204 protein-coding genes, 3 tRNA genes and 4 pseudogenes (1 of these 211 cut by a window edge) are annotated in these 216,930 nt (G+C 64.8%); 119 read left to right on the top strand and 92 right to left on the bottom strand.

Annotated features, from left to right (window positions below; genetic code table 11):
• Positions 1–530: 530 nt before the first annotated feature.
• The 4 genes from AC3FOF_RS09720 to AC3FOF_RS09705 form a co-directional block, all read right to left on the bottom strand.
• Positions 531–1,601 (bottom strand): NAD(P)H-dependent flavin oxidoreductase, encoded by a 1,071-nt coding sequence (locus AC3FOF_RS09720; RefSeq protein WP_488726468.1) that lies wholly within the window; start codon positions 1,599–1,601, stop codon positions 531–533.
• Positions 1,602–1,661: 60 nt separating this feature from the next.
• Positions 1,662–2,936, bottom strand: a complete 1,275-nt coding sequence (locus tag AC3FOF_RS09715; protein ID WP_488726467.1) for an MFS transporter — start codon at positions 2,934–2,936, stop codon at positions 1,662–1,664.
• Positions 2,937–2,977: 41 nt separating this feature from the next.
• Complete coding sequence (locus tag AC3FOF_RS09710; protein ID WP_017230973.1) at positions 2,978–3,541, bottom strand: isochorismatase family protein; 564 nt, start codon at positions 3,539–3,541, stop codon at positions 2,978–2,980.
• 123 nt (positions 3,542–3,664) lie between these two features.
• Positions 3,665–4,117: a MarR family winged helix-turn-helix transcriptional regulator gene (locus AC3FOF_RS09705; protein ID WP_488726466.1), complete on the bottom strand. Its 453-nt coding sequence runs from the start codon at positions 4,115–4,117 to the stop codon at positions 3,665–3,667.
• Between the two features lie 306 nt (positions 4,118–4,423).
• Between AC3FOF_RS09705 and AC3FOF_RS09700 the strand changes: the two genes are divergently transcribed.
• Genes AC3FOF_RS09700 through AC3FOF_RS09690 form a run of 3 tightly spaced genes read left to right on the top strand, consistent with a single transcriptional unit; the run spans position 4,424 to position 10,159 of the window.
• Positions 4,424–5,938 carry an efflux transporter outer membrane subunit gene (locus AC3FOF_RS09700; RefSeq protein WP_488726478.1) on the top strand — a complete coding sequence of 505 codons (1,515 nt, stop codon included), beginning with the start codon at positions 4,424–4,426 and terminating at the stop codon, positions 5,936–5,938.
• Complete coding sequence (locus AC3FOF_RS09695) at positions 5,935–7,074, top strand: efflux RND transporter periplasmic adaptor subunit (protein ID WP_488726465.1); 1,140 nt, start codon at positions 5,935–5,937, stop codon at positions 7,072–7,074. Before AC3FOF_RS09700 ends, AC3FOF_RS09695 begins: the two co-directional genes overlap by 4 nt.
• 10 nt (positions 7,075–7,084) lie before the next feature.
• Positions 7,085–10,159, top strand: a complete 3,075-nt coding sequence (locus AC3FOF_RS09690; protein WP_488726464.1) for an efflux RND transporter permease subunit — start codon at positions 7,085–7,087, stop codon at positions 10,157–10,159.
• A gap of 30 nt (positions 10,160–10,189) precedes the next feature.
• On the opposite strand, the gene AC3FOF_RS09685 is transcribed toward AC3FOF_RS09690, so the two are convergent.
• Positions 10,190–10,624, bottom strand: a complete 435-nt coding sequence (locus AC3FOF_RS09685; protein ID WP_017230977.1) for a universal stress protein — start codon at positions 10,622–10,624, stop codon at positions 10,190–10,192.
• A 65-nt stretch (positions 10,625–10,689) separates the two neighbouring features.
• Positions 10,690–11,085, bottom strand: a complete 396-nt coding sequence (locus AC3FOF_RS09680) for a hypothetical protein (protein WP_488726463.1) — start codon at positions 11,083–11,085, stop codon at positions 10,690–10,692.
• Positions 11,086–11,580: 495 nt separating this feature from the next.
• Here AC3FOF_RS09680 and AC3FOF_RS09675 point away from each other — a divergent pair, with 495 nt between their 5' ends.
• The 7 genes from AC3FOF_RS09675 (at position 11,581) to AC3FOF_RS09645 (ending at position 20,097) form a co-directional block, all read left to right on the top strand.
• The gene (locus AC3FOF_RS09675; RefSeq protein WP_488726462.1) at positions 11,581–13,356 is read left to right on the top strand and encodes an ATP-binding response regulator; all 1,776 of its coding nucleotides are present in this window, start codon (positions 11,581–11,583) and stop codon (positions 13,354–13,356) included.
• 3 nt (positions 13,357–13,359) lie between these two features.
• Positions 13,360–13,758 carry a response regulator gene (locus AC3FOF_RS09670; protein ID WP_276269604.1) on the top strand — a complete coding sequence of 133 codons (399 nt, stop codon included), beginning with the start codon at positions 13,360–13,362 and terminating at the stop codon, positions 13,756–13,758.
• The gene (locus tag AC3FOF_RS09665) at positions 13,733–14,176 is read left to right on the top strand and encodes a hypothetical protein (protein WP_488726461.1); all 444 of its coding nucleotides are present in this window, start codon (positions 13,733–13,735) and stop codon (positions 14,174–14,176) included. Before AC3FOF_RS09670 ends, AC3FOF_RS09665 begins: the two co-directional genes overlap by 26 nt.
• Before the next feature lie 123 nt (positions 14,177–14,299).
• Positions 14,300–14,638 carry an STAS domain-containing protein gene (locus tag AC3FOF_RS09660; RefSeq protein WP_017225112.1) on the top strand — a complete coding sequence of 113 codons (339 nt, stop codon included), beginning with the start codon at positions 14,300–14,302 and terminating at the stop codon, positions 14,636–14,638.
• 502 nt (positions 14,639–15,140) lie between these two features.
• Entirely contained in the window at positions 15,141–15,905 is a 765-nt protein-coding gene (locus tag AC3FOF_RS09655; protein WP_035807641.1) for an amino acid ABC transporter substrate-binding protein, read from the top strand.
• Complete coding sequence (locus AC3FOF_RS09650) at positions 15,902–18,949, top strand: SpoIIE family protein phosphatase (RefSeq protein ID WP_488726460.1); 3,048 nt, start codon at positions 15,902–15,904, stop codon at positions 18,947–18,949. Before AC3FOF_RS09655 ends, AC3FOF_RS09650 begins: the two co-directional genes overlap by 4 nt.
• Before the next feature lie 104 nt (positions 18,950–19,053).
• On the top strand, positions 19,054–20,097 hold the full coding sequence (locus AC3FOF_RS09645) for a glycosyltransferase (RefSeq protein WP_017225115.1): 1,044 nt from the start codon (positions 19,054–19,056) through the stop codon (positions 20,095–20,097).
• A gap of 392 nt (positions 20,098–20,489) precedes the next feature.
• Here the strand turns inward: AC3FOF_RS09645 and AC3FOF_RS09640 are convergent, their stop codons facing one another.
• Positions 20,490–21,179, bottom strand: a complete 690-nt coding sequence (locus AC3FOF_RS09640; protein ID WP_017225117.1) for a response regulator transcription factor — start codon at positions 21,177–21,179, stop codon at positions 20,490–20,492.
• A gap of 337 nt (positions 21,180–21,516) precedes the next feature.
• Here AC3FOF_RS09640 and AC3FOF_RS09635 point away from each other — a divergent pair, with 337 nt between their 5' ends.
• From AC3FOF_RS09635 to AC3FOF_RS09625, 3 genes are all read left to right on the top strand, one after another.
• Positions 21,517–22,893, top strand: coding sequence for an MATE family efflux transporter (locus tag AC3FOF_RS09635; protein WP_488726459.1), 1,377 nt, complete (start codon positions 21,517–21,519; stop codon positions 22,891–22,893).
• A gap of 68 nt (positions 22,894–22,961) precedes the next feature.
• Positions 22,962–23,300 (top strand): thioredoxin family protein, encoded by a 339-nt coding sequence (locus AC3FOF_RS09630; protein WP_488726458.1) that lies wholly within the window; start codon positions 22,962–22,964, stop codon positions 23,298–23,300.
• 181 nt (positions 23,301–23,481) lie between these two features.
• Positions 23,482–23,883 (top strand): hypothetical protein, encoded by a 402-nt coding sequence (locus AC3FOF_RS09625; RefSeq protein WP_488726457.1) that lies wholly within the window; start codon positions 23,482–23,484, stop codon positions 23,881–23,883.
• Here AC3FOF_RS09625 and AC3FOF_RS09620 read toward each other — a convergent pair.
• Positions 23,880–24,836, bottom strand: a complete 957-nt coding sequence (locus tag AC3FOF_RS09620) for a LysR family transcriptional regulator (RefSeq protein WP_488726456.1) — start codon at positions 24,834–24,836, stop codon at positions 23,880–23,882. The genes AC3FOF_RS09625 and AC3FOF_RS09620 overlap by 4 nt on opposite strands.
• Before the next feature lie 213 nt (positions 24,837–25,049).
• Between AC3FOF_RS09620 and AC3FOF_RS09615 the strand changes: the two genes are divergently transcribed.
• The 4 genes from AC3FOF_RS09615 to AC3FOF_RS09600 all read left to right on the top strand — a co-directional run bounded on the left by AC3FOF_RS09615 (position 25,050) and on the right by AC3FOF_RS09600 (position 27,774).
• Complete coding sequence (locus AC3FOF_RS09615) at positions 25,050–25,877, top strand: dioxygenase family protein (protein WP_488726455.1); 828 nt, start codon at positions 25,050–25,052, stop codon at positions 25,875–25,877.
• On the top strand, positions 25,874–26,572 hold the full coding sequence (locus tag AC3FOF_RS09610) for an alpha/beta hydrolase family protein (RefSeq protein WP_017226997.1): 699 nt from the start codon (positions 25,874–25,876) through the stop codon (positions 26,570–26,572). The genes AC3FOF_RS09615 and AC3FOF_RS09610 overlap by 4 nt, the downstream gene beginning before the upstream one ends.
• A gap of 90 nt (positions 26,573–26,662) precedes the next feature.
• Entirely contained in the window at positions 26,663–27,097 is a 435-nt protein-coding gene (locus AC3FOF_RS09605; RefSeq protein ID WP_276266970.1) for a rubredoxin, read from the top strand.
• A gap of 212 nt (positions 27,098–27,309) precedes the next feature.
• A complete protein-coding gene (locus tag AC3FOF_RS09600; RefSeq protein WP_276266971.1) occupies positions 27,310–27,774 on the top strand; it encodes a DUF4126 domain-containing protein in 465 nt (154 codons plus the stop codon).
• A 58-nt stretch (positions 27,775–27,832) separates the two neighbouring features.
• Here the strand turns inward: AC3FOF_RS09600 and AC3FOF_RS09595 are convergent, their stop codons facing one another.
• Positions 27,833–28,096, bottom strand: coding sequence for a hypothetical protein (locus AC3FOF_RS09595; RefSeq protein ID WP_276266972.1), 264 nt, complete (start codon positions 28,094–28,096; stop codon positions 27,833–27,835).
• Positions 28,097–28,641: 545 nt separating this feature from the next.
• Here AC3FOF_RS09595 and fliD point away from each other — a divergent pair.
• Positions 28,642–30,069, top strand: a complete 1,428-nt coding sequence (fliD, locus tag AC3FOF_RS09590; protein ID WP_488726454.1) for a flagellar filament capping protein FliD — start codon at positions 28,642–28,644, stop codon at positions 30,067–30,069.
• A gap of 130 nt (positions 30,070–30,199) precedes the next feature.
• Positions 30,200–31,924 (top strand): MBL fold metallo-hydrolase, encoded by a 1,725-nt coding sequence (locus AC3FOF_RS09585; protein WP_276266974.1) that lies wholly within the window; start codon positions 30,200–30,202, stop codon positions 31,922–31,924.
• A gap of 117 nt (positions 31,925–32,041) precedes the next feature.
• Here AC3FOF_RS09585 and AC3FOF_RS09580 read toward each other — a convergent pair whose 3' ends face one another.
• Both AC3FOF_RS09580 and AC3FOF_RS09575 read right to left on the bottom strand, forming a co-directional pair.
• Positions 32,042–32,608, bottom strand: coding sequence for a TetR/AcrR family transcriptional regulator (locus AC3FOF_RS09580; RefSeq protein ID WP_017228320.1), 567 nt, complete (start codon positions 32,606–32,608; stop codon positions 32,042–32,044).
• 321 nt (positions 32,609–32,929) lie between these two features.
• Complete coding sequence (locus AC3FOF_RS09575) at positions 32,930–33,376, bottom strand: copper resistance protein CopQ (RefSeq protein ID WP_488726453.1); 447 nt, start codon at positions 33,374–33,376, stop codon at positions 32,930–32,932.
• Between the two features lie 574 nt (positions 33,377–33,950).
• Here AC3FOF_RS09575 and AC3FOF_RS09570 point away from each other — a divergent pair.
• Positions 33,951–34,256 (top strand): hypothetical protein, encoded by a 306-nt coding sequence (locus tag AC3FOF_RS09570; RefSeq protein WP_017228317.1) that lies wholly within the window; start codon positions 33,951–33,953, stop codon positions 34,254–34,256.
• 112 nt (positions 34,257–34,368) lie between these two features.
• Here the strand turns inward: AC3FOF_RS09570 and AC3FOF_RS09565 are convergent, their stop codons facing one another.
• Both AC3FOF_RS09565 and AC3FOF_RS09560 read right to left on the bottom strand, forming a co-directional pair.
• Complete coding sequence (locus AC3FOF_RS09565; RefSeq protein ID WP_063637417.1) at positions 34,369–35,619, bottom strand: FAD-dependent oxidoreductase; 1,251 nt, start codon at positions 35,617–35,619, stop codon at positions 34,369–34,371.
• Between the two features lie 37 nt (positions 35,620–35,656).
• Entirely contained in the window at positions 35,657–36,133 is a 477-nt protein-coding gene (locus AC3FOF_RS09560) for a hypothetical protein (RefSeq protein ID WP_017228315.1), read from the bottom strand.
• Positions 36,134–36,238: 105 nt separating this feature from the next.
• Here AC3FOF_RS09560 and AC3FOF_RS09555 point away from each other — a divergent pair, with 105 nt between their 5' ends.
• The 8 genes from AC3FOF_RS09555 (at position 36,239) to AC3FOF_RS09520 (ending at position 45,834) form a co-directional block, all read left to right on the top strand.
• Positions 36,239–37,108, top strand: coding sequence for an AraC family transcriptional regulator (locus AC3FOF_RS09555; RefSeq protein ID WP_276266976.1), 870 nt, complete (start codon positions 36,239–36,241; stop codon positions 37,106–37,108).
• 134 nt (positions 37,109–37,242) lie between these two features.
• Positions 37,243–37,680, top strand: coding sequence for a MarR family winged helix-turn-helix transcriptional regulator (locus AC3FOF_RS09550; RefSeq protein ID WP_017228313.1), 438 nt, complete (start codon positions 37,243–37,245; stop codon positions 37,678–37,680).
• A gap of 41 nt (positions 37,681–37,721) precedes the next feature.
• Positions 37,722–39,299 (top strand): efflux transporter outer membrane subunit, encoded by a 1,578-nt coding sequence (locus tag AC3FOF_RS09545; protein WP_488726452.1) that lies wholly within the window; start codon positions 37,722–37,724, stop codon positions 39,297–39,299.
• Positions 39,296–40,540 carry an EmrA/EmrK family multidrug efflux transporter periplasmic adaptor subunit gene (locus tag AC3FOF_RS09540; protein WP_488726451.1) on the top strand — a complete coding sequence of 415 codons (1,245 nt, stop codon included), beginning with the start codon at positions 39,296–39,298 and terminating at the stop codon, positions 40,538–40,540. Before AC3FOF_RS09545 ends, AC3FOF_RS09540 begins: the two co-directional genes overlap by 4 nt.
• A gap of 84 nt (positions 40,541–40,624) precedes the next feature.
• Positions 40,625–42,184, top strand: a complete 1,560-nt coding sequence (locus AC3FOF_RS09535; protein WP_488726450.1) for a DHA2 family efflux MFS transporter permease subunit — start codon at positions 40,625–40,627, stop codon at positions 42,182–42,184.
• Positions 42,185–42,506: 322 nt separating this feature from the next.
• The gene (locus AC3FOF_RS09530; protein WP_488726449.1) at positions 42,507–43,718 is read left to right on the top strand and encodes an NnrS family protein; all 1,212 of its coding nucleotides are present in this window, start codon (positions 42,507–42,509) and stop codon (positions 43,716–43,718) included.
• A gap of 111 nt (positions 43,719–43,829) precedes the next feature.
• Entirely contained in the window at positions 43,830–45,257 is a 1,428-nt protein-coding gene (gene pdxR / locus AC3FOF_RS09525; protein ID WP_488726448.1) for a MocR-like pyridoxine biosynthesis transcription factor PdxR, read from the top strand.
• 139 nt (positions 45,258–45,396) lie between these two features.
• Positions 45,397–45,834: a carboxymuconolactone decarboxylase family protein gene (locus AC3FOF_RS09520; RefSeq protein ID WP_017229532.1), complete on the top strand. Its 438-nt coding sequence runs from the start codon at positions 45,397–45,399 to the stop codon at positions 45,832–45,834.
• Between the two features lie 177 nt (positions 45,835–46,011).
• Here AC3FOF_RS09520 and AC3FOF_RS09515 read toward each other — a convergent pair whose 3' ends face one another.
• On the bottom strand, positions 46,012–46,536 hold the full coding sequence (locus AC3FOF_RS09515; RefSeq protein WP_017229531.1) for an RrF2 family transcriptional regulator: 525 nt from the start codon (positions 46,534–46,536) through the stop codon (positions 46,012–46,014).
• 276 nt (positions 46,537–46,812) lie between these two features.
• Here AC3FOF_RS09515 and AC3FOF_RS09510 point away from each other — a divergent pair, with 276 nt between their 5' ends.
• On the top strand, positions 46,813–48,024 hold the full coding sequence (locus AC3FOF_RS09510; protein WP_488726447.1) for a globin domain-containing protein: 1,212 nt from the start codon (positions 46,813–46,815) through the stop codon (positions 48,022–48,024).
• Positions 48,025–48,205: 181 nt separating this feature from the next.
• On the opposite strand, the gene AC3FOF_RS09505 is transcribed toward AC3FOF_RS09510, so the two are convergent.
• Together AC3FOF_RS09505 and AC3FOF_RS09500 are read right to left on the bottom strand one after the other, a co-directional pair.
• Positions 48,206–49,630: a heavy metal sensor histidine kinase gene (locus tag AC3FOF_RS09505; RefSeq protein ID WP_488726446.1), complete on the bottom strand. Its 1,425-nt coding sequence runs from the start codon at positions 49,628–49,630 to the stop codon at positions 48,206–48,208.
• Positions 49,627–50,298, bottom strand: coding sequence for a heavy metal response regulator transcription factor (locus AC3FOF_RS09500; RefSeq protein ID WP_488726445.1), 672 nt, complete (start codon positions 50,296–50,298; stop codon positions 49,627–49,629). Before AC3FOF_RS09500 ends, AC3FOF_RS09505 begins: the two co-directional genes overlap by 4 nt.
• Before the next feature lie 148 nt (positions 50,299–50,446).
• On the opposite strand from AC3FOF_RS09500, the gene AC3FOF_RS09495 reads away from it, so the two are divergent.
• The 4 genes from AC3FOF_RS09495 to AC3FOF_RS09480 all read left to right on the top strand — a co-directional run bounded on the left by AC3FOF_RS09495 (position 50,447) and on the right by AC3FOF_RS09480 (position 53,150).
• Positions 50,447–51,076 (top strand): hypothetical protein, encoded by a 630-nt coding sequence (locus tag AC3FOF_RS09495; protein WP_488726444.1) that lies wholly within the window; start codon positions 50,447–50,449, stop codon positions 51,074–51,076.
• A 77-nt stretch (positions 51,077–51,153) separates the two neighbouring features.
• A complete protein-coding gene (locus tag AC3FOF_RS09490) occupies positions 51,154–51,792 on the top strand; it encodes a cytochrome b/b6 domain-containing protein (protein WP_035815446.1) in 639 nt (212 codons plus the stop codon).
• Entirely contained in the window at positions 51,789–52,622 is an 834-nt protein-coding gene (locus AC3FOF_RS09485) for a molybdopterin-dependent oxidoreductase (protein WP_488726443.1), read from the top strand. The genes AC3FOF_RS09490 and AC3FOF_RS09485 overlap by 4 nt, the downstream gene beginning before the upstream one ends.
• Before the next feature lie 246 nt (positions 52,623–52,868).
• Positions 52,869–53,150: a hypothetical protein gene (locus AC3FOF_RS09480; RefSeq protein WP_017229524.1), complete on the top strand. Its 282-nt coding sequence runs from the start codon at positions 52,869–52,871 to the stop codon at positions 53,148–53,150.
• Between the two features lie 121 nt (positions 53,151–53,271).
• On the opposite strand, the gene purL is transcribed toward AC3FOF_RS09480, so the two are convergent.
• Both purL and AC3FOF_RS09470 read right to left on the bottom strand, forming a co-directional pair.
• Positions 53,272–57,318 carry a phosphoribosylformylglycinamidine synthase gene (gene purL, locus AC3FOF_RS09475; RefSeq protein WP_488726442.1) on the bottom strand — a complete coding sequence of 1,349 codons (4,047 nt, stop codon included), beginning with the start codon at positions 57,316–57,318 and terminating at the stop codon, positions 53,272–53,274.
• 174 nt (positions 57,319–57,492) lie between these two features.
• Entirely contained in the window at positions 57,493–58,092 is a 600-nt protein-coding gene (locus AC3FOF_RS09470; RefSeq protein ID WP_017229522.1) for a winged helix DNA-binding protein, read from the bottom strand.
• A 309-nt stretch (positions 58,093–58,401) separates the two neighbouring features.
• Here AC3FOF_RS09470 and AC3FOF_RS09465 point away from each other — a divergent pair, with 309 nt between their 5' ends.
• The 3 genes from AC3FOF_RS09465 (at position 58,402) to pgi (ending at position 63,597) form a co-directional block, all read left to right on the top strand.
• Positions 58,402–59,745, top strand: coding sequence for an amidase (locus AC3FOF_RS09465; RefSeq protein WP_276266988.1), 1,344 nt, complete (start codon positions 58,402–58,404; stop codon positions 59,743–59,745).
• A gap of 121 nt (positions 59,746–59,866) precedes the next feature.
• Complete coding sequence (locus AC3FOF_RS09460; RefSeq protein ID WP_488726441.1) at positions 59,867–61,483, top strand: NAD(P)H-hydrate dehydratase; 1,617 nt, start codon at positions 59,867–59,869, stop codon at positions 61,481–61,483.
• A gap of 479 nt (positions 61,484–61,962) precedes the next feature.
• Positions 61,963–63,597: a glucose-6-phosphate isomerase gene (gene pgi / locus AC3FOF_RS09455; protein ID WP_276266989.1), complete on the top strand. Its 1,635-nt coding sequence runs from the start codon at positions 61,963–61,965 to the stop codon at positions 63,595–63,597.
• An 18-nt stretch (positions 63,598–63,615) separates the two neighbouring features.
• Here the strand turns inward: pgi and AC3FOF_RS09450 are convergent, their stop codons facing one another.
• Complete coding sequence (locus tag AC3FOF_RS09450) at positions 63,616–64,314, bottom strand: ABC transporter ATP-binding protein (RefSeq protein WP_035807342.1); 699 nt, start codon at positions 64,312–64,314, stop codon at positions 63,616–63,618.
• Between AC3FOF_RS09450 and AC3FOF_RS09445 the strand changes: the two genes are divergently transcribed.
• The gene (locus AC3FOF_RS09445) at positions 64,313–64,996 is read left to right on the top strand and encodes an arylesterase (protein WP_017224978.1); all 684 of its coding nucleotides are present in this window, start codon (positions 64,313–64,315) and stop codon (positions 64,994–64,996) included. The two genes, AC3FOF_RS09450 and AC3FOF_RS09445, sit on opposite strands and share 2 nt — an antisense overlap.
• Before the next feature lie 128 nt (positions 64,997–65,124).
• On the opposite strand, the gene AC3FOF_RS09440 is transcribed toward AC3FOF_RS09445, so the two are convergent.
• The 8 genes from AC3FOF_RS09440 to mnmC all read right to left on the bottom strand — a co-directional run bounded on the left by AC3FOF_RS09440 (position 65,125) and on the right by mnmC (position 76,312).
• A complete protein-coding gene (locus AC3FOF_RS09440) occupies positions 65,125–67,071 on the bottom strand; it encodes a SurA N-terminal domain-containing protein (RefSeq protein WP_488726440.1) in 1,947 nt (648 codons plus the stop codon).
• A 235-nt stretch (positions 67,072–67,306) separates the two neighbouring features.
• Positions 67,307–67,383, bottom strand: a tRNA-Asp gene (locus tag AC3FOF_RS09435).
• 53 nt (positions 67,384–67,436) lie between these two features.
• Positions 67,437–67,512: transfer RNA gene (locus tag AC3FOF_RS09430), tRNA-Val, on the bottom strand.
• Between the two features lie 279 nt (positions 67,513–67,791).
• Positions 67,792–70,203: an endopeptidase La gene (gene lon / locus AC3FOF_RS09425; protein ID WP_035807336.1), complete on the bottom strand. Its 2,412-nt coding sequence runs from the start codon at positions 70,201–70,203 to the stop codon at positions 67,792–67,794.
• Between the two features lie 247 nt (positions 70,204–70,450).
• On the bottom strand, positions 70,451–71,725 hold the full coding sequence (gene clpX, locus AC3FOF_RS09420) for an ATP-dependent Clp protease ATP-binding subunit ClpX (protein ID WP_017224975.1): 1,275 nt from the start codon (positions 71,723–71,725) through the stop codon (positions 70,451–70,453).
• Between the two features lie 247 nt (positions 71,726–71,972).
• Positions 71,973–72,623 carry an ATP-dependent Clp endopeptidase proteolytic subunit ClpP gene (gene clpP, locus AC3FOF_RS09415; protein WP_017224974.1) on the bottom strand — a complete coding sequence of 217 codons (651 nt, stop codon included), beginning with the start codon at positions 72,621–72,623 and terminating at the stop codon, positions 71,973–71,975.
• A gap of 74 nt (positions 72,624–72,697) precedes the next feature.
• On the bottom strand, positions 72,698–74,059 hold the full coding sequence (tig, locus tag AC3FOF_RS09410) for a trigger factor (protein ID WP_017224973.1): 1,362 nt from the start codon (positions 74,057–74,059) through the stop codon (positions 72,698–72,700).
• Between the two features lie 228 nt (positions 74,060–74,287).
• Positions 74,288–76,312, bottom strand: coding sequence for a bifunctional tRNA (5-methylaminomethyl-2-thiouridine)(34)-methyltransferase MnmC2/FAD-dependent 5-carboxymethylaminomethyl-2-thiouridine(34) oxidoreductase MnmC1 (gene mnmC, locus AC3FOF_RS09405; protein ID WP_488726439.1), 2,025 nt, complete (start codon positions 76,310–76,312; stop codon positions 74,288–74,290).
• Between the two features lie 181 nt (positions 76,313–76,493).
• Between mnmC and AC3FOF_RS09400 the strand changes: the two genes are divergently transcribed.
• Positions 76,494–77,351, top strand: coding sequence for a 23S rRNA (adenine(2030)-N(6))-methyltransferase RlmJ (locus AC3FOF_RS09400; RefSeq protein WP_017225650.1), 858 nt, complete (start codon positions 76,494–76,496; stop codon positions 77,349–77,351).
• Between the two features lie 40 nt (positions 77,352–77,391).
• Here the strand turns inward: AC3FOF_RS09400 and AC3FOF_RS09395 are convergent, their stop codons facing one another.
• Complete coding sequence (locus AC3FOF_RS09395; RefSeq protein ID WP_488726438.1) at positions 77,392–77,940, bottom strand: AAA family ATPase; 549 nt, start codon at positions 77,938–77,940, stop codon at positions 77,392–77,394.
• A gap of 160 nt (positions 77,941–78,100) precedes the next feature.
• Between AC3FOF_RS09395 and AC3FOF_RS09390 the strand changes: the two genes are divergently transcribed.
• Positions 78,101–78,757, top strand: coding sequence for an SOS response-associated peptidase (locus AC3FOF_RS09390; RefSeq protein ID WP_488726477.1), 657 nt, complete (start codon positions 78,101–78,103; stop codon positions 78,755–78,757).
• A gap of 52 nt (positions 78,758–78,809) precedes the next feature.
• Here the strand turns inward: AC3FOF_RS09390 and AC3FOF_RS09385 are convergent, their stop codons facing one another.
• Positions 78,810–79,061, bottom strand: a complete 252-nt coding sequence (locus AC3FOF_RS09385) for a DUF1488 family protein (RefSeq protein ID WP_017225653.1) — start codon at positions 79,059–79,061, stop codon at positions 78,810–78,812.
• Between the two features lie 383 nt (positions 79,062–79,444).
• Here AC3FOF_RS09385 and AC3FOF_RS09380 point away from each other — a divergent pair, with 383 nt between their 5' ends.
• From AC3FOF_RS09380 to AC3FOF_RS09365, 4 genes are all read left to right on the top strand, one after another.
• A complete protein-coding gene (locus AC3FOF_RS09380; RefSeq protein WP_276266732.1) occupies positions 79,445–79,936 on the top strand; it encodes a hypothetical protein in 492 nt (163 codons plus the stop codon).
• A gap of 404 nt (positions 79,937–80,340) precedes the next feature.
• Positions 80,341–80,958: a sigma-70 family RNA polymerase sigma factor gene (locus AC3FOF_RS09375; RefSeq protein WP_488726437.1), complete on the top strand. Its 618-nt coding sequence runs from the start codon at positions 80,341–80,343 to the stop codon at positions 80,956–80,958.
• 85 nt (positions 80,959–81,043) lie between these two features.
• Positions 81,044–82,057 (top strand): FecR family protein, encoded by a 1,014-nt coding sequence (locus AC3FOF_RS09370; protein ID WP_488726436.1) that lies wholly within the window; start codon positions 81,044–81,046, stop codon positions 82,055–82,057.
• 180 nt (positions 82,058–82,237) lie between these two features.
• Complete coding sequence (locus AC3FOF_RS09365; RefSeq protein WP_488726476.1) at positions 82,238–84,685, top strand: TonB-dependent receptor; 2,448 nt, start codon at positions 82,238–82,240, stop codon at positions 84,683–84,685.
• Between the two features lie 100 nt (positions 84,686–84,785).
• On the opposite strand, the pseudogene AC3FOF_RS09360 reads toward AC3FOF_RS09365, so the two are convergent.
• Positions 84,786–86,097, bottom strand: a pseudogene (locus AC3FOF_RS09360) (MFS transporter).
• 382 nt (positions 86,098–86,479) lie between these two features.
• On the opposite strand from AC3FOF_RS09360, the gene dinB reads away from it, so the two are divergent.
• Entirely contained in the window at positions 86,480–87,643 is a 1,164-nt protein-coding gene (dinB, locus tag AC3FOF_RS09355) for a DNA polymerase IV (RefSeq protein WP_276263769.1), read from the top strand.
• Between the two features lie 72 nt (positions 87,644–87,715).
• Here dinB and AC3FOF_RS09350 read toward each other — a convergent pair whose 3' ends face one another.
• Complete coding sequence (locus AC3FOF_RS09350) at positions 87,716–88,000, bottom strand: hypothetical protein (RefSeq protein WP_276263764.1); 285 nt, start codon at positions 87,998–88,000, stop codon at positions 87,716–87,718.
• Positions 88,001–88,111: 111 nt separating this feature from the next.
• The gene (locus tag AC3FOF_RS09345; RefSeq protein ID WP_488726435.1) at positions 88,112–88,378 is read right to left on the bottom strand and encodes a hypothetical protein; all 267 of its coding nucleotides are present in this window, start codon (positions 88,376–88,378) and stop codon (positions 88,112–88,114) included.
• 284 nt (positions 88,379–88,662) lie between these two features.
• On the opposite strand from AC3FOF_RS09345, the gene AC3FOF_RS09340 reads away from it, so the two are divergent.
• Entirely contained in the window at positions 88,663–89,199 is a 537-nt protein-coding gene (locus AC3FOF_RS09340; protein WP_276263762.1) for a GNAT family N-acetyltransferase, read from the top strand.
• 432 nt (positions 89,200–89,631) lie between these two features.
• Positions 89,632–90,039: a helix-turn-helix domain-containing protein gene (locus AC3FOF_RS09335; protein WP_017226415.1), complete on the top strand. Its 408-nt coding sequence runs from the start codon at positions 89,632–89,634 to the stop codon at positions 90,037–90,039.
• A gap of 101 nt (positions 90,040–90,140) precedes the next feature.
• Here AC3FOF_RS09335 and dapB read toward each other — a convergent pair whose 3' ends face one another.
• Together dapB and AC3FOF_RS09325 are read right to left on the bottom strand one after the other, a co-directional pair.
• Positions 90,141–90,962: a 4-hydroxy-tetrahydrodipicolinate reductase gene (dapB, locus tag AC3FOF_RS09330; protein WP_488726434.1), complete on the bottom strand. Its 822-nt coding sequence runs from the start codon at positions 90,960–90,962 to the stop codon at positions 90,141–90,143.
• A gap of 752 nt (positions 90,963–91,714) precedes the next feature.
• Positions 91,715–92,086: a hypothetical protein gene (locus tag AC3FOF_RS09325; protein WP_488726433.1), complete on the bottom strand. Its 372-nt coding sequence runs from the start codon at positions 92,084–92,086 to the stop codon at positions 91,715–91,717.
• A gap of 702 nt (positions 92,087–92,788) precedes the next feature.
• Here AC3FOF_RS09325 and AC3FOF_RS09320 point away from each other — a divergent pair.
• The 10 genes and pseudogenes from AC3FOF_RS09320 to AC3FOF_RS09275 all read left to right on the top strand — a co-directional run bounded on the left by AC3FOF_RS09320 (position 92,789) and on the right by AC3FOF_RS09275 (position 98,882).
• Positions 92,789–93,115 carry a phage protein NinX family protein gene (locus AC3FOF_RS09320; protein WP_488726432.1) on the top strand — a complete coding sequence of 109 codons (327 nt, stop codon included), beginning with the start codon at positions 92,789–92,791 and terminating at the stop codon, positions 93,113–93,115.
• Positions 93,116–93,544: 429 nt separating this feature from the next.
• Positions 93,545–95,611 carry an acyltransferase family protein gene (locus AC3FOF_RS09315; protein WP_488726431.1) on the top strand — a complete coding sequence of 689 codons (2,067 nt, stop codon included), beginning with the start codon at positions 93,545–93,547 and terminating at the stop codon, positions 95,609–95,611.
• Between the two features lie 80 nt (positions 95,612–95,691).
• Positions 95,692–95,865, top strand: coding sequence for a hypothetical protein (locus tag AC3FOF_RS09310; RefSeq protein WP_488726430.1), 174 nt, complete (start codon positions 95,692–95,694; stop codon positions 95,863–95,865).
• Between the two features lie 154 nt (positions 95,866–96,019).
• A pseudogene (locus AC3FOF_RS09305) lies at positions 96,020–96,247 on the top strand (site-specific integrase); the annotation flags it as partial.
• Positions 96,248–96,615: 368 nt separating this feature from the next.
• On the top strand, positions 96,616–96,861 hold the full coding sequence (locus tag AC3FOF_RS09300) for a hypothetical protein (RefSeq protein ID WP_488726429.1): 246 nt from the start codon (positions 96,616–96,618) through the stop codon (positions 96,859–96,861).
• A gap of 10 nt (positions 96,862–96,871) precedes the next feature.
• Positions 96,872–97,114, top strand: coding sequence for a hypothetical protein (locus AC3FOF_RS09295; protein ID WP_488726428.1), 243 nt, complete (start codon positions 96,872–96,874; stop codon positions 97,112–97,114).
• 9 nt (positions 97,115–97,123) lie between these two features.
• Complete coding sequence (locus AC3FOF_RS09290) at positions 97,124–97,588, top strand: hypothetical protein (protein ID WP_488726427.1); 465 nt, start codon at positions 97,124–97,126, stop codon at positions 97,586–97,588.
• Positions 97,569–97,805 (top strand): hypothetical protein, encoded by a 237-nt coding sequence (locus AC3FOF_RS09285; RefSeq protein WP_488726426.1) that lies wholly within the window; start codon positions 97,569–97,571, stop codon positions 97,803–97,805. Before AC3FOF_RS09290 ends, AC3FOF_RS09285 begins: the two co-directional genes overlap by 20 nt.
• Positions 97,806–98,218: 413 nt before the next feature.
• Positions 98,219–98,476 carry a type II toxin-antitoxin system RelE family toxin gene (locus AC3FOF_RS09280; protein ID WP_488726425.1) on the top strand — a complete coding sequence of 86 codons (258 nt, stop codon included), beginning with the start codon at positions 98,219–98,221 and terminating at the stop codon, positions 98,474–98,476.
• A 70-nt stretch (positions 98,477–98,546) separates the two neighbouring features.
• Positions 98,547–98,882: a helix-turn-helix domain-containing protein gene (locus AC3FOF_RS09275; RefSeq protein WP_488726424.1), complete on the top strand. Its 336-nt coding sequence runs from the start codon at positions 98,547–98,549 to the stop codon at positions 98,880–98,882.
• A gap of 199 nt (positions 98,883–99,081) precedes the next feature.
• Here AC3FOF_RS09275 and AC3FOF_RS09270 read toward each other — a convergent pair whose 3' ends face one another.
• From AC3FOF_RS09270 to AC3FOF_RS09110, 33 genes and pseudogenes are all read right to left on the bottom strand, one after another.
• Positions 99,082–99,417: a hypothetical protein gene (locus AC3FOF_RS09270; RefSeq protein ID WP_488726423.1), complete on the bottom strand. Its 336-nt coding sequence runs from the start codon at positions 99,415–99,417 to the stop codon at positions 99,082–99,084.
• A gap of 41 nt (positions 99,418–99,458) precedes the next feature.
• The gene (locus tag AC3FOF_RS09265) at positions 99,459–99,938 is read right to left on the bottom strand and encodes a glycoside hydrolase family 24 protein (protein WP_488726422.1); all 480 of its coding nucleotides are present in this window, start codon (positions 99,936–99,938) and stop codon (positions 99,459–99,461) included.
• On the bottom strand, positions 99,931–100,242 hold the full coding sequence (locus AC3FOF_RS09260) for a hypothetical protein (protein ID WP_488726421.1): 312 nt from the start codon (positions 100,240–100,242) through the stop codon (positions 99,931–99,933). Before AC3FOF_RS09260 ends, AC3FOF_RS09265 begins: the two co-directional genes overlap by 8 nt.
• 159 nt (positions 100,243–100,401) lie before the next feature.
• Positions 100,402–100,572 (bottom strand): hypothetical protein, encoded by a 171-nt coding sequence (locus AC3FOF_RS09255; RefSeq protein ID WP_488726420.1) that lies wholly within the window; start codon positions 100,570–100,572, stop codon positions 100,402–100,404.
• Positions 100,569–100,955: a hypothetical protein gene (locus tag AC3FOF_RS09250; protein WP_488726419.1), complete on the bottom strand. Its 387-nt coding sequence runs from the start codon at positions 100,953–100,955 to the stop codon at positions 100,569–100,571. The genes AC3FOF_RS09255 and AC3FOF_RS09250 overlap by 4 nt, the downstream gene beginning before the upstream one ends.
• A 3-nt stretch (positions 100,956–100,958) precedes the next feature.
• Positions 100,959–101,813: pseudogene (locus AC3FOF_RS09245) on the bottom strand (DUF1983 domain-containing protein); the annotation flags it as partial.
• A 1,707-nt stretch (positions 101,814–103,520) separates the two neighbouring features.
• Positions 103,521–106,058 (bottom strand): annotated as a pseudogene (locus AC3FOF_RS09240) (TipJ family phage tail tip protein); the annotation flags it as partial.
• Positions 106,059–106,121: 63 nt separating this feature from the next.
• A complete protein-coding gene (locus tag AC3FOF_RS09235; RefSeq protein ID WP_488726418.1) occupies positions 106,122–106,727 on the bottom strand; it encodes a tail assembly protein in 606 nt (201 codons plus the stop codon).
• The gene (locus AC3FOF_RS09230) at positions 106,724–107,428 is read right to left on the bottom strand and encodes a C40 family peptidase (RefSeq protein ID WP_488726417.1); all 705 of its coding nucleotides are present in this window, start codon (positions 107,426–107,428) and stop codon (positions 106,724–106,726) included. The genes AC3FOF_RS09235 and AC3FOF_RS09230 overlap by 4 nt, the downstream gene beginning before the upstream one ends.
• Positions 107,425–107,757: a hypothetical protein gene (locus AC3FOF_RS09225; protein ID WP_488726416.1), complete on the bottom strand. Its 333-nt coding sequence runs from the start codon at positions 107,755–107,757 to the stop codon at positions 107,425–107,427. The genes AC3FOF_RS09230 and AC3FOF_RS09225 overlap by 4 nt, the downstream gene beginning before the upstream one ends.
• Complete coding sequence (locus AC3FOF_RS09220; RefSeq protein ID WP_488726415.1) at positions 107,754–108,938, bottom strand: phage head spike fiber domain-containing protein; 1,185 nt, start codon at positions 108,936–108,938, stop codon at positions 107,754–107,756. Before AC3FOF_RS09220 ends, AC3FOF_RS09225 begins: the two co-directional genes overlap by 4 nt.
• Positions 108,938–109,150, bottom strand: coding sequence for a hypothetical protein (locus tag AC3FOF_RS09215; RefSeq protein ID WP_488726414.1), 213 nt, complete (start codon positions 109,148–109,150; stop codon positions 108,938–108,940). Before AC3FOF_RS09215 ends, AC3FOF_RS09220 begins: the two co-directional genes overlap by 1 nt.
• A complete protein-coding gene (locus AC3FOF_RS09210; protein WP_488726413.1) occupies positions 109,147–109,413 on the bottom strand; it encodes a spike base protein, RCAP_Rcc01079 family in 267 nt (88 codons plus the stop codon). Before AC3FOF_RS09210 ends, AC3FOF_RS09215 begins: the two co-directional genes overlap by 4 nt.
• 62 nt (positions 109,414–109,475) lie before the next feature.
• Positions 109,476–110,240, bottom strand: a complete 765-nt coding sequence (locus AC3FOF_RS09205) for a phage minor tail protein L (RefSeq protein WP_488726412.1) — start codon at positions 110,238–110,240, stop codon at positions 109,476–109,478.
• 11 nt (positions 110,241–110,251) lie between these two features.
• Positions 110,252–110,590: a phage tail protein gene (locus AC3FOF_RS09200; protein WP_488726411.1), complete on the bottom strand. Its 339-nt coding sequence runs from the start codon at positions 110,588–110,590 to the stop codon at positions 110,252–110,254.
• On the bottom strand, positions 110,591–113,524 hold the full coding sequence (locus AC3FOF_RS09195) for a phage tail tape measure protein (RefSeq protein ID WP_488726410.1): 2,934 nt from the start codon (positions 113,522–113,524) through the stop codon (positions 110,591–110,593). It lies immediately after the preceding gene.
• Entirely contained in the window at positions 113,514–113,954 is a 441-nt protein-coding gene (locus AC3FOF_RS09190) for an HK97-gp10 family putative phage morphogenesis protein (RefSeq protein WP_488726409.1), read from the bottom strand. Before AC3FOF_RS09190 ends, AC3FOF_RS09195 begins: the two co-directional genes overlap by 11 nt.
• 2 nt (positions 113,955–113,956) lie before the next feature.
• Positions 113,957–114,229, bottom strand: coding sequence for a phage tail assembly protein T (locus AC3FOF_RS09185; protein ID WP_488726475.1), 273 nt, complete (start codon positions 114,227–114,229; stop codon positions 113,957–113,959).
• A gap of 17 nt (positions 114,230–114,246) precedes the next feature.
• Positions 114,247–114,651: a hypothetical protein gene (locus AC3FOF_RS09180; protein WP_488726408.1), complete on the bottom strand. Its 405-nt coding sequence runs from the start codon at positions 114,649–114,651 to the stop codon at positions 114,247–114,249.
• Position 114,652: 1 nt separating this feature from the next.
• The gene (locus AC3FOF_RS09175) at positions 114,653–115,294 is read right to left on the bottom strand and encodes a phage tail tube protein (RefSeq protein WP_488726407.1); all 642 of its coding nucleotides are present in this window, start codon (positions 115,292–115,294) and stop codon (positions 114,653–114,655) included.
• A gap of 69 nt (positions 115,295–115,363) precedes the next feature.
• Positions 115,364–115,765, bottom strand: a complete 402-nt coding sequence (locus AC3FOF_RS09170; protein WP_488726406.1) for a DUF3168 domain-containing protein — start codon at positions 115,763–115,765, stop codon at positions 115,364–115,366.
• Positions 115,758–116,081 (bottom strand): phage head closure protein, encoded by a 324-nt coding sequence (locus AC3FOF_RS09165; protein ID WP_488726405.1) that lies wholly within the window; start codon positions 116,079–116,081, stop codon positions 115,758–115,760. Before AC3FOF_RS09165 ends, AC3FOF_RS09170 begins: the two co-directional genes overlap by 8 nt.
• 1 nt (position 116,082) lies before the next feature.
• Positions 116,083–116,646: a head-tail connector protein gene (locus AC3FOF_RS09160; protein ID WP_488726404.1), complete on the bottom strand. Its 564-nt coding sequence runs from the start codon at positions 116,644–116,646 to the stop codon at positions 116,083–116,085.
• Positions 116,647–116,649: 3 nt separating this feature from the next.
• On the bottom strand, positions 116,650–117,150 hold the full coding sequence (locus AC3FOF_RS09155) for a hypothetical protein (RefSeq protein WP_488726403.1): 501 nt from the start codon (positions 117,148–117,150) through the stop codon (positions 116,650–116,652).
• A gap of 65 nt (positions 117,151–117,215) precedes the next feature.
• Positions 117,216–118,475 carry a phage major capsid protein gene (locus AC3FOF_RS09150; RefSeq protein WP_488726402.1) on the bottom strand — a complete coding sequence of 420 codons (1,260 nt, stop codon included), beginning with the start codon at positions 118,473–118,475 and terminating at the stop codon, positions 117,216–117,218.
• A gap of 68 nt (positions 118,476–118,543) precedes the next feature.
• Entirely contained in the window at positions 118,544–119,320 is a 777-nt protein-coding gene (locus AC3FOF_RS09145) for a head maturation protease, ClpP-related (protein WP_488726401.1), read from the bottom strand.
• Entirely contained in the window at positions 119,286–120,593 is a 1,308-nt protein-coding gene (locus AC3FOF_RS09140) for a phage portal protein (protein ID WP_488726400.1), read from the bottom strand. Before AC3FOF_RS09140 ends, AC3FOF_RS09145 begins: the two co-directional genes overlap by 35 nt.
• Entirely contained in the window at positions 120,590–122,227 is a 1,638-nt protein-coding gene (locus AC3FOF_RS09135; protein ID WP_488726399.1) for a terminase large subunit, read from the bottom strand. The genes AC3FOF_RS09140 and AC3FOF_RS09135 overlap by 4 nt, the downstream gene beginning before the upstream one ends.
• Before the next feature lie 71 nt (positions 122,228–122,298).
• Positions 122,299–122,835, bottom strand: a complete 537-nt coding sequence (locus AC3FOF_RS09130; protein WP_488726398.1) for a hypothetical protein — start codon at positions 122,833–122,835, stop codon at positions 122,299–122,301.
• Positions 122,836–123,039: 204 nt separating this feature from the next.
• Entirely contained in the window at positions 123,040–123,474 is a 435-nt protein-coding gene (locus tag AC3FOF_RS09125) for an HNH endonuclease (RefSeq protein ID WP_488726397.1), read from the bottom strand.
• Between the two features lie 421 nt (positions 123,475–123,895).
• Complete coding sequence (locus AC3FOF_RS09120; RefSeq protein WP_488726396.1) at positions 123,896–124,549, bottom strand: hypothetical protein; 654 nt, start codon at positions 124,547–124,549, stop codon at positions 123,896–123,898.
• Positions 124,550–124,621: 72 nt separating this feature from the next.
• Entirely contained in the window at positions 124,622–125,677 is a 1,056-nt protein-coding gene (locus tag AC3FOF_RS09115; RefSeq protein WP_488726395.1) for a hypothetical protein, read from the bottom strand.
• A 369-nt stretch (positions 125,678–126,046) separates the two neighbouring features.
• A complete protein-coding gene (locus tag AC3FOF_RS09110) occupies positions 126,047–126,361 on the bottom strand; it encodes a DNA-binding protein (protein ID WP_488726394.1) in 315 nt (104 codons plus the stop codon).
• A 210-nt stretch (positions 126,362–126,571) separates the two neighbouring features.
• Here AC3FOF_RS09110 and AC3FOF_RS09105 point away from each other — a divergent pair, with 210 nt between their 5' ends.
• The gene (locus tag AC3FOF_RS09105; protein ID WP_488726393.1) at positions 126,572–126,808 is read left to right on the top strand and encodes a hypothetical protein; all 237 of its coding nucleotides are present in this window, start codon (positions 126,572–126,574) and stop codon (positions 126,806–126,808) included.
• Here the strand turns inward: AC3FOF_RS09105 and AC3FOF_RS09100 are convergent.
• The gene (locus tag AC3FOF_RS09100) at positions 126,774–127,025 is read right to left on the bottom strand and encodes a hypothetical protein (protein ID WP_488726392.1); all 252 of its coding nucleotides are present in this window, start codon (positions 127,023–127,025) and stop codon (positions 126,774–126,776) included. The two genes, AC3FOF_RS09105 and AC3FOF_RS09100, sit on opposite strands and share 35 nt — an antisense overlap.
• Positions 127,026–127,032: 7 nt before the next feature.
• Positions 127,033–127,281 (bottom strand): hypothetical protein, encoded by a 249-nt coding sequence (locus AC3FOF_RS09095; protein WP_488726391.1) that lies wholly within the window; start codon positions 127,279–127,281, stop codon positions 127,033–127,035.
• 70 nt (positions 127,282–127,351) lie between these two features.
• Between AC3FOF_RS09095 and AC3FOF_RS09090 the strand changes: the two genes are divergently transcribed.
• The 11 genes from AC3FOF_RS09090 (at position 127,352) to AC3FOF_RS09040 (ending at position 133,432) form a co-directional block, all read left to right on the top strand.
• A complete protein-coding gene (locus tag AC3FOF_RS09090; protein ID WP_488726390.1) occupies positions 127,352–128,017 on the top strand; it encodes a S24 family peptidase in 666 nt (221 codons plus the stop codon).
• Positions 128,018–128,150: 133 nt separating this feature from the next.
• Positions 128,151–128,282 carry a hypothetical protein gene (locus AC3FOF_RS09085; RefSeq protein ID WP_488726389.1) on the top strand — a complete coding sequence of 44 codons (132 nt, stop codon included), beginning with the start codon at positions 128,151–128,153 and terminating at the stop codon, positions 128,280–128,282.
• Between the two features lie 8 nt (positions 128,283–128,290).
• Positions 128,291–128,797, top strand: coding sequence for a hypothetical protein (locus AC3FOF_RS09080; protein WP_488726388.1), 507 nt, complete (start codon positions 128,291–128,293; stop codon positions 128,795–128,797).
• 113 nt (positions 128,798–128,910) lie between these two features.
• On the top strand, positions 128,911–129,162 hold the full coding sequence (locus tag AC3FOF_RS09075; RefSeq protein WP_488726387.1) for a hypothetical protein: 252 nt from the start codon (positions 128,911–128,913) through the stop codon (positions 129,160–129,162).
• A gap of 9 nt (positions 129,163–129,171) precedes the next feature.
• Positions 129,172–129,561 carry a hypothetical protein gene (locus tag AC3FOF_RS09070; RefSeq protein WP_488726386.1) on the top strand — a complete coding sequence of 130 codons (390 nt, stop codon included), beginning with the start codon at positions 129,172–129,174 and terminating at the stop codon, positions 129,559–129,561.
• Positions 129,558–129,962 (top strand): hypothetical protein, encoded by a 405-nt coding sequence (locus AC3FOF_RS09065; RefSeq protein ID WP_488726385.1) that lies wholly within the window; start codon positions 129,558–129,560, stop codon positions 129,960–129,962. Before AC3FOF_RS09070 ends, AC3FOF_RS09065 begins: the two co-directional genes overlap by 4 nt.
• 15 nt (positions 129,963–129,977) lie before the next feature.
• Positions 129,978–132,134 (top strand): H-NS family nucleoid-associated regulatory protein, encoded by a 2,157-nt coding sequence (locus AC3FOF_RS09060; protein ID WP_488726384.1) that lies wholly within the window; start codon positions 129,978–129,980, stop codon positions 132,132–132,134.
• A 1-nt stretch (position 132,135) separates the two neighbouring features.
• The gene (locus AC3FOF_RS09055; RefSeq protein WP_488726383.1) at positions 132,136–132,603 is read left to right on the top strand and encodes a hypothetical protein; all 468 of its coding nucleotides are present in this window, start codon (positions 132,136–132,138) and stop codon (positions 132,601–132,603) included.
• A 34-nt stretch (positions 132,604–132,637) separates the two neighbouring features.
• A complete protein-coding gene (locus tag AC3FOF_RS09050) occupies positions 132,638–132,934 on the top strand; it encodes a hypothetical protein (RefSeq protein WP_488726382.1) in 297 nt (98 codons plus the stop codon).
• A complete protein-coding gene (locus AC3FOF_RS09045) occupies positions 132,931–133,122 on the top strand; it encodes a hypothetical protein (RefSeq protein ID WP_488726381.1) in 192 nt (63 codons plus the stop codon). The genes AC3FOF_RS09050 and AC3FOF_RS09045 overlap by 4 nt, the downstream gene beginning before the upstream one ends.
• Positions 133,115–133,432 carry a hypothetical protein gene (locus tag AC3FOF_RS09040; RefSeq protein WP_488726380.1) on the top strand — a complete coding sequence of 106 codons (318 nt, stop codon included), beginning with the start codon at positions 133,115–133,117 and terminating at the stop codon, positions 133,430–133,432. Before AC3FOF_RS09045 ends, AC3FOF_RS09040 begins: the two co-directional genes overlap by 8 nt.
• 23 nt (positions 133,433–133,455) lie before the next feature.
• Here AC3FOF_RS09040 and AC3FOF_RS09035 read toward each other — a convergent pair whose 3' ends face one another.
• Positions 133,456–133,707: a hypothetical protein gene (locus AC3FOF_RS09035; protein WP_488726379.1), complete on the bottom strand. Its 252-nt coding sequence runs from the start codon at positions 133,705–133,707 to the stop codon at positions 133,456–133,458.
• Between the two features lie 35 nt (positions 133,708–133,742).
• Between AC3FOF_RS09035 and AC3FOF_RS09030 the strand changes: the two genes are divergently transcribed.
• Both AC3FOF_RS09030 and AC3FOF_RS09025 read left to right on the top strand, forming a co-directional pair.
• Positions 133,743–134,288: a DUF1643 domain-containing protein gene (locus AC3FOF_RS09030; protein ID WP_488726378.1), complete on the top strand. Its 546-nt coding sequence runs from the start codon at positions 133,743–133,745 to the stop codon at positions 134,286–134,288.
• Between the two features lie 118 nt (positions 134,289–134,406).
• Complete coding sequence (locus tag AC3FOF_RS09025; RefSeq protein ID WP_488726377.1) at positions 134,407–134,733, top strand: hypothetical protein; 327 nt, start codon at positions 134,407–134,409, stop codon at positions 134,731–134,733.
• A gap of 53 nt (positions 134,734–134,786) precedes the next feature.
• Here the strand turns inward: AC3FOF_RS09025 and AC3FOF_RS09020 are convergent, their stop codons facing one another.
• The 7 genes from AC3FOF_RS09020 to AC3FOF_RS08990 form a co-directional block, all read right to left on the bottom strand.
• On the bottom strand, positions 134,787–135,599 hold the full coding sequence (locus AC3FOF_RS09020) for a hypothetical protein (protein WP_488726376.1): 813 nt from the start codon (positions 135,597–135,599) through the stop codon (positions 134,787–134,789).
• 106 nt (positions 135,600–135,705) lie between these two features.
• Positions 135,706–136,638, bottom strand: a complete 933-nt coding sequence (locus AC3FOF_RS09015; RefSeq protein WP_488726375.1) for a site-specific integrase — start codon at positions 136,636–136,638, stop codon at positions 135,706–135,708.
• A gap of 263 nt (positions 136,639–136,901) precedes the next feature.
• Positions 136,902–136,988: transfer RNA gene (locus AC3FOF_RS09010), tRNA-Leu, on the bottom strand.
• A gap of 256 nt (positions 136,989–137,244) precedes the next feature.
• The gene (locus tag AC3FOF_RS09005) at positions 137,245–138,552 is read right to left on the bottom strand and encodes an MFS transporter (RefSeq protein ID WP_488726474.1); all 1,308 of its coding nucleotides are present in this window, start codon (positions 138,550–138,552) and stop codon (positions 137,245–137,247) included.
• Positions 138,553–138,635: 83 nt separating this feature from the next.
• Positions 138,636–139,970 carry an amidase gene (locus AC3FOF_RS09000; RefSeq protein ID WP_488726374.1) on the bottom strand — a complete coding sequence of 445 codons (1,335 nt, stop codon included), beginning with the start codon at positions 139,968–139,970 and terminating at the stop codon, positions 138,636–138,638.
• Positions 139,967–140,644 carry a DUF2848 domain-containing protein gene (locus AC3FOF_RS08995; protein ID WP_276263754.1) on the bottom strand — a complete coding sequence of 226 codons (678 nt, stop codon included), beginning with the start codon at positions 140,642–140,644 and terminating at the stop codon, positions 139,967–139,969. Before AC3FOF_RS08995 ends, AC3FOF_RS09000 begins: the two co-directional genes overlap by 4 nt.
• Positions 140,645–140,704: 60 nt before the next feature.
• Positions 140,705–141,403: a GntR family transcriptional regulator gene (locus AC3FOF_RS08990; RefSeq protein ID WP_488726373.1), complete on the bottom strand. Its 699-nt coding sequence runs from the start codon at positions 141,401–141,403 to the stop codon at positions 140,705–140,707.
• A gap of 400 nt (positions 141,404–141,803) precedes the next feature.
• Here AC3FOF_RS08990 and AC3FOF_RS08985 point away from each other — a divergent pair, with 400 nt between their 5' ends.
• Positions 141,804–142,643, top strand: coding sequence for an IclR family transcriptional regulator (locus tag AC3FOF_RS08985; protein ID WP_488726372.1), 840 nt, complete (start codon positions 141,804–141,806; stop codon positions 142,641–142,643).
• Positions 142,644–142,676: 33 nt separating this feature from the next.
• On the opposite strand, the gene AC3FOF_RS08980 is transcribed toward AC3FOF_RS08985, so the two are convergent.
• Positions 142,677–143,924 (bottom strand): Zn-dependent hydrolase, encoded by a 1,248-nt coding sequence (locus AC3FOF_RS08980; protein ID WP_488726371.1) that lies wholly within the window; start codon positions 143,922–143,924, stop codon positions 142,677–142,679.
• Between the two features lie 305 nt (positions 143,925–144,229).
• On the opposite strand from AC3FOF_RS08980, the gene AC3FOF_RS08975 reads away from it, so the two are divergent.
• The 7 genes from AC3FOF_RS08975 (at position 144,230) to AC3FOF_RS08945 (ending at position 151,728) form a co-directional block, all read left to right on the top strand.
• Complete coding sequence (locus AC3FOF_RS08975; protein WP_488726473.1) at positions 144,230–145,831, top strand: ABC transporter substrate-binding protein; 1,602 nt, start codon at positions 144,230–144,232, stop codon at positions 145,829–145,831.
• Positions 145,832–145,984: 153 nt separating this feature from the next.
• Positions 145,985–146,935 carry an ABC transporter permease gene (locus AC3FOF_RS08970; RefSeq protein ID WP_488726370.1) on the top strand — a complete coding sequence of 317 codons (951 nt, stop codon included), beginning with the start codon at positions 145,985–145,987 and terminating at the stop codon, positions 146,933–146,935.
• 44 nt (positions 146,936–146,979) lie between these two features.
• The gene (locus AC3FOF_RS08965; protein WP_488726369.1) at positions 146,980–147,867 is read left to right on the top strand and encodes an ABC transporter permease; all 888 of its coding nucleotides are present in this window, start codon (positions 146,980–146,982) and stop codon (positions 147,865–147,867) included.
• 4 nt (positions 147,868–147,871) lie between these two features.
• Complete coding sequence (locus AC3FOF_RS08960; protein WP_276264807.1) at positions 147,872–148,939, top strand: ABC transporter ATP-binding protein; 1,068 nt, start codon at positions 147,872–147,874, stop codon at positions 148,937–148,939.
• Positions 148,940–148,994: 55 nt separating this feature from the next.
• The gene (locus AC3FOF_RS08955; RefSeq protein WP_488726472.1) at positions 148,995–149,978 is read left to right on the top strand and encodes an ABC transporter ATP-binding protein; all 984 of its coding nucleotides are present in this window, start codon (positions 148,995–148,997) and stop codon (positions 149,976–149,978) included.
• 106 nt (positions 149,979–150,084) lie between these two features.
• Entirely contained in the window at positions 150,085–151,275 is a 1,191-nt protein-coding gene (locus tag AC3FOF_RS08950; RefSeq protein ID WP_488726368.1) for an amidase, read from the top strand.
• 42 nt (positions 151,276–151,317) lie between these two features.
• On the top strand, positions 151,318–151,728 hold the full coding sequence (locus AC3FOF_RS08945; protein WP_488726367.1) for a DUF3830 family protein: 411 nt from the start codon (positions 151,318–151,320) through the stop codon (positions 151,726–151,728).
• A gap of 55 nt (positions 151,729–151,783) precedes the next feature.
• Here the strand turns inward: AC3FOF_RS08945 and AC3FOF_RS08940 are convergent, their stop codons facing one another.
• Positions 151,784–154,897 carry an efflux RND transporter permease subunit gene (locus AC3FOF_RS08940; protein WP_017225847.1) on the bottom strand — a complete coding sequence of 1,038 codons (3,114 nt, stop codon included), beginning with the start codon at positions 154,895–154,897 and terminating at the stop codon, positions 151,784–151,786.
• Between the two features lie 10 nt (positions 154,898–154,907).
• The gene (locus tag AC3FOF_RS08935) at positions 154,908–156,128 is read right to left on the bottom strand and encodes an efflux RND transporter periplasmic adaptor subunit (RefSeq protein WP_488726366.1); all 1,221 of its coding nucleotides are present in this window, start codon (positions 156,126–156,128) and stop codon (positions 154,908–154,910) included.
• A 392-nt stretch (positions 156,129–156,520) separates the two neighbouring features.
• On the opposite strand from AC3FOF_RS08935, the gene hpnD reads away from it, so the two are divergent.
• From hpnD to AC3FOF_RS08920, 3 genes are all read left to right on the top strand, one after another.
• Complete coding sequence (hpnD, locus tag AC3FOF_RS08930; protein WP_017225849.1) at positions 156,521–157,357, top strand: presqualene diphosphate synthase HpnD; 837 nt, start codon at positions 156,521–156,523, stop codon at positions 157,355–157,357.
• Positions 157,358–157,440: 83 nt separating this feature from the next.
• The gene (locus AC3FOF_RS08925) at positions 157,441–158,712 is read left to right on the top strand and encodes a Zn-dependent hydrolase (RefSeq protein ID WP_488726365.1); all 1,272 of its coding nucleotides are present in this window, start codon (positions 157,441–157,443) and stop codon (positions 158,710–158,712) included.
• A gap of 96 nt (positions 158,713–158,808) precedes the next feature.
• Complete coding sequence (locus AC3FOF_RS08920) at positions 158,809–159,705, top strand: SMP-30/gluconolactonase/LRE family protein (protein ID WP_488726364.1); 897 nt, start codon at positions 158,809–158,811, stop codon at positions 159,703–159,705.
• 111 nt (positions 159,706–159,816) lie between these two features.
• On the opposite strand, the gene AC3FOF_RS08915 is transcribed toward AC3FOF_RS08920, so the two are convergent.
• The gene (locus AC3FOF_RS08915) at positions 159,817–160,155 is read right to left on the bottom strand and encodes a hypothetical protein (RefSeq protein WP_017227787.1); all 339 of its coding nucleotides are present in this window, start codon (positions 160,153–160,155) and stop codon (positions 159,817–159,819) included.
• Positions 160,156–160,412: 257 nt separating this feature from the next.
• Between AC3FOF_RS08915 and ompR the strand changes: the two genes are divergently transcribed.
• From ompR to AC3FOF_RS08890, 5 genes are all read left to right on the top strand, one after another.
• A complete protein-coding gene (gene ompR / locus AC3FOF_RS08910; RefSeq protein ID WP_006576352.1) occupies positions 160,413–161,135 on the top strand; it encodes an osmolarity response regulator transcription factor OmpR in 723 nt (240 codons plus the stop codon).
• A 13-nt stretch (positions 161,136–161,148) separates the two neighbouring features.
• Positions 161,149–162,498: an ATP-binding protein gene (locus tag AC3FOF_RS08905; protein ID WP_035812878.1), complete on the top strand. Its 1,350-nt coding sequence runs from the start codon at positions 161,149–161,151 to the stop codon at positions 162,496–162,498.
• Between the two features lie 1,107 nt (positions 162,499–163,605).
• Entirely contained in the window at positions 163,606–164,907 is a 1,302-nt protein-coding gene (locus AC3FOF_RS08900) for an MFS transporter (RefSeq protein ID WP_017227785.1), read from the top strand.
• Positions 164,908–165,268: 361 nt separating this feature from the next.
• Entirely contained in the window at positions 165,269–165,817 is a 549-nt protein-coding gene (locus tag AC3FOF_RS08895) for a peroxiredoxin (protein WP_017227784.1), read from the top strand.
• 140 nt (positions 165,818–165,957) lie between these two features.
• Positions 165,958–166,479: a carboxymuconolactone decarboxylase family protein gene (locus AC3FOF_RS08890; protein WP_488726363.1), complete on the top strand. Its 522-nt coding sequence runs from the start codon at positions 165,958–165,960 to the stop codon at positions 166,477–166,479.
• A gap of 114 nt (positions 166,480–166,593) precedes the next feature.
• Here the strand turns inward: AC3FOF_RS08890 and AC3FOF_RS08885 are convergent, their stop codons facing one another.
• Positions 166,594–167,067, bottom strand: a complete 474-nt coding sequence (locus AC3FOF_RS08885; RefSeq protein ID WP_035812885.1) for an aminoacyl-tRNA deacylase — start codon at positions 167,065–167,067, stop codon at positions 166,594–166,596.
• Between the two features lie 339 nt (positions 167,068–167,406).
• Between AC3FOF_RS08885 and katG the strand changes: the two genes are divergently transcribed.
• Positions 167,407–169,587, top strand: coding sequence for a catalase/peroxidase HPI (gene katG, locus AC3FOF_RS08880; protein WP_488726362.1), 2,181 nt, complete (start codon positions 167,407–167,409; stop codon positions 169,585–169,587).
• A gap of 334 nt (positions 169,588–169,921) precedes the next feature.
• Positions 169,922–170,503, top strand: a complete 582-nt coding sequence (locus AC3FOF_RS08875) for a GNAT family N-acetyltransferase (protein WP_276263288.1) — start codon at positions 169,922–169,924, stop codon at positions 170,501–170,503.
• Positions 170,504–170,523: 20 nt separating this feature from the next.
• Here AC3FOF_RS08875 and ispF read toward each other — a convergent pair whose 3' ends face one another.
• Both ispF and ispD read right to left on the bottom strand, forming a co-directional pair.
• Positions 170,524–171,033, bottom strand: a complete 510-nt coding sequence (gene ispF / locus AC3FOF_RS08870) for a 2-C-methyl-D-erythritol 2,4-cyclodiphosphate synthase (RefSeq protein ID WP_017227779.1) — start codon at positions 171,031–171,033, stop codon at positions 170,524–170,526.
• 59 nt (positions 171,034–171,092) lie between these two features.
• Entirely contained in the window at positions 171,093–171,926 is an 834-nt protein-coding gene (gene ispD / locus AC3FOF_RS08865) for a 2-C-methyl-D-erythritol 4-phosphate cytidylyltransferase (protein ID WP_488726361.1), read from the bottom strand.
• Positions 171,927–172,255: 329 nt separating this feature from the next.
• On the opposite strand from ispD, the gene mfd reads away from it, so the two are divergent.
• From mfd to AC3FOF_RS08840, 5 genes are all read left to right on the top strand, one after another.
• Complete coding sequence (mfd, locus tag AC3FOF_RS08860; protein WP_276263289.1) at positions 172,256–175,717, top strand: transcription-repair coupling factor; 3,462 nt, start codon at positions 172,256–172,258, stop codon at positions 175,715–175,717.
• 195 nt (positions 175,718–175,912) lie between these two features.
• Positions 175,913–177,118, top strand: coding sequence for an acetylornithine deacetylase (argE, locus tag AC3FOF_RS08855; RefSeq protein ID WP_488726360.1), 1,206 nt, complete (start codon positions 175,913–175,915; stop codon positions 177,116–177,118).
• An 80-nt stretch (positions 177,119–177,198) separates the two neighbouring features.
• On the top strand, positions 177,199–178,500 hold the full coding sequence (locus AC3FOF_RS08850) for an MFS transporter (protein WP_017227774.1): 1,302 nt from the start codon (positions 177,199–177,201) through the stop codon (positions 178,498–178,500).
• A 253-nt stretch (positions 178,501–178,753) separates the two neighbouring features.
• Positions 178,754–179,167 carry a GNAT family N-acetyltransferase gene (locus tag AC3FOF_RS08845; RefSeq protein ID WP_035812884.1) on the top strand — a complete coding sequence of 138 codons (414 nt, stop codon included), beginning with the start codon at positions 178,754–178,756 and terminating at the stop codon, positions 179,165–179,167.
• A gap of 172 nt (positions 179,168–179,339) precedes the next feature.
• Positions 179,340–179,855: a GNAT family N-acetyltransferase gene (locus AC3FOF_RS08840; protein WP_488726359.1), complete on the top strand. Its 516-nt coding sequence runs from the start codon at positions 179,340–179,342 to the stop codon at positions 179,853–179,855.
• 813 nt (positions 179,856–180,668) lie between these two features.
• Here AC3FOF_RS08840 and AC3FOF_RS08835 read toward each other — a convergent pair.
• Positions 180,669–181,844 carry a YncE family protein gene (locus AC3FOF_RS08835; protein WP_488726358.1) on the bottom strand — a complete coding sequence of 392 codons (1,176 nt, stop codon included), beginning with the start codon at positions 181,842–181,844 and terminating at the stop codon, positions 180,669–180,671.
• 568 nt (positions 181,845–182,412) lie between these two features.
• On the opposite strand from AC3FOF_RS08835, the gene AC3FOF_RS08830 reads away from it, so the two are divergent.
• From AC3FOF_RS08830 to AC3FOF_RS08775, 12 genes are all read left to right on the top strand, one after another.
• A complete protein-coding gene (locus tag AC3FOF_RS08830) occupies positions 182,413–183,999 on the top strand; it encodes an ABC transporter substrate-binding protein (RefSeq protein WP_488726357.1) in 1,587 nt (528 codons plus the stop codon).
• Between the two features lie 441 nt (positions 184,000–184,440).
• A complete protein-coding gene (locus tag AC3FOF_RS08825) occupies positions 184,441–184,737 on the top strand; it encodes a hypothetical protein (RefSeq protein ID WP_488726356.1) in 297 nt (98 codons plus the stop codon).
• 406 nt (positions 184,738–185,143) lie between these two features.
• Complete coding sequence (locus tag AC3FOF_RS08820; protein ID WP_276266810.1) at positions 185,144–186,157, top strand: amino acid ABC transporter substrate-binding protein; 1,014 nt, start codon at positions 185,144–185,146, stop codon at positions 186,155–186,157.
• 74 nt (positions 186,158–186,231) lie between these two features.
• Positions 186,232–187,428, top strand: a complete 1,197-nt coding sequence (locus AC3FOF_RS08815; RefSeq protein ID WP_488726355.1) for an amino acid ABC transporter permease — start codon at positions 186,232–186,234, stop codon at positions 187,426–187,428.
• A 3-nt stretch (positions 187,429–187,431) separates the two neighbouring features.
• Positions 187,432–188,535 carry an amino acid ABC transporter permease gene (locus tag AC3FOF_RS08810; protein ID WP_488726354.1) on the top strand — a complete coding sequence of 368 codons (1,104 nt, stop codon included), beginning with the start codon at positions 187,432–187,434 and terminating at the stop codon, positions 188,533–188,535.
• Between the two features lie 77 nt (positions 188,536–188,612).
• Positions 188,613–189,341, top strand: coding sequence for an amino acid ABC transporter ATP-binding protein (locus AC3FOF_RS08805; protein ID WP_430869617.1), 729 nt, complete (start codon positions 188,613–188,615; stop codon positions 189,339–189,341).
• A gap of 176 nt (positions 189,342–189,517) precedes the next feature.
• Positions 189,518–190,573, top strand: coding sequence for a sigma-54 interaction domain-containing protein (locus AC3FOF_RS08800; RefSeq protein ID WP_488726353.1), 1,056 nt, complete (start codon positions 189,518–189,520; stop codon positions 190,571–190,573).
• A gap of 173 nt (positions 190,574–190,746) precedes the next feature.
• Positions 190,747–192,108 carry an acyclic terpene utilization AtuA family protein gene (locus tag AC3FOF_RS08795; RefSeq protein ID WP_488726352.1) on the top strand — a complete coding sequence of 454 codons (1,362 nt, stop codon included), beginning with the start codon at positions 190,747–190,749 and terminating at the stop codon, positions 192,106–192,108.
• A gap of 14 nt (positions 192,109–192,122) precedes the next feature.
• Positions 192,123–192,443: a DUF4387 domain-containing protein gene (locus AC3FOF_RS08790; RefSeq protein ID WP_017227150.1), complete on the top strand. Its 321-nt coding sequence runs from the start codon at positions 192,123–192,125 to the stop codon at positions 192,441–192,443.
• Positions 192,444–192,547: 104 nt separating this feature from the next.
• Complete coding sequence (locus tag AC3FOF_RS08785; RefSeq protein ID WP_276266805.1) at positions 192,548–193,519, top strand: tripartite tricarboxylate transporter substrate binding protein; 972 nt, start codon at positions 192,548–192,550, stop codon at positions 193,517–193,519.
• A 280-nt stretch (positions 193,520–193,799) separates the two neighbouring features.
• Entirely contained in the window at positions 193,800–195,146 is a 1,347-nt protein-coding gene (locus AC3FOF_RS08780) for a leucine-rich repeat-containing protein kinase family protein (RefSeq protein WP_276266804.1), read from the top strand.
• Between the two features lie 123 nt (positions 195,147–195,269).
• Positions 195,270–196,124: a carbonic anhydrase gene (locus AC3FOF_RS08775; protein ID WP_488726351.1), complete on the top strand. Its 855-nt coding sequence runs from the start codon at positions 195,270–195,272 to the stop codon at positions 196,122–196,124.
• A 206-nt stretch (positions 196,125–196,330) separates the two neighbouring features.
• Here AC3FOF_RS08775 and AC3FOF_RS08770 read toward each other — a convergent pair whose 3' ends face one another.
• Positions 196,331–197,254 (bottom strand): LysR family transcriptional regulator, encoded by a 924-nt coding sequence (locus AC3FOF_RS08770; RefSeq protein ID WP_017227146.1) that lies wholly within the window; start codon positions 197,252–197,254, stop codon positions 196,331–196,333.
• 116 nt (positions 197,255–197,370) lie between these two features.
• On the opposite strand from AC3FOF_RS08770, the gene AC3FOF_RS08765 reads away from it, so the two are divergent.
• The 5 genes from AC3FOF_RS08765 (at position 197,371) to AC3FOF_RS08745 (ending at position 203,298) form a co-directional block, all read left to right on the top strand.
• Positions 197,371–198,459 carry a tartrate dehydrogenase gene (locus AC3FOF_RS08765; RefSeq protein ID WP_488726350.1) on the top strand — a complete coding sequence of 363 codons (1,089 nt, stop codon included), beginning with the start codon at positions 197,371–197,373 and terminating at the stop codon, positions 198,457–198,459.
• Positions 198,460–198,606: 147 nt separating this feature from the next.
• On the top strand, positions 198,607–199,962 hold the full coding sequence (locus tag AC3FOF_RS08760) for a dicarboxylate/amino acid:cation symporter (protein ID WP_488726349.1): 1,356 nt from the start codon (positions 198,607–198,609) through the stop codon (positions 199,960–199,962).
• A gap of 18 nt (positions 199,963–199,980) precedes the next feature.
• Positions 199,981–201,249 (top strand): glycerate kinase type-2 family protein, encoded by a 1,269-nt coding sequence (locus AC3FOF_RS08755; protein WP_488726471.1) that lies wholly within the window; start codon positions 199,981–199,983, stop codon positions 201,247–201,249.
• Between the two features lie 15 nt (positions 201,250–201,264).
• Positions 201,265–202,683, top strand: coding sequence for a pyruvate kinase (pyk, locus tag AC3FOF_RS08750; protein WP_488726348.1), 1,419 nt, complete (start codon positions 201,265–201,267; stop codon positions 202,681–202,683).
• A gap of 261 nt (positions 202,684–202,944) precedes the next feature.
• Positions 202,945–203,298, top strand: a complete 354-nt coding sequence (locus AC3FOF_RS08745) for a hypothetical protein (RefSeq protein WP_488726347.1) — start codon at positions 202,945–202,947, stop codon at positions 203,296–203,298.
• A gap of 101 nt (positions 203,299–203,399) precedes the next feature.
• On the opposite strand, the gene AC3FOF_RS08740 is transcribed toward AC3FOF_RS08745, so the two are convergent.
• Positions 203,400–204,053, bottom strand: a complete 654-nt coding sequence (locus tag AC3FOF_RS08740) for an SOS response-associated peptidase (protein ID WP_017227142.1) — start codon at positions 204,051–204,053, stop codon at positions 203,400–203,402.
• Positions 204,054–204,377: 324 nt separating this feature from the next.
• Between AC3FOF_RS08740 and AC3FOF_RS08735 the strand changes: the two genes are divergently transcribed.
• The 6 genes from AC3FOF_RS08735 (at position 204,378) to AC3FOF_RS08710 (ending at position 209,467) form a co-directional block, all read left to right on the top strand.
• Positions 204,378–206,477: a Na/Pi cotransporter family protein gene (locus tag AC3FOF_RS08735; RefSeq protein WP_488726346.1), complete on the top strand. Its 2,100-nt coding sequence runs from the start codon at positions 204,378–204,380 to the stop codon at positions 206,475–206,477.
• A 295-nt stretch (positions 206,478–206,772) separates the two neighbouring features.
• Positions 206,773–207,378 (top strand): J domain-containing protein, encoded by a 606-nt coding sequence (locus tag AC3FOF_RS08730; RefSeq protein WP_488726345.1) that lies wholly within the window; start codon positions 206,773–206,775, stop codon positions 207,376–207,378.
• Positions 207,379–207,681: 303 nt separating this feature from the next.
• On the top strand, positions 207,682–208,215 hold the full coding sequence (locus AC3FOF_RS08725; RefSeq protein WP_488726344.1) for a DUF4410 domain-containing protein: 534 nt from the start codon (positions 207,682–207,684) through the stop codon (positions 208,213–208,215).
• Positions 208,216–208,237: 22 nt separating this feature from the next.
• Positions 208,238–208,657 (top strand): hypothetical protein, encoded by a 420-nt coding sequence (locus AC3FOF_RS08720; RefSeq protein ID WP_488726343.1) that lies wholly within the window; start codon positions 208,238–208,240, stop codon positions 208,655–208,657.
• Positions 208,658–208,760: 103 nt separating this feature from the next.
• Complete coding sequence (locus AC3FOF_RS08715) at positions 208,761–209,024, top strand: hypothetical protein (RefSeq protein WP_488726342.1); 264 nt, start codon at positions 208,761–208,763, stop codon at positions 209,022–209,024.
• Positions 209,021–209,467, top strand: a complete 447-nt coding sequence (locus tag AC3FOF_RS08710) for a hypothetical protein (RefSeq protein WP_488726341.1) — start codon at positions 209,021–209,023, stop codon at positions 209,465–209,467. The genes AC3FOF_RS08715 and AC3FOF_RS08710 overlap by 4 nt, the downstream gene beginning before the upstream one ends.
• Positions 209,468–209,579: 112 nt before the next feature.
• On the opposite strand, the gene AC3FOF_RS08705 is transcribed toward AC3FOF_RS08710, so the two are convergent.
• Positions 209,580–210,644, bottom strand: coding sequence for an MBL fold metallo-hydrolase (locus AC3FOF_RS08705; protein ID WP_488726340.1), 1,065 nt, complete (start codon positions 210,642–210,644; stop codon positions 209,580–209,582).
• Between the two features lie 102 nt (positions 210,645–210,746).
• Positions 210,747–212,171, bottom strand: a complete 1,425-nt coding sequence (locus AC3FOF_RS08700) for a pyridoxal phosphate-dependent decarboxylase family protein (RefSeq protein ID WP_488726339.1) — start codon at positions 212,169–212,171, stop codon at positions 210,747–210,749.
• Between the two features lie 446 nt (positions 212,172–212,617).
• Here AC3FOF_RS08700 and AC3FOF_RS08695 point away from each other — a divergent pair, with 446 nt between their 5' ends.
• On the top strand, positions 212,618–212,923 hold the full coding sequence (locus AC3FOF_RS08695; RefSeq protein WP_488726338.1) for a panthothenate synthetase: 306 nt from the start codon (positions 212,618–212,620) through the stop codon (positions 212,921–212,923).
• Positions 212,924–213,071: 148 nt separating this feature from the next.
• On the opposite strand, the gene AC3FOF_RS08690 is transcribed toward AC3FOF_RS08695, so the two are convergent.
• The 3 genes from AC3FOF_RS08690 to AC3FOF_RS08680 form a co-directional block, all read right to left on the bottom strand.
• Positions 213,072–213,632: a BON domain-containing protein gene (locus tag AC3FOF_RS08690; protein WP_488726337.1), complete on the bottom strand. Its 561-nt coding sequence runs from the start codon at positions 213,630–213,632 to the stop codon at positions 213,072–213,074.
• 237 nt (positions 213,633–213,869) lie between these two features.
• Positions 213,870–214,943 (bottom strand): MBL fold metallo-hydrolase, encoded by a 1,074-nt coding sequence (locus AC3FOF_RS08685; RefSeq protein WP_017226238.1) that lies wholly within the window; start codon positions 214,941–214,943, stop codon positions 213,870–213,872.
• Between the two features lie 25 nt (positions 214,944–214,968).
• Entirely contained in the window at positions 214,969–215,475 is a 507-nt protein-coding gene (locus AC3FOF_RS08680; RefSeq protein WP_488726336.1) for an ester cyclase, read from the bottom strand.
• A 284-nt stretch (positions 215,476–215,759) separates the two neighbouring features.
• Between AC3FOF_RS08680 and AC3FOF_RS08675 the strand changes: the two genes are divergently transcribed.
• Together AC3FOF_RS08675 and AC3FOF_RS08670 are read left to right on the top strand one after the other, a co-directional pair.
• Positions 215,760–216,401, top strand: a complete 642-nt coding sequence (locus AC3FOF_RS08675) for a Crp/Fnr family transcriptional regulator (RefSeq protein ID WP_017226240.1) — start codon at positions 215,760–215,762, stop codon at positions 216,399–216,401.
• A 120-nt stretch (positions 216,402–216,521) separates the two neighbouring features.
• Positions 216,522–216,930 carry the 5' portion of an NAD(P)H-dependent oxidoreductase gene (locus AC3FOF_RS08670; RefSeq protein ID WP_017226241.1) on the top strand. 83 nt of this gene lie beyond the right edge of the window, so 409 of the gene's 492 nt are visible here — the first part of the coding sequence; it begins with the start codon at positions 216,522–216,524; the stop codon falls past the right edge of the window.

Here is a 216,930-nt window from a genome sequence, read left to right as displayed (position 1 = left end):
CTGAGCCAGGATCAAACTCTTCAGTTTAATACCTGTGTGATTCCGAAGAATCTCGCTCTTTCGAGCGGTCGCTCACTCTCAGAAAACTGACTGGCTACGTCCGAAGACATAACCAACATGTTTTACTGTGCGAGCACTTTATAACTTGTAAGCTAAAAGACCGAAGTCTTCCGCATCCGCTATCAAGCGCCCACACTTATCGGTTGTTTGTTTGTTAAAGAACTGGCCGCGGTTCGCTTTGCTTACCGCATCGCTGCGTTGTCTGCAGCAGAGAAACGAGATTATGAAGCTTAATCTTGTTTTAATCAACAGTTTTTCGCAAGTTTCATTTTGCTTCGGTTCGCTTTGCTTTTTGCTCCGCTTACCTATTCTGCTAACCCCGCAACCCTTGCCCCGTCTGCTTTGCAGCGGTGTCGTGTTGCGAGGGGGCGAATGCTAAAGGACCTGCGCTGCCGTGGCAAGCCCTTCTTGAAGATTCTTTGTACCGACGCCTCGAAGCCGGCGCGGGCCCGGGCGCAGGCAGTCTCTGGCTAAACGCAGCTAGCCATGGACGATGGAAGACTGGACGCGCATTTCAGCGCATCCTCCCAGAGCTGGCGAGTCAGGGCCCCTGCGTCTTCTTCGCGCGCCAGCGCTGCCGCCTCCCCTGACCAGAGAACCGAGAAATCGCCGTTCCCCTCATTTTCGAATGCAGCACGAAGCAGATCCACCGCGCCGGTCGCCATCGGGAATGCGGGTGCGGTCTCATTCATCGGTCCTTGCTCGCGCATGAAGCGGGTCATCAGGCCGCGCGCCGGCCGGCCAGTGTAGAGATTCGTCAGGCGCGTCATGTCGTCACGGGCCGCGCGCAGGGCAGCGCGGTGAATGCCGGACCTGCCGGCCTGGGGTGTCAGCATATAGGCCGTGCCTATCTGCACCGCGCTCGCGCCGAGCGCGAAGGCCGCCGCGATTCCCCTGCCGTCGGCAATGGCCCCGGCCGCGATCACGGGCAGGCTCACCGCGTCCACGATCTGCGGCAAGAGCGCAAACAGGCCAGGCTGTGCATGGATATCCTTGGTGAGGAACATGCCGCGGTGACCGCCGGCCTCCACGCCTTGCGCGATGATGGCATCGACACCGCGCTCCTCCAGCCAGCGCGCCTCTTCCACCGTGGTGGCGGAAGACACGATCATGGCACCGGTATGCCTCACCCGCGCGAGCAGCGTTTCGTCCGGCAGGCCGAAATGGAAGCTGACCACGGCTGGCCTGGTTTCCTCGATCACGCCGCACATGGCCTCGTCGAAAGGCGCCCTGCCCGGCCCATTCCGGGCGGCGGACAGGTCGAGCCCGGCTTCCTTGTAGTAGGGAGCCAGCAATGCCTGCCATTTCGCTTGCGCCTCGTCATCCGGAGCCGGCGGCGTGTGGCAGAAGAAATTGACGTTGAACGGGGCTGAAGTCTGCGCGCGAATGGCGCCGATCTGTTCGCGCACCTGCGCGGGACTCAGCGCGGCGCATGCCAGTGAGCCGAGCCCTCCCGCTTCGCTGACAGCAATCGCGAGCGGGCTCAGGGAGCCGACCATCGGGGCTTGAACAAGAGGAAGGCGGGAGGGAAGCGTTCTCATTGGATTGATGTGATCGAGGCGTCTTGGCCAGGCGTTTCCGGCTGCTGCAGCAATGCTACCTCAATGTGATCCAGCCGTGGCCTCGGGACTGTCCAAGCTGATGCGCACGCGCCCGGCATCGATGCGCACACGCAATTGCCGGTATTGGCGGAGATAGACGATGCCAACCATCGCGGCGGCAAAGCCTGCGGCGACAGCCACGCCAAGTGCCCAGCGCGGGCCGAAATGGTCCGCAACCCAGCCGACAATGGGTGCGCCTATGGGCGTGCCGCCCAGAGCGATGGCAAGCAGGATCGCCACCACCCGCCCTCGCATCGCAGGCTCGGTCGATAGCTGCACCAGGCTGTTCGTCGAGGTGGTGACGGTCTGCGCGGATACGCCGACGATGACAAGGGCGGCACCAAAGAGCCCGTAGCTCGGCATGATCGCCGCCAGGGCGCAGCCGGTTCCGAACATGGCCGCGCCCGCGATCAGGAGCGCGATATCGGGATTCGCCCGCCTGGCGGCCAGCAGCGCGCCGGCGACCGAGCCGATCGCCATGGTGGACGTCAGGAGCCCGAACTGGCCCGCGCCGGCGTGAAAGGCCGTGACCGACATGGTGGAGATGAAGATCGGGAAATTGAGCCCGAAAGTGCCGATCAGGAACAGCATTAGCAGCACCGCCTTCAGATCGGGGCGCCGCCAGACATAGCGAAAACCGTCGGCCAGGCTCCCGCGGGTCCGGACAGGCCTGTCCTTCCGATGAAGATCGCCCACGCGCAGGCAACTCAGCGAGCCGATCACCGCAACGAAAGACGCCGCGTTGATCAGGAACACCAGCCCCGAGCCCACCGAGGCGATCAGGACGCCGGCAATGGCTGGACCGATCATGCGCCCGGCGTTGAACGATGTGGAGTTCAGCGCCACGGCATTCGACAGGTCCGCTTCGCCAACCAGTTCCGAGACGAAAGTCTGGCGCGCCGGCGAATCGAACGCGGTGACGCATCCGAGCAGGAACGCGAACAGGTACACGTGCCATAGCTGGACCAGTCCGGCGATGGTGAGGATGCCGAGCCCCAGGGCCAGCGCCCCCATGGTCGCCTGCGTGGCGAACAGGAGCTTGCGGCGATCCAGATGGTCGGCCGCATAGCCGGTCAGCGGCAGCAAGAGCACCTGGGGGCCGAACTGGAGCGCCATGACCACACCGACAGCGGTCGCATTGTGACGCGTCAGTTGGGTGAGGACGATCCAGTCCTGGGCAGTACGCTGCATCCACGTTCCGACGTTGGACACGATCGCACCACCGGCCCAGACCCGGTAGTTGAAGTTGCTCAGCGAACGGAAGGTGCCTTTCACCGGGGCGGCTTACGCGTTTGCAGTCCGCATGGCGGCCGCGCTCACACGCGGGTACGGTCCAGCAGATCGATGATCTCCGCTGTGGTGCCGGTCTCGCCCAGCCGCGGGAAGATCCGCGCGATGCTGTTGGCGTGGGCGTCAGGATTCATGTCGGTCATGGCATCGACGGCAAGGGTGACGTTGAATCCGAGTTCATGCGCCTGGCGTGCGGTCGACTCGACACCGATGCTGGTAGCCACGCCCGCAATCACGACTTGCGTGACACCCAGGCTTTTCAGATGTCCGTCCAGGCCGGTGTTGGTGAACGCGCCCCACGTCCGCTTCGTCACCAGGTGGTCCACCGGTTGCTGGTTCAGCCCGGGAACGAGATCGGCCCATCCGGCGGGAAGCTGTCCAAGGTTGCGGGATTGTTCCGCCCTGCCGGGCGCGCCGCCGGCAACGTTGACGAGCACGACCGGCAAGCCGCGGCTGCGGAATGCGCCAGCCAGTGCGCCGGCCTGCCTCACGACCTCGCCGACGGGGTGAGCCGTGGGAAGGGAGACGATACCCTGCTGCAGGTCGATGATGACGAGCGCGGTCTTCGGGTCGAGCGTGGTGATTGACATGGTGTTCTCCTTCAGGTGTTTCGGACTGCGGCGAGCCCGGATCGGCGGGTCAGGGCCCCGGAAGCGGGCAATGTCCTGGCCAGCCGGCGCCCCGCACGCGGCATGCCTGGCAAACACGGCAAGTCAGGGCTCGACCAGGCGCTTGAGTAATTCGACGGCTGCAGAAAGGTCCCTCTGCTCCGCGGCCGCCAGCTTGCTGCGAATGGCGTGGAACAGCCAGTCCTCCCGCGCCGCCCGGCCGGCCTTGACCGCGTCGATGCAGGCAGCGGTGAGAGACAAGACGGTCTGGCGCCCGTCCGTCGGATCCGGCGAACCATTCACGAGGCCGGCCGCCTTCAGGGCGGCAATGGTCTCCCCCATCGATTGCGGGCGCATGCCTTCAGCCCGTGCCAGGGCCGACACCGTCGCCGGTCCCTCGCGCTCCAGCCGCGAGACGACGCGCAACTGAGTCCAGGTGAGATCGCCCAGAGACGCCTGTTCGCGCAACCGTCTTATGAGCTTGCCGCTCACAACCCGCAACTCCCCGGCCAAAGCCAGCGCGCTTGCCGCGTCGGGATCATTCCGATGGTCGTCCATCTGCAATACCTCTGGCATCTATGAAGGCTACCTGCAAAGGTTACCTTCATAGATGGGGAAGCGTCAAGCCGGCGAATCGTCTGATGATGACAATGCGCCTCTCGCCCGAGAAACGCGCTCCCCCATGCATCCATGCACCGCGTCGAGGGGGTCAGACAGCAGCAAGGGATTTGGGATAGTCTTACGGCACGCAGGCTTTCACAGTCAGACGTCACCCTGGCTGTGCCAGGGAGTATGCGCATGATGATCGAGGCACTGGTGCGTACCCTCCGTCGACACGCCGGGCAGCGCGTGCCGAGCGCAGCGATGGTGTGCATCGTCGGCACCACGCTGGCTGCGTGCGCCGTGGGCCCGGACTATCATGCGCCCGAGCCGCCAGCCGGTGACCGCTTCACGGCAGAGCCATTGCCAGGCCAGACGGCATCCACGCCCGGCATGCCGGGCAGTTCCGGGGCGGCGCAGCATTTCGTCACGGTACAGGACATCCCCGGCGAATGGTGGTCGCTGTTCCACTGTGCGCCACTCGATGCATTGATGCGCGAGGCGCTGGCCAACAGCCCCGATCTGACCGCCGCGCGGGCAGCCCTGCGGCAGGCCCGCGAAAACTACAATGCCGAGGTAGGTGGCGCCCTGCTTCCCGCCGTGGATGCGCAGCTCGGCGCGTCGCGCGAGCGCGTTTCCGGGCTGGCCATCGGCCAGCCCGGACTGAGCCCGGAGTTCAGTCTCTACAATGCCTCGGTCAATGTGTCCTATACGCTCGATGTATTCGGCGGCGCGCGGCGCCAACTGGAGGCATTGCGGGCGCAGATCGGGTACCAGCAGTACCAGTGGCAGGCGGCCTATCTGGCGCTGACGGCCAATCTGGTCACGGCGAGCGTCAGGGAGGCCTCGCTGCGCGCGCAGATCGAGGCGACCGGGCGCATCGCGGCGGACCAGGAGCAGCAACTCGATCTGCTTACCCGCCAGTTCGGCCTGGGCGGCGTGAACCAGGCCGCGGTGCTCGCGCAGCGCACTACGCTGGCGCAGACCCGCGCGACCCTGCCGCCCCTGCAGCAGGCGCTCGAACAGACCCGGCACCTGATCGCGGTACTCGCGGGCAGGCCCCCCAGCGATAGCGCCCTGCCACAGTTCCGGCTCGCCGATTTCTCCTTGCCCCAAACGCTGCCGGTCAGCCTCCCATCGGCACTGGTGCGGCAACGCCCCGATATCCTGGCGGCCGAGGCCCTGCTGCATCAGGCCAGCGCCCGGCTCGGGGTGGCGAGCGCCGCGATGTTCCCGAAACTCACCCTGACCGGCAGTTATGGCACGCAGGCATTGACGCCCGGCGGCGCGTTCAATGCAGCCAATGCGGTGTGGAGCCTCGGCGCCGGCCTGCTGCAACCGGTCTTTCATGGCGGCCAGTTGAACGCGCAGCGGCGCGCCGCCGTGGCGGCCTACGACCAGGCGGGTGCGCAATACCGGCAGACCGTGCTGCAAGCCTTCCAGAACGTGGCCGACACGCTGCGCGCGCTGGACAACGATGCGCGCGCGCTCGCGGCGCAAGCCGACGCCGCCACCGCCGCGCGCGACGCCTTGCTGCTGAGCCAGCAGCAATACCGCCTGGGCGCGGTGAGCTATCTCTCGCTGCTCGACGCCCAGCGCCAGTACCAGCAGACCGTGCTCAGCCTGGTACAAGCGCAGGCAGCACGCTACGCCGACACCGCCGCGCTGTACCAGGCGACCGGCGGGGGCTGGTGGAACGCACCGCAACCGCCCGGGGTCAAGCCGCCGCCGGTGGAGCCCCGGGCCGCAGCCGTGGTACCCGTGGAGAACAAGCAATGAAGAAGCGCATGGTGATCATGCTGGTCTGCGTGGGCCTGCTGCTGGCCGCGCTGTTTGGCTTCAACCTGTTCAAAGGGATGATGTTCAGGAAATTCATGGCGAGCAATGCCGCGCCACCGGCCACCGTGAGTGCCGTGCACGCTACCTACCAGGTGTGGCAGCCCCAACTGGCCGCGGTGGGCAGCCTGCGCGCCGTGCGCGGCGTGGACGTCACCACCGAGATCGCCGGGCTGGTGCGCGAGGTCCGCTTCACCTCGGGCAGCGAGGCACGCGCCCACCAGGTGCTGGTGCAGCTCAACGCCGACGCCGACATCGCGCAACTCCAGGCCCTGCAGGCGGCGGCCGAACTGGCGCAGACGGTCTACACGCGAGACCAGGCGCAATACGACATCAAGGTCATTGCCAAGGCGACGCTCGATGCCGATGCCGCTGACCTCAAGAGCAAGAAAGCCCAAGTGGCGCAGCAGGCCGCCATCGTTGAAAAGAAGACCATCCGCGCGCCGTTTGCCGGCCGGCTAGGCATTACCACGCTCAACCCCGGCCAGTACGTGAACCCCGGCGACGCCATCGTGACCCTGCAGGCCATCGATCCGATCTATGCCGATTTCACCCTGCCCCAGCAGGACGTCGGGCAGCTCGCGGTTGGCCTGCCGGTGGCGGCCGAGAGCAACGCCTATGGCGGCAGGGCATTCAAGGGCAGGATCACGTCGATCAACCCGAAGGTGGATACCGCGACGCGCAACGTGCAGGTGGAAGCCCGCATCGACAACCAGGAAGGCAAGCTGCTGCCGGGCATGTATGCGAACGTGAAGATCGACGTCGGCACGCCCCAGCGCCGCCTGACGCTGCCGCAGACCGCCATCACCTACAACCCCTACGGCGCAACGGTCTTCGTGGTCGAGCCGGCCCCCGCAGCCAGGCCCGGCGAGACAGGCAAACCACTGCCGGTGGCGCGGCAGGTGTTCGTCACCACCGGCCCGACCCGCGGCGACCAGGTGGCGATCGAGAAGGGGCTGGAGGAAGGGAGCCAGGTGGTGTCCAGCGGACAGCTCAAGCTCAAGAACGGCACCCGGCTGGTGATCGACAACAAGGTCCAGCCGGCGGATCTGCCCAATCCGTCGCCGCAGGAACAGTGAGCGGCCCGCCATGAACTTCACTGACCTCTTTATCAAGCGCCCGGTGCTGGCCACGGTGGTCAGCCTGCTGATCCTCGTGCTCGGCCTGCGCTCGCTGAACAGCCTGCCCGTCAGCCAGTATCCGCTCACCGAGAATGCCGTGGTGACCATCACCACCGCCTATTTCGGCGCCAATGCGGACACCGTGGCCGGCTTCATCACGCAGCCGCTGGAAGCCGCGATCGCCCAGGCGCAGGGCATCGACTACATGTCGTCGGCCAGCACCAGCGGCGTGTCGATCATCACCGCCACGCTGCGCCTGAACTACGATGCCAACCGCGCCCTGACCCAGATCAACACGCAGATCAGTTCGGTGCGCAACCAGCTGCCGCCGCAGGCGCAGCAGCCCGTCATCACGGTGCAGGTCGGGCAGACCACCGACACCATGTACATGGGCTTCTACAGCGACGTGCTACCCGGCAACAACGTCACCGATTACCTCCTGCGCGTGGTCAAGCCCAAGCTGGATTCGGTGCAAGGCGTGCAGACCGCCGAAATTCTCGGCGGCCGCCAGTTCGCCCTGCGCGCGTGGCTCGACCCGCAGCGGCTCGCCGCGTACGGGGTCACGGCCGCCGATGTCTATACCGCGCTCGGCAACAACAACTACCTCGCTGCGCTGGGCAACACCAAGGGACAGATGGTGAGCGTCGCCATCACCTCCAACACTGATCTGCACAGCCTCGACGAGTTCAGGCAACTGGTGGTCAAGTCGCAGAACGGCGCGCTGGTGCGGCTGCAGGACGTGGCCAATGTGGTGCTGGGGGCGGACAACTACGACTTCAGCGTAGCCTTCAGCGGCAAGCGCTCGGTCTTCATCGGCATCAAGACCGCGCCGGACGCCAACGTGCTCGACGTGGCCAGGCGCGTGCGCGAGGTGTTCCCGGCGATGCAGGCGCAGTTGCCGACCGGGCTGACGGGCAAGATCGTCTACGACGCCACGGAGTTCGTCAACACCTCGATCCGGGAGGTGGTCAAGACGCTGGCCGAGGCGCTGCTGATCGTCACCGTGGTGATCTTCCTCTTCCTCGGCAGCCTGCGCGCAGTGATCATTCCGGTGATCGCCATGCCGCTGTCGCTGATCGGCACCTTCTTCGTGATGCTGGCGCTCGGCTATTCGATCAACCTGCTGACCCTGCTGGCGCTGGTGCTGGCGATCGGGCTGGTGGTCGACGACGCCATCATCGTGGTGGAGAACGTCGACCGGCACATGAAGGAAGAAGGCAAGCCGCCACTGGAAGCCGCGATGATGGCCGCGCGCGAACTCGGTGGCCCGATCCTGGCGATGACCGTGGTACTGGTGGCGGTCTATGTGCCGATCGGTTTCCAGGGCGGCCTGACCGGCGCCCTGTTCACCGAGTTCGCGTTCACCCTGGCAGGTGCGGTGGCCGTGTCCGGTGTGGTCGCACTCACCTTGTCGCCGATGATGTGCGCGCGCTTCTTCCGCGCGGACCAGGAATCGGGACGCTTCGTGCGCTTCATCGACAGGCAGTTCGACCGGGTGCACCACGGCTACCAGCGCCGCCTCCACAGCCTGCTGGAAACGTGGGTGGTACTGGTCATGATGGGGGCGCTGCTGCTGGCCGGCGCCGTGTACCTGTTCATGACCTCGAAATCCGAACTGGCGCCGCCGGAAGACCAGGGCATCGTGCTGGTACACCTGCAAGGCCCGCCGAACGCGACCATCCAGCAGATGCAGACCTATGCCGACCAGTTGTTCGACCTGTCCAGAAATATCCCCGAGTACGCGCAGATGTTCCAGCTGACCGGCACGCCCACGCTCAACCAGGGCATCGGCGGCGTGCTGCTCAAGCCGTGGGACCAGCGCGGCAGGAGCGCGCTGCAATTGCAGCAGGAACTGCAGCAGAAGTGGAACGGCATCGCCGGGGCGCAGGTGGCGGCCTTCCAGTTTCCGCCCCTGCCCGGCGCGCAAGGGCTGCCGGTGCAATTCGTCATCAACACCACCGAGCCATTCCAGAACCTGAACGAGGTGTCGCAGGCGGTGCTGGACAAGGCGCGCGCCAGCGGCATGTTCTTCTTCGTGGACAGCGATCTCAAGCTCGACAAACCGCAGAGCACGCTGATCGTCGACCGCGACAAGGTGGCCTCGCTCGGCCTCAACCAGTCGAACGTGGGCGCCACGCTCGGCGCAGCACTGGGCGGCAACTACGTTAATTACTTCTCGATCGCGGGCCGCTCCTACAAGGTGATTCCACAGGTGCTGCAGGTGGACCGGCTCAATCCCTCGCAGATCCTGGGCTACTACCTGAGCACGCCCAACGGCAGCGTGGTCCCGGCCTCCACCGTGGCCCGCCTCGAGGCGAGCGTGGTGCCCGAGTCGATCAACCACTTCCAGCAGCTCAACTCGGCCACCATCTCCGGCGTGCCGGTACCCGGTGCAGCCGAAGGCGACGTGCTCAATGCCCTGCGCGAGATGGCCAGCCAGGTCGCGCCAAGCGGCTACTCGGTCGATTACGCCGGACCTTCACGCCAGTACGCGCAGGAGTCCGGTGGCTTCGTGATCACGCTGATGTTCGCCACTATCATCGTGTTCCTGGTCCTGGCCGCGCAGTTCGAAAGCTTTCGCGATCCGGTGGTGATTCTCGTCTCGGTGCCGATGGCACTGTTCGGCGCGCTGATCTTCATCAACGTCGGACTCTCGACGCTGAATATCTACACCCAGGTGGGACTGGTGACGCTGATGGGGCTGATCAGCAAGCATGGCATCCTGATCGTGCAATTCGCCAACGAACTGCAGCGTGCCGGCCACGCCAAGCGCGAGGCGCTGGAGCAGGCCGCCGCCGTGCGGCTGCGGCCCATCCTGATGACCACCGCCGCCATGGTGCTCGGCGTGGTCCCGCTGGTGTTCGCTTCCGGCGCCGGCGCGGCGGGGCGATACGCCATGGGGCTGGTGATCTTTACCGGCCTGTCGATCGGCACCTTGTTCACGCTGTTCGTGGTGCCGGCAATGTATATGTTCCTGGCTACGGATCACCAGCGGTCGAGAGCGGTGCCTGTGTCCCAGGCCTCAGTGCCGCCGCCGGCATGACGGATGCACGCAGCATGGCCGTGCAGGCCTTTACCGATAAACCAGAACCGGGACGTGACAATGCGTCAGCACCTTTTGCGTCTCGCTGCCGACCAGCAGCCCTTCGAGACCCCGGCGCCCGTGCGACGCCATGAAGACCACATCGCAGCCGTGCCTGGTGGCGGCATCCACGATACCCCGGTAGGGCACGCTCGAGACCGTCATATCGGTCTCGCAGACAACGCCCGCGGCGCTGGCCGCGGCAGCAACGGCATCCAGGCGGCGGCGCCCTTCGGCCGCGGCATGTTCCTCGAACGCCTTGCGCGTCTGATGTCCGGCATCGCTCGACTGCAGGAAAGGATACTCTTCCAGGCAGGTGTAGGCCGTCAGCTTGGCGCCCATGGTCTTGGCAAAGACGATCGCTGCGTCGACCGCTATCTTTGAAAGCTCGGAACCGTCCGTGGGTGCCAGAATATGCTTGAACATCGTTCCCCTCCAGGTTGGTAAAAACAGAGAAATTGCGCGCTATTATCCGGTTTCGCCGCCGCCATCTATGCGGACCGGTCGTCGTCGTCGCCGATCTGCTCCGAAAACGAACGTGCCCCCAGGCCATGTGCGGCCAGGAAGCATGCAAAGGCGGCAGCAGTGCACAGCACAAGCACGACATAGGCGAACGACCTGCTGTGCCATACGCCTTCCAGCCAGCGGGTGAGCTCCGCCGCCAGGAAGGTCGCCCTGCCCCCCACGCCCTCGAGCTGAAGCGCATATTGCTTGGACCCCGACGCCGCGTATTCGAGGTATTTGCCGGTGCTGCTGGTCGCGCTCATATACAGGAATGCGCTGGCAGCAATGCCTGCGGCCAGGATCGCGGCGCCCGCCAGGTACAGAAGAATGCGAAGCGGCGAAGGCCTTCCGTCCTCATCCTGCTTCCCGACGCTGTTCATCATGTCCTCGCATGTCCCCGTACGCGCAGCCGCCACCGGTCTTCTGCGCAAGCGAAGCCTTGCGAGCCGCAATCTTCAATGCATCGATGGCGTAATTCGATCCATCGTCATCTTGTTCTAGATAATTTTCGCCAGCTTTGCCAACCTGGCCTGGATGCGCGCGCGATGGCGCGATGCCCGCAGGCAGATCCAGGCTCGGGCCAGGCTGGATCGGGCCGGCAACGTTTGCCCTGCTCCGCCCCCTGAATGCCCGATGTTCCGCGGCAACGGCTTCGGGCCGCTGCTTGTGTGGTTTCGTCCACTTTAGTGGTGCAGAGCAGGGATTTCCAACCCCTGCTTAGGAAGGGGGATCGTTATGCAGCCACCTGCGGGACCGTGTGTGATAATCGACACATCAGTGCCAGGCTCGCCATCCATGTGCAGATGCCGACAGCGAACCGCATGATGCCAGACCCGAACCCACCTCCCCGCAGCGGCAACCAGCTACATGTCCTGGTTGTGGATGATATCGAAGCGAGCCGCAGCGAACTGGCGGCGCTGGTGCGCCAGGCGGGACACCACGCCATTGAAGCGAATAGCGGCGCGCGCGCCCTGCAGCTTGTGGGCGAACAGGCAGTGGATGTCGTGCTGCTCGACTTGCTGATGCCGGACATGAACGGCTATGAAGCCACTCGCAGCCTGCGTGCGGCGGAGCATGGCGGCTGGCTGCCCGTGGTGGTGATGTCGTCGATGCAGGGCGCCCCCCATTTTGTCCGTGCCATCGAGGAAGGCGCCGATGACTACCTGGTCAAGCCGGTCGACCCGCAGTTGCTCGGTGCCAAGCTGCGCAATATCGGCCGCGTACTGGAGCTTCAGTCGCGCCTGTCGGCCCTGGCGGTGCATAATCGCGAGCTGTTCGACCACGTTGGCGATGCCGTACTGACTGTGGAAGGCAGCCACCGCATACGCGATGCCAACGCCGCCGGCATGGCGCTGCTGGGTGTCGAGGCCTTGCCCGAGGCCGGGCTGGCGCTTGAGGCGCTGATCCCGGACGGGCTCTCCGGCAACGCCGCCGCCTCGCCCCCGGCATCCCGCGAGTTGCTGGCGCGACGTCCGGACGGCAGCGAGTTTCCCGCCGAAGTCAGCGTCAGCAAATGGCAGGGGGACACCGCCGAACGTATCTCCCTGGTGGTTCGAGACCTTACCGAGCGGCGCCGACTGGAGCGGCTCAAGGACGAATTCCTCAGTGCGGTCAGTCATGAACTGCGTACGCCGCTGACCTCGGTGATGGGTGCGCTCGGCCTGCTGGCCGGCGGCGCCGCAGGCCCGCTGCCCGAGCCCGCGCAACAACTGGCCGAAGTGGCGCAGCGCAACGGCGAACGGCTGGGCCGCCTGATCGACGATGTGCTGGACCTGACCAAGCTCGAAGCCGATCGCATGACGCTCTACCCTCGCGTCCATGCCCTGGATCACCTGCTGGAAGAAGCCGTCGCCGGCAACCTGGACTATGCACGCCGGCTGGATCGCTCCCTGCGGGTGGACGGGCCTGCGACCGGCCTGGAGGTGTGTGTCGACGGCGACCGTTTCCTGCAGATCATGGCGAACCTGCTCTCCAATGCGTTGAAGCATTCGCCGCCCGGGCAACCGGTCGAGATCCGGTGCTGGCACCACGGCGGCCAGGTCCGCATTGCCGTGCGCGACCGCGGCCCCGGCATCCCCGAATCGTTCCGCACCCGGCTGTTCGAGAAATTCTCGCAGGCCGACGGTTCCGATCGGCGCACTGGCGCGGGCACCGGCCTGGGCCTGCATATCACCCGCATCCTGGTGGAACGCATGGGCGGCAGCATCGGCGTGATCTCGACGCCTGGCCACGGCGCGGAATTCTATATCGATCTGCCGGACTGGCGGGGCGAGGCCCCTGGCGCCAACGTATCCAGCGCGCCGCGCATCGTGGTGATCGACCGCGACCGGGCAATGCTCTCCCATCTCCAGGCCCTCCTGCAAGGCCAATTCCAGGTGCTGCCGGCACGGACGCTGGAAGCGCTTGCCGACACCGGGCTGCCGGTGGCGCCCGCCTTGCTGATCGCCGACCCCCAGGGCGCCGGCGAGACGCTCGATGCCGTCGCAGTCCATCTGCGGCGTCTTGCCGGCCCCGCCCCCGTGCTGCTCTACTCGGATGCGGTCGACCCGCCTCAGGCCCGGGCAATGGGCTTTGACTTCCTGCCCAAACGCAACACCAGCAACGACACCTTCCTGCGCATGGTGAGGCAGGCGAGCAACCTTAGCGAGCCCTGATCCATGGAACAGCTGCGCAAGATCCTGTGTGCCGAGGACGATCCGGATATTCGCACCATCCTGGAGTTCAGCCTCGGCGCCGTGGGCGGCTACGCGCTGTGCATGTGCGCCGACGGCGCCGAGGCGCTGGCCCAGGCCCCTGCGTTCCTGCCCGACCTCATCCTGCTGGATGTGATGATGCCGCGCATGACCGGGCCGGAGGCCATGCATGCCATGCGCCGGATGCCGGAGCTGGCCGGCACGGCGGTGGTCCTGATGTCGGCGCGCGCCTTGCCGCACGAGATCGAGGCACTGCTGGAGCACGGCGCCACCGGCGTGATCGTCAAGCCGTTCGATCCGATGACGCTGGCCGAGAATCTCAAGATCTACTGGAACTATGCCCACGCCAAGCGCCCCGGCTGACGCCGAAATCGCCCGGCGCCTGCGCCTGCTGCAGTTGCGCTTCGCGGCCGGGCTGGCCCAACGCCGTGCCGATCTGGCGGCGGCCTGGACCGACCTCGCCGCAATCGCTGCCGGCCGCAGCGATACGGCTGCCACCGGCGCCCTTTGCAGCCTGCTGCACCGCCTGGCCGGCGCGGCAGGCGCGTACGGCTTCGAGTCCATCTGCTGCCAGGCCCGTGACCTGGAGCGGCGATTGCTCGCCCTGCCCAGGCGAGCGGTGGCGCCGGCGGCAACCGAACTGGCGGCCCCCCTGGCCGCACTGCTGGCGGATATGGACCTGGCCATCGCGGACGCCGCAGCGGCTGAGCGCCCGTGCGCGGCGTGTGCCGGCATCGGTCCCGCCGGATGCAGCGCGCTGGATGGCACGCCCGACGCCTGAGGCGACGCCAGCCTGCCCCAGCCATTTCACACTCCCGTGACAATGTTGCCCGCCATCGGGCATTAAATCCCCATACGGCAAGCCCCGTTGCCTGCCGGATACGACGGCACGAAGGAGCCATTCATGGAGCTGGTCGCGACACAGGAAGCCTCGGGCATCCTCACGATTCGCCTGGACGAAGAGCATCTCGATGCCGGCAACGTCAAGGATTTCAAGGAGGCCATGGCCCCTTTGCTGGAGAAGGCCGACCGCATTGTCTTCGACATGTCCCGGCTCACGTTCGTCGACAGCTCGGGCCTGGGCGCGCTGCTCGCCTGCCTGCGCCAGACCCACAGGGGCAAGGGCGATTTCAAGCTGTGCGAGATGCCGCGGCCGGTTTGCGCGCTGTTCGAGCTGATGCGCATGCACCGCGTCTTCAATATCCACGAGACCCGCGAAGACGCCTTGCGCGCCTTCGCCTGAGCCGTGCGCAGGCCATCGCGCAATCGTATGCACGCTAATGCACTCGGCCTTCATCCTGCGCCATGACTGTAGCCCTGCCCCGCCCCGGTCTCGACGCGCGCGCCATCGCTACCCCGGCCGCCAGCAACAGCGTGAGGGGACAAGGCACGGGGCAAACGGAGCGGACCGGGGGCACAAGTTCACAATCTGGCAACATTCGGGGCTGCGACAGGCGCTTAAATCCAGCCATGGGTCTCGGAGATGCCATGCCTGCCGCCGGCCGCCTGTTTCGCGCCGCCGGCGGCCACGGCCCGGCTGGGACCGTGCGCCGACCTCGATCATGGCCTGGGTGGCGGTTGACCGTTGGCGCCGTTCTGCCGAAGCAAAGGGAACGAAGATCATGACCGGAATGCCCGCTTCCCTGATCTCCAGGCCACTGGCTTGCGCCACGCGCCGGCCGAGCCGCAGGAATGCGCCGCGTGGGATCTCCATCCCCGCGCGTTGCGCCACGCTGGCACTGGCCATGGCGGCATGGCTGGTCCCCGGCGCGCCCGCGCATGCCGGAGCCGTGCTGGACCACGTCAAGAGCAGCCGAACCGTGCGGGTGTGCATCTGGCCCGACTACTATGGCATCACGTTCCGCGATCCGCGCAGCCAGCGCCTGCGCGGCATCGACATCGATCTCTCCGCGGCGCTGGCGGCCGACCTGGGCGTACGGGTCGTGTATGTGGACTCCTCCTTCCCCTCGCTGATCGAGGATGTGGCTGGCAACCGCTGCGACGTCGCCATGTTCGCCGTGGGGGTGCTGCCGCAGCGCCAGCAGGCGCTGCGTTTTACCCGGCCCTACCTGCAGAGCGGCATCTACGGCATCGTGACGCGCAACAGCCGCATTGTGCGCGACTGGGTGGACATCGACAGGCCGGGCGTCAATGTCGCCGTGCAGGCTGGCACCTTCATGGAGCCGGCAATGCGTGCCACGCTGAAACAAGCCAATCTGGTCATCGTTGCGCCGCCGCAGACACGCGAGCAGGAACTGCAGGCGGGCCGGGTGGATGTGTTCATGACGGACTATCCATACAGCCGCCGTTTGCTCGATAATGCCGACTGGGCACGCCTGATCTCGCCTCCGGAACCCTTTCACCCATTGCCCTATGCTTATGCGGTGCGCCCCGGCGACAACGAATGGTTCAAAACCGTCGACGACTTCGTGACCCGCATCAAGCGCGACGGCCGTCTGGCCGGGGCCGCGCAGCGCAACGGACTGAGCGAGGTGCTGATACGCAAGTGATCCCCCCCCAGGCATTGCCCCCAGGCAGCAGCACGCATCTTCCGGCCTGGCTCAATGGCACCACGGTGCTGTGGGGCTGCATGGCGCTGGCCGTGCTGTTGATTGCCGGGGCGACCGGCTTCGTCTGGTGGGAACGCAAGAGCATCATCGAGAACACGCTTGCCAGCGTGGAAATGCTGGCTCGCGCGCTGGACGACCAGAGCAGCCGCGCCGTCGGGACCGCGAACTTCCTGATGGATACCTTTGACGAAGACCTGTCCGGCTACAGCGACGCGCGGAGCGCCGCGGCGCTCAATCGGCTACTGACCGAGGCCATTGCGGGTGCCCCCTTTGTCCGCAGCTTCTCGCTGATAGACGGCGATGGCCAGATCGTCGCCAGCTCCAGTCCGGCCAATCGCGACAAACGCATCGATCCCGCCCGGCTTCCCGATGCGGCAGGCAAGCAGCCCGGCGAGCTCATGGCGATCGGCCGTCCGGTGCCGGGCCGCGACCTGTTCGACTCCGCGATCTCGGCAGCGAAGGATCCGCGCACGCGCGAACTGCCGCTGAGCTTCGTGCCGCTGGCGCGCACCATCAAGCTCAAATCCGGCGGCAACGCCCACCTCGTGATTGCGCTCAATACCGATTACCTGGCCAACGCCTATGAACTGATGCTGGCCGAGGCGCCCCGTTCGGCCGCGCTGCTCGACTACGATGGCACGGCGCTGGCCACGACAGCCGGCATGCCCTTGCCCGGCGGTGCCGGCATGGGGTCGCATCCGGTTTTCAAGACCTTGCTTTCGCAACATGAGCGCGGCAGTTTCGTCGGCCAGGGCCTTGACGGCAGCGCGGCGATCGGCGCCTATCGCGCATCGCGCCGATGGCCGCTGGTGACCGTGGTGGAGCACTCGTACACGGAGGCCCTGGCCCCTTGGCACAGGATTCTGGACTGGGTCGCCGGCGCAACCCTTGCCGGCCTGCTATTCCTTTCCGCGCTCGGTACCGCGGCGTGGCGCAGCTTGCGCAGCAACGAACAGGTGCGTGGCGCGCTGGACAGCCTGCACCGCGATATCGCCAGCAACGAGGCCCGCAAGACGGCCATCCTGACTTCCGCCATGGATGGCATGGTCACGCTTGACCAGCACGGCTGCATCCTGGAATTCAACCAGGAAGCCGAGCGGATCTTCGGACATGGCGCGGCGCGGGCGATCGGCCAGCCGCTGGAGCCCCTGCTGTTTCCGCCGGAGTCGCGCGGCCTGATCGCCGCCAGCCAGGCCGAGGGCGGCGGGTCCGGGCCCGGCCAGCTGACGCGCCGGCGCTTCGAGCTGACGGCGTTGCGGGCCAGCGGCGAGCGATTCCCGGTGGAGATATCGGTGGTGCCGGTGCGGGCCAACGACCAGGACTATCTGTCCTGCACCCTGCGCGATATCTCCGACGCCAGGCTCGCCGCCGAGGAGCGGGAGCAACTGCTGATACGGTACCGGGATTCCTCGGCCAGCCTGCGCCTGCTCAAGCGCGCCCTCGATCAGCACGCCATCGTCAGCATCTTCTCGCCAGACGGCACCATCGTCTACGCCAACCGCAAACTGGCTTCCACCAGCGGCTACGGCCGCGAGGAGCTGGTCGGCCATCGCAACCGGTTCCTGCGCCCGACCGGCGGCACCGAGCCCATCGAGCACGACCTGCTGGCGCTGATCCAGGCAGGCCGTCCCTGGGAAGGCCAGCTGGTGCACCAGAAAAAGGACGGCGCCTTGTACTGGGCGGCTTCCACCATCGTGCCGATCCTGGACAGCAACGGCCGGCTGCGCCAGGCCTTCCTGATCCAGACCGATATCAGCCGGCAGATTGCCGGCGAACGCGCCACCGAAGCCGCGCGCCGCACCGAACTGGAGCTGGGCGCGGGCATCCAGCGCGGCCTGCTGATGCGCGACCTGCCCGGTTCGGTGCTCGATTGCTCCCTGGCTGGCTTCAATGTGGCCTCGCAGGGTATCAACGGCGATTTTGTCGACCTGTTCCAGTTCAGCGACGACTGCTTCGATATCCTCGTCGGCGACGCCATGGGCAAGGGCGTACCGGCGGCCTTGCTGGGCGCGGGGCTGAAGATGCAGTTTGCCCGCTCCCTGGCCGAGCTGCACACGCAGGACCGCTCCACCCTCAAAGGACACGCCGAACTGCCGTCGCCGGCGCAGATCGTGGCCCATGTCCAGCACGCCATGCACCCGCACCTGCAGCAGCTGGAGAGCTTCGTGACCGTGTGCTACCTGCGCGTGGACCGCGCACGCGGCACGCTGACCTGGGTTGGCTGCGGGCATGAGGAAACCCTGCTGCTGCGCGGCGATGCCGACTACAGCTTCCTGCCCAACCAGCACCCTCCGCTTGGCGTTATCGAGGAAGCCACGATCGAGGAAAAGACTGTGCCATTCCTGCCCGGCGATACCCTGGTGCTCTACTCGGACGGCCTGGCCGACGCCGTCGCGCCCGACGGCGAGCGGTTCGGCATGCAGCGGCTGACCGACACGGTGCGGGCACTGCTGCGCACCCACTGCCGCCCGGGCACGATCGCGCGCGGCATGCAACGCACCATGGAGGCCTTTGTCCAGGGCGGCCGTATCGCCGACGACATGACGATGCTGGTATTGCAGACCCCAGGCGCAGGCACCGGCTTGCGCGAATGGCGCTTCGAAATGCCGCGCGCGCTCGATCGCTTGAGCGCCTTGCGGATCTTCGTCATGGCACGCGCGCAGGCCTGCGGCCTGGCCGAAGAGCGCGCATCCGCGCTGGCCCTGGCCGCGGTGGAGCTGGCGAGCAACGCGATCCGGCATGGCGGCGACAGGGATGCGGGGCCGCTGGAGGCCATATTCGGCTCCACCATGGACGAGTGCCGCCTTGAACTGCTCTACCTCGGCCAGCCCTTCGCCCCGCCGGCAAGACTGGAACCGGACTTCAGCGGAAGCTCGGAAGGCGGCTTCGGCCTCTACATCATTCGCCAGAGCTGCGACGCGGTCCGGTACTCCCATGCCGATGGCGTCAATCGCATGGTCCTGACCAAGCGGCGCGCGGGCTAGGCCTGCCTGGCAGTGACGGCATTGCGGGTTTTGCAGTCATGTAACGATCTTGGGAGCGCGATGCGGTGCAATAGCATCCAGGCCAACCCTCCTGGATCGGTGCCATGACCACTCCCCTGCTCTACATTCTCCACAGCGGCCAGCTGTTCGGCACGGAGCGCATGGCGGTGCGCACGCTGTGCGGCCTCTCCGGCAATTTCGACGGTATCCTCGTCGCCCCGCCCGGGCCCGTGCATGCCTATGCGGCGCGCTGCGGCCTGCGCAGCGAGTGCTTCGGCTCCGCCGCCGCGCTCGCGCGCTATCTGTGGCGCGCGTTGCGCACCTCGCCCGATCTGGCGGTAGCCGCCACGGGGCTGTCGCAGTCCCTGATGGTGATCGCCATGCAGGCGCTGCAAGGCGCGAGGGTCCGCCACCTGCACATCGTGAATGGCGGCACCGGCGAGACACCCGGCTACGGCCGCAAGCGCCTGCTCAATCCCTTCCCGGTTGGCTTCGTTGCGGTATCGGAGTTCGTCCGCGACCGCCTGGTAGCCCATGGGGTGGATAGCACACGCATTGCCGTGGTGGAGAACTTCATCGAGCCGGCGGGGGTCGCCTGGCGTCCGGTCTTCCGCGAGCCCGGCATCCGGCGCGTGATCATGCTGAGCCGGCTCGACCGGGTCAAGCGCACCAGCCTGCTGCTGCAGGCGGTACGGCGCCACCCGGAACTCGGCGCCGTCCGCTTCGACCTTTACGGCAGCGGCAAGGAACAGAATGCGCTGGCGGCCGCAGCCACGGACCTGCCCAACGTGCGCTTCCATGGTTTCCAGCCCGATGCGGCGAGCCATCTGCGCCAGGCCGACCTGCTCGTCCACACCTGCCCCGAAGAACCGTTCGGGCTGGTGGTGCTGGAAGCCTTCGCCGCCGGCGTACCGGTACTGGTGCCAAATGCAGGCGGTGCGGGCTCGCTGGTGCGCCCCGGGGATACCGGCTTTCATTTTGCCGCCAACGACCCCACTGCCCTGGGCCGGGCGCTGTGCGAACTGCGCCATGCCTCGCCGGACCTGCTCAACGGCGTAGCGGAACGCGCACGCCGCGAACTGTCCGAACGCTTCGAACCGGCACGGCAGGCCGGCCGTTACGCCCAGGCCTTTGGAGCCGTGGCATGAACCCGCTCAACCACGCCGTCCGGCCGTGTCCCGTGCAGGGCCATCCACGCGTATCCGCCATGGTCACCGCACGCCATGAAGGCGTGCGCCTGCGCTGCGCCTGGCGCAATACCACGGGCGGCTGCGCGAAGACTACCAAACCTATGCACGCGATAGCGGGCGCCGGGGCATGTGGGCGATGGCCGTCCACCGGTCCGGCCGCTGGCGCTGCCGGGTATGGCCGGCCCTGTCGTGCCGTCCACCTTCGCTGCGCCAGAAACTGGAGAAAACCAGCGGCCAGATCCTGACCGGCACCGGCTTGCCCCGTGAAACCGTTGTGCGCAGGCAGCTGCCGAAGTAACAGCCGGCGCGACTGGCAAACTTTGCGCCGAGCATGCAATGCCGGACCTGATTCAGCCCTCCGCCCCGATGCGCTCGAAGCGGTAGCCATAGCCATAGACCGGGAACACCTTCCAGCCGTTGCTGCCGTCGAGCCTGAGCTTCTTGCGCAGCCGGCTGACGTGGGTGTCGACGGTACGGGTATCGACGTCCGCATTCAGGCCCCAGATGCGGTTGAGCAGATGATCGCGCGAAAGCAGCTTGCCCGGGCTCTGGAACAGGTACACGGCCAGGTCGAATTCCTTCTGCGTCAGTTCGATGGACATGCCATCCAGCGCGATGCGCACGCGCTGGATATCGATCTCGTAAGGACCGAGATGCAGCACGGGGGCACCGCCAATACCGTAGCGGCGAGATAGCGCCTCGATCCGGGCCAGCATTTCCGCCGGCCGCGCCGGCTTCACCAGATAATCGTCCGCGCCCGACTTCAGCGCCGTCAGCACGGTCTGCTCGTCGTCCCTTGCGGTCAGTACGACGATTGGCACCTCCCAGCCAAGGTGCTCGCGAGCCCACCGGATCACGGCGTCGCCCGAGGTATCGGGCAGCATCCAGTCGATGATCAGCAAGTCGAAGCGCTCGCGCGAGATGCCCGCGATGAATTCACTGCCCGTCGAGAAGCCCTTGGCCTGATGGCCGCCCTGCCCCAGCCACAGGCGAATCAGATCCAGCTGGTCGGTATCGTCTTCTAGTACGGCCGTGTACATGCATTCAACTCCCAGGAAGGTGCGCAGGGTAGGCCGCGCTGCTAGCGCGGGAGGATGTTATGTTAGCTCGACATGGCAAGAATATAATTCCTTGAAATAGGCGCTTGGCCCCCCGGCACCCTACTGTTCTAATGCATTTGCGGCGCAGATTTGCACTGCCACGGTATTTCCCCGAGAAACTCACCCTTTGTGGGGGTATAAGAATCGTTGGTGGCGGCCGAAGCAAAGCAAACGGGCACGCAAGCCGCCGCACATCCGGCAAGGCCCAGCCGGGCTGGCAAGCCACTTTCGACCATAATGGCAGCCGTATTCAAGAACACCGTTTTCACCCCGCCCCGTGACCGACGCCAATCGCCCCGCCACGCATCCCGACAGCCCCCCTCCAAGCGCGTCCCCACGCATCTCGCTGCTGGGCTGGCATCGCCGCGTCCTGTCGCTGGCTTTCCCGATCATCCTCGCCAACCTGACCCAGCCGATCCTCGGCGCGGTCGATACCGCGGTTGCCGGCCATCTGCCCGACCCCGCCTACCTTGGCGGCGTGGCTGCCGGCGGGCTGTTCTTCAGCTTTGTGTTCTGGGGCTTCGGCTTCCTGCGCATGGGTACCACGGGCCTTGTCGCGCAAGCGTTCGGCGCCCGGGACGGTGCCGCGTTGCGCGCAACGCTCATGCGCGGGCTGCTGCTGGCGGCCGTGATCGGTCTCGGCGTGCTGGCGGTGCGGATGCCGCTGATCTCCAATGCGCTGGGGCTGATCGGCGGCAGCGATACGCTCCAGCACCACGCGCGCGTCTACAGCCAGGCGCGGATCTGGGCGGCGCCATTTGCATTGTGCAACTATGTCGTGCTTGGCTACCTGCTTGGCTGTCAGCAAGTGCGGCTCGCGCTGCTGATCCAGCTAGCCATCAATGCGGTGAACATTGCCGCGGTGCTGGTCTACGTCTATGTGTTCGACTGGGGCATCGCGGGCATCGGCGCTGCCACCGCGACTGCCGACGGCTGCGGTTTCGCGCTGGGCGCCACGCTGCTCTGGCGGCTGCGTCCGCGCGGCCTGCCGGCGCTGCGCTGGGCGGCGCTGGCGGATACGCAGGCGCTGAAGCGGCTGGTCTGCCTCAATCGCGATATCTTTGTCCGGACCCTGTGCCTGATCGCCAGCTTTGGCTGGTTCGCGCGTGCCGGCGCAAAGCAGGGCGACGTGATCCTCGCGGCCAATGCACTGCTGTTGAATTTCCAGACCTTCATGGCCTACGCGCTAGATGGCTTCGCGCATGCGGCCGAGGCACTCGTCGGGGCCGCGATCGGCACGCGGGATCGCGACGCATTCCGGCGCGCGGTCCGGGTCACGATGACCTGGGCCGCGGCCGGAGCACTGTGTTTTTCCCTGGTCTACGCCTGTGCCGGCGAATGGATCATCGCGTGCCTGACCGACCAGCGACCGGTGCACGACGCGGCCAGGCGCTTCCTGCCATGGGCCATCGCCTTGCCGCTGGTCTCCGTGTGGGGCTTCCTGCTTGACGGCGTGTTCATCGGCGCCACCTGCACCCGCGACCTGATGCACTCGATGGCGATCTCGTTCGCCGCATTCATGCTGGCGGCCGTCACCCTGTCAGGCCCCTTCGGCAACGACGGGCTGTGGGCCGCGCTGCTGCTGTTCATGGCCGCGCGCGGACTCACCCTGGCGCGGGCGCTGCCGCGCATCGAGGCCAGCCGGTTGGCCTGAGGCCGGCAGAACCGGCATCCATGCCCGCCACCGCCCCCAAGGCATGAAAACAAACGAAAGGACTCCAGATGGCGATGACCGAAGTCTATGCCGCACGCGAACCGGCGCGGGCCGAAATCGAAGCAATGCAAGGGGCAGCCGTGATCGAATTCGGCGCGCCCTGGTGCGGCCACTGCATGCGGGCCCAGCCGCATCTGGCCAGTGCGATGGCTGGCCATCCGGATATCCGCCATCTCAAGATCGAGGACGGCAGCGGCAAACCGCTGGGCCGCTCGTTCAGGGTCAGGCTGTGGCCCACGCTGGTCTTTCTGCGCGACGGCGTCGAGGTCGCACGGCTGGTGCGCCCGGACGACGCGCGCGCCATCGAAGCCGCGCTGGCGCTGATCGGCGGACCCGCCGCGCAATAAGAGGCCGCGCTCGGCTCAGGCCGCCGCGGCCGCCGGGACGGCGCCGTCCGGCCGCTATACTGGCGGCACCGCTGCGTCGCCGCCCAGCCCGACCCCACCCCACCCAGGAAAAAACGTGCCATTCATCATCGCCGGACTCGCACTGATCGGGGCGCTCATCTATGGCGCGATCTAGCTCTACATGACGGTGTCCGCGGCGCTCGGCGCGTTCGCGGGCGCTGCGGCGGTCCTGTTCTGCGCAGCGGTACTCGGCGGGCTGATGGCCGGCATGGTTCGTCGCTATCGCGCGATCCACGGCGTCACGGTCAAGGGGGAGCGGATACTTTCGCTAGCGCGCCCCTGGGGCTCGATCCGCATCGATGCCGAGCAAAAGCGCGGTGCGCTGGACGTCGGCGGCGCGCAGGCGCGGTTTATCTTCGCGGATATCGAAAGCGCAGAGCCACTGGCCAAGGACGGGAAATGGGCGCTGGGCCTGCATCTGGCGCACCATGCGCAAGGCGACTGGCATTTCCCGATGAAAGATCGCAAGGAAGCCCAACGCTGGGCAAAGATATTCAGCCTGGCGGCCACGCAGAAACTCTAGGTCCAGGGGGGGCGCTCCGCAGCCGGCGGGTTGCTACCCATGCCTGCCGTGTCCGCCGCGCCCCAGGATACCTCCCGAAACGCCTCTACCAGGAAATCCACCAGCCGGCGCACCTTGAGCGGGAGCTGCTTGCGCGTGGGGTACACGGCATGGACACCGATTTCGCTCGCGCGGAATTCAGGCATCAGCTCCACCAGTGCCCCGCGGCGCAGGTCGTCCTGGAGCATGAAGCACGGCTGCAGCATGATGCCGCCGTGCGCCAGGGCAATGGCGCGGCAGGTATCGCCGTTGTTGGTATGAACGCGGGCGCGCGTGCCCACGCTCACCCTGCCGTCCGGACCGTCGAAATGCCATTCGTCGCGGCCTGACCAGTTCGTATAGGCAAGCACGCGGTGCTGCGCCAGATCATGCGGGTGGGCCGGCGCGCCGTGCCGCGCCAGATAGGTGGGCGACGCGCACAGCACCATGCGCGTGGTGGCCAGCTTGCGGCTGATCAGCGCCGAGCTGGACAGGTCGCCGATGCGCACCGCCAGGTCGTAGCCTTCATCGACCAGGTCCACCACGCGGTCGTTGAGGGTGATATCCAGCTCGACCTGCGGATGCGCGGCCATAAAAGCGCTCCACAGGGGCGCGAGATGCAGGATGCCGAACGTCAGCGGCACATTGATGCGAACCAGGCCGCTCGGCTCCAGCGTGCGCGAGGTGATCTCGGATTCGGCGTCGTCGAGCGCGGCCAGCACCTCCCTGGCGCGCTGGTAGAAGATCCGCCCCTCCTCGGTGAGGGAGAGGCGGCGGGTGGTGCGCTGCAGCAGGCGCACACCCAGGCGCTGCTCCAGCGCATCCACATGCCGCGACACCGCGGCCTTGGACATGCGCAGGCCGTCTACCGCGCCCACGAAGCTGCCGGCGTCGACCACGGCAGTAAATACCGTCATTTCCAGGGCTCGGTCCATGAATTGGCCTCGGTTTGCGTCCTATTGTCTCGATTATCGGGACTATATATCACATCGCCCCCTGTTTATCTTCGGTTAGCGAGCCAATAGACTTTGGGCCATGGAAATGTCGAAATGGGCACGACCCGCTGGTGCGCAACGGCGCCGGCAGGCGGGGCCCGTTGCTTTGTTGCTGCAAGCCACGGCCAGGACCGGGGCATCCGGAGGACCCTCATGTTAACCGCACTGCCCGTGCTGTTTGTTTCCCACGGCGCCCCCACCTTCGCCGTCGAGCCAGGCCTGGCGGGCCCGCAGCTAACCCGGCTGGGCCGCGCCCTGCCGCCTGTCGATGCGGTGTTGGTGATTTCACCGCACTGGATGACGCAGGGCGAGGTGCGTGTCGCGGCCAGCGCGCAGCCCGATACCATCCACGATTTCGGCGGCTTCCCGCCGGCCTTGTACGCGTTGCGCTACCCCGCGCCCGGACACCCGGCGCTGGCCGCGCGCGCAGCCGCCCTGCTCGGCGCGGCCGGGTACCACGCCCGCCTCGATGAACGGCGCGGGCTCGATCACGGCGCATGGGTGCCGATGATGCACCTGTATCCCGAGGCCAGGGTGCCGGTATTCCAGGTTTCCCTGCCCCAGCCACTGGATCCTGCCGGCGCCCTGGCGCTCGGCCGCGCCCTGGCACCGCTGCGCGAGCAAGGCGTGCTGATCATGGGCTCGGGCAGCATGACGCACAACCTCTACGAGTTTCGCGGCCATGGCAGCGATGCCCCCTATGTGGCCGAGTTCACGGGCTGGGTGCGCGAGGCGGTGCACGCCGTCATGCGGAACGGCGACGTCCAGCAGTTGATCGATTACCGCCGGCTCGCACCGCACGCCGCGCGCGCGCACCCCAGCGACGAGCACTTCCTGCCGCTGCTGGCGGCCATCGGCGCGGCCAAGGCGGGAGAACCTCTGCAAGTCATCGACGGCGGCATTACCTATGGCGTACTGTCGATGGAGTCCTACGCGATCGGCCAGTCCCGGCCGGCGCAACGCACCCCGGAGATCCTATGACCCCCACCAGCATCGGCATCGGCCCGCTGATCGAAGACCCCACGACGGGCCTGCGCTATCGGCTGCGCGACGCGGCCCACGGCTCGCCCCCGGCAGCACGGCTGCTGCTATTGCACGGCGTGGGCAGCAACGAGAACAGCCTGGCGATGGTAGCCGCGCTGATCGATCCGCGTGTGCAAGTGGTACTGGTGCAAGGCCCGCTCGTCTTCGGGCCCGGCCAGCATGGGTTTTTCGAGGTGCGCTTCCAGGGTGGTGCGCCTGCCATCGACGCTGCCCAGGCGGAGCGCAGCCGTCAGCAACTGATTGCCCTGGTACGCGCGCTGCACGCCCAGGATGGCCCCCGGCCAGCGCGCACGGTGATTGCCGGCTTCAGCCAGGGCGGCATCCTCAGCGCCAGCGTCGGCCTGAGCGCGCCCGCCGACGTTGCGGGCTTCGCGGTGCTGAGCGGGCGGATCCTGCCGGAAATCGAGCCCCATATCGCGCCACGTCCAGCGCTCGGGAACCTGTCGGCCTTTATCGCGCACGGCAATCTCGACAACAAGCTGCCGGTTGCGTGGGCCGAGCGCGCCGACCAGTGGCTGGACGCGCTGGGCGTCGCGCACCTGACCCGGCGTTACCCGATCGGCCATGAACTGAACGCCGATGTCGTGGCCGATTTCAGGCAATGGCTCGCCGGCGTGCTGCGTCTGGCGTGACGGCAAGCCTGGCGGATTTGCTTTAGCATTCAGCCTCCCCCGCCAGCGGAACCGCACGGAAACCGCTGGCAAAACCCCATTTCCAACCGCATGTACAAAAAAGGCACCGCAGTAGAGATCCAGTTTTCCCCTGAGCGGCTGAACGACGGCGCGGGCGATCCATACTGGATCGACCTGACCACCGAAGAGGCGCGGCAGCTGCTTTCCCTGCTGCAGGCGCGGCTGGCCGTGGGCGAGCAAGGCACGCCCGCGCCGCTCGTGTTCAGCCTGGATGAGCCGGCGCAGGCAGCGACAGGCGAACGCGGCAATGCGCCCGCGCCGGCAAAAGCCGATGTGCCCGCTTCCTGCGCCAGCGACGAATTCAAGCAGTGGGTGTGCATCATCTGCGGCTGGGTCTACGACGAGGCCGCGGGCCTTCCGGAAGACGGCATCCCGCCCGGCACGCGTTGGGAAGACGTTCCCGCCGACTGGCGCTGCCCGCTGTGCGATGTGGGCAAGGAAGACTTTGCGATGGTGGAATTCTGAGCGGCTCACGGGTCTTCCGGGAGCGAGCCCATATGCATGTGGCTGCCATGCCGCCGGCCGGCCGGCCGGCAACCTTGCCTCGCCAGGAAGGGCAATGGCGCCGGCCGATAGCATGCCCGTTGCGTGGGGTAGCGTACATGGCCGGGCCGCGCCGGGGTTTAAGCTGATGCGGGCAATGCGTCCCCTGCGCGCCAGCCTCAAGGAGAGCCTCCATGATGCTTTACCTGCTCTCGCTTCTGATCGGCATCGTGGCTGGCCTGCGCGCGATGACAGCGCCTGCCGCTGTCAGCTGGGCGATCGACGCTGGTTTGCTGGATATTTCCGGCAGTTGGCTGGCTTTCATGGGCTACCGGTTCACACCATGGCTCTTCAGCCTGCTCGCCGTGGCCGAACTGGTCACCGACAAGCTGCCCGGCACACCGAGCCGCAAGACACCGCCGCAGTTCGGCGCGCGGCTCCTGTCGGGCGGGCTCTCCGGCGCCACCATCGGCGCGGCGGGCGGCATGCTGGTTGGCGGGGCGATCCTTGGCGTCGCCGGCGCTGTCATCGGGACGCTGGGCGGCGCGGGGGGCCGGGCGCGCCTTGTCGCGTCGTTTGGCAAGGACCGTCCGGCAGCATTGGTCGAGGATATCGTCGCCGTCTTCGGCGCCGCGCTGATCGTGCTCTCGCTGGCATAAGCACCGCCATCGGTAAGCAGCCCCGAGGTCCGGCACCGCGGCGGGCAGCAGCCCGGATCTACAGCGAATCGACCAGGCTGCGGACCACTTCCGCCAGGCGCGCGGCGCGTGCGCGCCCCCTCTCGTCCAGGCCCAGCGCGTCGCCCCCGGCTAGCGCATGCAGGCCGAACGCCGCATCGGTCATATCGCGCCACGACGGGTGATCCGCGTGCATGGCCTCCAGCGCAAGCGCGCCTGCGGCCAGCCGGTCGCGATCCGGCTGGCGGCCCGCCGCCAGGTCCTCCAATACCGCAGCCGCATCGAGCAAACCCTTTCGGTTCATTTCCGCTCCCGTATGTAGTTGGCCAGGCCCGGGTCCGTGACTGCGTAACGAGCCAGGGACACACTTTGCCGCGCCGGGCCTTGCCAGTGCGGGGATGCCATTACTTGAGCGCGATAAGCGCCGCTTTCCACCCGCTATTCCGCCAATTGGCGCGGAAGACGCACCGCTACGATCTTGACTGTAAAAAGTGATGCAAACGGCTCGGATCACACTTGGCATGCAGTTCGCCGCACCCGGGTCGGAACGATATCAGCATCTCAAGGGGCAGTGCCGTCCAACGGCTGCCCTCGCTTACCCGGATCGAACCTCGTCTCGACAGGATCACGGGCGATGCGGCAGCCAGGCGAACGGCACCGGAGTTTCTGCCCGAAGCCAGCGGCTCGTTGCAATACAGCGGACGCCCGCGGCGACGCCATCGATCAGTACTTCGCCCGAGGAAATCCGGCATGGCAGCCGTATCACCTGCCAGCTTTCGGACTTCCTGATTAGCCGGACCGCCCTGGCGGGCCGATCTCCCTCCAACACATCATTCAGAGGCTGCAATCATGGCTATTTCTTCAATCGGTGTCGGATCCAACTTAGAGCTGGCTACCCTGCTGGACAATTTGCAGAAAGCGGAAGAGAAGAAGCTTACCGACATCGCCGCAAAGCAAACCACACATACCAACAAGCTGTCCGCCTATGGCCTGCTGCAAGCGTCGCTGGCGACTTTCCAGAACGCCGCCTCGGCATTGGGCATGGCAAGCCTGTACAACAGCACCACCACCACGTCCAGCAATACCGGCGCGTTGACCGTATCGGCCGACAAGACCGCCGTCGCGGGCAGCTATGCGATCGACGTAACACAACTGGCACAATCGCAGACGCTGGTATCCAAGGGCGTCGTCGACGGCACCGGCATGGCGCTGGGCAGCGCCAAGATCACGATTGAATTCGGTACGACCGACGGCACCACGTTCACGCCCGGCACCGCGAAGGCCGCTTCGATCAACATCAACGGCACCAACAACACGCTGAGCGGCATCCGCGACGCCATCAACGCGTCCAACTCGGGCGTGACCGCCAGCATCGTCAATGACGGCGGCAGCACGCCCTATCACCTGGTGCTGACCTCCAACACCACCGGTGCGGCGTCCAGCATGCGCGTCTCGGTCGACAGCAACGGCAGCGGCGACGCCAGCACGATCAGCGGCCTGCTGGCCTACGACCCCGCCGGCACCAAGGCGATGAAGGAAAACATCGCGGCCGCCGATGCCAAGCTGACCATCAACGGCATTGCCGTGACCAGCCCGACCAACACCGTGCAGGGCGCCGCCCAGGGCATCACCCTCAACCTGATCAGCAAGAGCACCAGCACCGTCACCGTGACCACGGACACCGGCGCGATGGCCACCGCGGTCCAGAACTTCGTCACCGCCTACAACGGGCTGCAGACCACGGCCGCCAAGCTCACCTCCGTCGACCAGACCAGCAAGAGCGCCAGCATCCTGACGGGCGACGGCACCCTGCGCGCGATCCAGAACCAGCTGCGCTCCATCTTCAACACGCCGCAGACCGCCAGCAACGACAAGAGCCTGGTCAACCTGACCCAGGTTGGCATCAAGTTCAATAAAGACGGCACCATGGCGCTCGATACGAGCAAGCTGAACAAGGCGCTCACCGAGAACCGCACCGGCGTAGCCCAGCTCTTCAGCGGCGTCGACGGCAAATCCGGCTATGGCAACCAGCTGTCCAATATGGCCAAATCGTTCTCCGACACGAAGGGCTTGCTGACCACCGCCACCGAAGGGGTCAACACCAACATCAAGAACCTCAAGACCACCTACACGAAAACGTCGGCCAGCATCGACGCTACGATGGCGCGCTACCGCGCGCAGTTCCAGCAGCTCGACTCGATCATGACCAAGATGAACGCCACCAAGACCTACCTCACGCAGCAGTTCAATTCGCTGAACAACTCGTCGAACAAGTAGTCAGCACCCGCGCCGCCCTGCCTGCCCGGGCGGCGCCATCGCCTGTCTCGCTTTGCCCCGGTGGCATAACCGGGCGATACCGCTACACTATCGCCTGAATCCAGCTTGGCCCACCAGGAATCCGCCGGACATGAGCGAACAAGAACAGAGCGGCAACGCCACCCCCCCATTGCGGTCAACTTCGCGGTCAACCTCGCTGCGGCACGCCGCCAGCATCCTGGTAGTACGCGATGGCGCGGCCGGCATGGAAGTCCTGCTGGTCCGGCGCGCCGAGCGCAACGACGACCGCAGCAGCGGCGCCTTCGTCTTTCCAGGCGGCACGCTCGATCCGCAAGACAAGACCCTGCACGCTCTCTGTACCGGCCTGGACGATGCCTTGGCAAGCCAGCGCCTGGGGCTGCCGGACGGCGGGCTGGATTTCTACCTCGCTGCCGTGCGCGAGTGCTTCGAGGAGGCCGGCCTGCTTTTTGCCAGCGATGCCGGCAGCCGGCTGATCGCCCTGGACCAGCTCGACGCGCAGCAGCACGACTGGTACCGGCAATCCGCCCGGCGCGGCGGCCCGGGCATGGCGCAGCTCTGCGAACGCCTGCATGTGCGGCTGGCCGTGGATCGCCTGGCGTACCACAGCCACTGGCTGACGCCCCCCGGCTTGCCCAAGCGCTTCGACACGCGCTTCTTCGTGGCCGTGGCGCCTGCCGGCCAGACCGCCGCGCACGATGGCGACGAAGCCGTGGAGCATCTCTGGGTGCGCCCGGCCGATGCCATCGATGCGGCGCGCGGGCTCAAGCTGGTGCCTGTCACACGGCGCACGCTCGCGTCGATTGCCCGCTTCGACAGCGCGCAAGCCTGTTTCGACCACGCCGCGCAGCTTCGCGATATCGTCCGCATCATGCCCCGCCTGGCCCTGGGCAGTGGCGGCCCGCGTCCCGTGCTGCCGAGCGAGCCTGCCTATCCTGAAATCGAGCGCATCGACCCGCATGGCGAGGGCCATGCGCGCTACGAGCTGGCAGCCGGTGTCCCGGTGCGCCTGTCCGATCGCATCTGGCGCGTGACCGCGAACAACGGCAGCGTGATGACCGGGCCGGGCACGAATACGTATTTCGTCGGAGATCCGGCGCGCAACGAATGGGCAGTGATCGACCCGGGCCCCGATGACGAAACCCATGTGGCCGCGGTACTGGCAGCCGCGCCGGGACCGATCCGCTGGATCCTTGCCACCCATACCCATCTCGACCACTCGCCGGCCACGCCGCGGCTCAAGGCGGCTACCGGCGCGCCGGTGCTGGGCCGGGCGGCGCCGCCTGCGTCGCGGCAAGACCAGACGTTCCAACCCGACCGCATCCTGGCGCATGGCGAGCGCCTGGTGCTAGGCAGCGGCAGCACGCTGCGCGTCGTCCATACCCCCGGGCATGCGTCCAATCATCTGTGCTTCCTGCTCGAGGAAGAAAAGACCCTGTTCACCGGCGACCACGTAATGCAGGGCTCCACCGTCGTCATCAATCCGCCGGATGGCGACATGCAGGCTTACCTGGCCTCGCTGGCCGCCCTCCAGCAGGAAGACCTCGAATGGCTCGCACCCGGCCACGGCTTCCTGATGGCCAGGCCCGGGGACGCCATCCGCACCCTGATCCGCCATCGCATGCAACGCGAAGCCAAGGTGCTCAATGCACTGCGCGAGCTGGGCGAATCCTGCCTCGACGCCCTGCTCCTGCGCGTCTACGACGATGTTCCCGAACGGATGCATCCGGTGGCGCAGCGATCCCTGCTGGCGCACCTGCACAAGCTCGCGCTGGACGGACGCGCGGTGGAGTCCGGTCAGAAGTGGCAGCTGGCGGCAGAGAACCCGGCAGGCTAGCCCGAGGGTCCGGGCAGCCGCTTCGCCGCAATAAAGAGCCGGCCCGCGAAGGGCCGGCTCTTTCACAATTCACAACTCTGCCGTACCGGGATGTGGATCCGCGCCACGCGTCCCCGCTTACTCGGAGACGGAAGCCAGCAGCAGATCGGCTGCTGCCTCGAGCCGCTCGGGAGCCCCGAACAGCCGCGCGACGATCAGGCCATTCTGCAAGGCACCGTAAATCACCTGCGCCATCGCCTTGGCCGTCACTGGAAAGACTTTGCCATAGTCCTTTTGCGCCCGCTCGATCAGCCCCATCAGCCAGGCCTCGTTCATGCGGTAGAACGCCTTGAGTTCGGCATGCACCGATTCCGGCAGGCACAGGGTTTCGGTGGAGAGCATCCCGGCCAGGCATATCTGGTCGCTACAGGCCGCTGTGCGCAGGGATTCGAGGTACCCCTCCGCCTGCGCGCGTGGCGAAAGCGAGGTATCCACGCTGCGCAGCCGCGCCGAGATGCGGGCGCTGTATTCCTTCACGGCCTCCAGCACCAGATCGTCCTTGGCGGGGAAGTAATAGTGGATGCTCGAGGTCTTGACCCCGACCAGCTCGGCCAGATCGCGATAGCTGAAACCATTGAAGCCGCGGCGGCGGATCAGCACCAGCGTGTGTTCGAGCAGTTGTTCGCGTACGGATTGCGTTTTCATAGCGCGATCTTATCTATCTATCGATAGATCCTCAAGCCAATTTCAAGTGTAACCGCAGTGTGTGGCCGCAAAAAGCCCGACAATGCACATGCACGCCGGGTCAAGCCGGCAGCACTTGCGCGACCACCGTGGCCAGAGAGCCACTGGCAACGCAGAGCACCACCCAGCCGGCCAGGATCAGGAAGCTGTCGCGTAGATTCATGATGGACTCCAACTCGATTTCGATGCGATGTCTTTATGTCTTTGCCGACCCGTCTTTCAGCGACGGAACCGGTCTGGCCCGGCCCCGCCAATCACGACCATCCCGATGGGCACCAGCGCTCAGACGTTGGCGCCTTCAGTGAACACGTCGAACTTGCCGGTACGCGCGCCATCCGTGTAGGGGTCGGCGTTGCGAGCCGGGGAAGCCGAAACACCCGTGCGGTCCAGACCTGCCACGATGCGCGCGCCATCCGTGTACGGATCGAACTTGCCGGCACGCGCGCCATCGGTGAACTGGTCGACACTGCGCGCCGGCGCGGCCGATACGCCGATGCGGTCCAGACCTGCCACGATGCGCGCACCGTCCGTGTACGGATCGAACTTGCCGGTACGGGCACCGTCGGTGAAAGCACTGCGGGTATTGGTATTGGTACGGAATTCATAACCGTAGCGGTCGCCGGCGAAGCTGCTGTCCTTCGGGCCCGAAGCCTGCGCCTGGCCAGCGGCAAAAGCAGCGGCGAGGGTAACGGCGGTGATCAGGCTCTTGGCCAAAACGTTCGTGCTCATGATGTTCTCCATTCACATTGAGGATCCGCGCTGGGGCGGAATCGAATCTGTACGCGCCGGCATCTTCTGTTCATTTGACCGTTATCTACTAGTAGATAGATGCGAAAGCCAAAAAAAACGGGAATTTCCCGGGGCACTGCGTTGGATCCTCTTTCCTGCTTCAGCTTTTCTTGCCTGGGCGGAGCAGTGGCTTCCATGCGCTGAATATTATCTACTGATAGATAGATAGTCAAGGTGTTTTTATTGACCCGGTTACCGGCCCCTGCGCCCGCTGGAAAAAGTACGCCAGAGCCGGCAGCAGGCGGCCCTGTGCAGGAAGTGCAGATGCAACAAGGATTTACAAGCTTTTGCTTCGGCCTCCTGAAATTCACTCCTAGGATGAACTGTGCGGGGCGCAGCATTGGCACACCGTATGGAGGCATTTGCGCGCCCCGTTGGCCCTTCCGAGGTGTCTGTCCCGGCCGCCTTGCGTGCCACGGCTGGCAACCGCCCGCCCCGGCCCGATCGTTCCTTCCTGAGTCGGCAACGGCACACCTCTTCATTACCGGAGCAAACGATGCGCAGAGTACTCACAATGACGTTACTTGTTGCCGCGGCGACGGCGGCGGGCTTGAGCTACGGCCAGCAGAAGCAGGCAGACCCATACACTGACGGCGCCAAGGTGGGCAAGACCGATCCCTATACGGACGGGGCCAAGTCCGGCAAGTTCGACCCCTACACCGATGGAGCCAAGCAGTCCACGCAGATGAACCTGAACGCCACGCAGACCAAGGCCGATCCCTACACCGACGGGGCCGACAAGAGCAAGCGAGACGTCTACACGGATGGCGCCAAGACCGGCAAGCCTGATCCGTACACCGACGGCGCGAAGTCGAAATAATGACCCGAGCCGCATTCCATTGCCGTGCCGCGGTGGAGGCCATCGCGGCACGGCAATGCCGGTTCAGTCCCCATTCCTGCTTTCTGGTTTCTCGTTCCCCTCCCTGCCCTTTTCATCGCAACGCGCGCGGCGCCTGGCCGGCCAGGACCGGCTCGGGCCGTCCATGACGGCTGTCCCGCGAACCCAGCAGGACCTCGGTCGCACGCTGCGACGCCAGGATCGCGCGGGCGCCGTGTCCGCGCATGGCGGCTTCATAGCTGCCAATCGCCGCCCGCAGCGGCAAGCGGCCCGCGGCGGCCTCGCCCAGTTGCCGCGCCAGCAGGTGCGCATCGTGCAGCGCCGTGTTTGCCCCCAGGCCACCCGCCGGACTCATGCTGTGGATGGCATCGCCCAGCATGGTGATAGCATTGCCTGGCCAGGCGGAAGGCACGTCGGCGGTCCTGACGGGCTGCATCGCCAGCGCGGAACGATCCCCCTCCCGGAAGAGCGCGTGCAGCCCGGCGTGCCATTCCTTCGTCGTGCGTTCCAGGCGGGCAGCGAGCTCGTCCTGGCTCAAGGCATCCCCACCTTCCCAGCCGATGCCAAGCTTTTCACGCGCGCCGACAACGGCCCAGTAAATATAGTCCTCGGGCTTGCTCAGCCGATAGCCGGCCGGCTGCGGCCGGAACCGCATCGGATCGATGATGACCGCAAGGCCGTCGCCGAAGACGATGGATGTCCGGGACGGCAGCAGATCCGAGATCCGCTCCAGCACGGTGGGGGCCGGGTAGGTCTTGCCGTAAACGCAGACAAAGCCCGTGTCGGCCGGCATGGCGGCCGGAAGGCGGCGCCTGCGCACCATCGAATTCACGCCGTCCGCCGCCACGAGCAGGTCCGATACCGAGGATGAAGCATCCGAGAAGCTGGTAAGGACACGGCCATCGTCGCCTTCGCGATAGCGCACATAGGCCTTGCCGAAATGCACGCGGTCCCCAATGCCCTCCAGCAGGATTTCGCGCAGGGTCTGGCGGTTCACGCTCAGGTCGTCCGCTTCGCACGATCCCGCCTCGCCGCTGGCCCGCCGCCATGCATCCACCCACTTTCCTCTCACGGCTTCAAGCTGGGTATCCACCAGGTTGACGCCCTGCACGGGTAGCGCACTGGTTGCCTTGAACAAGGAGAACAGCTCGGCTGGCAGGCAAGCCTCCAGTGCCTGCTGCCCCATATGGTCGATGCGGATGCGATAGCCCTGGGTACGGCTCGCCGGCGCCGCGTCCCGCTCATAGACATCGAAGGCAATGCCGCGCCGGTTCAGGGCTTGCGCCAGGCACAGCCCGCCCAGGCCAGCGCCGACGATGGAGATATGCAGAGGTGCTGCCGGCATCGCGGACGGTGCCGGCAGGACAGCGCCATTCCGGTATTCAGCGCGCGGCGTCATCTTGCGCCCCCGCATCGTCATGCGCGCGCACCGCGCTCAGGGCTGCATTACCCAGCACCAGCGCTTCGGCCATGGTGGCCGCCATCGCCACGGGCACGCCGAACGCCTTGACCGCCATCGCGGCCTGCGCCTGCATCGCCGCCCGTCTGTCCGGATCGGGCTCGATATGGATCAGTGTTCTGCACAGCTGCCCAAGCAGCGTCTTGTGCTGCTTGAGCCATATAGCCCGCCGCTTGCGGTCCTCGTGCGTTTCTTCGGCGGCATGCGGGCCGTGGATCAGGACAAAGGGCCGGTCCTGCCCGACCAGGCTCGTCATCTCGTCGCACCACCGGCTTGCATAACCGGGCGGCATGGCTTCGCTACGGCTGGTCACGAGGGGAAATGCCGATACGTCATAGAGATGGAAGCTGGAAACATGGAAAGTGGAAATTTGTGAAATCCGGGAAGTCTGTCCTTGCATATCGCTCTCCTTGCGGCGCGGGATGCCTGCGCCTCGCCAGCAGTATCCCGGCGAAGCGGGTAGACTCGATAACGTTATCCTGCCTAAAAACAATGAATCTGAGCCATGCGATCCTCCTCTCCCGATGCCGCGCGCCAGGACACATCGCCGGAATCCGAGACCGCGGCCTTGCTGGCTGTCTTTGCCGACACCAGCGAGCAGCCGGACGGGCCCGCCCTGATCGCCATGCGCGGCGCAGACAAGGCCGGCAACGAGTTCCGGCTCGGCACCCGTGAACTGGGCTGGCACCGCCACCTGCGCGGCCAGTTGTTCTGCATCGACAACGGGCTGGTCCACGTCCGCACCCGCCATGGCTCCTGGCTGCTGCCGGCCCAGCGCGCGGGCTGGATTCCGCCGGGCGAAATGCACCGCGTCACCATCAGCGGCGTGCTCAGTGGCTGGAACGTATGGATTGCGCCTTCGGCGGCGCAAGATCTGCCAAGCCTGCCCTGCGTGGTGGGAATCAGCGAAGTCATGCGCGCCCTGGTCGGCCGTGCCGCTTCCTGGCCCGCGCCGTTCGAACTGGACGCGGCCCAGCAGCGCATTGCCGCGGTACTGCTGGACGAGATCCGGCAGGCGCCGCTAGAGCCCCTGCACCTGCCATTGCCGTCCGATCGGCGGGCCCGCCGGATCAGCAGCGCCATCCTGAAGCACCCCGAAGATCACCGCAGCCTGGTGGCGTGGGCAACGTGGGCAGGCCTGTCGCCGCGCACGCTTTCGCGCCTGTTCCTGAGCGAGACCGGCCTCAGCTTCGCGCACTGGCGGCAACAGGCCCGGCTCACCCACGCGCTCGAGCGGCTGGCGCGCGGCGAAGCCGTAGCCGAGGTGGCGGAGGCGCTGGGCTACGCCACGCCGAGCAACTTCATTGCCATGTTCCGCCGTGCCTTCGGCGACTCCCCGGCCCACTATTTCGCCAGCCGGGGATTGGGGGCGTAGCCGCGCCAGAAGCGGCCCCCGCGGCACCTTCCAAACCCATCCCTGGCGTGTTCGTAAAATTGTAGATTCTGACCTTGAATCTATCTGACTTATCAAATAATATCCCGTCAGCAGTCGGCAAACAGGAGAGGGCCTTGAAGCACTACACCAAAGAGAACTTCCACCTCACGCAGAGCGTCGGGTTCTTCCTCAACAAGGCCCGCAATCTCGTGCTGATGGAAATGGACGCTGCCCTGGAGGAACTGGACATCACCTCCCAGCAAATGGGCATCATCCTGTCGCTGGCACGCGGCGCGGCCAACACCCCGTTCGAACTGAGCAAGCTGCTGGTCATCGATACCGGCCTGATGACCCGCATGCTGGACAAGCTGGAGCACAAGGGCCTGCTGACCCGCTCGCGCAGCGTGGACGACCGCCGCGTGGTGAACCTGGAACTGACCGCCAAGGGCAACGGCGTCGCCGAGCGGATTCCCGAGATCGCGCCGGAGGTGCTGAACGCGCGCCTCAAGGATTTCAGCAAGCGTGAGTTCGACGAACTGCTCCGCCTGCTCGACAAATTCTCGGCCGCCTGAGCGCGCCTCTTTTTTTAACCATTTATCTGACAAATCAGAAAATGCAAACGCAGAAATTATCCACGGCCGGACGCACCGGACGTACCTTGCGTGCCGGCAAGGCGCTGCCCCTGCTGCTGAGCGTCTGGCTGGCCGGTTGCGCCAGCTACGCCGGCATCTCCAGCGACAGGCAGGTCACCGACCCCACGGCCCTGCAGACCGCTGCCAGCCTGCCCGCCGAGCAAGGCCGCTGGCCCGCCCCCGATTGGGCGGCGCAATTCGGCGACGCGCAGTTGCGCGCGCTGATCGCCGAAGCGATCGACGGCAGCCCGTCGATCGACATGGCCAAGGCGCGCCTTGCCGCCGCTGCCGCTTTCAGCGAAGGCGCCAACGCCAACACCTTGCCGCGCGTCGATGCCAGCTACGCCTGGACCCGCCAGCAATATTCCGGCAGCGCCCTGGTGCCGCCACCCTACGCCAGCTCCTGGCAGACCGAAAACCGTGGCCTTATCAGCGCCACCTACGAACTCGACCTGTGGGGCAAGAACCGCGAGGCCCTGGCCTCGTCGGTCTCGGCACGCCGGGCGGCCGAAGCGGAATCGGAACAGGTCAGGCTGAGCGTCAGCTCGGCGGTGGCCCGCGCCTATAACGAGCTGGCCCGCCTGTACACCCTGCGCGACATTGCCCAGGACGAAGTCGCGCAGCGCACCGCGCTGGCCCGACTCACCCATGCGCGCGCCGCCTCCGGCCTCGACACCGAAGTGGAGCAGCGCACCGCCGAGGGTGACCTCGATGCCAGCCAGGCTGCGCTGAAAGCGCTCGACGGCGCCCTCCTCGCCACCCGCTACCAGCTGGGCGCCCTGCTTGGCCGCGGCCCCGACCGCGGCCTGGCCATCCCACGTCCCGCCATGGGCCCTGGCGATGAAGTCCGCCTGCCCGGCAACCTGCCGGCCGACCTGGTCTCGCGCCGCCCCGACATCGTCGCCGCGCGGTGGCGCGTGGACGCGAGCACGCACGACATCAAGGTGGCGAAAGCCGGCTTCTATCCCGACATCAACCTGAGCGCGGCCATCGGCCTCGATGCCTTCGGCTTTGGCCGTTTTCTCACTGCCGCCAGCCGCATCGCCAACGCGGGCCCGGCCATCCACCTGCCGATCTTCGACGCCGGCGCCCTGCGTGCGCAGCTCAAGGGCCGCTATGCGGAGTTCGATATGGCGGTGGCCAACTACAACCAGACGCTGATCAGCGCCCTGACCGAGGTCGCCACGCAGCTTGCCCAGATCCGCGCCATCGATGCACAGCTGGTCGACGCGGTTCACGCCGAGCAGAACAGCCGCCGTGCCCGCGACCTCGCCCTCGCCCAATATCGCCAGGGCCTGACGACCCAGCTCACGGTGCTCAACGCCGAGACCAGCACGCTGGCCCGCGCTCAGGCCGTGGCCCAGTTGCGCATGACGCGGCGCGACCGCCAGATCGCGCTGGCTGCCTCGCTCGGCGGCGGCTACACCGATACCGCCCGCGTAGCGCCCGCCGACGTGGCCATGCGGGCCCCGGTGCCGCCGCCGCCGGACAACCGCAGTGACCGGCAACCCAGTTCCCAGATCTTGCCGACCCCTACCGATACCGAGGTGTTGAAATGACCGAAGCTACCCAAACCGAATCCGTCGACAACCACGCCCGTGCCGGCAAGATGGCCACCCGCAAGCGCATGCTCGCCGCGCTGGGCCTGGCCTCGCTGCTGGCCGCCGGCGGCTACGCAGCCTACTACTTCAGCTACGCCGCGTATCACGAAGATACCGACGACGCCTACGTCAACGGCAACCTGGTCCAGCTCACCCCGCAGGTCAGCGGCACCGTGATCAGCGTGAACGCCGACGACACGCAGATCGTCAAGGCCGGCGAAACCGTGGTCGACCTCGACCCCGCCGATGCCCGGGTTGCGCTTGGCAACGCCCAGGCCCAGCTGGCGCAGACGGTACGCCAGGTCAGCGCCCTGTACGTCAACAACAACGTCTACCAGGCCGCGATCCAGCAACGCCAGGCCGACCTGGCAAAAGCCCGCGACGACCTGCAACGCCGCAGCCAGGTCACCGAGAGCGGCGCCGTGTCTGCCGAAGACGTGGCGCATGCCCGCGATGCGGTCAAGACCGCCGAAGCCGTGCTCGAAGCCGCCCGCCAGCAACTCGCCGCCAACCGCACCATGACCGACCAGACCACGGTTGCCGATCACCCCGCCGTACAGGCCGCCGCGGCAAAGCTGCGCGATGCGCATCTCGCCTTCGCGCGCAACACGCTGCCGGCGCCGGTGACGGGCTACGTCGCGCGCCGCTCCGTACAGGTCGGCCAGCGCGTGGCGCCTGGCGCTCCGCTGATGGCCATCGTGCCGCTCGATGGCGTGTGGGTGGATGCGAACTTCAAGGAAGTGCAGCTCCAGCATATGCGCATCGGCCAGCCGGTCGAGCTGCGCGCCGACGTGTATGGCAGCAGCGTGCGCTACCACGGCCGGGTCGTGGGCTTCTCGGCCGGCACCGGCAGTGCGTTCTCGGCGCTACCCGCGCAGAACGCCACCGGCAACTGGATCAAGGTGGTGCAGCGCCTGCCCGCCCGCATCGAGCTGGACCCGGCGGAACTGCGCGCGCACCCGCTGCAGATCGGCCTGTCCATGCAGGTCGACGTGGATACCAGGAATCGCAGCGGCGCGCAGCTCGGCGCGGTGAAGAAGACGACTTACAGCACCAGCGTCTACAGCGGCTACGGCGAACAGGCCGATGCGGAAATCGCTCGCATCGTCGCGCTGAACAGCACCGCCGGCCCGGGCACGCAATCCACGGCCATTGCCGCGAAGCAGGCGGAACCCGCTGAAAAGCGCGCCGCCCTGTAGTGCCTCGACGCGATTTTTCTGCGCCATTTATCTGTCACATCAGAAATTCATACCGCAACCAAACCGAGACCCGTCGAGTCCGCCATGGAAAACGCCAACACAACCGAACAGTCCCAGCCGCTCACTGGCGGCAAGCTGGTGCTCGCCACCTTCGCGGTGGCGCTCGCCACCTTCATGAACGTGCTCGACTCGTCGATCGCCAACGTGGCCATTCCCACCATCTCAGGCAACCTCGGCGTCTCGGTTGACGAAGGCACCTGGGTCATCACGCTGTTCGCCGCGGCCAACGCGGTATCGATCCCGCTTACGGGCTGGTTGACCCAGCGCATCGGCCAGATCCGCCTGTTCGTCGGTGCCATCCTGCTGTTCGTGCTGTCCTCGTGGCTGTGCGGCGTCGCCCCCACCCTGCCGGTCCTGCTGGCCGCGCGCGTGCTGCAGGGCGCCGTCGCCGGGCCCCTGATTCCGCTGTCGCAGGCTATCCTGCTCGGCTCCTATCCCAAGCAACGCAGCGCCACCGCGCTGGCGCTGTGGGCCATGACGGCAACGGTGGGCCCGATCGCCGGCCCGGCGCTGGGCGGCTGGATGACCGACCGCTATTCCTGGTCCTGGATCTTCTACATCAACATCCCGGTGGGCCTGTTTGCCGCCGCCGTGACCTGGATCATCTACCGCTCGCGTGAGACGCCCACCCGCGCGCTGCCGATCGACACCATCGGACTGGCCGCGCTGATCACCTGGGTGGCTTCGCTGCAGATCATGCTCGACAAGGGCAAGGACCTCGACTGGTTCCACTCGTCGCTGATCGTCGGCCTCGGCGTGGTGGCGCTGATCAGCTTTGCCTTCTTCGTGATCTGGGAATTGACCGAGGCGCATCCGATCATCGATCTGCGGCTCTTTGCCGGCCGCAACTTCCTCGGCGGCACGGTGGCGATCTCGGTGGCCTATGGCGTGTTCTTCGCCAACCTTGTCCTGTTGCCGCAATGGATGCAGCAGTATCTCGGCTACCCCGCCGTGAATGCCGGGCTGGTGACGGCGCCGCTGGGCATCTTCGCCGTGATCCTGGCGCCGGTGCTGGGCAAGATCATGCCGCGCTCCGATGCGCGGGTGCTGGCCACCCTGGCCTTCGCCGGCTTCGCGGTGGTGTTCTTCATGCGCTCGGGCTACACCACCACCGTGGATACCTGGACCCTGGTACTGCCCACGCTGCTGCAGGGGATCCCCACCGCGCTGTTCTTCGTACCGCTGACCGCCATCATCCTGTCCGGGCTATCGCCGGACAAGATCCCCGCCGCGGCCGGCTTGTCGAATTTCGCGCGCGTGTTCACCGGAGCGGTAGGCACGTCGCTCGCCAGCACCGCCTGGAACGACCGCAATATCCTGCATCACTCGCAACTCGCCGAACAGGCCAGCCCGCACAACCCGATCTTCGTGCGCTCGGTGGAAGCCCTGCAATCGACGGCCGGCTTCAGCCACGATCAGGCGATGGCCTTCTTCGAGCGCAGCACCACCGCGCAGGCCGCGATGCTCGGGCTCAATGACATCTTCTGGATCTCGGGCGTGATCTTTATCGTCATCATCCCGCTGATCTGGCTCACCAGGCCGGCCAGGGGCGGCAATGCCGCCGCCGCTGCCGCCGCGCACTAGAGAAAGGACCAGGCCGCCTTGCCGGCGGCTCACGCCATCGCCCAGGCTGCAGGCCGTTTCGCGCAACCATCACGCCGGCATGCCCGGGACCACCCGTATCACGGGCCGTATTTTATGTTGCATTAAAAATGCTTGTTTAATAGAATCATTGCAGGTTGTTGCCACGCAACGCGTCGAAACCGGATATCGCGTTGGCAACCGCACCGAGGAACGACAAACGGGAACCAAGCGGTACCCGACCACCACGGGCGCCAGGGAGACGGGTGGCTGGCCGCAGGCGAATGTCTCCTCACCAGTCCCAACCCACCATTTGCGAGGCGCCATGCTGCCGCTGCTCCAGACCCCGCCACCGACCGGCCATGCCCCTGCGGGCTATCGCGGCCACCCCGCCCTTGCGCTCGCATTCCGGCCTTTCTACCTGCTTGCGGCGGCCTTCGCCGTCGTGGCCATCGGCGTCTGGGCGGCCATCTATCTCGGCTGGTGGCCCCAAGCCGGCACCCAGCCGGCCATGGGCGGCATGCTGTGGCATGCCCATGAGATGGTGTTCGGCTTCGCCGCGGCGGTCGTGGTTGGCTTCTTGTTCACCGCCGGCAAGAACTGGACCGGCCTGCAGACACCGCAAGGCGCGCCGCTGGCCGGCCTCGCCGCCGTGTGGCTCGCCGCGCGCGTGCTGATGTGGACCGGACCGGTGTTGGCGGCTACCGTGCTGGATCTTGCTTTCCTCCTGCTCTGCGCGGCGAGCTTCCTGCGCGTGCTGGTTCGCGCCGGCAGCAAGCGCAATTACGGGCTTGCCGCTGCCCTGTTCCTGCTGTGGGCGCTGAATGCACTGTTCCATGCTGCGCTGGCCAATGGCGCTGCGCCGCTGGCCTTGCAAAGCGCCGATGCCGGGATCGGGCTGATCGTGGTCTTCATCACCGTGATCGGGGGCCGCGTGATCCCGATGTTCACCGCCAATGCCGTCGCCGGGGTACGCATCCGGCGCTCGAAGCCCATCGAGAGCAGCGTCGTCGTGCTGACGCTGGCCGCGATGACCGCCAGTATCGTGGCGCCGCTGGGCGTGGCAACCGCCGCGCTCGCGCTGCTTGCAGCCCTGGCGCACGCGTTCCGCCTGGCCGGATGGGGCTCGCGTCATGCCTTGCGCAAGCCGCTTGTCGCCATCCTGCACCTGGCCTATGGCTGCCTGCCGCTGGGCCTGCTGTTGCTGGCGGCTGCCGCGCTTGGCCAGGGTGACCGTTCGACCGCTTTGCACGCGCTCACCGTGGGCGCGATCGGCTGCGCCATCATGGGCATGATCACCCGCACCGCACTGGGCCATACCGGCCGCAAGCTGGAGGCCGGCACGATGGAGAAGGCGGCATACCTATGCATCACCCTGGCCACCCTCTTCCGCGTCCTGGGGCCGCTCGCCATGCCGCAGGACAAGCCGTTCTGGATTGCCGGAGCCGCGGTGCTGTGGATGGCCGCCTTCCTGCTGTATCTGGTGAAGTACACGCCCTACCTGGCCAGGCCGCGCGCCGACGCACGGGAGGGCTAGTCGGCCACGGCGCACGGGCAACGGCGCGCGATGGCGCGATGACGCGACTGGAAACAGTCCAGACTGGCACGTAGAATCGCCCTAATTCCTACCGTTCCAGGTAACCAGCAAATGGACGTCCATCTGAGTATCCACGGCCGGCAGGGCCTGGCCGGCCAGCTTTACCGCCAGTTGCGGGCGGGTATCGTCGACGGACGGCTGGCGCCGGGCGAGCGGCTTCCCTCGACCCGGGACCTTGCAACCAAGCTGGGCGTATCGCGCAAGACCACGCTGGAAGCGTTCGAGCGGCTGATCGCAGAGGGCTACCTGCGCGCGCGCGCCGGGGACGGCACCTTTGTCTCGCACGAACTGGCCCGTCTGGCGCCGCAGCCGATGCCGCCGGGTCCCGGTTCCGGCCCGATCTGGGAAACGTTGCCCGATGTCTTGCCCAGGACGGCGCCGGATGCCAGGCCGGCATTCGACTTCGTGAGTGGCGTCACCGACAAGACCTTGTTCCCCTTCGACAAATGGCGCAGCTGCGTCGGCCACGCCTTGCGCCTGCAAGCGCGCGGGCAAGGCGCCTACCGGGACCCTGCCGGGGAGCCGGATCTGCGGCTCGCGGTGTCGCGCTATCTGGCGTTCAGCCGCGCCGTGGTCAGCAACTGGCAAGACGTTATCGTCACGCAGGGTGCGCAGCAGGCGATCGACCTGATGGCGCGCGTGGTGATTCGTCCGGGCGACGTGGTGGCGGTGGAAGATCCCGGCTATCCGCCCGCGCGCATCGCCTTCTCGGCGCTCGGCGCGCAACTCGCCTGTGTCCCGGTGGATGCACAGGGGCTGGTGGTGGACGCGCTGCCGGACAACGCGCGCCTTGTCTACGTCACGCCTTCCCACCAGTTTCCGCTGGGCATGGCCATGAGCCTGGAGCGCCGCGTCGCACTGCTCGAATGGGCGCAACGCCGTGGCGCGCTGGTGCTGGAAGACGACTACGACGGCGAGTTCCGTTTCGCGGGCCGCCCGATGGATTCGCTCAAGAGCCTGGACAACGCTGGCGTGGTGGCGTACGTCGGCACCTTTTCCAAGACGATCTTTCCGGAACTGCGCATCGGCTACATCATCCCGCCGCCACCCCTCGGCAATGCCATGCGCCGCGGCAAGCAGGTCGGTGACTGGCACAGCTGCACCCTGACGCAGACGGCGCTGGCCAAGTTCATGCTCGACGGCTATTTCGCCAAGCACCTGCGACGCATGCACAAGGAGTACGCCGCGCGCCGGGCGGCCTTGCTCGATCACCTGGACGGCCCGCTGGCGCCGTGGTTCGCGCCCAACGCGCCGGCTGCGGGCATCCACCTCGTTGCCCACCTGAACAGAGCGCAGGACGAAGGGGCGGTGATCGCGCGCGCCGCCGCCGCATCGATCGGCCTCTATGGCATCGCGGGCATGTACGGTGGGCAAGCGCCGGTGCCCGGGATACTGTTCGGCTACGGCGGCATCGGCGTGGCCGATATCCATGCCGGCATGGCAAAGCTGGCCAATGCGATGGCAGCAGCACGCCCATAGCCGCCCCGTCCGGACTTCGCCACGCGTGGCCACTGGTTACCTGAAATTACTGGAAAATGGCTCTTTTATATAACCAGTTGCCGTCCTAACCTTGCTCCTGTCACGTCGCCACCCCGGCGGCACAAAACCGGAGCAATTCATGGAACCACGCCTCGATTACTACAAAGCCAGTCCCGCCGCCATCAAGGCCCTGATTGGCCTGGAAGAGCGGATCGCCAAGAGCGGCCTGGAGCAGCCGCTGGTGGAACTGGTCCGTCTGCGCGCCTCGCAGATCAATGGCTGCGCCTATTGCATCGACCTGCATTCCACCGACGCGCGCAAGGGCGGCGAGGACGACCGCCGCCTGGCAACCCTGGCGGTCTGGCGCGAAACGCCTTTCTTCTCGGCGCGCGAGCAAGCCGCGCTGGCCTGGACGGAAGCCGTCACGCTGGTGGCCCGGGACCATGTGCCCGACGCTGCCTGGGAGGCCGTTCGCCCGCACTTCAGCGACGCCGAGCTGGTCGACCTGACGCTGCTGATCTCGGCGATCAATAGCTGGAACCGCTTCGCTATCTCGTTCCGCAAGACGCCGGCCTGACCCCGGGGAGACATCGGTCATGAGCCGATCGATACTGCCCATCCCCTTTCGGGCGGGCTAGCCCGGAGGGCGGCGGAACGCGATACCGAAGCGGTCAAGGCTATCGGGCTATCGATCGCAGCGACCGGCGCCTGTCGAGGCGAACCAGCGATCCGGTGCCGGGCCGGTTGGCCGTCGTTACTGTGAGCCGGTCTCGCCGGCTGTCTTCCGGGAAGGATGCGCCTTGCGAACCATGCCCTTGACGGGGATGCCTGCCAGGGAGGCCGCTTCACCCTGCCCAAGCGCACGGTTCAGCGCCGCGGGCTTCTCCACCAGGTCTTGCAGGGTATAGGCATCCAGCACCTCGAAGTAGGCCCGCAGCGCAGCCGACAACACCCCGCGCAAGCCGCACACCCGGGTGATGATGCAGTGGTTGTCATCGCCCTGGAAGCATTCCACCAGGTGGAAATCCGACTCCATGGTCCGGATCACCTCCCCCACATTGATCCCGGCCGCAGGCCTGCCAAGCTCGATGCCGCCCGCGCGGCCGCGCACGGTGTGCAGGAAGCCGGCCTGGCCAAGCTTCTGCACGATCTTGATCAGGTGGTTCTTGGGAATGCCGAATGCATCCGCGACACGCTGTATCGTGACCAGCTCGCCCGGATGGACCGCAACGTAGATCAGGGTCCGCAGACTGTAGTCGGTGTAGTCGGTCAGTCTCATGGATAGGGGTCCGGCTGGCGGACATGATGTGCGTGGCAGCCGGGATGAACTTCCGGCACGGATTGCGCCTTATCCTTATCGTGAAGGCCATCGCAGTCTAACATGGCCCCCGGATACATCTTTCTGCACTGCCGCGAATTTTATGTTGCATAGCAAATGCATGTTTAATAAAATGGCCTCCAGGGCGTCGCAGCCAGATCGCACGCCACCACCGCACAACACTGCGGACGCTTTGGTCCATTATGTTGCATTTTCTGTATATCTTTGGAGATTGTCGTGCTGTCTGAAAAATCGAGACCCCTGATCGACGCGAGCGTGCCGGTACTGCGTGAACATGGCCTGACCATTACCCAGACCTTCTATCGCAATATGTTCGCCGACCGGCCCGAGCTGACCAATCTGTTCAACATGGGCAATCAGGCCAACGGTTCGCAGCAGCAATCGCTCGCCTCCGCCGTGTTCGCCTATGCCGCCAACTATGGCGACAACAGCGCACTGGCCCCGGTCGTCAGCCGCATCGTCCACAAGCACGTCTCGGTCGGTATCAAGCCCAGCCACTACGCCATCGTGGCACGACACCTGCTGGGCGCCATCGGCGAAGTCCTGGGCGATGCCGCCACGCCGGAACTGGTGGCCGCTTGGGACGAGGCATACTGGCTGCTGGCCGCCGAGCTGATCGCCGCGGAGAGCCGTCTCTACGAACGCGCGCAGACCGGCCCCGACCACCGCCAGCCGGTGCGCATCGTGGCCCGCGAAGAACAGAGCGCCGACATTACCGCCTTCACGCTCGAAGCTGTCGGCGGCACCACGTTGGCGGATTTCCTGCCTGGCCAGTACATCTCGGTCGTCGTGGAACTGGCGCCCGGCGCCTTCCAGCAACGGCAATACAGCCTCTCGGACGCGCCGAATGGCCACACCTGGCGCATCTCGGTCAAGCGCGACCGCGGCGACGGCGCCACCCTGCCCGCCGGCGCCGTGTCGAACTGGCTGCACGACAACGCCCGCGAAGGCGACGTACTGATGGTCAGCCAGCCCTTTGGGGATTTCACACCTGGCATCGAGCCCGCCACACCCATCGTGCTGCTCTCCGCCGGCGTGGGCGTCACCCCGATGATCTCCGCCCTGAATGCCGTCGCACACCGCAATCCGTCGCGCCAGGTCGTGTTCGGCCATGCCGCACGCATGGTGTCCCATGTGCCGCACCTGAAAGACATCAAGCGCGCCGCCCGCCAGCTATCCGGGCTGCGCACCCACTTCTTCCTGGAGTCCGGCGAACCGGCGGAATTCCTGGCCCAGCCGGCCCTCCCCGGCCGCATGGACATCGACGTCATCCTGGCCGACGGCGATCTCGCCGACGCCGACTTCTACCTGTGCGGCCCGCTGCCGTTCATGCAGGCACAACGCGCTGCGCTGCAGGCACGCGGCGTGAAGGCCGAGCGGGTGCATCGCGAGGTGTTTGGGCCGGATTTGCTGGACACGCTGCTTTGAGGATCTGAAGCTTCAACCAGGCCTGCCTGCGCTACGTCGCAGAGGCCTGGCGCAAGGCTGCCGGTACCGCTGCGTGCCGCTTTGCCGCTCAGGTGTCCGAAAGCCCCCGGCCAGGTCCCGGGTGCTGCATGACAGGTTCAGCCACAGGAATGCAGCCGAAGCGCCGGCTCGTGCGAGCCGATCAGGACGCCGTGCCGCCGGGCGGCGGAAAATGCAGCACGAACCGCACCCGCCCGGGTGCCGGGCAACTGGCCTGCACGCCACCGCCGTGCAGTACCATGATGGCCTTCACGATGGCGAGCCCCAGCCCGCTGGATTCGGTGAGCCGGCTACGCGCGGCGTCGCCCCGATAGAAACGGTCGAAGAGCCGGTCGAGCTGGGCTGCCGGAATCGGCTCGCCGTGGTTCTCGACCGAGATGGCGACACCGTCGGCCCGCTCGATCCCGCAGAGACGCACCACGCTCCCCGGAGCACCGTAGCGCACGGCATTGACAACGAGATTGTTGACCGCGCGGCGGCAGAGCAGCGGGTTGGCCGTCAGCACCCCTTCCGCCTCCACTTCGAACTTCATCTCCCTCTCGTCCGCCAGCCCTTCGAAATACTCCGCAATCTTGCCGAGTTCGCCGGGCAGCGACACCCGCGCGCGTTCGATGACCAGGCCCGCGTGGTCCGCCTGCGCCAGGAACAGGATATTCTCGGCGATATGGCCCAGCCGGTTGAGTTCCTCCAGATTCGATTCGAGCACCTCCTGGTATTCCTCGGGCTGGCGCAGCTGGCTGAGCGTCACCTGGGTCTGGCCGATCAGGGCGCCCACGGGCGTGCGGATCTCATGGGCCAGGTCCGCGGAGAACTGGGTAAGGCGCTCGTAGCCATCGGCCAGGCGATCCAGCATGGCATTGAACGCGACGACCAGGCTGCGCAACTCCGCGGGTGCGCCCTGCTCGTCAAGGCGGACTGCGAGGCTGGCCGGGCTGATCTCGGCGGCACGCGCCGCAATGCCGCCGACCGGCCGCAGCCCTCGCCGGATGGCGAAGAACGCCAGCGCGGTAGCCGCTAGCATGCCGACCAGCGTGGCCAGCACCACCCGGTTGCGGTAGGCCGCGAGCATTCGCAATTCATTGTCCATCGGATGCGCGGCGATGACCTCGACCACGCTGCCGTCCTCGCTGGAGCGCGCCACCGCCGCGGCCCAATACACCGGCACGCCGTTGTCGCGCCGGGTGCGCAGTATGCCTGCCGTCACCGATGCTGCGCCATTCGGCGGCACGGAAAGCGCGAGCTCCGCCGGCACAGGCAAATGATCGGGATTCACGTGAATAAACGGCGTCTCGCCAGGTTTGCGGAAGATCAGAACATCGCGCTCGGCGCCCAGCATGGATTCGAACAGCAAGGGCCGGTCCTTGAGCTCGCCCACGGTGTACACGTCGCTCGCCAGCCGGCGGAAATGCACTACCCGCCCGATCAGTTGCAGATCGGCACGCGCTGCCATCGACGTCTTCACGGACTGGTAGAAATAGGCGCCCAGGGTGCCGATCACCACGCAGGCGATCAGGGCGAACAGCAGCGTGGTGCGTGCCGTGAGGGAGCGTGAGGCCCAGGGTTTCACACGCCCACGCCGAAGGTATAGCCGATGCTGCGCACGGTATGGATCAACTTCCTGTCGAAGGGCTGGTCGACCTTGGCCCGCAGGCGCTTGATGGCGACATCGACGACGTTGGTGTCGCTGTCGAAGTTCATATCCCACACCTCGGCGGCGATCAGCGTGCGCGACAGCGCCTCGCCCTGGCGCCTGACCAGCAGGTGCAGCAGCAGGAATTCCTTGTTGGTCAGCGGGATGTCCACGCCCTGGCGCGTCACCTTGCGGCGCAGGACATCGAGCTTGAGATCGGCGAACTCGAACAGCTCTGCCTCGCGCACCACGCCCCGCCGCAACAGCGTGCGGATGCGCAGCACCAGTTCGACAAAGGAGAACGGCTTGACCAGATAGTCGTCGGCGCCCAGCTGGAGGCCATGGATGCGATCGTTCACGTGGTCGCGCGCGGTCAGGAAGATCACCGGCAGGTCGCGCCGCGCGCGCAGCGTACGCATGATCTCCCAGCCGTCGATGCCCGGCAGCATGACATCGAGCACGACGAGGTCGTAGGGATGCTCCAGCGCCATGTGCAGGCCGTCGGTGCCGGTGCGGGCGAGATCGACGGCATAGCCGCTTTCGCGCAGGCCTTTCCTGAGATAGTCACCGGTCTTGGGATCGTCTTCGATGACGAGGATGCTCATGATGCGCAAAGCGGTTCGACGAGTGTGCTGCCATTCTAGCGGCGGGCCGGCGCCGGAGTTATGACATTTTTGTCATTAAAAAGTCACCCGGACGACCTTGCCCGCGCCCTATGCTGCGAATCACTTTCCCCTCCCGAGGAGTTCCACGATGAAGATCGTTTCGAGCCGATTGACTCGCACCCTGGTGGCGCCCGCCATGCTTGCCGCCGCCTTGCTTGCCGCCGCCCCGGCCGCGATGGCGCAGCCCGCGCCCATCGGCGTGCGCGGCACCGTGACTGCAGTCGCCGGCGACAGCCTGAAGGTCCGCACGCGTACGGGACAGGAGATTGACGTGAGCCTGACCAAGGATACGGCGGTGCGCGCCGTGACGCTGGCCAAGGTCGACGAGATCAAGGCCGGCAGCTATATCGGCTCGGCTGCCGTGCCGCAGGCGGACGGCTCGCTGAAGGCGCTCGAGGTGCATGTGTTCCCGCCCAGCATGCGTGGCAGCGGCGAAGGCCACCGCGCATGGGATCTCGGCAAGAACAGCAGCATGACCAACGGCACGGTGGGCAATGTGGTGGTCAGCAATGGCCGCACCATCACCGTGAAGTATCCGGACGGCGAGAAGCGCATCGTGATTCCCGACGACGTGCCCATCGTCAACCTGGAGCCGGGCGACCGCTCCCTGCTGGCGCCGGGCGTGCACGTCGTGCTGTTTGCCAGCAAGGCCGCCGACGGAGCGTTGAGCGCGCGCTTTATCTCGGCAGGCAAGCACGGCGTAGTGCCGCCGATGTAAGCGCGCATCCCGGCCGGGCCTGCGCGGCCGGGATGGCTTTCCCGCTCCACCTCGCCCGCCCGATGCCTTTTCCCGCCATGCAGAAGCCAACCCTATCCGAACCCGTGCGGCGCGCCATCGTGCATCCGCTGGCCATACGCGCGACGCACTGGGTCAATGCCTTCGCCATGGCCTGCATGGCGATGAGCGGCTGGGCGATCTACAACGCGTCGCCACTGTTCCCTTTCAGGTTTCCGGCATGGGCCACCGTGGGTGGCTGGCTCGGCGGCTCGATCGCCTGGCATCTTGCGGCCATGTGGCTGCTATGCGCGAACGGCCTGCTTTATCTCGGCTATGGCATGGCCACCCGGCACTTTCAGCGCCGTTTCCTGCCGCTGAGCGCCCGCGGCGTGCTGCGCGACGCGTCGCTGGCGGTCCGGTTCCGGCTGCCGCACCGGCCAGGCGCCTACAACGCCGTGCAACGGCTGATGTACGTGATGGTCCTGTCGCTTGGCGTGCTGGTGGTGGCGTCGGGCCTCGCTATCTGGAAGCCCGTGCAACTTGGCTGGCTGGCATCGCTGCTCGGCGGCTTCGATACCGCGCGCCACGTGCATTTCTTCGCCATGGCTGGCATCGTCGGCTTCGTATTGGTCCATCTTGCGCTGGTCATCCTGGTACCGTCGACCTTGCTGCCGATGCTCACCGGACGCGCCGCTCATGGAGACGCCAAAGCATGAGAACGCCCGACGATGCAACGCGGATCGTCCGCATCGAGGACGAGGTGCGCGGCGAAAGCCCTCTCGTCACCCCAGCCACGCCTGCCCCGCAACGCATCAGCGCGGCAGACATCGGACCGCAGCTCGCCCAGCTCCAGCGGCGCCTGTTCCTGCGCTCCTCGCTGTCACTCGGCGCCCTGTCCATGCTGGCGGGCTGCACCTTGCAGGATGGCGATACCGTCGACAAGGTGCTGTGGTCGATGTCGCGCTGGAACGATCGCGTGCAGGGCTGGCTGTTCAACCGCAACCGGCTGGCGCCCACCTATGCGCGCAGCCAGATCACGCAGCCCTTTCCCTTCAACGCCTTCTACCCGGAATACGATGTGCCCGAGGTCGATGGCACCGACTACCGCCTCGAGGTCTCCGGGCTCGTCGCCGACAAGCGCACATGGAACCTGGCGCAATTGCGCGCGCTGCCGCAGGCAGGGCAGATCACGCGCCACATCTGCATCGAGGGCTGGAGCGCGATCGGGGAGTGGCGCGGCGTACCGCTGCGGATCTTCCTGGAACGCATCGGCGCCGACACCACCGCACGCTATGTCGGCTTCAAATGCGCGGACCGCTACTATTCGAGCCTCGACATGGCTACCGCGCTGCACCCGCAGACCATGCTGGCGCTGGATTTCGGCAGCGAGCCGCTGCCCGCCCGATACGGCTACCCGCTCAAGCTGCGCGTACCGACCAAGCTTGGCTTCAAGAATCCCAAGCACATCGCGGCGCTCTTCGTCACCAACCAGAATCCTGGCGGCTACTGGGAAGACCAGGGGTACAACTGGTTCAGCGGGCTCTAGGCCCGATGTGGGCGCCGTCAGCCACATCAAGCACAGGCGCACGCGATATATGCATGCCAGCGCACCGGGAGAAGGCAGAGGATACCGAGCCAGGAACGTGCAAAGCACTCGCAAGGTCCCGCAAGTGCTGCTGACACCTGCTGCGGGCGACGGGGCATTCCCTCCACGGCCACACGTGAGTAAGATCGTGGGCATCCGCGCAGCCCCCCCCACCGTAGCGCGCAGCCAGCAGGAAGGAGCGAGGCCATGGCAACAGGCGGTGCCTACCGGCAACTCTGGCACCTCACCTCCGAGGGCTGGGGCTACTGCGCGCTAGGCACCTTCAGCCACGATGGCCTGCCGCCGGAGTGGCGCGAGTTGCTGCCGATGCTGCCGTTGCGCGACCGCTACTCGCCGGTCAAGGCGGCACGCATGATCCTGGTCACCATGCAACTGCGCGGCGCGGCGCCGGAATCCGCGAAGCAATCGGATCCGCAGCGGCCGTTGTACTACGTGTACCAGCCCTGGAGCACGCAGTTGATGGCTTGAGGCGGGTGGATGGCGTGCGGAAAGCCTGCGCCTTTCCGTGCCCGCCACGCTTGCCCGCCTCGGAACAGAAAAAGCCCACGATCGCGGGCTTTTTCTTGATGGCAACAGCAAGCGGGCTAAATCACCCCACCCACTTGCGCGCATTGCGGAACATGCGCATCCACGGACTGCCGCCGTCGGCCACCTGCTTCCAGGCATCCGGCGCCCAGCTCATGGTAGCGGTGCGGAACACGCGCTCCGGGTGCGGCATCAGCACGGTGAAGCGGCCATCGACCGTCGTCACCGAGGTGATGCCATCGGGCGAACCGTTCGGGTTCAGCGGATAGGTCTGCGTCGCTGCGCCGCGGTTGTCCACGAAGCGCAGCGCCACCTGGGCCTGGCTCTTGTCGCCTTGCTGCGAGAAGTCGGCAAAGCCTTCGCCGTGCGCCACCACGATGGGGATGCGGCTGCCTTCCATGCCGGCGAAGAAGATCGACGGCGAGGATTGCACTTCCACGGTGACGTAGCGTGCTTCGTACTGCTCCGACTGGTTGCGCGTGAACTTGGGCCATGCGCCCGCGCCCGGGATGATCGGGGCAAGGTTGCTCATCATCTGGCAGCCGTTGCACACGCCCAGCGCGAAAGTGTCCTTGCGGTTGAAGAAGGCGGCAAACTGCTCGGCCATCTGCGCGTTGAACAGGATGGTCTTGGCCCAGCCTTCGCCAGCGCCCAGCACGTCGCCGTAGCTGAAGCCGCCGCAGGCGACAAAGCCGGCGAAGTCGGCCAGGCTGGCGCGGCCGGCGATCAGGTCGCTCATATGGACATCGTGCGTGTCGAAGCCCGCGCGGTCCATGCTGTAGGCCATCTCGATCTGCGAGTTGACGCCCTGCTCGCGCAGGATCGCCACGCGCGGACGCGCACCGGTGGCAATGAACGGCGCGGCGATATCCTCGGCCGGGTCGAAGCTCAGCACCGGCGAGATGCCAGGGTCGGCCGCGTCGAGCAGGCTGTCGTATTCGCTGTCGGCGCAGGCCGGGTTGTCGCGCAGGCGCGCAATGCGCCAGCTGACTTCGCTCCAGGTGCGCTGCAGTTCGCTGCGCGCCGCGCCGAACACCTTCTTGGCGTCGCGGTAGATCTCGATCTGGTCAGTGGTGTTGGGCTTGCCCACCACATGGCTGCAGGCCGACAGGCCGACTTCGCGCAGCACGCCGAACACGGCATCGCGCTCTTCCAGGCGGACCTGGATGACCGCGCCGAGTTCTTCGGAGAACAGCGCGCGCAGGGTCTGGTCGTTGCGGCGCTCGGAGATCTGCTGGGCCCAGTTCTTGGCGTCGCCGAAGTCCTGCTCCTGCTGCGGGTCCAGCGCCAGCATGTCGACGTTGAGCGACAGGCCGCAATGGCCGGCAAAGGCCATTTCCGCCAGGGCAGCCATGAAGCCGCCGTCGGAACGGTCGTGGTAAGCCAGCAGCTTGCCTTCGCGGTTCAGGCGCTGGATCACGTTGAAGAGGTTCTTCAGGTCTTCGGCGCTGTCCACGTCCGGCGCGGCGTCGCCCACCTGCTGCGTCACCTGGGCCAGGATGCTGCCGCCCATCCGGTTCTTGCCGCGGCCGAGGTCGATGGCGATCAGCACGCTGTCGCCCGCATCGGTGCGCAGTTGCGGGGTCAGGGTACGGTTGACGTCGTCCACGGCGGCAAATGCCGAGATGATCAGCGAGACCGGTGCGACCACTTCCTTGTCGACGCCGTTGTCCTGCCACTTGGTGCGCATGGACAGCGAATCCTTGCCCACCGGGATGCTGATGCCGAGCGCCGGGCACAGTTCCATGCCGACCGCATGCACGGTGTCGTACAGTTTGGCGTCTTCGCCGTCCACGCCACAAGCCGCCATCCAGTTGGCCGACAGCTTGACCTTGCCCAGGTCCTTGACCGGCGCGGCGGCCAGGTTGGTCAGCGCTTCGCCGATGGCCATGCGGCCCGATGCCGGCGCGTTGATCACGGCCAGCGGCGTGCGCTCGCCCATGGTCATGGCTTCACCGGTACGGCCCTTGTAGTCGAGCGTGGTCACGGCAACATCGGCTACCGGCACCTGCCAGGGACCCACCATCTGGTCGCGTGCGTTCATGCCGCCCACGGTGCGGTCGCCGATGGTGATCAGGAAGGACTTGCTGGCCACGGTCGGATGGCGCAGCACGTCGCGCACGGCTTGCTCCAGCACGATGCCGGTCACGTCCACCGGCGGCAGGCTTTGCTCCACGTGCCGGACGTCGCGGTGCATGCGCGGCGGCTTGCCGAGCAGCACTTCCATCGGCATGTTCACCGCATAGTGTTCCTTCAGCGAGGCATCGACATGCGCGTCGACCAGCTGCAGCTGCTTCTCCTCGGTGGCGATGCCGACCACCGCGAACGGCGAACGCTCGCGCTGGCACATGGCCTGGAACAGCGGGAAGGACGCCGGCGCCACGGCCATCACATAGCGTTCCTGCGACTCGTTGCACCAGATCTCGGCCGGGCTCATGCCGGACTCTTCCAGGTGCACCTGGCGCAGGTCGAAGCGCGCGCCGCGGCCGGCGCCGTCGACCAGTTCGGGGAAGGCATTGGAAATGCCGCCAGCGCCCACGTCGTGGATCGACAGGATGGGGTTATCGTCGCCGAGCTGCCAGCAGGCGTTGATCACTTCCTGCGCGCGCCGCTCCATTTCCGGGTTGCCGCGCTGGACCGAATCGAAGTCCAGGTCGGCCGTGTTGGTGCCGGTGGCCATCGAGCTGGCAGCGCTGCCGCCCATGCCGATGCGCATGCCCGGGCCGCCCAGCTGGATCAGCAGCGAGCCGGCAGGCAGCGGGTTCTTGTGCGTATGGCCGGCGTCGATGTTGCCAATGCCGCCGGCAATCATGATCGGCTTGTGATAGCCGCGCACGGTGCCGCCCACGTTCTGCTCGTAGACGCGGAAGTAGCCACCCAGGATGGCACGGCCGAATTCGTTGTTGAACGCGGCACCGCCGAGCGGGCCATCGATCATGATCTGCAGCGGCGAGGCGATGCGGTCCGGCTTGCCGGTTACGCTCACCTTGTCGGCCGGGTTGCGGTGCGCCACCGGCTGGGCGGCGTCGCGCGCGTTTTCCCAGCCTTCCACGGCATCGGGCAGCATCAGGTTGGAGACCGTGAAGCCAGTCAGGCCAGCCTTGGGCTTGCCGCCACGGCCAGTGGCGCCCTCGTCGCGGATTTCGCCGCCGGCGCCGGTGGAAGCACCGGGGAACGGCGAGATGGCGGTCGGGTGGTTGTGCGTTTCCACCTTCATCAGCGTGTGGGTCAGCGCCTCGTGGCGGCCGTACTTCTGCCCGGTGCCGCGCGGGAACCAGCGCTCGGCCACGTCGCCTTCCATCACGGCGGAGTTGTCCGAGTACGCCACCACCGAGCCTTGCGGATTGAGCTGGTGGGTATTGCGGATCATGGCGAACAGGGACTTGTCCTGCTGCACGCCGTCGATGGTCCAGGTGGCGTTGAAGATCTTGTGGCGGCAGTGTTCGCTGTTGGCCTGCGCGAACATCATCAGCTCGACGTCGGTCGGGTTGCGCTCCAGCTTGGCGTAGGCGTCGACCAGGTAGTCGATCTCGTCTTCCGACAGCGCCAGGCCCATCTCGGTATTGGCCTGCGCCAGCGCGGCGCGGCCACCGGAGATGTCGATAAAGCGCAGCGGCTTGGCCGGCAGTTCCTGGAACAGGCCGGCGGCGTCTTCGCGGGATGCCACCACGCTTTCGGTCATGCGGTCGAACAGGTGAGCCGCCACCGCTGCACGCGTATCCGCGTCCAGCGACTTGCGGCCACGGAGCAGGCCCTTCTTGCAGACCACGGTGATTTCAACGCCACGCTCGACGCGGTGCACATGCTCGAAACCGCAGTTATGGGCGATATCGGTCGCCTTGCTGGCCCACGGGGAAATGGTGCCGAAGCGCGGGATCACCACGAAGCGGTCACCCTCAGCCTGTGACTCGAAAGGCGCACCATAGGTCAGCAGCGCGCCAATGCGGGCGCTGTCGTCTTGCGACAGCGGCACATCGGTGTCGACGAAATGCAGGAACTGGCCATGCACCGACTCGATGTCGGCGTCGATCTGCTTGAGGGCGGTGAGCAGGCGTTGCTGGCGAAAGGCGGAAAGCGCCAATGCACCGGGGAAGCACGAGAAATGCGCCATGGTCTGAGCGGTCGGGAAGGCAGGAGGTAGGGGCTGCTACCGGCCGGCGCCGCTGGTTGGGGCGCCGTGCTGGCGGGAAACCGGCATTATACCTTGTTGCAGGGGGATTCCTGCGTTGCAGCAGAGCGCATCCCGTGGAAGCGCGCCGCACCGCCTCCCCCGCCGCCGCAGCGATTACAGCGAGGTCGCCGAGCGCGCGGCCTGCTCGTACAAGCCGGTAAGCACGCGCAGCAGCCGTGCCAGTTCGCCGATCTCGACGTTCTCGGTGCTGCCCGCCGAGAAATTGCTGGTCAGGCATTGCTCGCGGATCTCGCGGTAGCGGGCGCAGGCTTCGCTACCGGCAGGCGTCGTGATGTAGGTGGCTTCCTTGCCGACCCGCTCGCCCTCCACCAACGCCAGGCCCTGCAGCTTCTTGAGCGCATAGGTCACCAGGTGGGTGTCCTCGACGTTGAGCACGAAGCAGATATCGGCCAGCCGCTTGGGGCGCGCGCGGTGGTTGACGTGGTGCAGCACCAGCACGTCGAGGAAGGTCAGGTCGCGCACGCCGGAGGCGCCCATGCAGCGCACCACCCAGCGGCTGTACGCGTTATAGGCCGTGTTCAGGCCGAACTCGAACTCGGACAGCTCGGGGCTGCGTTCGGACACCAGGTGCGAAGACGACACGATATTGGGTCCGGGCGGGCGCGCGAGCGCGCTGGCCGCCCTGGCCGATGCGTCGGGCGCGCCATGGTCGTCCTCGGCCAGGACCTGGCCGGATGCTGGCTTGCGAGCCATGTCTTCACTCCTATCTTGATGGATTGCGGCGCGCGCCTGCGCCCACGCGGATCAGGTATATCCCCGAGGCTGTGGCCGCCAGATTTGGCTTGATAGTTTATTTGCAAATCATGCGGATAACCAGCAAATAAATCCAAGCAAAACATCGGGAATATCGCCGTGAATCCTGCACGAAAAAGAGGCGGACAAGCGGGCCGGCGCACCGCCGCGAGGACGGGGCGATACCCGCCAGGAAGCCGGTTGCGCAGCGCAGGCGCACTGGATAGACTCGATCCGATCCCTCCCTGAGCGCGACCGATCGCGAGCCCAATGCCCACCGATATCCATACATTGCAGACAAGACTGCGCGAAGGCGCGGCCTCGCGCGCCGACGCGATTGCCCAGGCGGCGCATCTGGCGCAGCAGCCGGCGGCGCAGGCCGTGTTCCTGCATACCACCTTCGACTCGGCCGCGCAGGTAGCCAGGGCCGCCGACGCGGCCAGCCAGGCCGGCAAGATGCTGCATCCCCTGGCGGGCCTGCCGGTATCGGTCAAGGACCTGTTCGACGTGGCCGGCGAAACCACGCGCGCCGGCTCGCCGGTACGCAGCGACGCCGTGGCGGCCACCGCCGATGCAACCGTGGTGCGCCGCCTGCGCGACTGCGGCGCGGCGCTGGTCGGGCGCACCAATATGACCGAGTTCGCCTTCTCCGGCGTCGGCATCAACCCGCATTTCGGCACGCCGGCGAACCCTGCCGATGCCCAGGTGGCACGCATTCCCGGCGGCTCGTCCTCCGGTGCCGCGGTTTCGGTGGCGCTTGGCCTGGCGGTGGCCGGACTGGGCAGCGATACCGGCGGTTCCATCCGCATTCCGGCAGCCTTGTGCGGGCTGACCGGGTTCAAGCCGACCAGCCGCCGAGTGCCGCTGGATGGTGCCTTCCCGCTGTCCTACACGCTCGACACCGCGTGCGCCATGGCGCGCACAGTGCAGGACTGCGTGCTGGTGGACGGCGTGATCGCCGACCAGGCGGTGCTGCCGGCCATCAAGGCCGCGGCCGGCATCCGCCTGGCCATCCCGCGCCAGTACCTGCTGGACGACCTCGACGCCACCGTGGCGCATGCCTTCGACCGCGCCCTGGGCCGGCTGTCCGCCGCCGGCGTGCAGATCGAGCATATTGACCTGCCGGAACTGGCCGAGCTGCCCGCCATCAATGCGGCCGGCGGCTTCAGCGCCGCCGAAGCCTATGCCATCCACCGCCACGTCCTGGCCACCCGGCGCGAACAATACGACCCGCGCGTGGCGTCCCGCATCGAGCGCGGCGCCAGCATGGGCGCGGCCGACTACGTGGACCTGATGCGCGCCCGCGCCGACTGGATCGCCCGCGTAACGGCACGTATCGAAGGCTTCGACGCCGTGGCCTGCCCCACCGTGCCGATGGTGGCGCCGGCGATTGCGCCGCTGGTGTCCGACGACACCCTTTTCTTCCGCACCAACGCCCTGCTGCTGCGCAATACCTCGGCCTTCAACTTCCTCGACGGCTGCTCGATCTCGCTACCCTGCCACCAGCCGGACGAACTGCCGGTGGGCCTGATGCTCTCGCACGGTGCGATGCGCGACGCGCAACTGCTGGGCACGGCAATTGCGCTGGAATCCATCGTCAAGCCAGCCGCGTGAAGCGCCGGGCAAGAACATGCGGCTCCGGCCGCATTGCCGCCGAGCCGATCGCCGGCAATCGCCCCGGCATCGCGCTGGATGGCCTGACCCCTGCCCGCTACGGCCTGGGCCCCCGCTGATCATGCAAACTTCTACCCCGATCACATCCTCGCTGCCCGTCGACGGGTGGTTGCCCCTGGACGCGGCAAGCGCCAGCCCGATCCCGCTCTACGACGTCGCCGCCATCCGCGCCATCGAGGCAACCGCCATGGCCAGCCTGCCCGCTTTCGCACTGATGACACGGGCGGGCGCCGCCGCGGCCGCCTGGCTTGCGCACCATGCCCCGGCGGGCCCGCTGCTGCTGCTGGCCGGGCCCGGCAACAACGGCGGCGATGCGCTGGTGGCCGCCACCCGGCTGCACCAGGCCGGGCGCCCGGTCCAGGTATGGCTGACGGCCGAGCCCGATCGCCTGCCCGCCGACGCCGCCCGGGCCTGGCACGAAGCGCGCACGGCAGGCGTGCCGCTGCACGCCGTGCCGGAATCCGCCTGCCATGACGGCCTGCCACCGTTTCCCGCAGACACCTGCGCCGTGGTCGATGGCCTGCTCGGCATCGGCCTGAACCGTGCCGCCGATGGCTTCGTGGCGCAATGGATCGCGCAGCTTGCCGATGCAGGACTGCCTGTGTTCGCGCTCGACATTCCGAGCGGGCTGTTCGCCGATACAGGCGCCGGCACACCGGCGGTGCGCGCCTGCCGCACGCTGACCTTCATTGGCGCCAAGCCCGGCCTGCTGACGCTGGATGGACGCGACTGCGCCGGCGAGGTCGACATCGCCCCGCTCGGCCTGATCTATCCGCCCGCCCAGCAGGCCTGCGCCACGGTCAATGTGCCGGCGGCCTTCTCCGCGGCGCTGCCCAGGCGCCGCCACGCCACCAACAAAGGCACGTTCGGCTCGCTCGCGGTGATCGGCGGCAGCATCGGCATGACCGGGGCGCCGCTGCTGGGCGCGCGCGCGGCCCAGCATCTTGGCGCGGGACGCGTGCATATCGGCTTCCTCGCGCAACCCGCACCGCTGCTCGATCCGGTTCACCCGGAGCTGATGCTGCACCCGATCGGGGAGGTCGAGCTGTCCGCCATGTCGGCACTGGTGATCGGCCCGGGCATGGGCACCGGCACCGCGGCGCGCATGCAGCTCGCCCAGCTGCTGCAGAGTGGCGCCGCCGCCAGCGCGCCGCCTGCCCTGGTCCTGGATGCCGATGCGCTGAACCTGCTCGCCGCGGACACCGCGCTCGCCGCCATGCTGACCGACAGTCCGCTGGTGCGCGTGATGACGCCGCACCCGCTCGAGGCCGCGCGCCTGACTGGCATCGGCGTGGCCGGGATCCAGCGCGACCGGCTGGCGGCGGCACGGGCGCTGGCGGCGCAATGGCGGGCGGTCATCGTGCTCAAGGGTTCCGGCACGGTGATTGCCGCGCCATCGGATGGCGCCGCCGCCATTTCCCTCTCGGTCAACCCCACCGGCAATGCCGCGCTGGCCACCGCCGGCACGGGAGACGTACTGGCCGGCATGATCGGCGCGCTGCTCGCCCAGGGCATGCCGCCGCTGCAGGCGGCGCTGGCGGCGGTCTGGCTGCACGGGCGAGCCGCCGACCAGCTGGTGGCGCAAGGCATCGGGCCCGCCGGCCTCACCGCGAGCGAGCTCTATCCACCCGTGCGCAGCCTGTTCAATGCCCTGCTGCGGGATCCGCGCGGCGCATGAGCAACGCCACCGGCGGCGGCAGCCACGCCTCAGCCCCTTCCACTACCTGCAGATCCTGTCGGCCACCCCCATCGGCTATCTGGCGTTCGGCCAGTTGCCGGACTGGATCACCGGGCTTGAGGTGGCGGTGATCTGCGCCGGCGGCGTCTGCGTGGCGAGGGGAGAACCGGCGTGCGCGCAGCTGCCCGCCGGTTCAGACAGACGGCGCAATGTCAGAGAGCCACCGACAGCCGGGCCAGATGCGCCCTGCTATTGTTTCTGCAAATGGCGCCAATGCACAGCATTGCAGCCAATTCCTAAAATAGGCCGCTGCGGGGGCGTTATACTTGAAGCGCTTCCGATCGCCGGCTCCGGCGCACGATCGAAGCGGCGCGTTCGGCTGGCAATGACAGCGGGCCACATGCGGCCGGTGCCGGCCGCAACCCAGAAATTTCGCTTGAAACGGTATTTCCGCACTATCCCCAGAGAATTCCACACGCATGCCCACCGATCTCCACGCCTGGCACTCTCTCCTGCAACACCATGAGGCCATTCGCGAAACGCCTATGCGCGAATGGTTCGCTGCCGGCGACGCGGCTCAGCGCGTCGAGCAGTTTTCCCTGGAAGCGGCGGGCCTGTATCTCGATTTCTCGAAAAACCGCATCACGCCCCGGACGTTCGCCCTGCTGATGCAACTGGCCGATGAGGCCGGCGTGCCGAAGCGCCGCGATGCCATGTTTGCCGGCGACCACATCAATGCCACCGAGGATCGCGCTGTGCTGCATATTGCGCTGCGCGCCGCGCCGGGCGCATCGTTCAAGGTGGACGGCAAGCCGGTGATGCCGGCCATCCACGATGTGCTTGCGCGTATGCGGGTCTTCTCGGAACGCGTGCGCGGCGGCGGCTGGACCGGCGCCACCGGCAAGCGCATCACCGACGTCATCAATATCGGCATAGGTGGCTCGGACCTGGGCCCGCGCATGGTTTGCCGCGCCCTTTCCCACCTGGCCGGCGGCGGGCCGCGCATGCATTTCGTCTCCAACGTGGACGGGACCGAACTGGCCGAAACGCTGGAGCGGCTCGACCCCGAACAGACCCTGGTGATCGTCTGCTCGAAGACCTTCACCACGCTCGAGACCATGGCCAACGCCAATAGCGCGCGCCAGTGGTTCCTCGCCGGGGGCGTGGCGGAGCACCAGCTGGCCAGGCATTTCGCTGCGGTGTCGACCAACCTTGAAGCGGTGCGCGCCTTCGGCATCGACCCGGCCAATATGTTCGAGTTCTGGGACTGGATCGGCGGGCGCTTCTCGCTATGGTCCTCGGTCGGGTTGTCCATTGCCCTCGCGGTCGGCTTCGATGCGTTCGACGACCTGCTGGCCGGCGGCCGCGCCATGGACGAGCATTTCGGCAGCGCGCCGCTGGCGCGGAATATGCCGGTGATACTGGGGATGCTCGGCATCTGGTATCGCAATTTCTTCGGCATGCCGACCAGCTGCATGGCGCCTTATTCGACCTCGCTCGAACTGTTCCCCGCCTTCCTGCAGCAACTGGAAATGGAGAGCAACGGCAAGTCGGTCCAGCTCGACGGCCGCCACGTGCGCGCCCATACCGCGCCGGTGGTCTGGGGCTCGGCCGGCACCAACGGCCAGCATGCCTATTTCCAGCTGATCCACCAGGGCTCGCAGATCGTGCCGGTGGATTTCGTGGCGCCGCTGCGGCCGCCCCGCGAACTGCCCGGGCATCACGCCAAGCTGCTGGCCAATTGCTTTGCCCAGGCCGAGGCGCTGATGCGCGGCCGCAGCGCCGAGGAGCTGCGCGCCACCGGCCTGAGCGACGAGATCCGTATCGCCCATATGGTGTTCGAAGGCAACCGTCCGAGCAATACGCTGCTGATGGATGACGTCACGCCGCATACGCTGGGCGCGCTTATCGCCCTGTATGAACACCGCACCTTCGTGCAAGGCGTGGTCTGGAATATCAATTCCTTCGATCAATGGGGCGTGGAGCTGGGCAAGATCCTGGCCAAACCGATCGAAGGCGAACTCACCGGCGGACAGGCCGCTTCGGCAAGCGGGCACGATGCCTCCACCGGCGCGCTGATCGCGCGGGCGCGCGCAGCGCTGGGCGGCGCCTGAAGCGCTGGCCCCATACCGCTATACCGGGACTGTCATCCATTCATCGCTGGCTACGCGGCCGGCTTCGATGGTGAGGATGCGCCCGCAGCGTGCCGCCACCGAGCGATCATGGGTGACCAGCACAAGCGTCGAACCCGCATCGCGATTCAACTCGAACATCAGCGCAATCACGGCTTCGCCGGTGGCGGTATCCAGGCTGCCGGTAGGCTCGTCCGCGAACAGGATATCGGGGCGGGCCACAAAGGCCCGCGCCAGCGCCACGCGCTGCTGCTCGCCGCCCGAGAGCGTGCGCGGATAGTGCGAGAGACGCCCCCCCAGCCCTACCCGCTCCAGCATATCGGCGGCACGCTCGCGCACGCCTGCGGTTTCGCCGCGCAGTTCGAGCGGCAGCATGACGTTCTCCAGCGCGCTGAGGTGCCCGACCAGCTGGAACGACTGGAAGACGAAGCCCACATGGCGCCCGCGCTGCGCCGCGCGCTGGTCCTCATCGAGCTGGAACAGGTCTTGCCCGTTGAGCCTCACCGTGCCCGTGGTGGGCAGGTCCAGGCCGGCCAGCAAGCCAAGCAGCGTCGACTTGCCCGAGCCGGATGCGCCGACGATGGCCAGCGTTTCACCACGCGTGACGGAAAACGTGACGTCGTGCAAAATCGTCAGCGAACCCGTCGTGTCGGCTACGGTCTTTCCTAATGACTCGACTGCAAGAATGGATGAAGACATGAGCAAGAAGTTCTGGTGCGGTTGGCGAAAGCTGGCGCTGGCGGTATGCGTGACCACGCTGCTGCCCGCGATGGTGCCGGCCACGGCGTCGATGGCGCGGGCGGCAACGCCCGCCATCCTGGTGCTGGGCGACAGCCTGTCGGCGGAGTATGGCATTGCGCGCGATGCCGGCTGGGTCAAGCTGCTGGAAGCACGGCTGCGCGAGGAGCGCTTCGATTATAACGTCGTGAATGCCAGCATCAGCGGCGAGACCACGGTGGGCGGCAAGACCCGCCTGCCCGATCTGCTGGCACGGCATCACCCGGCGGTGGTCGTGGTGGAACTGGGAGCCAACGACGCCTTGCGCGGCCTTGCGCTGCAAACCACCGAGGCCAATCTGCGCAGCATCGTCACCGGCGCCCAGCAGGCCAAGGCCAGCGTGCTGCTGGTTGGCATGCGCATCCCGCCCAACTACGGGCCGGACTACACCGAGCGCTTCTTCTCGCTCTACCCCAAGCTGGCCGGCGAGTACAAGACGCGGCTGGTGCCCTTCCTGCTGGAGCAGGTGGTCGGCAAGCCGCAGTGGTTCCAGGCGGATCGCATGCATCCCACCGCACAAGCGCAGGCGACATTGCTCGACACGGTGTGGCCCCAGCTCAAGCCTCTGCTGAAGGCGCCGGCCGCACGGACGGCGGGCCGCTAGGAGCGCTCGGGTCCCGTGCGCTGGCGTGTTGCCAGCAGAAAGAAAAAAGGCGCCCATGGCGCCTTTTTCCTTTGTGGCGCGGCTCGGGAGCTTGTTCCATGCTCCCTGCCCGCTTGCTCCTCATCGTATTACTGTGCCGCGGCCCCGCTGGCAGCACCGGCATCCGCCGCAACCGCGGGCCTGAGCACCTTCACCTTGGCGCGGTCCTTCAGGCTTTCGTAGAAGGCTTCCAGTTCGCTCTGGCCGGCCATTTGCGCCAGTTGCTGCGCCTCGCCCTGACGTTGCGCGGCATCGGCCTGCGCCGGCTGGCTGACCTTGCCGATGCGATAGATGGCATAACCGTCGGCGCCGAGATCCACGCCAACCAGCGAAGGCAGCTTCGTCGTATCGGCGCGCATCACGGCTTCAAGCGCCTTCGGCGCCAGGCCATCCGCCTTGGCGCGCGAGACCGTCACCGGCGCGCCAAAACCATCGGTGCCGCCGCTCTTCTTCAGCGCCTCGAGACGCGCCGCACCTTCCTTCTTCGCCAGCTCGGCGGCCTGCTGCGCGATATAGCCTTCACGCACCTTGGCCTGCACCTCTTCGAACTTGCGCACGGCCGCCGGACGGTAGTCGACGATGCGCGCCGCCACCAGCGTATTGGGCGCCACCTGCACTGCCTCGGTATTGCGCTTGTTCTTGACCGAATCGTCGCTGAACAGGGCCTTGAGCAGCTTCTCGTTGTTGAGCGGGCTTTGACCCAGCGCCGGGTTGGGCAGGCGCGTCACGCTGTCGGCGCTCTGGATGGTCAGCTTGAACTTGTCGGCCGCGGGCTTGAGGCTGTCGGACTGCTCATAGACCGTATTGCCGAAAGCGTCGGCCAGTTCGGTGTACTTCTTGGCCGCGAGCTGCTGGCGCAGTTCCGCTTCCAGGTCGGTACGGACCTGGTCGAGCGACTTGGTTTCCGCCGGCTTGATGCCGGTGAGCTTGATGATGTGATAGCCGTAGTCGGTTTCCACCACGTCGCTGATCTGGCCGTCCTTCAGCGCGTACATGGCGTCCTCGAACGGCTTGACCAGCGCGCCGCGGCCCATGAAGCCGAGGTCGCCGCCCTTTTCCGCCGAGCCCGGGTCCTGCGACTGCTTGCGCGCCACGTCGGCGAAGGTCTCGGGATGCTTGCGCAGATCCTCGAGCAGCCTGGTGGCCTTTTCCTTGGCCGCCTTGCGGTCCGCTGCCGGCGCGTCCTTGGGCGAGGCGATCAGGATATGGCTGGCGCGGCGCTGCTCATCGGTACGGAAGCGCGCGATATTGCTGTCGTAGTAGGACTTGAGTTCTTCGGGCGAGACCGTGGTCGACGCGGCCAGCGCAGCTGCCGACAGAACAAGGTACTCGACCTTGGCCTGCTCGGGCACCGAAAAGTCGGCCTTGTGGCTTTCGTAGTAAGCCTTGAGTGCGGCTTCGTCGGGATTGACCTTGGCGGCGAACCCGGCCGGCTTGATCAGCAGCGCCTGCACCTCGCGCTGTTGGTCGCGGATGGCGATCAGGCGGTCGAGCAGCGACTTCGGCATGAACGCGGTAGCGCCGATGGAGGTGCCGAGCTGCTGGGTGGCCAGATCGAAACGCATGCGCGCGTCGAACTGCTCGGGCGTCATGCCTTGCTGCGCCAGCAAGGCGATATAGGCCTTGTCGTCGATGGTGCCGTCCTTCTTCTTCGGCAACTGGGCGATGGCGGGAATGCTGCTGATGGCCTCGAACAGGCGCTCGTTGGAGACGGTCAGGTGCTTGTTGGCCACTTCATTGGCCACCACGCGCTGCTGGATCAGCTGGTCCAGCACTTGCTGGCGCGCCTGCGCGCCTTCGAACTGACGCGGGTCGTAGTTCGTGCCCAGCATCTGGCGCATGCGCTCGCTCTGGTCGCGCACCACATTGTCGACTTCCTGGGTGGTGATGGCACGGCCATCCACCTTGGCAGCGTCGTGCGAACTGTCCATGAAACGCGAGTAGCTCTCCACGCCGAAGAACACGAACGACGGGAAGACAAGCACCAGCAGCAGCAAAAGCATCAAGCGCCGGTTGTTGCGTACGAAATCAAGCATGCTGACTCAGGAAAAGGGTTGGTACCGAACGGCAAACTCCGGGATTCTATCAGGAGCGGCAAGCTTCACGTCATTTGCGGCGCCTCGGGCGCCGCCTGTGAAGCCGGCTGGCCCCCTGCGCAGCGCGTAACCCGGGACAGGCAGAGCGGGGAGCAAGGACAGAATCGGGGAAAGAACCGCAGGAAGCGCAAAAAGCAAAACGGGCCACAAGGGCCCGTTTTGCTGACTGCATGTTTGGCGGAGTGGACGGGACTCGAACCCGCGACCCCCGGCGTGACAGGCCGGTATTCTAACCAACTGAACTACCACTCCTGAATCTGTGCAGCAACACGCGCGCTGTGCGGATCGTCTTGCGGCAGGAGCGATGGTGGGTGCTGAGGGGCTCGAACCCCCGACCTACGCCTTGTAAGGGCGCCGCTCTACCAACTGAGCTAAGCACCCGCTCGTACCGCAGCCGCACTGCATGCTGCAAGCATCGCCGCGCACATTTCAGAGAAATTACTGCTGTTTGCGTTGCGAGGCCGCAAGTGTAATACAGCCGTTGGCATTTTGCCAAGCTTTCTTGACAGTCATTTTCAACGGCACGAAAGCGCTCCGCAAGCCGCGCGAAAAACGCCCACTACGCACGCATCACGCGATGCGCGGTGACCATCTGCCACCCGACAAAAAAACGCCGCGGGGGGCACCCGCGGCGTTTCTCACAAGCTGACTACGGCAAGGTCAGTGATGAATCATCTCGACCTTGGCCGCGGCCTTGTCCGCCACGTCGGCAGGCTTGGCCACTTCTTCCGGCAACGGCTCGGGCTTGCGCTCGAGCGCCAGTTCCAGGACCTTGTCGATCCAGCGCACCGGGATGATCTCGATGGCGTTCTTGACGTTGTCCGGAATCTCGGCGAGATCCTTCACGTTCTCTTCGGGGATCAGCACCAGCTTGATACCGCCGCGATGCGCCGCGAGCAGTTTCTCCTTGAGGCCACCGATCGGCAGGACTTCGCCGCGCAGCGTGATCTCGCCGGTCATGGCCACGTCAGCGCGCACCGGGATACCCGTGAGCACCGACACCAGCGCCGTGGTCATGGCGCCGCCGGCCGAAGGACCATCCTTGGGGGTGGCGCCTTCGGGCACGTGGATGTGGATGTCGCGCTTCTCGAACATCTCGTCCGTGATGCCCAGACGACGTGCCCGCGAGCGCACCACCGAACGCGCCGCCTCGACCGATTCCTTCATCACGTCGCCCAGCGAACCGGTACGGGTGATGTTGCCCTTGCCCGGCATGATCGCGGCTTCGATGGTCAGCAGATCGCCGCCCACTTCCGTCCACGCCAGACCGGTCACCTGGCCTACCTGGTTTTCCTTGCCGGCCAGGCCGAAGTCGTACTTGCGCACGCCGAGGAACTTGTCCAGGTTGGACGACGCCACCTTGACCGTGCCCGTTTCCTTCTTGAGCAGCAGCAGCTTGACGACCTTGCGGGCGATCTTCGACACTTCGCGCTCGAGCGAACGAACGCCCGCTTCACGCGTGTAGTAGCGAATGATGTCGCGCAGGGCGTCTTCGCTCACTTCCATCTCGCCTGCCTTCAGACCATTGTTCTTGATCTGCTTGGGCAGCAGGTAGCGCTGGGCGATATTGACCTTCTCTTCCTCGGTGTACCCCGACAGGCGAATCACTTCCATCCGGTCCAGCAGCGGCGGCGGAATGTTCAGCGAGTTGGAGGTCGCCACGAACATCACGTCGGACAGGTCGAAGTCGACCTCGATGTAATGGTCCTGGAAGGTGTGGTTCTGTTCCGGGTCCAGCACCTCGAGCAACGCCGACGAAGGATCGCCGCGGAAATCCATGCCCATCTTGTCGATCTCGTCGAGCAGGAAGAGCGGATTGCGCACGCCGACCTTGGCCAGGCTTTGCAGGATCTTGCCGGGCATCGAGCCGATATACGTGCGGCGGTGGCCGCGGATCTCGGCTTCGTCACGCACGCCGCCCAGTGCCATGCGCACGAACTTGCGGTTCGTGGCGCGCGCCACCGACTGGCCAAGCGAGGTCTTGCCCACGCCGGGGGGGCCGACCAGGCACAGGATCGGCGCCTTCACCTTGTCCACGCGCTGTTGCACCGCGAGGTACTCGAGAATGCGTTCCTTGACCTTCTCCAGGCCGTAGTGGTCTTCGTCCAGCACGCGCTCGGCGTTGGCGAGGTCGTTGTTGACCTTGCTCTTCTTGCGCCACGGCAGGTTGACCAGCGTGTCGATGTAGTTGCGCACGACGGTGGCTTCGGCCGACATCGGCGACATCAGCTTGAGCTTCTTGAATTCGGCGTCGGCCTTCTTCTTGGCTTCCTTCGGCATGCGCGCAGCCTTGATGCGCTTGTCGAGTTCTTCCAGGTCGGCGCCCTCTTCGCCTTCGCCCAGTTCCTTCTGGATGGCCTTGACCTGCTCGTTGAGGTAGTACTCGCGCTGGCTCTTCTCCATCTGGCGCTTGACGCGGCCACGGATGCGCTTTTCCACCTGCAGGATGTCGATCTCGCCCTCGAGCTGCGACAGCAGGCTCTCCAGGCGTTCGGTGACATTCACCATCTCCAGGATCTTCTGCTTCTGCTCGAGCTTGATCGGCAGATGCGCGGCGATGGTGTCGGCCAGGCGGCCAGGCTCGTCGATACCCGACAGCGAGGTCAGGATCTCGGGCGGGATCTTCTTGTTCAGCTTCACGTACTGGTCGAACTGCGACACGATGGCGCGGCGCAGCGCCTCCGTCTCGGCGGTCTCGACCGGGCCCGGCGGCACCGGCACGGCTTCGCACATGAAGTGCGATTCGTCTTCGCTCACTTCGCGGATATTCGCGCGCTGCGTGCCTTCCACCAGCACCTTGACGGTGCCGTCGGGCAGCTTGAGCATTTGCAGGATGTTGGCGATGCAGCCTACCTCGTAGAGGTCGTCGGCGGTCGGTTCATCCTTGGCCGCCGTTTTCTGGGCTACAAGCATGATGCTTTTGCCCGACTCCATCGCAGTTTCTAGCGCCTTGATGGACTTCGGACGTCCCACGAACAGTGGGATCACCATGTGCGGAAACACCACCACGTCGCGCAGGGGCAACAGTGGGAGGCGAATCGGCTCAGCCGGGAGGAGTTGTGTTCCGGACATCATTTTCCCCAGTCAGTCATTTAGGCGTAAATTGGGCCGCATGAATCGATTGCAAGATAGGCTTTGCCAGCGATTCCATACCTGGTGCAAATGCTGCTCCCTGCACTTGCAAGACCCGTCCAAACAGCATACCCCCGTTTCCTCCCCTTCGTTTTACGAAAATGAAGAAAAAAAGCCGCTCGCTTTTCGCGAACGGCCTTTCGGACTCGCTGCCGGCCTGAAATCGTCATAAGCGCCGGCGTTCGCGTCAGTTCGAACCAGCCACTTTCGGCTGTTCCTCGTACATCAGCAATGGCGGAGCATCCCCGGTAATGGTGTTCTCGTCGATCACCACCTTTTGCACGCCCTTGTAGTTGGGCAAGTCGTACATCACATCCATCAGCGATTGTTCGAGTATCGAACGCAGGCCACGCGCACCGGTCTTGCGGCGGATCGCCTTGCGGGCGATGGCCGACAATGCCGCCGGGCGGATTTCCAGCTCCACGCCTTCCATGGCCAGCAGCTTCTGGTACTGCTTGATCAGCGCGTTCTTCGGCTCGACCAGGATCTGCATCAGCGCGGCCTCGTCCAGCTTGGCCAGCGTGGCGACCACCGGCAGGCGGCCGATCAGTTCCGGGATCAGGCCGAACTTGATCAGGTCTTCCGGCTCGACCTGGGGCAGCACTTCGCTGGCCTCGCGCTCTTCCTTGCTCTGCACCTGCGCGGCAAAACCGATGCCGGTCTTGTCCGAACGCTGCATGATGACCTTTTCCAGGCCGTCGAACGCGCCGCCGCAGATGAACAGGATGTTGGTGGTATCCACCTGCAGGAAGTCCTGGTTCGGGTGCTTGCGGCCGCCCTGCGGTGGCACCGAAGCCATCGTGCCTTCAACCAGCTTGAGCAGGGCCTGCTGCACGCCTTCGCCCGACACATCGCGGGTGATGGAGGGGTTGTCCGACTTGCGCGAGATCTTGTCGATCTCATCGATATAGACAATGCCGCGCTGCGCCTTTTCCACCTCGTAGTTGCAGTTCTGCAGCAACTTCTGGATGATGTTTTCCACGTCCTCGCCGACATAGCCGGCTTCGGTCAGCGTGGTGGCATCGGCGATCACGAACGGCACGTTCAGCAGGCGGGCCAGCGTCTGCGCCAGCAGCGTCTTGCCCGAGCCGGTGGGCCCGATCAGCAGGATGTTGCTCTTGGACAACTCGACGTCGTCCTTCTTGCCGAGGTGCTTCAGGCGCTTGTAGTGGTTGTACACCGCTACGGCCAGGATCTTCTTGGCCTGCTCCTGCCCGATCACATACTGATCCAGGCTTTCGCGGATCTCATGAGGGGTCGGGAGATCGGACTTGGCCGTGGCGCCGGTATCCTTGTCGGATGCGGCTGCCTCGTCGCGGATGATCTCGTTGCACAGGTCGATGCATTCGTCGCAAATGAACACCGACGGGCCGGCGATGAGCTTCTTTACCTCGTGCTGGCTTTTGCCGCAGAACGAGCAGTAAAGGAGCTTCTCGCTGGATGAACCTTTTTTATCCGCCATAGGAATCAGTCACATTAGCAGTGTGCGTGCCGCAGTGCCGGGGCGCTGCGGGGATACGCTTCAAACGCATCATACGCCAAAAATTTGGCGCGGCGGGTAGGACCCCCACGCTGTGGGGCAAAAGCAAAAACGAGGCTCAAGGCCTCGTTTCTGTGTAGCCTTCTTCGTTCCGGGCAGGTCCACGACGCCCGAGGGATCCTGGACCTGCACCTGCCCGGCCTGCCGTTCCGGCGACCGGGCCAGCCTGTCAGCTTCGGCGTGCGAGGACCTTGTCGATCAGGCCGTAGTCCACCGCCTGCTCGCCGCTCATGAAGTTGTCGCGATCGGTATCGCGGGCAATCTTCTCGACCGGCTGGCCGGTGACTTCCGACAGGATCGTGTTGAGCCGCTCGCGCAGGTACAGGATCTCGCGGGCCTGGATCTCGATGTCCGAGGCCTGGCCTCGCGCGCCGCCCAGCGGCTGGTGGATCATGATGCGCGAGTTGGGCAGCGCCGAACGCTTGCCCTTGGCGCCAGCAGACAGCAGGAATGCACCCATGCTGGCAGCCATGCCCATGCACAGCGTGGCCACGTCCGGCTTGACGAACTGCATGGTGTCGTAGATGGCGAGGCCAGCCGACACCGAGCCACCCGGCGAGTTGATGTAGAGCGAGATGTCCTTGTCCGGATTTTCGCTTTCCAGGAACAGCAGCTGTGCCACCACCAGGTTGGCGGTCTGGTCGTTGACTTCGCCGACCATGAAAATCAAACGCTCCTTCAACAGGCGCGAATAGATGTCATAGGCGCGCTCGCCCCGACCGGACTGCTCAACCACCATCGGCACCAGTCCCAGTCCCTGCGTTTCCAGGGCGGAGGCCTGCGTGGTGGCCAGACGGTCAAGCAAATCATTGCGGGTCATGCAAGTTCTCCTGGGGTTCGGTAAGAGACAAGGCTGCGGCCGGCGCGCCATGCGCCCCGGCCACGGGGCCAGGCTCAGGCCTGCTGCGGCTGGTTGTTGCCTTCAGCGGTCAGTTCCTCGAAGGACACCGTCTTGTCGGTGACCTTGGCCTTGTCGCACACGAAATTTACCACGTTGTTTTCCAGCACGTAGGCTTCCATTTCAGCCAGGCGCTGCTGGTCGCCGTAGTACCAGCGCATGACTTCCTTCGGGTCTTCGTAGCTCTTCGCGAAGTCCTCGATCTCGGCCTTGATCTGGTCTGCCTTGGCGTCCAGGCCGTGGGCCTTGACGATCTCGGCCAGGATCAGGCCCAGCTTGACGCGGCGTTCAGCCTGCTGGGTGAACATCTCGGCCGGAATCGGCATATCCTTGGCGTTCGGCATGCCACGTTGTTCCAGGTCGCGGCGAGCCATTTCCACCAGGCGCTCCTGGTCCTGCTCGATCAGGGCCTTCGGCACTTCCAGTTCGCTGGCCTTGAGCAGCGCGTCCATGACCTGGTCCTTCAGCATGGCGTGCGTGCGGCGCTTGACTTCGCGCTCCAGGTTTTCGCGGATGTCGGCGCGCATCTTCTCGACGCTGCCGTCGGCGATACCCAGCGACTTGGCGAACTCGTCGTTCACTTCCGGCAGGTGCGCCCACTCGATCTTCTTCAGCGTGACGGTGAACTCGGCGGTCTTGCCGGCCACTTCCTTGCCGTGGTAGTCCTCGGGGAATGCCAGCGGGAAGGTCTTGCTTTCGCCAACCTTCAGGCCCAGGGCAGCCTGCTCGAATTCGGGCAGCATGCGGCCTTCGCCCAGCACGAAGGCGAAGTCGTCAGCCTTGCCGCCGGGGAATTCCACGCCGTCGATCTTTCCGACGAAGTCCAGCGTGACGCGGTCGCCATTCTGGGCTGCCACTTCACCACCGCCGTCGCCGTGTTCGCCGGCTTCGCCGCGGGTGTGGTAATGCACGCGCTGCTTGCGCAGGATGTCGATGGTCTTGTCGACTTCGGCTTCGCTGATTTCGGTCTTGGTGCGGGTCACTTCGGCGTCGCTCAGGTCACCGAGCTTGACTTCCGGGTACACCTCGAAGGTGGCGTCGAAGGCCACTTCGTCTTCGCCCACGCCGTCGGTCTTGACCTCGAACTTGGGCTGGCCCGCCACCTTGACGTCCTGTTCCTTGGTGATGTCGAAGAACTTGCGGGCGGCCTTGTCGAAGCGCACTTCGAACTCGACCTGCTGGCCGTACTGCTTCTCGACCATCTTCATCGGTACCTTGCCGGGACGGAAACCGGACATCTTCACCGTCTTCGACAGGCGAACCAGACGTTCCTGCTTTTCCTTTTCGACTTCGGCCTTGGGAATGGCCAGGGTCACCTTGCGGTCCAGTTTGCCAAGGTTTTCAATGACATTCGACATGGTCGTTAATCCAATCCAGAAATGTTGTTGTGTTCGTAAGCGCACCCCGCTCGCGTGCCCGACACGACACAGGCAAAGCGACGGCAAATGCCGAGGCCCGGCACGCGGGCCTTATCGAAAACAGCGGGCACGCAGGCAAAACCGGCGGTCCCGGAGCATCCGGGCGCAAGCCCCGCGCAAACGGAAAACGGGGATTATCGCACGGTTTTCATTCGGTTCCGGCAGTTTTTAGCCGGGAACCGCCTCGGATGGCAAGCCATCCCCCGTCACCTGCCCTTGCCGCAAGGCGCGCACCAGCAGCCGCGCGGGATCAAGGGCCTCGACCAGCTCGAGTTCGAGCGGCAATGGCTCCCCTTCGATCTGGCTGGCCAGCAATTCCGCCCCCAATGCCGCCCATGTGAGGCCGCGCGAGCCATATGCAAGTGCCGCATAGAGTCCCGGCAGACGAGGGACATCCCTAAGGCGCGCGCCCCGCAGTGCGGCGGCATCCCGCGCGGCCTGCGCCTCGTCGGCGATACGGCCGATCAGCGGCAAGCGATTGTGCGACACGCTGCGCACGCCCACATAGCCGCCCAGCGCCGCGGGATCGAGGCTGGCGGCGGCGCCGGCAAGCGCCGGCAACAGCACGGCCAGCCTGGCAAGATTCTCCGCATGCACCTGCGGACGCGCGCCGGCGCCGCCAGTCTCCGGCGCGTCCGGCTCGTAGCTGGAACCGACCCGCGCACTGCCGTCCGCGGCACGCGGCAGCAGGTAACCGGCACCCGTGACAACGCAGTCCGGCCAAGTCCCCAGGCCTTGCAGTTGCTCGGGCTCCAGGGTGGTCAGTTGCCCGCGCACCCGGTCTATCGTCATATGGCGCAGCGGCAGCAGGCGCAGCGCTTCGTGCGCGTTGGCCACCACCGCCACCGGTGCCGTGGCCATCACGGCACCAGCCTCGTCCAGCGCCTGCCAGCCATCCGCGCCCCGCTCCAGCCGCGCCACCCGGCAGCCATAGCGCGCCGTCACCGCCGCCCCCGCCCGCGCCAGCTGCGCGCGGCAAATATCCGGCGGCGGCGCCCAGCCGCCCTGCTCGAACCACAGGCCGCCATGGGGCACTGCGGCGCCGTGCCGCCGCGCCGCTTCCTCGGGCCCCATCCAGCGCGCGAACGCCTCGGGAAAACCCAGCGCGGCCACTGCCGCCTGCTGGATGCGCGCGTCCTCCGCGCCCGCGCCGGTCTGCAGCACGCCGCAACCCTGCCAGCCGGGCGCGTGCCCTGCCTCGGCCAACGCCGCCCAGCTCCGCAGGGACTGCAGGTTGCCGGCACGCGACAGGCGCGACAGGATGCTGTCGTCCGAAGACAGATGCGGATGCATGGCGGCGGCCCGGTGCGCCGATGTCAGCTGCGCCGGGCCTTCGTGCGCGTCGAACAGCGTCACCCGCCAGCCGCGCGCGGCCAGACGTTCCGCGACCGCGCAGCCGGCCAGTCCGGCACCGATCACGATGGCATGGCGCTCGGGCCAGGCAGCGGCAGCGGGCGGGGGGTGCCGGCGCTTGCCGCGCGCGGCAGGGAAGCGCGCCACCGTCATATGCCATTTGCTGCCATAACCCTGCACCCGCTTGGCCTCGAAGCCGGCCGCCTGCAAACCCCGCCGGAAAAAGCCAGCCGCCGCGTAGCTCGCCAGCGTGGCCTCCGGGCGCGCCAGCCGGGCAAGGCGCTTCATCAGCGGCGGCTGCCACATCTCCGGATTGCGGTCGGGCGCGAAACCGTCGAGGTAGAACGCGTCCACGCCCATCACCAGCCTTGGCAGCATCGTATCGATATCGCCGAAGGCCAGCGTCAGCACCACCGCCCCACCCTCGAACTCCAGCCGGTGCAGCCCCGGCAGGGCCAGCGGCCACGCCTGCCGCAGTTGCGCGGCCAGCGGCGCGAGTTCCGCCAGCCCCGGCAGGCTGCCATGGACGGCGGCAAGCCCCTCGCTGGTGAACGGATGCTTCTCCACCGACACGAAATGCAAGCGCCGGCAACGCTGCGGATCGTCCCGCCACGCTTGCCAGGTAGCAAGGAAATTGAGCCCCAGGCCAAAGCCGGCCTCCAGGATCACGAACTGGTCGCGCCCATCCCAGGCTTGCGGCAAGCCATTGCCCGCCAGGAAAACGTAGCGGGCCTGCTCCAGCCCTCCCTCGTCGCTATGGTAGACGTCGCCATAGCGCTCGGAATATGGCGGTCCTGCGGCGGAAAAGACGGGCTCGGCGAGATCTAGTGCACGGGACATGAAGGGGAGAACGTCGGACGGAAAAGAGACGGAACAACAAGACTGCGGGGCTGGGGCAGGCTACCCGCAACACGCTGAAAACCGGCGCAAGGCGGCGCCAGAGCCCGGCGATGGTAGCATAGCGCCCTGTGCCGCCGGCCCTTCCCGGCCGGCATCCGCACGCCCTTTTTCCCGCCTCGCCATGCTCAGCTACCGTCACGCCTTCCACGCCGGCAACCACGCCGATGTTCTCAAACACGCCATCGTGGTCCAGTTGCTGGAGCAGTTGACCCAGAAAGACAAGCCGTTCTGGTATATCGACACGCACGCCGGCGCCGGCCTCTATGCGCTCGACCACGCCTACGCGCAAAAGAAGGCCGAATTCGAGACCGGCATTGCGCGGCTGTGGCAGGCCGCTGCCGCCAAGCGCCCGATGCCCACCCTGCTCGAAGATTACCTCGAGCAGGTGCGCACCCTCAATCCCGACGGCAACCTGCGCCATTACCCCGGCTCGCCGTGGCTCGCCTGGCAGATGCTGCGCGAGGCCGACCGCCTGCGCCTGTTCGAGCTGCACAGCACGGAAATCCAGGTCCTTCGCGAGAATTTCCGCGGCGCCGGCCGCCGCGTGATGCTGTACGACGGCGACGGCTTTACCGGGATCAACGCCATCCTGCCGCCGCCGCCGCGCCGCGCGCTGGTGCTGATCGACCCCTCCTATGAGGACAAGCAGGACTACGCCCGCGTGCTGCGGACCCTGCAGGACGGCTTGCAGCGCTTTGCCACCGGCATGTATGCCATCTGGTATCCCGAGGTGCAGCGCCGCGAATCGGTGCAATTGCCGGTGCAACTGAAGAAACTGCCGCTCAAGAGCTGGCTGCATGTCAGCCTGCGCGTCAAGCAGCCGGTGGCGGGAGGACTGGGCCTGCACGGCAGCGGCATGTTTATCGTCAACCCGCCGTGGCGGCTGAAGGAAACCCTGGAGGCCGCCATGCCCGCCCTGGTGGGGCTGCTGCGCCAGGACGACGGCGCCGGCTTCACGCTGGAAGCCCACGAGAGCTGATTCCGGCGCCGGCAGGCAATGCCTGGCTTGCCTGGACCGCTCAGCCGCCGATGAGCGATTCGACGAAGTCTGCCCGCTGCCCGGCAGGCAGGCGCGGCACCTCGACCAGTTCATAGCCATATCCGGCATACGTGCGCACCATGGCATCGAAGGTGCGCTCCGCCTCTTCCAAGGACTGCCTGCGCTCGGCATCCCGGGCGTAGATGTCTTCCCACGGCGGCAGGACAAAGACGCGGCGGTGATATCGGTATTGCCGCGCGGCAGCCTCCATGTGCGGCGGCACCGGCAGACCCGACAGGCTCAGGTAGCCGGCCACATCCGGTACGCCGCGATCGAAGAACACCGGCGCGGTGCCGCCGGCATGCGCCCGGTGATTGCGCATCTCGCGCGACAGCATCAACTCCGCGAACAGGCTGGGATCCACCCACGGCAGGCCACGGCCGTCCACCGACGACTGCTCCCGGATGATTTCGCGGCCCACCTCGGCCGAGGTGGCGAACCCCCTGCGCGCAAGCTCGCCGATCAGGGTGCTCTTGCCGGCGCCGGGACCGCCGGTGAGGATGAAGAAACGGGTAGTGACGATGGTCATGAACACTGAGTGGAAAAAGTCGAACGGGGTGACGCGGCTGTGGCCACAGAGGCGTCGCGACGGACAATGCAGTTTGAGCCAGAGAGGCCCCCACCTCCCTGCCGGAAATCCACCATACTGGAAACTCGCATCTGCGCGCGGCACCGTGGGGAGGCAGGCCATGTGCGTCAACTATGCGCCAGCCCAGGCCGGGCTGCTCCGCGATGTCTTCGGCGTCACCTGCCCGGCGCAGGCGTGGCCGCCCGAAGCCTGGCCAGACTATGCGGCCCCGCTGATCGTGACCAGCCGCGATGGCCGGCGCGAATGCCTGCTCGGCACCTTCGGCATGGTCCCGAGAAAACGCATTCCGCCCGGTGCGGCGAGATTCGACACGACGAACGCACGCTCGGAATCGGTCGGCGAGAAACGGGCGTTTTCCGCCGCGTGGAAGAAGGGGCAGCTATGCCTGGTGCCGGCAACGTGCTTCTATGAACCTGACTACGCCACCGGCAAGGCGGTACGCTGGCGCGTATGGCTCAAACATGACGAGCCGATGGCAATCGCCGGCCTCTGGCGCGACTGGCCCGGCGACGGCGGGCAAGACGTCTTCAGCTTCACCATGCTGACCATCAACTCGGGCCACCACCCGCTGATGAGCCGCTTCCACGCGCCGGGAAAGGAAAAGCGGATGATCGTGATCATACCGCCGACGGAGTGGGACGATTGGCTGACATGCAGGGATATGGAGCTGGCGCGCAGCTTCCTGCGCCCCTACGCAGCGGACAGGATGGCGGCGGAACCGGCGCCCCTGCCGCCTCGAGCGGCAGCGCAAACGTGACAAGCGCCCGCCCCGCATACACGAACACGAACGCGGCCAGGCGCAAAGCCACTCAGGAAATCGTGTACCTGTTCTGCTTGCTGCGGGAGTAAGCATCCCGCGCGAGTTCCAGGATCTGATCGCGGTGGCGATCGAAGGCCTCCAGCACGGCGGGCTCCTCCGGACGCATCTCGGGGCTGAGGTTGGAGAGCACCGCGTCGCCGACCTCGAAAGAGACCTCGCGCGAGTCGTCATAGCCCCAAAAGCACACGCAATGCCTGGATGGGTCGTAACTCCGGCTGGGATTGGGAAAATTGAGTGCCATGCATGCATCCTAGTCCGATTCTCCGGCATTTGGACGGAATAGCTCGTCCGGGCAGGGTATTTAGCTCATTTTGAGCAGCGAATCCGCAAGAAAGTCTGGAAAAAGTCGCTTTACGGCGATCCGGCACCTGTCTTGATCGCGCCAATCCCAAGCACGGCATCCTGCAACGCAGCCAGGCATCGCTATTCCTGACCTTGCGCAACATATAGGCAGTGAGAAGACCTGATCTAAGCATCTTCTACTTGGCCTGCGCAGCGCCAGACCGTAGGATTCCCGAAACCGACACGGCAAGATCCGCCAGCAGTGCGGCCACCGTGCGCGCGGGCAGGCCGCTTGCCATCAAGCCGGCCACCGGAAATCAATTGCAAGGGTCAAGGGATCATATGAAAAGCTTGAGCGGAGCCACCCGCGGGTGGACGCCGGATAGCGAGGCGAACGACCGGGGCATCTGGAAGAACACGATCGCCGCCGCCAGCCATGCGCTGGAAACTGTCACGCTGATCGAGCATGGCGTGGGCATGACGCTGAAGCTGCAGCGCAAGATACGCGCGCTGCGCGAGCGCCTGCGCGCCACGCAAAACGAGCTCGACCGCTATCGCGACCTGCACGCCCGCGCGGTGCAAGCGCAGCGCGCCGCCGAAGCCGCCGCGCCGGACGACGCCCTGCGGCTCAAGGGGGAAAAGGAAGCGCTACAGATGCGGCATCGCGCATACAAGCTGCTGGTCGAGCATTATGCGCGCACCGGCACGCCCATCGACGCGGCCGTCTTTGCCCGGCAACGCCACCAGGTGCTCCAGCACATCCTGTTCCAGCAACGCCGGGGCGTGGCCGCAAGCCGGATCAGCGTGGACGATATCGCGTTCCTGCTGCGCTGAACCAGCAGGCAAACTCGCGGGCCTTCGCCAGCGCCCGCAGCCGACCGCGGATTGCGCTGGCCTCACCGTCTTTCGGTGCAACCCGTCCGGCCTCCGGCCCCACCCCCGGAGGGGAAAGAGAATCGCAGCGGCGTTGCGACAATTGAGAGCCAGCCGGATCCGCTTACACCGGCTGCGCCTTTAAAGGCCCGCAGAGTTCGCGGGCTTTTTTTTGGGGCACCCCCCCACTTCGCCCACGCCTGCAGCCACCTGCCGGTGTCGGATGCACGCTGCGATCGTCAATGTAGCCATTGACGTGCATTCAGCATTCAAATGATAATGCGTCGCATTTCCTTCTCAATCCCCTACGCTCTCCCCGAGGATTTCTTTGTCCAACCCGGTCTTTCGGAACCACGAGGCCAACCATGCGCGCGCGGCATGCATGGCGGGATGCCGCACTACTGTTGCGCTGCTGGCCTATTCGCCGTCGGCAGGCTGCGGCCACCGCGGGTGGGCCTGACGCCCGTCGCGCGCTCGCCATGTCGCCCCCGTCCTCGCGCGTGTTCGGACTGTTCGCCTACTACGAAGAACTGGTCGGCACCTGGACCCGCAAGCTGAGCAACCGCCACGAGGCAGAGGACCTGACCCAGGACGCGCTGCTCAAGGTCCTGGAAAACAAGGCGGGCCCACCCGACCATCCACGCGCCTACCTGCACCAGACCGCCCGCCACCTTGCTATCGACGCCTTCCGGCGCGAAGGTGGACGGGAAGCGGTCCCGCTTGACAGCATTGCCGCGCATCACGCAAGCTCGGGCGATCCCGAGGCCGCGCTCCACGCCGTCCAGCTGGCCGCCGCGCTGGAGCAGGCGCTGGCCGAGCTGCCGCTCAAATGCCGCCAGGTATTTGTCTGGCAGCGCCTCGAAGGGCTCTCCCAGCAAGAGATCGCCGAGCGCCTCCGGGTTTCGAAGAATATGGTCGAAAAATACATGATCCGAACGATGCGCCATCTGCGCGAACGGCTCGGGTCGCAAGCACCGCATTGAGTACCGGGTACCGCGCCTTGATTCAGGCTCCTTTCTCCTCTCGCTGCCCGCCGCGCCCCGCCAGGCGCCGTCGGACCACGCCCCGATGACGACGCCCGACTCCCCCCGCGCAGCCGCCGCACGCTGGTTCACGCTTGCCCGTGACGGCTCGCTGAGCGCGCCGGAACGCCAGGCCATGGCGGCCTGGCTCGACGCCAGCCCCCTGCACCGGGCCGAGTACGCCGCGCTGGAGCGAATCTGGCAGGCGGCGGGCGCGCTCGACCCGGAGCGTCTGCGCGCCCTTGCGCAAGCCCCCGCCTCGTCCCCGCCCGCCACCTCGGCGCGCGGCCTGCACCGGGGCCTGCGCGGCGCGCTGCTCGCCAGCCTCTGCGCGGTCGCCATCGGCACCGCATGGCTCGTCCGCCAACAGGCGTCGCCTCGCCCAGCCACCACCTATGCCGCCAGCGACGCAAGCCACTACGCGGCAACCTTCAGCACTGCCCCCGGCGAGCGGCGGCGGCTGACGCTGCCCGATGGCTCCGTCATCGAACTGAACACGCGCACACACGTCTCGGTGCGCTACGAGCCGGGCCTGCGCGCCGTGACGCTGGCCGACGGCGAAGCCATGTTCGAGGTGGCGCACGCCAGCGAGCGCCCCTTCGTGGTCGACGCCGGCAGCGGCACCGTGACGGTAACCGGCACACGCTTCGACTTGCGCCGGGACGGCGGGACCGTAGCCGTTGCGGTCGAATCCGGCTCGGTGAGCGTGCAGGGCCAGGGCGTGGCCCGCGCGGCAGAGCGCCTGTCGGCCGGGCTTGGCACACGCATTGCCGGCGACGGCGCCGTGGCGCGCGCGGCGCCGGTCGATCTCGCCACGGCCATGGCATGGCGCGACGGCAAGCTGCTGTTCAAGGACCAGCCGCTGTCGCTGGTGGCGGCCGAGGTCTCGCGCTATCGGCGCAACGCAGTGCGGGTCAGCGACGCCGGCACCGGCGCGCTGCGCCTGAGCAGCGTGTTCCGCGCCGACGATACCGACGCCCTGCTCGCCGCCCTGCCGCAGATCCTGCCGGTAGCGGTACGCACGCTTGCGGACGGCAGCACGGAAATATTCTCGCGCTAGATTCAGGTTTTTGCCCCGCGTTCCGTCTTCTCCCCGAATGTGCCCGCGCAACGCGGGCCCCGTCCCTCGACGCCTCCCGGAGAAGACCCAGACGTGACCCAGCAACCGCTACCGCAGCAGCAATTTCGCACCAGTACCGGCGCCCGCACCCAACCGCGTCACCCACGCGCCTTGCCCCTCCTGATCGCCAGTCTTGCCGCCACGCTGATCGGCACCGCCGCCGCCCCGGCAGCCGCCCAGCCGGCCACGGTGGCGATCGACATCCGGGCCCAGCCGCTGGCCGACGCCCTGGCGCAGCTCGGACGGCAAACCTCCCTGCAGCTGTTCTTCGCGCCGGCGCTGGTGGCCGGCAAGCAAGCCCCGGCCGTGCACGGCAGCATGCCGGCCGAAGCCGCGCTGGATGCGCTGCTCAAGGGCAGCGGCATCCGCTACCAGCGCAATGGCACCGGCATCGTGCTGCAACCGGTAGGCCAGGCGGGCATGGCGGCACCGGCCACCGCGCCCACATCGATGCCACCGGCGGCGACTGCCGCCGCGCCCATGGCCACCCTCGAAGCCGTGGAAGTCACGGCCTCGCGCACATCCAGCGACCTGGTGCGTCCCACCCGTCAGGTGACCGTGATCGACCGTGCGGAACTCAGCGAGCTGAAGACCGGCTCGGACAGCGTGGCCACCCTGCTCTCCAAGGTCATACCCGGCATGGCCGACTCCAGCCATACCGTGACCGACTTTGGCCAGACCCTGCGGGGCCGCGGCATGCTGGTGCTGGTCGACGGCATCCCCTTGAACACCAACCGCGACTCGGCACGCAATCTCGCCAATGTGGACCCGGCCCTGATCGAGCGGATCGAAGTCCTGCGCGGCAGCAGCGCCATCTACGGCGGCGGCGCCACCGGGGGCATCGTCTCGATCAACACCCGCCCGGCCGGCGGCCCCCCGCAGGCCGAAACCACGTTCTCGCTGACGTCGCCGCTCTCCCGCCTGCGCGCCAACGGCCTGGCCGGGGAAATCCAGCAACATGCCTCCGGCAGCGAAGGGATAGTCGACTATGCCTTCGACATAGGCGCCCGCCGCACCGGTACCTCCTACGACGCGCGCAGCCAGCGCATCGCGCCGGAACCCAGCCAGGGCGACCTGTTCGAGTCCGACAACTACAACATCGGCGGCAAACTCGGCCTGCGCCTCACACCCGAGCAGCGCGTGCAGATTGCCGTGAGCCATTTCAGCGCGAAGCAGGATACCGACTACGCCTCCGACCCGTCGGTTGCCCGTTCGGCACCCGGCAGCGTGCCCGCGCGCGCCATCGGCGGCCTGCAGCTCGCCGACCAAAACCAGATCCGCAACACGCTGGTCAACCTCGAGTACGAGCATAAGAACCTGGCGGGCAGCGCCGTCTCGGCGCAGCTCTACTATCGGGACTACTTCACGCGCTTCACGCCCTTCGACGCGCGCGCGGTCGCCACCCGCGGCGGCAATGTCGACCAGTCCATGCAGAACTCCGACGTCGTTGGCAGCCGGCTCACCATCAAGACGCCGCTGGACAGCGCCAGGCGGACCCGCCTGGTGTGGGGCATGGACTTCGAGCAGGAACGCAGCGACATGCCGATCGACATCTTCGACCCCAAGGCGTATGACGCCAGCGGCGGCCGGATATTCAGCAAGACCGGCACGCTCACCTATATGCCGGCCATCACCACGCGCAGCCTGGGGGGCTTTGGACAGTTGCAGCACAAGTTCGACGAGCAGTGGTCGGCCGAGGGCGGATTGCGCTATCAGTACGCCAACGCCCGCTTCAACGATTTCGTCCCGCTGTCGCAGTCCCGCGCGGCGCAGCCCGCCACCGTCAAGGGTGGCTCGGTCGACTACACCGCGCTGCTGAGCAATGTCGGCGTCGTCTACAAGCCTGTGCAAGGGCATGAGGTCTACGCCTCGTTCAGCCAGGGCTTCAACCTGCCCGACATCGGCCTGCAGGTGCGCAACGCGCGGGCCGGCTTCGATATCGCCTCCTCCGACCTGAAACCAGTCAAGACCAACAACTACGAACTTGGCTGGCGCGGGACTTTCGGCAACACACTGGCCTCGCTGGCGATGTTCTACACCACATCCGACCTGGGCGACGTGCAGAGCTTCAACAACGGCCTGATCCTGACCCGCACCGCCGAACGCATCTTCGGCGTCGAAGCCTCGGCCGACTACCTGTCCGACAACGAGCGATGGAGCACGGGCGGCACCTTCACCTGGATGCGCGGCCGTGAAACCCCGCAGGGCAGCGCCAGCCAGCAGATGAGCGGCTACCGCATTCCGCCCCTCAAGCTCACCGGCTACCTGCAATACCGTCCGATGCCTGCCTGGAGCAACCGGCTGCAGGCCACCTTCTTCGCCGGGCACGACTACCGGCTCAACGGCGCCGACAGCTTCGGCCGGCGCGACGTGGCGAGCTACACCACGCTGGACCTCGTCAGCCGCTATCAGGTCAGCAGCAAGGACAGCGTCACCGTGGGCATCCAGAATCTGCTCAACCGCTATTACTATCCCCTATACAGCCAGCTGATGCGCAACAGCAACAACACCTCGCACCTGCCCGCGGCGGGCATCACGATGACGGCCACCTACGTGCATCGCTGGTAGACGGGCTGCGGCATATGGGGTGAGGGAAGCCGCGGCACGCCGCCAGCCGTTTTGTCGGTTTCTCCATCAACCGGGCTGCTCCCGCCCAGGTCACGGGAATCTATGTAGGCTCAGCTTCCCGGATCTCGCTCAGCACCTCGGCCTCGACCTCCGCGTTTTGGTTCGCCATCCCTGGTAGCAATCAAGTCTTTCGGCGTCAGCGGGATCAAGGGCAGGATCAGTGCGTACACCACGGTGGTCGCGATCACACAATACATGAAGCCTCGCGTTGGGCTGCTGTTATAGATCCATGAGCCCAATAGATCGCCGGCACGCGCCGAGAGCGCGAAAACGCCATCCACCAGCATCATCAAGGTTCCTTGCAAGCCTGGCGGACAGGACCGCATCGCGAGATCGAAGTACGCTGCCGTGGCGACACCGCCCATCAGCCCTATCGGTGCCGCCAATACAAGCGCGAGATTCGCTGAGTGAATGAATGCCAGCGGAATCATCTGCGGCACTGCGACGATCGTTCCCCACCACAGCAGCTTGTTCAGCGGTATTTTCTTGCACAGAAAGCCATATAGCAAAAATGTCGGGACGAACGCGGCGGCGAAGATCCCGTTGTAGTACGAGTAAACGGAATCCGATGCATGCAGCGCATTGCTCAGATAGAACTGCAGCGGAGTGGCCGCCCCTGGCGCAAAGTTCCACAGAAAGCAGATGAGAACCGCTGGATAAACGGCCTTATGCCTCACCAGCCGTCTGACATTCCCAACGAAATCTGCGCCCCTGGCTTGTGGCTTCTCGTAGATGTGGCCGAAGACGGAAATGGGCTTCCAGAGCCCAAATACGGCAATCGATAAAGTGACCACCGCTACCAGGAAGAAGGCCTCTTTCGGGGCATGACGATCGGAGATGTACCCGGAAGCGAAGGCTCCCGCAACGACCGGGACGGAGCTGACCACGTTCAACAGCGCGCTCAGGCGCCCGGACATGAGCTTCTCCTGGCCCACCAGAGCAATCAACCCCTGATAGGCTGCGGCGATAAATCGGGACGACAGCATTGCCAGCAGCATCCCGACGACCAGTCCTGCATATGAGAAACCTGAAAACGCCATCCAGATAAATGCCATCGCGGTCGCCGGAGCAAAAATCAGGAAGAAGCCGCGATCCCGCAATCCCAGCGGGTTCCATTGGTCGCGCGCGAGGCCAAAAGCGAACGCAATGTACACTGGGATGCCCGTAACCAGCCGGAATGTCGAGATCTGCGTCGCCGTCGCATGCAACTGGTTCTTGAGTATGTAAGACGTCTGTATATCAACGAGGGAACCGGCCGGCGTTGCCAGATAGATGAGCAGGGTCAGCCAACCGAAATACAGCAGGGTTCGGTCTCCGCCCTCGGAACCATTACGACCAGAAGCGGCCAGCATTTTCGTGGCTTGACAGCAAGACTGGAATTTCGAGAATTTTGGTACGGTATGCTCCCGTGTGCTCATGCCCGCATTCCCAACTCTCGAAGTCGCACATGCTGCTCCCGCTATCGGACCATATAGCGTCGTGAACAGGCCACAGGATGATCACTCCATCATAGACGGCAAGATAGAGCGGCGCGCCGTCGATTGGCGTGCATGCCATTGGACGAATTGGCGATAGTCCAGCGAATTCCGCTTCCCCACGGCTGTCGAACCGGCGCGCGGCAAACCATCTCGCGGAATTCGATATACTGTATATGCATACAGTAACCGAGACGCCCCACCCTTACCCCCCGTCGTCGTGGCAAGGGGCGCATCGACAACCCAGGTTCGCCAAGTCATGCCATCTGCACCCCGCCGCATCGCCCATCTGGACATGGACGCGTTCTATGCGTCCGTCGAGCTATTGCGGTATCCGGAATTACGCGGCAAGCCCGTGGTGATCGGCGGCGGGCGGAACGCGGTGCCCGAGACGCTGGCAGACGGCAGCCGGCGCTTTGCCCGTTTGCGCGACTATGCCGGACGCGGCGTCGTCACCACGTCCACGTATGAAGCACGGGCGCTTGGCGTTTTTTCCGCCATGGGCATGATGAAAGCGGCGCAACTCGCCCCCGACGCCATTCTCCTGCCCACGGATTTCGATTCATACCGGCACTATTCCCGCCTCTTCAAGGCCGCCGTCGGCACCTTCACGAACCAGATCGAGGACCGGGGTATCGACGAAATCTACATCGACCTCAGCGATCTGCCAGGTGAGCCCGCCGATATCGCCACCCGCATCAAGCAGGCGGTGCGGGAAGCGACCGGGCTAAGCTGCTCCATCTGCATCGCCCCCAACAAGCTCCTGGCCAAGATCGGCTCCGAGCTGGACAAGCCCGATGGGCTCACCCTGCTGAGCGCCAGCGATATTCCCTCGCGCATCTGGCCGCTGCCGGTGCGCAAAGTCAACGGGATCGGCCCGAAAGCCAGCGAGAAGCTCGCCGCCCTCGGCATTGCGACGGTAGGCGATCTCGCCAGCGCGGACCTCGGCCTGCTGCAGACCCATTTCGGCCGCAGCTATTCGGCCTGGCTCGCCGAAATCGCGCAAGGGCACGACGAACGCCCTGTCGTCATCAGCTCCGAGCCCAAATCGATGAGCCGGGAAACGACGTTCGAACGCGACCTGCATCCACGGCACGACCGCCAGATCCTGTCCGAGGTATTTACCGGGCTGTGCGAGCGGCTCGCGGAAGACCTTCGCCGCAAGGGCTACGTCGGCCGCACCATCGGCGTCAAGCTGCGCTATGACGACTTCCACACCGTCACCCGCGACCTCAGCATGCCCGCCCCCACCGCCGACGCCAGGCTGCTGCGCCGCGCCGCCACTGAATGCGTTAAACGCGTGCCGCTGAGCCAGAAAATACGGCTGCTGGGCGTGCGGGTGAGCGCGCTGACGCCGGCGGGGGATGAGGATTATTCCTCGATGCCGGCACAGGGAGAACTGCCCTTTTTCGATGACGAATAATGGCCTTTGGCCTTGGACGGCAGCAGAACCCGGCGCGCATGAGGCCCGCTGAACCCGATACCGGCAGCGGCGTCACTCAAGATCCTCTACAACCACCCGTCCATATGCGGCGGCGGACCCGACGATAGCGCCAAACACTTCGGCGCTGAGGCCGGTGAATCCCGAAAAACTGCAAAAATAGAAACCATAGGGCTCTACACTGGCCATGGCATCCGGCATTGGGCCTGAGTTCCCCGGCGACCGGAAGTCAAAGCCGCGAGGGCCTCTCGTGCCGACCCCACCTCCCGCGTGCGCAAGGATTTGCTCGGCCATGCTTTCCGATGGCAGCGCTACGACGATCCTGAATTCAATGCCCATGCGGCTACCCCTGTGGGAGTTGGTGGAAAGGAGTTGGTAGAAACTCGCAATGCTATCAAGTCAAACCGCTGGTGGACAACGAAGCTCCCGACAGCGCCTGGCAACCTGGGTTTAATCTCCGTCATCAGCCGGAGTGGCATCCCTGTGGGCCGGCACTACTGGTTCCCGCTGCCCGAGCATTGCAGTGGCTTCATGAGGGCGCAGCAGCAAGCTGCCACCCTCCAGGTATGCGACCACACGTTCCTTGCGGAAGGTACGCATGGCATTGGCGCGCGTGCAAATGCCTCTGATGTAATCCCCCTGCTCTACCCAGTCCAGTAACTCATACGTTTTTGTTTCATCCTTCTGGTTCCGATAGACGAACGAGATCTTCGGCATGCAGGCCTCCCACGGCACGAGCACAGGAAGTGGTTTCCCGAAGAGAAGCCGCGGCGATCCGGATCTTGCCGCCCCCAATTGGGCGAGCGTCGGCTCTCTGGAGAAGGTCAATCGCATCCCCCGCACATGCGTTCGACGAGCGCCGGGACTGGGAGATCAGCCAATTCTAGGGCGCTGAACAATGGATATATGCAGAGAAATCTGATTTCATGACGTACGTGCCATGCTCCCTATGCCACCCTCCTCCATCGGATAAGCCAATCCCCACAGAACACCAGACTCGGATGAGAATCGACCTGCCTCCCGCCTCCGGCTATCCCGGCATCGTTCTACGCCAGCTCGAACGCGAAGACATGGATCCGTGGTTCGCCTATCTAACGCTCCCGGACGTCATCCGGCACACGAGTTGGAACCTGCGGTCGCCACAGGATCTTCTCCCCATCCTGCAGTCCCTCGAAGACGGTTCCGCGAGCTCCGTCAGGCGCCTTGCCATGATCGATGAACAGAGCAAGGCTCTCGTCGGCACGATCGGCTTCCACACCGTCTCGGAGATCAATCGAAGTGCGGAGATCGCGTACGACCTGGCCCCCGGCTACTGGGGTCGCGGCATCGCCAGCGCGGTGTGTGCGGCGGTGGCTGGCTGGTCGTACACGGAATATGGCTTTGTCCGGGTACAGGCGGTTGTGCTCACTTCCAACGCACGCTCCGAGAGCGTTCTGAAGAAGTGCGGGTTTCGGTACGAGGGATTGCTCAGGTCTTACCGGATGGTGCGAGGCACGCCGGGGGACTTCAAGATGTTTGCGCGGTTGCAATCAGACTAAGGCCTGGATTCCAGGTCGATCGGCAAACCCCTGGGAGACCAGCTACGCATTGGACATTTGAGGTCGTTTCACCGTATTGCGCGCCGAGGTCGGCGGTCATCCAGGACGTGCCGCCCGCAGTACCCGCGCCACCCGGCAAGCTAACTTTGTTTACGCCATGATTAGCCATTGGCTAACATGGAAGAGTGCGCAAGCGGGTTCGCCGAGCAAGGGGCCCGTATCCTCGCTGCCATCTCCGGGCAAGCTGCCATCGCCGTCCGTACCGTACTCGGTACGCTGGCCATCGGTCCATACGCCAGGACCCGGAAGGTCTCCGGCAAAGACAGTTGCCACCCTTGCCGACGCCAGTCGAGTGCTTGACGAGATCCAGGACAGCCCGTCTCGCAGCCCCGGTAGTTCCGAGACCGTAGAACCCCACAGAGGAGCCTGCCAATGATCAATATTCAGTTCATCGAACGCGATGGCCGCCCCGAATTCGCCGTAGTGCCAATTGAGGTGTGGGAGCGCATCAAGCATCGGGTCGAGGACCTGGACGAGGTGACGCTGCTCCACCGGGCCAAGGCCCGGGAAAGCGGCTTTCGCATCCCCGCCGCCATCCTGGACGCCGAACTTGCCGGCGACAACCCGGTCAAGGCCTGGCGAGAATACCGCCGCATGACCCAGGATGCGCTGGCGATGGCGGCCGGGCTCAGCAAGCCCTACCTCAGCCAGATCGAGAACCGCAAGCGCGACGGCAGCCTTGAGGTATTCCAGAGCCTCGCCACGGCGCTGCAGGTACCAATCGACGTCCTGGTCGGGAAGCCGGAGAAGCAAGCCGACACCCAGCCTGGTGGGCAGTGACGGCCATGGCATGAGAAGGCGCGCACAAGGCCGTATTCCCCGGATGTCAAACTGGCATCGCAGGGATGGCGCAGGCAGCCCGCCGAGCCCGCCAGCACAGCCTAGCGTAGACCAAGCACATCGAACATGTCGAAAAGGCCGGCTTTCCTGTCCGCCAGGAAACGTACCGCACGCAGGCTACCCTGGACATAGCTGGCACGGCCCGCGGACCGGTGCGTGATCTCGATGCGCTCGCCGGTACCGGCGAACAGCACGGTGTGATCGCCGGCGATATCGCCGCCCCGTATGGTCGCAAAGCCGATAGTGGACGGGTCGCGTTCGCCGGTGACGCCCTCTCGCGCATACACCGCGCAGTCTTTAAGGTCTCGCCCCATCGCCTCGGCGATCACCTCGCCCATCTTGAGCGCGGTACCCGAAGGGGCATCGATCTTGTGCCGATGGTGCGCCTCGATGATCTCGATATCGTGGCCCGTGGAAAGCATCTTCGCGGCCATCGCGAGCAATTGGAAGGTAACGTTGACACCGACTCCCATATTGGGCGCCATCACGATCGCGATGTCCCTTGCGGCATCGGCGATGGCGGCCTTCTGCGCCTCGTCGAAGCCGGTGGTGCCGATCACCAGCTGAACGCCAAGCTCCCGGCAGACGCCAAGGTGCGCCATGGTGGCTTCGGGCCGGGTGAAATCGATCAGCACCTGTGAATCCGCGAGCCCGGCGCGCAGCTCGGAGACGATTTTCACGCCGCTGTCGAAACCCAGGACAGCGCCGGCATCCTGGTTGGCCGCGCTGGCGCCAGCGAGCGCACCGGCGAGACGGCAGTCGGGCGCATGGCGCAGCGCGTCGATCAGCATGCGGCCCATGCGGCCGGTTGCACCCGCTACGGCAACGCGGCGCGGCACAGGCAGAGTGGTCAGGAAATCCATGACGGGTAGCGACCTCGGATGATGCGTGGATGCGGGAGATGGGCGGAATTGTACGCAGGGACGATGCGAAGCATCGATTGAGTCACCCGCCCGCACCTCGGCGCCATGCTCGCTGCGGAACCGCTGGACGCAAAAATAGCCAGGCGCCTTGGAGGATGCCTGGCATTCGGGCAATACCTGTCGAGGGAGGTTTCCCGGACACCTTACTTTAGGATGCCGTCGCCGCCGAAATTGCAAACCATTGTCACAGCCATCCCCGGGGGTTCTTGTGCGCCCGGCCGAGGCAGAATCGATTGAGTCCTTCTTCAGCCTGGCGCAGCCCGGGCAACGTGCCCTGATTCTTTCGTTCAGCAACGAAAGCAACGCCAGCCGTATGCCAAGCTCCCACCTCAACTATGCACAGTGGCATACCGTTGAGCGCGGCGGCTTCGTCGATTTCAACTTTGCCCTGTTACCGAGCCGGGCAAACCTGCCCCTTCATCAGCGGGGTACCTGTAATTGTGCGACGCCGCATAATCAACAAAGGCGACAGATTGGACCCTGGTTGCCATTCACCGGGGGTGTAGGGACACTCCATGCGGCCTACACCCTTCTTTCTCCCGGCCGCCACGGCGCATGTCCACCTCGCCGTAGCCCTGCCATGGCTGGCGCAACTTGGTACCGCGGTGCTCGACGTGGCCGAAGCCGGACTCGTATGGGCGGCCCGTCTTCGATGCAACCGGCTGGTTCCAGCACTTGCCACGCGGACAACGCTAGGGCGTGCGCCTCAGGCTGATGCGCTCTACGCGCTGGCCATCTCCAGACACGCTGCAGTACGCGATGGCGCTCGTGGAAGCGTCATGGGCATTCTTCGCTGTGAACCTGAGCTGCAACTCTATCGTGCCGTCTGTTTTACGCCGCAAGGCTGGCGGCGCTTCGTCGATTTCAAAATCGACCGCATAGGGCGTCGGCGACATGCGGTCGATAGCCTCGTAGCACGCATAGCGCACAGCATCTTCGAGGCCAAGATCGCCCGGCTCATTCCTCACGCCGCGAAAGAAGGTCATTGCCAACGTGGCGCTCAGGGCGATCAACCCAAGGATCCCGAGCCGATTGCTCCGCCGCCGACTGATTCTGCCTTCCATGCCACCCCCCAGATACGCACGACTCTAGCCGCGGGAACCAAGAGCATTTGTGATCCATCGCACATAAGATTACGCAAAATTGCACTGCCGGGTGAACAGATTTTGGGGGGATGGCGAAGGGATCTTTGCCTGGACGAGCCAGCGCAATCAGTGCGCTGGCGATCTGCCTCTCCGGCAGATCTGGTATGTCTGAACACTGCTACTGCGAAATCCGGAAAGCTGCGCAGTTTCGGCATCCTCCTGCGGTCCGGGGTGTAAAGGAGGGCGTCAGGACATGGATTCCGAATGTGACCGGTGCGTTGATCCTGAGGCGGCGCGCGGTGTGGCGCGGGTTTCGGCGGAGAGCGATCCGGTGGCTTCCACCTCGGCAAGAATGGTGCTGGCCCGCTGGCAAGAGGTCTTGCCGCAGCGTGGCATATAACAGAGGTGGTGAGCGGCCACGGCGCGCGGCGTCGATCAGTTGGGGGAGCGGTGGGCGCACAGGCGCAATCTGCCTGTCAAACGCTTCCCGCCCGTTTGGCCGAGTGACGGCCAGGCCGCAGGGATGATCCACGGCCGGCGCATGGCGGGCTATGCCGATGGCCTGGTCGCCGCGCAGGACGAACGGAGCCGCCGCGGCACCGGGCAACGGATCGACGAGACGTCGCGAGCGCGGCGCGCGGCTGCACGTTCACCATGTCGTGCAACGAAAGGGGAACCACCGTGAAAGTATCGGAAATCGAAGGGCCGCTGCTGGATTACTGGGCGGCGATGGCTGAATGGGGCAGTGCCAGTGTCGTTGACGGCGATGTCATGGGCGCATCCGGTTCCGAGTGGGCCGGCCGGACCTTCTCGCCATCGACGAGTTGGGTGCAAGGCGGCCCAATCATGGAGCGGGACCGGATCAAACTGCTGCCGCCAGAGGCTGACAGGCTGGTTTGGCTTGCTGAGGTTGGCGCGGCGCGTGGGCTCGGCGTGACACCGCTGATCGCCGCCATGCGCGCCTTCGTCGCGTCAAAGTTCGGCGAACAGGTACCGGACGAGAGCTAGTGAAATCCGGCGCGATCATCTCCCCGTGCGGGCGATACTGCTATCGAACACGCCCTCGAGCAACTCGCCGGCGTGCCCTGCTCGGCGATGGACCTGTTTGCCCGCCGGCGCTGTCACGTTGAATGGCGTCGGCACGCCGCCCGACTGGAAGGCGGCGCCGGTCCTTTGCGCTCTGTATCCCGTTGCCTGACCGTCCGAGTCTTCCCCGTCCTGACGACGCACAAGACTAGCCACCTAATATTGCCAATTTGCTGGCAAAATCCGGGATCGCCGTAACTACCCCGCACATTCCGACGGCTGCGACATTTTTTCGCGCGCCACCAAAAATGCCACGCTACCGCCACTGATAATGACGTGCCGAAATAGCAGCTTTCTGATGCGTCAGATCGTCGGTTAGAATGACGCGCGCACAAATACAAATAAAGACGAATGGAACGTAGTCTTCACTCGGGGCAGAATCCGATCGCCACCGCTGCCACGCCGACCCGAATCGACAGTAACGAATTTGCACACCCAAAGTATCGGCCAGACATCGATGGGCTGCGTGCCGTCGCCGTCCTTTCGGTCGTCATCTTTCATGCCTTCCCGCACGTGCTGCGCGGCGGATTCATCGGGGTGGACGTCTTCTTCGTGATCTCCGGCTTCCTGATCTCCACGATCATCTTCCAGAACCTGGACAGAGGCACATTCAGCTTCTTCGAGTTCTACGCCCGGCGGATCAAGCGGATTTTTCCGGCACTCCTGATCGTCTTAGTCTGTTGCTATGCCTTCGGATGGTTTTCGCTGCTGTCGGAGGAATTCAAGCAACTCGGCAAACACATTGCGGCCGGCGCAGGGTTCGTCTCGAATTTGGCTCTATGGAGCGAAGCAGGCTACTTCGACAAGTCGGCTGACACAAAAGCCCTACTCCATCTATGGAGCCTGGGTATCGAAGAGCAGTTCTATATCGTCTGGCCACTATTGATGTGGGCTGCGTGGAAACGGAAATTCAACCTGGCCACGATCGGGGCAATCGTTGCCCTCGCATCACTTTACCTGAATCTGAATGGCGTAAAACACGACCCAACAGCAACCTTCTATTCGCCACAGACGCGGTTTTGGGAATTGCTTTCTGGCAGCCTGGTCGCGTGGTTCATTCTCTACAAGCGACAGGACTGCCAGGCACTCGGCCTGCGTGTCGATCGTGTGCTGACAAGCGTGATCTATTCAGTCCCTCGCAAGAACGACGGGACAACGCTTGCCAACGCACTGTCAGTCGCGGGCATATTGCTGCTCTGCTTCGGGTTCCTGCACATCAACCAGGATTTTAGCTTTCCCGGAAAGTGGGCGATCATTCCCGTGATTGGGGCTGCCTTCATTATTGCAGCTGGACCGAATGGCTGGACCAACAAGCACATTCTGTCCCACCCTGTTGCCGTCTGGGTTGGGCTGATCAGCTTCCCGCTCTATCTGTGGCATTGGCCACTGCTCTCGTTCGCTCGTATCCTTGAGGCCGGCGTGCCATCCCGAAGCGTGCGGATCGGCGCAGTCCTGGCCGCTCTGGCGCTGGCGTGGCTGACGGTTCAGTTCATTGAGAAGCGTGTGCGCCATGGAGGCTTCACGAGACTCAAAGTCTTCGTACTAGCCTCGCTGATGGCCGGGGTGGGTTACGCCGGCTATGACGCCTTTGAACAGAACGGGTACAAGGACCGCTTCATCAACGTCATGAATGTGGGGGTCAACGAAGCGCTATCGTACAACTGGTTTATTGGTTTCCGATACGGCGAATGCTTCCTTGACCCCCAAAATGATCCGGTTAAGGACTTCGCAAAAAATTGTGGCTCCAACCGCGACAATCATAGATCGCTGCTGATGATCTGGGGCGACTCGCATGCTGCCTCCCTATACCGCGGCTTTGCAGAAAATGCCGCATCTCACAATTTCAATGTTGCGCAGTACACGGTTAGCGGCTGCCCGCCGATCCTCGGATTTAATGGAGGGCAAAAGAAGGATTGCACCCGCCTGAACGAGTTCACGATGGACCGAATTCGAGAACTGAAACCCGACACGCTTGTTATGGCGGGATATTGGTCTCTATATGACGGCAGCAAATCATGGGAAAAACTCGATATTGAGAAACTGACAGCGACCATTGATATGGTGAAGCAAGCAGGCGTACGAAATGTCGTCCTTGTCGGCAGCCTCCCGGTCTATACGGTCAATCAGCCGGAAATGCTGAAGCGGGCTCATATCTGGAGCAAGATCGAGACGAGAACCTATAGAAACTTCAATCAGGCAGCATTTTCCACCAATGATCAGATCCGCTCGGTCGCAGAGCATGCCAAAGTTAGATTCACCAACCCGCTGGAATATATGTGCGACAAGCACGGCTGCCTACTATCGTTGACTACTGACAAGGTGGTGCCGCTGGCCTACGACTACGGCCATCTCACGACGCTGGGCTCCGAATATCTTGTAACGCAGTTCTTCGGGCACAACGAGATCCCGCTGCCGTGAGCATGCTGGCCACACCGATGCCCTGGCCTCGCGCCGGATCCGGCCCCAAGCCAGCCAGACGTCATAGTCGGGAACCGCAGGTGCATCCGGCACTTGTACGGCATGGCCAGCGCCCTATCGAGCGGCGGCGGCTTGCCTGGGAACAGGGCTTCGTGCGCAAGCTGGCAGAGCACATGTACGCGGGCGAGGTGACGAAGGTCAGCGACGCCCAGGTCGAGAAGCTAGACGAACGGCATGGGAGGCACTTCTCGTGAGCGCTGCACCGCAACGCCGGATCACCGGATGCCCGAGGTCCGTTCCGGACCTATGCATGGAGTGGACCGTGATCAGCGATCTGCGCCAGCGCGTGGCTACCGCCGAGCGCGACGAGGCGCAGCAGCTGCGGGCCATCTGCCGCGAGTCGTCGAACGTCGTGGCTATCAGACCAGGCACACGTACGCCTCGATGATGCTTTCCGCCGGCGAACACCCGATGTGGGTCGCCAAGCAGATAGGCCATGTGGACTGGACGATGATCGCTCGCGTGTACGGCCGCTCGATGCTGTCAGCTGATGCAGCAGAGGCCGGCAATCGGGCCGTGGAGAAGCTCGCCGGAGATGCCGGCAAAACGGATGTAAAACTGGCAAAAACCGGCTAGATTTTTGACAGCTTATAGCTCCAAGCCATTGATTTCAAAGGAAATTCTGGTGCGAGGGAGGGGACCCTCTTTACCTATTAAATCAATAACTTAACGCACTTATGGGGCGCATTTGGGGCCGACCCCACGTACCCTGTCGGGACTCGAACCGGCAACCGAAGGCGGTATCGAACCCGCGAGAGTCGCCAGTATAGCCCTCCGGATGCCGTGACTCATGCGCCCCGTGCCGCTGCAGCCCCGGCAAGCACTGTATATCCATACAGTTAACTCAACTTTCGGCCGCGGAAATCGGACAACTCCTATACTGTATATCCATACAGTCCACGTGCTGCATTCCGCAGCACCCACCACCGCCCGGAGTTGCCACCATGTCCGATACTCGCGCCATCAAGTACATCGTCGTGCCCTACCGCCAAGGCAAGGGCGACGCACTCCTGCCCGGCGAGATCCGCCAGGCATCCAGCGAAGTCGGCGCTATCCGCATCGCGAACGGCATGGCCTCGAGTTTCGTCGGCGTCGCAGCCTATGAGGTGCTGGTGGACGAGGAAACCGGCGAGATGGGTTCGCCCCGAATCCTCGCGCAGGAAGGGAGCATCCCCGCTCTTGGCGAGTGACGAAATGGCCATGTCCATCTTCCTCGAATCCCACTTCCTGCCCGGCGACACGGCCGAGCTGCGCCTTGCATGTGAGAGCGTCACCGTGACGCCCGACGCCGTTACCGTGCGCGGCATCGAGACGCGCCACATCGAGAAGATGGTATGGACGGCCGACTACCTGTCGTTCGAACAGGACGGCCAGCACCACCGGATCAAGGTGGCTCGGCCAGCCGTGAAGCCACCGCTGCGCGCGCGCTTCCCCCGCCGGTGAATCCCGGCCATGCCCCCTGCTGACGCCCCCGAGACGTGGGTCCGCGCGCTGCGCCAGGCCGTGCGCGGCGGCACACCGGATGCCTACGGCGATCCCTTCCGGCAGCGGCTGTATGTCCTGAACCTCAATGGTCAGCCAGTGCAGGTCATGGAAGACAGCACGCACTCCGAGTTCATCAGGGGCGCATTCCGCCGTTTCGTGTTGCGCACGGACCTTCCCGAACAGGATGCCCGCGTCTGGACCTGCTTCTGCCCATGGACTGACACGCTGACCGACGAACCGGTATTCCTCACCCACCTGGTCGCCCCCGGCATCGACAAGATATTCACCTCCGCGACGTGGCAAGATGCGCAGGACAAGCACCGGCGCGTCTACGAGAAGGCGCGGCGGGTGTTGCCGCAGGACCAGAAGCAAATCGAGCATAATCATCCAGCCAAACTCACAGGAGGCAAGCATGGGCATGGACGATATTGACTATGAACTCATTGAAGCAATCGATGAGCTTATCGCCAGCGGCATCTTTGATGAGGACTCAGCCGCTCTCGGAATCGCAAAAAAGATTAGCAGTGAAGGACGCCTTGACCTGTCGCCTGATCAGCAATGGGTATTCGATCGATACATAGCCCCGCACCTCCGCTCTGTCCACCAAGAATGGGAAACGAATCGAATCATGAATTCGAACCCAGACTAAGGCCTCCGTACCTCGCCTGCCAGCGATATGTGTTGGCATCGCTCGCAAGTCTGGCCAGCGATGCCCCTTGCCGCCTCAGCGCCTAACATTGTTCGCCGGCTTCGCCAACCGCTTGCACTACCCTATCGGCGCTCATTGGCAGCCTGCCACGGTCGCCTCCAGCCGGATCTCATACGCCGCGCGCAGTCTCAGGGCATGCAAGCGGGCCACTTCCCACAGCAGGCGCTTGACCTCGGGTCGCGCAGTTCGGCGTTGCTCAACGTCGGCGCGGGAAGCCCCCCCCCGCTCGGCGGCCGGCTCTCAGGGCGGGGCTTCGCATGCAATCCTGCCAGCGCGCCACCGACGCCGCAAAATACTTATACAAACACCTATTTTTCTTGCACCAACACCTATATTTACCTATAATCCTGTACATGGACAACGCGATCCGCTGGGCGCCCAAGGCGCTGAAACAGGCGAGTAAGCTGGATCGGCCTACTCAATCGAAAATCTACCTAGCGGTACAGGAACTCAAGGGGATGCCAGATACAAGAAACATCAAAGCCCTAACAAAACACCGATACGGCTACCGGCTCAGGGTTGGAAACTACAGGGTGTTGTTTGATTGGGATGGTGAGATCCGAATCGTAGAAGTGCATGAAGTGAAGATCCGAAACAAAGACACCTACTAACCTACGGGCCGGCTGGAAACCGGTCCCTTTCAGATGCATTTTTAGACGCCTCAAGACAGAGGATTACACGATGGACACGCCGCAAAACATCCAGATCATCAACGATGCACATGGCCACCCGGCTTTCGTGGTGATCCCATATACCGACTACCTAGCGCAGCGCGACAAGGACAAAGACCTGGTGCCCGACGACGTAGCCCGCCGCCTGCTCATGGATGGCACGCCGCCCGTGCGCGCATGGCGCGAGCATCTTGGCCTGACCCAGAAGGAAGTTGCCGTGCGCATGGGCATCAGTCAGCCCGCCTACGCCGAACAGGAAAACAGCACCGGCAAGTTGCGCAAGGCCACCCGCGAGAAAATCGCCGCCGCGCTGGGCATCACCCCCGCGCAACTCGACCTCGCCTGATCCGCATCGCGCCCAGCAGTCCGTGCAAGCCGGCCATCGCGCCGGCTTTTTTCATTTAGGCCACGCCGCGACAGTCCTCCCATGCCGAGCAGCGCATTCCCCCAACGCACCCAGGAGATCGCGCATGACCCATTCCTGCCACACGTCATAGTCAGCGACCTCCGGCGCGTCAGGAACCGCACAGGGGGCCGCCAGTGCGCTATCTAGCGCCGGCGGCTTGTTTGGCCGCGTCAACGGCGTCGGACAGCTTGCGCACCCGGAAATCATCAGGGCGGCAGTCCACAGGCAAAGGCTTCGCATTCTTCATTTCCTTCTGGATGGCATCGAGCTTGGCGCCAAGCGTCGACTGGATGGCGTGGTATTCGTCGGCCTTCTGGCGAATGCTGGCGCCGGCGGCGCTCAGATCCTGCAGGACCCCATTCGTGGTGGCCAGATCGGCCTGCGCACGCGCCGCCGTGAGTTCGGCCAGCTCGGCATCCTTGCGCCAGCCGTTGGCCGTCCAGCCGGCGGCGAAGATCCCGGCTGCCAGCAGCACGGCGCCGGCTGCGTGCCACGGGGTGAGGGCTGGCGGCAAGCTCATGCGAGCACCCCGCCGGCCTTCACGTAGACATCGCGCAGGTAACCCATGGAATGCTCGTTCTGGCCATAGCCAGCACCAGGCAGGCTGGCCCAGATATTCCGCACCCTCGAAACAGCCTCATCAAAGCGGCCGGCGGCGATCAGCGGCAATGCCAGGCGCTCGCGGATCTGCTGCACGGCAATGCGGTCCTGCGATGCCGGGCTAAAGTCTCGCAGGCCCAACAGTTTCCGGTAGGGGTCATACCAGCGCGCCAGCAGCTGGTACCGGCCGGCGGCCGTCGATGCGAGGCCCGGCCGGATCTGGATCAGCCGCCGTGGGTGGTCCGCATAGCTGCTGAACAGCATCGGCGCCGCCGGCGTGCTGCCCACCAGGACGTTGTACCCGTTGTCGGACTTGGCCAGCAGCGCGCGGCCCAGCTCGGACACGGCAAGGGTGTCCAGAAAGGCCCTGATGTTCGGGGTATCGATGTCAGCCATGCTTGCCTCCCGCTACGGCGTCACGCACGTCCTCGGCCACCTCGGCCAGATCCTTGCCACTCCGCTTCTTGATGAAATTGAACAGCCAGAGCACCACCGCCCAGCCGGGCAGGCCGCACGAGAAATAGACCCCGCCCAGGGCCATAGCGCCGTGGAGATTGCCTGTCCAGCCGTGTAGGCCGAAGTGCTGGATCACCGCTGCGCCGCCGCACAGGCTGGCTACCACCGTTGCGATGATCGCCACCGCTAGCTCTCGCCGAGTACGCGGCGGCGTCATCACCATCACTACGATCGTTGCAAGCACAGTGGCACCTCCTGCGACGGCGGCCGGCCCGGATGCAGCCGCGCCAGCGGCCCATGCTGCGGCGCTGCCGCTGATTGGTTCGGACATACTTGTAATCCCTGAAATAGAAAAAGCCGCCCGGAGGCGGCTGTATTAAGCGAGTTGCGGCACCCAGCCGCATCAGGATTTCGGGTAGCGCTCCTTCACTTCGCCGAGGCGATCATGGAACCCATCAACCTTTGGCAGCAGGCCCGCCTCCATGGCGTGCCAGAGCGCATCCAGCTGCTCCTCGATGGGCGGATAGGCATCCCGCCGCAGCGGCACGTAGTCCGGTGTATGGACGATTTTCATGGGCAGGTCACCTCAAACGTTGCGTCGCGTGCCGGCCACGCTTCGACTACCACCGCGTAGGTCTTGGGCTGCGTGAATGCAAGCTCGGCCACCTCGTCGGTACAGTCATAGCGCGCGCCGTCGATGACGATGACGCACGGCGCCGGCAGATCACGCAGCGTCATGCCATCCAGGCGCGCAGGATTGGCCGGGCGCGGTGTGGCGACGCCATTGGGCACATAGTTGGTGGCGGCATCATGCCAGCCGGCAATCAACCCGCTCCCTTCCGTGCGCGCCAAATCCCACACCTCGGGCTGCATTGCCGCAAGCGTGATCACCCTTCCAGTTTCCACTTCATACAGGGTGCATTTGCGTGCGTCGTCAATGTGCAGGCTATCTATCATCGATTACCTCTTGAACCAAAGTGCAAAAACGTCTCTTACTGCTGAAATATTCGAACTACACCGGAGGCTGTAGCTGCCAGCGCCCAAGGTTACAGCGCGAACAGCATATGGAACTTCGGAAGTCCATGAGCCGGTTTGGACGACAACTCCATCACCACTGTTAAGCAGTTCAAGAGAGCCTTGAGCGGGAATGCCACTGCCGCCGAAAAGCACGATGCAGTCATACTGTAGTGAGAAATAAAGGCGGTTCCAGGTTGTGACGCTTCCCGCGTAGGCGGAATCGCTCACGGCGCGGCCGACGATTCTGTCCGTATAGATGGTGTTAGCCCGGACGCTAGACGCCTCGATGTCTCCTCGCGCGTACAGGTTGCCGGCGTTGTCGACGCGGAAGTTCGGGAAGATGAAGCCGCAGTCACCCCAACTCGACATCCAGAATCGCGAGTTGCCGCCGAGGATCTCGAACCAGGACGAGCCATCCTCCCCGCGAGAGAAGGCCCACCCTTGCTTGCCGTCACCCCACCATTTTCCGTAGGCGCCGACAAAGCTTCCGATCTTCAGATTCGTCACGGAACCGTTGACGATCTTGGCCTCGCCGATAGAGGCGTCCTGCATGAACGCGGAGTTCATGAACACCTGACCGCCCTGGATGACGAACGGTGTTGACACTACGCCGTTGGCCACATTCAACAGCGCGAAGCGATCCGCCTGGAACAGGATCTGCGACTGCGTGACCCCGGTCTCGTTGCCAATCCCGATGGCCATGCCGGCACCGTAATACTTGCCGTCCTGAGTGACACCGACCTTGATGGAATACGCCGCGGAGATCTTGCCATCCAAGGCCACTAGCGCAGTCGCGTTGGTCTGGATCGCAGCCGAGTTTGAGGCCAGTGCAGCTTCCGAAGTGTACGGGGTGGCCGGGAGTCCGCCTTGCTCGACTTTGACCTGCCGGCAGCCCACCGCAGTGGCGCCGGAGACTCCCTCGTAGACGAAACGCGCAAGAGCCTTCACGGCTCCGCTGGGCGCTACTGTCGAAACAGCGTGCACCTTTCGGTTTGAGCCGTCGTTTGTGTAATCATGCGTGGCATATAGGAGGTTGTTGGGGCCGTCCAAAAGCAGCTTGTTGGATGCATCGTAGAACTGCAGGTCGAAGCTGACCTGGCCGGCAGCCGCGTAGAGGACGGAATCTCCCGAGACCGTATAAGTCTGGCCCGCGTAGACACCAAACATGTCAGTCCAGATCGTGCCGGTACCGTTGACAACCGCTTGCGCAACCCTGCCCCAAGGTCCGTCATAGGCGATCCACTCCCCAGTGCCATTCCACCCGACGAAGCCATTCTCGAACCCGCCATTCTTCAGCAGGTTGGGTCGTGTTGCTACGCTGGCGGAGACGGTATCAACCCGCTGGCCGAGCGCGTGATCTGCGTCGGCCCGAGCCGATTGCTCGGACTGGATCACCGCATTCAGCGCGCTTCGATCAGTGTTGGCAGTTGCGACAACGGTGTCGATGCGCTGGCTGAGCGCCCCGTCTGCGGAAGCCCGGGCCGTATGCTCGGACTGGATTGCCGCATTCAGCGCGCTTCGATCAGTGCTGGCGGTTGCGACAACGGTGTCGATGCGCTGGCCGAGGGACGAATCGGCATCTGCCCTGGCTGTCTGCTCGGATCGCACCGCGGAAAATACGCTCACCGCGGCTGCTTCGGTCGAGTAAGGTGTTGCGGGCAGCCCGCCTTGCTCAACCTTGACGTAGCGGCAGCCTATAACTTCGACGCCGACGATGTCCTCGTAGACGAAGCGGGCCAACGCTTGTGCTGCACCAGCGGGGGCCACAGCGGAGACGGCGTGCATGCTGCGTCGGCTGGCGGTATTGGAGAAGTCGTGTCGAGTCGCAATCGAATTTCTCGGCCCGTTGAGCAGCTGAGCGCCGGCCCCATCATAGAAAATGATGTCGAAGCTCACCTTTCCAGACGTTGCGAACATGAGGGAATCCCCGGCCACCGTGTAGGTTTGCCCAGCGTACACAGGGAATTTTTCCGAATACAGGCTACCGGTGCCATTGATTGACGCCGTCGCAACTCGACCCCACCCGGAGTCATTTGCGCTCCAGCCGGCGGCATCGGCGCCCCATCCAACCAAGCCGTTCTCGAAGCCCCCGTTCTTCAACAGGTTCGGCCGCGTCTGGACAGTCGCGACGACTGTGTCAATGCGGGTGCCCAAGGCCGCATCGGCGTTGGCCCGCGCGGTCTGCTCAGCAGTGACGGAGGCATTCAGCGCGCTTAGGTCCGAACTGGCTGTCGCGGCAACCGTGTCGATTCTCCTGCTAAGCGCCCCATCTGCGTTTGCCCTGGCCATCGCCTCACCGCTAATGGCGGCAGCATTTTCTTGCGTGCTGGCCGTTACGGTGTCGATACGGTGGCCGAGCGATTCGTCCGCCTCTTGACGACTGGTTTGCTCGCTGCTCACTGCAGCCTGGCGCTCGCGCGCTTCCTGTAGCAGCGCTGTTGCGCGCGCTTGCACTTCGCTGGCGAGGCCCTGCGTCACCTCCACCACCGAGGTACTAATACCGTCGATACTTTTGATCGGCCTGAGCAGATCCTCGGCCAACTGCGTCTCCGTGATCTGCCCCTTGATGTAATCAAGGATCTCGGTTGCCTGCGCGCTGCTTTGACCCGAAACGCCGGCCCCGGTGGGAAACCAGGCGCCGATGTTGCCGCTGCGGTCCACCAGGCGCGCCCAGAAATAGAACTGCGCTCCGGCCGCCAGCCCCATCATCGCGTGCGTGGTCTGCGGGAAGGCAAAGTCTGCCAGCTTGATGGCGCTGGCGCGGTCCGCGGTTCGGCTGTACCAGATCTCGGTGCGCTCGACATCCAGCGGCCCTGCGGGGAATCCCCAGTCCAGGCGGATCCCGAACACCAAGCCGGTGCCAACCAGCACCCCCACGGTCGGCGGTGGCGTGGTTTTCCCCTGCAGGCGTGTTTCCATCGAGTAGGCTGGGATCGATGCCACACCGAGCGCATTGATCGCCAGCACGCGCGCCACATAGGCGCCGGCATAGATGCCCCTGACCTCCACACTGAGTGATCCGGTCCGAGAGACGCGCACCCACTCGCTATTGTCGCGGCGCCACTCCACCTCGTAGGCGATGGCCTTCTCGGCGGCACCCCAGCGGATAGCCATCGTCGTGGTGGCGATGCCCTGGTCAATCACGGAGTAGGCATCGAGCTCAACGTTGGTTGGCTTCGGCTGCACTGACGGAGGGATCACCGTCACCGGCCGCGCCTCAATGCGCGTGCCGTTGTCGATGCTGCCAAACTTCCCGGGCTCGTGATGCAGCGCCGTGATCTCGCAGGTCAGCCCATCGGACTCGGCAACCGAAAGGATGCGGAAGAGCTGCGTCTTGAGTGTCGCGCTCTCCACCGCCCAGACCGCCTCCGGCCGGATTGCCTCCGACCAGTCCAACGATACCGTGATCGCGTCGCCGGCCACACCGGAAATGGTCCTGGTCTGCGCCGCCCCCGCAGGCAGAATCACGGTGAGAGTATCGCCGACCGCCACCTGATCGGCCTTGTCCAATGTCACGGTACGGCCGTTGGCCGAACGCACGCGCCCACCAACGCGCCGGCCGGCGCGCGCGGGGTCGGCCACACGAATCAGGCTGCCTGGTGCCACCAGGGCGGCATCCATGCCCACCTTGAACGTGACGGTTTCCGTTTCCAGCCGGCTGGTCAGCAGAATCCACTGCCCGGTGCGATGCGCCTGCCCCTGCGAAGTGCACCCGAACGCCGTCGTCTCAACCTGCTGCACGCCATATCGTGCAATGCCGTCTTGGTCTTCGACGTATTCGACCTTGGCGCGATAGGCATCAGCCGGATCGTTCCAGGACACCAGCGCCACCGTCTTGCGTGCCTTGAGAGCGCTGCCGGCGTACGAGAACTTGCCATCCACCACGTTGGCCGCGGTGAATGTGTACAGGGGATCTGCCGGCATGTCGGCCACGGCCACCACGTTGCCAGCCGCCCAGTAGGCCATTCCCCGAAAGATCGACGACAGGTCCTGCAACACCTTATAGGCATCCGTCCGCGTCTGCAGGTAGCAGTTGCAGGTAAAGCGCGGCTCCTGCCCCCCCTTGCCGTCCGGCACCATCTGGTCGCAGTATTGCCCGATCTGGTACAGCGACCACTTGTCGACCATCGCCGCGTTGATGCGGTTGCCAAGGCCGTAGCGAGCATGAAGCACCAGGTCGTAGAAGATCCACGCCGGGTTGTCGGTCCAGGCAGACTTGAATGTGCCGTCCCAGTTGCCAATGTAGTTTCGCGTGGCCGGGTCATAGTTGCTGGGCACGCGGATGATGCGGCCATACCAGTCGAACGACCGCGCCGGCACGCTGCTGAATTGCCGCGCGTCGACGCTGAGCCCCACCAAGGCGCTATTCGGGTAACGCAGCTTGGCATCGATCACCTCGGTGATCGAGTCCACCATCGTGGTATCAGCGATCGTGCTGCTGTTCGCGTTGGGCGTGATGCGGCGGACCCGGACGCTCCAGCCTACCTTCGCACGTGGCAGATCTACGCGGTGACTGCGTTCGTATTTGCGGGTCTGCTTCCCATCGAACGCAGCGGCAAGCACCTGCTGGTAGGCGCCGCCATCGGTGGCCAGGTCAATCGCATACTCAACCTTGTATCCGCCGATGTCCCCATTGCTGGTGTTGGCCTTTGACAGCGACGGCACCGAAAGCCGAATACGAACGGCAGACAGCTGCGTATTGGTCACCGCGCGCACCCAAGGCGCCGCCGATGTGAGGGTCACGCCAACAGCAACCTCATTGTCCACAGACGGGAAGCCGGGAATATGGTCCTGGTCCTGGGTACCTACTCGATAATCAACCGACACGCCAGCGAAGTTCTGCGAGCCGTCCGCGTTGACCAGCGGCGTGCCATTCAGGAAGAGGCTCCGCAGGCCGTTCGCCGGGCCTCGAACTTCGCCCTCCGAGATCAGATCAAGAACACGAGCGTAGGCGATGGAGTGAAGGCTGTCGGGGCTCTCTGTAGGGGTGCTGCCACCACCACCACCCTTGCCTCCCCCGCCGTATCCAATGATGTTATGCATGTTGCTCACGTAAAAAAGCTCCGCACTGGGGCGGGGCTGTGCCTGGAATGTAAGTGCGGGCATCTACGCTTGGTCCTCCGCATAGATGCCCGCCGAAATCACTGCACTGCCGACGATCATGCGGCCGTACAGCAACGGCACTGGATTTCCCTGGGCCGTGGTGTTGACTGGCCCGTTGAAGTTGTAGCTGGCGCCGTTGTCGGGGCCGTCCTTCGCGGATAGCCCTTTTTGCTGCGGAGACAGCATCTGCACCACGCCGCCGAGCGCCAGGGAAGCACCAAGCATGGCCGTCGTCCCGACCCATCCGCTGGTCGTGAACGCCGACACCAAGCCACCGCTATAGACCGTCGCCACCGCGATCAGCGCGACGCCGAGAATCGTCTGAAAGAGGCCTGCTCGCTTGGCTCCGTGCAGCACCGGTGCGATCCGAATATCATCCCGCCCGGGCGGCAGATGGAGCTCGTCGGCCCTTGCATTTCGCTTGCCGACGAAGACCGCATAAGCGACCCCGCGATCCTTGCTTGAGCAGAGTTCCTGCTGAAAGCCGGGCAGCAGCACCGAAAGAGCACGGACGGCTTCCGCCGCGCTCGACACGACCAAGCGATGCACACGACCGAACTGCGTTCCAAGCTTGCCATAGAGCCGAATCGTCCTAAGTTTCTCGCTCATCCTCGATACCTCAACACGCAGCGCGTGATCTCCTGCCAGTAGCCGCCATACACATCCCGCGACGACAGCCGGCCATGGAGGTGGTGCAGCATCAGCCCATCGCCCAGGTACACGCCGGCGTGGTTCGGCACCGGCGCGCGCAGCTGCATCAGGATCACGTCGCCGGCCTGCTCCGGCTGGTCCTGCGACACAGCGACAAAGCCGGCCTCGGCGTAGTGCTGCAGGTACAGGTCCTCACCATGCTTCCACCAGTCGTCCCGCCGGGGGAAGTCAGGCAACGTGATACCGCGCTCGCGCTGATACCAATCGCGTACCAGGGTGTAGCAGTCCAGCACGCCATGAGCGAACTCGCGGCCTACCAGCGGCGCTTGGTAGCCGCTGGGCTCGATGGTGCGCAGGTCGTCCCCCGGCCACGACAGGATGTGCCATGGCAGGCCAGAGGCCTCGCAGCTGACCAGGTCAGCCTCGCTCGGCGCGGCCGGCGCATCCGGGTGGCTGTGGACCACCGCCACCACCTCACCCAGATCCTCGGCCGCGGCGTAGTCCTCCGCCGGCAGGATGAAGTGCTCCGTGCCGGCGGCGGCATTCCTGCAGGGCACATACCGCTCCCGCCCCTTGGCCACCACCACCAGCCCGCAGGCCTCGCGCGGGTAGTCCGCAGCCGCATGGACTCGGATCGCCTCCAGCGTGGCCCCGTTCATGCCCACACCCGATATGGCGTCACAGGCCCGGGCTCCTCCAGCATATCGCCCAGCGCCGTCACCTCGCCGGTAGACAGCGGGCGATCCAGTCGCAGGTTCACGTGCCAGCCCGGTATTGGCGTTGGCGCGGTGATTGTGTTGCCGTCGGCATCCCACTCACCACCCTGGTAGATCGTGCCAATGGTGGAAATGTTGACGCCATCGACCGGCACGCGCCGCAACTGGCCGTCCTCGCCGAGAGTATCGACCGTCAGGCCGGCCGCCAATAGCGCGGCGCGCGTGGAATCGCGGTCAACCCCGCGCAGGTAATAGTCGTGGAAGGTGTTCATAGTGCGGTCAGGGCCTGGAGATCAGCGCTTTGAACTTGGCGCGGGATGGTACGCAGGTAACGGAAAGTCGAATTGAGCTGCAGTGCGTTGCTGATGTGCCCGATCGTGAGCCGATTTACCACGGGCAGCGCATCCACCGCAGCCGTTTTCACTTCCCCGCCGTTCGCGCACACGCTGACCGAGCCCGGCCCATAGGTGATAGCGCATCGATAGCGCTGCCCCGCTGCCGGCAGCGACCTCAAGTTGAACCCCGCTTTCGTGACACCACCAACCTGCGCGCCGATCACCAGCCCATCGCCTTGCAGATAGCAGTAATAGCGAGTTGTGCTATCCCCGTTATCCACCTGCATGATGGCGCGCGGCACCGATAGATTTGCCGGCATAAAGACTTCCGCGACAATCGTGCCTTCAGCCTGGTTGAAGCTGATTTTGCTCAGATCGCTGATCGTCGCAATGTCTGCCGCACGAGTAACCTGCGTTGCGGCGGTGACAATCGCGGAACTTGGGTTAAGACCTAGCTCAATTTGGTTATGTGCGATTAGCACACCGGACGTACCATCGCCGGTCACAACCGAAACGGTGGTGCTGTTGGAGACAAGATTTACATAGGTGGCGCTAGCCCCACCAAACACCGCTTGCCCTGCTGCATAGCAAAGAAACCAGCCATCCCCAAGGTCAATCATCCCCTTTGCTTTAAGAACTCCAGTGCCGTTTGCATAATCGACCATCGTTCGGTTTACAAGATCGAAGCGTACGCCGAGATTATCGCCATTCACACCATAAAGCCAAATGCAATTAAATCCGTTAGCTTTTGCTATTACGGACATGCACACGTCAGTGTTGCTTGGGACCATCCCGCCCCTACTAACGTAATGGGTCGAGTTTGCTGCATCTGGAACAATATTTTGTGCATTAATTCCGGATATTTTCCCGACACCGGCATTTGCAACAGAAACCGCCGCCTTGTTCCAGATACCGTTACTTAGATCCGAAGACTGCGTAACAAGATTTGCCGAAGCACTTTCAACCAACATCCCACGCGGAGTGCTGGCAATCGGATCAAAAGCCAGAGATGGGACATTAATGCCATCTTGCACATAAAGGCCAGCGCTACCCATCTTGTAACGGGAACTTGCTCGCGCGAATGCAGCAATTTGATCTAGTGGTTTCTGAACTAGCATTATCCCTTCACCTTGAAAATCCCAATAAGCCCATATGGCCAGGCCGGGTCATCGACCCATATGCGGTACATGTCGGCAGCGAAATCGAGTTGCAGCGTCGTCTCGTTGACAGCGCCGAAATCGAGCAGCAGCGTGCCCTCCGACAGATCCTCAGCGTCGTATCGGCCGGCGCGCCGGGTGCCGACCAGCGATAGCCCAAGCCCGAGCCTCATAGGCCCACCAGGTCGAATGCGGTGGTGCCGGCCAGATTCACGCGCTTGGCGCGGATAGGAAGCGTCTCGCCGGCCTGGCAGTTCTTGAACGTGACCGGAACGCCGTCCGGGCGCACAGCAACTACGTCACCGGCGGTGCCGACGCGGATGCTGTTCGCCACCTCCGCAAAGTCGTTCGTGTCGCTCGGCGTGATCGCAAAATAGGCGTCCGATGGCGCCGTGATGGTCTTCGCCATATTGGCGAAGCGGTCGGCTGCTGGCATGTCATCCCCCAGAAAAGAAGAAGCCGCCCGGAGGCGGCCTGGTCGAAAGAATGCGGCGCGGCTCAGCTGCGCAGCAGGTCTGCCGCTGGAAACGATCCGAACGGCAACGGATTGTTGGCCCCGAAGCGGCACTTACACGAAGACAGGCGCCCACCGCAGCGGTCGAGCGTTGGATCCCCGACCGGGGCATCGTTCCGGTCGAAATATGCGGAGCCGGTGTATCCACAGTTCGGCCCGCGGTACCCACCGATGCTGAGCCACATGCACACATTCGCGACGATCTGCCGGCGCGGCAGCTGCTCGCCGTTGAAATCCAGGGCGCTCGCCAGCTCGAACGTCACCACCTCATTCGTCTCGCTGGTCTTCTGCTCGATGTACCAGAGTTCCGTAGGCAGCGCCTCGGTGGAATCCGCGCTCGGGTTGCCATCCCACACCATGTAAGTCTGGGTCCCAAAATCCAGTGTGAGCGTCGGACCATCGTTCGGCCCCGCCGGAAAATTCCGCGAATCCAGGTACTGGCCCAGCGTCCGGTGGCGCAGGACCTTCGCCCCAACCATGTCAGCCAGGTGCAAGCACAGCGCCGTGACAGAGCCGTCCACGTTGCCAACGGAAAGCGATGGCACGGGCTGCTGGCCGTTGCCGGTCCGCGAGAAGCCCTCGGCCTGGATCGGCCAGCCGGAGTACTCCTTTCCCTGCCACCAGATGGCTCCCACTTGGGTGTAGCCATGGAAGCGCAGCACGTCACCGCCCAGCGTCGTCGCATCCAGCTCGAAAAGCTCAACCAGCGCGCCGGGCTCAAGCCCTTGAATATCGGCCGTAATGTTCATACTCTGTTCGCTTACGGCCGGAAGGCCTGTTCGAAGGTTGCTGAGAGGGAATAGACGGCGCCTTCCACATGCCCCGACGTGTAGCTGACCACCTTGTACAGGCCCTGCGCGCCGAGCGGCGGGGTCCAATAGAAGGACTTCGCGCCGGCATTCCTGTCCAGAAAATCAACAATTGCCTGGATCTTTGCCTTGGAGCCGTTGAAGGACAGCGGCCACGACTGAACCTTGTTGTTGATGCCGTCGGCAACCGTTTGCTTGTAGCCGTCGCCAAACTGCGCGCCGCGCACGCGCAGCGTCGTCTGGCCCTGCGCGCCGATGCGCGGTGCCCAGGTGAAAGTTTCAGTCGCCATCTATGCCTGCCCGTTCCTGGCCTGCCAAAGCAAGCCACCCTGGCGTGATTCGCGCGCAATGACATCGCGCACCAGGCCATTGATCATGTCGCCGAACTGCTTAGCCGACGACGCTGGCCCGCCCTCGGTCTTCGACTTCGACGTTCCATCGCCCATGAAGATCTGCGTTTCAACATGGACTGCGCCCCCGCTGCCGGCTGGCGTAACTGCTTGATTTGCGGCGGAATTGCTCGAAGATGTGGGTACGAACGGTGCCGGCACAGAGCCACCAACGTAGCCGCCGGCGGCAAACTTGGCGGGAGCAGCGCCGCCGTTGATCGCCTCCAGCAATGCCCTGTGCTTGGATGTCGCCGCTGCATTCACGACGTACTCGCCATTCGAGAGCCAGGCCGGGATGCTGTCGCTGGTCGAAGTGCCCGGGCCAGAGATAAAGCCGCCATCCGCCTTGTAGAAGATCCCGGTGGTCCGCGCCCCTCCGAAGGCACCGGATACGCCATCGATGGAGCCGTTGAAGTTCGTAGCGGAGTTTGCAAACATGCTCACCGTGCTGATGCCCATCTGGAGCAGCCCGGAGATCTGCGCACGCGCCTGGATGCGGATCAGATCCGCAATAATCGACTTAGCCATATCCCCGAAGCGAAGCTGGCCTGTCATGGCGAAACTGGTGATCCCATCCTCCATGCCCTTGAACATGCTTGTGAATGCGCCGCTGGCCTGCGCCATCATGTTGCGCGACGACTCCACGTAGTTGGCCACCGATTCGGTCGCGCCGTTGGTCCAGTCCGCCTGCTTCGCCTTCAGGGTCTCGTAATAGTCGTTGTAGTCCTGCAGCGACTGCTGCAGCTGCTCCTGGATCTGGGTCTTCTCTGCCAGGTACTTCTCGGAGCCAAGCTGGCTCTTCGGCGTGCCCTTCTCCAGCTGCCACTGCAGCTTTTCATATTCCCTGTAGATCGACTTGACCGCCTCGGCGTTCTTCTGGGCGTCCGCACCCATACCGATGGCATCCAGTCGGCGCGCCTGCTGCTCGCGCTGGCTCTGCTGGTAGTTGGCGATCTGCGCGTTGATCTGCGCCGAGCGTTCGTCGAGCTTGTTTCCCTCCTCCTTCATCTGCAGCGCGCGCTCGTTGGCGACGTTCTCGGCCAGCTGCTGCTTGATGCGATCCTGAGAGGCGAGCAAGCTCTTCTGCTCGGCCGTCAAGATGGACTTGCCTTTGATGTCCGCGATCTTCTGCAGGAACTCGGCTTGCTGCTTTTCTGCAGCCGTCAGCTTGTCGCTGGAGTCAAGCGCCGCCCGAGTCGCTGCATCCTGATCGCGCAGCTGCTGGATGAAGCGCGCGGCGGCGTCATCCTGGTACGCCTTCGGCTTCGGGCCGGCCTTTTCCTTGTACTTGTCGTTGATACCCGCGACGATGTTGTCATAGGCAGTCTTGGCACCAGGCGAATCCGGGTTGGATGCGATCAGCGCCTCGTACTTACGCTTGGCCTCGGCCAGTTCCTTCTGCTTGGCATAAGCCTTGTCGTACTGCGTGCGCTGGCCATCCATCCAATCCTTGGCCGCGATGCCAGCAGCGTTGCGCTGCGCATCTGCGCTTTTCTTGTCCGCCGCCGCCTGCTCGTCGATCACCGCGGTGTTGTACTTCTTGATCAGATCAAGATTGGCGGCCAGCGCCTTTTCGAGCTGGACCGTGTTGTAGCCCTTTGCCTTAGCCTCGGCGAGTTCCTTCTCCTGCTGCGCCATCGTCTTCTGGAGATCGATCAGGCGCTCGCTGTTCGTGGCCTCCTTGCCGATGCTCATCAGCGCACGACCGACCCCCTCAATGGTCTTGCGCCAACCCTCATAGGCCATAGTAATGAGCCCGACCTTGTCCTTGCCTTCGCCACCGAGGTGGTTATGCAGGGCCTTGGCCGTTTCATGCATGGCCTGCTGGGCCTTCCCCTCATCCTCCAGCTTCTTGATGTGCTCGTACTGCGCTTCCGTGAGGAAGTGGTATTGCCGGTTGTGCTCGGCAGCCCACTTGGCAACGCCGTCACTCATCTTGATGAAGTCCGCCGCGACTGCGCTGGCATCCTCCCCGCTGCGCCTGGCCATTTCCAGCGTGGCCCGCGTGAAGTCTTCCAGCGCCGCCTGACCAACCCGACCACTGGCGACGAAGCCCGTTAGCACCTCCTGGGCCCGGCCGACCTCGCCACGCGCCGCGCCGATATTGCCCGCCAGACTCCCGACCTGGGCCTGCGTAACACCGGCGTAATTGCCGGTCAGCTGAATCGCCTTGTTCAGCTTGTCCGCCTCCTGCGCCCCTTGATAGTACGCATAGGCCAGCACCGCGCCCGCAGCGGCAGTGAGAGTGAATGGTGTGACTAAGCCGGCAATGTAGGTGCCCAGGGCTCGCACCGCAGGGACGACACCACCAAACATGTCTTTCAGCTGCCCGCCCTGCTGCGTGAGGATCAGCAGCGGGCTCTGGCCACCGGCCAACTGCGTCACGATGTCAGTCATCTGCGCCGGCACCATGCGCATCGCCGCGGCGGTCGCCTTGGCCGACATGCCAACGCTGTTGAGCGCCGCCTCCGACGCCTTCGAGCCGGTGACGAGAGATGCGCCAGCCGATTGGGCTGAACGCAGCGTATTGACGTAGGACTCAACTGCGCCACTCACACCCAGCAACGCCGCCCGCTCCTCCATGAGCTGCGCCCTGGACTTGCCAACGGCTTCGGCCTGCCGCGCCACATTGCGGATGTAGCTCGCGATCTGGCGCTCGGAGGCCTGACTTCCACTCGCCCGTGCTTCGGCTACCGCAGCCAGGATTGCCTGCTCACGCCGAGCCGCACTCTCTTGAGCCGCCAGGAACGCCGCCGCACTGCGCTTCGCCCGCTCCACGCCGGCCACGTAGCCGCTACTGTCCGTTGTGATGCGAACGATTGTTTCATTTGACACTGGCCGCCTCCTTGACTTTCTCCTGAATCACCGCGTCGATGGCCTCCTCAATCTCTCGTCGGCGCGCGTCAAAAGCCGGCCGCAGAAACGGATCTGCCGGCATCTTCGACGTACCGTGCTCGACAAAGCGGCCATAGAAGGCATCCTTCGACCAGGTCACGATGTAGGAGGCACTACGACCAGGCACGGATGACTTCTCGTCATAGGCGATCAGGATGTGGTCGCGCAGGAACCCCGGGTAATGCTTCTTGCCCTTGCGCTCATAGGCCTTCACGCCCACCGGCGCGCGCCGCTTGGCCTCCGCGAAGACCACGCGCGCGCCCGCTACTGCGGCCTGGCGTAGTGTTGACTCGCTCGCCACCTCACCAAGGTTGCGCAGCGTAGCCGTAAGCGCATCTGGGTTCTGAACACTGAATGAGCGTGTTGCCATCGCTACTCCCTCCTTGGAAACAGCATCGATTCGAGCAACCTCGAATGCTCCTCCGGATCGGCCAATAGAATCGGCTCCGCTGCCGTCTCAGCCTGGTGATATTTGCTCCAGGTGATGAAATCCAGCAGCCCGAACGATTCCTTGCGCTTCTTCGGGTCACGATTGATGTTGGCCAGCATGGAAGTGATCGCGCCCGCGCGGAGGTCGTCGTAGTGGCCGCCCCACGGCTCCATCTCGTAGAACGCCATCCATTCGGTGAACTCCGCGCTGTCGATCTCGGCCTGCGCCTGCCTTACTGACTTTCCGAGGGCAAGGGCGAGTCGGAACCAGAAACGCCGCTCGGGGCGGCTTCGGAGTTTTTTCCGGCTTGCTCCACGGCATTCATGGCCATGCCGTTGATGCGCATGGCCACCCCACCCAGCCGATCCAGCACGTCCTGATTCTTCTCGCGCAGCGCCTCGATGTCCCCCTCACTGAAGACTGTCCGCCCCACCTCGTCAACGATGGTCAGCACCAGCAGCAGCGCCTGAGACTCACTCACGGGCTTCGGCCCGGCGCCCTGCAGATCAAGGAAACGGTCGCGCAATCGACCAGACATGACGGCAACGCGCACGGTGCCGCCCCACTCGCTTACCAACACGTCTTCGGTCTTGATGTCGGCCGAAGCCAGGATCTGTTCTTTCGAGAGAATATTCATGTTATGCATCCACCACGTCGCCACTGATACGGAGGTTGACGCCGGTGGCCTTCACCAGCGCATCGACCGCTCCTTCGAGCGGGCTATTCTTTACGGTGCCGCTGAACGTCTTCGTCTTGTTGTTGGGCAGCGTGAGTCTGAAGGACCTCTGAATGGAAGCTCGCTTTGCAGCGTCGAGCGCCAACTGCCCAGGATCGGCAAAATCCTTGTTCACATCGAACGAGAAATTTCCCCAATCCTGAAGGCCAGGCAGATTCTCCTTTGCAGTGGAATCGAAATCGGTTGTGTCGATCTCGCCGGCTTGACCGTCGAAGCCCTTGAAGGATGTGACACCCTTGATCTTGACCCAGCTCAGCGGCGTTGCGTTGCCGGCCGCGGTGATGGTCTTGCCAGTGGTGTTGATGTCCACGGCGATGGTATTGGCCGTCACGTTCTTGGCGACGGCCGTTTGCCCGCTCAGCAGGGCCGCGTCGGCGCCAGCCAGGTTGGCCAGGGTCACCACATCGCCATTGGACATGCCGTGGGCAGCCATGGTGAGAATGGTTGGAAAGCCGAGCGCGATGGCCGTGATGGCCTTTGCCGCGCTGGCCGTGCTGGAGATTTCCAGCTTCGTGCCCTGCGCGCTAATTGCAGTACTTCCCATTTCTGTCCTCGCAATTGAAAAACCCCGCAGCGCGGGGTGTTGTAAATATGACCGCAGCCCACAGGCGGATCACGGGTAAAACCAGACGCTGAAGTCCTGCCGCGAGCCGCGCAGCTTTGTGTCGGGCTCGTAGACACTGACAGGCGCCCCGATTGGCACGGTCTGAGGGACGTCCAACGTCCACGTCATTGCCTCCATGGAGAGCGTTGCCGACTGCATCACGGTCAACGCCCCTCGTACCCGGCCCATGATCTCCGTGCACTCGCCCCGCCGATCCGCCCAGACCGTGACCTGCATCCGCGCGTTCTGGAGATCGCTCTGGCCATCCAATGAATTGGCATCCTGCCCGCCGGCTGCCTGGTAGGTGATATAGGGCCGCGCCGCCCCATCCGGGGCGACATCCGGATAGACCCGGTCGGCTAGGATCCCGCGCAGCGCGGCGTAGACAATCGACTCCGCCGACTCAGCCATTGGAAGCCCCCGTTTGGCATACCAGATCCATATGCCCACGACGCCCACCAGGCAGCACCGCCTTGATTTCGTAGATGGTTGCACCATGCACCACCCGCATTGCAGCAGTAATGCCCCTGCGAAACCGAATCCGGATGCTTGCCTGCACGACCGATACATTGGCGTCAGCCTTGATTGTCTCAAGGCCACTTTTATGGAGGATGCTCGCCCAGGCCCGCGTTACATCCACCCAAGCGGGTACCACCTCCCCAAGCTTGTCCCGCTCCCCGCCAAGGCGCTGGATCTTCACCCGCTTGTCTAGCTTTCCGAAATCCATGTCATAGCCCCACGACGCGATATCGGTTGATTAACCCGGAAGTGAACTCGGATGGCACGACGAACGTTTGTCCCTGGGTGACGCCCTGCGGATGCTCATATAGCGTGCCGACCTGCAGCAGCATCCATGAGACGAGTGAGCGAGGCACAGCGCTCACCGCAGGAAACGCACCGCAGCGGAACCGTACGCGCACCCCCGTTCCATCCGGGATCTCCCCGGCCAGGACCAGGTACGCCCCACCCTCAACCTGGCAGGCCTCGCGCGGCATCGTTTGGTCGACGCCGGCCGCATCGCGATAGGCGACACTATCCACGGCTGTAACGTCATGCCACAGCCTTATCCGTCGCTCAAGCCGATCCACCCTGACCTCGCATAGCTGAGGGAGGAGTGGTCGCATCAACTCCCCCTCCAGCATCTCGCGGGCCGAGACGATGGCATCCTGTATCTCCGCATCGATTTGAGCGGCAATCGTCAAGTCCTCGTCGTCGGGGTCGAGCTTCAGGTGCCCTTTGGCCCGCTCCAGGGTGATCGCCTCCTGCGCCGGCGGATCGATGACGACGCGCATGGCTTACAGGCCCTTCGCGTAGGCCACGGCCGCCGGATGCGTGTCGAGTTCGCCGCCGGCGGCGCTGGCCTCGTCTTCCGTGACGGTCACCACCTGGTTGGGCTTGCCGAAACGGCCCTCCACCAGAACGCGCGCCTGTACGCGCTTGACCACTGCCACCGGAACGATTTCAGAAGCCGCCGGCACGGCGTTGGTCTTTTTGATGGCCCCCTGCAGCTCGGCCAGCGCCGACTTCGCCGGCCCCGTATCGACACGCAGCACCACCGTCATGTCGCCAGACGCTGGCGCCGAAGTGGGCACCTGGTCGGCCCCGGCCTGACCAGCCGCGCCGCCAGCAATACCCTCTGCCGAATCACCACCGATATTGCCGCCGGAGTCCGACGCTGCCCCGTCGCCCACCGCAGCGGGCTGCATGGCGATACCCGCCTGGTCCCCCACCCATTCAGCACCGCTCAATGCGGCCTCCAGCTTCGCGGTGGCCGCCGCCTGATTCTGCTTCGCCATATGGCTCTCCTATGTAGAAGGGACTGCCCAGCAGCCCCTGTAATCTGCAAAGAATCCGGGCCGGGTTAGGCCGCGGGGTTCTGGTAGAGCTTCACCGCACCGCCCACGTCGACCAGGTTGCCGCCCTGGCGATTGAAGGCGACGAAGCCAACCTGCCCGTTGAGGGTGTAGGCCGAGTCATTCATGCGGAACAGGGTCAGATCCATGACCTCCCGGACCATGTACTTGGAGTAGTCGCCAAATGCGATCGATTTGGCATTGGCCGCCATCTGCGGCATGGCCTGATCCACCTGGACCGGACGGTTGAGCAGCCGGTCCGGCGCGCCGCTCGGATTGCCCTGCTCGTAACCCGGCACAAAGATCGGACGGCCATTCGCGTCTTTGACCTTCCGCACGGCCTTCAGCGACTGGTCATGCATCAGCCAACCCACCCTGGCGCTGCTGCGATAGATCGGATCTACGCTGTGCTCCAGATCCACCAGGTCGTCATAGGAAACCGAGGCAATAGCACCGGTGGCGCCGATCTTCCCGACAGTGGCCGTAGTAATCAGCCCGGCGGGCTGAGTGGTGCCGTTGCCGATCACGTAGTGCTTGTTGGTAATACGGCCCAAGCGCGTCGCCAGCAGCGCCCGGACATACAGTTCGATATCGAACATGCTGTCTTGGATCAGCTCGAACGGCACAGCAATGGACTTGGAACTGTATTTATAGACCTTCAACACCAGATTGTTGAAGGTCGTGTCTGCTGCACTGGCCTTGGCGTTCTGACCCAGGATTTCACCTTCTTCCGAAGTTGCGTCCGCCGCCGGGAAATTCATGTCCGCACCGGTACTGGTCTGGATCACGGTGGCCAGGTTGCGCAGGCCACCATAGGCTTTCATTGCCTCCGTCAGCTGGCGGAAGTATTCGGTAGCCACGGTATAGCCCCCCTCGGCAGGGGTCGTGGTCGACATCGCGTTTTGGGGCAAATCCACCGGGCGGCGCGCGTTGGCGCGCTGGGCATCCTCCGGCGTAAGCGCGGACAACCCACCGGAGAGGTAGGCGCGGAAGGCCCGAGACTCCTCGTTATGCGCGCCCGGCGTGCGAATGGAGGCATCGATCAAGCCATCCGGGCGGCCCGCAGCGGCTTCCTCGCCCAGCTTGGCCAGATAATCCTCATTGCGCTTGATCTCCGCATTGACGCGATCGATTTCGGCCATGCCGGTGTCGTACTCGGTCTGATGCGCCGCCGTCCACTTCTCGCCCGTGTTGTTGGCCATCAGGGCGTTGATGTTCTTGGCGAGGGCGTCGCGGCGCTCCCGCAATGCTTGAATGCTCTGCTTCATGGATTCTCCAGGTGTAGAAAAGAAAAAAGCCGCCCGGGAGGGGCGGCTTGGGCCGACGCGGGAGCGCGTCAGATTCGTTGGGCCAGCGCCAGCTGCCGGCGCATGGCCGAAAAGTCCGGCACCGGCGCAGCCTGCGGTGGCGCAGCGGCCGGCGCGGGCACGGTCTTGGGGTCGGCCGGCGGCGGCTCTGTTCTTGCGGCGTCCGGCGCGTTGGCGAACGCCCGCAGGTTCCAGGCGCAGGCCTGCGCGCTGGTCTTGGCGGTCGCATCCGCCTTACGGTCCGCAAATCCCTTGGCAACCGCCTCGTCGGCACTGAGCCAGGTCTCCGCATCCATCCAGGCCGCGATGTCTTCCGCCGACTGGCCCGTGCGCTGCGCATAGGTGTTGACCAGCGTGGCATCGATCTTGTCGAGCAGATCCGCCTCCGACCGCAGGTCGTTGGCATTGCCCCACAGCGCCGTCCACGCCTTGTGGATCATCACGAAGCCGCCATCGGAGATCTCGATCTCGTCGGCCGCCATGATCAGGAAGCTGGCCGCGCTCGCCGCTAGACCATCGACATGGACAATCACCTTGGCGGCATGGCCGCGCAGCGCTGCTTCCATCGCCCGCGCAGCAAACACATCGCCGCCCGGCGAGTTGACGCGCAACCGGATCGTGCTGGCTGTGATGCCAGCGAGTTCCTTGACGAAGGCGGTAGCGGACACGCCGCCCCACCAGTCATCGCTGACGATCACGTCATAGAGGTAGACCGTCACCTCATCGGCTGCACTGGCCACCACGTTGAAAGCGCGCGTCGCGGCCCGGTTGTCATTGAGGAGCTGGAGGATTTTGTTTCGGCGCATCGCCCTTTCCTTCGTTAAATACGTCGCCCGCCTTTTCTGGCGGCAAGTTGAAGAGTCGCCGGGTCTCGGTACGCGTCGCCCAGCCAACCTCACCGGCGCGCCCGAAGGCGATCCGTGCAGCATCCATTCGCGTTTTCAGGTCGCCCTGCTCGAGCGCCTCGGTGTTGTACTCGACGTACCGCTCGCGCCCGCCGCGGTAGACCTTGCGATTGAATTCCTTCGCAATCTTCACCAGGTGACGGGACATCGTGTACTGGATGAAGGCGATGCTCATCTGCTCCACGCCACTGCCCCAGCCGGTTGTTTTATCGGTGTAGCCAATCATGAACGGCGGCACACCGAACACGCGTGCGGTGTCTTCGACAGACAGATTCAGAAGCTCCAGCATTTGTGCATCCTGCGGCGTGATACTGATCTGCTTGATGTCCATGCCACCGGTCAGAATTACCGGCGCGCCGTCCTTGCCGCCCTGCCCGGAGTACCGCTCCAGCCATTGCTTCCGCAGGTGGTCAATATCCCCGGGCTCCAACTTCTTCGCTTCCCGGTTTTGCGTGAGCACCAGGTCCGGGCGCATGTTGTCGAGCATGGATTCGGCCTGCTCTCCGCCGGCGGTAGCCAGCGACACCGACCGCCGCAAGACATGCCGGATCTGCGACATGCCGCGGCGGCCATCGAAACCCGGGCCAGGCACATGGATCATGTCGTCCTGATCGACAACCTCCACGGTGCCATCCTCGTTGTAGAGGTAGTACAGCAGCCGCTGCTTGTCCTGTGTCGGCTGCGGATCTACCTGTAGCGCATGGTAGGGCTGCAGCGTAGCGATGTTCGGGGAGTACCGACTCTGACGGCGGATCCGCATAAACAGGTCACCATGCAGCAAGAGCGACTGCGCACCGAACTCCCACGCTACCGGTGCCGACCAGCGTGGATGCATTTCTTCATTGAGCATCCACCACAGATCACCCCGGTCCACTTCCCGGCTGGTGCCCACGCGACGATAAGTTTCCAGGTTCAGCGAGGCCAGCGCCCCGCCAATGAGCGACACGCATGCGTAGACGGCACCGATGCTCATGGCCGAGCGCTCGCTGACTACCCGGCCTGGACCACGCAGCCCGCCGGTGAGCCAGCCATAGGCATCTGTGCCAGGACGGATATCCGCTATCGGCACCTTCGACGACGCCTGCGCCCGCTCAGCCTGGCGCTGCTCGCGCCAGGCGTTGAGCACGACCGAGCCATGCTGCCGGACGCGCTCTTCGTTATACCAGTGGGTCATAGCACGATGATTCCCGATTCAGCCTTGGTTGGTTCGATTGCCACAGCACGGCTGAGCGCCATGACGGTGGCCACACCGGGATCGATGCGGCCGCGGCCCTTGGATTTCTTCTTGTCTGGGCGGAAGTTGCCGTTGGTGTCGTACAGCAGTGCGATGTTGGTGACAGCCCAACGCAGCACGGGATTGCCACCGTGCCGCAGCTTCTTGCCGTAGATCAGTTCCTCGAAGCGGCGCGCGCCCGGGTACATCCCCTGCGTGTTCTGCGGCACCTTGACCATGGGCAAGCCCTCGGCCATCAGCTCGCCCACCAGCTGAGCTGCGTTCCATTCGTCAAAGCCGACTTCCACCAGGTCGAACATCTGGCGCGCCGCCTTGATGCGCGCCTTCACCGGCGCATAGTCGGTGATCGTGCCCTCGGTTGCTTCCAACCAGCCATCCTTCTCCCAGCGGTCATACCTCGCCCGCTCGTCTTTGGCATCGGCCTGCATGTCGACCTTCTCCTGCGGGCACCAGGTCCATACCAGCACATGCCACTCGCCATTTGGATCGTCGTCCGCCGGCGGAAAGACCAGGGAGAACGCGGTCAAATCCTGTGTGGCCGACAGATCCAGGCCGCCGTAGCAGCGCCGGCCCGCCAGTACCGCGATATCGAAGGGCTTGCCACCTTTGTCCCAGACCTGCGGGCTGATCCAGCCATCGGCCGAGTTCACCCAGACGTTCAAGTCCTTGGTGAGAAAGTTGGCGAGCGCGCTGGGCAGGAATGCCGCCTTGCGCGCCATGGTGCGCATGTATTCAAGGCGCTTGGAGCGCCCCAGGCCGGGATTGGCCTTGTACCAGTTGCGCTCCTCGAATGGGTCGTCGCCTTCGTCCAGGGTGTAGATGTAGCCGAAGAACGTATCGTCGGAGCGCTCGCCCTTCAGCACCTCGATCAGGTAGCGCCGCACCTCGGTGCAGATACCGTCCAAGATGAAGCCGGCGGTGGTGATCGCCGATAGCAGCGGCTGGGTGCGCGCACCGAGCGCGGTCTCCATCACGTCCCACACGTCTGGCGTCTTCTGCGCGTGCAGCTCGTCAAACAGGATAGCCGACGGATTCAGGCCGTCCAGCGACTCCGCATTGGCCGGCAGCGGCTTGAAGACCGACGTGTCGAAGGAGATCTTTTCGAGATTGGCGCCCTCGTGAATCTTGAAGGAGCGCTTCACGCCTGGTGACTTTCGCGCCCAGCTGCGGAAGTTATCGAAGGCCGGGCGAAACACCGACATGGCCTGCTCACGCGTGGTAGCCACCGCATATACTTCGGCGCCGATTTCCCCATCCATCATGAACAGGTATGCGCCCTGCGGCCCCTTCCAGGTGCTCTTGCCGTTCTTGCGCGCCACCTCTTCGTAGCCGCGGGTGAATCGCCGGATGCCCTCGTCGGTCTTCCAGCCGTACAGCACTGCGGTCCAGAACTTCTGCCACGGATCCAGCAGGATCGGCTGACGCGCCAGTGGCCCCTTGATGTGGACGAAGAACTTTTCAATGAAGTGGATGACATGCCATCCAGCATCTGGCTCGAAATGCAGCCCGCGCTTGTGGCCGTCCTGCAGATCCCGGTAGTGCCGCTCCACCGCCAGGTAGACGTACTCGCCCACCACCACCTCGCCGCGCAGTACGGGCAGGCCATAGGCCGTATCCCACTCTCGCAGCTCGGCGGCCGGCGGCGTCAGACGGTCGACGTGCTTCTTGGTGCGGCGCGCCCGCTCGCGGCGCTCCGTTCGCTTTGCGCGTGGGCCAGAAGATCGCCGAACAGGTCGTCCTGCTTGCCCTCCTCGCCCATCTTCGCCTTCGCCATCACGGCCGATGGCAGGCTCAAGCATGCCTCCGGCAACCATTTGAGCAACTCCTGTTTGATGTCACGCGCGGCGTAGTACAGCGGATGCGGCTGGCTGTAATCGCTTTTCGGCGACTTCTGCAGAATCGATCCGCTGTTGCCAGCGATGAAGTTCTGCAGCTCGAGTTCCGTCTGGATGTACTGGACGAACGTCTTGCAGATGATGGTGATGGCAATGCCACCGGTCCGATGCGGCAACCCTTCATCACGAAGCACCGCACAGATGTAGTCCCACACCTTCCGCTCCCGCGGCGAGAGTTGCGCGCCAGGCGGCGGCGCGGGAGATCGGATTTCCTTACCACCGGCACCCACCGGACCAATGGCTTCCCCGCCTCCGGCGACCGGCGTATCGGCGTCTTCATGACCCATACACGGCTCCTATTCGCTGCGCCCACCAAAAACGCCAATCGGCTTGCTTTTCTGGGCTGTACGAGGCGGATACGTCGACCCCCCCCCTCTCTGAAAATGGCCCGTCGATAAAACGAGCCTGAATGCACGGTCCGGCGCCGGGTCGGCCCTGGACTTTTCACCCCCCCCTGCCTGCCGGGGGCGCGCACTCCCACCCCCGGCCGCTCACCGCCGGCGGCCCGGCATCACCCACGCGCCGCCGACCCATCGACCCGTCACCGCGCCAGCCTCGGCGACTGGTGCTGCGCCCCGCTCGCGCAACGTCTTCGCCTTGTGACAATCACGATTGATCGCCTGCAGGTTGTCATCGTCATCCGTGCCGCCCCGAGCCTTAGGGATGATGTGGTCTACTTCCTTGGCCACACGGATACGACCCAGGGCCTTGCACTCGGCGCACTCGCACAGACCAGCGGCACGCCGAAGAATCCGCTTCCGCGTCTGCTCCCACTCACTGCCGTAGCCCCGCTCCTGCCGAGTCCCGCGCTCGGCATCGCTGCGCCAGCCGCCGGAGGGCCGGGCATGCGCATCGCAGTAGCCCGGCTTGGCAATCGTGATGCCGCAGCTCGGGTGGCGACAGATGGACGGTGGGCGCGGCGGCATCAGTGCACCAGGGTGCGCCAGTAGGCGCGGAGACGAGAGCGGGTCAAGAAGTAGTGAACGGTCCAGGCAAGGGCAAGCTCTTCCTCGGTCTTACCCGTGAGCCACATGAACACTCGGACGATGGATTTACGCATAGCGGTCCCAGAAAAGAGTTGGGCCAGCGCGCACGCACCGGCCCAAGGAGAAAGGCCCGCTTTCGGCGGGCCAAGGAGACAACTGCAACGGGATGCTGCGGCAGGCGCGGAAATGAAAAAACCCCGAGGCTTTCGCACTCGAGGCTTTGGGTATTCAAAAAATCAGGGCGAATGCCCTCCCACACAAATCGCCCCAGCTCTTCTTGCTTTTTTGATATGTCCGGGGCACGGGATTGCACGACTAACGCGCGGTGCCAGCGATGGGTTGGATGATAGTCGCGCTTTTTTTATTTTGCAAGGACCCGGAGTTGGCCCCGCATGCGCTGCCTCGTATCGCCATCGCACGCATCGAGCAGCGCCAGCGCCGCCATCAGGCGTGCGGCCCAGTGCTGCCGGTAGGTGTCGAGCGGCAGACCCAGCGCATGCGCCCGTACCGCGTCATGGCACTGTGCCCACGCACCCGGTGCTGACCTTGCTCCGGCCAGCCTGCGTCGACGATAGTGCTGCAGGCCCGAGCCACCGCATACCGCGCAGGAGTACACACGCATTCCGAGCGGGTGGCCAGGGTCCGGCGTCGACCCAACCACCCGGCCATGACACACATCGCAGCGCTGCCCCACCCATTCCGCAATGGCCCGGCGCGCCAGACGCGTGAACACATCGCCATCCTCGGTCTGCGCTGGCCGACGATCACGCATGCCACGACCACCGCGCCCCGGCTTGAGCGCGGTGCGCACACGCTTGGCCAGCAGCAATACGGCCCGCGTCATGCTGTCGCTGGTCATGGCATCACCATAGCTCATGCGCCAAAGCAATGCACCCAGTTCGTCGGCTGCCGCCAGCGCCCCAAGCATTGTCTCCGAATTGACGCCCGCGTCAGCGAGCTGCCCACGTGCATTCATTGCCACCGCCATCTTTTCCCGCACGTCAATCTGCTGCATGCCATCCATCCCCTGATTTGCCGTCCAATCGACCCATGCCGCTGCCCTGCGGCAGCGCTGCATGTACCACCATCATTTCCCCCAATCGCCGCGCCGGCTCGGCGGCGGCGCGACCATTGCCTTCCACTGCCCGCGCGGCAGCGGCTGCGCCGGAATGTGTGCCACCTTGGCCTGGTGCGCCGCCTCATGAGCGGCCTGATTCAGCCACACTAACTCGCGCTTCCTGGCCACCTCGTCGGCGTGGACCGGCTCCCAGTTGGGCAACTGCGCCTGCGTGATCAGCCAGCTGAGGTATCGCCACGGCGCCTTGATGCCACCGGCCGTACATTCGCCCCTCCATTCGTCTAAAACGCGCTGGCCGAGCTTCGCGCCCAGCGGGCGCAGTCTTCGTGCAAGGTAGGCCCGCTGGCGGTCCTCCAGACCTACTGGCCACGCCAGATGCGCCTGCCACCGAACGATGGACTGCGCCCCCTTCTCTGATTTCAGCTTTTCCCCACCGTGCTGTGCCAGCCCGTGGCGTTCCTCTGAGAGCCGCTGCGCTTCCGTCGCGCCGGGTGTTTCGTCGCCTTGGGTTTTATCGTCCTCTCGCACTGCAGGTGCGGGAGGGTCGATTGCCTTTCCATCCTCCTCTCGCTGCAGGCGAGAGGGGGTAGGGGGAGAGGTTTTTAATCCGGACTCCGGATGTGGGGCGGCTTTCGGCGTTCGGGGTGTTTTTGCTGGAGCCTGTTTTCCCTTGCCAGGACTGGCTTGACCGGGATCTGCGAGGTAGGGCGGACCCTTGGCGGCTTTTTTTTGCGCGCAGTTATCCGTATCGGCGAGCACGCAACGCAATACGAGCTCACGATGGCCACCCTCCTTGCGCACCAGCCCAAGATTGACCAGTTGATCCACGATGCGCCGGATCTGGTCACGGCTATATGCGAAGAAGCGAACGCCCTGGCGAGCATGGCGCTCGGTCCATTCCTTGATAGCCTGGTAAGAGATCGCCACGGTGCGGCCCACCACACCTGTGCGGAAATCCATGCGCGGACGGATGCCCATGACATAGACGTTGACGGCATCCGCGCCAGCGCCGGCGAGCGCGGTCAGTTCAGCACCGGTAAGCTTGATAGAAGGCGGCGTCTTCATTGCGCGTTCTCGCCCCGCTCTACCCAGCTGGTCAGCTTAGCTGCGATATAGCCAAGGTCCCAGGCATGGTGATGTGTCGTGCCGCTCGAGTAAGGATTGGCAGATCGCTGGCCACCAGCGCGCGCAATGGCGCCGCCGGCGCACTGAATGTCATCGATGGATTGAATTGGATAGTCCATAGCGAAAAAACAGGGATGGCCGCGCGATGGCGGCCGTGGAAAGTACTTCGAGCGAGGGATGGAAACGACGGCCGCCCGCGTAGGAGCTTCTGCAGGCGGTTAGGCTGTTGCTGCAATGCGTTCCACCGCGCGGATCGGCATCCGTATATTGCCCAGCCGGCTTGCCGCAGATCGTTGCCAAACTGAATTGTCAAACGAGCCCCGTCAACTGGCGCCCACAGGCACCCATACTCAGGCGAGCGCACTCACAAGACGAGCCGATTTCGTTCCCGCGCGCCAGGTAATCCATGTAGCCCTTCGTGGTCACCACCAGGCCCAAAGAGTCCAGCATGGCGTTGATCTTCTCCAAGGTCACCCCGGCCCCGTTTGCGACCTTGTTGGGCATGGTTTCATCCCAACCAGTTGCATCGCAGAGAGCGCGGCGCTTGTCCGCATCGCGGCACGCGTTGCGCAATGTTGCGGTAAGTAGCGGCTCCCGCTGAATGAGGAATTCTCTGCCATTCATGGCCATTCCATCCCGTTCAAGAATCAAAGAATGCGGCGGAACCCACCCGCCGATACGATGCAGTCAATCGAACTGCCCCGGAGACTGCAATGGGATCCATCGAACCCCAACCTTGGGAGGGAATACCCTCCACTTCTTATTGGTGCGCACCCGCAATCGCGGATAATTCGAGCTCTCTAACCTTCTCAACCAACCACCAAAGGGGTACGCATGGAAGACACAATCAAGAATCTGCAGGCTCAAGTTGCAGCACTACAGATTTTCGCTATCGCACTCATCGACAGCCTGCCCGATGGGGCCGCTGGCAAGGCTGGGCAAGCATTCAATGACTTCGCGCTCATGAGCAACAGAGACCTCATCAATGTGGGCAAAGCCGACGAGGCAAAGCGCCTGATGGAAGCCGTGGAAGACATCAACTCTCGATCGCCTTCCCATCCGGCCCTGTAAGCCCGCGGCGCTCGGCCTCTTTAAGACCGCCAGGACAACCGCGCTCCTTCCAGTACTGGCTGAGCGCCCCGTGGGCTTGCCAGGTGCCGCCTGGATAGCCAACCGCTTTCCAGCGCTCACTTTCTATCCGAGTCGCCTCCTGCCGCTGGCGGCTGTGCTCGGCAATCGCCGGCCCGATCAGGAACAGCACGAAGCGGGCGTATAGGGACTTGATCATGGGTGATTCACGCTGGGTTGATTTGGGTTGCGTCATCGGGTTGCCCGGCAAGCAACTGATCGCCATAGAGGGCAAGCAACTTCTGCCCAGTATCCCAAGCGGGCATCCAAGGCCTCGTGGAGGCCCTCGCCGCTTCGCAGACGGATGCACGGGAAAGCGATAGGTGCCGGGCAATCTGCGCCTGCGATATGCCGCGCTCAAGCAGCGCATGCAAGATCGGGCGGAGGTCAGCAAGAATAGGCTTGTCAGTATCCATGCCGGCCATGCTAGTTGAACCTTACAACAACGTCAAGTACACCTAGCTGATGTTCGGCTAGTCTAACGCCATGAAAAAATTGTCTGATCGCGTCGGAAAGGTGCTCGCAACTACCGGCTGGAAGCCAGCAGAACTGGCAAGGCGGGCCGGTGTATCTCGGGCGTCTGTCGCCGCCTGGCTCAACGGCGACACCGTGAGCATGAAACCGGAGGTGGCCTCTCGAATCGAAGCCGAGAGTGGATTTTCCGCCATATGGATTGCAGCCGGTACCGGACCAGAAAAGCCAACCGCGCACACTATGCACTCGATGGCAGATAATCCAGACTACCTGCCGATCACCCGGGTCCAGTTGCGACTGTCCGCGGGAATCAGCGGATACACGATCGAGCCCATCAATGGCGAGTATGCCCCGATCTTCTTTTCTCGCCGGTGGTTTGAGTCCCGTGGCTACAAGCCGGAGAAGCTTCTGGCAATAAAGGTTGCCGGTGCCAGCATGGAGCCGGGGCTCTATGACGGCGACTGGGTTGTGGTCAACACAGCCGACATAAGTCCGCGCGAGGGCGATGTTTTCGCCCTGAACTTCGAAGGTGAGGACGTTGTAAAGAGGCTTTTTCAGACAAGCGGTGTATGGACTGCATCGTCAGACAATCGCGACCCACGGTACCGAGATAAACCTTTCACAGAACGGACCTTTGTTATAGGCCGGGTCGTTCATAAGCAGAGCGAACACATCTAAAACCTCAAGAGTCCAACCAGCAACACTGATCCCGCATCCGCGGGATTTTTTTCGTCCAAACGTTAGGCATAGTTGACACATCGCCTAACAGTTCGTAAGCTTCAACTTACTTAACTGTCAGGAGAAGCGAACCGTGAGCAAATCTCGCTGGATGAAAAGCATCGCCTACCTCGCCCTGGTAGCCGCCGCCTTCGCAGCCCACGCCTGCGCCGTCGATCTCGATGAGCAGGCAGCGCCCCGCGTCAACGCAACCCGCAGCGCGTGAGGCCGGCCATGAAACTCGATCACCGGAACGGCGTCACTAGGCCAACACCCTGGGTCATCATTGACGACTTCGGCGGGCAGCATAACCTCCACGATGAGATTTGTGATTTCGATGGAGACGCCGGTCTTGCGTATCAGAATCAGCACCCCATCAAGCGTAGCCGGCGCGAGGACCCCGACTTCTGCCGGACGTACTACACCTACCCGCGGCCCTTTTTCGTCCGCGAGAGTTCGACGTTCGCTAGCCCTTTTGGCATTAGCCTGGAATTGCCCCTCCGCGTCGACTTCAGGCTGCACCCGTTCTGGGACCATGAAGCTGGGGAGCCACGGTGGACTCAGGCGGAAGGCGCAACCATCGAAATTCAGGTGGTGCGCGTCGACGACTTTGACGTCTACCCTGCATCGACAGTGCTTGTCCGCGCTGCGCTAGAAGCTTTCTGCTGGGCCTACATCGACCTTGATAAGGCCAGGGAAACCGAGGACGCAAAGCGTAATGCGGAGGCTGGCCATGCCTGAGTCCTTCGTCCACCGCCTCGCCAACGGCTACTTTAGCCGTCACCCCATCCAGGGCATGGTCCTGCTGCTGATCGGCTTCGGCCTGGCCGGCGGCATCGCGCCGTTGATCTGACATGGCCGCGCGACGCCGCCCCGGCTGGGATATCTCCAACGCGCAAGCGCGGGCCGAGTTCATTCGCTTGAACGGCCCAAGCGATCCTGCATACGTCGAAGAGCAGATTCGCATCGACTACATCCGGGACAGCCTCGCTCTCACTCTGGCGGAACACCGCCGCCGACTGCCGCACCAGCCTCACCCCGCACGCCGCCAGCACGGCCCCACTGGCCCCGACTGGAAACAACTTTCAGCCAACGACCTCGACTGAGGAGAACCCATGTTGATAGGACTCACCGGCCCGGCAGGCGCCGGCAAGGACACTGCCGCCGACTACATTGTTTCTGCCCACAAATTCGTTGCGGTTGCGTTCGCGCAGACGCAATGCCCGTCGTGGGATCAGACGCTTAATGGCTTGCAGGAAGCAGGCATTGACGTAGTCGTAAAAGAGATCCGCTCGAATGTCGAGGCGGCAATCATCCGCGATCACGGAGGGTTCATCGTTCGCCTAGTCCGCACATCGGACGAACCCGGCTCACTGATCAGCGCGGCCGGCGTGCGCCTGCGGGAAACTGACCTCGAGATCCACAACGACGGTAGCCTCTTCCAGCTGTACGACAAGCTCGATACGGTCATTGGCGACGAGTCTTTTGTAGGAGCCGTATCGTGAATGCACCACGGCGCCCACGCATCCCGATGATGCCGCACAACCGCAAGCATGTAGAACTCACGTTCTACGCCGACCTGGCAGGTTTCATCGGCAACCCCACCCCTCTTGCCTACAACCGCCTGCTGCGCACCATCGACGTTATCGGCTACGCCATGCAGGCGCAGGGGATTGCGGACTATGACATCCAGGTCCGCTCCGCGCAGCTGGCTATGGCGGCAGTGTGCTATCGCTGGGCGCGCATCGGCGTGCTCACGGTAACCCAACTCGACGCGCAGACGCTGCGCACCGCGGCGCCCTACATCGAGGCCGCGATCGGTCGAACCCGTCTCGACACTTTCACCACTGCCAACGCCATCGTCCGGTGCCAGATGCACCAGGCCGGCGTGGCCCTTGCTGACTAACCCACTGGAGCCACCATGCCCCAAGCCCAACCCGGCGAACTTCTTTACATCCAGGCCGCCAACCTCATCGTCTCGCCGCGCAATCGCCGTAGGCGCCGCCACACCAAGATCAACCAGCTTGCTGCCTCGATACTCGCGCACGGCTTGATCAAGAATCTGTCCGTGATCGAGCATGTCAGCCGCAAGAAAAATGCGCCATCGCATGAGGTAGTCGATGGCCGTGGCCGCCTTGAAGCCATTCACATGCTGATGGCTCGCGGTGACTTACCCAAGACGCATGAAGTCTTGTGCAAGCTCGAAGCCCCCACCAATGCCGAGGAAATCAGTATCGCCGCCAACATGCACGAGGCGATGCATCCGGCCGATGAATTCGATGCCTTCCGCGATATGGTCGACGGCGGCAGCACCACCGAGGAAATCGCCGCGCGCTTCGGCGTGACGCCGCTGGTCGTGCAGCGTCGCCTGAAGCTGGCCAACGTGTCGCCCACCCTGGTGCAGTCCTACCGCGACGACGAGATGAGCCTCGACCAGTTGATGGCACTGGCCATCACCGACGATCATGCCGCACAGGAGCGCGTCTGGAAGCGCGTCAAGGACCTGCAACCGTGGGAACAGACGCCAGCGAAACTGCGTGCCGACCTAGCCATGCCTGGTGCCATCAATGCCAAGACCAACCGCCTGGCACGGTTTGTCGGCCTCGACGCATATGAGGACGCGGGCGGCCCAGTGCTGCGGGATCTGTTCAGCGACGGCGGCGGCTTCATTGGCGATGGCGAGCTGCTGAAGCGCCTCGCACAGGAGAAGCTTGGCGAGTCGGTCGAGGCCGTGAGTGCCGAGGGTTGGGCATGGGTGGAAGCGCAGGACAGTTTCAATTACAGCGATGAGGCGGAGTACGGGAAGAGCCAGGCCAAGAAGCGCGCCCTCACCGACGAGGAAAGCGCCGAGCTAGCGACGCTCAAAGCTCGCGCCACCGAGTTGGACGAACGCAACGAACGCCTGGACGTGGAAGACGAGGAACTGCTCAACGAACTGGGTCAGGTCGAAGCGTTGATTGAGGCCATCGAAGCTAGCACCGCGACGTACACCGACCGCCAGAAAACGAAGGCTGGCGTCATCGTCACGATTACGCACGACGGCGAGCTGCAGATCCACCGCGGCCTCATCAAGCCAACCAAGGGCAAGGCGAAGGGCAAGGACCTGCGCGCCAGCGATGACGATGGAGAGAACCAGGGCACCGGCCAGGGCGGCGCGCCGGAAGAACCGACCGAGCGACCGATTTCCGAAAGCCTGACGGCAAAGCTCACCGCCCACCGCACTGGCGCACTGCAGGCGCTGGTCGCCGGATCGCCGGCCGTCGCCCTGGCGGTCCTGCTTCACGCTCTGGTGACGCAAGTGTTCACGAAGCTGGATTACCGCTGGCGGTACCACTCGCTGGCGAAGATCCAGGCAAGCGATCAACGCGGCATCATCCAGCGCGCGGCCGACGATCTGGTGGCCTCCCCTGCCTGGCAAAGCATGGAGGCCAGCATCGCCCGCTGGGAGGATCGCCTTCCGGGGGAGGACCAGGATCTGTTCGTCTGGCTGCAGGCGCTGAGCCAGGCCGACCAGCTCGACCTGCTGGCCGTGTGTGTCGCCCATACCATCGATACGCAGGCCACACGTGAAGACTCGGCAGTGCATGGGCACGCGAACCAGCTCGCGGCCGCCGTCGACCTTGACATGGCTGACTGGTGGCAGCCCACGGCCGGCTCCTACCTGGCCAGCGTACCCAAATCTCGACGGATGGAAGCCGTCCGCGAGGCGGTTAGTGATGAGGCCGCCGCCAGCATCAGCACCATGAAAAAGGACGCCATGATCGGCGCGGCCGAGCAGTACCTGGAGGGCCGCCGCTGGCTGCCGGCTGTTCTGCGTCAACCAGGCGCAGCGGCCGCCCAAGAGCCTTGCCGGGAGCCCGCCGACGCGTCCGGCTCCGAGCCTGGTGGGGAGGCTGCCGAAGAGCCGAGCCCGCCGCCGCGCGAGCCGGTGGTACGCCTTCACCCTGTGCGGTATCGAGACGGGGCCGGCAACACCTGGAGTGGCCGCGGCAAACAACCGGCATGGGTGAAGGCCGCGCTCGCGAACGGCCAGACCCTGGACGAGTTGCTCGTTGAGCCTGCCGCCGAGGAGGCCTGACATGGAACACCTTGACCTTCTCACCATGGCCACCAATGCCGGTGGCATTCCCGAAGGCCGCCAGAGCGTGCGCCTGCGCACCGAGCATCTGCACCATCTGGCCACCCGAATCATCCGCGCTGCCGGCGCGGTGCGCACACAGATTGAGCCGGTGCCGGTCGTGCGTGGCATCCAGGGCTACTTCTACCATCCGGCCCTGCCCGAGAAAATGGGAGACGGCTTCCGGCTCGATTGGTTTGCCTATGCCAATGGGCTAGAAGCCAAGCCCGTTGCCATGGACGAGGACGAGCTCACCTCGGATGCCCTGGACCGATACCAGAGCGACCACAGTGCCGGCGACTTCTCCGGATGGACGCCTCGACCTCCGGCCGGTAAGGGCTGGTTCTGCTTGGCCATCTATGACACCGAGAACGGTCCGCACGCGGTGTTTGTGCGGCAGCCGCAGCATAAGGAGTGCAGCCATGCCTAAGCAATGTGACTGCCTGATCAGTTGCGGTTGCAAGATGCTGACGACCAGCAACAAGCCAGCCGATCTGCTGCACCGTATCTGCACCATCGCAGGCCTTTCTTCGGAAGATGCCGAGTATCAGAAGCTGTTCGATGTCCTTGTGGCGGCGCAACCGAGCGCCAAGGCGCTGACGGATGAGGCGATCATGGAGATTGCGGATAAGCACGGGTGGGTCATCAAGCAGACCGGCCGCATGGAATGGCTGGTATGCAGCACCAATACGCCATCCAACATGCTGGCGCTGGCCCGCGCCTTCCTTGCCGCAGAGCAGCCGCAGGAGATGCCGAAATGATCTGCACCAACTGCTACAAAGACGATGGGTTCGACCAAGACCTGACAAGCCTGCCGGTCAGAACTGTCGTAAAACTGTGCTCCGTATGGCTGTGCGATGAATGCATGGATGAGCGTGAGGCCATCGACGTCGCCATGAGCGCCACACCACCAGCAGCCGCAATCGCCAAAGGAGAGGGTCATGACTGAGAGCGCAGAGCGGCTGGAGCGCTGGATCGATTTGTTGATTGGCATCTCGAATCCAGATGGCGTCGAAGTTGTCATTGCCGAGATGCGCGGAATGCTCGCATCGCACCGAGCGCCCACAGTGGGTCATTGCGCTGCCGGTGATGCTTGCGTGTGTGGCGGCGATACGCAGCGAGTACGCGAAGGCTGCGGGAACTGGAGAGCCGCTCCCGCAGCGCCGACCCCCACCGCCGGCCGCCACCTCGACGGCGTGCAGCACGATGGATTCCCGGAGAGTAAAGGTCCCCTCAGCGACGAAAGGGGCTCACGATGACCAGGGCTGCAGATGTCATGACCCTACCCGTTGCCAACCTCGGCCCCATCGCTCTTCCCTTCAATTACCCGATGAGCGAGGTCAAGAAGGGCGCCATAGGCAGATTCCTCGCTTGCGGGCATTTTGCGCCACGCCGGAACGAACCTCCGGCCAACGTCGACGCCATCCTCGCTCGAAGTAATGACAATCTCGCCGGCCCACGTCGCCCCACCAATCGGGGTGTAGACCTGTACGTGAATCTTGTGGCCCTTGTAATAGGACAGATAGCTCGGCATTTCCGTCTCCACCGTGGTTTCCGAGGAATCCTAGCATGAAGCACCTGACCACCCAGACCATCGACGGCGAAGCCGGCGCCATCATCTCCGACTGCGAGCAGTACCGCTATCGCCTCTGGCGCGAGTGGGATGGCAGTCGCCCGGCCCTGGGCTTCATCATGCTCAACCCGTCGACCGCCGACCACCAGGTCAACGACCCGACGATCACCCGGTGCCTGCAGCGCGCACTTGCCGTCCGCTACGGGCGCCTGGAAGTGGTGAACCTGTTCCCGCTGCGCTCGACGGACCCGGACGGCCTGCTGACTCACCCGGCGCCGCTGGGCGACCGCCCTGACCGCAACGAGTGCGCCATCATGGACGCGATCGACCGATGCTCGCTGGTGATCTGCGCCTGGGGTGCACACAAGGCGGCGCCGGCACGCGCTGCGGAGGTGCTGCGGATCATCCGCATGTGCGGGCGCGGCGCCCTGCTCCATCACCTCGGCCTGAACCAGGACGGCAGCCCGAAGCACCCTTTGTACATCGCGGCGAAGGTCCGGCCGCAGCCCTTTACCCCTAGCCTTGACGGACCATCAGACTAGCAACTACATGCGTAAAACGCATTTACCCATGTGATGAGTAGAACCAGGAAAGCAGTGGAAGCAGCAGTACAACGAATTATCGAATTAACCCGCCGGGCTTGGCGGATTGGAGAACAGCATGAGTGAGTCGGACCTGATCGAGCGCCTGGCTGCCGCGGTGGCCGCCCGGGTAAAGCCTGCGCTGCCCCTGGCAGTCCAATTGTGGAACCTGGAGATGATCGGCGCCTACCTGCAGCGCTCGCCGCGCGTCGTGGGTGAGCGCATCGTCACGCTGCCCGATTTTCCCAAGGCTATCCGCCTCCCGGCCGCACGCGCGAAGAAGCCGGGCATCGAGGACGAAAAGGACAAGGGCAAGAGCCTGCCACTCTGGAAGGCATCTGAAGTGATCGCCTGGACAGAGGGGCACCGCGGCAAGGTTGTCGGGCGCCCTCGCAGAGAAGACTAGATGGTGGATGGGCCTCCCCAAACCGGCCCGATGTTTCGTGACTCGCGATGCGCCTACGTCATTCCGGGCAAGCCGACGAAACATGGGCCGATCATTTGGTCAAGCTCGACCCCCAGGTAGGTATGGGAGCTATAGGGTTCACCATTGCGGCGGGGGTTAATCGAAATGAAAATCTCGACGTGCGTACCACGTGTAATGGCGAGTTGCACAGCACCGCCAATTGAATTGAATCGACTTTGCTGGATAACATCCTCCAAAACACGCCGAGGATTCCGCCACCAGATCAATTCTCGCAGGGGCAAGCTTCTTCGTGCCTCGGCCACAAGAGTTTGCATTTCCTCCTTGTAATCGCCGAGATATAGTACGGCATCATCCGGAAGACTGTCGAAGCGCTCAATCACAAGAGAAAATCGGCCTTCACTTATAAGAGGCCGGATCTTGAATGCCTCTAGATCGCCGCCACGCGGACTGCGACCGAACACCGCGACTTCTGCCACAGTTTTTTCATTGACCGAAGTCCAGTTGACCGACACTGTATAGCGTTGCAGAAACTTCGAGATGAAGGCCGTAATCTCCTCCAAACTAGGTAACCCACCCTGAGTTGAAAGTCGAGCCAGAAGCGGTGAAATGGCGAGCACTGTGCTATTCGCGATCAACGTGGATCCAGAAAAAGCGAGCCCTATTGAACCCTCATAGCATAAAGTGTCAAAGAATCCCCCGCTGACAGGTGGCTTAAAACATCGCACGGCAACAGAAAAGATTTTGGGGGCTTCGTCAGTGAAGACGGCGGTTTCTGATTTACTGATTCTCGTATCCGATGCGGCCCAAAATTCGTCCTGATCAGATTCACGGTTACGCCAAATCATTACGCAAGTCACTGTCGCGCCTCCCCAAAAATTATGCTCGCATCTTGCCTACGGCTTGCAGCCCAGTGGGGCCTGACCCCAAGAGTCAGAACACCGCCTTCCATCCCTAGCCAAGTATGGCAGCAATGTCCGACGCCGACTCGTTGTAGTAGGTCATCAGCTCATTCAGGTCCGTGTGCCCGGTCATCCGGGCCAAGGCCAGCGGCTGCAGCTTCTTCGCCAGGCGCGTGATTGCCTCGTGCCGGGTATCGTGGAAGGTCAGGTTCTTAAGGCCGGACCGATCACGCCCCTTCCGGAAAAGCGCATCCCTGCTCTTGTCCGACAGATTGAACAACGGCGTGCCGGCATCAACCGCCGGCAGCAGTTCGAGCAGTTCAATCGCCCGCAAGGACAAGGGAACGTCGCGCGCGCCGCCGTTCTTGGTCAACGGCAGATGCGCCACCTTGGCCACCTTGTCGACCGTCATGCTGGTGAGCCCCAATATTTCGCCAGATCGCATGGCAGTCTCGATGGCGAACAGGAAGGCGACAGCCACGCGCTGCACCGGCAGCTCGACCGGCAGCCCCTCTCGGAACCCCAGCGACTGGACGATCAGCCCTGCCTCAGCGTCCGTGATGCGTCGCTCCCGCGGCGGGCTGTCCGGCGGCCGGCTTACCGTCTTCATCGGGTCGGTCAGCAGCAAGCCCCACTCGTCGCGTGCCACCTTCAACGCGTGCGACAGCAGCGACATCTCACGGGATACCGAGGCCCCTGCCACCTCCCGCTCCCGGGCGTCCCGCCACGCCGTGATGTGTTGGGGCTTGAGGTCTATTAGCCGGATGTCGCGGAACAGCTTGCCCTCGATCTCCTTCCGGCCGATCAGCTCAAGCCGCAGGATCTCCCACCGGCTGCCCCGCTTCTTCGGGCTGACGTCCTTTTGGTACTTGTCCAGGACATCGCCAACCGTGTGGGTCTTGCTTCCCATCCCCGACTCGATCGAGCGCATTTCTGTCTCGCGCTTGGCCGCCCAGGCCTGCGCCTCCGCCTTCGTGTCGAACATGCGGGAATCGCGGACGCCCTTCACCTTCACCTGCGCGCGCCATCCTGTTGCGGACTTCGTAAAGTGTGCCATTTCGTGGGGCCGAACGTGGGGCCGTTATGGGGCCGGAGTGCCGATTATAAGTGAAATGGGAATGTGCAGAGTGCAACGAGGCGATTGCTGCGAATCGCCTGCCAAGCCTTGTGTGGCTTAGCTTTGCGGGCTGAAGTGATACGGAAATGCGGGAGGTGAAACGAGGCGTGTAAGTGATGCAAAAGAGACTTTGGTGCGAGGGAGGGGACTCGAACCCCTACACCATTGCTGGCGTCAGGACCTAAACCTGGTGCGTCTACCAATTTCGCCACCCTCGCAGTCCCTGCAGCACATCCCGGGCGGGAGGCCGCTGTGCTCGTTGACTGGCAAACGTGCGGGCAGCGTGAGCGATATCGCCAGGCACAAAAGCAAACAGGCGGCTGGAACTGCCCGCCTGGCTTGTGTTACCTGTGCTGCCGGCGCACTTTGCGCATGCAGCGCAACGAGGCAGCGGATTCTAGCGCAAAGCGCGCCGGGAATCCAGCCCCCTCCCCCTGTGCCGTTCCAGGAATCAACCAGTCCGGCACCGGGAAATCAGCGTTTCACCTTGATGAAGGCCAGCACCAGCACTGTGGCGCAGGCTTCCAGCGCGGCGACGAAGTACAGGCCGGACGAGAGCTGCCCGGTGCTGGTCTTGAACCAGCCGATCATGTACGGCGCGACAAAGCCCGCCAGGTTGCCGATCGAGTTGATCAGCGCAATGCCGCCGGCGGCGGCGGTGCCGGCCAGGAAGGCGGAGGGCAGCGACCAGAATACGGGGAAGGCGGCCAGGATGCCGACGGAGGCGATGGTCAGGGCAACCAGCGCCAGTACCGCGCTGTGCAGCCACATGCCGGTCAGGACCAGGCCCGCGGCGGCCATCAGGGTGGCCAGCGCGCAGTGCATGCGGCGTTCGCCGGTGCGGTCGGAGTGGATGCCGTTCCAGACCATGGCGATGGTGCCTGCAATGAAGGGAATGGCGGAGACCAGGCCGATCTGCAGATTCCCTTGTACGCCAAGCTCCTTGATGATGGACGGCGACCAGAAGGCGATGGTGGCGTTGCCGCTGACCACGCAGAAGTAGATGGCGGCGCAGATCCATACGCGGGTGTTGGCGAAGGCGTCGCGCAGCGAGGAGTGCTTGGCGGGGTCGCGGTTTTCGGCTTCGATCTCGCGGGTGACCAGGTCGCGTTGGCTGGCGGTGAGCCATTTGGCGCTGATGGGCTTCTCCGGCAGGTACATCAGTACGGCAATGCCGGCGAGTACGGAGGGAATGCCTTCGATCACGAACAGCCATTGCCAGTTGGCAAGGCCGTCCACGCCTTCCATGCTGCTCATGATGAAGCCCGCCAGCGGGCCACCGACCACGCCGGCGATGGCGAAGGAGGTCATGAACAGGCCGTTGATGCGCGCACGGCGCTGGGCCGGGAACCAGTAGGTCAGGTAGAGCACCACGCCAGGGAAGAAGCCGGCTTCGAATATGCCGAGCAGGAATCGCAAGGCGTAGAACTGCATCGGCGTCTTGACGAAGATCATCGCCATGGAGGCGAAGCCCCACAGGATGGTGATGCGGGCCAGCGTGCGGCGCGCGCCGATTTTTTCCAGCAGCAGGTTGCTGGGCACTTCGAACAGGAAGTAGCCGATGAAGAAGATGCCGGCGCCGAAACCGTACACGGCTTCGCTGAATTGCAGGTCTTGCAGCATCTGCAGCTTGGCGAAGCCAACGTTGACGCGGTCGATCCACGCCAGCACGAACAGGAAGACGAGGAAGGGAATCAGCCGTACCGCGATCTTGCGGTAGGCCTCGTTGCGCTCGGCCGGGGTGTGGGGTGCGCTCTCCACGGCACCAGGGGCGCCGGTCATCACGGTAGACATCGGTGGTACTCCTTGGGTGTTGATTGGCGGGGCCGCGCTGCATGGTCGCGGCCCTCGGTGCTTCGCCTGCGTTACCGCAGCCCGGCTTCAATGGCGCCGGCCACCTGCAGCACGCGCGCGTCGTTGCCGTGCAGGCCGCAGACGCCCAGGCCGATGCCCCGCTCCGCCGCCGGCAACGGCAGCGATACCGCGCAGCCATCGAGGAAATTGATCACGCTCGGGTTGCGCAGCACCAGGCCATTGGTGGCGAAGAAGGCGTCATCGGTCTCCAGCGCATCCAGGCGCGGCGGCCGTACCGCGACCGTGGGCATCAACCAGGCGTCGGCCTCGCGCAGCAGTTCTCCGGCGTGCGCCTGCATGGCGCGGCGCTCGGCCAGCAGCTCGATGTAGTCGGCAGCGCCGAGTTGCTCGCCGCGGCGGATGCGCATGGCTACGCGCTGGTCGTAGTCACTGCCGCGCCCGGCCAGCAATGGCTTGTGCCAGTGCCACGCTTCGGCCGCCGTCAAGCCGCCGCCGGCATTGATCTGCGGCAGGCGCTTGAGCTCGGGAAATTCGAAGGGGACGATCTGCGCGCCGAGCCGCGACAGCGCCGCCAGCGTCGCCTCGAAAGCCTGCGCGACTTCGGCGTCGAGGCCGTCGCAGACAAAGTCGCGCGTCACCAGCAAACGCAGCCCTGCCAGCGGCGCTGGCCGGCTGTCCAGCGTCTCGCCGCTGACGATGGCATCGAACGCCGCGCAGCAGGCGACCGAGCGCGCCAGCGGACCGGCGGAGTCGAGCGAGGTCGACAGCGGCACCGCACCGGCCAGCGGCACGCGGCGCGCGGTAGGCTTGAAGCCGGTCAGCCCGCAAAAGGCGCTGGGGATGCGGATCGAGCCGCCGGTGTCGGTGCCTAGCGCTGCCACCGCCATGCCGAGTGCCACGCTGACCGCACCACCCGAGGTGGAGCCACCCGCGATGCGCGCTTCGTCGAACGGAGTGCGCGGCGTGCCGTAGTGCGGATTCAGGCCGAGCCCGGAGAAGGCGAATTCGCTCATATTGGTGCGCCCGATCAGCACGGCGCCGGCAGCGCGCAGGCGTGCCACCACGGGCGCGTCGGCGCTGGCGGGGGCGCCGGCAAGCGCCTTGGAGCCGGCCCGGGTCACCTGCCCTTGCACGTCGAACAGGTCCTTGACGGAGACCGGCAAACCGGCCAGCGGCGATGCCACCAGCCCGGCGGTGCGGGACTGGTCGGCCGCGCGGGCGGCGGCCAGCGCGCCGGCGGCGTCGGCCTCAAGGAAGGCGGCGCCGCCGGCGTTGCGGTGGGCGTCGATGCGGGCCAGGGCCTGCTCGGTCAGGACCACGCTGGTGGTGCGTCCGGCAGCCAGGTCGGCGGCGAGCGCGGCGATGGTTGGCAGCGCGGCGCTCATGGGGCCACCGCCAGGGATGCCACGCGATAGGCATGGCGCAGCGTGCGCTTGCGCACCGGATCGTGCAGTTCCACTTCGAAGGCTTCGCCGCTGCCCAGCTCGCCGATCACGGCCTGCGTGCCGCAGAACATGGCGGTGCCGGCGGGCAGGCTGTCCGCGCCGGCCAGGCGCCGGATCAGGTCGCGCGGGTCGAGCAGGCGGGTTACCAGGCCCTCCTGGTACAGCTCGCGCTGGCCGTCGCGGGTGCGCCAGCAGCGCATCTGCAGCTGGTCCCAGTGCGCCGCCACGTCGGCGAAGCGCCAGACTTCCGTGCCCAGGGGCTTGGCGCACATCTGCTTGGAGACGGTGACGTCGTAGGCTTCGACCTTGCGGTCGGTGTGATCGGAGCCTACGCCGATATACATCGCGTCCTTGCCGGCCAGCAGCACGAACTCGATTTCACCGGAGGAATCCTCGCGCGGCACTTCCAGCAGCGTGTCGGTCGTCAGCAGCGAGGCGGCCAGCGGGTAGAAGCAGGGCACGGTCGAGGGCGGCTTGACGCCGATCTCTTCGAGCTCGCGGATGTGATGGTTGACGGCGTCGGCGTCGCGGCCGGTCCAGCCTGCAATGATGAGGCGCTGGATGTCGAGGACGAGTTCACCCTCGCCGGCGACCTGGAAATGGAGTGTCGGCATGTCTTGCTACCTGTTTACCTGTTGCGGAAAGATTGCGGGGAAATTGCTTGAAAATGGCGCTTAGATGGTCCGGATGATGTTCTTCCGGAATTCGTCGATGTGTTCGCGGATGGCCTCGCGCACCGCCGGGATGTCGCGCCGTGCCAGCGCGTCGATGATCGCCAGGTGCTCCTGGTAGACGTTCTCCAGGTGCTGGGGGTCGGACAGCGAGAGGAACCAGAAGCGCGCCTGCTTCTCATGCAGGCTGCGCAGCAGGTCGGCCAGCACGCGATTGCGCGAGGCGGCCGACATGGCGGTATGGAATTTGAGGTCGAGCGCGGCCAGGCCAGCGATATCGCGCCGCGCGATCAGCTCAGGCGAGCGGTCGACGATCTCGCGCATGGCCTTGAGATCGCTCTCATGGGCACGCTCGGCGGCCAGCGTGGCGCACAGCATTTCGTTGGTGGCGCGCACCTCGATCATGTCAAGCACTTCGTTGAGCGACAGCGGCGTCACCAGCACGCCCTTGCGCGGCATGATCGACACCAGCCCCTCCACTTCCAGGCGATGCAGCGCCTGATGGACGGGCGTGCGGCCGATGCCCAGCAAGGCGGAGACCTGGGCTTCGTTGAGCGGCTCGCCGGGACGGAATTCGCAGGAAATGATGCGCCGCTTGATCTCGGCATAGGCCTGCTCGCGCAGCGCGGCCCCGGAGGCCGCGCGCGGCGCGGGGGCAGCCGTGTCTTCGGCGCTGCCGACCAGCCGGATCGGGTTCGACATGATGCATTCCCATGACATTGAAGTTGCTGTGATACTAGTCTGATATTTCACAGAGCGTCAACACATCAAACATCGGGGTAAACACCGAAACTGGCGCGAATGCCGTCGCCCGCGAGCCACGTGCGCGTTGCATCCCCGCTCCCTGCCGATTGGGGGAATCAGCCCGCAAGCCTTGTCAGGAAACGATCTGCGGAGGGCAGCCTCGAGATGGAGGTGGGGATGCGGGCGACCAATTGACGATTTTTGTTCCCAAGGAACATCGCCCTCAATATCATTGTCCTGACGAATAAGTATCGATAATCGATATAGTCGTATATTGGTGCAGTATGCATTCATCGTGGTGCGGGCCATCCCAGCGATGGTGCCGGCTACCGGAATACGAACGCCTCGGAACGTGAAGATGACCAGGGAAACGAAACAGAAAGACAGCGGCGCAAGCGCCTCGAAAGCGGGTACAAGCGGCGAACAAGCCACCCGTCCCGATCCGTTGTTCAACCAGTCGCTCGAGAAAGGGCTGGAAGTGCTGCGCGCCTTCAGCGCGGTACATCGCACCCTCACGCTACCCGAACTGGCCGGGCTGACCGGCATGAGCAAGAGCTCGGCGCAACGCACCGTGCATACGCTGGAGACGCTGGGCTACATCGGCAAGCACCCGCAGACCCGGCGCTTCCGGCTGACGCCGAAAGTGATGGAGATCGGCTACAACTACCTCTGCGCCGACGCGCTGATCCAGGCCGCCAGCCCATACCTGTCGCAGCTTGCGAACGCCAGCGGCGAAACCGCCAACCTGACCGAGCCGGTAGGGCTGGAGATGGTCTACGTGGCGCAGTTGATGACGTCGAAATACATCCCGGTGCTCACCCCCGTCGGCATGCGCATTCCCATGTACTGCACCAGCAGCGGCCGCGCGTATCTCAGCACCCTGCCCGACGAACAGGTGAGGACCATGCTGGAAGACTCCGCAAGGGTGGCGCGCACACCGGCCACGCTGACCGACGTGGCGGCGATCTTCGAGACGGTGGTGGCTTGCCGCAGGGTGGGCTACGCCTGCAACAACGAGGAGCTGTTCCTGGGCGATATGGGCCTGGGCGCTGCCATCGTCAACAGCCAGGGGCAGGCGGTGGGCGCGGTGCACGTGTCGCCGCCGGCCAGCCGCTGGAGCATGGCCGAGGCGCAGAAGAAGCTGGCGCCGATGGTGATCGAATGCGCGTGGGCGATCTCGCGTTCGATCGCCCACTGAGCATGCCGCGCAGCGGGGCGCGGGCGACGCGCCTCAGCGCGCGTGCTCGAGCATCGCTTGCAGCAGCACGTTGGCGCCGGCTTCGATATGCTCGGGCAGCGCGTCTTCCAGCTCGTTGTGGCTGATGCCGTCCTTGCACGGCACGAAGATCATGCCGGTGGGCGTGCGCTGCGCCACGTAGACGGCATCGTGCCCTGCGCCGCTGACCACATCCATATGCGGCAGGCCCAGCGCGGCCGCGGCGCGCCGTACGCTGTCCACGCAGGCCGGCGCGAACACGCAGGGCTCGAACTTCACCACCTGGCGGATCTCCACGGCCACCGCGCCGCGCCCGGCAATCTGCGCGAACGCCGCGCGCATGGCTGCATCCATGCGGTCCAGCCCCGCTTGCGACAGATTACGGAAGTCCACCGAGAAATCCACCCGCCCCGGAATCACGTTGCGTGAGTTCGGCGCGACCTGCACGTAGCCTACCGTGCCGCGCCCGTGCGGCGCCTCGGCAACGGCGATGCGATTGACTTCGTCGATCATGCGCGCCGCCGCCAGCATGGCGTCGTGGCGCAGCGCCAGCGGCGTGGGGCCGGCATGGGCGTCCATGCCGGTCACGGTCACGTCATACCATTGCTGGCCGAGCGCGCCGGAGACCACGCCGATCGGCAGTCCGGCGGATTCCAGCACCGGCCCCTGCTCGATATGCGCCTCGAAATAGGCGGCGAACATGCCGCCCGGCACTTCGCCGACAGCTTGCTCGCCCCGATAGCCGATCCGCTCCAGCGCCTCGCCCACGCTGATGCCGTCCAGGTCGCGCTGGGCCCGGATGAACGCCGCCCCGAACACGCCCGCAAAGGCGCCCGAGCCCATCATCACCGGCGTAAAGCGGGTGCCTTCCTCGTTGGTCCAGAACGCCAGCTCCAGCGGTGCACGGGTGACGATGCCGAGATCGTTGAGCGTGCGCATCACCTCCAGGCCCGCCAGCACGCCGAAATTGCCATCGAACTTGCCGCCCGAGGGCTGGGTGTCGATATGGCTGCCGGTTGCCACGGCGGCCGCATCGGGATCGCTGCCCGCGCGCCGCGCGAACACGTTGCCCACCTCGTCGGTACGCACGTCGAGCCCGGCCTCGCGGCACCAGCCGACCACCAGGTCGCGGCCCTGGCGATCCAGCTCGGTCAGGGCGATGCGGCACACGCCGCCCTTGGGCGTGGCGCCGATCTGCGCCAGGTCCATCAGCGATTGCCAAAGGCGTGCTGCGTTGATGCGGGGAAGATGTTGCTGGTCCATGTCGGGAGGCCGGTTGGTTGGGAAGACAGGCAGGAAAGAATCTCAACCCCAGCAAAAAGCAGGCCATCAGCGATGCGAAATGGCCCGGCCCATGTTCCATACATGCGGACTGTACCGGGGACCGCGTTCGAAAGCAGCCCACCGCAACTGGCATGTGAATTGCTTGACCGTATGCGTCTCCCCTCCCCCACCCAGGAGCTTTGCCCGTGACCGTCTTTTCTTCCTACGCCGTAAGCAACCTGAAATCCAGCCTCAAACCCGGCCTGAAGTCCGTCGCTGCCGCCGTTGCCATCGCCTCCGCCTCGATGCTGGCCCTGCCGGGTACGGCAATGGCCGAGAAAGTGCTGCGCATCGGCATGACCGCGGCCGACATCCCGCGCACGCTGGGCCAGCCCGACCAAGGCTTCGAAGGCAACCGTTTCACCGGCATTCCGATGTACGACGGGCTGACCCAGTGGGATCTTTCCAAGGCCAACGGCCCCAGCCTGCTGATCGCGGACCTGGCCACGGAGTGGAAGGTCGACGCCAAGGACAAGACCAGATGGATCTTCAAGCTGCGTCCCGGCGTGAAGTTCCACGATGGCTCGCCCTTCAACGCCGACGCCGTGGTGTGGAACGTGGGCAAGGTGCTCGACAAGACCGCCCGGCAGTTCGACCCCAGCCAGGTTGGCGTGACCGCCTCGCGCATGCCCACGCTGCGCTCGGCCAGGAAGATCGACGACCTGACGGTGGAACTGGTCACGTCGGAGCCCGATTCCTTCCTGCCCTATAACCTGACCAACCTCTTCATGGCTTCGCCCGCGCAGTGGGACAAGAAGCTGGCCGCGGTACCGGCCTCGGTGACCGATCCGGCCGAGCGCGCCAAGCAGGCATGGGTGGCCTTTGCCGCCGACGCGTCCGGCACCGGCCCCTTCAAGATGAGCCGCTTCGTGCCGCGCGAACGCCTGGAGATGGTAAAGAACGCGCAGTATTGGGATGCCAGGCGCGTGCCGAAGATCGACAAGGTGGTGATGCAGCCGATGCCCGAGGCGAATGCGCGCACCGCCGCGCTGCTGTCGGGCCAGGTCGACTGGATCGAGGCCCCGGCGCCGGATGCGGTGGCGCAGATCAAGAGCCGCGGTTTCGAGGTCTATGCCAATGCGCAGCCGCATATGTGGCCATGGCAGCTGTCCTTCGCGCCCGGTTCGCCCTGGCTCGACAAGCGCGTGCGCCAGGCCGCCAACCTTTGCGTCAACCGCGCCGGCCTGAAAACCCTGCTGGGCGGCTATATGGCCGAGGCCAAGGGCGTCGTCGAGCCGGGCAACCCGTGGTGGGGCAATCCCAGGTTCGACATCAAGTACGACGCCAACGCCGCGCGCAAGCTGATGCAGGAAGCCGGCTACTCCGCCGCCAGGCCGCTCAAGGTCAAGGTGCAGGTCTCGGCTTCGGGCTCGGGCCAGATGCAGCCGCTGCCGATGAACGAATACGTGCAGCAGAACCTGAAGGCGTGCTTTATCGACGTCGACTTCGATGTGGTCGAGTGGAACACGCTCTTCACCAACTGGCGCCTCGGCGCCAAGGATCCGAGCGCGCACGGCGCCAACGCCATCAATGTGAGCTTCGCGGCGATGGACCCGTTCTTTGCCATGGTCCGCTTCGTCAGCACCAAGACGCAGCCGCCGGTGTCGAACAACTGGGGCTACTTCGGCAATCCGGAATTCGACAAGCTGATCGAGACCGCGCGCACCTCATTCGAGGAGAAGCCGCGCGACGCGGCGCTGGCCAGGCTGCATGCCCGCATCGTCGAGGAAGCGCCCTTCGTGCTGATCGCGCATGACGTCGGCCCGCGCGCGATCTCGAAGAAGGTCAAGGGCGTGGTGCAGCCACAGAGCTGGTTCATCGACCTGGCCATCATGTCGATGGACTGAGCGGGAAGCCGCTGGCAAACAGCAGCCGACGCGCATGGCCGGTCCCGGGCCGGCCATGCGCAGCGCAACCAAGAGCATGCCCGGCCGGCACCCACCGGCCAGGCACCCCGCAAACCACGGAGGGCGCCCGCGCTTTCCTTCCCGGCCACCATCATGCTCTACCTGCTTCGCCGCATCGTCTATGCGATTCCCATCCTGCTCGGGGTCGCCCTGCTGTGCTTCTCGCTGGTCCATATCGCCCCCGGCGATCCGCTGGTATCGGTGCTGCCTCCCGACGCCTCCGAAGACCTGCGCCGCCAGCTCACCGCGCTGTACGGTTTCGACAAGCCCTTCCTCGAGCAATTCGTCCACTGGCTCGCCCGCGCGCTGCACGGCGACCTGGGCACCTCCATCGCCACCAACCGCCCGGTCATGAGCGAGGTGATGACGGCGGTGATCAACTCGGTCCGGCTGGCCGCGGTGGCCACGTTGATCGGCTTCACCTTGGGCTGCCTGTTCGGCTTCGTGGCCGGCTACTTCCGCGATTCCGCCGCCGACCGCACCGCGTCCTTCCTGTCCGTGTTCGGCGTGAGCATGCCGCACTACTGGCTGGGCATGGTGCTGGTCATCGTGTTCTCGGTCTTCCTCGGCTGGCTGCCCGCCACCGGCGCGGGCCCGGGCGGCTCCGGCGACTGGCGGTGGGACTGGGAGCATGTCCAGTACATGGTGCTGCCGGCGGTGACGATGTCGGTGATCCCGATGGGGATCGTGGCGCGCACCATCCGCGCGCTGGTGGCCGAGATCCTCGCCAACGAATTCATCGTCGGCCTGAAGGCGCGCGGCTTGTCGGAGCTGGCGGTGTTCCGCCATGTGCTGAAGAACGTCGCGCCCACCGCGCTGTCGGTGATGGGCCTGCAACTCGGCTACCTGCTGGGCGGCTCGATCCTGATCGAGACCGTGTTCTCCTGGCCCGGCACCGGCTTCCTGCTCAACTCGGCGATCTTCCAGCGCGATTTTCCGCTGCTGCAGGGGACCATCCTCGTGCTGGCCGTGTTCTTCGTGCTGCTGAACCTGCTGGTCGACGCGCTGCAGACCCTGTTCGACCCGCGCATCCAGCGCAACTGACGTAACCCACGTACTGACGTAACCAAGGCAAGCCGGGAGCCCCCATGGAAATGACTTTGAAAAAGCCCGCCGTTGCGCCCGTCGTGCAGCGCTCGCCCGGCTACTGGGCAACGGTGGGCCGGCGCCTGCTGCGCAACAGGCTGGCCATGCTGGCCGCGCTGATCCTGCTGGCCCTGGTGCTGATGGCGCTGTTCGCGCCGGCGCTGATGCCCGCCGATCCGTACGCCGCTTCGATCCTGCAGCGGCTCCGGCCGATCGGCACCGGGCAGTACCTGCTGGGCACCGACGAGCTCGGGCGCGACATGCTGTCCCGCCTGATGCTGGGCGCCCGCCTGTCGCTGTTCATGGGCATCACGCCGGTGCTGATCGCCTTCGTGGTCGGCAGCGCGCTGGGCATCGTGGCGGGCTACGCCGGCGGCTGGACCAATACCGTGATCATGCGGCTGGTCGACATCCTCTACGCCTTCCCTTCCGTACTGCTGGCCATCGCGCTGTCGGGCACCCTGGGCGCCGGCGTGGGCAATGCGCTGCTGTCGCTCACCATTGTGTTCGTGCCGCAGATCGTGCGCGTGGCGGAGAGCGTGACCACCCAGGTGCGCAACCGCGAGTTCGTCGATGCGGCACGCGCCTCGGGCGCATCGCCGCTGACCATCGTGCGCGCCCATGTGCTCAACAATGTGCTGGGCCCGATCTTTGTCTATGCCACCAGCCTGATCTCGGTCTCCATGATCCTGGCCTCCGGCCTGTCCTTCCTCGGCCTCGGCGTGAAACCGCCCGAGCCCGAATGGGGCCTGATGCTCAACACGCTGCGCACAGCCATCTACACGCAGCCGTGGGTGGCTGCCCTGCCGGGCGCGATGATCTTCCTGACCTCGATCTCCTTCAACCTGCTCGCCGACGGAATCCGCTCGGCGATGGAAATCAAGGACTGATGCCATGACAGATACCTTGCTCAATACCGACGTCGGCGGCCCGGCCCAGCCGCTGGTGATCGCGCGCGACCTGATCAAGCACTTTCCACTCAAGTCCAGGCTGCCCTGGCAGCGCGGCGGCGAGGTGCGCGCCGTCGACGGCGTCAGCTTCGAAGTCAGGAAGGGCGAGACGCTGGGCGTGGTCGGCGAATCCGGCTGCGGCAAGTCCACCACCGCGCGGCTGCTGATGCAGCTGATCGGGCAGAACAGCGGCGAGCTGATCTTCGATGCGCTTGGCGTCGGCTCGGCACAGTTGCCCATGAAGCGCTATCGCAGCCAGGTACAGATGGTGTTCCAGGACAGCTACGCCTCGCTCAACCCGCGGCTGACCATCGAAGAATCCATCGCCTTCACCGCACGCGTGCACGGCATCGGCGCCACCGAAGCCACCGCGCGGGCGCGCACCTTGCTGGACCGCGTGGGCCTGGAGCCGGTGCGCTTCGCGGGACGCTATCCGCACGAACTCTCCGGCGGCCAGCGCCAGCGCGTCAATATCGCGCGGGCGCTGGTGCTGCGCCCGCGCCTGGTGATCCTCGACGAAGCCGTCTCCGCGCTCGACAAATCGGTGGAGGCACAGGTGCTGAACCTGCTGCTCGAGCTCAAGGCCGAGTTCGATCTCACCTATGTATTCATCAGCCACGACCTGAACGTGATCCGCTACCTGTGCGACCGCGTGATGGTGATGTACCTGGGCAAGGTGGTCGAGGTGGGCGATACCGGGACGCTCTACGAGCGTCCCTCGCATCCCTATACGCGCGCGCTGCTGGCCTCGATGCCGGCGATGGACCCGGACCACCGCACCCTGGTCGCGCCGCTCGCGGGAGACCCGCCCAACCCGATCGACCCGCCATCGGGCTGCAGCTTCCACCCGCGCTGCGCCATGGCCGAGGCTGTGTGCTCGCACCGTGCGCCGCAACTATCCGACGCGCTGGCCGGGCACCCGGTGGCCTGCCTGATGGCCAACGCGGCTGGCGGCCACAGCCGGCAGATGCCGGCCCCGGCCGCCGCCGCTCCGCTCGTTGCAACGCTCTGAGGGCCACATCGTGACAGCACCCAACCACAGTACGGCACCGCAAGCCACCGGCCCCATGGTGTCGGTACGCGATCTGCGCGTGACCTTCTCCGGCGGTGGCAAGACCATCCGCGCCGTCAACGGCGTATCGCTGGACGTGGCGCCCGGCGAGGCGCTCGCCCTGATCGGCGAATCCGGCTCGGGCAAGAGCGTGACGCTGCGCGCGCTGATGCGCCTGCATCCGCCGCGTAGCACCCGCATGGAAGGCAAGATCCGCATCGACGGCGCCGACGTCGCTGCCCTGGACGCCCGCGGGCTGGCCCGCCTGCGCGGCGGCAAGGTGGCGATGGTGTTCCAGGAGCCCCTGCTGGCGCTGGACCCGGTCTACACGGTCGGCCAGCAGATCATCGAGTGCATTCGCACCCATGCCAGGGTGTCCGCCGCCGAGGCGCGCCAGCGGGCGCTGCGCGCGCTGGAAGCCGTGCGCATTCCCAGCCCGGAGCGGCGCCTGGCGGCCTATCCGCACGAGATGTCCGGCGGCATGCGCCAGCGCGCCATGATCGCGCTGGCCTTGTCGGCCACGCCCAAGGTGCTGCTGGCCGACGAGCCCACCACCGCGCTCGACGCCACCGTGCAGATCCAGGTGCTGATCCTGTTGCGCGAACTGCAGCGCGAGCTGGGCCTGTCGATCGTGTTCGTCACCCACGATATCGGCGCGGCGGTGGAGATCGCCGACCGCGTGGCCGTGATGTATGGCGGACGCATCGTCGAGGAAGGCCCGATCCGCACCATCCTGCGCGAAGCGCGCCACCCGTACACCGTCGCCCTGCTGCGGAGCCGCCAGCACGGCATGGACCGCGGGCAACGGCTCGCGACCATCGCCGGCTCGCCGCCGGACCTGTCGGCCCTGCCGCCCGGCTGCAGCTTCGCGCCGCGCTGCCCGCATGCGCGCGCGCAATGCCTGGAAGCGGTGCCGCAGGCCATTGCGCTCGGCGGCGGGCATCGCGTGAGCTGCGTGCTGGCCGACGAAACGGTTGCCGCGGCCAAGGCCGTGGCCTGACCGTCCGGCGTCGATGCCAATGACGGATGGCACGCATTGCGTGCCATCCGTGCATGCCGCGCCGATCTCGCCTTTACTGATTGCTTCCCCGACCGTTACCGCACCCATGAACCTCGCCGCCCATCCCTCCCACGCCTTCCTGCCCTACCCGGCAGCGCCTGTCGCCAACGCCCCGGCCGGACCGCTCGCCGGCCTCACCTTCGCCGCCAAGGACCTGTTCGACGTGGCCGGCTACCCGACCGGCGGGGGCAACCCCCACGTACTGGCGATGTCAGGCGTCAAGACCGCCACCGCGCCCGCCGTGCAGCGCCTGCTCGACGCCGGCGCCGCCTTCGTCGGCAAGACGCATACCGATGAGCTGGCGTTCTCGATGAACGGCAAGAACGCCCACTACGGCGCGCCGGTGAACGGCGCCGCCCCGGGACGCATCACCGGCGGTTCGTCCTCCGGATCGGCCTCCGCCGTGTCCAGCGGGCTCTGCGATTTCGCGCTCGGCACCGACACCGGCGGGTCGGTGCGCGCGCCGGCCAGCCATTGCGGCCTGTTCGGCATCCGCCCCAGCCACGGCCGCGTCTCGCTGGCGCAATGCCTGGCGCTGTGCGGCAGCTTCGATACCTGCGGCTTCTTCGCGCGGGATATCGGCACCTTTGCCCGCGTGGCCGACGTGCTGCTTGGCGACGATGCCAACCCCCTCCCGCCCAGCCCGCGCCTGCTGCTTGCCGAAGACCTGTTCCGCATGCCCACGCCGGCCGCGCTGGACGCGCTGCTGCCGGTGGTGGCCAGGGTCGAGGCGGCCGTCGGCAAGGCCGCGCCGGTCACGGTGGCGGATCGCCCGCTGGAAGCCATCTGGTGGGCTTTCCGCTACGTGCAAGGCTGGGAAGCGTGGCAGACGGATGGCGCCATGATCGAGCAGTACGGCCTGCAGCTCGGCCCGGACGTGGCCGCGCGCTTCGCCTTCTCCAAGCGCGTCACGGCCGCGCAGTTCGATGCCTCCAGCGCGATCCGCCGCGCCTTCACCGCCCACCTGGCGGCGCTGCTCGGCAATGACGGCGTGTTGATCCTGCCGGCCATGCCCGACATCGCGCCACTGTCGGACGCCGCCGGCGACGAACTCGAAACCTATCGCAACCTGTCGGCGCAAACCCTCTGCCTGGCGCCGCTGTCGGGCTTCCCGCAGCTGAGCCTGCCGCTGTCCGGCCGCGCCGGCGCACCCCTTGGCATCTCGCTGATGGGCCCCGCCGGCAGCGACCGCAGCCTGATTGCATTTGCAGAAACGCTGGTGGCGGCGCTAAGCTGAAGCAGCCGAACCCCCAACCCCGATCACCCAAGGAGAGCCTGAATGGCCCGTATCCGTATCACCGCCGGCGGCTACCAGTTCGTCGCCGCAACCCATCCCGATGCCCCGCGGACCGTAGCGGCCTTCAGCAAGCTGCTGCCCTACCGGCAAAAGCTGATCCACGTCCGCTGGAGCGGCGAAGGCTGCTGGATCCCGCTGGGCGAATTCAAGCTGGGGGTGGATTTCGAGAACCACACCAGCCACCCCTCCGTGGGCGACATCCTGTTCTACCCGGGCGGCTACAGCGAGACCGAGATCATCCTGGCCTACGGCAGCTGCTGCTTCGCCAGCAAGATGGGCCAGCTGGCCGGCAACCACTTCCTGACCATCGTGGAAGGCAAGGAGAATCTTCGCGCGCTGGGCACCAAGGTGCTGTGGGAGGGCGCGCAGGATGTGGTCTTCGAGGCGATGTAACACCCGGCAAACGCGCCCGGCGGCCTGACCCGGCCGGGCACGGTCCGGCGCGCGCTCAGCGCGCCGGCAAAGCTGGCCCCGGCGCCGGTGCCTTGACCCGGAACCACGCCGCGTACAGCGCCGGCAGGAACAGCAGGGTCAATGCCGTAGCAATGACCAGCCCGCCCATGATGGCGACCGCCATGGGCCCCCAGAAGGCCGAGCGCGACAGCGGGATCATGGCCAGCACGGCCGCCGCCGCGGTCAGGATGATCGGGCGGCAGCGGCGCACCGCCGATTCCACGATGGCGTCCCAGACCGCCTCGCCGGCGCGCACATCCTGCTCGATCTGGTCGACCAGGATCACCGAGTTGCGGATGATCATGCCCAGCAGCGCGGTGATGCCGAGCTGCGCCACGAATCCCATCGGCGCGCTCAGCAGCAGCAGCGTGGCCGCCGCGCCGATCAGCCCCAGCGGCCCGGTCAGGAACACCATCAGCGAGCGCGAGAAGCTGTGCAACTGCAGCATCAGCAGCGTGAAGATGATGAAGATGCACAGCGGCAACTGCGCGGCGATCGAGGCGCCGGCCTTGCCGCTCTCTTCTTCCGCGCCCGCCACCGCAATACGGTAGCCGGCCGGCAGCTGCGCGCGCAGCTTGTCCAGCTTGGGATTGATCTGCGCCGTCACGGTGGGCCCCTGGATGCCGTCCACCACGTCGGACTGCACCGTCACGCCGAAATCGCGGTTCTCCCGCCAGATCACGCCCGGCTCCGAACGGAAGGCGATGCGCGCCACCTGGGTCAGCGGCACCACGCGGCCGCTGGTGGTGGGCACCAGCATGTTCTGCAGGTCCGACATCGCGTCGCGCTCGTTGCGCGGGGCCCGCATCAGGATCTCGATCAGCTTGTCGCCGTCGCGGTATTGCCCCACCGCCACGCCCGTCAGCACAGTCTGGGTCACGCGCGCGATGGCGGTGGTGCTGACCCCCAGCGCGCGCGCCTTGTCCTGGTCGATATCCAGGCGCAGCACCTTGACGCTCTCGTTCCAGTTATCGTTGACGCCCACCGTGTTGGGGTTGGCGCTCATCACCGCCTTGACCTCGTCGGCCAGCTTGCGCACGCCGGCGGCATCCGGCCCGATCACGCGGAACTGCACAGGGTACGGCACCGGCGGGCCGTTCGGCAACAGCTTGACGCGTCCGCGCAGCTGCGGGAAGTCGCTCGCCAGCAGGCTGGTCACGCGCGCCCGTACGCGATCGCGCAGCGCCACGTCGGTGGGCATCACGATCACCTGCGCCACATTGGTTTGCGGGAAGATCTGGTCAAGCGGCAGGTAAAAGCGCGGCGCGCCGCTGCCGACGAAGGTCGTCAGGCTGGCAATCTCGCTGTCGCCCCGCAACGCGGCCTCGAAGCGTTTTGCCTCTCTCTCGGTCTGGGCGAAGCTGCTGCCTTCGGGCAGCCAGAGCTCCACCATCAGCTCCGGCCGGCTCGAATCCGGGAAGAACTGCTTCTCGACGAACTTGAAGGCATAGAGACCAAGACCAAAGGCCACCAGGGTGATGACGATCACCGTCTTGCGCCAGGTCACGCACCAGTTCACCAGCCGCCGGAAGCGGTTGTAGAACGGCGTGTCGAACACTTCGTGCTGCTCGCCCCCGCCGGCCGGCCGGGCCTTGAGCAGCAGGTAGCCCAGGTAGGGCGTGAAGTAGACCGCGGCCAGCCACGACAGCACCAGCGCCATGGCGGTCACCGCGAAGATGGCGAAGGTGTATTCGCCCACGGTGGAGCGCGCCAGCCCCACCGGCAGGAAACCCGCGGCCGTGATCAGCGTGCCGGTGAGCATGGGCATGGCGGTGGAGGTATAGGCGAAGGTCGCCGCCTCCATCTTGGAGAAGCCCTCCTCCAGCTTGCGCACCATCATCTCCACCGCGATGATGGCGTCGTCGACCAGCAGCCCGAGCGCCACGATGAGCGCCCCCAGCGAGATCTTGTGCAGGCCGATGCCAAACATGTTCATGAACAGGAAGGTGACGGCCAGCACCAGCGGAATGGTCAGCGCGACCACCAGCCCCGGGCGCACGTCCAGCCGCAGCGGCCTGGTATGCAGGCCGAGCGAGACAAAGCTCACGCCCAGCACGATCACCACCGCCTCGATCAGCACCTGCACGAACTCGCCCACCGACCGCTCGACCGCCTCGGGCTGGTTCTGCACCTGGTCCAGCTCGATGCCGACCGGCAACTGCCCGCGCAGGCCATCCGTCGCGCCGCGCAGGTTCTTGCCCAGCGCGATGATATCGCCGCCCTTCTCCATCGAGATGCCGAGGCCGATCACCTCCTTGCCCTGGAAGCGCATCTTGCTCGCGGGCGGATCGACGTAGCCGCGATAGACATGGGCGATATCGCCCAGGCGGATGTTGGCGATGCCGTTGGGGCCGCGCAGCACCAGGTTTTCAAGGTCTTCCACCTTGGCGAACTGGCCCGACAGGCGCACCTGCAGGTTGTCGCCGGGCGTCACCAGCACGCCGCTGGCGTTCATGCTGTTCTGCTGCGAGATCTGGTCGGCGATCGCATTGATGTCGAGCCCGAGCTGGGCGAAGCGGGCCTGGTTGAATTCGATATAGACCTTCTCGTCCTGCAGCCCGATCAGCGACACCTTCGCCACCGACGGCACGCGCAGCAGTTGCTGGCGCACCAGGTCGGCGTATTCGCGCAGTTCCTTGTAGTTGAAGCCGTCGGCGGAGAGCGCGTAGATGGAGCCGTACACGTCGCCGAACTCGTCGTTGAAGTAAGGCCCGCGCACACCCGGCGGCAGGGTCTGCGCGATGTCGCCGACCTTCTTGCGCACGGTGTACCAGATCTGGGCGGTATCCTTGGCCGGCGAGGTGTCCTTGAGCTGGAAGATCACCGTGGTCTCGCCCGGCTTGGAGAAGCTGCGGATCTTGTCGGCGTAGGGCACTTCCTGCATCTGGCGCTCGATCTTGTCGGTGACCTGCACCGCGATCTGCTCGGCGGTGGCGCCGGGCCAGAACGCCTGCACCACCATCACGCGGAAGGTAAAGGGCGGGTCCTCGTCCTGGCCGAGCTGGAAGAAGGCAATGAGCCCGCCCAGCAGCAGCACCACCAGCAGGTAACGGGTCAGCGGCTGGTGCTCGAGGGCCCAGCGGGAAAGGTTGAAGCGGGAATGATCCATGCCGCGCGCCTCAGTTGCGCGCGGCCGGCGCGCTCGCCACGGCCTGCAGCGGCCTCACCTTCTGGCCCGGCTTGAGCAGGTGCACGCCCGCGGTGACGATGGTCTGGCCGGGCGACAGGCCCTGCTTGACCTCGATCTCGTTGCCCTGGAGGTCACCCAGCGTCACCGGGACCGGATTCACCGTGCCCGCCGCGGCGTTGTACACCCAGACCTGGTTGCCGCCCTGTTGCTGCAGCAGCGCGGACAGCGGCACCCGCAGCGCGGCGTTGTCGCCCGTGCGGGTGAAGGTCACCACCGCGGTCATGCCGAACTTGAAATCGGCCGGCGGGTTGGGGACGCTGATGCGGGCGGCATAGGTCCGCGTCACCGGGTCGGCCATGGGGGAGATTTCGCGCACATGGCCCGGCAGCGGGCGGCCGGGCTCGGCCCAGGTCCGCACCGTCACGTCGGCAATGCCGCGCAGGCGCTCGACCTGGTCCTCCGGCAGCCCGACGGCCACTTCCTTCTCGGCGGTCTGCGCCACCCGCACCACCGACTGGCCAGCCGTCACCACCTGGCCAACCTCGGCATCGATCAGGGTCACCACGCCGTCGGCATCGGCAGTCAGGACGCCATAGGTGGTCTGGTTGGCCTGGTTGCGCAGCGCTGCCTCGGCCTGGCGCAGGCGGGAGACCGCCGAATCATAGGTAGCCTGGCGGCGCTGTTGCTCGGCGGCGCTGATGAATTTCTTGGCGAACAGTTCGTTGTAACGCTTGAGATCGGCCTCGGCCAGGTCGCGGTCGGTCTTGGCCGCGTCATACTGGGCGCGCGAGCCCGCTTCCGCCAGGCCCAGGTCGGTCGGGTCCAGGCGCGCCAGCGGCTGGCCCTTGCGGACGGTGGCGCCCACGTCGACCAGGCGCGCGGCAATCTTGCCGCCGACCCGGAAACCCAGCCGCGACTCGATCCGCGGCCGCACGTCGCCGGAGAACTCGAAATCCGTCTTGCCGGCGCCGGGCTGCAACTGCATCAGGCGTACGGGGCGGACTTCCGGCGCGCGTTCCGGCTGCCGGTTGCAGCCGCCAAGCACCACCAGCAGGCCGGCAAGCACCGGCAACGCAAACAGGGCGCGAAAGCGCCGCACGCGGGGGCCACCGCCGCCTGACGTTGCCGCGGCAGCCCCGCCAACACCAGAAAGAGCACAAAAAGGCACATCGACGGCCGCAACTTCTGGCCTGGGACAAGGCACTGGCATGAGTTAAGCGTGAAATCGGTGGAACGGCGGGTACTACGCGAAGCGGCGGGTCAATTAATGGCTGGTCAATTAATAACTCACCGGTCAGCAATATTACGGGGTGTACCCAAAGGCGTCAAACGACGCTGGCGGCCATACGTTTGAAAAAACGCGACTCGAGGGCGCGAGGAAAATGGATCCACGCCAAGGCGCGGGCGGGCGCCACGCTGGCTGAGGCAAAAGGCCGCAGTGCATGTACACGGATCGGCTTCGTTACGCACCTGTGTTTTTGCAGTGCGTCCCGCCCGGCCTGTAGCCGATGATCCGCACGGAGCATGCTGCAAGGCCGCGCAAGCGCAATGCTACAATCCGGCGCGTCGTAAAGCCCCCCATTTCACCCACCCGAGAACGGCGTGACGCCCGATCAGTACTGCCAAGAGAAAGCCGCGCAGAGCGGCTCCAGCTTCTATTACAGCTTCCTGTTCCTGCCGCCGGACCGGCGCCAGGCCATTACCGCCCTCTACGCCTGGTGCCGGGAGGTCGACGATATCGTCGACGACACCCAGGACGACAGCGTCGCCCACCAGCAGCTCGCCTGGTGGCGCAACGAGCTTGGACAGATGTTCAAGGGCGCGCCGACCCACCCTGTCACCAAGGCCCTCCAGCCGCACGTGCAGGCGTATGGCCTGACCCAGCCGATGTTCGGCGAAGTGCTGGAAGGCATGGAGATGGACCTGACCCAGTCGCGCTACCTCGATGACATCGCGCTCAGGCGTTACTGCCATTGCGTGGCGGGCGTGGTTGGCACCATGAGCGCCCGTATCTTCGGCCATCAACATCCTGATACGCTGGAATTCGCCGAAAAGCTGGGCCTGTCGCTGCAGATGGTCAACATCCTGCGCGATGTGGGCGAGGATGCGCGGCGCGGCCGGATCTACCTGCCGGTCAATACGCTGCAGCGCTTCCAGGTGCCGGTCTCGGAGATCAACCAGGGCACGCATTCGGACCGTTTCGTGGCATTGATGCGGCATCAGGCCGAACAGTCCCGCACGCTGTACCGCGAGGCGCTGGCGCTGCTGCCCGCCGCCGACCGCCGCGCCCAGCGGGCCGGGCTGGTCATGGGTGCGATCTACCAGACGCTGCTGGACGAACTCGAAGCCAGCGATTTCCAGGTGCTGAACCAGCGTATCTCGCTGACGCCGATGCGCAAGCTATGGATCGCCTGGAAGACCTGGATGCGCAACCGCTGAGCCTGCTGACGCGAATCCGCGGCGCCCTCGCCCTGCCCGGGCGCCCCCCCTGCCCTCATCGTTTCCCGCCCCGCCTTCCTGCCATGACCTCATCTCTCCCCTCCCTCCCGCTTGGCCAGGCCATTCTCGACCAGGCGGCCGCGCTGGCCCGCTTCTCGGATATGGAGGGCGGCCTGACCTGCGCCTACCTGACCCCGGCTCATCGCGCCGCGCAGGCCCAGTTGGCCGAATGGATGGCGGCGGCGGGCATGCAGGTCCGCATCGATGCGATCGGCAACGTGATCGGCCGCTATGCCGCCGATCCGGCCGTGGGCGAGGCCGCGCGCGTGCTGATGACCGGCTCGCACTTCGACACGGTGCGCAACGGCGGCCGCTACGATGGCCGGCTCGGCATCCTGCTGCCGGTCGCCGTGGCCGGCGCGCTCAACGCGGCCGGCATCCGCCTGCCTTACCACTTCGATGTGGTGGCCTTTGCCGAAGAGGAGGGCCTGCGCTTCAAGACCAGCTTCCTCGCCAGCAGCGTGCTGGCGGGCCGTTTCGACCCTGCCCTGCTGGAGCGCGCCGATACCGACGGCGTGACCATGCGCGCAGCACTGGCCGGCTCCGGCCTGCCGGGCGCGGGCAGCATCGACGCGCTGCGGGCCGCGGCGGTGGACCCCGCCACCCTGCATGGCTTCGTCGAGGTCCATATCGAACAGGGACCGGTTCTGCTGCACCACGGCCTGCCGCTCGGCGTGGTGACGCAGATCGCCGGCAGCAGCCGCTTCCAGGTGCGCGTGCAGGGGCTGGCGAGCCACGCCGGCACCACGCCCATGACGATGCGCAAGGACGCCGCCGCGGCCGCCGCCGAGATGGTGCTGCTGGTGGAGCGGCGCTGCGCCGAAGCGCCCACGCTGGTCGGCACCGTGGGCCAGTTGCAGGTACCGAACGGTTCCAGCAACGTGATTCCCGCCGAATGCGTGTTCTCCATGGATATCCGCGCCGGCGAGGATGGCATTCGCGAGGCTGCCATCGCCGATATCCTGGCCGGCATCCAGGACATTGCCGCGCGCCGCGGCCTCACGGCCGGCATAGAGCGCGTCACGCCGGTCAACAATGCGCCGTGCGCACGCTGGCTGATGGACCAGTTCGGCGCGGTGCTGAGAAAGCGCGGCCTGCAGGCCTTCGAACTGCCCTCGGGCGCCGGCCACGACGCCATGATGATGCACCGCATCACCGATGTGGCCATGCTGTTTGTGCGCTGCGGCAACGGCGGCATCAGCCACAATCCGCTCGAGACCATCACCGCCGGCGACGCCCAGCTGGCGGCCGAGGTCTTCGTCGATTTCCTGCGGCATTTCCAGCCGCGCGGCTAAGGCCGGCGGCACGGCACGCTTGCGGTCCCGCCACAAATCGTATTGGATGTAGGCACATCCAACCACAAGATCGAAAGATCGCGACGGAGACCACGCATGGCGCAACGCAAACTGTCGGTTCTGACCAGCGGCCACACCTTCCTGGAAGGACTGCGCTGGCACGAGGGGCGGCTCTGGCTGTCGGATTTCTACACCCATCGGGTGCTGGCGGTGAGCCTGGACGGCGCCGTCGAGCCGATTGCCGAGGTGCCGCAGCAACCCTCCGGCCTTGGCTGGTTGCCCGACGGGCGCCTGCTGGTCGTCTCGATGCGCGACCGCAAGCTGCTGCGGCGCGAAACCGACGGCAGCCTCGCAGTGCATGCCGACCTGTCCGCCGTGGCCACGGGCCATGGCAACGACATGGTGGTCGACCGGCAGGGACGCGCCTATGTCGGCAATTTCGGCTTCGACCTGATGGCCGGCGCACCGATGCAGACCGCCAGCCTGGCGCGGGTGGATCCGGATGGGTCGGTCACGGTGGTGGCCGAGGGCCTGTTCTTCCCCAACGGCTCGGCCATCACGCCTGACGGCAAGACCCTGGTGGTGGGAGAGACGCTTGGCAACCGCATTTCGGCCTTCGACCTGTCCGAGGACGGCTCCCTCGGCCCAAGGCGCGACTGGGCGCTGTTCGGCAGCCAGCCCGCCGGCACGGATCTGGCCCAGATCATGGGCAACGCCAGGGTCGCGCCGGATGGCTGCGCGCAGGATGCCGAAGGCGCGCTCTGGGTTGCCGACGCCATCGGCAACCGCGTATTGCGCGTGATGCCGGGCGGCCGGATCGACGAGGAAATTGCCTGCGGAACGGGCATCTATGCAGCGGCGCTGGGAGGACCGCGCGGCACTACGCTGTTCCTGGCGGCGGCCCCCAGCTTCGACGAGGCGGAACGCCGGGCCTCGCGGCTGGGCCATATCCTGACCACCGAAGTCGAGGTGCCGCACGCCGGACTGCCCTGAAGGGATACCACGATGCGATATCCCGCGGGAAAAGTCCGGTAGCCGGAAGTAGGACGGACGCCGATACCCCGCGCGCCGCGTACCGTGGCAAGCTGCTCCACGTATGCGGCCTCAACCGCCCTGGTACATTTCCCGCCCGAGTTCGTAGAGGTTCTGGCGCAGCTTGCGCCGCTCGTCGGGCGACAGCCTGTCGTGCGCGGAGCCACGGGGAAGGCGCTCGGTCACTTCACGCTCGCCGCGGTACTTGCCGCGTGCCCGCGCCTCGTCCTGGCCATGGCGCTCGCGCTCGTTGCGGCCCCCGCCCTCCCGGGAATTCGCCTTGCCGGCGCCGGACAGCAACTGCGCCATGCCAGGCGATTGGGGGTATCCGGCGCTGGCGGCCAGCAGCAGTGCAACAGCCGCGCCGACGCGATAAAGAGTGATCCCGGCGCGCTTGCAGGTGACTTTCATTGATAATGGCGGTTTTGGCTTCGGGTGCGGTGGCTGTCAGGCCCCCGGAAGCCGGAAGTCCGGTAGCCCCGCCTGGCCACGTCATGGCAGTGAAACATCACGGCGGAAACCCACGAAAAGCCCCGTGGGAGCGGCTCCGGAAACGGTATGCGGCAGTGTAAACGCAGGGTGGATGCGCGCCGCCATACCACGGGGTAAAGTATGTAACCTTTTGTTAAGCCATTTTGACCGAAAGCGATTGTCGCTAAGATACCGCCATGGAAAACACCAGCCACAAGATTCTCGTCGTAGACGACGACCCCCGTCTGCGCGACCTGCTGCGCCGTTACCTTGGCGAACAGGGCTTCACGGTACTGGTGGCGGAAAACGCCACCGCGATGAACAAGCTCTGGTTGCGCGAGCGTTTCGACCTGCTAGTACTCGACCTGATGATGCCGGGCGAGGACGGCCTGTCGATCTGCCGCCGGCTACGCGGCGCCAACGACCAGACGCCCATCATCATGCTCACCGCCAAGGGTGAGGATGTCGATCGCATCGTCGGCCTCGAGATGGGTGCCGACGACTACCTGCCCAAGCCCTTCAACCCGCGCGAGCTGATCGCCCGTATCCACGCCGTGCTGCGCCGCAAGGGCCCCGCCGAAGTCCCCGGCGCGCCTTCCGAAACGCCGGAAACCTTTGCTTTTGGCGATTTCGTGCTCAATCTCGCCACGCGCACCCTGACCAAGAACGACGAAGAAATCACCCTGACCACCGGGGAATTCTCGGTGCTCAAGGTCTTCGCCCGCCACCCGCGCCAGCCGCTGTCGCGCGAGAAGCTGATGGAAATGGCGCGCGGCCGCGAATACGAAGTATTCGACCGCAGCCTCGACGTGCAGATCTCGCGCCTGCGCAAGCTGATCGAGCCCGACCCGGGCAACCCGCGCTTCATCCAGACGGTCTGGGGCCTCGGCTACGTCTTCATCCCCGATGGCGTGAAGTAAGGCGCCGCACATCGTGGCGACTGTCATCAGCCGCACGGCTACGCGTGTGTTCGGTTCGCTGTTCTGGCGAACCTTCATTCTGATCGCCCTCTTGCTGGCGATCTCGCTGGGAGTCTGGTTCCAGAGCTATCGGCTCTTCGAACGCGCGCCGCGCGCCCAGCAGGTCGCCATGCAGGTGGTCAGCGTGGTCAAGCTCACGCGCGCAGCCCTGCTTTATTCCGATCCCGCGCGGCGGCGCTTCCTGCTGCTCGACCTGGTGCAGAACGAAGGCATCAAGGTCTACCCGCGCGAGAAAGACGACGATTTCACCTTGCCCACGGCCAATCCCTTCCTGAATTCCCTGGTTCAGCAGGAGATCCGCAGCCGCCTGGGCGAGGACACCGTGATCGCCACCACCGTGAACGACATTCCCGGCGTGTGGGTCAGTTTCGAGATCGAGGGCGACGACTACTGGGTCGCCATCAGCCCGGAGCGCTTCGAGCGCGTCTCGGGCATCCAGTGGCTCTGGTGGAGTATCGCCGCGCTGCTGCTATCGATCATCGGGGCGGCCTTCATCACGTCGCTGGTCAATCACCCGCTCAAGCGCCTGGCCAACGCCGCGCGCGCGATCGGCGGCGGCGGCGACCCGCCCACCCTGCCCGAGCATGGCGCCAGCGAAGTATCGCAGGCCAATCACAGCTTCAACCAGATGGTGCGCGACCTGCGCCAGCTCGATGACGACCGCGTGGTGATGCTCGCCGGCATTTCGCACGACTTGCGCACGCCGCTCACCCGGCTGCGCCTGGAAACCGAAATGTCGCCCGTGGATAACACCACCCGCGAAGCGATGATCGCCGACATCGAACAGATGGACGCCATCATCGGGCAGTTCCTCAACTACGCGCGGCCGGCGCTGGAAACCGTCGAGCCAGTCGATCTCTCGGCCCTGGTACAGGACGCGGTCAGCGTCTACGGCGCGCACGACGACGTGCGCGTGCACGTACGCGCCAGCGAGCCGGTCATGGCCGTGGCCAATCGCATGGAAGTACAGCGCATCCTGGACAACCTGGTCGAAAACGCGCGGCGCTATGCCAAGGACGAAGACAACGGCATGGCCGTGGTCGAGATCAGCACGCGGATCGAGGACAAGGAAGCCGTGTTGACGGTGGCCGACCATGGCAGTGGGGTGCCGGATGCGCAATTGCCGTTGCTGACCAGGCCGTTCTACCGGCTGGACGGCGCTCGCAGCGAGGCCAAGGGGGCCGGGTTGGGGATGTCGATCGTCAACCGGATCCTGCAGAGGAATGGCGGGAGGCTGATGCTGGCTAATCGGCCGCCGCCGGCTACTGGCCTGGTGGTTAGTGCGTTTTTCAGGCGGGCGTAGGTTTTGGGTTTTGGATTTGGGAGATCAAAATCAAAATCAACGGCTTAACGGCTTAACTTCAAAGTCAACTGCAGTTTCACCTCCCCTTCGGGGAGGCGACCTACTTTCTTGTCTTGCCAAGAAAGTAGGCAAAGAAGGCGCGCCGGATGGGGCTCAAAACCCCCTCGTGGCCAGCTCAAAAGAGCGGCCGGGGGCCAAACTCGCATCGCCTTAAGGCGATACTCAAACATGGCCCCCTCTTCTCCGCTCTTTTGAACTGGCCACGAGGCGCCCCATACGGCATCTAACACCAACACGGCTCGCTTCGCATCGCGTGACAGGTGGCCCCTGGGGGCCTACGAAACCGGCGCTGTATTTCCTGATTCTGGATTGTGCAGGTCCGGACCCTGCAGTCATGTGTTGACCTGCTGCCCCTGCCCCGACTCCCCCCGAATTACACACCTTCGTCTTCGCCCGCAGAACGCGGCCGCCCGTCAACGATTCGGCGTAGCCGTGTGGCCCGCACGCGAAGCGGGCCACACCCATGGCGATGCGAAGCGAGCCGTGGCGATATGACTCCCCGTATGCGGCGCCTCGTCGTCGGACCAAAAGAGCGGAGAAGAGGAGGCCATGTTTGAGTATCGCCTTAAGGCGATGCGAGTTTGGCCTCCGGCCGCTCTTTTGGTCCGACGACGAGGAGTGTTTCGCCGCATCCGGGTCGCCTTCTTTGCCTACTTTCTTGGCGAGACAAGAAAGTAGGTCGCCGCCCCGCAGGGGTGGTGAAACTGCAGTTGACTTTGACTTTAGAGCCTTTGATTTTGATTTTGACTTTAACCCCGCACACCACCAAAGTTACCCCCAAAGCACCCACCCCAGCATTAACCCTAATAACCTCACCAAATCCCCCTCCACTGACAGGTTTTCGACAGCTACTGATAGCAAATTGAAAGCCCATTGACAGCGTAATGACAGCCCTTCGCGCGCAAACTTGCCGCCATCAGCAGGACACCCCCAAGACCCAGTCCAGCCAAGGTGCTTCCCCCCGCAAAGCGGATCCGATGCCTGGCTGGCGCCCGACCAAAATCAAGCCACCGGAGCCCACCGGCGGCGTCTGAGAGAGACAGCCACATGTCAAGCTCCCCCACCCAGCAGCACGGGTTCCGTACCGTGTTCCGCGTTGTCAGCGGCAACTTCCTGGAAATGTACGACTTCATGGTGTACGGCTTCTACGCTGCCGCCATCGCCAAGACGTTTTTCCCCAGCGGCAACGAGTTCGCTTCGTTGATGCTTTCCCTCGCCACCTTCGGCGCGGGCTTCCTGATGCGGCCGCTTGGCGCCATTGTGCTCGGCGCTTATATCGACCATCACGGCCGCCGCAAGGGGCTGATCCTGACCCTGGTCCTGATGGCGCTCGGCACCTTGCTGATCGCCTGCGTGCCGGGCTATGCGTCCATCGGCGTGGCCGCGCCGCTGCTGGTGCTGGCGGGCCGCCTGTTGCAGGGCTTCTCGGCCGGCGTCGAGCTGGGCGGTGTGTCGGTCTACCTGGCGGAAATCGCCAAACCCGGCAAGAAAGGCTTCTACGTGGCCTGGCAATCGGCCAGCCAGCAGGTGGCGGTGATCTTCGCCGGCCTGCTCGGCGTGATCCTGCACTCCATGCTGTCGCCCGAGCAGATGGGTGAATGGGGCTGGCGCGTGCCGTTCCTGATCGGCTGCCTGATCGTGCCCTTCCTCTTCCTGATCCGCCGCTCGCTGGAGGAAACCGAGGAATTCAAGACCCGCAAGCATCGCCCCAGCATCAACGAGATCTACCGCTCGATGCTGGCCAACTGGCGCATCATCGTGGCCGGCTGCATGATGGTGGTGATGACGACGGTGTCGTTCTACATGATCACCGCCTACACGCCGACCTTCGGCAAGACCGTGCTCAAGCTCGACGACGTGGACAACCTGATCGTCACCATGTGCGTGGGGCTGTCCAACTTCATCTGGCTGCCGCTGATGGGCGCCCTGTCCGATCGCGTGGGCCGCAAGCCGCTGCTGGTGATCTTCACCATCGCCACGCTGCTCACCGCTTATCCGGCCGTGTCCTGGCTGGTGGCCGAGCCGTCGTTCGGCCGCCTGCTGATGGTCGAACTGTGGCTGTCTTTCCTGTACGGCAGCTATAACGGCGCCATGGTGGTGACGCTGACCGAAGTGATGCCGCCTGCCGTGCGCACCGCGGGCTTCTCGCTGGCCTACAGCCTGGCCACGGCGCTGTTCGGCGGCTTCACGCCGGCCATCTCGACCTACCTGATCCACAGCACCGGCAACAAGGCCGCCCCCGGCCTGTGGCTGATGTTCGCCGCCGCGTGCGGGCTGGTCGCCACGCTGGTGATCTTCCGCGGCGGCCGGCAACACGCCTATGCCGAACCTGCCGGCAAGGCGGCCTGAACCGCCTGGGTTTCACCTCGGCCGCCCGGCTGGGGTAGACTCCCTGCTTCCGGCAGGGCTGGACGTACCGCTGTTACCGGGCGAAATGGCCAAAATGGCCAAAATAGCCGAAACGGGGTGAAATGGCTGCGCTTGACATCGCGCCGCAACATGGCGCCACCAACATCACCGGTCGACGCGCACTGCCGGACGCGCGGCTCCCCGCCTGTGGCTATCGGGCTCTTTGAGAATATCAATTAGCCCCGCCCCCCGGGGATGACGCATAATCCATGTTCGTTGCGCGGCAGCCAGGTCCTGACCCGGTCAAGGCCTGGCTTGCACAGCGCAAGCGTCTCTCTTCAACCGTATCCAGGAGCAGTCTATGAAGACCGTTGGTGACAAGATCGAAGCCTTCCACGTCGTCGGTGTCAAGCCGGGTTTCAACAACCATGAAGAGAATGGCCAGTCGGCCTTTGAAGACATCACCGAGAAGTCGTTCGAAGGCAAGTGGAAGGTCATTTACTTCTACCCGAAGGACTTCACCTTCGTGTGCCCGACCGAAATCGTGGCCTTCGCCAAGCTCAACGGCGACTTCGCCGACCGCGACGCGATCGTGCTGGGCGGCTCGACCGACAACGAATTCGTCAAGCTGGCATGGCGCCGCGAGCACAAGGACCTGAACAAGCTGGACCAATGGCAATTCGCCGACGTGACCGGCTCGCTGATCGACCAGCTGGGCGTGCGTGACCACGCTGCCGGCGTTGCCCTGCGCGCCACCTTCATCGTCGATCCGACCAATGTCATCCAGCACGTGTCGGTGAACAACCTGAACGTCGGCCGTAACCCGGAGGAAGTGCTGCGTATCCTCGACGGCCTGCAAACCGACGAACTGTGCCCGTGCAACCGCGCTGTTGGCGGCGCCACGCTGTAAGCTGTAGCACAGCTGGCATGCTGCAAAAACTGCCGGTGACCTGTTGCCGGCCGTTTGCGGCGATTGCGCGGCGGGCTTCGGCCCGCACCTCAAAACCCGCCATGGCGGGTTTTTTGAGCCCCTACCGATAGGAGATTTGTATGGAATTCCTCAGCACGATTAAAGGCCTCATCCCCGACTACGCCAAGGATATCCGCCTGAACCTGGACGGCACCATCGCCCGCTCCTCGCTGGAAGGCAACGATGCGGTCGCGGTAGCGCTGGCTGCGGCGTTCGCCGCCAAGAGCCGCGTGATCGTCGATGCGATCCGCGATGCTGGCGTGCTGTCGCCCGAGGAAACCAGCGCGGTGCTGACGGCGGCCGCGCTGATGGGCATGAACAACGTGTGGTATCCGTTCGTCGAGATGGCCGACGATCCCGATCTCGCCACCCAGCCGGCCGGCCTGCGCATGAACGCGTACGCCACGCATGGCGGCGTGGACAAGCGCCGCTTCGAGATGTACGCGCTGGCCGCGTCCATCGTCGGCAAGTGCCACTTCTGCATCAAGTCGCACTACGCACTGCTCAAGAACGAGCAAGGCATGACGGCGCAGCAGCTGCGCGATGTAGGCCGCATTGCTGCCGTGGTGGTGGCCGCCGCCAACGTCATCGCTGCCGAGTAAGGCGCGGCAAGGCCAGTCAGCCCGGCGGCCATTCCGGGCCTGGGACGGCCGTCGGTGCAATGGCAAACGGCCGGCGCTCGCCGGCCGTTTGGCCTTCCGGTGGAGGTCCCTGCCCTACATCATCCGGTGCGCAAAATGCCCACGCCGTGCGTCGGCCATCAGGTCGACGAATTGCTCGGTGCTCATGTGCACCAGTTCCTGGTGGTCGCCCGCTTCGAAGTAGACGTCGGGATGCGTCAGCAGGCTGTCGTCGAGCCAGGTCTGCGTGCCGTATGCCATACCGACCGGCGGGATCGCTCCGAGGCTGCAGTCCCTGAACACTTCGCGCACGCCATCCTCATGTGCAAGTGACAGCTTGCGGCCGGTCTGCTCGCAGATCTCCGACAGTTTCAGGTGGTGCGTGGAAGGGATCACGGCCGCAATGTAGCCTCTGTTGTCTTCCAGCAAAACGGTCTTGGCCAATCGGTCTCCGGGAATATGCGCAGCCTGCGCAGTAGCCATGCTGCTGGGGCTGTAGGGGTGAAGAACTGTGTCGAACCGGCTCTGCTTGTTGCGCAGGCATCTTGCCAGCGTGGTAGCCATGGTCATGATTGCACCCTCCGACGCGCTCATCGCGACAGTTGTCCGAATGCTATAAATATAGAAGTCCCGCCGGGCGGCAGCGGCGTCCGGCACGTAGCGGCGGTTGTCGTGGCATCCGATGCCCATGACGCACGCACAATCGAATCCATGGGGATGCGCGTCCAGGATTGCTTCGGACAGCTTTAGTCCTTCGGTACGGTGAAATTGCGTTCTAGGATGGTAGGGTCGACCGTGATGTCCGACGCAGTCCGGAATCCGAACACTGTCCCTTGAGGCTAGTCTCCAGTGAGGGCGAATAGTTACAGACGGTGTTACGTTGAATACAAGCGACCTAAGGAGACACCCATGACGACCGAAGCAAAGTGCCCGTTTCTTCATCCCGCCGGTGCCGGCCGATCTCTGCAGGAGTGGTGGCCAGAGCGGCTTAATCTGCATATCCTGCGTCAGAATTCCTCGCTGTCCGATCCGATGGGCAAGGATTTCAACTATGCGAAGGAATTCAGCAGCCTTGACCTGGCGGCCGTGAAGAAGGATCTGGAGGCGCTGATGACCGACTCGCAGCCCTGGTGGCCGGCGGACTTCGGTCACTACGGTCCGTTGTTCATTCGCATGGCATGGCATGCCGCAGGTACGTACCGCATCGGCGACGGGCGCGGCGGCGTCGGGACAGCCCAGCAGCGCTTCGCACCCACCAATAGCTGGCCTGACAACGTCAGTCTCGACAAGGCACGCAGGCTGATCTGGCCGATCAAGCAGAAGTACGGTCGAAAGCTTTCATGGGGCGACCTCATCGTCCTTACCGGCAACGTCGCGCTGGAGTCGATGGGATTCAAGACCTTCGGCTTCGGCGGTGGACGAGAGGACGTCTACGAGCCGGACGAATCCGTCTACTGGGGGAACGAAGCCCAGTGGCTGGCCGACAAGCGTTACAGCGGCAACCGGAATCTCGAAAATCCACTGGCAGCGGTGCAGATGGGCTTGATCTACGTGAATCCGGAAGGCCCGAATGGCAACCCGGACCCTCTCGCGGCAGCCATAGACATCCGCGAGACGTTCCGCCGCATGGCGATGAACGACGAAGAGACCGTTGCGCTGATCGCGGGCGGCCACGCCTTCGGCAAGACGCATGGCGCTGGTCCCGCGTCTCACGTGGGGCCCGAGCCCGAGGCTGCCGGCCTGGAGGAACAGGGTCTCGGCTGGCGCAGCAGCTTCGGCACAGGCAAGGGCGGTGACACCATCACCAGCGGGCTGGAAGTCATCTGGACCACCACGCCGACGAAGTGGAGCAACGACTACTTCAAGCACCTGTTCGAATATGAATGGGAGCTGACGAAGAGCCCGGCCGGCGCGAATCAGTGGAAGCCGAAGGGCGACGCGGGCGCCGGCACCGTGCCAGATCCTGCCGATCCATCGAAGCGTCGTTCCCCATCCATGCTGACGACCGACCTCTCGCTGCGCTTCGACCCGGTCTACGAGAAGATCTCGCGGCGGTTCTACCAGCATCCGGAGCAACTGGCCGATGCGTTTGCCCGTGCGTGGTTCAAGCTGACCCACCGCGACATGGGGCCGCGCGCACGTTATCTCGGCCCCGAAGTCCCGAAGGAAGAACTCCTCTGGCAAGACCCCATCCCGGCCGTCGATCATCCGCTGATCGATGCGCAGGATGTCGCGGCGCTCAAGGCCAAGGTGCTGGCTTCCGGGTTGAACATCCCGCAACTGGTGTCAACGGCGTGGGCATCGGCCTCGACGTTCCGCGGATCGGACAAGCGCGGCGGCGCCAACGGCGCCCGCATCCGCCTTGCGCCGCAGAAGGACTGGGACGCCAACCAGCCTGCCGAACTGGCGAAGGTTCTGGCCACGCTGGAGGGCATCCAGGGCGAGTTCAACAAGGCACAGTCCGGCGGCAAGAAGGTCTCGCTGGCCGACCTGATCGTGCTGGCCGGTTGCGCGGCGGTCGAGCAGGCGGCGAAGCATGCCGGCCACGATGTCACGGTGCCCTTCTCGCCGGGACGCATGGACGCCTCGCAGGAGAAGACCGACCTCGATGCCATGGTGGTGCTCGAACCGGTCGCGGACGGGTTCCGTAACTACCTGCAAGGCAAGTTCTCCATCCCGTCCGAGGCGCTACTGGTCGACAAGGCGCAACTGCTGAGGCTGACGGTACCGGAGATGACGGTGCTGGTAGGCGGCATGCGGGTGCTGGACGCCAATTTCGGCAAGTCTCAGCATGGCGTCTTCACGAAGCGCCCCGGGACGCTGACCAACGACTTCTTCGTGAACCTGCTCGACACGGGAACAGAGTGGAAGCCGGTGTCGGACGACAAGGACGTGTTCGAAGGACACGACCGCAACACAGGTGGGCTCAAGTGGACCGGCACGCGTGTCGATCTCGTCTTCGGCTCGAACTCCGAGCTTCGGGCCGTTGCTGAGGTGTATGGCGGCGCGGATGCCCAGGAGAAGTTCGTCCAGGACTTTGCGGCGGCCTGGAACAAGGTGATGAACCTGGATCGCTTCGATCTCAGGTGACAGCGTACGCTGGGCCTCGAAGGTGCCAGGCGGCAGTCAGATGGGGCCGGTCGCAGGACCGGCCTTTCTTTCGCATGAGCGCCTTCAACGCCCCTCTTCCACCTTCCCGCCCTGGTGGAAGCCGATGGCGCGGCACCCAGGCCGTAAGCAGTTGAATAGTTTACGATTCCTGTTCGTTGCCTGACCCGCCGGAAACCCGCATGGTGACGCTCCACAGTTGGCCGGACCTGCGGCGCAAGCCTGTTGCCGCCAAGCCAAGTCGGTAATTCACTGACTGCATTTGTGCACCGAAGGGCCTACAATCCAGCAAGGTCACAGTCTTTACCCCCCAACCATGAGCACCCTTCCTTCGCATACCTCTCCCCGCTTTCACTACCGGCTAGCCGCCGTGCAGGACTGGGGCGATATTGCCGCGGTGACGCAGCAGGCCTATGGTCAGTATGAACTGGAGATCATGGAGGACTGCCGCGAGTCCTTCCAGCAAGGCATGAAATCCGTGCTCGCCGCGTCGACTTCGGAAATGGAATGGTGGGTGGCGGAAACCGATCACGGCATCAGCGGCGCCGTACTGTTCTGCCATCCCGGCGCGACCCTGCAGGCGCTGGATGGCAGCACCATCACGCTGGGCCTGCCGGAAGCCCGCCTGCTGGCGGTGAGCCCGCAGGCACGCGGCCTGGGCCTGGGCCGCACGCTGATGCAGGTCTGCATCCAGCGCGCGCGCGATATCGGCGCCAACGCGCTGCTGGTGCGGACCATGCCGGAGATGAAATCCGCCAACCAGCTCTGCCAGCAGATGGGCTTCGTCAAGCGCACCGAGGCCGGCGCGCGGTCGGGCCCGATGGCTCGGCTGATCGACTACGTCTATGCGCTGCCGCCCGTACCCGCAGCCGAGCCAGGCGCCACAGGCAACCGCTAGGCGCCCGGCCACCCGCCCCTTCAATCCTGTACCGTGGTGATCGTGCCGCGCCAGAGCAGCACCACCGCCTGCGCCACGATACCCTCCTGACGGCCCTCGAAACCCAGCTTCTCGTTGGTCTTGGCCTTGACGTTGCAACTGGCGGCAGGCAGGCCCAGGTCTTCGGCCAGGTTCGCCACCATGGCGCCGATATGCGGCGCCAGCTTCGGCGCCTGCGCGATCACGGTCGCATCCACATTGCCGATCTCATAACCGGCTTCGCGCACGCGGCGGGCGGCCTCGCGCAACAGCGCGCGGCTGTCCGCGCCCTTGAAGCGCGCATCGGTATCGGGAAAATGACGGCCGATATCGCCCAGGCCGGCCGCGCCGAACAGCGCATCGGTAATGGCGTGGAGCAAGGCATCCGCGTCGGAATGGCCAAGCAGGCCGCGATCATGGGGGATGTCCACTCCGCCCAGGATGAGCTTGCGGCCGGGCACCAGCGCGTGCACGTCGTAGCCTTGGCCGACGCGGATATCGAATGGGGTCATGGAAGCAGCACTCCTTGTTGAGTCAGGGTCAGGGTCAGGGTCAGGATTAACGATGGCGTTCAAGGCTTGGCGGGGCCGGCCTCGGCCCCCTCGCCCAGCAGCAATTCGGCCAGCGCGAAGTCTTCCGGATAAGTCACCTTGAAATTGCGCAGCGAGCCGTTGACCAGGCGCGGATGCAGGCCGAGCCGTTCGATGGCGCTGGCTTCGTCCGTCACCACCGCCCCCGCTGCCAGCGCCTCCTGCAGTGCCTGCCGGAGTACGCCGAGGCGGAACATCTGCGGCGTCTGTGCCTGCCACAGGCCTTCACGCGGGACGGTCGCGCCGATGCGCACCACGGCCTCCGGCTGTCCGCCGGAAGCCGGGTCGGCGCGCTTGAGCGTATCGGGCACCGGCACCGCCAGGATGCCGCCGATGGCGGCGTCGGGGCCATCTTCGTCCGCGCCGCCCTCGCCTTCCACCGCGCGCACCAGCGCGTGGATCATGGCGGGCGTCAGGCCGGGACGGGCCGCATCGTGCACCAGCACCCAGTCGCGGTCGGTGGCGCCGAGTTGCGCCAGGTGATGCAAGCCGGCCAGCACCGAGGCATGGCGCGTGTCGCCGCCCACGAAAGCGGTATCGAAGCGCAGGCCGGCAAACGCCGCGGCGCCGAAACGGGACTCCAGCGGCATATCGTCCGGCGACAGCACCAGCGCGGTGGCACTGATGGCATCGCAGGCGGCAAAGGCGGCCAGCGCATACCAGATCATCGGCCGGCCGGCTACGGTCTGGTATTGCTTGGGCAGGCTGCCGCCGGCACGGCTGCCGGTACCGGCACAAGGAATCAGGGCAAAACGGCGAGCAGACACGGATAGCGCAGGGAACAAGGTGGGTGCGGTGCACGGGACACGGAGCAAGGCCCGGCTTCGATACCCCCTCGGCGGGGACAGGGAAACGCGGCACTTGAAACGCGGATTTCGGAGCGCATTCTATAATACGGCCTTCGCTCGCGGACATGCGGGCGACGAAAGCGCAGTGCCCCGGCTGTCCGGGGCGCCGCATGCTCCGCCTACACCCCCGCCCGCGATGCCGGCGGGGTGTCGCTGTTGCATGGCCGCGTTTTTTGCCATGTCTTTGCCATGGCATTACCCACAGCCATACATGTGTAACGTCATACCGCCATAACGCCATAACGCCTGCAACGTCTGCAGTACCCGCAAGCAAGCCAACCGCCAGCCCGTACCCGATGCCCGAAGCCAATCGTCCCGCCCCCTTCGCCAACCTTCCCCTGGTCAAGGCCGGCCAACGCAACACCGTAGCCGGCCTGCCAGGCTCCGCCGACGCCCTGGCGCTGGCCGCCTACGCCAGCCAGCACCGCGAGCGCGTGCCGATGCTGGCCGTGGTGTGCGCCAACGCGGTCGACGCGCAGCGGCTGGCGGACGAGATCCCCTGGTTCGCGCCTGGCCTGCGGGTACGCCTGCTGCCCGACTGGGAAACCCTGCCCTACGACAGCTTCTCGCCGCACCAGGACCTGGTCTCCGAGCGGCTGGCGACCCTGCACGACATCCAGGGCGGCCAGTGCGACATCATGCTGGTGCCGGCGCAGACCGCGCTTTACCGTCTCGCGCCGCCCGCCTTCCTGGCGGCCTATACCTTCTTCTTCAAACAAGGCGAGAAACTCGACGAGGCCGCGCTCAAGGCGCAGTTCACGCTGGCCGGCTACGAGCACGTGAGCGCCGTGATGCGGCCCGGCGAATACAGCGTGCGCGGCGGCCTGATCGACCTGTACCCGATGGGCTCGCCGCTGCCCTACCGGATCGACCTGTTCGGCGACGAGATCGAGACCATCCGCGCCTTCGATCCGGACACCCAGCGCAGCCTCTATCCCGTCAAGGAAGTGCGCCTGCTGCCGGGCCGCGAATTCCCGCTCGACGAAAGCGCGCGCACCGCTTTCCGCGGCCGCTGGCGCGAGCAGTTCGAGGGCGATCCAAGCAAATCGCCGATCTACAAGGACATTGGCAACGGCGTGCCGTCGGCCGGCATCGAGTACTACCTGCCGCTGTTCTTCGAAAGCACGGCAACCGTATTCGACTACCTGCCCGCCGACAGCCAGCTCGCCTTCGTCGGCGACGTGCATGAGGCCATCCGCCGCTTCTGGGCCGACACCACGCAGCGCTACAACTTCATGCGCCACGACCGCGAGCGTCCGCTGCTGGCGCCCGCTGGCCTGTTCCTGCCGGAAGAGCAGTTCTTTGCCGGCGCCAAGCCGCTGGCGCGTCTGGTGCTGCAGGCCGCCGGCAACGCGGACACCGCCCCGCTGGCCGAAACGCTGCCCGACGTCTCCGTCAACCGGCGCGCCGAAGATCCGCTGGTCAACCTGGAAGCCCTGCTGCTGAAAAAAGACCGGCGCGTGCTGATGTGCGCGGACTCCGCCGGCCGGCGCGAGACCCTGCTGCAACTGTTCGGCGAGAGCGGGCTGCGCCCGTTGCCGATCGACGACTTCGCCGCCTTCCTGGCGGGCGACTCGCATTTCTCCATCGTGGTGGCGCCGCTGCAAAGCGGCTTCGCCCTGCCCGCAACGGACGGCGGCGAGCCGCTGGCCTTCGTCACCGAGGCCGAGCTCTACGCCGGCACCGCGCGCCGCGTGGGCCGGCGCAAGCAGGAGCAGGCCAGCGCCGTCGACTCGATGGTGCGCGACCTGGCCGAGCTGAAGATCGGCGACCCGGTGGTGCACAGCGAGCACGGCATCGGCCGCTACCAGGGCCTGGTCACGCTGGACATGGGCCAGGGCGACGAGGAATTCCTGCACCTGGACTACGAGAAAGGCAGCAAGCTGTACGTACCGGTGCACCAGCTGCACGTGATCTCGCGCTACTCCGGCGCCGACCCCGACACCGCGCCGCTACACCAGCTCGGCTCCGGCCAGTGGGACCGCGCCAAGCGCAAGGCGGCGCAGCAGATCCGCGATACCGCCGCGGAGCTGCTCAACCTGTATGCGCGCCGCGCCTTGCGCCAGGGCCATGCCTTCGAGCTCACGCCCAAGGACTACGAGAAATTCGCCGAAAGCTTCGGCTTCGAGGAAACGCCGGACCAGGCCGCCGCCATCGCCGCGGTGATCGCCGACATGACCTCGGGCAAACCGATGGACCGCCTGGTATGCGGCGACGTGGGCTTCGGCAAGACCGAGGTGGCGCTGCGCGCGGCCTTCGTCGCCGTCATGGGCGGCAAGCAGGTGGCCATGCTGGCGCCCACCACGCTGCTGGCGGAGCAGCATTTCCAGAACCTCTCCGACCGCTTCGCCGAATGGCCGGTGCGCATCGTGGAACTGTCGCGTTTCAAGACCAAGAAGGAGATCGACGGCGCCATCAAGCAGATCAACGACGGCACCGCCGACATCGTGATCGGCACGCACAAGATGCTGTCGGACGATGTCCGCTTCCAGCGCCTGGGCCTCGTCATCATCGACGAGGAACACCGGTTCGGCGTGCGCCAGAAGGAAGCGCTGAAGACCCTGCGCGCCGAGGTCGACGTGCTGACCCTGACCGCCACGCCGATCCCGCGCACGCTGGGCATGGCGCTGGAAGGCCTGCGCGATTTCTCGGTGATCGCCACCGCGCCGCAAAAGCGCCTGGCCATCAAGACCTTCGTGCGGCGCGAGGAAGACGGCGTGCTGCGCGAGGCCATCCTGCGCGAGCTCAAGCGCGGCGGCCAGGTCTACTTCCTGCACAACGAAGTCGAGACCATCGAGAACAAGCGCGCCAAACTGGCGGAACTGGTGCCGGAAGCGCGCATCGCGGTGGCGCATGGCCAGATGCACGAGCGCGAGCTGGAACGCGTGATGCGGGATTTCGTGGCGCGGCGCGACAACATCCTGCTGTGCACCACCATCATCGAGACCGGCATCGACGTGCCGACCGCCAACACCATCCTGATCCACCGCTCCGACAAGTTCGGCCTGGCGCAGCTGCACCAGCTGCGCGGCCGCGTCGGGCGCTCGCACCACCAGGCCTACGCCTATATGCTGGTGCATGACGTGGAGGGCCTGAGCAAGCTGGCCCAGCGCCGGCTGGAAGCCATCCAGCAGATGGAGGAACTGGGCTCGGGCTTCTACCTGGCCATGCACGACCTGGAAATCCGCGGCGCGGGCGAAGTGCTGGGCGACAAGCAATCCGGCGAAATCCACGAGATCGGCTTCCAGCTCTACACCGATATGCTCAATGCCGCCGTCAAGGCGCTCAAGGCCGGCAAGGAGCCCGACCTGATGGCGCCGCTGGCCGCCACCACCGAGATCAACCTCGGCACCCCGGCCCTGCTGCCCAACGACTATTGCACCGACGTGCACGAGCGGCTCTCGCTGTACAAGCGGCTGGCCAACTGCGAGGCGGCCGAGCGCGTCGACGATATCCAGGAGGAACTGATCGACCGCTTCGGCCGGCTGCCGGCGCAGGCCCAGGCCCTGATCGAGACCCACCGGCTGCGCATTGCCGCGGTGCCGCTGGGCGTGCGCAAGATCGACGCCGGCGAGGCCGTGATCAGCATGCAGTTCCTGCCCAACCCGCCGATCGACGCCATGAAGATCATCGACCTGGTGCAGAAGAACCGCCATATCAAGCTGGCCGGCCAGGACAAGCTGCGCATCGAAGCCAAGATGCCGGATGTGGCAGTGCGTGCGCAGACCATCAAGCACACGCTGAGGCAGCTGGCCTGATTGTTGGCCCGATTGTTGGCCCATTAAATGGCGATTGACTGGCCGGACAACTGGCCGATCATTACCGCACCGAAGCCCGCCAGCCGCGCATGCCGCCGGGGCGGGCCGCGATGGTGCACCGTGCATGGACCCGCGGCCCGGCTCGGTGTAGCATCATTTACTTAACACGTTACCAAAAGCCAAAGGCCCCTAGCCATGCAAGCCGATACCCTCAGCAAGCCTGCCGACGCCGCCACCCGCGGCAGCGCGATCGACTGGACCCAGCGCCTGGTCAGCTACGACACCACCAGCCGTCACTCCAACCTCGGCCTGATCGAGGCGGTGCGCGACCATTTCCTGGCCAAGGGCCTGCGCCCCCACCTGAGCTACAACCCGCAGGGCGACAAGGCCAACCTGTTCGTCACCGTGCCCGCCGCCAACGGCAGCACCGACGGCGGCATCGTGCTGTCCGGCCACACCGACGTGGTGCCCGTGGACGGCCAGAACTGGACCACCGACCCGTTCAAGCCGGTGATCCGCGACGGCCGCCTGTACGGCCGCGGCACCTGCGACATGAAAGGCTTCATCGGCACCAGCCTGGCGCTGCTGCCCACCATCCTGCAGGCCAAACTGCGCGAGCCGGTGCACTACGCGCTGTCATTCGACGAAGAAATCGGCTGCATGGGCGCGCCCTACCTGCTGGCGGAGCTGCGCGAGCGCGGCGTGCGCCCGGCCGGCTGCATCGTCGGCGAGCCCACCAGCATGCGCGTGATCGTGGCGCACAAGGGCATCAACGCCTACCGCTGCTGCGTCAAGGGCCAGGCCGCGCATTCGTCGCTCACGCCCAAGGGCGTCAACGCCATCGAATACGCCGCGCGCCTGATCTGCTTCATCCGCGACATCGCCGACGAGTTCAAGGCCAACGGCCCCTACGACCGCGACTTCGACGTGCCCTTCACCACCGCCCAGACCGGCACCATCCAGGGCGGCATCGCGCTCAACACCATCCCGGCGCTGTGCGAGTTCGTATTCGAGTTCCGCAACCTGCCCGGCGTCGATCCCGAAGCCATCTTCGCCCGCATCCAGGGCTACGCCAACGAAGTGCTGCTGCCCAAGATGCGCGCCGAGCATGGCGACGCCGGCCTCACCATCAGCAAGATCGCCGCCGCGCCCTCGCTCGACGTGGCCGAGCAGGAAGCCATCACGCAACTGGTGCGCGCGCTGACCGCCGACCGCGACGTCAACAAGGTGGCCTACGGCACCGAGGCCGGCCTGTTCCAGCGCGCCGGCATCCCGGCCGTGGTGTGCGGCCCCGGCGATATCCAGCAGGCCCACAAGCCCGACGAGTTCGTCGAGCTGGAGCAGCTTGCCGCCTGCGAGTCCTTCCTGCACAAGGTGGTGGACAGCCTGCGCGTCAGCTGAACCGTTTTCCGTTGTAGCCGGCCCGCCCGCAAAGGCAGGCCGGTCGTTGCGTCATGTCCAAAAAATAACAGGGAGACACCATGACAGCAGTATCGGCAAGCGGCACCAGCAAACCGCAGGCGGGCGTGGCCGCGCCCGCCTCGCGCCACCCATGGCGCGCGGTCATCTCGGCCTCCATCGGCAACGCGCTGGAGTGGTTCGACCTGGTGGTCTACGGCTTCTTCGCCGTCACCATCTCCGCGCTGTTCTTCCCCAACCATGACGAAAACACCTCGCTGCTGCTGACGCTGGGCACCTTCGGCGTGTCCTTCTTCATGCGGCCGCTGGGCGCGGTGGTGATCGGCGTCTACGCCGACCGCAAAGGACGGCGCGCCGCGCTGACGCTGTCCATCCTGCTGATGATGGTGGGCACGCTGATCATCGCGCTGCTGCCCACCTATGCCTCGATCGGCGTATTGGCGCCTGTGGGCATCGTGCTGGCGCGCATGATCCAGGGCTTCTCGGCCGGCGGCGAATTCGGCAGCGCCACCGCCTTCCTGGCCGAGCATGCGCGCGAGCGGCGCGGCTTCTACTCCAGCTTCCAGGTCGCCAGCCAGGGCCTCACCACCCTGCTCGCCGCCGGCTTCGGCGCGGTGCTCACCACCACCCTCGCGCCCGAGCAGATGCAGGCCTGGGGCTGGCGCGTGCCCTTCCTGTTCGGCCTGCTGATCGGCCCGGTGGCCTACTACATCCGCCGCCACGTCGACGAAACGCCGGAATTCCTCCATGCCGAAACCACCGAGACCCCGCTGCGCGACACCCTCGGCCACCAGAAGGAACGCCTGCTGCTGGCCATGGGCGTGGTGATCGTGGCCACGGTATCGACCTACCTGGTCCTGTACATGCCCACCTACGCGGTCAAGCAGCTCGGCCTGCCGCCGTCCACCGCCTTTGCCGCCACGCTGGCCACGGGCGTGGTGCAGATGCTGTTCGCGCCGCTGGTCGGGCACTGGTCCGACCGCTACGGACGCATTCCCCCCATGCGCATCGCCGCGCTACTGTTGCTGGTAACGATCTGGCCGCTGTTCTGGCTGCTCAGCCACCACCCCGGCTTCGGCGTGATGCTGGCGGTGCAGGTAGCGCTGGGGCTGATGATGACGCTGTACTTCGGCGCGCTGCCCGCGCTGGCGGCCGAGATCTTCCCGGTCAAGACCCGCACCACCGGCCTATCGCTCAGCTACAACATCGCGGTGACCATCTTCGGCGGCTTTGCCCCCTTCATCCTCACCTGGCTGATCGGCGTGACCGGCAGCAAGCTCGCCCCCAGCTTCTACCTGATCGCCTGCGCCGCCATCAGCCTGTTCGCGCTGGCGCGCACGCGCAGCCGCCTGGGCATCCGCTAGGCCACGCCGCTGGCGGGGCGCCAGCGGCGCAAAGAAGAACACAGAACAAAAAAACAAGCACGACCAACTGTGGGGCACCAAGCAAATGGTCGCCGAAGGCGTGCTGGACAACCCCAAGGTCGACGCCATCTTCGGCCTGCACGTCACCAGCGGCATCGAATCCGGCAAGCTCGGCTGGCGCAGCGGCCCAGCCACCCAACGTTTTGAGTTGAAGCGCCACGCTCTCCACGAACCTCAGGATAGTCTCCATCCCATGCCTAGCATTGCAATCAGTACCGCCACCGCGGAAGAGGCAAGCGATATCGGTGCGAATCTGCGGCAGTTCAACAGAACGGCCATTGGCAACTACGATATCCAACCAATCCGCTTGATAGCTCGAATGCCGGAGGGGCGTATCGTGGGCGGCCTCAACGGGCACGTCATGATGCAGTGGCTCGGAGTAAATGTCATCTGGATCGCCGAAGATGCAAGAGGCCAGGGGATAGGCTCACGCCTCCTGCTGCAGGCGGAATCCAGCGCCAGGGCACTTGGCGCGCACGGCGCCTACCTGGATACGTTCGAATGGCAAGCGGCACCGTTCTATATGAAGCACGGATACGCTGAGTTTGGCAGGCTAGACGACTTCCCTCCTGGCTCGTATCGGCTTTTCATGAGCAAGCGTTTCTGATGCGCTTCTTGCTGGCTGTAGTCGGCCAGGGAGGAGGATTGCGACCGACCCTGCGGTGGCTGGAGCCCGCCCCAAACCGGCCACTCGCGGAGCCGTGTTTTTGTTGCGCAAGAAAATCCGGCATCTTTCGCCAACTGACAACCGAGCCAAACAGTCCGTTACCAACATATTCATGAGTTTGATTCAACTCAGTCGCGTGATCCGCTCCGACGCCGCCGACTTAATCTCCGCCAACCGCGCGAATCAGGACTACCACCTGCCGTGGGTCACCTCGTTCACGGACCAAGCGGGCTTCGACACCTGGTTCGCGCGCTCCCTGACCGGGCCAAACGTCGGCCTTGTTGCCCGAGAACCGGTTTCGGGGCAGATCGTCGGCGTCGTCAATGTCAACGAGATCGTTGCGGGTGCTTTTCAGAGCGCTTATCTCGGGTATTACGGAATGTCGAGCTTCAGCCGGAAAGGGCTGATGACCGAGGCGCTGCGAGCCGCCGTCGACTATGCCTTCAACGACCTCGGATTGCATCGACTGGAAGCGAACATACAGCCCGAAAACCAAGCGTCGATTGCCTTGGTGCGCCGGCTGGGATTTCAGAAGGAAGGTTTTTCGCCACGCTATCTTCGCATTAACGGTGAGTGGCGAGATCACGAGCGATGGGCATTGCTCGCCGAAATGCACGAGGCACGCTGAAAAGCGCTTCAGAGACGATGCGCGGACGACTTTGATCGGGGCGCTGTCCGTTTCGGGCCCGTCACGCGACGTTCGCGCGAATTTCCCGGCCGGCCGCAACGGGTCGGTACCTCCCGTCCGCGAAGGTAGGTCGCCATGGTCGGAAACCGGCCAGGAACAGTCATTGAAGTACACTTGCGGGAGCGGTTTTCGGCGTGGGAACCGGTCGTCCCAGATATCGGCACGAATCCTCGAGGACAACTGATGGACTTCCTAGTTCGGGTTTTCGAACCCAACGATGCGCACGGTGTTAAAGTTTGTCATCCTCGGACTAGACAATGACGATCTAGTAGCCAGGGAGATGTCTATGAAGCTGAGGATGTCCGCGGTTAGTTGTGAAGTTGCTCCCTTGTCAGCCCAAGCTTATTCGCGGAACGAAAATTGGTACGAGGAAAGCATGACTTGGATTATGAATACTGGAATTTCAATCAAACGTGCGCCCCCTATCACGTGGAATTTTCTTGCACTTTTAATCGCAAACAAAATCGCTTGGTCGATTATTTACGAATCTTGGTCAATGCAATTCACCCGTGAAGGTCGCCATGGAGCGCCTCGAGACTGATACGAACTTCGGCGTCGAGGTCGTTCTCGGACTCACTTCGGCCGCTTTGTTTCGCTGGATCGAACGGCAGAGATGGGTCGGTAGGAAACGAGCGCCGTTCCGCCCCCTCCGTGGACCGGAACCGGCCGGTTGCGGACGGTGACTCTCGCCCTGAAGCGGACGCTCGAGCGTCCCCGTCACCTTGGCAAGAGCGTCGCCCTATTGTACGGGCATCACTTCTGCGGCCTACCGACCCTGCCGTTGCACCATTGATCGCCAACGGCGACCAGTTTTCCCTTCGAGAACTTGACTTCCAGCAGCTTCTCGGTCTCGAGCGCCTGCCCGTTTTCGTCAGTCAGGCGGGCGATGATATGCTTGCTGGCGATATCGATCACGTCGCCGCTTGACGGGTACATGCGCTCTCCGTCGATACTGCAACTGAGCCAACCGACGGAGGTCCGTGTGGCGATGGACCTCTCGTATTTGGGTGGCATGCTCTTCGCGTCGAAGACGTGCACGAAGGGGTTCACGTCGGCGACCCATACCTCCCGTTCGTCCGGCGTGAGCGCCACGCCGTGCGTGCACGCGCCCTTGTGATCGTGATGATCTGTGAGACATGGGAACTGTCTCGGGGCCCGCACTTCGGCGATGACCTTACCGGTTCCGAGATCGCCGACCGCGACGCCGAGCAGGCCGTTCACGCTGGCGAAAACGAGTGTCTCCGCGCCATTGATCACGATAGGACGGACGCGCGCGCTGAACGGGCCGATCTCGCTGATAATCTGAGCGCGTCTCGCATCGGCGACGAAGATGATCGGGCTCTCGGGCACCAGATAGACGCGATCGCCTCGCGGGGAGAAAACCGTATTGTGGCTGCGTGCCGCTGCTGGAATCACCGTGATCAGTTGACCGTTTAGCGCGCTGACGACATTCCAGGCAGGATGATCCAGAGCAGGCACATAGAGAATCTGGCTGTCTGGGGAGATGTCTGGGCGGTCGCAACACCAGCCGTCATATGCCTGCATCCACAACAGCTTATCGGTTTCGAGATCGAGTGCGACCAACCGGTTGGTCTGGGCGACATAGAGCATCCGCGTCGCCACGCTTGCGACGATGCCCTTGGAGAGCTCCGGCGGCCGGTTTCGCAGGGTCGGCAGCGAGATGCGCTTGACGAACTTGAATCCATGGTCAACATCGAACACGACTATCCCGTCGCCACCCTTCTCAAAATGGTTGCCGACGCCCGGCACTGCCGCATAAAGGTAGGTTCCATCCATGACAGGCGCAGGATTCTCCCGGGCATTGGCTCCAGGCGCCGCCACGGCGACAGCCAGGGCCGCCGTTACCGATGCCAGCCGGCACGCATGTTGAGCCCATGAGTGCAGCATGGCGCTAAACGGATTGCGCAAGTGGATCCCCTTCACGAGGCGTTGTTGTCCCACCATCAGCTTAGGCGATTCGACTTCACATGGGGCTTACCGCGCAAGCAGACGCGACTTCGCTATGTGCGGCGTCGAACGTCCGGAACAACCAGGCACCGGGTGGCCAACGTGAGCGGGTGGAGAACCATTTACCTTGAAAGTTGCCGCCAGGTCTGCGCGGGGTCGAACGGCGGCAGTGGGTCGATCGGCGACCCTTTGAAGAAGTGCAGACTTGATCTCCCTTCCCGGCCACAGCAGTTGCCAATTCCGAAGTTCGCCGACTTCGCTGAACGCCTACCCCATCGGTAAGGCACTTCCTCCCTCGCTGTATAGCCCTGTCAAGACCGGTACATCGGGTGCCCCAACGCACAGCAGTTCTGTGGTTGTGTGTACTAGGACACGGTACAGATTCCCACTTTCGCATGACTATTGCAGAATCTAGCCATAAGTGAGGCATTGGTGAAGGAAGTGCTGCGCGCCTACGGCAATGGTTAAAGCAGTCGGCGACCTCTTCGCCGCACGGTCACGTCCAATGTCTTACAGGGAGGACTACACGATGTCCCTTTGCACACTGAGGAAGGCATTTGGTGCTATCGCGGCGGCGGGCCTAATGAGCCTTGCGCTGGTCGGTTTGGCACAGGCCGCGGACCTTAAGCTGGCCATGAGTTCGGCGCCGACCTCCATGGATCCACACTTCTACAACCTTTACGCGAACAACAACGTGGCCGCGCATGTTTTCGATACCGTGGTGTCGAGGGACGCGGACAGCCGCATCATCCCGGGTCTTGCCGAATCCTGGAAACTGGTCAACGACTTAACTTGGGAATTCAAGATCCGCAAGGGCGTGAAATTCCATGACGGCTCAGAGCTGACCACCGAGGACATTGCCTGGTCGCTGGACCGCCCAGCCACCATCCAGAACAGTCCCGGCAAGTTCGACGTCTATACCAAGGCGATCGTCAACAAAAAAGTGATCGACAGGTACACCATCCAGCTCACCACGGAACAGCCGTATCCGCAAATATTGAGCGACCTCACGGCGATCTCGATCGTGCAGAAGATTGCCACGCAGGGGCTGACCTCGGACGATTTTGCGCACGGCAAGGGGATGATCGGCACGGGGCCGTTCAAGTTTGTCAGCTATGCGCGCGATGACCGGGTCGAGTTGGTGCGCAACCATGACTACTGGGGCCCCAGGCCAGCATGGGAAGCGGTAACGCTGCGCTTCATTCCCAATCCGGCCACGCGGCTGGCCGCCCTGCTCTCCGGCGACGTGCAGGCCATCGAGAACGTGTCAACGCCCGACTTGCCCAAGGTTCGCAACGATCCAAGGTTGACCTTCTTCTACAAGATCTCGCACCGCGTGATCTACCTGTACGTCGATGCCAAGCGTGACAAGTCGCCCTATGTGACGACTCGGGAGGGCCAGCCGATGGACAAGAACCCGCTGAAGGATACGCGGGTGCGCAATGCCATCAGCATGGCCATCAACCGGCAGGGCATCAAGGACCATCTGATGGAAGGCCTGTCAGAGCCTACCAACAACCTGGTGCCGTCCACTCTGTTCGGCTACAACCCGGACCTCAAGACGGTCAAGTACGAGCCGGAGCGGGCCAAGAAACTGCTGGCCGAAGCCGGCTACCCCAACGGCTTCGGCTTGACGCTCCATACTCCGAACAACCGCTATGTCAACGACGAGCAGATTGCCGAGACCATTGCGCAGAACCTCACGCGTATCGGCCTCGTGACCAAGGTGGAAGGCATGCCGATGGCCACGTACGCGTCCAAGGGCATCAAGCACGAATGGTCGTTCGGGCTGAGCGGCTGGGGCGCGCAGACCGGAGAAGTCAGTTCGCCGCTGCGCGCGTTGCTGGCCTGCGAAGACAATAAGAAGGGCTTCGGGACATACAACTGGGGCGAATACTGCAATCCCAAGATGGATATCGTGCTGGAGAAGGCGCTGGCAACCGTGGATGACAACAAGCGATCCAAGCTACTTCAGGAGGCGACCGAAATTGCCCTCAACGATGGCGGTATCATCCCGATCCACCTGCAGGTGACTACCTGGGCCACGCGGAAGGGCATTATCTATGTGCCCCGTACTGACGAGCGGACCCTCGCCTATTTCTTCAAGCCGCAGTAAGGAAGGTCGCGTGGTTTGCGATGATCCCAGCATCGGTCATTCGATAAACGAAGCACGAACGGCAGAGATGGGGATAACGGCCTATCCTCGACCCATGCAGCCGACCGACTGAAACAAGGAGCACCGTCTCGCCTCGCGCCAAGGGCGAATACCAAGCGCCTAAATCGCCCTCATATTTCTGATTCAACAATCTGGCACATTCCAGAAACACCCATACCACTATCCTCGCGGTACACTCCCACGGTCGCTGCAACCACAGCGACCGGGATTGGAAGCCCGCACAGAGGCGGACGACGCCACCGCTCGGCGTTTCATTGACGGGAGACCGCACCATGCGCCTCTTTGCACCCGCCCATCCCAAACCATCGCCGGCATGCGCCGCTTGCTCCGTTCCCAACGCCCTCCTCCACCAAGCGCAGGCGATGCACAAGGAGGCCCCCAATGGATAAATCCCGCCAGCACACCCGCCACGGCCTCACCGCCGAGTACCGCAACGCGGATATCTATCTGAGCGCGCGCATGCCCTGCGAAACCCCGCTGAGCCTGGCCACCGAGAAATCGGCGCAGCTCTACGCCCTGCTCTTCCTGGCCTGCGACAACGCCGAAGCCGGCGTCTTCGGCGACCTGAACGCGGAGATCCAGAACCGCGTGCTGACGCTGGCCGCCGGGCTGGCGCATGAGGCCATGGTGTTGAGCGAACTGGCCGCGCAGTGCGAGGCCGAGGCGCCTGCGGCGTAGCCGTCAAGGCGGGAGCCGATGGCAAGGCCGGCTCCCGCCGGCCGATCGCGGCGAGAGACCGCACCCAGCACACTCGAGTCGCGCCGCGCAAGGGAGGCGAGACTGGCCCGCAGCGCTTGGAGTCCACCGTTGGCGCCAGCCGCCTGCATGGCCAAACTACCTTCTTGCGAAAGCGTCTTCGCTATTCTAGCCTTATAAACAGTGAGAACTATGGTGCGCTTGTTCGCGCGTCCTGGCCTGGCAATATGACTCATCTGTACCGCGCCGGCGGACTCGCGTCTTCCTTGCGGTGGCAGCGGTGTGGCGGGACAAGCCGGCACATGCGGTGCCATCTTGCGGGCTTTCTTGATGCGTCCGCGCGCTGTTGCCTGCTCAATGAATCTGAACCGCGGAGGACGTGATGCGTATGCGCAGCGCAATCGTAGCCGCTTCGATGGTGGCCTTCGCCATCGCGGCCGGCACGGCCCACGCCGGGGCGACCTTCGACGCCGTGAAGAAGAAGGGCTTTGTCCAATGCGGCGTGAACACCGGCCTCCCGGGATTCTCCGTCGCCGACGAGAAAGGCGTCTGGAAGGGCATCGACGTGGACGTTTGCCGGGCCATTGCGGCTGCCGTCTTCGGCGACGCCTCCAAGGTGAAGTTCACGCCGCTCACCGCCAAGGAGCGATTCACCGCGCTGCAGTCCGGCGAGGTCGACGTCCTCTCGCGCAACACCACGTGGACGTTGAACCGCGATGGCGCGCTGGGCATTGTCTTCACCGGCATTACCTACATTGACGGACAGGGTTTCCTCGTGAAAAAGAAGCTTGGCGTGAAATCCGCGCTCAAGCTCGACGGTGCGACGGTGTGCGTGGGATCGGGAACGACCACGGAGCTGAACCTGACGGACTATTTCACGCTCCATAAAATGAAGTTCAAGGCCGTCGTCTACGACACGTCGGATGAAACCGAGAAGGCATTCGCGGCCGGCCGTTGCGATGTCCTCACCAGCGATCAGTCCCAGCTCTATGCACTGCGCATCAAGCTCGCCGATCCCGACAGCGCCGTCGTGCTTCCTGAAGTGATCTCCAAGGAGCCGCTGGGCCCGGCGGTGCGCCAGGGTGACCAGGAGTGGTTCAACATCGTACGCTGGACCCTGTTTGCGATGTTGAACGCCGAAGAGCTGGGCGTGAGTTCGGAGAACGTCGACCAGATGAAAGCGAGCAAGAACCCGGACGTAAGGCGCCTGCTGGGCGTGGAGGCCATCAAGCACGGTTTGGGCGTCTCCGACGACTGGGCCTACAAGGTCGTGAAGCAGGTGGGCAACTACGGGCAGGTCTTCGAGCGCAATGTCGGCTCCGGCAGCCCGCTCAAGATCGCTCGTGGCCTGAATGCGCTGTGGACCAAGGGCGGCCTGCAGTATGCCCCGCCGATTCGCTAAGCGCCCTCTTCCCGTCGCACGGCGCCGCGCCCGCCTGCCGGATTCCGGCCAGGAATGCGAGGCGACCCCGGAACATGGCCCAGACAAAGGACCCCGCTGAAGCGCCGCCGACGCGGCCGCCGCCCTGGAACGATCCCCGGATCCGGGCGATCGCGTTCCAGGTGCTGGTGAGCGCTGGCGCCGTCGCGCTCGCGGCCTACCTGGTCCGCAACCTGATGCACAACCTCGAGATGCGCGGCATTTCGACGGGCTTCGGCTTTCTCTCGAACCGGGCGGGCTTCGCCATCAACCAGGCGCTGATCGCCTACAGCGAGGAGTCGTCGACTTACGGGCGTACCTTCGTCGTCGGCCTGCTCAATACCCTGCTCGTTTCCGGGCTGGGTATCGTCTTCTCCACCATCCTCGGCTTTATCGTCGGCGTGGCGCGGCTTTCCCGGAACTGGCTGGTGGCAAAGCTGGCGCTGGCCTATATCGAGATCTTCCGCAACCTCCCGCTACTCGTCCAGATTCTCTTCTGGTATTTCGCCGTCTTCCTGAACCTGCCGGCGCCCGGCGAGGCGCTGCACGCCGGGGATTCGGTCTTCCTCACGCTGCGGGGACTGTACCTGCCGCGCCCGCAGGCGCAGGCCGGATTTGGCTGGACGGTAGCCGCGCTCGTTGCGGCGCTGGTGGCGTCCGTCGCCCTCGCGCGCTGGTCGCGGTACCGCCAGGAGCGCACCGGCAAGCGCTTCCCGGCGTATCTTGCTTCCGTCGCCTTGCTGGCCGGCGTGCCGCTCGCCGCGTTCGTCCTCACCGGCCGGCCGCTGCAATGGGTGAAGCCCGAGCTTGCGGGCTTCAATTTCACCGGCGGCATTGCCGTGACCCCGGAGCTCGCCGCGCTGCTGGTGTCGCTCTCCATCTATACCGCCGCCTTCATCGCCGAGACGGTGCGTGCCGGCATCCTCTCGGTGTCGCTCGGGCAGACGGAAGCGGCCTATGCGCTCGGATTGCGCCCGGGCTGGACCTTGCGGCTCGTGATCATCCCGCAGGCGATGCGAGTGACGATCCCGCCGCTCACAAGCCAGTACCTGAACCTCACCAAGAACTCCTCTCTCGCCACGGCGATCGGATATCCCGACCTGGTGTCGCTCTTTGCCGGGACCACCCTGAACCAGACGGGCCAGGCCGTCGAGGTGATGTCGATGACCATGGCGGTCTATCTCGTCATCAGTCTCGTGATCTCGATGCTCATGAACTGGTTCAACGCACGGATGGCGCTGGTGGAGCGCTAGGCCATGACGACGCACCGGCAATCCCACGCCGACCTGCCCCCGCCGTCCGCCTCGATGGGGGGCCTCGGCTGGCTGCGCAAGCATCTCTTTGACTCGCCCCAGGACGGCGCGCTCACCCTGCTCGCGCTCTACCTCCTCTATCTTGTGGTGCCGCCGCTGGTCGAATGGGCGCTGATCAAGGCCGACTGGAGGGGTACCCACAGCGGGGCCTGCTCCCGGGCAGGCGCGTGCTGGGCCTTCATTCACGTGCATCTCAACCAGTTCATGTACGGCTTCTATCCGGTCGCCCAGCAGTGGCGGGTCAACCTGGCGATCGCGTTGCTCGTGGTGCTCGTCGTGCCGCTGTTCTTCAAGCGCTTTGCGCTGAAGCGGTGGCTGGGCGCCGTGCTCCTCCTGGTCTATCCCGTTGTCGCGTTCTACCTTCTGGTCGGCGGCCGGTTCGGCCTGAGCCATGTCGAGACGAACAAGTGGGGAGGACTGACGCTCACGCTGGTGATCGCCATCGTCGGCATGGTGGCCGCCCTGCCGCTCGGCATCCTCCTCGCGCTCGGCCGGCGCGCCGCGAGCATGCCGGTTCTCAAGGCCCTGTGCGTGGCGTTCATCGAGCTGGTGCGCGGGGTTCCGCTCATCACTGTGCTCTTCATGTCTTCGGTGATGCTGCCCTTCTTCTTGCCCGAAGGACTGAACTTCGACAAGCTCCTGCGCGCCCTGATCGGCGTAGCGCTGTTCGCCTCCGCCTACATGGCGGAGGTGGTGCGCGGCGGCCTGCAGGGTATCCCGAAGGGCCAGTTCGAGGCCGCGGCGGCGCTGGGCCTGGGCTTCTGGAAGTCGACCGCGCTGGTCATCCTGCCGCAGGCGCTCAAGCTGGTGATCCCGGGGATCGTCAACACGTTCATCGGGCTCTTCAAGGACACGAGCCTGGTGCTCATCATCGGCCTGTTCGACCTGCTCGGCAGTATCCAGGCCGCCAATGCCGACGCCAACTGGCTGGGGTTTTCGACCGAGGGATACCTGTTTGCGGGATGCATCTACTGGGTCTTCTGTTTCAGCATGTCGCGCTACAGCCAGTGGCTTGAGAAGACGCTGCAAACGGGCCACAAGCGCTGAAGTCCGATGAGGAGACGCACATGAATGCCGTACCAGCCGCCGGCCCGGCGGCGAACGCTGCGAGCGCCGGCCCGGCCATGGTCGAACTGCACGGCGTGCACAAGTGGTACGGCAAGTTCCATGTGCTCAAGGACATCGACCTGAGCGTCGCCAAAGGCGAGCGTATCGTCATCTGCGGGCCCTCGGGCTCGGGCAAGTCCACCATGATCCGCTGCATCAACCGTCTGGAGGAACACCAGCGCGGCAGGATCGTAGTCGACGGCGTGGAACTCACCAGCGACGTGAAGAACATCGAGAAAGTCCGCTGCGAAGTGGGTATGGTGTTCCAGCATTTCAATCTCTTTCCACATCTCACGGTCCTGGAGAACTGCGTGCTGGCGCCGATGTGGGTTCGCAAGACGCCGCGCAAGGCTGCGGAGCAGGCCGCGATGGAATACCTTGAGCGTGTGCGCATCCCGGAGCAGGCGAAAAAATACCCTGGGCAGCTCTCCGGCGGCCAGCAGCAGCGCGTGGCGATCGCGCGCAGCCTTTGCATGCGCCCCAAGGTGATGTTGTTCGACGAGCCCACCTCGGCGCTCGACCCGGAGATGATCAAAGAGGTGCTCGATGTCATGGTGGGGCTCGCCAGGAGCGGGATGACCATGCTCTGCGTGACGCACGAGATGGGCTTTGCGAAGACGGTCGCCAATCGCGTGATATTCATGGATGGCGGCGAGATCATCGAGGAAAACGAACCCGAAGCGTTCTTCATGCACCCGCAGCATGACCGAACGAAGCTGTTCCTGAGCCAGATCCTCGATCACTGATACCGCACCAGCCGCCTGCCGGGTGCCACAATGCCCATGCGTCAGTCTCGGGAGGCCCGCCCTGCTGCCGGTCCGCCGAGCCACACGCCGGAATAGGTTATCTTTGCGCAGATGACTGACTTCAACGTTGCGGTCGCTGGAGCCCTCCCCGCTTCCGGTGGCGGCTCCCATACTCGATGACGAACGAACCTTCTCGCCTGCAGCTCATAGGGGAACACCCGGCTATCGCCGCCCTGCGTGAACTGATCGCCCGCGTGGGCCGCAGCCAGGCAAGCACCATCCTGATCTATGGCGAGACCGGGACCGGCAAGAGCCTTGTGGCTCGCATGCTGCATGCCCAGTCCAATCGGGCCGCGCGGGAGTTCATCGATATCAACTGCGCTGCGATACCCGGCCAGTTGCTCGAATCCGAACTGTTTGGCCACGAGCGTGGTTCGTTCACCGGAGCGGTCAGCAAGAAGGAGGGGCTGATCGAGGCGGCGAACGGCGGCACGGTGTTCCTGGATGAAGTCCGCGAGCTGGATCCGGTAATGCAATCCAAGATCCTGACGCTGCTGGACACGCGGCGTTTCCGGCGGGTCGGCGCGGTGCGTCCTATCAGCGTCGATGTCCGCTTTATCGCCGCGACCAACAAGATCCTGCTGAGCGAGGTCAAGGCCGGCAAGTTTCGCGAGGACCTGTACTACCGCCTGCAGGTGATCGCCATCAATATCCCGCCGCTGCGCGAGCGCGGCGACGACATTTTCCTGCTCGCAAGCAACGCGCTGACGAAATATAACGCGCAGTACGGCAGCCGGATCCAGCGGCTGGATCCTGAGGTGGAACGCATCTTCCGTGCGTACCGGTGGCCGGGCAACGTGCGTGAACTCGAAAACCTGCTCGAACGCATCTGCCTGCTGGAAGAAGGCGATTGCATCCGGCCGGACCATTTGCCGGCCCGCATCCTGCGGGACGTGATGCCCCACTCGGCCGAGCCGGACGACCCGGCATCGCTGCCGGCCACCATGAACGGAGCACTGTACCCGCCCCCGGCATCCGGGCCTGCGCAGGATTATCACGATGCCACGGCGCATTTCCAGCGCGCGCTGATCGCGCAGACACTGGTCTCGTGCCGGCAGAACCTCGGTTCGACGGCCGAGAGACTCGGGTTGAGCCGGCACGCACTACGGCACCAGATGGCGAAGCTGGGCTTGCTGGCCTCGCCAGGGGGAAACAATGAGGAGAGCGAGTGAAATTCACGCAATCGGCGTCAAAAATTTGCGCGCAAAACACGCATAACGCGAGGCCGCACTATCCAAGTCATTGAAAAATAAAGGTTTTGCAATGATCTGCGTGATGGCATGAAACCTGCGAAGAATGATTCGTCAGGCCCCGCTCGGGGAAGACACCATCTGGAGAACATTGCATGCAGTCGCTGAAGATCATTTGCCCCAATGGCCATCTCGGCTTTGCGCCTTTGCGCACCGAGAGCTTTCGAATGGGGGTGGAGGCGGGCCCCGACTACATCGCCGCCGATTCGGGCAGCGATGACGTCGGCCCGGTGCCGCTCGGGTCGGACACCTCGACGAGCCCCGAAGCGTGGCAACGCCACGATCTTGAGCAAATGCTGCTGGCGTCGCGCCGTCTCGGTGTGCCGATGATCATCGGCTCGGCCGGCGACACCGGTTCGAATAGCCGCGTAGACCTGTACGTACGCATCGTCAGCGAACTGGCCCGCCGGCATGAGCTGAAGAAGTTCCGGCTCGGCTACTTCTATTCCGAAGTGGACAAGGCCTTCCTCCGCGAGACGATGCGGCGCGGCGGTGAGGTGCGCGGGCTGGATGGCTTTGCCGACCTGACGGAGAGCGAGCTCGACGCGACCGACCGTATCGTCGCCATGGCCGGCGTGCATCCTTATATGGCACTGCTGCGCCAGGGCGCTGACGTGATCATCGGCGGGCGCAGTTCGGATGCCGCCCTCTTTGCCGCCCCGGCGTTGCATCACGGCTTTTCCGCCGACCATTCGTATTACCTGGGCAAGGTGCTCGAATGCGCGTCGTTCTGTGCGGAGCCTTATGGCGGCAAGGAAACCGTGATGGGCGAGATATCGCATGAGGACGTCCAGGTCACGGCGATGCATCCGGAGCAGCGTTGCACTGTCGCCTCGGTATCCGGCCACGCGATGTACGAGCGCTCCAATCCGTACGAGGAGTTCGTCGCCGGGGGCAAGCTGGACATGACGCATTGCCGCTATGAGCAGGTCGGCGAACGCACCACACGTATTACCGGTTCGCGCTTCATCGGAGCGGATGCGGTCCGGGTCAAGCTGGAAGGGGCCGGGAAAGTGGGTGAGCGCTACGTTGGCCTGTGCGGTATCCGGGACCCCTACACCATTGCCAACGTGGACCGGGTGATTGCGTGGGCACGCGAGCAGGTGCGCGCGCGCTTCGGCGACAGCGGCTATGAACTGCACTACAGCGTGTACGGCCGCGACGGCGTGATGGGCGAGCTGGAACCGCTACGCGACCAGCCCGGACACGAGCTCTGTTTGCTGGTCCAGGGCGTTGCGCCCACCCGTGAGATGGCAGAGGAGGTGACGATGATCGGCTTGCGCCAGATGTTCTATGCGCGCCTGCCCGATGTGAAGGGCACGGCCGGATCGGTGTCGTTCCCTCTCGATGAAGTCCTGCATGCCAGCGCGGCCTACCGCTGGACGCTGAACCACACGGTGGAGGTAGAGGATCCCATGGCTTTGTTCCCCACGCATCTGATCGAAGTGGGCATTTGAGACAGGAGCAGCACATGACAACGCAAAAACTGCATCAACTCGCCAAGACGATCCGCAGCAAGAACGCGGGGGTCAACAAGATCACGTTCGACATCATCTTTCGGGAGGCCGCCGAATACGAACGCGTCAAGCGCTCCCGCGTACTAAACCGCGAAAGCATGGCCGCGCTCTACCGGATCCCCGTCGAGCGGATCTCGGATTTCGTCGAATACGATCCGGCCTACGCAATCAAGTTCACCATCTATCGCACCCGGCCCAGCGGCAGCGCCGGCGATGGCGATATCTTTGGCGCCCAGCAGTACGCGCCCTTGCTGAATCTGGATATTCCGGCCTAGGCAAGCGCATCGGCGGCTTCATTCCATGGGATCCCGGGGCGGCAGGCGCCCTGCGTCCAGCCCGGCACAGCCATACCGCTCCACCAACGAGACAGGTGCACTGAATGCGAAAAATGTTAGCCCGTATCGCGCTGCTGTTTGCCGCGATGTCTGCAGTAACCTCCGTGGCGGTCCACGCCGAGCCCAGGCTGCCGCCCTTGATGAAAATCGTCGTGCCGTTCTCGCCGGGCGCGAGCAACGACGTGATCGCGCGTGCGATTGCGCCGGCGCTTGCAAAGCGCCTGGGAACGACGGTCATCGTGGAGAACCGGCCCGGGGCCGCGGGCGTCGTCGGCGCTGACTGGGTTGCCAAGGCGCCTCGCGATGGATCGGTCCTGCTGTTGACGTCCTCGACCTTCCTGACCGCCGCCGCCACGCAGCCCCACTCGCCCTACGATCCGCTTGCCGCGTTCGCGCCGGTATCCATGGTCGCCGAGGGGCCGTTGTTGCTGGCGGTCTCGGCGTCGACGCGGATCAGGTCGACGGCCGACCTGATTGCGGCGGCGCGTGGGAAACCGGGCGCGCTGACCTACGGCTCGGCGGGGATTGGCTCCCTGGCGCAACTGGCGACGGAGCTGCTTTGCGACACCTCGAAAATCCAGATGATGCACGTGCCGTACAAAGGCGCCTCCAATGCGCTGATGGATCTGGCGGCAGGGCAAATCGACGTGATGATGTCCAACTACAGCTCGCTCGTCACCCAGTTGCAGTCGGGCAAGGTAAAAGCGCTGGCCGTGACCTCGGGGCACGCCAACCCGGCGTTTCCCGAATTGCCGCCGCTGGCAACGTCGGTGCCCGGCTATGCGCTTGAAATCTGGGTTGGCCTGCTTGCCCCGGCGGGTACGCCCGCGCCGTTGGTCCAGCGGCTGAATCGCGAGATCAACGAGATTGCTGCGTCGCAGGATGTCCGTGTCGTGCTGGAGCGGGATGGCTCCATTCCCAAGGCAATGAGTCCGGCGCAATTCGGCGTGCGCATGCAACAGGATCTGGCGCAGTGGAAGCGCATCGCTACCGACAGGAAGATCGTGGTCGAATGACTGGCGGACAGAGGGCGGCGGTGTCGACCTGGAAAGCGTCGACACCGCTCAAATCGGGGGATGGCCGGTATTCGCCAGGAGTCCGCCGCACTCCTCGTTGAGCACAGGATTTCAAGCCGGAATCCCTTGTCAACAAGCGGCTTGGGCACGTGCCGATCAACCGGATACGTACCCGGAACCGTACCCGAAGGCGCCAGGCCGTTGGTTGCCGGAAAGCGATCCCAGTAGAATAGACGCGATTGGCCCAACAATCACCGGCTACCGGATATCACTTTCCACTGTGACAACATCACTTGAACAACTGCAGGCCGGACAACTCGCGGGTGCCCGGCAGATCAAGCTCGCTTGCGGGTTGACCGAATTTCCGCGCGAGATCTTCGATCTGGCCGAGACACTGGAAATCCTTGACCTGTCCGGCAATGCGCTTTCGATGCTGCCGGATGATCTGCCGCGGCTGACCAGATTGCGGATCCTCTTCGCCTCCAACAACCGGTTCACTGAACTGCCCGAAGTACTGGGGGCGTGCCCGCAGTTGAGCATGATTGGTTTCAAGGCAAATCGCATACGCAAGGTTTCCGGCAGATCGCTTCCGCAGCAGCTTCGCTGGTTGATCCTGACGGACAACGAGATTGAAGCGCTGCCAGCGGAAATCGGAAACTGTTCGCGGCTACAGAAGCTGATGCTTGCCGGCAACCGGTTGCGCACGTTGCCCGCGGAAATGGCCGCGTGCGCTCGACTCGAACTGGTGCGTCTTTCCGCCAATCGGCTAAGCGGGTTGCCCGGGTGGCTGGTGCGCTTGCCGCGGCTGGCGTGGCTGGCGTATGCGGGCAATCCCCTCAGCGCGGCGCTGGAAGCGACAGCGTCAGCCGGTACGCCGGTCGATGATATCCACTGGGAGGCGCTGGCGCTCGAGCAGAAGCTGGGCGAGGGTGCGTCGGGCATCATCTATCGCGCGCGGCAAATTCCGCGCGATGGTGATGGGTCAACGCCTGTTGCAGTCAAGCTGTTCAAGGGTGCCGTGACGAGTGACGGTTTGCCGGACTGCGAGATGGCCGCCTGCATGCACGCCGGACAGCACCCGAATCTGATCCAGGTCAGGGGAAAAGTGCAAGGCCATCCGATGGACGAGCATGGTCTCGTCATGGCGCTGATCGATCCGGAGTTCACCAACCTTGCGGCACCGCCGAGCCTGGCGTCCTGCACACGCGATATCTACGGGGCCGACGCCCGCTTCGATCTGGCTTCGGCGGTGCGGATTGCGCATGGAATCGCTTCGGCGGCCTGCCATCTGCATCAGCGAGGCATCATGCATGGCGATCTGTATGCGCACAATATCCTCCATTGCAGCCAGGGGCGCGCCTTGCTGGGGGATTTCGGCGCGGCGTCTCTCTACGATGTCAATGACAGGGAACTCGGGCTTGCATTGCAGCGGCTGGAGGTTCGGGCGTTCGGTCATTTGCTTGAGGAACTGATTGAGCGGTGCGAGGTGGGAACGTCGTCCGATACGGGCGAGCTTGAAGAACTCAAGATGGCGTGTTTGAGCGAAAGAATCGAGAGCAGGCCTTTGTTCCCGGCCATTGCTGCCAGGCTGCTGGCCTGCTCGGCCTTGTTGCCGGCGGAGCCATGATTGCGCCAATTCGGCCGAACGCGCCGGTTGGCTCCGGGAAGGCTCGATACCTGGTTCCAACCTATCGTGCAGGGCACCTTCCGGTGCGCGAGCCGGGAAAACGGACTGGACGGATAGCAAAGGTTGTCCTACAAAGAAGAACGACTGCGGCTACGGCGTGACTGGAGATGCCGGCGCGCTTCGGGAAGCATCCGCGGCAAGCGTGTGTTTCGGTTTCGGCTTTCCGATGAACCAGGCGACGACGGAGGCAATCGGATGTGCGATCTGTGCGGTGACGCGCGGCATGCGGCTCAAGTATCGCGCCGCGATTTTCTGAGAACCGGCGCAGTCGCGGCGCTGGCACCATGGAGCATCGGCGCAGCCATGGCGGCCGATCCGCCTGCGCCGAACGTGATCGCGCCCGCGGATGCGTTGAAGCGGCTGATCGACGGCAACGCGCGCTATGCCGCCAACATGCCCAACGAACGCGACTTCTCGGCGGGGCGGGCCGCCCGCGCGCAGGCGCAGTACCCAATCGCCGGGATCTTGAGCTGCGCCGATTCTCGCGTCGCGCCGGAACTGGCTTTTGACCAGGGGCCCGGCGATCTGTTCGTCGTGCGCGTCGCGGGCAACATCCTGAATCCCGACCTGCTGGCCTCGCTCGAATATGGCATCCAGTTCCTGGGGACCCCGCTGGTCCTGGTGCTCGGCCACACGGGATGCGGCGCAGTCGATGCCGCGATCAAGGTACTGAAGGCCAAGGCCGTCCTGCCGGGCCGTTTGCCCGAGCTCATCGCGGAGATAAAGCCCGCGGTGATTGCCGCGCAGAAGGCGAAATCCGGCGACTTGCTCGATAACGCGATCATCGAGAACGTGCGGCGGCAGGTGAGCAGGCTGAAGAACTCACCACCGGTAGTCCAGGAGCGCTATGCCGCCGGGAAGATCGACATCGTCGGTGCGGTCTACGATCTGCAGACGGGAAAGATCGCGCTGGCCTGACACCGTGCGCTGCCGGGCCGAACCGATGGCATGCGCGGCAACGCCGGCCATCTCCTGTGGGTCGGATTCCGCCGTTTCCATGACAGGTCCTTCTCGGCCCGAGACGGGCATCTACGTCGAAAACCGGCAATTGATCGAAGCCATCCCCGGCCGGTCCGCGCGCAGCGGTGCGAAAGGGATGGCGTGGCAATCGAGGTCCTCCCCTCCTATCTGCCAAACTCACTGAACCTCGACGCCAGGAACTCCACAAAAAGCCGGATTCGCGAGGAGAGTTGATGTCGTTGCTGGTACACCGCATAGATGCTCGCCTCCGGCGTCGAATACTGCGGCAGAACCTGTACGAGCCGGCCGCTGCGCAAGTAGCGCTCGATGTCCCACTCGGCACGCATCACGATGCCGTGGCCCTCCAATGCCCAGTTCACGGCAATCTCGCCGTCGTTGGTGGTGAGGTTGCCGCGCACACGGACAGACTCAGTGCGCTGCCTGGCGCCCTTGCCCGAGGTCAGCCGCCACACGCCATAGGCATCGCTGCCCTGACGGATGCCGATGCAGTTGTGGCGCGCCAGATCCATCGGCGTCTGCGGGACGCCGTGATCGCGCAAGTACTTCGGCGAGGCGCAGAGCAGACGCCGATTGGGCGCCAGCAGCTTGGCCACGATGCGCGCATCGGGAGGCTCGCCAAACCTGACGCAAACATCGAATGCATCTTCCGTCAGCGGTGGCGGATCCGCCGACAACTGCAATTGCACGTCGACGTCCGGGTATGCCCTGCTGTACTCGGAGATGACCGGCGCCACATGCATGCGGCCAAAGCCGAGCGTGGCATTGACCCGGAGCAGACCGCTCGGCCGCCCCTTGGCCCTGGTCAATAGCTGGTCGAGGTCGTCGATCTCGCCAAGGATCCTCCGGGCGTGCTCCAGGAAGACCTCTCCCTCCGGCGTGAGCCCCATGCGCCGCGTGGTGCGGATCAGCAGCGGCATGCCGAGCCGCGACTCCATCTGGGCAAGCCGCTTGCTCACCGCCGCCGTCGTGATGCCCAGGTCCCGGGCGGCGGCGCTCAGGCTGCCCGCCGTCGCCACCGAGGCGAAGAAGCCCAGCTCGGCGGGCTGTATGCCATTGCTCGCACCCATGACATCTTTAATTTCAAGTTAAGAATGGTTTAACTTTAGCGACGATCCGAAACCCTGTCCATGGGCAAGAATCCACCTCACGCAATTCAACGGTGATCCAGACCAGGAGACAAAAGATGAAGACGTACAAGATCGCGACGATTCCGGGCGACGGCATTGGCAAGGAGGTGGTCCCGGCCGGACGCGAAGTCATGGAGGCATTGACCACCGCTGGCGCCGGCTTGCGCTTCGAGTTCGAGAACTTCGGATGGGGTGGTGACTACTACCGCCAGCACGGCATGATGATGCCTGAAGACGGCCTCGACGCACTCCGCGGCAAGGATGCGATCCTGTTCGGCTCGGCCGGCGACAACCAGATCCCGGACCACATTACCCTGTGGGGGCTGCGCCTGAAGATCTGCCAGGGCTTCGATCAATACGCCAACGTGCGCCCCACCCGCATACTCCCCGGCATCGACGGCCCGCTCAAGCGCTGCGCGGCCGAAGACCTGAACTGGATCATTGTGCGCGAGAACTCCGAAGGGGAATACTCCGGCGTGGGCGGCAGGGTGCACCAGGGGCACCCCATCGAGGCCGCGACCGACGTCTCGATGATGACCCGCGTGGGCGTGGAGCGGATCCTTCGCTTCGCGTTCAAGCTCGCCCAGTCGCGGCCGCGCAAGCTGCTGACCGTCATCACCAAGTCCAACGCGCAGCGCCACGCGATGGTGATGTGGGATGAAGTGGCCTTGCAGGTCTCCAAGGACTTCCCGGACGTGACCTGGGACAAGGAACTGGTGGACGCCGCCACGGCGCGCATGGTGAACCGCCCGAAAACACTGGACACCATCGTCGCCACCAACCTGCACGCGGACATCCTGAGCGACCTGGCGGCGGCGCTGGCGGGCAGCCTGGGTATCGCGCCGACCGGCAACATCGATCCGGAACGCCGCTACCCGTCAATGTTCGAGCCGATCCACGGCTCCGCCTTCGACATCATGGGCCGCGGCCTGGCCAATCCCGTTGGCACTTTCTGGTCGGTGGTCATGCTGCTGGAGCATCTGGGCGAACAGCAAGCCGCACAACGGGTGATGAGCGCCATCGAAGCTGTCACCGCCAACCCCGCGCTGCATACCCGCGACCTTGGCGGCACGGCCACCACGGCGGAAGTGACCAAGGCAGTCTGCGACTACCTGGCCGCCGGCCGGCAAGCCGAGGCCGCCTGACCGGCGCCTGGCGCAGTCCATACCGTCCGGCATCGCCCGGGCGGCATCTGGCGGGCCCGGTCGCGGCCCGCCCTGCCCTGCGGACGAAAAGTACAGCCTTCAGAGCTGGTCAGCAGGCGCATCCCATCGACCGAGCAGGAGACAGCAATGATTCGAAAAATTCTGGGAAAGCTGTACGTCCAGGTGTTGATTGGCGTAACGGCGGGCGTCGCCCTGGGCGTCCTGGCTCCGGACATCGGCAGTGATTTCAAGCCGTTGGGCGATGTCTTCATCAAGCTGATCAAGATGGTGTTCGCTCCGATCATCTTTGCCACGGTGGTGCTCGGCATTGCCCGGATGGAAAGCATGAAGGAGCTGGGGCGCGTGGGCGTGCGGGCCCTGCTTTACTTCGAGCTGCTCTCCACCTTCGCGCTGGCCCTGGGCCTCATCGTCGTCAATCTGGTCCAGCCTGGCCGTGGCATGAACATCGACGCCGCCCACCTCGACACCAAGGCGATCGCGAACTACACGCATGCCGCGGAGAAGCCCCACACCTTCATCGAGTTCCTGATGAACATGGTGCCGACCAGCATCATCGACGCGCTCGCCAAGAACGACATCCTGCAGATCCTGGTGTTTGCCACCCTGTTCGGCATCGCGTTGTCCCACATCGGCCCGCGCGCCAAACCGGTGGTCGAATTCCTGGACTCGTTCACGCACGGCATCTTCTCTGTGGTCGGCATGATCATGCGCCTTGCCCCGCTTGCGGCATTCGGTGCGATGGCATTCACGGTGGGCAAGTATGGCCTGGGCTCGGTGGTCTCGCTGGGCAAGCTGATGGGCACGATGTACATCACCTGCGCCCTCTTCGTGGTGCTGGTGCTGGGCGGCGTGGCGCGCATCGCCGGCTTCAGCCTGTGGAAGTTCCTCCGGTACATCAAGGATGAATTGTTCACGGTGCTGGGCACCAGCTCGTCGGAGTCCGTGGTGCCGCAACTGATGCGCAAGCTCGAGAATGCCGGCGTGTCCAAGCCCGTCGTCGGCCTGGTCGTGCCGTCCGGCCTGACGTTCAACCCGGACGGCCAGTGCATCTACTACACGATGGCGGCCATCTTCATCGCCCAGGCCACCAACACGCCGCTGACGCTGACCGACCAGATGGTGGTGCTAGGCGTATTGCTGCTGACGTCCAAGGGCTCCGCGGGCGTGACGGGATCGGGCTTCATCACGCTGGCGGCCACGCTCGCGTCGCTCGGCAAGATTCCCGTTGCCGGCATGGTGCTGCTGCTCGGCGTGGACCGTTTCATGTCGGAGGCCCGGGCCATCACCAACACCATCGGCAATGCCGTCGGCACGCTTGCCATTGCCAGGTGGGTGGGCGCCGTGGACCAGCGGCAGCTCCAGGATGCCCTCGACGGCAAGCTCGCCGGCGACACCGAAGCCGTCGGCGACAAGGCCGGCGTGGAAACGGCCGGGGCCCGCCTGGCACGCGTGACGGATGCGCAGGCCTCCCTCCCTCACTGAGTCCAGCCAATCATGACCATGCAAGCTGACCAGGCTCGCGCCCTGCTGCGCGACATGTTTCGCGCAGCGATCGACGCCGCCCAGCCCGGCCGGACGCTGGCCCGGCATTTGCCGCCGCCGCCCAAGGGCCGGACCATCGTCATCGGCGCCGGCAAGGCCTCCGCCGCCATGGCCAGCGCCTTCGAGGCGGCGTGGCCGGGACCGTTGGAGGGGCTCGTGGTGACGCGCTATGGCTATGCCGCCGACTGCTCACGCATCGACATCGTGGAGGCGGCACACCCGGTGCCGGACGAAGCGGGCTTCCACGCCGCGCATCGCATGCTCGAGCTGGTGTCGAACCTCACCGAAGACGACCTGGTGATCTGCCTGATCTCCGGTGGCGGCTCCTCACTGTTGCCGCTGCCGCTGCCCGGCATCTCGCTGGAAGACAAGCAGGCCATCAACCACGCCCTGCTGAGATCGGGGGCCACCATCACCGAGATGAACTGCGTGCGCCGCCACCTCTCCGCCATCAAGGGCGGCCGGCTTGCGGCGGCCTGCCACCCGGCGCGGGTCTGCAATCTGCTGCTGTCCGATGTGCCGGGCGACGATCCCATCGACATCGCATCCGGCCCGACGGTGCCGGACCCGACGACCTGCGCCGACGCCATCGCCATCATCCGGCGCTACGGCATCGACGTGCCCCCGCACGCGCTGACCGTGCTGGCGTCCGGTGCGGCGGAAACCGTCAAGCCGGGCGACCCGCGGCTGCCTGAGATCCGCAGCACGCTGATCGCCACCCCGCGCATGGCACTCGAAGCGGCCTCGCGGGTGGCGCGGGACGCCGGCCTCCCCGTCCATATTCTCGGCGATGCCATCGAGGGCGAAGCGCGCGACGTGGGCAAGGTGATGGGGGGCATCGCCCTGGAGGTGGCCAGGCATGGCCAGCCCTTCACCGCGCCCTGCGTGCTGCTGTCCGGTGGAGAAACCACCGTCACCGTCCGCGGCAAAGGACGCGGTGGCCGGAACGTGGAATACCTGCTGTCGCTGGCCCTTACGCTGCGCGGCGAAGCCGGCATCCATGCCATCGCCGGCGATACCGATGGCGTGGACGGACTGGAGGAAATCGCCGGCGCCATCACCGGGCCGGACACGCTGGCTCGCGCCTGGCAGCTCGGCATCCGGCCGCACGATGCTCTTTCCGACAACGACGGCCATGGCTTCTTCGAGGCGCTCGGCGACGCCGTCGTGACCGGCCCGACCCTGACCAACGTCAACGACTTCCGCGCCATCCTGATTGCGCGGTGATTTGGGAGTAACAACATGAGACGCCTTCGCAACGCCAAGATCGTGGCAACGCTGGGACCGGCAAGCACGGCTCCCGAGGTCATCGACGCGCTGTTTGAAGCCGGCGCCGACGTCTTCCGGCTCAACTTCAGCCACGGCAGCCACGAGGACCACAGGCAACGGCTCGATACCATCCGTTCGGTCGAGCGCGAGCGCGGCCGCCCCATCGGCGTGCTGCTGGACCTGCAAGGGCCCAAGCTGCGGATCGGCACCTTTGCCGACGGTCCGATCCAACTGGAGGCGCAAGCGAAGTTCCGCCTGGACCTGGACCGTGACATGCCCGGGTCCACAAGCCGGGTCAGCCTGCCGCATCCGGAGATCTTCGCCGCGCTGCACGAAGGCACCGAACTGCTGCTCGACGACGGCAAGGTGCGGCTGCGTGTCGACCAGTGCGGAGCCGACTTCGCGGAGACCACGGTGATGAACGGCGGCACGCTTTCCGATCGCAAGGGCGTCAACGTGCCGGGCGTCGTGCTGCCCTTGTCCGCGATGACCGAGAAGGACAGGCGCGACCTCGATTTCGGCCTGACGCTTGGCGTGGATTGGATCGCCCTGTCGTTCGTGCAACGGGCGGAAGACATCCAGGAGATCAAGGACATCGTCAAGGGCCGCGCCGGCATCGTGGCCAAGCTGGAGAAGCCCGCCGCCATACAGAGCCTGGAAGCGATCGTCGCCGCAGCCGATGCCGTGATGGTGGCGCGTGGCGACCTGGGCGTGGAGATGCCGGCGGAACTGGTGCCCTCGCTGCAGAAGCAAATCGTGCGCGCGTGCCGCAAGGCAGGCAAACCAGTGATCGTGGCCACCCAGATGCTCGAATCGATGATCGCCTCGCCGGTGCCGACGCGTGCCGAGGCCTCGGACGTGGCCACCGCCGTGTACGACGGCGCCGACGCCGTGATGCTGTCGGCCGAGTCGGCCTCCGGGCGCTATCCCGTGGAGGCGGTCAGGATGATGGACAGCATCATCACCCGCACGGAATCGGACCCGCTCTATCACGACGCCATCCAGGCCTCGCACACCCCGCCGCGAGCGGAAGCCGCGGACGCGATCGGCTACGCGGTGCGGCATGTCGCAAGCCTGCTGAAGGTGCCGGCAACGGCCGCCTACACCAGCTCCGGCTACTCGGCGCTGCGCATGGCGCGGGAGCGGCCCGAGGTCCCGATCCTCGGCATGACGCCGCGGATCGCCACCGCGCGGCGGCTGGCGCTGGCCTGGGGCGTGCATGCCGTGCTGTGCCATGAGGTGATCGATGTGCTGGAGATGACCGAGCTAGCCTGCCGGACCGCGCTCAAGGAAGGGTTCGGACAGGCCGGCGAATCCATCGTGATCTCGGCCGGACTGCCCTTTGCCGTTGCCGGAACAACCAACCTGCTGCGCATTGCGCAGATCCAGTAAGGAAGCCAAATGCCAACCATCCAGGAAGTGCCCGGCTACGAGATGCCCGATATCGGGCCGGCCGGGGATGTGTGCTCAGCCGCGCGACACCGGCTGCCATAGGGCAGTCGGACCTGCGCGCCAGGCCTGTGAGCTGGAGGAATGTTGCAAGTAGTAAGCCCGATATACAAAAAGAACCCGATCGATCACACTTGCCGGGTTGACTGGCGGTCTGCGGTCCTAAATTCAATGGGAGTAGCTGCATCACAGCGGAGCTACATCATGTTGCGGGTATCGGTGCTGTTTCTAATTCTTCTGGCCTTGCGCGTGTTTTACTTGCATCGGCACGTTGCGGCCATGGTATTGGTTCGACGCGACGCTTCGGGATGGTTCACGCACGAGTTGCGCCGGCGCGTCTTATTGGTGGCGGTTCCCGGACATGTTTCCACGTACCCCGTTCCGAGGGAGGAGCGCGTCCGTGTCGTTCGGGTCGCCGGACTGGTTCTCTGGCACAAGGAACTCAGCATTGCGCTGCCGAACGAGGCATGTTCGCATCTGAGCGATATTTCTCCGCAGGAATTCGATGCCCGCTTTCCAAGCTGGCTGCAATTGGGTCCTCCAGGGCGCGGAGCTTAGCGCGGGGCCGCCATGCGGCGGTCTGGGTGGCGCTTGAGAATGCGATGGATCATGAACGAGCGGGGCCATTGTGGCGCGTGGTGCGCGCTACCGAGGCAATGTCACGCCTTCTCTTTGATGATCTGCGGCGCCGGCTCTGCAGCCATCCGTTCTGCTGGGTAGGGCCGCATGAAGCTGCGCGCCAGATCCGGATCCCGGCATGTCAGCCAGTCATCCCATTCCGACCTCGGCACGATCACAATCATCCGTTTTTCCTTGCCTGGCGCATGGAAGCGATTCATCAACGGGTGTTTGTCTGAGTTTACCGTCAGCATGGTGAAGCTGAATACCTCGGCACCGGCCTCGCGCGGCCAGGCCCGCCATAGCCCCGCGATCGCGAAATCAGGTTCGTCCCTTAGCCAGATCCGCCAGCGGACCGGCTTGGCGCCGCCCTCGTAGTTGGGTTCGTAAAAGCTGGTAGCCGGCACGAGACACAACAGACCGTTCGCCCACGCGCCAGCGAATGATCGCTTCTCGCGAATCGTCTCTGATCGCGCATTGGTTGTCTCGAAATTCTTTGCGCCCGGCTGAATGCGGGATTTCGGGATCATGCCGAAGGTGCCTAGCAAAGCCTGGCGTTTGCCATTCCGATTTGCCCGGATGATCGGTGCTGCATAGTCCGGCCAGGTCTCTGGCGGATAGTCGGGCGGCGGTGGCAAAACGCCGTAGACGTCGCGCAGCAGCTGGCGTTGGATCGGGGCGTAGTTGTTGCACACGGCCAGTCCTCCCTGTTGTCTCGGCAAGGGTATCCGCTCTTCCCAGGATACTCCTTCTCCCTGGCCTCCCCTTGGGTGGCACGTATGTCGCGGCTTCGGGCCGAAAAGGAATGGGCAGCGCCCCACCTTTTGGGGGGGCGCTGGGAACCTTGCTTGCGCACTGGTACAGTGCCAGCATGCGCAAGGGAATCCGATAGGTCCAGCTGTCCCGCTGTCCGATCTGTGCGGCCGGTGGCTGGGCGCGGCGACGTCTTGCCGCGATAACGCGACAGGCCGGCGGTGAGAGTCACACGGGCAACTGTTTGGTGTCGAGGGTCCGGAATCATGACATTTTCGTACACGCTGATCGATCTCGCTGGCTTTGTTGCGCTGCTGCTGTTGGGTACCCAAATGGCTCAAACCGGCATACAGCGCGCATTCGGTGCGGGCCTCCGATCACTGTTGGGAGGCGCGCTGCGCGGGCGGCTCGGCGCCTTCTTCGGCGGAATGGGTGTAACGGCAGTGTTGCAGAGCAGCACGGCGACCGGACTCATTACTGCCGGCTTCGCTGCCGAAGGGCTCGTCGGACTTGTCCCGGCCCTTGCCGTCATGCTCGGCGCCAACGTCGGCGCAACATTGCTCGTGCAACTGCTGTCATATGAGGGGGTCGAGACCGTCTCGCCGGCCTTGATCCTCGTTGGCGTGCTGATGTTCCGCAAGGCATCGAACGCGCGCGCGCACGATCTGGGTCGCATGCTCATAGGCCTGGGCTTGATGCTGCTCGCCTTGCACCAGTTGCTCGAGTTGATGACGGATTACGAGGATGCCCCCAATCTCCGCATGCTGCTGGGCGCCGCCTCCACTGTGCCGCTGGTCGATGTTCTGCTGGCGGCCGGCTTGACCTGGGCTGCAAATTCGAACGTCGCGATCGTCCTGCTCGTCACGGCGCTTTGCGCGCAGAACGTGGTTCCGCCCAACACGGCTTTTGCGCTGGCCTTGGGTGCGAACCTGGGCACCGCGATCAATCCCGTGCTGCAAGCGACCGCGCCGAACGATCTGGCATCGAAGCGATTGGCGGTCGGCAATCTGCTCACGCGGGCAGTCGGTGTCGTGGTGGCACTCGCAGCGCTTCGGCCGATTGGTAGCTTCATGGTCACGATCGAACCGGACAATGCGCGTGTGGTTGCCGATTTTCACACGCTGTTCAATCTGGTTCTCGCCGGCCTGTTCCTGCCGTTGCTTTCTCCCTTCGCAAACCTGCTAACCCGGCTATTGCCGCCGCTGGTGGAGGCTGCCGACCCGTCGCGGCGGTTTCACCACGATCCGGCCGCGAGGCGGATTCCGATGGCGAGGTTCGACAACATGGCGCGCGAGGCACATCGCTTGACGGATGTCCTTGGCCAGATGCTGCCGGGCACCCGTGCCGCGCCCATGGAACGCGACCGGAAGCGCATCGCCGAGGTGTGCCAGCGTGACGATATTCTGGATAGCCTGAATAGCGCGACCAGGACCTACCTGACGCCTTTTGATCCCGGGCCGCTTGGGGAGAACCACCATCGGCGCGTTCCTGAGAGAGGGGACGCGACGTATGGTGAACAGAGGGATGGATTCGAAATAAGGGAGCGCCGTGGCCACACGCTCGAACTCGTTGGCGCTGCTGGCGAGACGCAGGCGTATCACCCTGCAAAGTCACTGTGGCTCACCTTGCAGGACCTCCAGGTCGTCCAACAACTAGAGCCTGCGGGGGGAGACGCGCAGTCAACGCTTTCTACCTACATCCACGGGACCGCGTCTTTCGACGACTGTCGCCTGTCCATTATTGGCGAATCCGAGAATAGTACGCGTACGGTCCAGGTTTCTTTTGCCGCCCGGGAAATCAACACAGCGGATGGGCAAGGCCTTCGCGAATGGCAAGAGGAACTCGGCATTGCCCTCTCCGACATCCCACTTGGCACCGCAAGGCTCGGTTATAACCGCTCGGACCGTGAGATGCAGGAACCGGACCAGTGGTGGGCGTCGTGCCTGGTGCCAGCAAGCAGCTTGCAGGCGTTGTCCGAGGGTGTTGCCGACGGACGCCTTACTGCTGTCAAGGTTGGGCTATGCCTGAGGGGCGCCTACATTTCCGAGCAGGTTGTGGCTGACTCTCCCGGGGAGTCATGTGTTTACCTCAGGCCGGGTAAAAGCGGCAACACCATGGAGTCGCCGGAAATCGCAGATGGATACGTTGTTCATCTCTCGCTGGATCTCACGAAAGTCAGCTTGCGCGGGCTCGAACAGAACGAGAGTGCGCACCATGGCCTGGCGCTACAAGAGCAGATAAACCTGACCGAGGCCGATGCCGTCAGCGTGCTGGTGGAGAAGCTCGGCACCCTGGTCGCCAGTTTGAAATGGCTTGCCGCGCTTGTTGCGCTCTTGGTTGTCGTTTTCGCATTTAAGAACCGATGATCGGGTGTGCCGCAAGAATCACAGGTTGTACCAGGAGAAGTTCCCGCCCCTACGACCACTGCCGGAGCGCTAGCCGACTCCAGGTCGTCGGCAGGAGATTGCACGCCCGATGGCGTCAATCCGGCTGACCATTGCGCTGGAGGCCCAGCCACGGACCTCTGCCTGGCTTGGCGCAATATTTTCCGTTTTCCGAAGCGACCGCAATAACAGCACCACGTCAACGTGGCGATGCCCGTGCCGGCGGGCCACCCCGTGCTAGGATGGGCGCTCCCCAAAGCAGCCGCCCCATTGGCCCATGACCACCCTCTACGCGACCCTCGGCGTGCAAGCGGACGCCACCCTGGACGAGATCAAGCGCGCCTACCGCCGCGCCGCGATGAAGTGGCACCCTGACCGCAACCCTGGCCGCGAGGCGGAGGCGCACGCGGCGTTCCATGAAATCCGCGATGCCTACGCCATTCTTTCCGATGCCGGGCAGCGCCAGATCTACGACGAGGTATTCGAGCAGGAGATGCGGCGCTGGCAGGCCGAGCACGAGGCGCAGCAAGAACAGGAGCGCGAGGCGCAACGCGAGGCCCGGCGCGTCGCGCAGGAACACTACGAGAAGATGGTCGCTATCGCGATGCGCTTTGCCGACGACGGCCACAATCGCGATGTCATCTTCGGCGTGCTGCTCGGCCGGGACTGCGAGGCGGATCTGGCGGCACGCATCGCGGACAGCGCATGGGCCTTGCAGGAGTCGCGGCGGGCAAGTGCGATGGCCGCGGACGCGCCCGACGCCGAGGCTGCCGCGACGCCCGCCGGGGCGGCGGCGTCGGACCCCGACGAGGTGACGCGGCCCAGGCGCCACCCCGGCGCCTTCGATTCGTTCTGGCACGGCTTGTTCGGCCTCCGCTCGTAGCCGAACGCTCACCTTGGTGATTTGCAGACTACGGTATCGGCGGGAGCAATCGAAAGATAAGACGCTATCCGATGCACGCAGCATGCATTCGAATTCGAGTTGGCCGGATCAATACGCGAGGTGATCGCCGCTCGTGCGCAAGCGGGACGCCTTGCACTTCCATTCGCGGCTTGACATCAAAGCAGCGAGCGCTAAATTAGCTTTCAGGGTACTCGCTGCGATGGCATTGGTAGCGTTTCCTGACGGCCCGCTGCGTGAAAGGGCCTCTCCCACGCTTACTGCAATGCCGCATATGGCGTGCCCATGCGAATACCGTCCGCGCCCGCGCTGGTCTTGACCGGGGTTTTCGCCCTTGAGGGCTGCGCCTCCAGCTTTGCCGAAAAGGAGTCGCTGGCTGACCTGCACCCTGTTTTCAGCACGGACGGGCGCATGCAACTGCGGGTGCAGCCGTGCATCGACCGTACTGGCTACGCCAGTCGGGATCTGGGTCACGAAGCAACGGATACGCTGATTGCCAAGCTCAAAGGCAGCCCCGAGTTCGAGATAAAGACCGATGGGCGCTACGTGCTGAGCTGCGATGTTTCCGCTTTCGCAGAGGGAAATGCCGTCAAACGCTGGTTGCTTCCGGGCTGGGGCGCGACTTCCGGCCAGGTCGCCGTGATGGTCGTGGATTCAACCACGGGAGAAACAATGGCTATCGTGCGCGGGGCAGCCACGGTGGCGGCGGGCGGACTGTATTCCATCGGCGCTGACAAGATCATCCTGGCATCCGCGCTTGATGATGTCGTGAGACAACTCCGTCAGCTTGCTTCTGGCAAAGCCCCGGCAAGTAGGTGAGTACGCTACGGAGGGACAAGCGATGACCCATACCAAAGTCGGCCTGGCGCTGGCGGCCGGGTTCATCAGCATCGCACTACTCGCTTCGCATTTGCATGCACAGACGGTCGGGACCGGTGTATTTCCCGACACCGCTTTGATAGAACAGCATTTACGCCGCGGCGTATCGAAAAAAGATGATGTTCAGCGCCTGCTGGGTGTGCCGAACGGGACTGGCCGCAGCGAGATAGCGCGCCCCGAGGGAAATGGCGAACTGCCGATGGGCAACGGCCCGCGCGAGATCTGGTACTACGACGACATCGAAGTCACGGACACCAGATGGGGCGCGGGCACGATCGACATGAAGTTGCGCCAGCAAATCCTGCTGGTCTTCTTCAAGATGGATATCCTCGACGGTTATCTTTGGACCTCAAATGTACTCAAGCCGGCGGTCGATTGGTGAAGTGGCCGTCATGGGTGTCTTACGCCGGCTGGCGACTTCCCTTCTAGCGGTACCTGGACTTGTCTTCCTGGCAGGGTGTGCCACCACCATGCACTTTGGCGCCATGCCCCAGGTCGATCGCTTGCCGTCGCTCAAGATTGCCGTTTCCAGCGCGAACGATGTTGTCTCCGCGCTCGGGGAGCCGCGCGGTCGCGGGCAGGCCAGGTTCGCGCCCGACCGCCCCGAGCAGCAGGTCTGGTTCTACGAGTACACGCAATCCGAGGGGAAAAAGGTAAAGCTGAAGATGCTCCTCGTATTTATGGAAAAGGATGTCTACGCAGGGTATATGTGGTTCTCTTCCGGGCAACTGCTGGAGACAAGGCCATGAGACCTGCCCTGGATCCATCAATACGGACACGCGTGGAGAAGGCCTTGGTGCAACCTGCGCATTGGATCGGCGCGCGCATGATCAGCGGCTGTCTCGCCATGTCACTCCTGGTGCTGGCGTCCGGCCAGTTGGCCGGCTGCGGCCCCATACAAGTGCGGGCAGGAAAGAAGCCGGATGTTGCCGTATTGAACGAGTCGCTCCAGATAGGCAATGCCACGCAGCAGGGGGTGCTTGCCGTGCTCGGAAAACCCGATGGACGCGGGCGTTCGATGATGCCCTGGCAGTCCTCGCCGCGCACTGTGTGGACGTACTACTACGAGGAAGGTCTGATCGACCTCGGTGGCGAGAATAGCGATGATCGACGGATTTTCCTCTTCCTGTTCTTTGACGGGGACCGTTTTGATGGCTACCTGTGGTTCTCCAGCCTGCACCCGTCGCAATGAGCCAGACTGGCCGACCCATCAAGCGCAGCCGCCGTCCCGAAATCGCTCCGGTTTTCCGTAGATGGATCCGGCGGCTTACGGAATCCCGCGCGCAGGCAGCGAGCGTGCCTTTTTACTTCGGCGGAAGACGGACGCTCGCAAGATCCGCCCCCACGACTACATTTCCGGTAAATCCGCTCTCCAGGACGGCCTTGCGATAGTCCGCTTCGGTCAGACGACCACCCGGAACGCGCCAGGGGCCCTGGTGCGTCGCGCCGGGCGGCGGGATCAGGTGTGTGAGCATCAGATACTTTGCCCCGACCCGTTTCGCCATTGCGCCAAGATCAGGTGCCGAGCTTTGGCGATAAAAGATCCGTGGCGGCATTCCACTACCCTTCCCGGGCGCCATGGCGGGGTGAATCGTCGAATGAACGATGACATCCGCGCCCTTCGCCAACCTCTCTACCTCATTGGACGTCGAGGAGGCGCGCGGGGGGGCGATTGCGTCGTTGCCCGCGTCGCCGCCTATCACCACGCTACCGGCGGGCGTGTCCACACGATAGGATGCATGGCCCGCGATATGAGTCGAACGGATTGCGCTGACCTTCACATCACCCGACGACCAGACCACCTCCGGCTCGTCCTTCGGCTCGAACGTGATCGTGTTGATCAGTTCGGCCGGCCCGCCTGCGGGACGCGCCTTATCCTCGGACACACGCTGCGCGATCTCGCCGGACTGGATGAAGGCATCGGCAATATGCAGCGTGAGTTTCCTGCAGCTGATCGTGAAACCCTCCGCGGATACCGTATCGGCACTGCACACCACATCGAGCTTGGGCCGCGCGGACTCGAAGTGCCAGCGCAACTGCATGATGTCGGCGAAGCCGTCGGTATGATCCGAGTGCAGATGCGTGAAGAAGATTGCGTCGAGTTGCCCGACCGTCATGCCGAGTTGGGACAGACGCATGGTAGTGCCACGCCCTGCATCGAACTGTAGATTCAGCGCCCCACAGCCGTTGCTATCGTCGCCGTAGCTCAGCAGCGTTCCAGGACCAGCCAAGCCATTGAAAGCGCCCGGGCCGCCCTGCGTGCCCGTCAACGTCACCATAAGACATGGAGCCGCTCTCGCCACGGTTGTCGGAGCGAGCCATGCGCCCGCGACAAGCGCTACCGCGATGGCGATCGGGATTCGGTTCACCTTTGTTCCTCCCGCAACCAGTGTGCCTGGCATGATCAGATCGGATCGTCATTGAAGAGCGCATGTATCCGGATGGGTGCCAAGGCAAAGGCCGTTATGCGCTCACCCTGAGTTCATCGTGCCGGCGCCAACTTCCCGCCACGCCGCAATGATGGATTCGGCGGACCGATCGATATCGGCCCCGGTGGTCGCCCAGGAAATCACTGAGAAGCGCATCACCACGCGCTCGCGCCAACCGGCCTCACCTACATAGCAGACGCCTGCCGCCTGAACGCATTTTATGACCGCCCTCGTTAACTGATCTCGTTGCGCCGGCGGTAGTCCTGTGCCGAACTGCACGATAAACTGGTTCAGCTCCACTGGATTGAGGATCTCCACGCCGGCTTCCGACGCGAGCCGTTCCGCCATGCGCCGGGCCAGCAGACAGTGCTGTTCGATCATCGCCGCGATACCGCTGCGCCCTAGCGCGCGGATAAGCGCCCACGTGGCGAAGCCGCGTGCGCGCCTTGAGAGTTCCGGCACGTAGTGAAAGGGCTCCCGGCATTCGCCGCCGGCTGCCGGCAGATAGCTCGCTTCGTATGCCATCGCGCGCCGATGGGCGTGCGCGTCCCGGACGATGGCATAACCGCAATCGTAGGGCAGCTGGAGCCACTTGTGCCCATCAGTCGCCCAGGAGTCCGCCTGCTCGATGCCTTCAGTCAAATGGGCGAACGTCGGACACGAGCGCGCCCACAAGCCAAAAGCGCCGTCGATGTGAAGCCATCCACCGTAGCGATGCACGACGTCCGCCATCTCACGGAAGGGGTCGAACGCACCTGTGTTGATCTGGCCGGCTTGCCCGATGACGATCAGGGGCCCGCCACAAGACGCCAAGGTCGTGGACAGCGCTGCAACCTGCATGCGCCCGGCATCATCCGTCGGGATTCTGACGACGCGGTCATGGCCGAGGCCTAGGTAACGCAACGCGGCAAAGATCGCTGCATGCGCATCGTTGCCAATGCATACGCTGATGGGCGGCGCGCCGAACAATCCCTCCGCATCGGCATTCCAACCGGCCTTGCGCAAGACCTCGCCTCTCGCGGCAGCAAGACAAACGAAGCTTGCCATCGTCGCGCCAGTTGTAAAGCCGATCGAGCAATCCGGGGGTAATGACAGTAAATCGAGCAGCCATATCGCTGCGATCTGCTCAACGACTGCGTTTGCCGGAGACCCAAGGTAGCTCCCGCTATTCTGCCCCCAGATGCTTGTCAACCAGTCGGCCGCAACGCCAACCGGATGCGAGCCCCCCGTGACCTTGGCAAAGTAACGCGGCCCCGCCGCCCCCATCAGGCCAGCGTCTACCCCCTCGGCCAACTGTTTGATGACTTCGGCGGGCGCCATGCCGTCCGTCGGCGTCGGGCCGTTCAGGGCCGCCCACAACGCGTCGAAGCTGGCCGTCGCCTCAGGGTTTCTCTTCGCGCGCGCGCGATGGAAATCCAAGGCCAGCGTGTATGCCTCTTCTAGTGCTGCACGATACTCATCCGGCATGATCGTAGTACATCCGTGATTTTCGTTCAGTTATAGAGTCCGCGGCTCAGAAACGCCAGGTAATCGCCAGCGGAAGACCGCGGGCACATGATGGCGCCGATGGATATTCTTGCATTCTCCACGCGACTGCACTGTCAGGTGCATACGCGCACGGCCACCCGGTCACAGCCTTGTCATGGCGTCTCCGGTTGACTCGCGTTGGCCTGGATTTCTCGCCTTTACGGTGTGTGGCCGTCTCGCGACACCTTCGGGTCCAGCCTCATCCACAGGAGGGATGGGCAGCCAGCTGGCTTTTTGAGCGGCCGGTGCTATCTTGATAGTATCGGCGCCCCTGCTAGCCACGGCGTCGGTTTTCCCGACCGCCGCGAGCGACGAGGTTGTGCGGCACGAACGCCTGTGGCAAAGAGCTGCCCACGGTGCAGCAACGATGCAAGGGGATCTGAATCATGAAGATGCTACTCACAGTCCAATTCCCCCATGAGCCGTTCAACGCGCTCATCAGAGACGGGAAGGCGGGCGAGCTCATCGGGCGTATTCTCGAAGCGATCCAGCCCGAGGCAGCATACTTTACCGAGCAAGACGGAATGCGCGGCGGGGTCTTCCTGGTCAATGTCGAAAATCCATCCGACGTTCCTGCTTTTGTGGAGCCCTTCTTTCTCAATTTCCAGGCCAACTGCAAGTTCCGCGTTGTGATGAGCCCGGAGGATCTGCAAAAGGCTGGCCTGGAGGAACTAGGGAAGAAGTGGGCGTGATGAGGCAGACGGCCACAAGGCCGCCTCGCACCGCCTCCCCGGTGTTGCAGGCAGAGCTTTCCTGCTCAACAAGTCGTGGAGTTTTTCCTTCCCCTCCCACTGCGGGAAATGGGCGGATTTCCCGAACCATATCCACTCTTTGGCCGTCTCATTTCTTCTTGCCTTTATCGTTGACTCCGTTCGCTTTCATACCGTTTTTTCCCAGCGCGCCCTTGTTGTAGAGCGCATAGGGCACACCGCGTTCGGGATGCGCGGTAGTTTGATCGATGACACGCTCGACGTCGGGAACATCCCGTAGCGCGTTCATGAACGGTTGCGCCGCGAAGTCCGGCGCCACGCAACCCTGGACCAGCATCCAGCGCTGCCACACCGTCACCCACAAGGTACTCTGCCGCCACCCGGGCATATTGGCCGACAGCCATTGCAAACGGCGACGCGTGCTGTCGGCAATCTCCTGATCGTAGGCGAAGGCATTCGGCAAGCGGCATCGTCCCTCCAGCCAGCAGTGATTGCCATGCTCGATGCGGTGGTGCGACTCCCGCCGCCACTCAGCTTCGCTCACACGGGGGCCGGCGGGCTCCGGGCAGTTGGGAATGGCCGAGGAAACCTGGAAGAAGGGATCCTGGCCGCGATTCTGCAGGTCGTCCCCAGCATTGGCAGCGGGCATCGACAACGCCAGCGCGAATAATATGCAGCGGTGATGGATCATCACTGATGTTCTCCTGATCCCTTGCTGAAGCAGCGGCTTTAACTACCGCACCCTCGACGTCCGGGGGCGAAACCCAACCATGATAAGTGAAGGTCCACCTGCATCTTGTCGAGCAGTTGCTCTGAAGGGCAAGCCGATCCGGCATTGACGGCGCCGCTCTCCGGAGGCATCCGAATGCCGGCCGCACTGATGGCATCGTGTTGTCTCCGTTCTCGTTGTTCGATTTGGGGGCCGCGCCTAACGCAGCCTTGGCAATCCGAAGCGGGTCTCGCCCCACAGATGGCTCGACGGGGCCCCGGGAAAGAGCCAATGCGGCGTGCATTCGCTGGACGGCACCACATTGGAGAACGCGTGATCGGCCGAGGGGCCGGCGATCGTCTTCTCCACTACCATCGACAGGTACTGGTCGTTGCTGCCTTCTTGCGTATTGCCGTTCAATATGACCTCCGCGCCCGTGGCACGAGCGAAGCGCCGGATACCGTTGTGGCGCGAATGCTCGGGCGCCCAGCTGTCGGCCGACACGCCGTTTTCACTGCTGACGCGAATGCCGTCCGGCGTCCGGTAAACCAATGAATGGTTGCCCTCCGTATGCCCAGGCGTATGGACCAGTGCCACTCCATGTCCAAGCTCGACGCTGCCGTCGAAGGCCAGGATCCGGGACGCCGGCACGCCGTCCAGCCCGTTGGGGCAATACCAGTCGGCCTGGATCGGCAGCAAGGCATTGACACTCGCCAGTTCCTGGCGGTGCACTACCAGTTTCGCATTGGGAAACAGTCCCGGCGTCGCTGCGTTGCCAAGCCAGCGCCTGACGTCCTGGGTATGGAGGTGGTCATATGAAATGTAGTCGACCTCATCCGGAGCAATGCCGCAGGCCTCCAATGCTTGCAGCACGGTCGCATGCACCGGCGCGATAGCACCCCGGAGCATGCGCGGCGTGTGTTCGGCCATCCGTTTGAAGTATGGCGTTTGCGCCCCGGCCTCGAAGTCGGCAGGCGTGAACAGCAGCGTGCGTGCCCTGCCATCGAAACCCTTGAACTGGATCACGGCCACGCGCGCCAGCAGGTGAATCAAGTGCGGCTTCAGCAATTGCTGCGAATACACACCGCTGAAGGCATACCAGGCCGGATAGGGAACACGAAGAAGGTTGAAACTGGCGGCAAAGGAAACCGGCGGCGCATCGAGGAAGCGCTCGCGGAACTGCCGGGCGCAGCGCCGCAGTGCGCGCAGCCGATCCAGGGGCGCAGGCAGCCGCCGCGCGCCGTCGAAGTCTGCCACGGGCAGAAGGCCCTCGGGTGGAAAGTCTCGATTCATGCTCGTTGTCCTTGCAGGAGCCTGCTCATGCGACGGCCGGCGTCTGCGCCGGCACCTTTTCGAGCAAGCCGGAAAGAACCCGGGGCAGCGCCTCGGGCGACACGCCGGCCAGCAGCTGGCGAATCATGGTCAGCGAGTCGAAATAGACGCGCTCGCACACCAGCGTTTCGCCTTCGAAGATGAATAGCGCAATCATCCGGCACCGGAACGCATTGCCGGTCGGCGGCAGGCCATTGAGGGGGCCGCGATGGGTCCCGAGCAGCCAGAACTCCACGATGACGGCATCCTCGGTATGGCGCAGCTTGATGATCTCGTGCCGCTGATCCGGGAACGCCCTGCGCGTCTGCAGGTAATACGCATGGACCGGATCCCTGCCGTCAAGGACTTCCCCGCCGGGGATCAGCTCGTAGCGCGGATGCGCAAAGGTAGCCAGGACGGCGTCGAAGTCCTGCCTGGTCTCATCGGCGAAATGATCCAGCACCAGCCGTTCGCGGCGTTCTTGGCGCTGGGCAATGTCGGTCGTTACAGTCATCGTGCGGGTCCTGTCCTTGTATGGGGAATGGCCCGCCCTGTTGCCACGGCGTGGCGGCGGACCGAGGCCATTATCGGGAGTCCCCCGGCGCGAGACTGTCGCCGATTGGCAGTTCGGCATCCGGAGAAACCCTGGGCGATATGCCTGGCCCACTGCTGCATCCGGTGCGTCCAGGCGGTATGCTGGCGATTCACCCAACGGCTCATCCTGAGATGCGAAAATGTCCCCCCGCTCCGGCGGAGTCTGCAAGCCCCCGGCTGTTTTCGCCCGAACTGGAATCGGTATTGCGTGCCCACGCGGCACGACGGCGCCTTCAGAAGGGCGACGTACTCTTCACCTATGGCTCGGAACCCGATGCGCTCTTCTGCGTGGATAGCGGGCAGCTTCGCGTCAGCACCACCGCGCAGAACGGACGCGAGGCCGTATTGAGCATGCTTGAGCCCGGCCAGTGGTTTGGCGAGGTCTCGCTGTTTGTCGACGCGCCCCGCATCTATGACACAAGGGCAGTGGCCGACAGCGAGTTGCTGGTGGTACCGGCCACCACCTTCCATGCACTGGTCGATGAACAGCCGCGCTTTCTCATCGAGTTCACGCGGCTCGTCTGCCGCCGCTATCGGCTGGCGCTCGGGTGGATCGACGAAACGATCCTGCAGCCATTCCCGGTAAGGTTGGCACGGCGCCTGCTATGGGCAGACCATGCGCACACCTTGTCTTCGCCTGACGAGAAGGATGCCGTACTGCGGCTCTCGCAGGAAGACCTGAGCCATATGCTCGGCGTATCGCGGCAAAGCGTGAACCGGCAGCTGAAGACCTGGGAGAGCCAAGGCATGCTGCGTCTCGACTACGGGCGGGTCACGCTGTGCGACAGGGCCGCGCTGCGCCTGCTGGCGAACAACGACGATGCGGCCGGCGCCGGTGGCAACTGAGATGGCCGGTGGCGATTTCCGCCCCGCAGCTTGCCGCGGCGGGCGAGTGTCCGGGGCGCGTCCTGGTGACGATGGCGTGATACAGTTCGCAGCGTACTGGCGGACGGCGAGCGAGAACGGATGAAGACGCTGCTGATCATCTACCACACGATGACCGGAGGGACACAGCAGATGGCCGAGGCGGCAGCCGGCGCGGCGCGCACGCAGCCTGGCGTCGCGGTCAAGTTGCAGCGTGCGGCCGAGACCGGTCCGGACGATGTGCTGGCAGCCGATGGTTATCTGTTCGCGACGCCGGAGAACCTGGCCGCAATGTCCGGGCTGATGAAGGACTTCTTCGATCGCTGCTACTACGCGGCACTTGACCGTTTGAACGGTCGCCCGTATGCGGCCATGATCTGTGCCGGCAGCGACGGGCAGAACGCACTGCGTCAGGTCGAGCGCATCGCCACCGGCTGGCGCCTCAAATGCGTGGCGCCAGGCCTGATCGTGTGCACCCATGCACAGACGCCCGAGCGCATTCTGGCACGCA

This window comes from Cupriavidus sp. 96C5-1 (assembly GCF_057798855.1).
The sequence above is the reverse complement of the archived record's forward strand: the minus strand, read 5'-3'. Positions and strand labels throughout refer to the sequence as shown.

Bases quoted from the DNA above. Each gene is read 5' to 3' on its own strand.
- AC3FOF_RS09535 (WP_488726450.1), top strand. From the start codon at position 40,625: ATGGAAAACGCCAACACAACCGAACAGTCCCAGCCGCTCACTGGCGGC.
- AC3FOF_RS09470 (WP_017229522.1), bottom strand. From the start codon at position 58,092: ATGGCTCGCAAGCCAGCATCCGGCCAGGTCCTGGCCGAGGACGACCAT.
- AC3FOF_RS08770 (WP_017227146.1), bottom strand. From the start codon at position 197,254: ATGGGTGCGAGCAATGGCATACAGCCCGCCGAGCTGGGCTTCTTCGCC.
- AC3FOF_RS09040 (WP_488726380.1), top strand. From the start codon at position 133,115: ATGACTGAGAGCGCAGAGCGGCTGGAGCGCTGGATCGATTTGTTGATT.
- AC3FOF_RS09285 (WP_488726426.1), top strand. From the start codon at position 97,569: ATGGGCATGGACGATATTGACTATGAACTCATTGAAGCAATCGATGAG.
- AC3FOF_RS09660 (WP_017225112.1), top strand. From the start codon at position 14,300: ATGGAGCTGGTCGCGACACAGGAAGCCTCGGGCATCCTCACGATTCGC.
- AC3FOF_RS09610 (WP_017226997.1), top strand. From the start codon at position 25,874: ATGACCCCCACCAGCATCGGCATCGGCCCGCTGATCGAAGACCCCACG.
- AC3FOF_RS09300 (WP_488726429.1), top strand. From the start codon at position 96,616: ATGTCCGATACTCGCGCCATCAAGTACATCGTCGTGCCCTACCGCCAA.
- AC3FOF_RS08955 (WP_488726472.1), top strand. From the start codon at position 148,995: ATGGTGTCGGTACGCGATCTGCGCGTGACCTTCTCCGGCGGTGGCAAG.
- katG (WP_488726362.1), top strand. From the start codon at position 167,407: ATGACGACCGAAGCAAAGTGCCCGTTTCTTCATCCCGCCGGTGCCGGC.
- AC3FOF_RS09070 (WP_488726386.1), top strand. From the start codon at position 129,172: ATGTTGATAGGACTCACCGGCCCGGCAGGCGCCGGCAAGGACACTGCC.
- AC3FOF_RS09150 (WP_488726402.1), bottom strand. From the start codon at position 118,475: ATGAAGCAGAGCATTCAAGCATTGCGGGAGCGCCGCGACGCCCTCGCC.
- AC3FOF_RS08845 (WP_035812884.1), top strand. From the start codon at position 178,754: ATGCCTAGCATTGCAATCAGTACCGCCACCGCGGAAGAGGCAAGCGAT.
- AC3FOF_RS09390 (WP_488726477.1), top strand. From the start codon at position 78,101: ATGTGCGTCAACTATGCGCCAGCCCAGGCCGGGCTGCTCCGCGATGTC.
- AC3FOF_RS09315 (WP_488726431.1), top strand. From the start codon at position 93,545: ATGGAACGTAGTCTTCACTCGGGGCAGAATCCGATCGCCACCGCTGCC.
- AC3FOF_RS09605 (WP_276266970.1), top strand. From the start codon at position 26,663: ATGTACAAAAAAGGCACCGCAGTAGAGATCCAGTTTTCCCCTGAGCGG.
- AC3FOF_RS09060 (WP_488726384.1), top strand. From the start codon at position 129,978: ATGCCCCAAGCCCAACCCGGCGAACTTCTTTACATCCAGGCCGCCAAC.
- AC3FOF_RS08895 (WP_017227784.1), top strand. From the start codon at position 165,269: ATGAAGACCGTTGGTGACAAGATCGAAGCCTTCCACGTCGTCGGTGTC.
- AC3FOF_RS09625 (WP_488726457.1), top strand. From the start codon at position 23,482: ATGACGGTGTCCGCGGCGCTCGGCGCGTTCGCGGGCGCTGCGGCGGTC.
- AC3FOF_RS09295 (WP_488726428.1), top strand. From the start codon at position 96,872: ATGTCCATCTTCCTCGAATCCCACTTCCTGCCCGGCGACACGGCCGAG.
- AC3FOF_RS09325 (WP_488726433.1), bottom strand. From the start codon at position 92,086: ATGGAAGGCAGAATCAGTCGGCGGCGGAGCAATCGGCTCGGGATCCTT.
- AC3FOF_RS08795 (WP_488726352.1), top strand. From the start codon at position 190,747: ATGCAGTCGCTGAAGATCATTTGCCCCAATGGCCATCTCGGCTTTGCG.
- ompR (WP_006576352.1), top strand. From the start codon at position 160,413: ATGGAAAACACCAGCCACAAGATTCTCGTCGTAGACGACGACCCCCGT.
- AC3FOF_RS09520 (WP_017229532.1), top strand. From the start codon at position 45,397: ATGGAACCACGCCTCGATTACTACAAAGCCAGTCCCGCCGCCATCAAG.
- AC3FOF_RS09440 (WP_488726440.1), bottom strand. From the start codon at position 67,071: ATGCTTGATTTCGTACGCAACAACCGGCGCTTGATGCTTTTGCTGCTG.
- AC3FOF_RS08825 (WP_488726356.1), top strand. From the start codon at position 184,441: ATGGATAAATCCCGCCAGCACACCCGCCACGGCCTCACCGCCGAGTAC.
- AC3FOF_RS09255 (WP_488726420.1), bottom strand. From the start codon at position 100,572: ATGAAAATCGTCCATACACCGGACTACGTGCCGCTGCGGCGGGATGCC.
- AC3FOF_RS08790 (WP_017227150.1), top strand. From the start codon at position 192,123: ATGACAACGCAAAAACTGCATCAACTCGCCAAGACGATCCGCAGCAAG.
- AC3FOF_RS09015 (WP_488726375.1), bottom strand. From the start codon at position 136,638: ATGTTCGACACGAAGGCGGAGGCGCAGGCCTGGGCGGCCAAGCGCGAG.
- AC3FOF_RS09580 (WP_017228320.1), bottom strand. From the start codon at position 32,608: ATGAAAACGCAATCCGTACGCGAACAACTGCTCGAACACACGCTGGTG.
- AC3FOF_RS08875 (WP_276263288.1), top strand. From the start codon at position 169,922: ATGAGCACCCTTCCTTCGCATACCTCTCCCCGCTTTCACTACCGGCTA.
- AC3FOF_RS08995 (WP_276263754.1), bottom strand. From the start codon at position 140,644: ATGCCGACACTCCATTTCCAGGTCGCCGGCGAGGGTGAACTCGTCCTC.
- AC3FOF_RS09485 (WP_488726443.1), top strand. From the start codon at position 51,789: ATGAGAACGCCCGACGATGCAACGCGGATCGTCCGCATCGAGGACGAG.
- AC3FOF_RS09050 (WP_488726382.1), top strand. From the start codon at position 132,638: ATGCTGACGACCAGCAACAAGCCAGCCGATCTGCTGCACCGTATCTGC.
- AC3FOF_RS08820 (WP_276266810.1), top strand. From the start codon at position 185,144: ATGCGCAGCGCAATCGTAGCCGCTTCGATGGTGGCCTTCGCCATCGCG.
- lon (WP_035807336.1), bottom strand. From the start codon at position 70,203: ATGTCCGGAACACAACTCCTCCCGGCTGAGCCGATTCGCCTCCCACTG.
- AC3FOF_RS09400 (WP_017225650.1), top strand. From the start codon at position 76,494: ATGCTCAGCTACCGTCACGCCTTCCACGCCGGCAACCACGCCGATGTT.
- AC3FOF_RS09275 (WP_488726424.1), top strand. From the start codon at position 98,547: ATGGACACGCCGCAAAACATCCAGATCATCAACGATGCACATGGCCAC.
- AC3FOF_RS09220 (WP_488726415.1), bottom strand. From the start codon at position 108,938: ATGCTAGTTCAGAAACCACTAGATCAAATTGCTGCATTCGCGCGAGCA.
- AC3FOF_RS08730 (WP_488726345.1), top strand. From the start codon at position 206,773: ATGACCACCCTCTACGCGACCCTCGGCGTGCAAGCGGACGCCACCCTG.
- AC3FOF_RS09585 (WP_276266974.1), top strand. From the start codon at position 30,200: ATGAGCGAACAAGAACAGAGCGGCAACGCCACCCCCCCATTGCGGTCA.
- AC3FOF_RS08960 (WP_276264807.1), top strand. From the start codon at position 147,872: ATGACAGATACCTTGCTCAATACCGACGTCGGCGGCCCGGCCCAGCCG.
- AC3FOF_RS09045 (WP_488726381.1), top strand. From the start codon at position 132,931: ATGATCTGCACCAACTGCTACAAAGACGATGGGTTCGACCAAGACCTG.
- AC3FOF_RS09640 (WP_017225117.1), bottom strand. From the start codon at position 21,179: ATGTACACGGCCGTACTAGAAGACGATACCGACCAGCTGGATCTGATT.
- argE (WP_488726360.1), top strand. From the start codon at position 175,913: ATGCAAGCCGATACCCTCAGCAAGCCTGCCGACGCCGCCACCCGCGGC.
- AC3FOF_RS08935 (WP_488726366.1), bottom strand. From the start codon at position 156,128: ATGCCAGTGCCTTGTCCCAGGCCAGAAGTTGCGGCCGTCGATGTGCCT.
- AC3FOF_RS08760 (WP_488726349.1), top strand. From the start codon at position 198,607: ATGATTCGAAAAATTCTGGGAAAGCTGTACGTCCAGGTGTTGATTGGC.
- AC3FOF_RS09685 (WP_017230977.1), bottom strand. From the start codon at position 10,624: ATGTTCAAGCATATTCTGGCACCCACGGACGGTTCCGAGCTTTCAAAG.
- AC3FOF_RS09035 (WP_488726379.1), bottom strand. From the start codon at position 133,707: ATGCCGAGCTATCTGTCCTATTACAAGGGCCACAAGATTCACGTACAG.
- AC3FOF_RS08950 (WP_488726368.1), top strand. From the start codon at position 150,085: ATGAACCTCGCCGCCCATCCCTCCCACGCCTTCCTGCCCTACCCGGCA.
- AC3FOF_RS08850 (WP_017227774.1), top strand. From the start codon at position 177,199: ATGACAGCAGTATCGGCAAGCGGCACCAGCAAACCGCAGGCGGGCGTG.
- AC3FOF_RS08890 (WP_488726363.1), top strand. From the start codon at position 165,958: ATGGAATTCCTCAGCACGATTAAAGGCCTCATCCCCGACTACGCCAAG.
- pdxR (WP_488726448.1), top strand. From the start codon at position 43,830: ATGGACGTCCATCTGAGTATCCACGGCCGGCAGGGCCTGGCCGGCCAG.
- AC3FOF_RS09495 (WP_488726444.1), top strand. From the start codon at position 50,447: ATGAAGATCGTTTCGAGCCGATTGACTCGCACCCTGGTGGCGCCCGCC.
- AC3FOF_RS09140 (WP_488726400.1), bottom strand. From the start codon at position 120,593: ATGACCCACTGGTATAACGAAGAGCGCGTCCGGCAGCATGGCTCGGTC.
- AC3FOF_RS09105 (WP_488726393.1), top strand. From the start codon at position 126,572: ATGGAAGACACAATCAAGAATCTGCAGGCTCAAGTTGCAGCACTACAG.
- AC3FOF_RS09630 (WP_488726458.1), top strand. From the start codon at position 22,962: ATGGCGATGACCGAAGTCTATGCCGCACGCGAACCGGCGCGGGCCGAA.
- mfd (WP_276263289.1), top strand. From the start codon at position 172,256: ATGCCCGAAGCCAATCGTCCCGCCCCCTTCGCCAACCTTCCCCTGGTC.
- AC3FOF_RS09090 (WP_488726390.1), top strand. From the start codon at position 127,352: ATGAAAAAATTGTCTGATCGCGTCGGAAAGGTGCTCGCAACTACCGGC.
- AC3FOF_RS09110 (WP_488726394.1), bottom strand. From the start codon at position 126,361: ATGAATGGCAGAGAATTCCTCATTCAGCGGGAGCCGCTACTTACCGCA.
- AC3FOF_RS09445 (WP_017224978.1), top strand. From the start codon at position 64,313: ATGAGCAAGAAGTTCTGGTGCGGTTGGCGAAAGCTGGCGCTGGCGGTA.
- AC3FOF_RS09265 (WP_488726422.1), bottom strand. From the start codon at position 99,938: ATGGCTGACATCGATACCCCGAACATCAGGGCCTTTCTGGACACCCTT.
- AC3FOF_RS09665 (WP_488726461.1), top strand. From the start codon at position 13,733: ATGCCCACGCCAAGCGCCCCGGCTGACGCCGAAATCGCCCGGCGCCTG.
- AC3FOF_RS09235 (WP_488726418.1), bottom strand. From the start codon at position 106,727: ATGAGCGAGAAACTTAGGACGATTCGGCTCTATGGCAAGCTTGGAACG.
- AC3FOF_RS09005 (WP_488726474.1), bottom strand. From the start codon at position 138,552: ATGACCGGCGCCCCTGGTGCCGTGGAGAGCGCACCCCACACCCCGGCC.
- AC3FOF_RS09345 (WP_488726435.1), bottom strand. From the start codon at position 88,378: ATGCCGAAGATCTCGTTCGTCTATCGGAACCAGAAGGATGAAACAAAA.
- AC3FOF_RS08755 (WP_488726471.1), top strand. From the start codon at position 199,981: ATGCAAGCTGACCAGGCTCGCGCCCTGCTGCGCGACATGTTTCGCGCA.
- clpP (WP_017224974.1), bottom strand. From the start codon at position 72,623: ATGACCCGCAATGATTTGCTTGACCGTCTGGCCACCACGCAGGCCTCC.
- AC3FOF_RS09225 (WP_488726416.1), bottom strand. From the start codon at position 107,757: ATGAACACCTTCCACGACTATTACCTGCGCGGGGTTGACCGCGATTCC.
- AC3FOF_RS09100 (WP_488726392.1), bottom strand. From the start codon at position 127,025: ATGATCAAGTCCCTATACGCCCGCTTCGTGCTGTTCCTGATCGGGCCG.
- AC3FOF_RS09130 (WP_488726398.1), bottom strand. From the start codon at position 122,835: ATGGGTCATGAAGACGCCGATACGCCGGTCGCCGGAGGCGGGGAAGCC.
- AC3FOF_RS09500 (WP_488726445.1), bottom strand. From the start codon at position 50,298: ATGAGCATCCTCGTCATCGAAGACGATCCCAAGACCGGTGACTATCTC.
- AC3FOF_RS09025 (WP_488726377.1), top strand. From the start codon at position 134,407: ATGAGTGAGTCGGACCTGATCGAGCGCCTGGCTGCCGCGGTGGCCGCC.
- AC3FOF_RS08710 (WP_488726341.1), top strand. From the start codon at position 209,021: ATGAGACCTGCCCTGGATCCATCAATACGGACACGCGTGGAGAAGGCC.
- AC3FOF_RS08840 (WP_488726359.1), top strand. From the start codon at position 179,340: ATGAGTTTGATTCAACTCAGTCGCGTGATCCGCTCCGACGCCGCCGAC.
- AC3FOF_RS09095 (WP_488726391.1), bottom strand. From the start codon at position 127,281: ATGGATACTGACAAGCCTATTCTTGCTGACCTCCGCCCGATCTTGCAT.
- ispF (WP_017227779.1), bottom strand. From the start codon at position 171,033: ATGACCCCATTCGATATCCGCGTCGGCCAAGGCTACGACGTGCACGCG.
- AC3FOF_RS09710 (WP_017230973.1), bottom strand. From the start codon at position 3,541: ATGTCAATCACCACGCTCGACCCGAAGACCGCGCTCGTCATCATCGAC.
- AC3FOF_RS09080 (WP_488726388.1), top strand. From the start codon at position 128,291: ATGAAACTCGATCACCGGAACGGCGTCACTAGGCCAACACCCTGGGTC.
- clpX (WP_017224975.1), bottom strand. From the start codon at position 71,725: ATGGCGGATAAAAAAGGTTCATCCAGCGAGAAGCTCCTTTACTGCTCG.
- AC3FOF_RS09215 (WP_488726414.1), bottom strand. From the start codon at position 109,150: ATGAGGCTCGGGCTTGGGCTATCGCTGGTCGGCACCCGGCGCGCCGGC.
- AC3FOF_RS09645 (WP_017225115.1), top strand. From the start codon at position 19,054: ATGACCACTCCCCTGCTCTACATTCTCCACAGCGGCCAGCTGTTCGGC.
- AC3FOF_RS08815 (WP_488726355.1), top strand. From the start codon at position 186,232: ATGGCCCAGACAAAGGACCCCGCTGAAGCGCCGCCGACGCGGCCGCCG.
- AC3FOF_RS09165 (WP_488726405.1), bottom strand. From the start codon at position 116,081: ATGGATTTCGGAAAGCTAGACAAGCGGGTGAAGATCCAGCGCCTTGGC.
- AC3FOF_RS09680 (WP_488726463.1), bottom strand. From the start codon at position 11,085: ATGATGAACAGCGTCGGGAAGCAGGATGAGGACGGAAGGCCTTCGCCG.
- AC3FOF_RS09690 (WP_488726464.1), top strand. From the start codon at position 7,085: ATGAACTTCACTGACCTCTTTATCAAGCGCCCGGTGCTGGCCACGGTG.
- AC3FOF_RS09385 (WP_017225653.1), bottom strand. From the start codon at position 79,061: ATGGCACTCAATTTTCCCAATCCCAGCCGGAGTTACGACCCATCCAGG.
- AC3FOF_RS09375 (WP_488726437.1), top strand. From the start codon at position 80,341: ATGCGCGCGCGGCATGCATGGCGGGATGCCGCACTACTGTTGCGCTGC.
- AC3FOF_RS09530 (WP_488726449.1), top strand. From the start codon at position 42,507: ATGCTGCCGCTGCTCCAGACCCCGCCACCGACCGGCCATGCCCCTGCG.
- AC3FOF_RS09570 (WP_017228317.1), top strand. From the start codon at position 33,951: ATGACGTTACTTGTTGCCGCGGCGACGGCGGCGGGCTTGAGCTACGGC.
- AC3FOF_RS08990 (WP_488726373.1), bottom strand. From the start codon at position 141,403: ATGTCGAACCCGATCCGGCTGGTCGGCAGCGCCGAAGACACGGCTGCC.
- AC3FOF_RS09290 (WP_488726427.1), top strand. From the start codon at position 97,124: ATGCCCCCTGCTGACGCCCCCGAGACGTGGGTCCGCGCGCTGCGCCAG.
- AC3FOF_RS09565 (WP_063637417.1), bottom strand. From the start codon at position 35,619: ATGCCGGCAGCACCTCTGCATATCTCCATCGTCGGCGCTGGCCTGGGC.
- AC3FOF_RS08810 (WP_488726354.1), top strand. From the start codon at position 187,432: ATGACGACGCACCGGCAATCCCACGCCGACCTGCCCCCGCCGTCCGCC.
- AC3FOF_RS09190 (WP_488726409.1), bottom strand. From the start codon at position 113,954: ATGGCAACACGCTCATTCAGTGTTCAGAACCCAGATGCGCTTACGGCT.
- AC3FOF_RS08980 (WP_488726371.1), bottom strand. From the start codon at position 143,924: ATGGACCAGCAACATCTTCCCCGCATCAACGCAGCACGCCTTTGGCAA.
- AC3FOF_RS09620 (WP_488726456.1), bottom strand. From the start codon at position 24,836: ATGGACCGAGCCCTGGAAATGACGGTATTTACTGCCGTGGTCGACGCC.
- AC3FOF_RS08885 (WP_035812885.1), bottom strand. From the start codon at position 167,067: ATGACCATGGCTACCACGCTGGCAAGATGCCTGCGCAACAAGCAGAGC.
- AC3FOF_RS09480 (WP_017229524.1), top strand. From the start codon at position 52,869: ATGGCAACAGGCGGTGCCTACCGGCAACTCTGGCACCTCACCTCCGAG.
- AC3FOF_RS09125 (WP_488726397.1), bottom strand. From the start codon at position 123,474: ATGCCGCCGCGCCCACCGTCCATCTGTCGCCACCCGAGCTGCGGCATC.
- AC3FOF_RS08985 (WP_488726372.1), top strand. From the start codon at position 141,804: ATGACCAGGGAAACGAAACAGAAAGACAGCGGCGCAAGCGCCTCGAAA.
- pyk (WP_488726348.1), top strand. From the start codon at position 201,265: ATGAGACGCCTTCGCAACGCCAAGATCGTGGCAACGCTGGGACCGGCA.
- AC3FOF_RS08940 (WP_017225847.1), bottom strand. From the start codon at position 154,897: ATGGATCATTCCCGCTTCAACCTTTCCCGCTGGGCCCTCGAGCACCAG.
- AC3FOF_RS08720 (WP_488726343.1), top strand. From the start codon at position 208,238: ATGACCCATACCAAAGTCGGCCTGGCGCTGGCGGCCGGGTTCATCAGC.
- AC3FOF_RS08685 (WP_017226238.1), bottom strand. From the start codon at position 214,943: ATGAATCGAGACTTTCCACCCGAGGGCCTTCTGCCCGTGGCAGACTTC.
- mnmC (WP_488726439.1), bottom strand. From the start codon at position 76,312: ATGTCCCGTGCACTAGATCTCGCCGAGCCCGTCTTTTCCGCCGCAGGA.
- AC3FOF_RS09705 (WP_488726466.1), bottom strand. From the start codon at position 4,117: ATGGACGACCATCGGAATGATCCCGACGCGGCAAGCGCGCTGGCTTTG.
- AC3FOF_RS09175 (WP_488726407.1), bottom strand. From the start codon at position 115,294: ATGGGAAGTACTGCAATTAGCGCGCAGGGCACGAAGCTGGAAATCTCC.
- AC3FOF_RS08715 (WP_488726342.1), top strand. From the start codon at position 208,761: ATGCCCCAGGTCGATCGCTTGCCGTCGCTCAAGATTGCCGTTTCCAGC.
- AC3FOF_RS09555 (WP_276266976.1), top strand. From the start codon at position 36,239: ATGCGATCCTCCTCTCCCGATGCCGCGCGCCAGGACACATCGCCGGAA.
- AC3FOF_RS09180 (WP_488726408.1), bottom strand. From the start codon at position 114,651: ATGAATATTCTCTCGAAAGAACAGATCCTGGCTTCGGCCGACATCAAG.
- AC3FOF_RS09450 (WP_035807342.1), bottom strand. From the start codon at position 64,314: ATGTCTTCATCCATTCTTGCAGTCGAGTCATTAGGAAAGACCGTAGCC.
- purL (WP_488726442.1), bottom strand. From the start codon at position 57,318: ATGGCGCATTTCTCGTGCTTCCCCGGTGCATTGGCGCTTTCCGCCTTT.
- AC3FOF_RS08945 (WP_488726367.1), top strand. From the start codon at position 151,318: ATGGCCCGTATCCGTATCACCGCCGGCGGCTACCAGTTCGTCGCCGCA.
- AC3FOF_RS08765 (WP_488726350.1), top strand. From the start codon at position 197,371: ATGAAGACGTACAAGATCGCGACGATTCCGGGCGACGGCATTGGCAAG.
- AC3FOF_RS09395 (WP_488726438.1), bottom strand. From the start codon at position 77,940: ATGACCATCGTCACTACCCGTTTCTTCATCCTCACCGGCGGTCCCGGC.
- AC3FOF_RS09560 (WP_017228315.1), bottom strand. From the start codon at position 36,133: ATGCAAGGACAGACTTCCCGGATTTCACAAATTTCCACTTTCCATGTT.
- AC3FOF_RS09460 (WP_488726441.1), top strand. From the start codon at position 59,867: ATGCAAACTTCTACCCCGATCACATCCTCGCTGCCCGTCGACGGGTGG.
- AC3FOF_RS09030 (WP_488726378.1), top strand. From the start codon at position 133,743: ATGAAGCACCTGACCACCCAGACCATCGACGGCGAAGCCGGCGCCATC.
- AC3FOF_RS09115 (WP_488726395.1), bottom strand. From the start codon at position 125,677: ATGAAGACGCCGCCTTCTATCAAGCTTACCGGTGCTGAACTGACCGCG.
- AC3FOF_RS08800 (WP_488726353.1), top strand. From the start codon at position 189,518: ATGACGAACGAACCTTCTCGCCTGCAGCTCATAGGGGAACACCCGGCT.
- AC3FOF_RS09720 (WP_488726468.1), bottom strand. From the start codon at position 1,601: ATGAGAACGCTTCCCTCCCGCCTTCCTCTTGTTCAAGCCCCGATGGTC.
- AC3FOF_RS08695 (WP_488726338.1), top strand. From the start codon at position 212,618: ATGAAGATGCTACTCACAGTCCAATTCCCCCATGAGCCGTTCAACGCG.
- AC3FOF_RS09575 (WP_488726453.1), bottom strand. From the start codon at position 33,376: ATGAGCACGAACGTTTTGGCCAAGAGCCTGATCACCGCCGTTACCCTC.
- AC3FOF_RS09380 (WP_276266732.1), top strand. From the start codon at position 79,445: ATGAAAAGCTTGAGCGGAGCCACCCGCGGGTGGACGCCGGATAGCGAG.
- AC3FOF_RS09670 (WP_276269604.1), top strand. From the start codon at position 13,360: ATGGAACAGCTGCGCAAGATCCTGTGTGCCGAGGACGATCCGGATATT.
- AC3FOF_RS09250 (WP_488726419.1), bottom strand. From the start codon at position 100,955: ATGATAGATAGCCTGCACATTGACGACGCACGCAAATGCACCCTGTAT.
- AC3FOF_RS09700 (WP_488726478.1), top strand. From the start codon at position 4,424: ATGGTGTGCATCGTCGGCACCACGCTGGCTGCGTGCGCCGTGGGCCCG.
- AC3FOF_RS09210 (WP_488726413.1), bottom strand. From the start codon at position 109,413: ATGCCAGCAGCCGACCGCTTCGCCAATATGGCGAAGACCATCACGGCG.
- AC3FOF_RS08725 (WP_488726344.1), top strand. From the start codon at position 207,682: ATGCGAATACCGTCCGCGCCCGCGCTGGTCTTGACCGGGGTTTTCGCC.
- AC3FOF_RS09545 (WP_488726452.1), top strand. From the start codon at position 37,722: ATGCAAACGCAGAAATTATCCACGGCCGGACGCACCGGACGTACCTTG.
- AC3FOF_RS09655 (WP_035807641.1), top strand. From the start codon at position 15,141: ATGGCGGCATGGCTGGTCCCCGGCGCGCCCGCGCATGCCGGAGCCGTG.
- AC3FOF_RS09020 (WP_488726376.1), bottom strand. From the start codon at position 135,599: ATGATTTGGCGTAACCGTGAATCTGATCAGGACGAATTTTGGGCCGCA.
- AC3FOF_RS08690 (WP_488726337.1), bottom strand. From the start codon at position 213,632: ATGATCCATCACCGCTGCATATTATTCGCGCTGGCGTTGTCGATGCCC.
- AC3FOF_RS09370 (WP_488726436.1), top strand. From the start codon at position 81,044: ATGACGACGCCCGACTCCCCCCGCGCAGCCGCCGCACGCTGGTTCACG.
- AC3FOF_RS09350 (WP_276263764.1), bottom strand. From the start codon at position 88,000: ATGGGCATTGAATTCAGGATCGTCGTAGCGCTGCCATCGGAAAGCATG.
- AC3FOF_RS08975 (WP_488726473.1), top strand. From the start codon at position 144,230: ATGCTGGCCCTGCCGGGTACGGCAATGGCCGAGAAAGTGCTGCGCATC.
- AC3FOF_RS09465 (WP_276266988.1), top strand. From the start codon at position 58,402: ATGCCCACCGATATCCATACATTGCAGACAAGACTGCGCGAAGGCGCG.
- AC3FOF_RS08745 (WP_488726347.1), top strand. From the start codon at position 202,945: ATGTTGCGGGTATCGGTGCTGTTTCTAATTCTTCTGGCCTTGCGCGTG.
- AC3FOF_RS09170 (WP_488726406.1), bottom strand. From the start codon at position 115,765: ATGGCTGAGTCGGCGGAGTCGATTGTCTACGCCGCGCTGCGCGGGATC.
- AC3FOF_RS09540 (WP_488726451.1), top strand. From the start codon at position 39,296: ATGACCGAAGCTACCCAAACCGAATCCGTCGACAACCACGCCCGTGCC.
- AC3FOF_RS09615 (WP_488726455.1), top strand. From the start codon at position 25,050: ATGTTAACCGCACTGCCCGTGCTGTTTGTTTCCCACGGCGCCCCCACC.
- AC3FOF_RS09075 (WP_488726387.1), top strand. From the start codon at position 128,911: ATGGCCGCGCGACGCCGCCCCGGCTGGGATATCTCCAACGCGCAAGCG.
- AC3FOF_RS09340 (WP_276263762.1), top strand. From the start codon at position 88,663: ATGAGAATCGACCTGCCTCCCGCCTCCGGCTATCCCGGCATCGTTCTA.
- tig (WP_017224973.1), bottom strand. From the start codon at position 74,059: ATGTCGAATGTCATTGAAAACCTTGGCAAACTGGACCGCAAGGTGACC.
- AC3FOF_RS09120 (WP_488726396.1), bottom strand. From the start codon at position 124,549: ATGCAGCAGATTGACGTGCGGGAAAAGATGGCGGTGGCAATGAATGCA.
- AC3FOF_RS08735 (WP_488726346.1), top strand. From the start codon at position 204,378: ATGACATTTTCGTACACGCTGATCGATCTCGCTGGCTTTGTTGCGCTG.
- AC3FOF_RS08785 (WP_276266805.1), top strand. From the start codon at position 192,548: ATGCGAAAAATGTTAGCCCGTATCGCGCTGCTGTTTGCCGCGATGTCT.
- AC3FOF_RS08915 (WP_017227787.1), bottom strand. From the start codon at position 160,155: ATGAAAGTCACCTGCAAGCGCGCCGGGATCACTCTTTATCGCGTCGGC.
- AC3FOF_RS08680 (WP_488726336.1), bottom strand. From the start codon at position 215,475: ATGACTGTAACGACCGACATTGCCCAGCGCCAAGAACGCCGCGAACGG.
- fliD (WP_488726454.1), top strand. From the start codon at position 28,642: ATGGCTATTTCTTCAATCGGTGTCGGATCCAACTTAGAGCTGGCTACC.
- dinB (WP_276263769.1), top strand. From the start codon at position 86,480: ATGCCATCTGCACCCCGCCGCATCGCCCATCTGGACATGGACGCGTTC.
- AC3FOF_RS09205 (WP_488726412.1), bottom strand. From the start codon at position 110,240: ATGAACATTACGGCCGATATTCAAGGGCTTGAGCCCGGCGCGCTGGTT.
- AC3FOF_RS09695 (WP_488726465.1), top strand. From the start codon at position 5,935: ATGAAGAAGCGCATGGTGATCATGCTGGTCTGCGTGGGCCTGCTGCTG.
- AC3FOF_RS09000 (WP_488726374.1), bottom strand. From the start codon at position 139,970: ATGAGCGCCGCGCTGCCAACCATCGCCGCGCTCGCCGCCGACCTGGCT.
- AC3FOF_RS08970 (WP_488726370.1), top strand. From the start codon at position 145,985: ATGCTCTACCTGCTTCGCCGCATCGTCTATGCGATTCCCATCCTGCTC.
- AC3FOF_RS08805 (WP_430869617.1), top strand. From the start codon at position 188,613: ATGGTCGAACTGCACGGCGTGCACAAGTGGTACGGCAAGTTCCATGTG.
- AC3FOF_RS08700 (WP_488726339.1), bottom strand. From the start codon at position 212,171: ATGCCGGATGAGTATCGTGCAGCACTAGAAGAGGCATACACGCTGGCC.
- pgi (WP_276266989.1), top strand. From the start codon at position 61,963: ATGCCCACCGATCTCCACGCCTGGCACTCTCTCCTGCAACACCATGAG.
- AC3FOF_RS08965 (WP_488726369.1), top strand. From the start codon at position 146,980: ATGGAAATGACTTTGAAAAAGCCCGCCGTTGCGCCCGTCGTGCAGCGC.
- AC3FOF_RS09335 (WP_017226415.1), top strand. From the start codon at position 89,632: ATGATCAATATTCAGTTCATCGAACGCGATGGCCGCCCCGAATTCGCC.
- AC3FOF_RS08920 (WP_488726364.1), top strand. From the start codon at position 158,809: ATGGCGCAACGCAAACTGTCGGTTCTGACCAGCGGCCACACCTTCCTG.
- AC3FOF_RS09595 (WP_276266972.1), bottom strand. From the start codon at position 28,096: ATGAACCGAAAGGGTTTGCTCGATGCGGCTGCGGTATTGGAGGACCTG.
- AC3FOF_RS09600 (WP_276266971.1), top strand. From the start codon at position 27,310: ATGATGCTTTACCTGCTCTCGCTTCTGATCGGCATCGTGGCTGGCCTG.
- AC3FOF_RS09055 (WP_488726383.1), top strand. From the start codon at position 132,136: ATGGAACACCTTGACCTTCTCACCATGGCCACCAATGCCGGTGGCATT.
- AC3FOF_RS09145 (WP_488726401.1), bottom strand. From the start codon at position 119,320: ATGCGCCGAAACAAAATCCTCCAGCTCCTCAATGACAACCGGGCCGCG.
- AC3FOF_RS08925 (WP_488726365.1), top strand. From the start codon at position 157,441: ATGACCTCATCTCTCCCCTCCCTCCCGCTTGGCCAGGCCATTCTCGAC.
- AC3FOF_RS09280 (WP_488726425.1), top strand. From the start codon at position 98,219: ATGGACAACGCGATCCGCTGGGCGCCCAAGGCGCTGAAACAGGCGAGT.
- AC3FOF_RS09515 (WP_017229531.1), bottom strand. From the start codon at position 46,536: ATGAGACTGACCGACTACACCGACTACAGTCTGCGGACCCTGATCTAC.
- AC3FOF_RS09230 (WP_488726417.1), bottom strand. From the start codon at position 107,428: ATGAACGGGGCCACGCTGGAGGCGATCCGAGTCCATGCGGCTGCGGAC.
- AC3FOF_RS08830 (WP_488726357.1), top strand. From the start codon at position 182,413: ATGTCCCTTTGCACACTGAGGAAGGCATTTGGTGCTATCGCGGCGGCG.
- dapB (WP_488726434.1), bottom strand. From the start codon at position 90,962: ATGGATTTCCTGACCACTCTGCCTGTGCCGCGCCGCGTTGCCGTAGCG.
- AC3FOF_RS09160 (WP_488726404.1), bottom strand. From the start codon at position 116,646: ATGCGCGTCGTCATCGATCCGCCGGCGCAGGAGGCGATCACCCTGGAG.
- AC3FOF_RS09155 (WP_488726403.1), bottom strand. From the start codon at position 117,150: ATGGCGAAGCAGAATCAGGCGGCGGCCACCGCGAAGCTGGAGGCCGCA.
- AC3FOF_RS09200 (WP_488726411.1), bottom strand. From the start codon at position 110,590: ATGGCGACTGAAACTTTCACCTGGGCACCGCGCATCGGCGCGCAGGGC.
- AC3FOF_RS08900 (WP_017227785.1), top strand. From the start codon at position 163,606: ATGTCAAGCTCCCCCACCCAGCAGCACGGGTTCCGTACCGTGTTCCGC.
- AC3FOF_RS09490 (WP_035815446.1), top strand. From the start codon at position 51,154: ATGCAGAAGCCAACCCTATCCGAACCCGTGCGGCGCGCCATCGTGCAT.